At 65.8% G+C, this 228,481-nt stretch carries 205 protein-coding genes and 3 tRNA genes (1 of these 208 cut by a window edge); 107 read left to right on the top strand and 101 right to left on the bottom strand.

Annotation, left to right across the window (positions count from 1 at the left end; translation table 11 throughout):
• The first annotated feature begins 145 nt into the window (after positions 1–145).
• The 5 genes from J2T07_RS16205 to J2T07_RS16225 all read left to right on the top strand — a co-directional run bounded on the left by J2T07_RS16205 (position 146) and on the right by J2T07_RS16225 (position 5,923).
• A complete protein-coding gene (locus J2T07_RS16205) occupies positions 146–2,215 on the top strand; it encodes an FUSC family protein (protein ID WP_306851268.1) in 2,070 nt (689 codons plus the stop codon).
• A gap of 97 nt (positions 2,216–2,312) precedes the next feature.
• On the top strand, positions 2,313–3,338 hold the full coding sequence (locus J2T07_RS16210; RefSeq protein WP_306851270.1) for an amidohydrolase family protein: 1,026 nt from the start codon (positions 2,313–2,315) through the stop codon (positions 3,336–3,338).
• Between the two features lie 95 nt (positions 3,339–3,433).
• Complete coding sequence (locus tag J2T07_RS16215) at positions 3,434–3,931, top strand: hypothetical protein (protein ID WP_306851273.1); 498 nt, start codon at positions 3,434–3,436, stop codon at positions 3,929–3,931.
• Positions 3,932–3,947: 16 nt separating this feature from the next.
• Positions 3,948–5,225, top strand: coding sequence for a kynureninase (gene kynU / locus J2T07_RS16220; protein WP_306851274.1), 1,278 nt, complete (start codon positions 3,948–3,950; stop codon positions 5,223–5,225).
• Positions 5,222–5,923, top strand: a complete 702-nt coding sequence (locus tag J2T07_RS16225) for a hypothetical protein (protein ID WP_306851277.1) — start codon at positions 5,222–5,224, stop codon at positions 5,921–5,923. Before kynU ends, J2T07_RS16225 begins: the two co-directional genes overlap by 4 nt.
• A gap of 18 nt (positions 5,924–5,941) precedes the next feature.
• Here J2T07_RS16225 and J2T07_RS16230 read toward each other — a convergent pair whose 3' ends face one another.
• The 8 genes from J2T07_RS16230 to J2T07_RS16265 are packed head-to-tail and all read right to left on the bottom strand — an operon-like array spanning position 5,942 to position 15,345.
• Entirely contained in the window at positions 5,942–7,198 is a 1,257-nt protein-coding gene (locus J2T07_RS16230) for a glutamate-5-semialdehyde dehydrogenase (RefSeq protein WP_306851279.1), read from the bottom strand.
• Between the two features lie 11 nt (positions 7,199–7,209).
• Complete coding sequence (proB, locus tag J2T07_RS16235; RefSeq protein WP_306851281.1) at positions 7,210–8,337, bottom strand: glutamate 5-kinase; 1,128 nt, start codon at positions 8,335–8,337, stop codon at positions 7,210–7,212.
• Positions 8,338–8,382: 45 nt separating this feature from the next.
• Positions 8,383–9,678 carry an argininosuccinate lyase gene (locus J2T07_RS16240; protein WP_306851283.1) on the bottom strand — a complete coding sequence of 432 codons (1,296 nt, stop codon included), beginning with the start codon at positions 9,676–9,678 and terminating at the stop codon, positions 8,383–8,385.
• A 17-nt stretch (positions 9,679–9,695) separates the two neighbouring features.
• A complete protein-coding gene (argC, locus tag J2T07_RS16245; RefSeq protein ID WP_306851286.1) occupies positions 9,696–10,643 on the bottom strand; it encodes an N-acetyl-gamma-glutamyl-phosphate reductase in 948 nt (315 codons plus the stop codon).
• A gap of 6 nt (positions 10,644–10,649) precedes the next feature.
• Positions 10,650–11,966: an acetylglutamate kinase gene (locus tag J2T07_RS16250; RefSeq protein ID WP_306851288.1), complete on the bottom strand. Its 1,317-nt coding sequence runs from the start codon at positions 11,964–11,966 to the stop codon at positions 10,650–10,652.
• Entirely contained in the window at positions 11,956–13,053 is a 1,098-nt protein-coding gene (locus J2T07_RS16255) for an acetylornithine deacetylase (RefSeq protein WP_306851290.1), read from the bottom strand. The genes J2T07_RS16250 and J2T07_RS16255 overlap by 11 nt, the downstream gene beginning before the upstream one ends.
• Before the next feature lie 9 nt (positions 13,054–13,062).
• The gene (locus J2T07_RS16260) at positions 13,063–14,268 is read right to left on the bottom strand and encodes an argininosuccinate synthase (RefSeq protein ID WP_306851292.1); all 1,206 of its coding nucleotides are present in this window, start codon (positions 14,266–14,268) and stop codon (positions 13,063–13,065) included.
• A 42-nt stretch (positions 14,269–14,310) separates the two neighbouring features.
• Complete coding sequence (locus tag J2T07_RS16265) at positions 14,311–15,345, bottom strand: N-acetylornithine carbamoyltransferase (RefSeq protein WP_306851294.1); 1,035 nt, start codon at positions 15,343–15,345, stop codon at positions 14,311–14,313.
• A gap of 47 nt (positions 15,346–15,392) precedes the next feature.
• Here J2T07_RS16265 and J2T07_RS16270 point away from each other — a divergent pair, with 47 nt between their 5' ends.
• Positions 15,393–15,551, top strand: coding sequence for a hypothetical protein (locus J2T07_RS16270; RefSeq protein WP_306851296.1), 159 nt, complete (start codon positions 15,393–15,395; stop codon positions 15,549–15,551).
• A 258-nt stretch (positions 15,552–15,809) separates the two neighbouring features.
• On the opposite strand, the gene J2T07_RS16275 is transcribed toward J2T07_RS16270, so the two are convergent.
• Entirely contained in the window at positions 15,810–16,373 is a 564-nt protein-coding gene (locus J2T07_RS16275; protein WP_306851298.1) for a glycine zipper 2TM domain-containing protein, read from the bottom strand.
• Between the two features lie 204 nt (positions 16,374–16,577).
• Here J2T07_RS16275 and cysS point away from each other — a divergent pair, with 204 nt between their 5' ends.
• Complete coding sequence (gene cysS / locus J2T07_RS16280; protein WP_306851299.1) at positions 16,578–17,957, top strand: cysteine--tRNA ligase; 1,380 nt, start codon at positions 16,578–16,580, stop codon at positions 17,955–17,957.
• The gene (locus J2T07_RS16285; protein WP_306851300.1) at positions 17,954–18,391 is read left to right on the top strand and encodes a SufE family protein; all 438 of its coding nucleotides are present in this window, start codon (positions 17,954–17,956) and stop codon (positions 18,389–18,391) included. Before cysS ends, J2T07_RS16285 begins: the two co-directional genes overlap by 4 nt.
• A gap of 66 nt (positions 18,392–18,457) precedes the next feature.
• Here the strand turns inward: J2T07_RS16285 and dksA are convergent, their stop codons facing one another.
• Entirely contained in the window at positions 18,458–19,534 is a 1,077-nt protein-coding gene (gene dksA / locus J2T07_RS16290; protein WP_306851303.1) for an RNA polymerase-binding protein DksA, read from the bottom strand.
• A 170-nt stretch (positions 19,535–19,704) separates the two neighbouring features.
• On the opposite strand from dksA, the gene yidD reads away from it, so the two are divergent.
• From yidD to J2T07_RS16305, 3 genes are read left to right on the top strand one after another with little or no spacing between them, the layout of a single operon-like run.
• A complete protein-coding gene (gene yidD / locus J2T07_RS16295) occupies positions 19,705–19,911 on the top strand; it encodes a membrane protein insertion efficiency factor YidD (RefSeq protein ID WP_306852150.1) in 207 nt (68 codons plus the stop codon).
• Positions 19,904–21,241, top strand: a complete 1,338-nt coding sequence (locus tag J2T07_RS16300) for a dihydroorotase (protein WP_306851306.1) — start codon at positions 19,904–19,906, stop codon at positions 21,239–21,241. The genes yidD and J2T07_RS16300 overlap by 8 nt, the downstream gene beginning before the upstream one ends.
• Positions 21,238–22,029: a M23 family metallopeptidase gene (locus tag J2T07_RS16305; protein WP_306851307.1), complete on the top strand. Its 792-nt coding sequence runs from the start codon at positions 21,238–21,240 to the stop codon at positions 22,027–22,029. The genes J2T07_RS16300 and J2T07_RS16305 overlap by 4 nt, the downstream gene beginning before the upstream one ends.
• Positions 22,030–22,064: 35 nt before the next feature.
• Here the strand turns inward: J2T07_RS16305 and folE2 are convergent, their stop codons facing one another.
• The 7 genes from folE2 to efp form a co-directional block, all read right to left on the bottom strand.
• Entirely contained in the window at positions 22,065–22,988 is a 924-nt protein-coding gene (folE2, locus tag J2T07_RS16310) for a GTP cyclohydrolase FolE2 (protein ID WP_306851309.1), read from the bottom strand.
• A gap of 97 nt (positions 22,989–23,085) precedes the next feature.
• Positions 23,086–23,922 carry a squalene/phytoene synthase family protein gene (locus tag J2T07_RS16315; protein ID WP_306851311.1) on the bottom strand — a complete coding sequence of 279 codons (837 nt, stop codon included), beginning with the start codon at positions 23,920–23,922 and terminating at the stop codon, positions 23,086–23,088.
• The gene (locus J2T07_RS16320; RefSeq protein WP_306851313.1) at positions 23,919–24,599 is read right to left on the bottom strand and encodes an HAD family hydrolase; all 681 of its coding nucleotides are present in this window, start codon (positions 24,597–24,599) and stop codon (positions 23,919–23,921) included. Before J2T07_RS16320 ends, J2T07_RS16315 begins: the two co-directional genes overlap by 4 nt.
• On the bottom strand, positions 24,596–25,303 hold the full coding sequence (gene ubiG, locus J2T07_RS16325; protein WP_306851315.1) for a bifunctional 2-polyprenyl-6-hydroxyphenol methylase/3-demethylubiquinol 3-O-methyltransferase UbiG: 708 nt from the start codon (positions 25,301–25,303) through the stop codon (positions 24,596–24,598). Before ubiG ends, J2T07_RS16320 begins: the two co-directional genes overlap by 4 nt.
• Before the next feature lie 3 nt (positions 25,304–25,306).
• Positions 25,307–25,591, bottom strand: coding sequence for a YciI family protein (locus tag J2T07_RS16330; RefSeq protein ID WP_306851318.1), 285 nt, complete (start codon positions 25,589–25,591; stop codon positions 25,307–25,309).
• Positions 25,588–26,925 carry a TRZ/ATZ family hydrolase gene (locus tag J2T07_RS16335; RefSeq protein ID WP_306851320.1) on the bottom strand — a complete coding sequence of 446 codons (1,338 nt, stop codon included), beginning with the start codon at positions 26,923–26,925 and terminating at the stop codon, positions 25,588–25,590. The genes J2T07_RS16330 and J2T07_RS16335 overlap by 4 nt, the downstream gene beginning before the upstream one ends.
• Before the next feature lie 96 nt (positions 26,926–27,021).
• Positions 27,022–27,600, bottom strand: coding sequence for an elongation factor P (gene efp, locus J2T07_RS16340; protein WP_306851322.1), 579 nt, complete (start codon positions 27,598–27,600; stop codon positions 27,022–27,024).
• A gap of 88 nt (positions 27,601–27,688) precedes the next feature.
• On the opposite strand from efp, the gene epmB reads away from it, so the two are divergent.
• Together epmB and J2T07_RS16350 are read left to right on the top strand one after the other, a co-directional pair.
• A complete protein-coding gene (gene epmB, locus J2T07_RS16345) occupies positions 27,689–28,714 on the top strand; it encodes an EF-P beta-lysylation protein EpmB (RefSeq protein WP_306851324.1) in 1,026 nt (341 codons plus the stop codon).
• Positions 28,715–28,813: 99 nt separating this feature from the next.
• Positions 28,814–30,877, top strand: a complete 2,064-nt coding sequence (locus tag J2T07_RS16350; RefSeq protein WP_306851326.1) for an EAL domain-containing response regulator — start codon at positions 28,814–28,816, stop codon at positions 30,875–30,877.
• A 220-nt stretch (positions 30,878–31,097) separates the two neighbouring features.
• On the opposite strand, the gene rplS is transcribed toward J2T07_RS16350, so the two are convergent.
• The 5 genes from rplS to ffh form a co-directional block, all read right to left on the bottom strand.
• Positions 31,098–31,493: a 50S ribosomal protein L19 gene (rplS, locus tag J2T07_RS16355; RefSeq protein WP_029213713.1), complete on the bottom strand. Its 396-nt coding sequence runs from the start codon at positions 31,491–31,493 to the stop codon at positions 31,098–31,100.
• A 34-nt stretch (positions 31,494–31,527) separates the two neighbouring features.
• A complete protein-coding gene (gene trmD, locus J2T07_RS16360; protein ID WP_306851329.1) occupies positions 31,528–32,289 on the bottom strand; it encodes a tRNA (guanosine(37)-N1)-methyltransferase TrmD in 762 nt (253 codons plus the stop codon).
• A gap of 19 nt (positions 32,290–32,308) precedes the next feature.
• Positions 32,309–32,824, bottom strand: a complete 516-nt coding sequence (gene rimM / locus J2T07_RS16365; protein ID WP_306851331.1) for a ribosome maturation factor RimM — start codon at positions 32,822–32,824, stop codon at positions 32,309–32,311.
• Positions 32,824–33,075: a 30S ribosomal protein S16 gene (rpsP, locus tag J2T07_RS16370; protein WP_029213716.1), complete on the bottom strand. Its 252-nt coding sequence runs from the start codon at positions 33,073–33,075 to the stop codon at positions 32,824–32,826. The genes rimM and rpsP overlap by 1 nt, the downstream gene beginning before the upstream one ends.
• 126 nt (positions 33,076–33,201) lie before the next feature.
• Positions 33,202–34,581 (bottom strand): signal recognition particle protein, encoded by a 1,380-nt coding sequence (ffh, locus tag J2T07_RS16375; RefSeq protein WP_306851335.1) that lies wholly within the window; start codon positions 34,579–34,581, stop codon positions 33,202–33,204.
• Positions 34,582–34,702: 121 nt separating this feature from the next.
• Between ffh and J2T07_RS16380 the strand changes: the two genes are divergently transcribed.
• Positions 34,703–35,500, top strand: coding sequence for a cytochrome C assembly family protein (locus tag J2T07_RS16380; protein ID WP_306851337.1), 798 nt, complete (start codon positions 34,703–34,705; stop codon positions 35,498–35,500).
• A gap of 124 nt (positions 35,501–35,624) precedes the next feature.
• On the opposite strand, the gene radA is transcribed toward J2T07_RS16380, so the two are convergent.
• From radA to J2T07_RS16425, 9 genes are all read right to left on the bottom strand, one after another.
• A complete protein-coding gene (radA, locus tag J2T07_RS16385; RefSeq protein ID WP_306851338.1) occupies positions 35,625–37,013 on the bottom strand; it encodes a DNA repair protein RadA in 1,389 nt (462 codons plus the stop codon).
• Positions 37,014–37,095: 82 nt separating this feature from the next.
• Positions 37,096–38,184: an alanine racemase gene (alr, locus tag J2T07_RS16390; protein WP_306851340.1), complete on the bottom strand. Its 1,089-nt coding sequence runs from the start codon at positions 38,182–38,184 to the stop codon at positions 37,096–37,098.
• 107 nt (positions 38,185–38,291) lie between these two features.
• Positions 38,292–39,260, bottom strand: a complete 969-nt coding sequence (locus J2T07_RS16395) for a CsgG/HfaB family protein (RefSeq protein WP_430539372.1) — start codon at positions 39,258–39,260, stop codon at positions 38,292–38,294.
• Positions 39,261–39,361: 101 nt separating this feature from the next.
• The gene (locus tag J2T07_RS16400) at positions 39,362–40,138 is read right to left on the bottom strand and encodes an SGNH/GDSL hydrolase family protein (protein ID WP_306851342.1); all 777 of its coding nucleotides are present in this window, start codon (positions 40,136–40,138) and stop codon (positions 39,362–39,364) included.
• A gap of 154 nt (positions 40,139–40,292) precedes the next feature.
• Positions 40,293–41,708, bottom strand: a complete 1,416-nt coding sequence (locus tag J2T07_RS16405) for a replicative DNA helicase (protein WP_306851344.1) — start codon at positions 41,706–41,708, stop codon at positions 40,293–40,295.
• A 170-nt stretch (positions 41,709–41,878) separates the two neighbouring features.
• A complete protein-coding gene (gene rplI, locus J2T07_RS16410) occupies positions 41,879–42,325 on the bottom strand; it encodes a 50S ribosomal protein L9 (RefSeq protein WP_306851345.1) in 447 nt (148 codons plus the stop codon).
• A 108-nt stretch (positions 42,326–42,433) separates the two neighbouring features.
• Entirely contained in the window at positions 42,434–42,664 is a 231-nt protein-coding gene (rpsR, locus tag J2T07_RS16415; RefSeq protein WP_029214018.1) for a 30S ribosomal protein S18, read from the bottom strand.
• Between the two features lie 15 nt (positions 42,665–42,679).
• Entirely contained in the window at positions 42,680–43,102 is a 423-nt protein-coding gene (gene rpsF, locus J2T07_RS16420; RefSeq protein WP_306851350.1) for a 30S ribosomal protein S6, read from the bottom strand.
• A gap of 266 nt (positions 43,103–43,368) precedes the next feature.
• Positions 43,369–43,695 carry a HesB/IscA family protein gene (locus J2T07_RS16425; RefSeq protein WP_306851352.1) on the bottom strand — a complete coding sequence of 109 codons (327 nt, stop codon included), beginning with the start codon at positions 43,693–43,695 and terminating at the stop codon, positions 43,369–43,371.
• Positions 43,696–43,816: 121 nt separating this feature from the next.
• On the opposite strand from J2T07_RS16425, the gene asnS reads away from it, so the two are divergent.
• Genes asnS through J2T07_RS16455 form a run of 6 tightly spaced genes read left to right on the top strand, consistent with a single transcriptional unit; the run spans position 43,817 to position 49,077 of the window.
• Positions 43,817–45,220, top strand: coding sequence for an asparagine--tRNA ligase (asnS, locus tag J2T07_RS16430; RefSeq protein WP_306851354.1), 1,404 nt, complete (start codon positions 43,817–43,819; stop codon positions 45,218–45,220).
• Positions 45,221–45,235: 15 nt separating this feature from the next.
• Complete coding sequence (locus tag J2T07_RS16435; RefSeq protein ID WP_306851355.1) at positions 45,236–46,045, top strand: MalM family protein; 810 nt, start codon at positions 45,236–45,238, stop codon at positions 46,043–46,045.
• A 5-nt stretch (positions 46,046–46,050) separates the two neighbouring features.
• On the top strand, positions 46,051–46,383 hold the full coding sequence (locus tag J2T07_RS16440; RefSeq protein WP_306851356.1) for a hypothetical protein: 333 nt from the start codon (positions 46,051–46,053) through the stop codon (positions 46,381–46,383).
• A gap of 32 nt (positions 46,384–46,415) precedes the next feature.
• Complete coding sequence (locus J2T07_RS16445; RefSeq protein WP_306851358.1) at positions 46,416–47,204, top strand: SDR family oxidoreductase; 789 nt, start codon at positions 46,416–46,418, stop codon at positions 47,202–47,204.
• Between the two features lie 9 nt (positions 47,205–47,213).
• The gene (locus J2T07_RS16450) at positions 47,214–48,665 is read left to right on the top strand and encodes an aldehyde dehydrogenase (protein WP_306851359.1); all 1,452 of its coding nucleotides are present in this window, start codon (positions 47,214–47,216) and stop codon (positions 48,663–48,665) included.
• Positions 48,655–49,077 carry a RidA family protein gene (locus J2T07_RS16455; protein ID WP_306851360.1) on the top strand — a complete coding sequence of 141 codons (423 nt, stop codon included), beginning with the start codon at positions 48,655–48,657 and terminating at the stop codon, positions 49,075–49,077. The genes J2T07_RS16450 and J2T07_RS16455 overlap by 11 nt, the downstream gene beginning before the upstream one ends.
• A gap of 116 nt (positions 49,078–49,193) precedes the next feature.
• On the opposite strand, the gene hutG is transcribed toward J2T07_RS16455, so the two are convergent.
• The 3 genes from hutG to J2T07_RS16470 all read right to left on the bottom strand — a co-directional run bounded on the left by hutG (position 49,194) and on the right by J2T07_RS16470 (position 52,691).
• A complete protein-coding gene (gene hutG, locus J2T07_RS16460; protein WP_306851361.1) occupies positions 49,194–49,991 on the bottom strand; it encodes an N-formylglutamate deformylase in 798 nt (265 codons plus the stop codon).
• Positions 49,992–50,007: 16 nt separating this feature from the next.
• Positions 50,008–51,369, bottom strand: coding sequence for a glutathione-disulfide reductase (gorA, locus tag J2T07_RS16465; RefSeq protein ID WP_306851362.1), 1,362 nt, complete (start codon positions 51,367–51,369; stop codon positions 50,008–50,010).
• Between the two features lie 62 nt (positions 51,370–51,431).
• Positions 51,432–52,691, bottom strand: a complete 1,260-nt coding sequence (locus J2T07_RS16470; RefSeq protein ID WP_306851363.1) for an NAD(P)/FAD-dependent oxidoreductase — start codon at positions 52,689–52,691, stop codon at positions 51,432–51,434.
• A 131-nt stretch (positions 52,692–52,822) separates the two neighbouring features.
• Here J2T07_RS16470 and J2T07_RS16475 point away from each other — a divergent pair, with 131 nt between their 5' ends.
• Positions 52,823–53,395 carry a C40 family peptidase gene (locus J2T07_RS16475; protein ID WP_306851364.1) on the top strand — a complete coding sequence of 191 codons (573 nt, stop codon included), beginning with the start codon at positions 52,823–52,825 and terminating at the stop codon, positions 53,393–53,395.
• Positions 53,396–53,518: 123 nt separating this feature from the next.
• On the top strand, positions 53,519–53,974 hold the full coding sequence (locus J2T07_RS16480; protein ID WP_306851365.1) for an organic hydroperoxide resistance protein: 456 nt from the start codon (positions 53,519–53,521) through the stop codon (positions 53,972–53,974).
• 90 nt (positions 53,975–54,064) lie between these two features.
• Here J2T07_RS16480 and J2T07_RS16485 read toward each other — a convergent pair whose 3' ends face one another.
• On the bottom strand, positions 54,065–54,553 hold the full coding sequence (locus J2T07_RS16485; protein WP_306851366.1) for an FKBP-type peptidyl-prolyl cis-trans isomerase: 489 nt from the start codon (positions 54,551–54,553) through the stop codon (positions 54,065–54,067).
• 53 nt (positions 54,554–54,606) lie between these two features.
• Positions 54,607–55,842, bottom strand: coding sequence for an MFS transporter (locus tag J2T07_RS16490; RefSeq protein ID WP_306851367.1), 1,236 nt, complete (start codon positions 55,840–55,842; stop codon positions 54,607–54,609).
• A 122-nt stretch (positions 55,843–55,964) separates the two neighbouring features.
• Here J2T07_RS16490 and J2T07_RS16495 point away from each other — a divergent pair, with 122 nt between their 5' ends.
• The 4 genes from J2T07_RS16495 (at position 55,965) to J2T07_RS16510 (ending at position 59,113) form a co-directional block, all read left to right on the top strand.
• Positions 55,965–56,255: a hypothetical protein gene (locus J2T07_RS16495; RefSeq protein WP_306851368.1), complete on the top strand. Its 291-nt coding sequence runs from the start codon at positions 55,965–55,967 to the stop codon at positions 56,253–56,255.
• Between the two features lie 58 nt (positions 56,256–56,313).
• Positions 56,314–56,976, top strand: a complete 663-nt coding sequence (locus tag J2T07_RS16500; protein ID WP_306851369.1) for a class I SAM-dependent methyltransferase — start codon at positions 56,314–56,316, stop codon at positions 56,974–56,976.
• 228 nt (positions 56,977–57,204) lie between these two features.
• Positions 57,205–58,587, top strand: coding sequence for a DEAD/DEAH box helicase (locus J2T07_RS16505; RefSeq protein ID WP_306851370.1), 1,383 nt, complete (start codon positions 57,205–57,207; stop codon positions 58,585–58,587).
• 85 nt (positions 58,588–58,672) lie between these two features.
• The gene (locus J2T07_RS16510; RefSeq protein ID WP_306851371.1) at positions 58,673–59,113 is read left to right on the top strand and encodes a hypothetical protein; all 441 of its coding nucleotides are present in this window, start codon (positions 58,673–58,675) and stop codon (positions 59,111–59,113) included.
• Here J2T07_RS16510 and rimJ read toward each other — a convergent pair.
• Together rimJ and fghA are read right to left on the bottom strand one after the other, a co-directional pair.
• Positions 59,097–59,651: a ribosomal protein S5-alanine N-acetyltransferase gene (gene rimJ, locus J2T07_RS16515; protein WP_306851372.1), complete on the bottom strand. Its 555-nt coding sequence runs from the start codon at positions 59,649–59,651 to the stop codon at positions 59,097–59,099. The two genes, J2T07_RS16510 and rimJ, sit on opposite strands and share 17 nt — an antisense overlap.
• Complete coding sequence (gene fghA / locus J2T07_RS16520) at positions 59,648–60,496, bottom strand: S-formylglutathione hydrolase (RefSeq protein WP_306851374.1); 849 nt, start codon at positions 60,494–60,496, stop codon at positions 59,648–59,650. The genes rimJ and fghA overlap by 4 nt, the downstream gene beginning before the upstream one ends.
• 146 nt (positions 60,497–60,642) lie before the next feature.
• Here fghA and J2T07_RS16525 point away from each other — a divergent pair, with 146 nt between their 5' ends.
• A complete protein-coding gene (locus tag J2T07_RS16525) occupies positions 60,643–62,487 on the top strand; it encodes a DEAD/DEAH box helicase (RefSeq protein WP_306851376.1) in 1,845 nt (614 codons plus the stop codon).
• Positions 62,488–62,933: 446 nt separating this feature from the next.
• Here the strand turns inward: J2T07_RS16525 and J2T07_RS16530 are convergent, their stop codons facing one another.
• Both J2T07_RS16530 and ypfJ read right to left on the bottom strand, forming a co-directional pair.
• A complete protein-coding gene (locus J2T07_RS16530) occupies positions 62,934–63,278 on the bottom strand; it encodes a YkgJ family cysteine cluster protein (RefSeq protein ID WP_306851377.1) in 345 nt (114 codons plus the stop codon).
• Between the two features lie 3 nt (positions 63,279–63,281).
• Entirely contained in the window at positions 63,282–64,151 is an 870-nt protein-coding gene (gene ypfJ, locus J2T07_RS16535; RefSeq protein WP_306851379.1) for a KPN_02809 family neutral zinc metallopeptidase, read from the bottom strand.
• Positions 64,152–64,256: 105 nt separating this feature from the next.
• Between ypfJ and J2T07_RS16540 the strand changes: the two genes are divergently transcribed.
• On the top strand, positions 64,257–64,685 hold the full coding sequence (locus J2T07_RS16540; RefSeq protein ID WP_306851381.1) for an MAPEG family protein: 429 nt from the start codon (positions 64,257–64,259) through the stop codon (positions 64,683–64,685).
• Positions 64,686–64,700: 15 nt separating this feature from the next.
• On the opposite strand, the gene J2T07_RS16545 is transcribed toward J2T07_RS16540, so the two are convergent.
• A complete protein-coding gene (locus J2T07_RS16545) occupies positions 64,701–66,287 on the bottom strand; it encodes a TerC family protein (protein WP_306851383.1) in 1,587 nt (528 codons plus the stop codon).
• A 121-nt stretch (positions 66,288–66,408) separates the two neighbouring features.
• Between J2T07_RS16545 and J2T07_RS16550 the strand changes: the two genes are divergently transcribed.
• Entirely contained in the window at positions 66,409–67,179 is a 771-nt protein-coding gene (locus tag J2T07_RS16550) for a CPBP family intramembrane glutamic endopeptidase (protein ID WP_306851384.1), read from the top strand.
• Here the strand turns inward: J2T07_RS16550 and J2T07_RS16555 are convergent.
• On the bottom strand, positions 67,176–67,772 hold the full coding sequence (locus tag J2T07_RS16555) for a class I SAM-dependent DNA methyltransferase (RefSeq protein ID WP_306851385.1): 597 nt from the start codon (positions 67,770–67,772) through the stop codon (positions 67,176–67,178). The two genes, J2T07_RS16550 and J2T07_RS16555, sit on opposite strands and share 4 nt — an antisense overlap.
• Positions 67,773–67,868: 96 nt before the next feature.
• Here J2T07_RS16555 and J2T07_RS16560 point away from each other — a divergent pair, with 96 nt between their 5' ends.
• From J2T07_RS16560 to J2T07_RS16570, 3 genes are all read left to right on the top strand, one after another.
• Positions 67,869–68,168, top strand: coding sequence for a hypothetical protein (locus J2T07_RS16560; RefSeq protein WP_306851386.1), 300 nt, complete (start codon positions 67,869–67,871; stop codon positions 68,166–68,168).
• 89 nt (positions 68,169–68,257) lie between these two features.
• Positions 68,258–69,766, top strand: coding sequence for a DUF1800 domain-containing protein (locus J2T07_RS16565; protein WP_306851387.1), 1,509 nt, complete (start codon positions 68,258–68,260; stop codon positions 69,764–69,766).
• Between the two features lie 8 nt (positions 69,767–69,774).
• On the top strand, positions 69,775–70,965 hold the full coding sequence (locus tag J2T07_RS16570; RefSeq protein WP_306851388.1) for a DUF1501 domain-containing protein: 1,191 nt from the start codon (positions 69,775–69,777) through the stop codon (positions 70,963–70,965).
• Here J2T07_RS16570 and J2T07_RS16575 read toward each other — a convergent pair.
• Together J2T07_RS16575 and J2T07_RS16580 are read right to left on the bottom strand one after the other, a co-directional pair.
• The gene (locus tag J2T07_RS16575) at positions 70,962–73,190 is read right to left on the bottom strand and encodes a DUF5916 domain-containing protein (protein WP_306851389.1); all 2,229 of its coding nucleotides are present in this window, start codon (positions 73,188–73,190) and stop codon (positions 70,962–70,964) included. The two genes, J2T07_RS16570 and J2T07_RS16575, sit on opposite strands and share 4 nt — an antisense overlap.
• Before the next feature lie 80 nt (positions 73,191–73,270).
• Positions 73,271–74,158 (bottom strand): LysR family transcriptional regulator, encoded by an 888-nt coding sequence (locus J2T07_RS16580; RefSeq protein WP_306851390.1) that lies wholly within the window; start codon positions 74,156–74,158, stop codon positions 73,271–73,273.
• A gap of 114 nt (positions 74,159–74,272) precedes the next feature.
• On the opposite strand from J2T07_RS16580, the gene J2T07_RS16585 reads away from it, so the two are divergent.
• Together J2T07_RS16585 and J2T07_RS16590 are read left to right on the top strand one after the other, a co-directional pair.
• Positions 74,273–75,691, top strand: coding sequence for an aldehyde dehydrogenase family protein (locus J2T07_RS16585; RefSeq protein ID WP_306851391.1), 1,419 nt, complete (start codon positions 74,273–74,275; stop codon positions 75,689–75,691).
• Positions 75,692–75,752: 61 nt separating this feature from the next.
• Complete coding sequence (locus J2T07_RS16590) at positions 75,753–76,667, top strand: peptidylprolyl isomerase (protein ID WP_306851392.1); 915 nt, start codon at positions 75,753–75,755, stop codon at positions 76,665–76,667.
• A gap of 90 nt (positions 76,668–76,757) precedes the next feature.
• Here J2T07_RS16590 and J2T07_RS16595 read toward each other — a convergent pair whose 3' ends face one another.
• The 3 genes from J2T07_RS16595 to J2T07_RS16605 form a co-directional block, all read right to left on the bottom strand.
• Entirely contained in the window at positions 76,758–77,612 is an 855-nt protein-coding gene (locus J2T07_RS16595; protein WP_306851393.1) for a DUF3014 domain-containing protein, read from the bottom strand.
• A gap of 209 nt (positions 77,613–77,821) precedes the next feature.
• The gene (locus tag J2T07_RS16600) at positions 77,822–81,274 is read right to left on the bottom strand and encodes a methylmalonyl-CoA mutase family protein (protein WP_306851394.1); all 3,453 of its coding nucleotides are present in this window, start codon (positions 81,272–81,274) and stop codon (positions 77,822–77,824) included.
• 101 nt (positions 81,275–81,375) lie between these two features.
• The gene (locus J2T07_RS16605) at positions 81,376–82,242 is read right to left on the bottom strand and encodes an alpha/beta hydrolase (protein ID WP_306851395.1); all 867 of its coding nucleotides are present in this window, start codon (positions 82,240–82,242) and stop codon (positions 81,376–81,378) included.
• A 155-nt stretch (positions 82,243–82,397) separates the two neighbouring features.
• Here J2T07_RS16605 and J2T07_RS16610 point away from each other — a divergent pair, with 155 nt between their 5' ends.
• The 4 genes from J2T07_RS16610 (at position 82,398) to J2T07_RS16625 (ending at position 85,748) form a co-directional block, all read left to right on the top strand.
• The gene (locus J2T07_RS16610) at positions 82,398–82,739 is read left to right on the top strand and encodes a hypothetical protein (protein ID WP_306851396.1); all 342 of its coding nucleotides are present in this window, start codon (positions 82,398–82,400) and stop codon (positions 82,737–82,739) included.
• A 191-nt stretch (positions 82,740–82,930) separates the two neighbouring features.
• Positions 82,931–84,034, top strand: a complete 1,104-nt coding sequence (locus tag J2T07_RS16615) for a Glu/Leu/Phe/Val dehydrogenase dimerization domain-containing protein (RefSeq protein WP_306851397.1) — start codon at positions 82,931–82,933, stop codon at positions 84,032–84,034.
• A 178-nt stretch (positions 84,035–84,212) separates the two neighbouring features.
• Positions 84,213–84,425, top strand: a complete 213-nt coding sequence (locus J2T07_RS16620) for a cold-shock protein (protein ID WP_306851398.1) — start codon at positions 84,213–84,215, stop codon at positions 84,423–84,425.
• Positions 84,426–84,473: 48 nt separating this feature from the next.
• On the top strand, positions 84,474–85,748 hold the full coding sequence (locus tag J2T07_RS16625) for a hypothetical protein (RefSeq protein ID WP_306851399.1): 1,275 nt from the start codon (positions 84,474–84,476) through the stop codon (positions 85,746–85,748).
• A 22-nt stretch (positions 85,749–85,770) separates the two neighbouring features.
• Here the strand turns inward: J2T07_RS16625 and J2T07_RS16630 are convergent, their stop codons facing one another.
• A complete protein-coding gene (locus J2T07_RS16630) occupies positions 85,771–85,905 on the bottom strand; it encodes a hypothetical protein (protein WP_306851400.1) in 135 nt (44 codons plus the stop codon).
• 531 nt (positions 85,906–86,436) lie between these two features.
• Between J2T07_RS16630 and J2T07_RS16635 the strand changes: the two genes are divergently transcribed.
• The 18 genes from J2T07_RS16635 to J2T07_RS16720 all read left to right on the top strand — a co-directional run bounded on the left by J2T07_RS16635 (position 86,437) and on the right by J2T07_RS16720 (position 103,885).
• Entirely contained in the window at positions 86,437–86,706 is a 270-nt protein-coding gene (locus tag J2T07_RS16635; protein WP_306851401.1) for an acyl carrier protein, read from the top strand.
• A gap of 8 nt (positions 86,707–86,714) precedes the next feature.
• Positions 86,715–87,512: a glycosyltransferase family 2 protein gene (locus J2T07_RS16640; protein ID WP_306851402.1), complete on the top strand. Its 798-nt coding sequence runs from the start codon at positions 86,715–86,717 to the stop codon at positions 87,510–87,512.
• Entirely contained in the window at positions 87,500–88,108 is a 609-nt protein-coding gene (locus J2T07_RS16645) for an outer membrane lipoprotein carrier protein LolA (protein WP_306851403.1), read from the top strand. The genes J2T07_RS16640 and J2T07_RS16645 overlap by 13 nt, the downstream gene beginning before the upstream one ends.
• Entirely contained in the window at positions 88,105–90,516 is a 2,412-nt protein-coding gene (locus J2T07_RS16650; protein ID WP_306851405.1) for an MMPL family transporter, read from the top strand. The genes J2T07_RS16645 and J2T07_RS16650 overlap by 4 nt, the downstream gene beginning before the upstream one ends.
• Positions 90,517–90,548: 32 nt before the next feature.
• The gene (locus J2T07_RS16655; RefSeq protein WP_306852154.1) at positions 90,549–91,775 is read left to right on the top strand and encodes a beta-ketoacyl-ACP synthase; all 1,227 of its coding nucleotides are present in this window, start codon (positions 90,549–90,551) and stop codon (positions 91,773–91,775) included.
• Positions 91,775–93,001, top strand: a complete 1,227-nt coding sequence (locus J2T07_RS16660) for a beta-ketoacyl-[acyl-carrier-protein] synthase family protein (RefSeq protein WP_306851408.1) — start codon at positions 91,775–91,777, stop codon at positions 92,999–93,001. Before J2T07_RS16655 ends, J2T07_RS16660 begins: the two co-directional genes overlap by 1 nt.
• A complete protein-coding gene (locus J2T07_RS16665) occupies positions 92,998–93,723 on the top strand; it encodes a beta-ketoacyl synthase chain length factor (protein ID WP_306851409.1) in 726 nt (241 codons plus the stop codon). Before J2T07_RS16660 ends, J2T07_RS16665 begins: the two co-directional genes overlap by 4 nt.
• Positions 93,699–94,487 (top strand): lysophospholipid acyltransferase family protein, encoded by a 789-nt coding sequence (locus tag J2T07_RS16670; protein WP_306851411.1) that lies wholly within the window; start codon positions 93,699–93,701, stop codon positions 94,485–94,487. The genes J2T07_RS16665 and J2T07_RS16670 overlap by 25 nt, the downstream gene beginning before the upstream one ends.
• Positions 94,484–94,753 (top strand): phosphopantetheine-binding protein, encoded by a 270-nt coding sequence (locus J2T07_RS16675; protein ID WP_306851412.1) that lies wholly within the window; start codon positions 94,484–94,486, stop codon positions 94,751–94,753. Before J2T07_RS16670 ends, J2T07_RS16675 begins: the two co-directional genes overlap by 4 nt.
• Positions 94,741–95,913, top strand: coding sequence for a hypothetical protein (locus tag J2T07_RS16680; protein WP_306851413.1), 1,173 nt, complete (start codon positions 94,741–94,743; stop codon positions 95,911–95,913). Before J2T07_RS16675 ends, J2T07_RS16680 begins: the two co-directional genes overlap by 13 nt.
• Positions 95,906–96,859: a glycosyl transferase gene (locus J2T07_RS16685; protein WP_306851414.1), complete on the top strand. Its 954-nt coding sequence runs from the start codon at positions 95,906–95,908 to the stop codon at positions 96,857–96,859. The genes J2T07_RS16680 and J2T07_RS16685 overlap by 8 nt, the downstream gene beginning before the upstream one ends.
• Positions 96,849–97,310 carry an acyl-CoA thioesterase gene (locus J2T07_RS16690; protein WP_306851415.1) on the top strand — a complete coding sequence of 154 codons (462 nt, stop codon included), beginning with the start codon at positions 96,849–96,851 and terminating at the stop codon, positions 97,308–97,310. The genes J2T07_RS16685 and J2T07_RS16690 overlap by 11 nt, the downstream gene beginning before the upstream one ends.
• Entirely contained in the window at positions 97,307–98,029 is a 723-nt protein-coding gene (locus J2T07_RS16695; protein WP_306851416.1) for a class I SAM-dependent methyltransferase, read from the top strand. The genes J2T07_RS16690 and J2T07_RS16695 overlap by 4 nt, the downstream gene beginning before the upstream one ends.
• Positions 98,026–99,207: a beta-ketoacyl-[acyl-carrier-protein] synthase family protein gene (locus J2T07_RS16700; RefSeq protein WP_306851417.1), complete on the top strand. Its 1,182-nt coding sequence runs from the start codon at positions 98,026–98,028 to the stop codon at positions 99,205–99,207. Before J2T07_RS16695 ends, J2T07_RS16700 begins: the two co-directional genes overlap by 4 nt.
• Positions 99,204–99,677: a hotdog family protein gene (locus tag J2T07_RS16705; protein WP_306851418.1), complete on the top strand. Its 474-nt coding sequence runs from the start codon at positions 99,204–99,206 to the stop codon at positions 99,675–99,677. Before J2T07_RS16700 ends, J2T07_RS16705 begins: the two co-directional genes overlap by 4 nt.
• Positions 99,674–100,402: a 3-oxoacyl-ACP reductase FabG gene (gene fabG / locus J2T07_RS16710; protein ID WP_306851419.1), complete on the top strand. Its 729-nt coding sequence runs from the start codon at positions 99,674–99,676 to the stop codon at positions 100,400–100,402. The genes J2T07_RS16705 and fabG overlap by 4 nt, the downstream gene beginning before the upstream one ends.
• Before the next feature lie 132 nt (positions 100,403–100,534).
• Positions 100,535–102,649 (top strand): YccS family putative transporter, encoded by a 2,115-nt coding sequence (gene yccS, locus J2T07_RS16715; RefSeq protein WP_306851420.1) that lies wholly within the window; start codon positions 100,535–100,537, stop codon positions 102,647–102,649.
• 78 nt (positions 102,650–102,727) lie between these two features.
• Entirely contained in the window at positions 102,728–103,885 is a 1,158-nt protein-coding gene (locus J2T07_RS16720; protein WP_306851422.1) for an isovaleryl-CoA dehydrogenase, read from the top strand.
• Between the two features lie 23 nt (positions 103,886–103,908).
• Here the strand turns inward: J2T07_RS16720 and J2T07_RS16725 are convergent, their stop codons facing one another.
• Positions 103,909–106,770: a S8 family serine peptidase gene (locus J2T07_RS16725; protein ID WP_306851424.1), complete on the bottom strand. Its 2,862-nt coding sequence runs from the start codon at positions 106,768–106,770 to the stop codon at positions 103,909–103,911.
• 258 nt (positions 106,771–107,028) lie between these two features.
• On the opposite strand from J2T07_RS16725, the gene J2T07_RS16730 reads away from it, so the two are divergent.
• From J2T07_RS16730 to J2T07_RS16785, 12 genes are all read left to right on the top strand, one after another.
• On the top strand, positions 107,029–108,204 hold the full coding sequence (locus tag J2T07_RS16730; RefSeq protein ID WP_306851425.1) for a thiolase family protein: 1,176 nt from the start codon (positions 107,029–107,031) through the stop codon (positions 108,202–108,204).
• Positions 108,205–108,366: 162 nt separating this feature from the next.
• A complete protein-coding gene (locus J2T07_RS16735; RefSeq protein ID WP_306851427.1) occupies positions 108,367–108,750 on the top strand; it encodes a hypothetical protein in 384 nt (127 codons plus the stop codon).
• Between the two features lie 308 nt (positions 108,751–109,058).
• Positions 109,059–110,666 (top strand): carboxyl transferase domain-containing protein, encoded by a 1,608-nt coding sequence (locus J2T07_RS16740; protein WP_306851429.1) that lies wholly within the window; start codon positions 109,059–109,061, stop codon positions 110,664–110,666.
• Positions 110,667–110,739: 73 nt separating this feature from the next.
• Entirely contained in the window at positions 110,740–112,083 is a 1,344-nt protein-coding gene (gene xseA / locus J2T07_RS16745) for an exodeoxyribonuclease VII large subunit (protein WP_306851431.1), read from the top strand.
• A 164-nt stretch (positions 112,084–112,247) separates the two neighbouring features.
• A complete protein-coding gene (locus tag J2T07_RS16750) occupies positions 112,248–112,790 on the top strand; it encodes a hypothetical protein (protein ID WP_306851433.1) in 543 nt (180 codons plus the stop codon).
• Positions 112,791–113,013: 223 nt separating this feature from the next.
• Positions 113,014–114,444, top strand: a complete 1,431-nt coding sequence (locus tag J2T07_RS16755) for an aldehyde dehydrogenase family protein (RefSeq protein WP_306852156.1) — start codon at positions 113,014–113,016, stop codon at positions 114,442–114,444.
• Positions 114,445–114,642: 198 nt separating this feature from the next.
• Positions 114,643–115,776 carry a hypothetical protein gene (locus J2T07_RS16760; RefSeq protein WP_306851434.1) on the top strand — a complete coding sequence of 378 codons (1,134 nt, stop codon included), beginning with the start codon at positions 114,643–114,645 and terminating at the stop codon, positions 115,774–115,776.
• 29 nt (positions 115,777–115,805) lie between these two features.
• A complete protein-coding gene (locus J2T07_RS16765) occupies positions 115,806–116,798 on the top strand; it encodes a hypothetical protein (protein WP_306851435.1) in 993 nt (330 codons plus the stop codon).
• Positions 116,799–116,826: 28 nt separating this feature from the next.
• Positions 116,827–120,882 (top strand): hypothetical protein, encoded by a 4,056-nt coding sequence (locus J2T07_RS16770; RefSeq protein ID WP_306851436.1) that lies wholly within the window; start codon positions 116,827–116,829, stop codon positions 120,880–120,882.
• A complete protein-coding gene (locus J2T07_RS16775) occupies positions 120,879–122,054 on the top strand; it encodes an RHS repeat-associated core domain-containing protein (RefSeq protein ID WP_306851437.1) in 1,176 nt (391 codons plus the stop codon). Before J2T07_RS16770 ends, J2T07_RS16775 begins: the two co-directional genes overlap by 4 nt.
• Entirely contained in the window at positions 122,051–123,184 is a 1,134-nt protein-coding gene (locus J2T07_RS16780) for an RHS repeat-associated core domain-containing protein (RefSeq protein ID WP_306851438.1), read from the top strand. The genes J2T07_RS16775 and J2T07_RS16780 overlap by 4 nt, the downstream gene beginning before the upstream one ends.
• Before the next feature lie 45 nt (positions 123,185–123,229).
• A complete protein-coding gene (locus tag J2T07_RS16785) occupies positions 123,230–124,360 on the top strand; it encodes an RHS repeat-associated core domain-containing protein (RefSeq protein ID WP_306851439.1) in 1,131 nt (376 codons plus the stop codon).
• Positions 124,361–124,382: 22 nt separating this feature from the next.
• Here the strand turns inward: J2T07_RS16785 and J2T07_RS16790 are convergent, their stop codons facing one another.
• Both J2T07_RS16790 and J2T07_RS16795 read right to left on the bottom strand, forming a co-directional pair.
• Positions 124,383–125,759: an FAD-containing oxidoreductase gene (locus J2T07_RS16790; RefSeq protein WP_306851440.1), complete on the bottom strand. Its 1,377-nt coding sequence runs from the start codon at positions 125,757–125,759 to the stop codon at positions 124,383–124,385.
• A gap of 19 nt (positions 125,760–125,778) precedes the next feature.
• Positions 125,779–125,855 (bottom strand) — tRNA-Arg (locus J2T07_RS16795).
• Between the two features lie 184 nt (positions 125,856–126,039).
• Between J2T07_RS16795 and J2T07_RS16800 the strand changes: the two genes are divergently transcribed.
• Together J2T07_RS16800 and J2T07_RS16805 are read left to right on the top strand one after the other, a co-directional pair.
• Positions 126,040–127,149 (top strand): RHS repeat-associated core domain-containing protein, encoded by a 1,110-nt coding sequence (locus J2T07_RS16800; protein ID WP_306851441.1) that lies wholly within the window; start codon positions 126,040–126,042, stop codon positions 127,147–127,149.
• A gap of 57 nt (positions 127,150–127,206) precedes the next feature.
• Positions 127,207–128,328: an RHS repeat-associated core domain-containing protein gene (locus J2T07_RS16805; protein WP_306851442.1), complete on the top strand. Its 1,122-nt coding sequence runs from the start codon at positions 127,207–127,209 to the stop codon at positions 128,326–128,328.
• Positions 128,329–128,349: 21 nt separating this feature from the next.
• Here J2T07_RS16805 and J2T07_RS16810 read toward each other — a convergent pair whose 3' ends face one another.
• Positions 128,350–128,610, bottom strand: coding sequence for a DUF2188 domain-containing protein (locus J2T07_RS16810; protein ID WP_306851443.1), 261 nt, complete (start codon positions 128,608–128,610; stop codon positions 128,350–128,352).
• A gap of 181 nt (positions 128,611–128,791) precedes the next feature.
• On the opposite strand from J2T07_RS16810, the gene amaB reads away from it, so the two are divergent.
• The 6 genes from amaB to J2T07_RS16840 all read left to right on the top strand — a co-directional run bounded on the left by amaB (position 128,792) and on the right by J2T07_RS16840 (position 137,330).
• Positions 128,792–130,327 (top strand): L-piperidine-6-carboxylate dehydrogenase, encoded by a 1,536-nt coding sequence (gene amaB, locus J2T07_RS16815; protein ID WP_306851445.1) that lies wholly within the window; start codon positions 128,792–128,794, stop codon positions 130,325–130,327.
• 16 nt (positions 130,328–130,343) lie between these two features.
• Positions 130,344–131,111, top strand: coding sequence for a class I SAM-dependent methyltransferase (locus J2T07_RS16820; RefSeq protein WP_306851446.1), 768 nt, complete (start codon positions 130,344–130,346; stop codon positions 131,109–131,111).
• Positions 131,111–132,139, top strand: coding sequence for a quinone-dependent dihydroorotate dehydrogenase (locus tag J2T07_RS16825; protein WP_306851448.1), 1,029 nt, complete (start codon positions 131,111–131,113; stop codon positions 132,137–132,139). The genes J2T07_RS16820 and J2T07_RS16825 overlap by 1 nt, the downstream gene beginning before the upstream one ends.
• A 17-nt stretch (positions 132,140–132,156) precedes the next feature.
• Complete coding sequence (gene murB / locus J2T07_RS16830; protein ID WP_306852158.1) at positions 132,157–133,176, top strand: UDP-N-acetylmuramate dehydrogenase; 1,020 nt, start codon at positions 132,157–132,159, stop codon at positions 133,174–133,176.
• Positions 133,177–133,283: 107 nt separating this feature from the next.
• Positions 133,284–135,434, top strand: coding sequence for a polyphosphate kinase 1 (ppk1, locus tag J2T07_RS16835; RefSeq protein WP_306851450.1), 2,151 nt, complete (start codon positions 133,284–133,286; stop codon positions 135,432–135,434).
• Positions 135,435–135,602: 168 nt separating this feature from the next.
• The gene (locus tag J2T07_RS16840; RefSeq protein ID WP_306851452.1) at positions 135,603–137,330 is read left to right on the top strand and encodes a sensor domain-containing diguanylate cyclase; all 1,728 of its coding nucleotides are present in this window, start codon (positions 135,603–135,605) and stop codon (positions 137,328–137,330) included.
• 104 nt (positions 137,331–137,434) lie between these two features.
• On the opposite strand, the gene J2T07_RS16845 is transcribed toward J2T07_RS16840, so the two are convergent.
• The 4 genes from J2T07_RS16845 to J2T07_RS16860 are packed head-to-tail and all read right to left on the bottom strand — an operon-like array spanning position 137,435 to position 142,087.
• The gene (locus tag J2T07_RS16845) at positions 137,435–139,699 is read right to left on the bottom strand and encodes a thiamine pyrophosphate-dependent enzyme (protein WP_306851454.1); all 2,265 of its coding nucleotides are present in this window, start codon (positions 139,697–139,699) and stop codon (positions 137,435–137,437) included.
• 24 nt (positions 139,700–139,723) lie between these two features.
• Positions 139,724–140,326, bottom strand: coding sequence for a glutathione S-transferase family protein (locus J2T07_RS16850; RefSeq protein WP_306851456.1), 603 nt, complete (start codon positions 140,324–140,326; stop codon positions 139,724–139,726).
• 47 nt (positions 140,327–140,373) lie between these two features.
• The gene (locus tag J2T07_RS16855; protein WP_306851459.1) at positions 140,374–140,910 is read right to left on the bottom strand and encodes a GNAT family N-acetyltransferase; all 537 of its coding nucleotides are present in this window, start codon (positions 140,908–140,910) and stop codon (positions 140,374–140,376) included.
• Between the two features lie 7 nt (positions 140,911–140,917).
• Positions 140,918–142,087 carry an acyl-CoA dehydrogenase family protein gene (locus tag J2T07_RS16860; RefSeq protein WP_306851461.1) on the bottom strand — a complete coding sequence of 390 codons (1,170 nt, stop codon included), beginning with the start codon at positions 142,085–142,087 and terminating at the stop codon, positions 140,918–140,920.
• 157 nt (positions 142,088–142,244) lie between these two features.
• On the opposite strand from J2T07_RS16860, the gene J2T07_RS16865 reads away from it, so the two are divergent.
• Positions 142,245–143,120: a DMT family transporter gene (locus J2T07_RS16865; RefSeq protein WP_306851463.1), complete on the top strand. Its 876-nt coding sequence runs from the start codon at positions 142,245–142,247 to the stop codon at positions 143,118–143,120.
• An 8-nt stretch (positions 143,121–143,128) separates the two neighbouring features.
• Here J2T07_RS16865 and J2T07_RS16870 read toward each other — a convergent pair whose 3' ends face one another.
• The 3 genes from J2T07_RS16870 to J2T07_RS16880 all read right to left on the bottom strand — a co-directional run bounded on the left by J2T07_RS16870 (position 143,129) and on the right by J2T07_RS16880 (position 149,989).
• On the bottom strand, positions 143,129–144,064 hold the full coding sequence (locus J2T07_RS16870; RefSeq protein ID WP_306851465.1) for a 5'-nucleotidase: 936 nt from the start codon (positions 144,062–144,064) through the stop codon (positions 143,129–143,131).
• 55 nt (positions 144,065–144,119) lie between these two features.
• Positions 144,120–144,878, bottom strand: coding sequence for an NAD kinase (locus tag J2T07_RS16875; RefSeq protein ID WP_306851467.1), 759 nt, complete (start codon positions 144,876–144,878; stop codon positions 144,120–144,122).
• Positions 144,879–145,069: 191 nt separating this feature from the next.
• Positions 145,070–149,989 (bottom strand): NAD-glutamate dehydrogenase, encoded by a 4,920-nt coding sequence (locus tag J2T07_RS16880; protein WP_306851469.1) that lies wholly within the window; start codon positions 149,987–149,989, stop codon positions 145,070–145,072.
• Between the two features lie 266 nt (positions 149,990–150,255).
• Here J2T07_RS16880 and J2T07_RS16885 point away from each other — a divergent pair, with 266 nt between their 5' ends.
• From J2T07_RS16885 to J2T07_RS16900, 4 genes are all read left to right on the top strand, one after another.
• Positions 150,256–150,912 carry a TetR/AcrR family transcriptional regulator gene (locus J2T07_RS16885; RefSeq protein WP_306851471.1) on the top strand — a complete coding sequence of 219 codons (657 nt, stop codon included), beginning with the start codon at positions 150,256–150,258 and terminating at the stop codon, positions 150,910–150,912.
• The gene (locus tag J2T07_RS16890; protein ID WP_306851473.1) at positions 150,909–152,135 is read left to right on the top strand and encodes an efflux RND transporter periplasmic adaptor subunit; all 1,227 of its coding nucleotides are present in this window, start codon (positions 150,909–150,911) and stop codon (positions 152,133–152,135) included. Before J2T07_RS16885 ends, J2T07_RS16890 begins: the two co-directional genes overlap by 4 nt.
• Positions 152,136–152,147: 12 nt before the next feature.
• Positions 152,148–155,450 carry an efflux RND transporter permease subunit gene (locus J2T07_RS16895; RefSeq protein ID WP_306851475.1) on the top strand — a complete coding sequence of 1,101 codons (3,303 nt, stop codon included), beginning with the start codon at positions 152,148–152,150 and terminating at the stop codon, positions 155,448–155,450.
• A 913-nt stretch (positions 155,451–156,363) separates the two neighbouring features.
• Positions 156,364–156,747 carry a VOC family protein gene (locus tag J2T07_RS16900; RefSeq protein WP_306851476.1) on the top strand — a complete coding sequence of 128 codons (384 nt, stop codon included), beginning with the start codon at positions 156,364–156,366 and terminating at the stop codon, positions 156,745–156,747.
• A 33-nt stretch (positions 156,748–156,780) separates the two neighbouring features.
• Here the strand turns inward: J2T07_RS16900 and J2T07_RS16905 are convergent, their stop codons facing one another.
• The gene (locus tag J2T07_RS16905; RefSeq protein ID WP_306851478.1) at positions 156,781–157,941 is read right to left on the bottom strand and encodes an acyl-CoA dehydrogenase family protein; all 1,161 of its coding nucleotides are present in this window, start codon (positions 157,939–157,941) and stop codon (positions 156,781–156,783) included.
• Between the two features lie 168 nt (positions 157,942–158,109).
• Here J2T07_RS16905 and J2T07_RS16910 point away from each other — a divergent pair, with 168 nt between their 5' ends.
• The 3 genes from J2T07_RS16910 to metH are packed head-to-tail and all read left to right on the top strand — an operon-like array spanning position 158,110 to position 162,829.
• On the top strand, positions 158,110–159,036 hold the full coding sequence (locus J2T07_RS16910; RefSeq protein WP_306851480.1) for an ArsR/SmtB family transcription factor: 927 nt from the start codon (positions 158,110–158,112) through the stop codon (positions 159,034–159,036).
• Positions 159,037–159,050: 14 nt separating this feature from the next.
• Entirely contained in the window at positions 159,051–160,133 is a 1,083-nt protein-coding gene (locus tag J2T07_RS16915) for a homocysteine S-methyltransferase family protein (RefSeq protein ID WP_306851482.1), read from the top strand.
• Positions 160,130–162,829, top strand: a complete 2,700-nt coding sequence (gene metH, locus J2T07_RS16920; RefSeq protein WP_306851484.1) for a methionine synthase — start codon at positions 160,130–160,132, stop codon at positions 162,827–162,829. The genes J2T07_RS16915 and metH overlap by 4 nt, the downstream gene beginning before the upstream one ends.
• Positions 162,830–162,846: 17 nt before the next feature.
• On the opposite strand, the gene J2T07_RS16925 is transcribed toward metH, so the two are convergent.
• From J2T07_RS16925 to pilV, 8 genes are all read right to left on the bottom strand, one after another.
• Complete coding sequence (locus tag J2T07_RS16925; protein WP_306851487.1) at positions 162,847–163,179, bottom strand: lipid-A-disaccharide synthase N-terminal domain-containing protein; 333 nt, start codon at positions 163,177–163,179, stop codon at positions 162,847–162,849.
• 97 nt (positions 163,180–163,276) lie between these two features.
• A tRNA-Val gene (locus tag J2T07_RS16930) sits at positions 163,277–163,351 on the bottom strand.
• 48 nt (positions 163,352–163,399) lie between these two features.
• Positions 163,400–164,035, bottom strand: coding sequence for a GspH/FimT family pseudopilin (locus tag J2T07_RS16935; protein WP_306851489.1), 636 nt, complete (start codon positions 164,033–164,035; stop codon positions 163,400–163,402).
• Entirely contained in the window at positions 164,035–164,466 is a 432-nt protein-coding gene (locus J2T07_RS16940; RefSeq protein ID WP_306851491.1) for a type IV pilin protein, read from the bottom strand. Before J2T07_RS16940 ends, J2T07_RS16935 begins: the two co-directional genes overlap by 1 nt.
• Positions 164,456–168,259 carry a pilus assembly protein gene (locus tag J2T07_RS16945; RefSeq protein ID WP_306851493.1) on the bottom strand — a complete coding sequence of 1,268 codons (3,804 nt, stop codon included), beginning with the start codon at positions 168,257–168,259 and terminating at the stop codon, positions 164,456–164,458. Before J2T07_RS16945 ends, J2T07_RS16940 begins: the two co-directional genes overlap by 11 nt.
• Positions 168,260–168,270: 11 nt before the next feature.
• Positions 168,271–168,885 carry a pilus assembly PilX family protein gene (locus J2T07_RS16950; protein ID WP_306851494.1) on the bottom strand — a complete coding sequence of 205 codons (615 nt, stop codon included), beginning with the start codon at positions 168,883–168,885 and terminating at the stop codon, positions 168,271–168,273.
• A 22-nt stretch (positions 168,886–168,907) separates the two neighbouring features.
• On the bottom strand, positions 168,908–170,284 hold the full coding sequence (locus J2T07_RS16955; RefSeq protein WP_306851496.1) for a PilW family protein: 1,377 nt from the start codon (positions 170,282–170,284) through the stop codon (positions 168,908–168,910).
• A 2-nt stretch (positions 170,285–170,286) separates the two neighbouring features.
• Positions 170,287–170,838 carry a type IV pilus modification protein PilV gene (gene pilV, locus J2T07_RS16960; RefSeq protein WP_306851497.1) on the bottom strand — a complete coding sequence of 184 codons (552 nt, stop codon included), beginning with the start codon at positions 170,836–170,838 and terminating at the stop codon, positions 170,287–170,289.
• A 181-nt stretch (positions 170,839–171,019) separates the two neighbouring features.
• Between pilV and J2T07_RS16965 the strand changes: the two genes are divergently transcribed.
• The 3 genes from J2T07_RS16965 (at position 171,020) to J2T07_RS16975 (ending at position 171,998) form a co-directional block, all read left to right on the top strand.
• Positions 171,020–171,373, top strand: a complete 354-nt coding sequence (locus J2T07_RS16965) for a hypothetical protein (protein ID WP_306851499.1) — start codon at positions 171,020–171,022, stop codon at positions 171,371–171,373.
• Between the two features lie 70 nt (positions 171,374–171,443).
• Entirely contained in the window at positions 171,444–171,626 is a 183-nt protein-coding gene (locus J2T07_RS16970) for a hypothetical protein (RefSeq protein WP_306852198.1), read from the top strand.
• Positions 171,627–171,737: 111 nt separating this feature from the next.
• Positions 171,738–171,998, top strand: coding sequence for a hypothetical protein (locus J2T07_RS16975; protein WP_306851501.1), 261 nt, complete (start codon positions 171,738–171,740; stop codon positions 171,996–171,998).
• A 3-nt stretch (positions 171,999–172,001) separates the two neighbouring features.
• On the opposite strand, the gene J2T07_RS16980 is transcribed toward J2T07_RS16975, so the two are convergent.
• The 3 genes from J2T07_RS16980 to J2T07_RS16990 are packed head-to-tail and all read right to left on the bottom strand — an operon-like array spanning position 172,002 to position 173,248.
• Positions 172,002–172,214: a hypothetical protein gene (locus J2T07_RS16980; protein WP_306851503.1), complete on the bottom strand. Its 213-nt coding sequence runs from the start codon at positions 172,212–172,214 to the stop codon at positions 172,002–172,004.
• 16 nt (positions 172,215–172,230) lie between these two features.
• Complete coding sequence (locus J2T07_RS16985; RefSeq protein ID WP_306851505.1) at positions 172,231–172,791, bottom strand: GNAT family N-acetyltransferase; 561 nt, start codon at positions 172,789–172,791, stop codon at positions 172,231–172,233.
• 34 nt (positions 172,792–172,825) lie between these two features.
• Positions 172,826–173,248, bottom strand: a complete 423-nt coding sequence (locus J2T07_RS16990) for a winged helix-turn-helix transcriptional regulator (protein ID WP_306851507.1) — start codon at positions 173,246–173,248, stop codon at positions 172,826–172,828.
• Positions 173,249–173,358: 110 nt separating this feature from the next.
• On the opposite strand from J2T07_RS16990, the gene J2T07_RS16995 reads away from it, so the two are divergent.
• Positions 173,359–174,123: an SDR family oxidoreductase gene (locus tag J2T07_RS16995; RefSeq protein WP_306851509.1), complete on the top strand. Its 765-nt coding sequence runs from the start codon at positions 173,359–173,361 to the stop codon at positions 174,121–174,123.
• 179 nt (positions 174,124–174,302) lie between these two features.
• Here the strand turns inward: J2T07_RS16995 and J2T07_RS17000 are convergent.
• The 6 genes from J2T07_RS17000 to murJ form a co-directional block, all read right to left on the bottom strand.
• Positions 174,303–174,378 (bottom strand) — tRNA-Thr (locus J2T07_RS17000).
• A gap of 42 nt (positions 174,379–174,420) precedes the next feature.
• On the bottom strand, positions 174,421–175,362 hold the full coding sequence (ispH, locus tag J2T07_RS17005; protein ID WP_306851511.1) for a 4-hydroxy-3-methylbut-2-enyl diphosphate reductase: 942 nt from the start codon (positions 175,360–175,362) through the stop codon (positions 174,421–174,423).
• 69 nt (positions 175,363–175,431) lie between these two features.
• Positions 175,432–175,938 (bottom strand): signal peptidase II, encoded by a 507-nt coding sequence (gene lspA, locus J2T07_RS17010; protein ID WP_306851513.1) that lies wholly within the window; start codon positions 175,936–175,938, stop codon positions 175,432–175,434.
• Between the two features lie 47 nt (positions 175,939–175,985).
• Positions 175,986–178,847, bottom strand: coding sequence for an isoleucine--tRNA ligase (gene ileS, locus J2T07_RS17015; RefSeq protein ID WP_306851515.1), 2,862 nt, complete (start codon positions 178,845–178,847; stop codon positions 175,986–175,988).
• Between the two features lie 48 nt (positions 178,848–178,895).
• Positions 178,896–179,852 (bottom strand): bifunctional riboflavin kinase/FAD synthetase, encoded by a 957-nt coding sequence (locus J2T07_RS17020; RefSeq protein WP_306851516.1) that lies wholly within the window; start codon positions 179,850–179,852, stop codon positions 178,896–178,898.
• A gap of 88 nt (positions 179,853–179,940) precedes the next feature.
• Entirely contained in the window at positions 179,941–181,548 is a 1,608-nt protein-coding gene (gene murJ / locus J2T07_RS17025) for a murein biosynthesis integral membrane protein MurJ (RefSeq protein ID WP_306851517.1), read from the bottom strand.
• Positions 181,549–181,750: 202 nt separating this feature from the next.
• Here murJ and rpsT point away from each other — a divergent pair, with 202 nt between their 5' ends.
• Positions 181,751–182,014, top strand: a complete 264-nt coding sequence (gene rpsT / locus J2T07_RS17030; protein WP_072321609.1) for a 30S ribosomal protein S20 — start codon at positions 181,751–181,753, stop codon at positions 182,012–182,014.
• 156 nt (positions 182,015–182,170) lie between these two features.
• Here rpsT and cgtA read toward each other — a convergent pair whose 3' ends face one another.
• From cgtA to J2T07_RS17050, 4 genes are all read right to left on the bottom strand, one after another.
• Positions 182,171–183,241 carry an Obg family GTPase CgtA gene (cgtA, locus tag J2T07_RS17035; protein ID WP_306851518.1) on the bottom strand — a complete coding sequence of 357 codons (1,071 nt, stop codon included), beginning with the start codon at positions 183,239–183,241 and terminating at the stop codon, positions 182,171–182,173.
• An 87-nt stretch (positions 183,242–183,328) separates the two neighbouring features.
• Positions 183,329–183,586 carry a 50S ribosomal protein L27 gene (rpmA, locus tag J2T07_RS17040; protein ID WP_144911162.1) on the bottom strand — a complete coding sequence of 86 codons (258 nt, stop codon included), beginning with the start codon at positions 183,584–183,586 and terminating at the stop codon, positions 183,329–183,331.
• 20 nt (positions 183,587–183,606) lie between these two features.
• On the bottom strand, positions 183,607–183,921 hold the full coding sequence (gene rplU, locus J2T07_RS17045) for a 50S ribosomal protein L21 (RefSeq protein ID WP_306851521.1): 315 nt from the start codon (positions 183,919–183,921) through the stop codon (positions 183,607–183,609).
• Positions 183,922–184,281: 360 nt separating this feature from the next.
• Positions 184,282–184,806 carry a DUF2059 domain-containing protein gene (locus J2T07_RS17050; protein ID WP_306851523.1) on the bottom strand — a complete coding sequence of 175 codons (525 nt, stop codon included), beginning with the start codon at positions 184,804–184,806 and terminating at the stop codon, positions 184,282–184,284.
• A 201-nt stretch (positions 184,807–185,007) separates the two neighbouring features.
• Between J2T07_RS17050 and uvrA the strand changes: the two genes are divergently transcribed.
• The 4 genes from uvrA (at position 185,008) to J2T07_RS17070 (ending at position 190,754) form a co-directional block, all read left to right on the top strand.
• Positions 185,008–187,947 carry an excinuclease ABC subunit UvrA gene (uvrA, locus tag J2T07_RS17055; RefSeq protein WP_306851525.1) on the top strand — a complete coding sequence of 980 codons (2,940 nt, stop codon included), beginning with the start codon at positions 185,008–185,010 and terminating at the stop codon, positions 187,945–187,947.
• Positions 187,944–188,384 carry an acyl-CoA thioesterase gene (locus tag J2T07_RS17060; protein WP_306851526.1) on the top strand — a complete coding sequence of 147 codons (441 nt, stop codon included), beginning with the start codon at positions 187,944–187,946 and terminating at the stop codon, positions 188,382–188,384. Before uvrA ends, J2T07_RS17060 begins: the two co-directional genes overlap by 4 nt.
• 108 nt (positions 188,385–188,492) lie before the next feature.
• Entirely contained in the window at positions 188,493–189,959 is a 1,467-nt protein-coding gene (locus J2T07_RS17065) for a DUF4139 domain-containing protein (protein ID WP_306851527.1), read from the top strand.
• A gap of 39 nt (positions 189,960–189,998) precedes the next feature.
• Complete coding sequence (locus J2T07_RS17070; RefSeq protein ID WP_306851529.1) at positions 189,999–190,754, top strand: enoyl-CoA hydratase/isomerase family protein; 756 nt, start codon at positions 189,999–190,001, stop codon at positions 190,752–190,754.
• A 567-nt stretch (positions 190,755–191,321) separates the two neighbouring features.
• Here J2T07_RS17070 and J2T07_RS17075 read toward each other — a convergent pair.
• The 4 genes from J2T07_RS17075 to lgt form a co-directional block, all read right to left on the bottom strand.
• A complete protein-coding gene (locus tag J2T07_RS17075) occupies positions 191,322–192,254 on the bottom strand; it encodes a Nudix family hydrolase (protein WP_306851531.1) in 933 nt (310 codons plus the stop codon).
• The gene (locus tag J2T07_RS17080; RefSeq protein ID WP_306851534.1) at positions 192,254–192,742 is read right to left on the bottom strand and encodes a dihydrofolate reductase; all 489 of its coding nucleotides are present in this window, start codon (positions 192,740–192,742) and stop codon (positions 192,254–192,256) included. Before J2T07_RS17080 ends, J2T07_RS17075 begins: the two co-directional genes overlap by 1 nt.
• A 104-nt stretch (positions 192,743–192,846) precedes the next feature.
• Positions 192,847–193,641 carry a thymidylate synthase gene (locus J2T07_RS17085; RefSeq protein ID WP_306851536.1) on the bottom strand — a complete coding sequence of 265 codons (795 nt, stop codon included), beginning with the start codon at positions 193,639–193,641 and terminating at the stop codon, positions 192,847–192,849.
• Between the two features lie 13 nt (positions 193,642–193,654).
• On the bottom strand, positions 193,655–194,482 hold the full coding sequence (gene lgt, locus J2T07_RS17090; protein WP_306851538.1) for a prolipoprotein diacylglyceryl transferase: 828 nt from the start codon (positions 194,480–194,482) through the stop codon (positions 193,655–193,657).
• Positions 194,483–194,633: 151 nt separating this feature from the next.
• On the opposite strand from lgt, the gene J2T07_RS17095 reads away from it, so the two are divergent.
• The 3 genes from J2T07_RS17095 to J2T07_RS17105 all read left to right on the top strand — a co-directional run bounded on the left by J2T07_RS17095 (position 194,634) and on the right by J2T07_RS17105 (position 202,908).
• A complete protein-coding gene (locus tag J2T07_RS17095) occupies positions 194,634–196,613 on the top strand; it encodes an alpha/beta hydrolase family protein (RefSeq protein WP_306851540.1) in 1,980 nt (659 codons plus the stop codon).
• 115 nt (positions 196,614–196,728) lie between these two features.
• On the top strand, positions 196,729–199,608 hold the full coding sequence (locus tag J2T07_RS17100; RefSeq protein WP_306851542.1) for a TonB-dependent receptor domain-containing protein: 2,880 nt from the start codon (positions 196,729–196,731) through the stop codon (positions 199,606–199,608).
• A gap of 279 nt (positions 199,609–199,887) precedes the next feature.
• A complete protein-coding gene (locus tag J2T07_RS17105) occupies positions 199,888–202,908 on the top strand; it encodes a TonB-dependent receptor (RefSeq protein WP_306851543.1) in 3,021 nt (1,006 codons plus the stop codon).
• A 199-nt stretch (positions 202,909–203,107) separates the two neighbouring features.
• Here J2T07_RS17105 and J2T07_RS17110 read toward each other — a convergent pair whose 3' ends face one another.
• The 4 genes from J2T07_RS17110 to J2T07_RS17125 all read right to left on the bottom strand — a co-directional run bounded on the left by J2T07_RS17110 (position 203,108) and on the right by J2T07_RS17125 (position 205,579).
• Positions 203,108–203,608 (bottom strand): TPM domain-containing protein, encoded by a 501-nt coding sequence (locus J2T07_RS17110; RefSeq protein WP_306851545.1) that lies wholly within the window; start codon positions 203,606–203,608, stop codon positions 203,108–203,110.
• Positions 203,608–204,495: a TPM domain-containing protein gene (locus J2T07_RS17115; protein WP_306851547.1), complete on the bottom strand. Its 888-nt coding sequence runs from the start codon at positions 204,493–204,495 to the stop codon at positions 203,608–203,610. Before J2T07_RS17115 ends, J2T07_RS17110 begins: the two co-directional genes overlap by 1 nt.
• Positions 204,495–205,118, bottom strand: a complete 624-nt coding sequence (locus tag J2T07_RS17120) for a LemA family protein (RefSeq protein ID WP_306851549.1) — start codon at positions 205,116–205,118, stop codon at positions 204,495–204,497. The genes J2T07_RS17115 and J2T07_RS17120 overlap by 1 nt, the downstream gene beginning before the upstream one ends.
• An 86-nt stretch (positions 205,119–205,204) precedes the next feature.
• A complete protein-coding gene (locus J2T07_RS17125) occupies positions 205,205–205,579 on the bottom strand; it encodes a diacylglycerol kinase (RefSeq protein ID WP_306851551.1) in 375 nt (124 codons plus the stop codon).
• Positions 205,580–205,878: 299 nt separating this feature from the next.
• Here J2T07_RS17125 and J2T07_RS17130 point away from each other — a divergent pair, with 299 nt between their 5' ends.
• Genes J2T07_RS17130 through J2T07_RS17150 form a run of 5 tightly spaced genes read left to right on the top strand, consistent with a single transcriptional unit; the run spans position 205,879 to position 210,974 of the window.
• Positions 205,879–207,414 (top strand): peptide MFS transporter, encoded by a 1,536-nt coding sequence (locus J2T07_RS17130; protein ID WP_306851553.1) that lies wholly within the window; start codon positions 205,879–205,881, stop codon positions 207,412–207,414.
• A 41-nt stretch (positions 207,415–207,455) separates the two neighbouring features.
• The gene (locus tag J2T07_RS17135; protein ID WP_430539373.1) at positions 207,456–208,751 is read left to right on the top strand and encodes an ATP-binding protein; all 1,296 of its coding nucleotides are present in this window, start codon (positions 207,456–207,458) and stop codon (positions 208,749–208,751) included.
• Complete coding sequence (locus J2T07_RS17140) at positions 208,748–209,329, top strand: response regulator transcription factor (protein WP_306851555.1); 582 nt, start codon at positions 208,748–208,750, stop codon at positions 209,327–209,329. The genes J2T07_RS17135 and J2T07_RS17140 overlap by 4 nt, the downstream gene beginning before the upstream one ends.
• A 2-nt stretch (positions 209,330–209,331) precedes the next feature.
• Positions 209,332–210,519 carry an exo-alpha-sialidase gene (locus J2T07_RS17145; RefSeq protein ID WP_306851557.1) on the top strand — a complete coding sequence of 396 codons (1,188 nt, stop codon included), beginning with the start codon at positions 209,332–209,334 and terminating at the stop codon, positions 210,517–210,519.
• Entirely contained in the window at positions 210,516–210,974 is a 459-nt protein-coding gene (locus J2T07_RS17150; RefSeq protein ID WP_306851558.1) for a hypothetical protein, read from the top strand. The genes J2T07_RS17145 and J2T07_RS17150 overlap by 4 nt, the downstream gene beginning before the upstream one ends.
• Positions 210,975–211,099: 125 nt before the next feature.
• On the opposite strand, the gene J2T07_RS17155 is transcribed toward J2T07_RS17150, so the two are convergent.
• The 3 genes from J2T07_RS17155 to J2T07_RS17165 form a co-directional block, all read right to left on the bottom strand.
• Complete coding sequence (locus J2T07_RS17155; protein ID WP_306851560.1) at positions 211,100–212,092, bottom strand: sensor histidine kinase; 993 nt, start codon at positions 212,090–212,092, stop codon at positions 211,100–211,102.
• Between the two features lie 26 nt (positions 212,093–212,118).
• Entirely contained in the window at positions 212,119–212,844 is a 726-nt protein-coding gene (locus tag J2T07_RS17160; RefSeq protein WP_306851562.1) for a response regulator transcription factor, read from the bottom strand.
• A 118-nt stretch (positions 212,845–212,962) separates the two neighbouring features.
• Positions 212,963–213,574 (bottom strand): arylesterase, encoded by a 612-nt coding sequence (locus tag J2T07_RS17165; RefSeq protein ID WP_306851564.1) that lies wholly within the window; start codon positions 213,572–213,574, stop codon positions 212,963–212,965.
• Here J2T07_RS17165 and J2T07_RS17170 point away from each other — a divergent pair.
• Entirely contained in the window at positions 213,573–214,259 is a 687-nt protein-coding gene (locus J2T07_RS17170) for an ABC transporter ATP-binding protein (RefSeq protein ID WP_306851566.1), read from the top strand. The two genes, J2T07_RS17165 and J2T07_RS17170, sit on opposite strands and share 2 nt — an antisense overlap.
• Entirely contained in the window at positions 214,256–216,739 is a 2,484-nt protein-coding gene (locus tag J2T07_RS17175; RefSeq protein ID WP_306851568.1) for an ABC transporter permease, read from the top strand. The genes J2T07_RS17170 and J2T07_RS17175 overlap by 4 nt, the downstream gene beginning before the upstream one ends.
• Before the next feature lie 14 nt (positions 216,740–216,753).
• Here J2T07_RS17175 and rimI read toward each other — a convergent pair whose 3' ends face one another.
• The 3 genes from rimI to pssA are packed head-to-tail and all read right to left on the bottom strand — an operon-like array spanning position 216,754 to position 218,493.
• Positions 216,754–217,227: a ribosomal protein S18-alanine N-acetyltransferase gene (rimI, locus tag J2T07_RS17180; protein WP_306851570.1), complete on the bottom strand. Its 474-nt coding sequence runs from the start codon at positions 217,225–217,227 to the stop codon at positions 216,754–216,756.
• A 4-nt stretch (positions 217,228–217,231) separates the two neighbouring features.
• Positions 217,232–217,702, bottom strand: a complete 471-nt coding sequence (locus J2T07_RS17185) for a hypothetical protein (protein ID WP_306851572.1) — start codon at positions 217,700–217,702, stop codon at positions 217,232–217,234.
• A 5-nt stretch (positions 217,703–217,707) separates the two neighbouring features.
• On the bottom strand, positions 217,708–218,493 hold the full coding sequence (gene pssA / locus J2T07_RS17190) for a CDP-diacylglycerol--serine O-phosphatidyltransferase (RefSeq protein ID WP_306851574.1): 786 nt from the start codon (positions 218,491–218,493) through the stop codon (positions 217,708–217,710).
• Between the two features lie 173 nt (positions 218,494–218,666).
• Here pssA and J2T07_RS17195 point away from each other — a divergent pair, with 173 nt between their 5' ends.
• The 4 genes from J2T07_RS17195 (at position 218,667) to J2T07_RS17210 (ending at position 222,054) form a co-directional block, all read left to right on the top strand.
• The gene (locus J2T07_RS17195; protein WP_306851576.1) at positions 218,667–219,089 is read left to right on the top strand and encodes a DUF4124 domain-containing protein; all 423 of its coding nucleotides are present in this window, start codon (positions 218,667–218,669) and stop codon (positions 219,087–219,089) included.
• 58 nt (positions 219,090–219,147) lie between these two features.
• Positions 219,148–220,845 carry a proline--tRNA ligase gene (locus J2T07_RS17200; protein WP_306851578.1) on the top strand — a complete coding sequence of 566 codons (1,698 nt, stop codon included), beginning with the start codon at positions 219,148–219,150 and terminating at the stop codon, positions 220,843–220,845.
• A 480-nt stretch (positions 220,846–221,325) separates the two neighbouring features.
• Positions 221,326–221,649 (top strand): H-NS histone family protein, encoded by a 324-nt coding sequence (locus J2T07_RS17205; RefSeq protein ID WP_306852161.1) that lies wholly within the window; start codon positions 221,326–221,328, stop codon positions 221,647–221,649.
• Positions 221,650–221,673: 24 nt separating this feature from the next.
• Positions 221,674–222,054: a tautomerase family protein gene (locus tag J2T07_RS17210; protein WP_306851580.1), complete on the top strand. Its 381-nt coding sequence runs from the start codon at positions 221,674–221,676 to the stop codon at positions 222,052–222,054.
• 26 nt (positions 222,055–222,080) lie between these two features.
• Here J2T07_RS17210 and J2T07_RS17215 read toward each other — a convergent pair whose 3' ends face one another.
• The 6 genes from J2T07_RS17215 to J2T07_RS17240 form a co-directional block, all read right to left on the bottom strand.
• Positions 222,081–223,367, bottom strand: a complete 1,287-nt coding sequence (locus J2T07_RS17215; RefSeq protein WP_306851581.1) for a threonine/serine ThrE exporter family protein — start codon at positions 223,365–223,367, stop codon at positions 222,081–222,083.
• The gene (locus J2T07_RS17220) at positions 223,357–223,809 is read right to left on the bottom strand and encodes an NfeD family protein (protein WP_306851583.1); all 453 of its coding nucleotides are present in this window, start codon (positions 223,807–223,809) and stop codon (positions 223,357–223,359) included. The genes J2T07_RS17215 and J2T07_RS17220 overlap by 11 nt, the downstream gene beginning before the upstream one ends.
• Before the next feature lie 5 nt (positions 223,810–223,814).
• A complete protein-coding gene (locus J2T07_RS17225; protein ID WP_306851584.1) occupies positions 223,815–224,777 on the bottom strand; it encodes an SPFH domain-containing protein in 963 nt (320 codons plus the stop codon).
• Positions 224,778–224,828: 51 nt separating this feature from the next.
• Positions 224,829–226,220: a sensor histidine kinase gene (locus J2T07_RS17230; protein WP_306851586.1), complete on the bottom strand. Its 1,392-nt coding sequence runs from the start codon at positions 226,218–226,220 to the stop codon at positions 224,829–224,831.
• A gap of 13 nt (positions 226,221–226,233) precedes the next feature.
• Positions 226,234–227,568: a sigma-54-dependent transcriptional regulator gene (locus tag J2T07_RS17235; RefSeq protein WP_306851588.1), complete on the bottom strand. Its 1,335-nt coding sequence runs from the start codon at positions 227,566–227,568 to the stop codon at positions 226,234–226,236.
• A gap of 75 nt (positions 227,569–227,643) precedes the next feature.
• Positions 227,644–228,481, bottom strand: partial view of an ABC transporter permease gene (locus tag J2T07_RS17240; protein WP_430539374.1) — the 3' portion only. The gene runs 383 nt beyond the window's last position; only the last 838 of its 1,221 coding nucleotides appear in the window; its start codon lies off the right edge, out of view — the gene reads right to left on this strand; its stop codon occupies positions 227,644–227,646.

Raw genomic sequence — 228,481 nt, forward strand, 5'->3', positions numbered from 1 at the left:
GCGCCAAACCCCCCCCCCCCGCGCTGTCGGCGAGGGTCACGCCGCCGCCGGGGGGGGGGGGGGGCGGCGGTCGGGGCGCCGGCGGGGGGCGCGGGGCGCCCCGCCCCCCCCCCCCCCCCCACACCGCCCGCCAGCAAGACACGCCATGAGCAACGGCTATTCGCTCCGTGCCAGCGTCATCGACACGCTGATCCGCACGAAACGGCCCGACGTTCCCCTGCGGGTCGCCCTGCGCAATACCGCCGCAGTGGTGTTGCCGCTGGCCCTCGGCATGTGGCTGGGCTATCCACAGGTCGGTATCGGTATCGCAGCCGGCGCCCTCGACACGATGTTCTCGGATCAGCCCGGTCCGTACCAGCAACGCCTGAGCCGCCTTTTCCTCGCTGCACTGGCGGCCGGTGCCGCCTCCCTCGTCGGCTTCCTCATCGGCGACTGGATCCTGCCGATGTGCGTCGCCTGCGCGGTGTGCGGATTCTTCGGCGGCATGCTCGTCGTGTTCGGCCCGGATATCGCCCGCGTGGGCATGACCAGCATGCTGCTGCTCGTCATCACCGCGGCCACGCCGAAGGATCTCGCCGGATCGATGGCGGGCGGCGGCCTCATCTTTTCCGGCGGCATGCTGCTGGCCGTGTTTTCTATCGCGGCGTGGCCGTTGCAACGCTACCGTCCTGAACGCCTCGCCCTGGCCACCGTCTACCGCGGTCTCGCCGACCTCGCCCGCAAACCGCAGAAGGACGGCGAGGCACCGGGCCTCACCGATGCCATGAACGCCCTGCAGAGCACCCTGCTCGGCCGTCACCATGCGCGCGGCCGTGCGATGGAAGCCTTCCGCGTGCTACTGGAACTGGCCGAGCGCATCCGCCTGGAATTGATCGCCATGGCGGAACTGGAAACGCGCCGTGACGGCATGGGGGAAATGTTCCGCAACGACGCGGCACGGGTGCTGCTCGCGACCGCCGACGCACTGGACGCCGCCGAACCCCCGCAACGTGCGGAACGCGCGCTGGCCACCCTGCAGGCGAGTGAACGGGCCTTGCTCGCCGGCTCCACCGGCATGGGCCTCGGTGTCCATATCCAGGCACTTTCGGGCCAGCTCGCCGCCGTGGTCCGCAACACGAACTGGGCCGGATCGCGTGGTGAGGAGCGCGCGCAGCGCGCCGAAACGGCGCTGCCGGAAACCTTGCGCAGCGCCTCCGCGCTGTCCACCCTGCGTGCCAACCTGACCCGCGGCTCGGTGGCCTTCCGCCACGCGGTGCGCTGCGCCGTCGTGCTCACCCTGGCCTTCGCCGTATCACGCTATTACGCCTTGCCGCACGGCTACTGGTTGCCGATGACGGCTGCCATCGTGCTCCGTCCGGACTTCGCGGCCACCTTCAATTTCGGGCTGCTGCGTGTGGTGGGCACGGTACTCGGCCTCATGCTGACCACGTTCGTGCTCCGCCTCACCCCCGACGTGGCCTGGGCGCACATCGCGGTGATGGGCGTGCTTTGCGTGGCTTTCCGTTACCTCGCCGGCGCCCACTACGGCATCGCCGTCGCGGCGCTCACGGGCACGGTGGTCGTCCTGCTCTCCTTCGAGGGAGTGGACCCGTTCTCGGCGATGTCCGACCGCGTGCTCAACACGGCGTTGGGCAGCGGCCTGGCCCTGATCGCTTATGTACTCTGGCCTTCGTGGGAGCGGCATCGCGCGCGAAGCGCCCTTTCGGAGATGCTCTGCGCCTACGCCGATTACCTCGATGCCCTGGTGGCGCCCGCCGACCGCGGCACCCGCCACGAAGTGCGCATGGGCACGCGCACCGCACGCACCAACGCCCAGGCATCGCTGGACCGCATGCGCGCCGAACCCGGCACACCCGCGGTACTGCTGGAACTGGCGGAAACGCTCTATGCCAACGGGAACCGCCTCGCCCGCACGGCAATGAGCCTGGAGGCCTTGATCGACGCCGACGAGGTCCCGGATGCATGGGTGCACGTCGGCCCGTTCATCCATGAAGCTTCCGTGGCCCTGCGGGCGCAGTCAGGGGCACTGACCCGGGTGGAAGCCATCGCCATGCCCCCTGGCCTGCGCGAGCACCAGCGCGCGCTGGTGGAAGCGCTGTCGCGGGTGAAGGAACGCGAACTGGCCGACGCCGTGGCACGCCTGACGGATCGCCTGGCGGACAATGTCGACACGATCGCGCATGTGGTCAACCGGCGAAGCACGGCCCCGGTCTGATCGCCGCTGAAGCGGCTCCCACAAGGCCGTCGCCCGCCGAAGTCACTTGCTGCACCGCGAGAGGCCCTGTAACGCCCCCGGCGCTACACTCGGCCGCATGCTCAAGATCGATACCCACGCACACATCCTGCCCCGCGACTGGCCCGATCTGGCCACCCGCCACGGGGACGATCGCTTTCCCGTGATGACCCATTCCGGTGGTCACCACCGGATCTACAAGGACGGCAAGTTTTTCCGTGAAGTGTGGGATTCGGCGTTCGATCCGGAGCACCGCATCGCCGACTACGCACGCTTCGGCGTCGGCGTGCAGGTCGTTTCCACCGTGCCGGTGATGTTCTGCTACTGGGCCAAGGGCCACCAGGCACTCGAGTTACACACCCACCTCAACGACGCCATGGCCGCCGTGTGCGAAGCACACCCGCGCCACTACGCCGGCATCGGCACGGTGCCCTTGCAGTCCCCCGCCCTGGCCATCCGCGAACTGGAGCGCTGCATCGACGAACTTGGCTTACAGGGCGTGCAGATCGGTTCACATTGCAACGAGTGGAACCTCGACGCGCCGGAGCTGCTCCCCTTCTTCGAAGCGGCGGCCGACCTGGGCGCGGCGATCCTGGTCCATCCCTGGGACATGATGGGGGCCGATTCGATGCCCAAGTACTGGCTGCCATGGCTCGTCGGCATGCCGGCGGAACAATCGCGCGCGGCCTGTGCACTGATCTTCGGCGGCGTGCTGGAGCGCTTGCCCGAACTGAAGATCATGCTGGCCCACGGCGGCGGCAGTTTTCCGTATTCCATCGGCCGCATCGAGCACGGTTTCCGCATGCGGCCGGACCTCGTCGCCACCGACAACGCACGCAACCCGCGCGAGTACATGTCGCGCCTCTACTTCGACTCCTGCGTGCACGACGACGCCGCGCTGCGCTACCTGCTGCAGACCGCCGGCACGGACCGGGTGATGCTCGGCACGGACTATCCCTTCCCGCTGGGCGAGCAGGAGCCCGGCAGCGGGATCGAAGCCCTGCGCCTCGACGATGCCGCGCGCGCGCGCCTGTTCCACGGCACCGCCCTGGAATGGCTCGGCGTGCCCAAGACGCGTTTCCAGGCGGTAGCCGCCGTGGCGTGACCTGGAGCACAGCGCCTGGACCATAAGCCCACGGCCGCTGTGCAAGAATGCCGCTGGTAACGCGGCAGCGCCGCCATCTCCAGGGACCCTTCATCGTGAACCGCCCTTTGCGTGCCCTCCTGATCGCCGCCGTGCTGGCGAGCCCCGCCCTCGGCGCGACCGACGTTTCCATGGCCGGCGGCGACATCCGCTTCCCCGTGCCCGATGGCTGGGTCCCGATCATGCAGTCCGAAGGCGAGAAGGAAACCCAGGTATTCCAGGTGCCCGGCTCGAGCGCCGCCGACGCGACCCTCGCCCGCGTCTCGATCGCCGTGCAGAAGGTGCCCAACCTCAACGGTTTCCAGCAGTTCTCCGGCAACCTGCGCAGCCATGCCACGGCGCTACCGGAGTACGCACCGGGCAAGGCGAACTCGCCGACCGAGAACGTCTACACGGCGAAGGAAGGGGCGGTGAAGCTCGACTACTTCGAGCGCTACTTCTATAGCAAGGGCTACGCGATCCAGTTGCGCTGCATCCGTCCTGCCGGCGATGCGAAATTCAGCGCGGCGTTCGACAAGGGTTGCGCCGATGTGGCCGCCCGCATGCCTTCCTGACTCCAGGATTTTCTCCATGATTGCTTTCGAAGCGACGCGCGCGTGGGCCGAAGCCCAGGACGCCGCCGACCCGCTGCGCGACTTCCGCGCGGACTTCCACATTCCGCAGCACGAGGGACGCGACACCCTGTATTTCTGTGGCAATTCGCTCGGCCTGCAACCGAAGGGCGTGCGCGCCGCGATCGAGGCGGAACTCGCGGACTGGTCCGGGCTTGCGGTGGAAGCCCATTTCCGCGGACGCTCGCCGTGGATGCACTACCACGAGTACGTGCGTGACGCGATGGCCGACGTGGTCGGTGCGCAACCGCATGAAGTGGTCGCGATGAACTCCCTGGGCGTGAACCTGCACCTCATGCTGGTCAGCTTCTACCGTCCCACGGCCGCGCGCCCGGCGATCCTGATGGAAGCCGGCGCCTTCCCTACCGATCGTTACGCCCTGGAGTCGCAGGTGCGCTTTCACGGCTTCGATCCGTCCACCGACCTGATCGAACTCGAGGCCGACGGCACCGGCGGCACGCTGTCGATGGCGGCGATCGAACGCGCCATCGCCGAACACGGTCATCGGATCGCCTTGATCGTGTTGCCTGGCGTGCAGTACCGCACCGGGCAGGTCTTCGACCTCGCGCGCATCGTGCGTCTCGGCCATGCACGCGGCTGCGTCGTCGGTTTCGACCTCGCCCACGCCGTCGGCAACCTGCCACTGGCACTGCACGACAGCGGTGCGGACTTCGCCGTGTGGTGCACGTACAAATATCTCAACGCGGGACCTGGCGCGGTCGCCGGCTGTTTCGTCCACGATCGGCATGCCCATGCGGACGTGCCGCGCTTCGCGGGCTGGTGGGGCCACGACAAGCACACGCGCTTCAAGATGGGCCCGCACTTCGTTCCCACACCGGGCGCGGACGGTTGGCAGATCTCCAACCCGCCCATCCTGGCGCTCGCGCCGTTGCGTGCCTCGCTGGACGTATTCCGTCGCGCGGGCATGCCGCGTCTCGTCGAAAAAAGCCGCCGGCTCACCACCTACCTCGACTGGCTGATTCGTTCGCGCCTCGATGACACGCTGGACATCGTCACTCCCAACGACCCGGCGCAGCGCGGCGCGCAATTGTCGGTGCGCGTGCGCGCCGGGCGCGACGCGGGACGCGCGTTGTTCGAATACCTGGAAGGACGTGGCGTCATCGGCGACTGGCGCGAACCGGACGTGATACGCCTCTCGCCCACGCCGCTCTACAACCGCTACTCGGATTGCCTGGGTGCCGTCGAAGTCATCGAAGCATGGCGCTCGCAGGCATGAGTGAAAGCGATATCTACCCCTCGCCCTACAGCGAACGCGGCGCCGGATTCGCGGTGCAGGGCGTCACGCACTGGCTTCGCGTCGTGCCGGGCCGGGTCCTGCTTGGGCTGAAGGCCGGCGGTCTCCCCGTGGCGCTGCCGGAACGCCCCGACGGTCTCAGCCATCCCGGCATCAAGGCGAAGGCCAACGGCTACGAGACCGCCATCGACGACGTCAGCAGTCGATGGCTGCGCGAACATCCGGAAACCTGCGATCGCTATGTCGCCGCGCTTCGCGAGGTCTTGAAGCAGCCGCGCGTACGGCTGGACGGCTATGCCACGCATGCCATCTTCATGGGAACGGTGGAGCTGTTCGCGGGCCCGCGGCTCGACCGCGTCAACCTGGAACTGGACGAAGAGGACGGCTCATTCCCACGCGCCATGGAACTCCTGCGCGACGCTCCGCGCGATGCGCGCACCGCCTTCGCCATGCCGTTGGAACCCGGCATGGGCAGCTTCGAGGATCCCTTGTTCCTCGCGGGGGAACAGGCATGGATCGATGGCGAGCGCGTGCTGATCGAATACACGCCCGATGAAGGCGGGCGCGCGGAGACGGTCGCGCTGGACCGGGATGCGCTGGCGGATGCCATCGAGCGCGCGTGGTACGCGATGATGGATGTGTCCGAACGCATTCGCGCGGAGCTTGGGCGACCGGGTTAGCGCCCTACTGGCGGAAGCCTACGCAGGATGCCTCACCTGCCCTTCTCCCCGCACCACGAATCGCTCGACGGTGAGCGATTCGGCACCCATCGGGCCATAGGCATGCAGACGGGTGGTGGAGATACCGATCTCCGTACCGAGGCCGAGTTCGCCGCCGTCGCTGAAGCGCGACGACGCGTTGACCATGACGACCGCCGAGCGAAGCGAATGCACGAAGCGTTCAGCGGTGGCCTCGTCGCGTGTCGCGATCACTTCGGTGTGATCGGAACCGTAGCGACGTATATGCGCGATCGCCTGCTCCACGTCATCGACGACACGGACCGCGATAATCAGGTCGAGGAATTCGGCGGCGTAGTCGTCTTCACTCGCGGTGGCGACATCGGCCACCACGGCGCGGACACCGTCGTCGCCGCGTACTTCGACTCCCCGCTCACGCAGGCGCGCGATAGCGCGCGGCAGGAACGAGGCGGCGACATCGCGGTGAACCAGCATCGTTTCCAGCGCGTTGCATACGCCGGGCCGCGTCGTCTTGCCATCCATGAGCAGGCGCAACGCAAGGTCCTGGTCTGCATCCACGTCGACGTAAAGATGGCAGACCCCCTTGTAGTGCTTGATGACGGGCACGCGGGCATGCTCGGCAACGAAGCGGATCAGCCCCTCGCCGCCACGCGGAATGGCCAGGTCGACGATATCGGTGAGCTGGAGGAGTTCCACCATCGTTTCGCGGCGTGGATCATCCAGGAGTGTCAATGCGGACTCGGGCACGCCCTCCTCGCGCAACGCGCGGCACAAGGCGGTGGCGATCGCCACGTTCGAATGCATGGCATCCGATCCGCCACGCAGGATCACTGCGTTGCCCGCCATGAGGCACAGGGCGGCGGCATCCGCGGTGACGTTGGGACGGGCTTCGTAGATCATGGCGATCACGCCCAGCGGGATGCGTTCGCGCTCGACGACGATGCCGTTGGGCCGTGTTTCGCGACGGGTGATCACGCCAACGGGGTCGGGCAACGTGGCCACCTCGCGGATGGCGCCGACGATGGCGTCGACACGGCCTTCGTCCAGGCGCAGGCGATCGAGCATCGCGCCGCTCGTCGCGTTCGCCACCGCCGCGTCCATGTCGCGTCGATTCGCGGCGATGACGAGGGCCGCATCGGCAGCCAATGCATCGGCCATCCGGTGAAGCAGGCGCCGCTTCGCCGCCGTATCCAGGCCAGCCACCACGGCGGCGGCGTCCCGGCAGCCGATGGCACGTTCACGCAGGGAGGATGGCATGACGACCTCGCTCATTCGGGGAAAACAACGAGATCATCGCGGTGCACGACGCTCTCGCCGTAACTGTAGCCGAGCACGCCGTCGATCTCCCGCGTATGGCGCCGGGCGATGCGTCGGACATCGCCGGCGGCATATTGCGAGATACCTCGCGCGAACACGGTGTGGCCATCACCGATCTCGACGACATCGCCTCGTGCGAACTCGCCTTCGGCACCCACGACACCGCCCGGCAACAACGACGCACCACGCGAGCGAAGTGCGTCCGCGGCACCGCCATCCACGACGATGCGGCCTCCGGCGGGGGTATGCCGCAGCCAGTACTTGCGCGCGGCAAGGCGGCTTCGCGGCGCGCGCAGACGGGTCCCCGTGAGCACGCCCGACGCCAGGCGGCCCACGCAGGCGACATCGCGGCCATCGAACACGACGGTCTCGATACCGGCCGCCGCGGCCTTGATCGCTGCCTCCAGCTTCGTCCGCATGCCTCCGGTACCCGCGGCACTGCCCGCGCCACCCGCACTGGCCAAGTGGCCGGGCGTGACCTCGGCGACATCGTCGACAGGCCGTGCGTCCGGATCGGTGCGGGGATTGGCCGTGTATAGGCCGCCGATGTCGGAGGCGACCAGCAAGAGGTCGGCGTCGACGAGGGCGGCAACGATGGCGGCGAGGTTGTCGTTGTCGCCGAGCTTGAGTTCGTCGACGGCGACGGTGTCGTTCTCGTTGATGACCGGGATCGTGCCAAGGGCGAGGAGTTCCCGCAACGTCGAGCGGGCGTTGAGATAACGACGGCGATTGCGCAGGTCGTCGTGGGTGAGCAGGACCTGGGCGACGGGGGCGGTGAAGAAACCCTGCCAGAGGGCGATCAGCCGCGTCTGGCCCAGCGCGGCCAACGCCTGCCTTCCGGCAAGCCCCGCGCCGCGCTCGGGCGTGGCGAGGCCGCGTCCCGCCGCCACCGCGCCGGAGGAGACGATGACGACTTCGCGGCCGGCCTCGCGACTGCGGGCGACGAAGGCCGCCAGTGCCTCGGCATACGTACCGGTGAGCGCGCCACCCGGCGCGGTCAGCAGGCTGCTGCCGACCTTGAGGACGGCACGGCGCCAGGGAGGCAGCGCTTGTTCGGTGAAGCCGGTCGACCTGGTCATGATTCGCACCCTTGTTATCGCCGACAGGGTCGGCGATGGCCGCGCTCAGCCCGCCAAGGCGGCCAACCGCGCCCGCAACATATCCAGCATCAAAGCGTTACCCGCTCCCGGCGAGGTCCTCGCCGCGAGACTCGATTCAGGCGTGCGCCCTTCCCCCGCCGAAGCCGCGGTTTCCGCCGCGGCCCGGTACGCGTCGCGGAAGGGCACGCCGGCCGCCGCCTGCTCGATCGCCACGTCGGTGGCATACATCGCCGGCTCGATGGCCGCACGCATCCTGTCCGCCTTCCATTCGAAGCGGGCGAGCATGTCCGGCAGCAGCTCGAGTGCGCCCAGCCCCATGGAGAAACCATGGAACAGCGAACCCTTCGAAAGCTGCAGGTCGCGCTGGTAGCCGGAAGGCAACGACAACAGCTGCTCGATCTCGGTGCGCGCCGCGGCCACGCTGGCGTAGCTGGCACGCAGCAACTCCACGACGTCCGGGTTGCGCTTGTTCGGCATGATCGAGGAGCCGGTGGTGTACTCAGCCGGCAGCTTCACGAAATCGAACTCCGCCGTGGTGAAGAGCGAGAGATCCCACGCGAGGCGACGCGTATCGAGCAGCGCGGTACCGACGGCGTCGAGCGCGGCCATCTCGAATTTGCCGCGCGACAGCTGCGCATAGATCGGCGAGACCTGCATCCGTCCGAAGCCGAGGGCCGCGGTCGTATGCGCGCGGTCGAGAGCGATGTTCACCCCGTACCCCGCCGCCGTGCCGAGTGGATTGGCATCGATCAGTTCCAGCGCCTGGCGGGCCCGCAACGTATTGTCGATGAAGGCCTCCGCGAACGCGGCGAACCACATCCCGGTCGACGACACCACGGCGCGCTGGATGTGCGTATAGCCCGGCATCGGCAGCGACTCGCCCGCGGCACGTTCGAGGCAGACCCCGGCGACGCGGCGGCAGAGTGCCTCCAGCGTTGCCAGCTTCTCCTTGAGCCACAGGCGGGTGGCGACCAGGATCTGGTCGTTACGGCTTCGCCCGGTATGAACGCGCCGCCCCGCGTCGCCGAGGCGTTCGGTCAGGCGTGCCTCGATCGCCGAGTGGCCATCCTCGAAACGCTCATCGAGGACGAAGGTGCCCGCCGAGAAGTCGGCCGCGAGGATGTCGAGCTCGCGCAGCAACGCATCGCGCTCCTGCGTGGAGACCACCCCGATATTGGCGAGACCCTCCACGTGCGCCTTGCTCGCCGTGATGTCGTGCAGGAAGAACTCACGGTCGAGCACGACGTCGTTACCGGCGAGGAAGCGCATGATGCGCGCGTCCACCTGGGTGTCGGATTTCTGCCAGAGCGGCTGGGTCATGATGATTTTCCTTTGGCTCAGAGCGGAATGGCGGTCAGTTCGTCGAAGCCGAGCGCACGGTTGACGTTTTGCATCGCCTGGGTGGCGGCACCCTTCAACAGGTTGTCCAGCGTGGCGACCACGACGACACGGCGGCCGTCGGTGGACACGGCGAATCCACCCACATCGAGGTGGTGCCTGTTAGCCACCTGGCTCACCCACGGTGCCTCGTCCACCACGTGGATCAGCTTTTCCTTCTCGAAGCGTCCCTCGAAGCGGCGGACGATCTCCTCGCGCTTCGCCGGCTTGGCGAGATACAGGTTGGTGGTGACCGTCAGCCCGCGGAAATGCGGCGCCACGTGGGGCATGAACTCGACAGGCAGGCCGAGGTGACGGCTGGCTTCCTTCTCGTGCATGTGCCCGGTGAGCGAATACGGCATCAGGTTGTCGCGCAGCTTCTCCGGATCGTTGCGATCGGATGGCGTCGTGCCCGCCCCGGAATAGCCGGACACGCCGAACGAGACCGGCGGTGCCGCCAGCAGGTCCTTCACCGGTGCGATCGACACCTGGATCGCGGTGGCGTAGCAGCCCGGATTGCTGATGCGCTTTTCACCGCGCCAGCGGTCGCGATACAACTCCGGCAAGCCGTAGTACCAGCGCTCGTCGAAGCGATAGTCGGCGGAGAGGTCGACGATCACCGTCGCGACCGCGGCCTTGTCGATCGCCTCCACGTAAGGAGCGGCCTTGCCGTTGGGCAAGGCCAGGATCACGACGTCGGCAGCCGCCGCGGCGACGGCGGCGGGATCGAGATTGTCATAGGTGAGTTCGCCCTCGTAGGCATCGCTATGGTCGGCCAGGCGCTGGCCGTCCAGTTCGCGCGAGGATACGAAAGCCAGCTCCAGTCCCGGGTGTCTGGCGATGAGCTTGATCAGTTCCGCACCCGTATGACCGCGTGCGCCGACGATGCCGATGGTCTTCGTGGCCATGAGCGTTCAGTCCTGCAGGGTGGGTTCGCGCGTGGCGCAATGCGCGACGCAACGTTCGATGTCGACGAAGTTGTCCAGGCCGTACCAGAATACCTTCCAACGGGCTTGCTTGAAGCAGCCGTCCGACTCCGCGTAATAGAAATGGTTGATCACGTTGCCGTGGCGCGATCGCCAGAACAGCTTGGGATTCTCATCCCGCATCACCTGCCATACGGCGCGTCCGAGGCCTTCGCCCTGCGCCTCGTCGAGCACCGCGAACTTGTCCAGGTATGCGAAGCCCTCCTCCTTGGTCAGTACCATCGCCGCCCGGTAGTTCTCCGAGACATAGAGACGGTAGAGGTCGGTGCGCTCGAAGTAGTCGTCCACCAGGGTACGGCCGAAGCTCGACTCGATCAGCTGCCGCATGCGGGCCAGGTCGACACCCTCCCACGACTCGAAGCGGAGCACGCGTTCGCCACGGCGCACGAGCGTGCCGGAACCCTTGTGCGTGAACAGCTCCTTGGCCAGTTCCGCCGGCCTCGTGATCGAGACCGAGGAGGTCAGCGGCAGGTCGTCGAGGAGATCCTTGATCTGTTCGATCTTCAGGCGCATGCCCGAGTGCAGCCACGGCTGCTGGAGCAACTGCTCGTACTCGGTCGAGAGGTTGATCGAATCGATGACGTTGCCGTCGCCGTCGAGCAAGCCGCCCGTGCCGGTCAGGAACACGATCTTGTATGGCTGCAGCACCCGGACCAGTTCGTTCGCGGCGAAGTCGGCGTTGATGTTGAGGATCTGCCCTGAATCGGTCTCGCCCAGGCTGGCGATGACCGGAATCGAACCCGCACGCAGGCTGGCCTCGATCGGTGCGAGGTTGATGGCGCGCACGCGGCCTACGAGACCGAAGGTCTCCTGGTCCATGAAGTCCGCCGCGAACACGCCCGAAGGCACCGAGGTGGCGCGCGTGTCGGCCTCTTGCAGGGCTTCCACCAGACGCAGGTTCTGCGCCTGGAACACGCGGCGGACGATCGCCAGCGCCTCCGGCGAAGTCACCCGCAGGCCGTTCACGGTCTTCTTTTCGATCCCGGCCGCCGAGAGTTCCTCGTCCAGCTGCGGACCGGCACCATGCAGCACGATCGGCGTGAGGCCCACCTGCTGCAGGAAGGACAGCGAGGAAGTGAGATCCGGCAGTTCGTCGCGCAGCACCGCGCCACCGACCTTCACCACGGCGAAACGGGCGGCGTCCAGTTGCGAAAAGCGCTTCAGGTACTGCTGGATCTCGCGTGCGCTGCCCATGGAGGACAGCAGGCGCACGATGGTTCTGCGGGTATGTTTATTAGAGTCCACTGTCCACGATCCGATGGATGGTCTGGGCGTAATGAGCCAGTTGGTCGAGGGCGACCCACTCGTCGGCGCTGTGCGCCTGCGCGATATCGCCGGGGCCATAGACGAAGGAGGTGTAGCCGGCCTTCGAGAACAACGCGGATTCGGTCCAGAAATCGACCGCGTTGCCCACGGGGATGCCCAGTTCGTCGGCGAGGTCGCGGGCGGCCAGGCGGCGCGTCTCGGCCGTGGCGGTGTCGCCCGCCGGTAACGAATCGCCACGGAACGTCTCGCCGTACTCGACAGGATGCGGCTCGACGAGGGTGCGGAAGGTTTCAAGCAGGCGATCGGCATCCATCGACGGCAACGGACGGAAGCCGAAACGGACATCCGCCGTCGGCGCGATCACGTTGGCCTTGATGCCGCCCTCGACCTTGCCGATGTTGAAGCGCAGGCCGGTGAGACCACCGAAGCGTTCGTGCGATTGCGCCTGCACGTGGTCGAGCGCCGCGGCTCCCCAGCGGATCGCCTGGTGCAGCGCGCTGTCCGAAGGCTTCTGCTCGCCGGAGGCATGGCCTGCCCTGCCCTGGAATCGCATCTGCACGGAATGGATGCCCCGATGCGCCAGCACCGCCTCGCCCTTGGTCGGCTCGGCGACGATGATCGCCTCGTAGTCGCGCGGCGTCTTCAGGAAACCGTCGATGCAACGGGCATCGTTGGCTTCCTCATCGGTCGACAGCAGCAGCGCCATGTCGCCCGGCGAGGCATTGGCGACGGCCACGAGCGCGGCGGCCGCACCCTTGATGTCGCAGGCGCCCAGGCCGATGGCGCGATCTTCCGTCAGTCGCAACTCGAACGGGCTGGCCGTCCAGTGCGGGGAATCCGGAACGGTGTCCAGGTGCACGTTGAACAGGTACCTGGGCGTGCCGCGCACGGCGTAAAGATTCACGGCACCGGCACCGAAATCCGTCACCTGCACGTCGAAGCCCGGAAGGTTCGCGCGCAGGTAATCGAAGATCCCGTCGGTGCCGATGGTTCGTGGCGGGTTGCGCGTGTCGAAGCCGACCAGCGCGCGCAGATGGGTGAGCGTGTCCTTGAGGAGCGTATCCATGGGTGCGGATCAGTTTCCGTTGGCGCGGTCGACTTCCGCCCAGAGCGTGGAACTCATGCCGTAGAGCTTGATGAAGCCCTCGGCCTCGGCCACGCCCCAGTCGGCGGCCTGGGCGTAGGTCGCCTTGGCCGACTGCAGGATGTTCTTGGACTCCACCTTCACCGCGTAGACGGTGCCACCGCGGGTCTCGATGATCACCTTGCCGTCGACCTTGCGCTGGGTGGAGACGAGGAAGGCTTCGAGATCGGCCTTGACCGGATCGTTGAAGAATCCCTCGTACGCCACCTCCGTCCACTTGCGGCCGATTTCGGGCTTGAAACGGTTCTGCTGCTTGGAGAGCACCGTTTCCTCCAGGGCGCGATGCGCGGTCAGCAGCGCCGTGAGCGCGGGCGCCTCGAACACGATGCGGCCCTTCAGGCCGATGTTGGTATCGCCGGTATACATGCTGCGGCCGACGCCATACTTCGCCAGTTCGCGGTTGAGGAAACCGAGGATCTCGGGGCCGGACGCCGGCTTGCCATCGAGCGACACCGCCGTGCCCTTCTCGAAGCCCAGCTCGATCCGCAACGGTTCGGACGGCCATTCGGAACGCGGCGCGCACCAACCCACGGCACCGTCGCCCGGGATCTCCCACGCGTCGATCTCGCCACCGGAGATGGTCACACCGAGCACGTTCTCGTTGATGGTGTAGTGCTTGGTCTTCGCGCGGACTTCGAAGCCCTTGTCCTCGAGGTACTTCTGCTCGTAGGCGCGGACCTGGGTGTGCTCGCGCTGGATCTCGCGGATGGGAGCGACGATGGTGTAGTCGCCCAGCGCCTTCACGGTCAGGTCGAAGCGGACCTGGTCGTTGCCCATGCCGGTGCAACCGTGCGCGAAGAACTTCGTGCCCAGTTCGTCGCAGCGCTCGAGCGACGCTTTCACGATGAGGTAGCGATCCGAGACCAGCAACGGGTACTGGCCTTGGTAGAACTCCCCGGCCCAGATCAGCGGGGTGACGAAGCTGTCCCAGATCGCCTGGGCGGCGTCCACGGTACGGTGCGAGGCCGCGCCGAGTTCATGGGCACGCTGCTCGATGTACTCACGCTCCTCGGACGAGACGCCGCCGGTGTCGACGAACACGGTATGCACCGCATAGCCGCGTTCGATGAGGTAAGGGACGCAAAAGCTGGTGTCGAGGCCGCCCGAGAAGGCGAGGACGATATCTTTGCTGGACATGCTGGCTCCGAAGGAAAGCGATGGACGATCGGTAAAGACGAATCAGAAACCGAGGCCGGACTTCACGCCCGACGACTGTGAAATGAGCGAAGCCATGACCGCCTTCTGCACGTGCAGGCGATTCTCGGCCTCGTCGATGGCGATGCAGGCCGGTGAGTCCATCACCGCATCGGTCGCCTTGATGTTCCGGCGAAGTGGCAGGCAATGGCTGAAAAGACCGTTGTTGGTCAGCGCCATCTTGGCCTCGTCGACGATGAAATGCTTGTTGGCGTCGCGGATCGCCTTTTCTTCGTCCCAGCGGCCGAAGTAGGGAATGGCGCCCCAGCTCTTCGCGTAGATCACATCCGCACCGCGATAGGCCGCCTCGATATCGTGCGACACCTGCAGCGAACCGCCGTTCTCGCGGGCGTTGTTCCTGGCGAATGCCATGTATCGCTCGTCGAGGACATATTCCGGCGTCGGGCACAGCAAGGTCACGTCCATGCCCATCTTCGTCGCGATCAACAAGGCCGAGTTGGCGACCGCCGTGTTCAACGGCTTCGGGTGGTAGGTCCAGGTCAGGACGTATTTCCTGTTCTGCAGGTCGCCCAGGTGCTCCCTCAACGCAAGCGCATGCGCCAGTTCCTGGCACGGGTGGGTAATCGTCTCGAGATTGATCACCGGCACGGTGGCGTACTGCGCGAACGCCGCCAGCACCTTGTCCTGCCGATCCACCGACCAGTCGACGAACTTGGGGAAGGCGCGCACGCCGATGAGATCCACGTAGCGCGAGAGCACGCGGGCCACCTCGGCGATATGTTCCTCGGTATCGCCGTCCATCACCGAACCGACTTCGAACTCGATCGGCCACGCATCCTTGCCTGGCGAAAGCACCACCGCATGACCACCCAACTGGAAGGCACCCAGCTCGAAGCTCGTTCGCGTGCGCATGGACGAGTTGAAGAACATCAGCGCAATCGACTTGCCGGCCAGTTGCTGGCCCTGTGGCGAACGCTTGAACTCCGCGGCCTGCTCAAGCAGGGCGTCGAGCTCGGCGCGACTGTAGTCCTGGGTGGAAAGGAAGTGGCGAACGGTCATGGCAATCCAGTTCGGTCGGTGGCCGCGGGGCCGTGAAGGAGAGAGGAATGAAAAACAAAAAAACCCGGCACATGGCCGGGTTTTTAGTCGGTACGAATGAAACGCGCGCGACAGCCTACCCGGCCAGTGGTCCGATGTACGGTCGACGAGCACGCGAGGTCATTCCTGCGGCCATACGGGCGCTGGTGAGGACGATCGCGGTGTAGACGGCGTGGGTCACGGCTAGGTCTGGAAAGGTGGAACCGCGATCATGCCGGGATTTGGTGCGGCGCGCAACAAGCCCGTCTCTCTGGGGAGAGCACTGGTGGGAGCCGACCCTGTCGGCGATCCCGCGGCAGCGGGCCAGCTTGGGGCAAGCACCCATCGCCGACAAGGTCGGCTCCCACCAGAACCAAAAGACTCCCACCGGAACCAAAAAAGGCCGCGATCGCTCGCGGCCTTTTTTGGTTCCGACGGGACGGAGGTCAGTCCGCCGGCGCCACGCTGACCCGGACGCGCAGGCGCTCGCCCGGGTCGTAGTTCAGGCGGGAGACGTAGACTTCCCCGCGATAGCGGTATTCGACGTCGTAGCCGGCGATGCGGCGCTGCTCGGACACCGAGCTGACGTCACGGCAGCGCGTTTCGGTGCTTTCGTAGGTGCGGTCGCCATTACGGGCTATGCCGTTGCCAACCGCGCCACCGGCGACGGCGCCAACCACCGTGGCGGCCTTGCGGCCGTCACCCTTGCCGACGGTATTGCCGAGCACGCCACCCACGACGGCGCCGAGGATGGTGCCGGCCGTGCTGTTGCCGCTGGACTCACGGCGAACGACGGGCTGGTCGTAGCACTCCTGGCGCGGGGTCTCGATTCGGGCCACGCCATACACCGGGTCGACGCGCAGGACGTCCGCCCAGCCGTAATGGGTATTGTCGTCCGGACCCGCGGAGGGGCCAGGGCCCGGGGGACCGGGAACGTAGCGACCGTCCTGGGCACTGACGCCGGTGGCGAACAGGGCGAGAATGAGCGCGGGGATGAGCAGGCGAGACATTTAGGAAAACCTCCAGCCAGGCGCACGAATGGCGCCTACTGGCTAGCATTTCAGCAAGTTCACGCTGAATCCACGCTTAGAACCGGCGGGTGAAATCACGACGTCCCGTGTCAACCGATTCCGGCCCCGCGCGTGCGTCCCGTTCGAGTGGGCTTGCTATCATCTCCGGATGGCCCGCACGCCGCGCCCGTCCACGGATTCCCGATGCCGATTTCGCTCTACAACACCTTGTCACGCCGTATGGAGGCGTTCACCCCCCTCGATCCGCAGCGGGTGACGATGTACGTGTGTGGGCCCACGGTCTACAACTACATCCACATTGGCAATGCCCGGCCACCGGTGGTCTTCGACGTGCTGGCCCGCTTGATCCGCCGGCATTACCCGAATCTGGTCTACGCCCGGAACATCACCGACGTGGACGACAAGATCAATGCCGCCGCGGCCGCCGCCGGCGTGCCGATCGCGCAGATCACCGACCGGTATACCCAGGCCTACCGCGACGACATGGCCCGCCTCGGCGTCGCCCCGCCCGATGTCGAGCCGCATGCCACCGCGCACATCCCGCAGATCGTGGCGATGATCGAGCGCCTGATCGCCAGTGGCCACGCGTACGAGGCCGAAGGCCATGTGCTTTTCCACGTCGAGTCGTTTCCCGCCTATGGCGCCTTGTCGGGGCGCGACCCGGAAGAACTGCTCGCCGGCGCGCGCGTCGAAGTGGCGCCGTACAAGAAGAGTCCCGGCGACTTCGTGCTATGGAAACCCTCGGACGCGAGCCAGCCCGGCTGGGAGAGTCCCTGGGGCCGCGGCCGCCCGGGTTGGCACATCGAGTGCTCCGCCATGAGCGAAGCCCATCTCGGCGAGACGATCGATATCCATGCCGGTGGCGTGGATCTCACCTTCCCGCACCACGAGAACGAGATCGCCCAGAGCGTCTGCGCGCATGGTGGCAAGACCTTCGCCCGGTACTGGCTGCACAACGGCATGCTCACGTTCGAGGGCCGGAAGATGTCCAAGTCGCTGGGCAACGTGCTCCAGCTGCACGAGTTGCTCGGCAAGCACCCCGCCGAGGCGCTGCGCCTCATGCTCCTGCGCGGCCATTACCGCCAGCCGCTGGACTGGTCCGAGGCCGCGATGACCCAATCCGTGCGCACGCTCGACGGCTGGTATGGCGTCCTGCGCGACATGGCCGACGTGGACGCCGGTGAGGCGGTGGTGCCCGAGTCCGTCGAAAGCACGCTCTGCGACGACCTGAATACGCCTCAGGCGCTGGCCGAGATATCCCAGCTGGCTGATGCGGCCCGTCGGGCCACCGGCGCGGCACGCGGTCCAGCCAAGGCCGCGCTGTTGGGCGGCGCCGCCCTGCTCGGCCTGCTCCAGCAAGAACCGGAAGACTGGTTCCGCAAGGGCAACCCGGGCGAGGCTGTTGACGCGGCTGCCATCGAGGCGCTGCTCGAGGAGCGCCGCGCGGCACGCGCGGCGAAGGATTTCGCCCGCTCGGACGCCATCCGCGACCAGCTCAAGGCGTGGGGCATCGCGATCGAAGACGGCGCGCAAGGCACGCGCTGGAGTGTGGTGAAGGCATGAACGACCCGATGGAAGCCACGGCGACCGAAGCACAGGCCGCGATCGCGGAGGAATTCGCCTTCTTCGGTGATTGGACCGAGCGTTACCAGTACCTCATCGACCTCGGCCGCCAGCTACCGCCTTTCCCCGACGAGCGGAAGACCGAGGAAAACCGCGTGCACGGCTGCCAGTCGATGGTCTGGCTGATTCCATCGGGCGACGCATCGAGGATGCACTTCGACGCGGCCAGCGACTCGGCCATCGTCTCCGGCCTGATCGCCCTCGTGCTGCGGGTCTACTCCGGCCGTCCCGCGCGCGAGATCGTCGACACCGATCCCTCGTTCATCCAGGAGATCGGCCTCGCCAAGCACCTGTCGCCTACCCGGTCGAACGGGCTCGCGGCCATGCTCACGAAGTTGAAGGCCTACGCGGCGGAGACGCTGGCCCGGAGCTGACCGGACACCGGAAAGCAAGACGGCCCCGCATGCAGGGCCGTCTCGTGTCGCAACCACGGGATGGAATCAGTCGCCCATCTGTTTCTGCAGGTGCTCGCGGCGCTCTTGTGCATCAAGCGACAGCGTGGCGATCGGACGGGCGTCGAGACGGTCCACGCCGATTTCCTCGTCGGTTTCCTCGCAGAAACCGTAGCGGCCTTCCTCGATCCGGCGAAGAGCCTTGTCGATCTTGGAGATCAGCTTGCGGTAACGGTCGCGCGTACGCAGCTCGAGTGAGTTCTCGGTCTCGCGCGTGGCGCGCTCGGCTTCGTCACCCACGTCACGGACTTCCTCACGGAGGTTGTCCATCGTCTGGCGCGATTCCTCGACCAGCTGTTCGCGCCAGTCCTTCAGCTTGTTGCGGAAATAGGCGAGCTGGCGAGGACTCATGTACTCCTCGTCGTCGTTCGGCTTGTAACCCTTGGGCAGGTCGATGACGGTGGAAGCCGGCAGCGCATAGCGGCCGTCTTCGCGCGTGATGCCGTTGTCGGCGGTATTGGAGGCAGTGCTATTCATGCTGGATTGAGCGGACTTCTCGTTTCTGGATGAGGTGGAGCTGCCCACCGCGGACGCCGTCCGGGGTGTCGCAGCGGCAACGGCCGATGCCGTACGCCCCTTCTCGGGCGCGGTGGCGGGGGTGGCCGGAGCGGGCTTCTTGGCTGCCGGCGCGGACGCCGGAGCGGGTGCGGCCTTTACAGGCGCCGCGGGTATCTTCTTCGCCGGCGTCTTGGTCACGGCGGGCGCCGTTTTCTTCACCGGGGCGGGGGCGGGCTTGGCTGCCACCTTCGTAGCCGGCTTCGGCGTCGCCTTGGGCGCCGCCGTCTTGGCTGTCTTCGCCGGCGCCGCCTTCAGCGGGGCTTTCGCCGGTGCTTTCTTCACCGCGGGTTTCGGCGTCGTCTTCTTGGCAGGCGCGGTGGCCTTCTTCGGGGCTGCCTTGGCGGCTGTCTTCGTCGCGGGCTTGACCGCGGCCTGGACGGCCTTCTTCGCCGGCGCCTTGGCCGCCTTCACCGCGGCCACGTTCTTCCTGGTCGCCTTCACATCACCGGCCCCGCCCTTCTTGGCGGCACCCTTGGCAGCTGTGGAACTACGAGCATTTTTCGCCATTTCCTTCACCTCGGTGGCCGTGGCGGCGGGGTGTTATAGCCCAGATGCGTTACCCCAGCAACCTATCTTCTGGGATACTGTCGATTGGCCCTACGCCGGTCGACACCGGACTCACAGTGACCCGCCTCCTCTTATCCCTGCTCTATGCGTACAAACGGTGGCTGAGCCCGATGCTGGGGGCCCGATGCCGGTTCCACCCATCCTGTTCCGATTATGCACGGGTTGCCATAGCGCGCTTCGGCCCCATGCGTGGCACGATCCTGGGCGCATGGCGCATCCTGCGCTGCCAGCCGCTGTGCGAAGGCGGCCACGACCCCGTCCCGGAACATTTCATCCTCCGCCGCTGCGGCGCCCAAGGAGCACATACCCATGACTGACGCCTGGCTCATCAAGAACGCCGAACTGGTCAACGAAGGCCGGCGTTTCACCGCCGACGTCCGCCTACGCGACGGAAAAATCGCGACCATCGCGCAGAGTCTGGAAAAAGATCGTGACGAAGAGGTTATCGACGCCTCCGGCCTGTGGCTGCTGCCGGGCATGATCGACGACCAGGTCCACTTCCGCGAGCCCGGCCTCACCCAGAAGGCCGATATCGCCAGCGAATCCCGCGCCTGCGCCGCCGGCGGCATCACCAGCTTCATGGAAATGCCCAACACCAGGCCACCCGCCCTGGACCGCGACTCACTGGAGGCGAAGTACACCCGCGCGGCGGAAACCTCCGTGGTCAACTACGCGTTCTACCTCGGCGCCAGCAACGACAACCTGGCGGCGATCCGCGCGCTCGATCCGAAGAGCTCCCCCGGCATCAAGGTCTTCATGGGTGCGTCGACGGGCAATATGCTCGTCGACGACCCGGAAACCCTCGACCATATCTTCCGCGACGCACCCACGCCGATCATCACGCATTGCGAAGACACGCCGATGATCGACGCCAACCTGGCAAAGGCACATGCGGTGTACGGCGAGGACATCCCCGCCCGCGAACATCCCCTGATCCGTTCGCGCGAGGCTTGCATCAAGTCCACCCGGCTGGCCATATCCCTGGCGAGGAAGCACGGCACCCGCCTGCACGTGCTGCACATCTCCACCGCCGACGAACTGGCCCTGTTCGAACCGGGCCCGATCGAAGGCAAGAAGATCACCGCCGAGACCTGCGTGCACTTCCTGCACTTCGCGGCGCCGGACTACGAGCGCCTCGGTTTCCTGATCAAGTGCAATCCGGCGATCAAGGACGAAGCCGACCGTGAGGCCATCACCAAAGCGCTGGCCGAGGGCCGGATCGACGTGCTCGCGACGGACCATGCGCCACACCTGCTCGAGGAAAAGGCACAGAAATACGACAAGGCGCCGTCGGGCCTGCCACTGGTCCAGTTCGCCCTGCAGGCGGCGCTGGAGCGCGTGTTCGAGGGCAAGCTCACCCTGGAGCGCGTCGTCGAGGCTGTAAGCCACGCACCGGCCAAGCTGTTCGACGTCGACAAGCGCGGCTTCCTCCGCGAAGGCTACGCAGCCGACCTCGTGCTGGTGGATCCGAAGCGCCAGCACACGGTGACGCGCGAGGAAGTCCTGTCCAAGTGCGGTTGGTCGCCGTTCGAAGGCACGACGTTCAGCAGCAGCATCGCCGCGACCTTCGTGAATGGCCAGCGCGTGTGGGATGGCCGGACCGTGGACGGCAACGTCCGCGGCCAGCGTCTCGCGTTCGACCGATGAGAAGATTCGCAAGCGCGTTCGCCGCGCTCGTGCTTCCCACGCTCGCGATCGCGGCGGTCCCCGACCTGCCTGCCAGCGTCTCCCAAGGAGGCCTCGTCATCGGCCATGTGGCGCCCGGCACGCGCGTCACCGTGGCCGGCAAGCCGGTGCATGTCGGCGGCGACGGCCTCTTCGTGTTTGGCGCCGGACGCGATGAACGCGGGCCTATCGTCGTGACCCTCGGGAATACGCGACGTAGCGTCGTGGTCTCACCGCGTGACTGGCCTGTCGAGCGCGTGAACGGCGTCCCGCCGAAAACGGTGAACCCACCGCCGGACATCGCCGCGCGGATCGAACGCGAGCAGGCCGAGGTGGTCGCCGCACGCGATCGCGACGATGCCCGCGAGGACTTCGTCCGTGGCTTCGTCTGGCCGGTGAGCGGACGCATCAGCGGACGCTTCGGCAACCAACGGATCTACAACGGCGATCCCAAGGCGCCGCATTCGGGCATGGACATCGCCGTACCCGAAGGCACGCCGGTGAAGGCCCCCGCCGATGGTCTGGTCACCTTCGCCAAACCGGATCTCTACCTAACCGGCGGCACGGTGCTGCTCGATCACGGCTTCGGCCTGTCGTCGAACTTCCTGCATCTGTCGCGGATCGACGTGAGGGTCGGCCAGCACGTGCGCCAGGGCGAGATCATCGGCGCGGCGGGCAAGACCGGTCGCGCCACCGGTCCGCACCTGCATTGGGGCTTCAACTGGTTCGGAACACGCCTGGACCCGCTGCTGCTGCCGGGTATCCACTAAGACGCAGCAACCGACTTGTGAGGCCTGCTTTCGGATCAGCGCACCTTCGAAGCGAACGCCACCGCGTCGTGGGGATGCAGGCTCTCGTGATGTGCCACGCGTAGGTGGAAGTCGGCGATGTTCGGGTCGGCTTCCAGCGCTTTCTGGATACGCCGCGCGGCATCCTCGCAGAACATGAGGTTCTGTCCGTTGGCTAGCGCGAAAGCCTGTTCGTCCGCACGCTTCACCGCCGTCTGCACCGGGGTGCCCAGCGCCGACTCCACGTTGTCGATCATGCCGATGAGCGGAAAGACTCCCCCGCCCGCGGGGCGCACGCGGATCGTGGCGGTGCTGCGTTGCGCATGCGGCGTGGCGACGATGCCCTGCTCCGTGCCCAGCCAGGCCAGTATCGTCTCGCGGTCCAGTGGCTCGCCCGCCGAGAACGTCTTCGCGAAATTGTCCTGGATCAGCTGCCGCGACAGCGCCGCCGAGGCCGGGCAGGTCGACGAATAGAGGATGTCCGTGGTGATCTCGATACGGAAAGCATCGCCGCTGAGCGTCGCGTCGATGGTGATCGGATAGGCGCGCCAGCCACTATTCTCGCTGCGAAGCGACTTGCGACGCACCAGGTGCTCGAAACCGATGGTGATCCGTGCGTGGTCCGACAGGCCCTCGTGCGAGGCCAGGAAGGAGTCCAGGAGCGCACGGATACCGCCCATCGTGAGAGGTCCGGCCGAAAGGGCATCCGAGACCAGCAGATAGAGCCGCGACATGTGGATGCCACGCGCTTCCGGCTTGTTGAGGTTGACGAAGGCCCCGACCCTGGCTCCCGTGGAACGCACGTCGCCATCCCCCGCGTCGAAGGCGACGGGCATCTCCATGCCGTCCATCCCGACCCAGTCGAGCGTGCCGATGGCCAGGGCATGCTCCTGCGACGCCACGTCGGGCAGCAGGCGGGTCGGGGAATCGTGGATGTACATCGGGGAATATCCTTGGGACGTGCCGTATCCGGCTTACCGTGCCCGAGATGGGGGCCAGGAGGATGGGCTCAATGGTCCGTGCGGGGAAACGATCCGTTCAGGTAAATCGTGCAGCGTGGCGCGCCGCGAGCCAGGCACGGATGGCGGTGGCCGGCCCGGAGCGCGATTGACGGCGGTGCAGTTCGGCCAGCGGTTCGCCTGCGCGCGCGGCGCCCCGGGCCGTGGACAGCGCCGTGCGGCCCTCCAGCCCGCGGAAGGTGCTGAGCGGCTCACCCAGCGCCAGCGCCTCGCGCAGCCCACCGGCGAGTTCGCCCAACTGCGCACGCAACGCCTCGCGCCGCGCCGGGGAATCGTCCTTCAGGTGCGCCCGCGCGAGGCCATGCCGGGCCAGCCGCGTCATCGGCAAGGGCAACCGTTCACGTTCGGCATCCAGCTCCAGCCGCGACAACGCGAAGACGAGGTGCGACAACGTGGCGATCCGCGATGCCGATTCCGCTGGCGCACCGGCTCCGAACCACCATGCGTTTTCCAGGGTCGCCAACGCGCCGTGCAGGCCACGGGACGCCGCGACCTGGGCGCCGAAATCCGACGGCGTACCCTGCTCCAGCTGCGCCATGGCCGCAAGCACCGGAGCCAACCACATGTTCGAGGGGATGGCGCGTGCGTTATCGCCGCCGAACAGCAGCTTGGTAAGCGGGTGGCGGCCACCGCTGGCGGCGGCGCCGGAGAGCTCTTCCGCCCACCATTGAAGTTTGGCCGCGGCCACCTGCGGCTCGCGAATGCCGTAGGCCGAGGAGATCAGCTCCTGCTCGAACGCAGCCAGCGCGACCCGTTCGTCGCGCGTACGTTCGTCCACGAAGCCGAGCGCGATCCGCTGTTGCGGCTGCACGGCGAGCCACTTGTCGACGAAGCTCCCGGTCGCGCCGTCGATCACGCGGCAACCTCCCCCACGCCGAGCAGGGCGGCCAGTTCATCGGCATGATCCAGCACGGCATCGGCACCCCAGGCATCCGGATCGCCACCGTCGAGATAGCCCCAACGCACCGCCACCGTGAAGAGCCCGGCGGCATGGCCCGCAAGGACGTCGCGGCGGTCGTCGCCGACGTACACCGAACGGGTGGGATCGCAGCCGGCCAGCGCGCAGGCATGCAGCACGGGTGCGGGATCGGGTTTCTTCACCGGCAGGGTATCGCCGGAGACGACAGCGGCGGGCTTCCAGTGTGGAACGGCCCGTGGCAGCAAGGCGTCGGTCAGGAATCCTGGCTTGTTGGTCACGATGCCCCAGCGGATGCCCGCCGCGTCGAGCGCCGCAAGCAGGCGCTCGACGCCGTCGAAGACCACGGTCTGGCTGGCCATGCACGCTTCGTACAGTTCGAGGTAGCGCGGAACGAGCTTCAGCAGGTCGTCCGGGGCAATGCCCGGAAAGCCGGCGCCGATGATGGCGCGCGACCCTCGCGAGACCACGGGACGCACGCGCTCGTACGGTGGCGGCGCGATGCCCTGCTCCTCGCACAGTTCAAGCAAGGCCGCGTACAACTCGTGGGCGCTATCGAGCAGGGTACCGTCGAGATCGAAGAACACGCCCTCGGGCTTGAATGGAAGCAGGCTCATGCCGTCTTCCTGGCCGCCAGCACATAGTTCACCGCCGTGCTGGACGACAGGCTCGCGTTGCGCGTGAGCGGGTTATAGGCCAGGCCCTTGATGTCCTCCAGCTCGAGATCGAAGCGGCGCAGCATCGTGGCGACTTCGGAAGGCTTGAGGAATTGCGCGTAATGGTGCGTGCCACGCGGCAGCAGGCGCATAAGGTATTCGGCGCCCACGATCGCCGCGCCGAACGCGGCCGGGGTACGGTTGAGCGTGGACAGGAACAACTGGCCACCCGGCTTGAGCATCGCCGAGAGATCGCGGACCAGTTCGGCCGGGTCGGGCACGTGCTCGATCAATTCCATGCAGCAAACCACATCGAACGATGCCGGTTCGGCTTCCGCCAATTCCGTGGACGACTGCACGCGGTAATCGACCTGCACGTTCGACTCGAACAGATGCAGCTTCGCGATCTGGATGAGCTTTTCACCCAGGTCGATCGCCGTGACGTTCGCGCCGGCGCGCGCCAGTGCTTCACTGAGCAGGCCGCCACCGCAACCGACGTCCGCCACCTTCGCGCCACGCAGGTTGGCGCGGCCGGCGACATAGGCGGCGCGCACCGGGTTCAGGTCGTGCAAGGGACGCGATTCGCCATCCGGGTCCCACCAGCGCGCGGCGAGTTTTTCGAAGCGCGAGATTTCTTCCGCACTGACATTGGTGTTGTTCTGCATGGTTCAGTCCTTCGGCACGGGGCGACGCGCACGCCATTCATGCACGGTGAGCGTGGACGAGCCGGTGATGTGCAGTGGATCGGAGTGTGCGATCCGCATCGCGGTGGCGAGGTCGGCAGCGCGCAGGATGTATGCGCCGCCGCTGCCATCGGTGAAGGGCCCGGTGAGTTCGAGCAGGTCCTGCCCGATCAGGTCGTCAAGGAACGCCTGGTGCGCTTCGCCCGCTTCCGGCTTGAAGGCCGGTTTGCGCATGGCGAGCACGAGATAGAGATGCAAGGGTTCGTTCATGCCGGGTCCTCCGCGGCGATGCGTTCACGCCAGGCACGAGCCTTGGCGCGGATGGCGACGGTGTCGATGCCCAGAAGCTCGCCCGAGGCAAGCTTGCGCACGCCATCGATCCACGCGTCGCTGACCTGGTGGCGGCCGGTGGCATAGACCAGCTGCGACGCCACATGGTAAAGCGGCTGGGTTTCCAGGGCGTCGAGACGCACGGCCACGAGGTCGGCCCGCTTGCCTGGTTCGATCGAACCCACGCGATCGCCCAGACCGATCGCCTTTGCGCCGTTGAGCGTGGCGGCACGCAGCGCATAGGCGGCGTCGAAGGCGGCGGCGTCGCCCGCCACGGCCTTGGCCAGGAGCGCGGCGGTGCGCATTTCACCGAACATGTCCAGATCGTTGTTCGAGGCGCAGCCATCGGTGCCTATGCAGACGTTCACGCCGGCGGCTCGCAGTTTCTCCGCCGGACAGAAGCCCGAGGCGAGTTTCAGGTTGGATTCGGGACAATGCACCACGGAAACCCCGGCGACGGCACAGGCGGCGATCTCGCCATCCGTCAGCTGGGTCATGTGCACCGCCACCAGGCGCTCATTGACGATACCGAGCTTTTGCAGGCGCGCGAACGGACGAATGCCGTCTTTCGCCACGGCCTCTTCCACTTCGTGCGCTGTCTCGTGCGTGTGCAGGTGGACGGGGATGTCGAGCTGGTCGGCCAGGACGCGGATACGTTCGAAGTTCTCGTCCGAGACCGTGTACGGGGCATGCGGCACGAATGCCGTCGTGAGCAGGGGCTCGCCGCGCAAGGCATCGTGTACCTCGACGGCACGGCTGAAGTATTCGTCGGACGTGGTCGCCCAGGCGGTGGGGAAATCGATCACCGGCAACCCGATGACCGCACGAAAACCCATCCGGCGATAGGTCGCCGCGATCACGTCGGGGAAGAAGTAGTTCTCGTTGGCGCAGGTGGTGCCGCCGCGGATCATCTCGGCCACGGCGAGTTCGACGCCGTCACGAATGAATTCCGGGCCCATCACGCGGCCTTCCGCCGGCCAGATGTGCTCCTGCAACCAGGTCATCAACGGCAGGTCGTCAGCCAGGCCGCGCAGCAAGGTCATCGGGTTGTGCGTATGCGCGTTGACCAGGCCAGGGATGAGCGCGTGCTCGGGCAATTCGATCCGCTCGCGCGGGGCGTAGGCCGCGCGAGCGGCGGCGACCGGCAGCACAGCCAGGATCTCGCCGCCGTGCACGGCGACCGCGTGGTCGTCGAGGACCACGGCGTGGGGCTCGACGGGGACGACCCAACGGGCCTCGATGAGGAGGTCGATGTCGGTAGGGCTGGCGGTCATTCGTGGCCTCGGTGGGGAAACGGGAGCCTCATACAAGAACGGCACGGCGCCCTCGGGGGCCGCCGTGCCGCGATACCAGGCAAAACGCTGGTGGCCTTACTTGACGCGGCTGTCGTACTCGCCGGTGCGCGTATCGACCTTGATCACTTCGTCCTGGTTGACGAAGAGCGGTACGCGAACGACGGCGCCGGTCTCGAGCGTGGCTGGCTTGCCGCCACCGCCGGAGGTGTCGCCACGGACGCCCGGGTCGGTCTCGACGATCTTCAGTTCGACGAACTTCGGCGGCGTCACGGCGATGATATTGCCGTTGAACAACGTCACCACGCACTCCTCGTCGCCCTTGAGCCATTTCCAGGCATCGCCCATCGCGGCGAGGTTCGCACGGTACTGCTCGAAGGTTTCCGAGTGCATGAACACCCACTCGCGCTCGCTGCCGGTGCCCTCGACGTACGAGAACTGGGCATCGGTGTCGACGGCATCGGCTTCCTCGAACGAATCGCTGGACTTCAGCGTCTGCTCGGTGGTGCGGCCATCCTTGAGATTACGGATGCGGATGCGGGTGAAGGCCTGGCCCTTGCCCGGCTTGATGAAGTCGGCTTCGGTGATGATCCACGGATCGCCGTTGTGAAGGATCTTCTTGCCCGTTTTGACATCATTGAGGCCAAGGGTCGCCATGCGCTTTCTGCTCCAGGGTTAAATCCGCCCCGCTGGGCGGCTAAAATGGGGTCTGTCACGGGCTCCTGGGCCCGATCCAAGGTCCGTAATGATAACCGCAAGCCCCACTTCCCGCCTATCGCCGCCCCTTCCTGGCTGGCGCGAGCTGTGGCGGGATGCCATCACCGATGCCGGGGAACTGCTGGCCGCCGTCGGCCTGGGCCACCGCTCCGACCTGCTCCCCCCGGATGACGCGGGCTTCCCGCTCCGCGTGCCGCGGGGCTTCGTGGCGCGCATGCGTCACGGCGATCCTTTCGACCCTCTGCTCCTGCAGGTGCTGCCCCGTGTGGCCGAGCATGATGTGGCGGAGGGATTCGCCATCGACGCGGTGGGCGACATGGCGGCGCGCGCCGGGCACGGCCTGCTGCACAAATACGACGGCCGCGCGCTGCTGATCGCCAGCGGCAGCTGCGCCGTGAATTGCCGTTACTGCTTCCGCCGGCATTTCCCCTACGGCGAGGAAATCGCCGCGGCGGCCCAATGGCGCGAAGCGCTGGCGCATGTGCGGGCGGACACGTCCATCCGCGAACTGATCCTGTCCGGCGGCGATCCGCTGTCGCTGTCCACGCATAAACTCCAGGAACTCACGCGCGGACTCGCCGACCTGCCCCACGTGATCCGGCTGCGCATCCACACCCGGCTGCCGGTGGTCCTGCCCGAGCGGGTCGACGAGGTCTTCACGGAGTGGCTGGCCACGCTGCCCCTGCAGAAGGTGGTCGTGCTGCACGCCAATCACGCGCACGAGTTCGACGATGCCGTGGACGCTGCCTGCGGGCGACTGCGCGCCGCCGGCGCCACCTTGCTGAACCAATCGGTACTGCTTCGCGGGGTCAACGACGATGCGGACGCACTGGTGCACCTGTGCGAACGCTCTTTCGCGGCCGGCGTGCTGCCCTACTACCTGCACCAGCTCGACAGGGTGCAGGGTGCCGCCCATTTCGAAGTGGACGACGACCGGGCCCTTGCCCTCATGGGCGAACTGCGCACCCGCCTGCCGGGCTTCCTCGTGCCCAGGCTGGTGCGTGAACTGCAAGGTGATGCCTCCAAGCGACCTATTGCCGATTTCGCGCGTTAGTATGGGCGGCATCCGGTCAGCATGAACTGACCGGACGCGCTGGGGGGAGCGGGCCGGCAAGCCGGTTCGCGGGGTGGGCAAGCGGCAATTCGGAACGGCATGAAACACGACAACGTCATCAGGATCCTCTTCATCGAGAACTCGGTGGAAGACGCCGAACTCTTGATCAACGTATTGCGCAACGGCGGCATCGCCGTTCGCCCCGCACGCGCGACCAACGCGGACGAGATCCGGGCCGCGCTGGACGATATCGGGCCGGACCTCGTCCTCATGAACCCCGGCGTGCCGGGCATCGACGCCGCCGCGGTGATGCGCCAACTCGACGCCAGCGGCCGCGACCTCGCCCTGATCGCCGTGGTGGATAGCCTGCACGACGATGCCATCGCCGACCTGTTCGCTAACGGCTCCCGTGGCGTGGCCTTGCGCAAGCGCCCGGACCAGGTGCTGGCCGTGGTCCGTCGTGAATTCGACGCCTTGTCCACCCGCCGCCAGGTGCGCCGGCTGGAAACCTGGCTGCGTGAGACCGAACGCCGCTGCGACGCGCTGCTCGATTCTTCGCGCGACGCCATCGCCTATGTCCACGAAGGCATGCACGTGCGCGTGAACCAGGCTTACCTGGAAGCCTTCGGACTCGCCGAGTTCGACGACATCATCGGCCTGCCGATCCTCGACCTGGTCGCCGGCACGCACGCCGATGAGTTCAAGGCCGTCCTGCGTGGCCTTTCCAAGGGCGACAAGACACCGCCGCCGATGGAATTGCTCGCACGCCGCGACGATGGCGGCACCTTCAAGGCCATGGTCGAATTTGCCCATGCCACCTTCGAAGGCGAGTCCTGCCTGCAGATCGTGTTCCGCCAGCAGACCGTCGACGCGGCCCTGGTGGCTCAGCTGCAACGGGATCCCGTCACCGGCCTGTTCAATCGAGCCCACACGCTCGCGCACATCGACGAAGCGGTGGCCGCGGCCGCGGCGGGACGTGCCGGGCAGGCCGTGATCCTGCTCGAACCGGACAACTGGAAAGACATCGTCGCCAGCGCGGGCATCGGCAACGCCGACCACCTGCTCGCCGCGATCGCCACCAAGGTCAACGAATCGATCGACGACGAGGACGTAGCCGGTGTACTCGGCGATCACACGCTGGGACTGATTCTCCACTCGCGTGGCGACCTCGAACACGCCGCGCTCACGGAGCGCCTGCGCCACGCCGTCGCCGAAAGCATCTTCGACGCCGGCTCGCGTTCGCTCACGGTCACCATCACGCTCGGCGGAACGCTGCTGGCCGAGAAGAACGCAAATACCGAAACCGTGCTGGACCAGGCCAGTACGGCGTTGCGGGCCGCGCAAAACCAGGGCGGCAACCGCGTGGAACTGCACGACCCCAGCGCGCGCGAGAAGGCCGACGCGGAACGCGAGCAGTACTGGTTGGACCTCGTCCGCCAGGCGCTCGCCGAGGATGGCCTGCGCTTGTACCACCAGCAGATCATCAGCCTGCAAGACGCCGCGGGTGAGTTCTATGAAATCCTGGTCCGCATGCGGGGCCCGAAGGGTGACGTGCTGCCGTCGTATTTCTTCCCGGTGGCGGAACGCAACGGCCTGCTTCCCGCGATCGACCGCTGGGTGCTCGGCCACGCGATCGACGCCCTCGCCCATCGCGAGAACGATAGCCTGACCACGACATACTTCGTGAAGATGACCCTGCAATCACTGGAAGACTCCGACCTGCTCCCCTGGCTGGTCCGCCGCCTCGAATCGGCGAACCTGCGCCGGAGCAAGCTGGTGATCGAGATGCCGGAATCGAAAGTGCTCACGAGCCTTCGCCCTACCCAGGAATTCGTGAGCGGCTGGCGCAAGGCGGGTGGCGGTTTCGCCATCGAGCAATTCGGCTCCGGCCTGAACTCGTTCCAGATGCTCAACCACGTCGAAGCCGACTTCCTGAAGATCGACCGCAGCTTCATGACCGACCTGCCACAGCACCCGGAAAACCAGAAGAAGATCGCGGAGATCTGCAAGGAAGGCCATGCCTCCGGCAAGCAGACCGTGGCCGAGTGGGTCGAGGACGCCGTCAGCACGTCGCTGCTGTTCGCCTGCGGCGTGGACTTCATCCAGGGCAACTTCCTGCAGGAACCGGCGAAAGTGCTGGCCGAGGAATACATGCCGGTTTAGCGGCGACTGCCCAGCCATCCAGGAACCAGCCATCCAGTGACTGGTGGGAGCCGACCTTGTCGGCGATCCCGCGGCAGCGGGCCAGGTTACGGCAAGCACCCATCGCCGACAGGGTCGGCTCCCACCAAGCCTGCACGACAACCGCTACAGCAGCACCAGCCGATACAACAAAAAAGCCCGCGATTGCTCGCGGGCTTTTCTTTCGCCTTGCTGCAACCGATTACTCGGCGGCGGCAGCGGCCTTCTTGGCGGCCTTGGCGGCAGCGGCGGCGGCGACGTCTTCCTTGATGCGGGCAGCCTTGCCTTCCAGGCCACGCAGGTAATACAGCTTCGCGCCGCGGACCTTGCCCTTACGCTTCACTTCGACCGAGTCGATCGCACGGCTGTGCGACTGAAAGACGCGCTCGACGCCGGTGCCGTGCGAGATCTTGCGCACGGTAAAGGCGGAGTGCAGGCCGCGGCTGCGCTTGGCGATGACGATACCTTCGAACGCCTGGACGCGCTCGCGGTTACCTTCCTTCACCTTGACGTTGACGATCACGGTGTCGCCAGGACCGAAATCCGGCAGCTGGCGGGTGATCTGCTCGGCTTCGAACTGTTGGAGAAGTTTGTTCATGGCACACCTGTCGCAATTGTTTACGGCGACCGAGTTATTCGGCCGCACCGTTTGGCCGTGCGTAGTCACGGCGGAATTCATCCAGCAATGCCCTCGACTCATCGTCGAGCGCACACTGCGTTAACAGATCCGGCCGGCGTAGCCAGGTCCGACCCAGCGACTGCTTGCGACGCCAGCGGCGAATGGCCGCGTGATCGCCGGAAAGCAGCACCTCCGGCACGCCACCCCATGCGTCGTGCTGCACGGGACGGGTGTAATGCGGGCAATCCAGCAAGCCATCCGAGAAGGAGTCCTGCTGGGCGGATTGCGCATCGTTCAACGCGCCTTCCTGTAGACGACCCACCGCATCGATGATCACCGCTGCGCCGAGTTCACCGCCAGACAGCACATAATCGCCGATTGAGAGCTCCTCGTCGACCTCGTGTTCGAGCAGGCGTTCGTCCACACCCTCGTAACGTCCGCAGATCAAGGCGACTCGCGGCATCTTGGCCAGCGCTTCCACCCGCTTCTGCGTCAGCCGCGCACCTTGCGGGCTGAGGTAAATCACATGCACCGGTTCCGGTGCCGCCTCGCGAATCGCCGCAAGCGCCGCCCGCAGTGGTTCGATCAGCATCACCATGCCCGGTCCACCCCCGAAGGGCCGGCCGTCCACGGTGCGGTAATTGTCGGTGGCGAAGTCGCGAGGGTTCCAGGCTTCCACCTGTAACAATTCGCGCTGCTGCGCCCTGCCGACCACCCCGATCGCGGCCGACTGGCGGACGAAATCGGGAAACAGCGAAACCACGTCGATGCGCATGATCTTCAGGTATCGCTGTTCAGAACTCGGGGTCCCAGTCCACCACGATGCGCCCGGCGTCGAAATCGACCGAATGCACGTAGGGGCCCTGGACGAACGGAATCAATCGCTCCCTGTCGCCGTCCTTCACCACCATGACGTCGTTGGCGCCGGTGGCGAAAAGATGACTCACCCGCCCAAGGTTCGCGTCCTCCGTGGTGACGACCTCGAGACCCTCGAGATCGGTCCAGTAGAACTCGCCTGGTGAGGGCGGCGGCAGCGTATCGCGCGAGACCGTGATCTCGCAGCCGACCAGCGCAGCCGCCTGGTCGCGGTCCTCGATACCCGGCAGGCTGGCGACAATGCCCTTGCCCTGCGCGCGTCCTCGGACTCCGTCCATCTCCCGTTCCACGCCCGGCGCGGTCAGCAGCCAGGGCTGGTAACGGAAAATCTGGATGCGGGGCTCGGTCCAGCTTTCGAGCTTGACCTGACCCTGCACACCGTGGAGCCCGACAATGCGCCCGACCCGGACGCGCTTACCGGACTCCGTCGACATCAAGCAGCCAGCTTGCCGGCTTCCTTCACGAGGGCACGGACCTTGTCGGTCAGCTGCGCACCCTTCGCCACCCAGGCCTGGACCTTGGCGACGTCGAGTTCGAGGCGCTTGTCGGCGCCCGAAGCAACCGGGTTGTAGTAGCCGACACGCTCGATGTTACGACCGTCGCGCGGGCTGCGCTGGTCGGTCACGACGACGTGATAAAACGGACGGCCCTTGGCGCCACCGCGCGAAAGACGAATCTTGACCATAAGTTACGAGCTCCAGAATGCCGCAGACCGGCAAGGCGCGCGCGAGAAGCGGGCGCGGTAAAGCCGGACATTTTAGCGAAAGTTTCCAAAAATGGAAGGGGGTTCAGCCCCTTCCGCAAATTGCGCTCAGCGCGGCGGCATCATCCCGCCCATGCCGCCCATGCCCTTCATGGCGCCACGCATCTGGCGAAGAAGGCCCTTGCTGCCACCCTTGGACAGCTTGGACATCATCTTTTCCATCTGCATGAACTGCTTGAGCAGGCGGTTCACGTCCGCCGGCTGGGTACCCGAGCCCCGCGCGACGCGGGCCTTGCGCGACCCATTCAGGAGGTCCGGATGGCGGCGCTCCTTCTTGGTCATGGAGCCGATGATGGCGACCATGCGCTTGAGTTCGTTGTCGTTGACCTTGGACTTCACGCTGTCCGGAATACTGGACATGCCAGGCAGTTTGTCCATGAGGCCTGCCAGGCCGCCCATGTTGCTCATTTGCTCGAGCTGGTCGCGCATGTCGTTGAGATCGAAGCGCTTGCCCTTGATGACCTTCTCGGCGAGCTTCTGCGCCTTTTCCTGGTCGACCTTGCGCTCGACTTCCTCGACCAGCGACAGGACGTCGCCCATGCCGAGAATGCGCTGGGCCACGCGGTCCGGATGGAAGGGCTCCAGGGCGTCGCTCTTCTCGCCAGCACCGAGGAACTTGATCGGACGGCCGGTGATGTAGCGCACCGACAGCGCCGCACCGCCGCGGGCGTCGCCATCGGTCTTGGTCAGCACCACGCCGGTCAGCGGCAACGCGTCGGCGAAGGCCTTGGCCACGTTGGCCGCGTCCTGGCCCGTCATCGAGTCGACGACGAACAGGGTTTCGATGGGGTCGAGGGCGCCGTGAAGGGCCTTGATCTCGCCCATCATCGCCTCGTCGACGTGCAGGCGGCCGGCGGTATCGACCAGCAGCACGTCGATCACCTCGCGGCGGGCGGCGGCAACGGCCGCCTTTGCGATGGCGACAGGGTCCTGGCCGGCTTCCGAGGGGAAGAACGAGACGTCGACCTGGGCCGCCAGCGTGCGCAGCTGTTCGATCGCCGCCGGACGATAGACGTCACAGCTGACGACCATCACGCGCTTCTTCTTGCGCTCCTTGAGGAACCGGGCGAGCTTGCCCACCGTGGTGGTCTTGCCGGCACCTTGCAGGCCCGCCATCAGCACGATCGCCGGCGGTTGCGCCGCCAGGTTCAGTTCCGTGTTGGCGGCACCCATCAGGGTGGTCAGTTCGTCGCTGACGACCTTGACCAGTGCCTGGCCGGGCGAAAGGCTTTTCAGCACTTCCTGGCCGACCGCGCGCACCTTCACGCGCTCGATGAGCGCCTTCACCACCGGCAAGGCCACGTCGGCTTCGAGCAGGGCGATGCGCACCTCGCGCAAGGTCTCGCGGATGTTTTCCTCGGTCAGCCGGCCGCGACCACGCAGGCGGTTGACGGTTTCGGAAAGGCGTTGGCTGAGCGATTCGAACATGGGGATTCGGGTCGGAATGCTGTAAACGACCGATTATAGCGGACTCCCGCCATGCCGCGCCGCTTCGGATGCCAACGTGTCGCATTCACGCTGCGGGATGGCTATGCCACACTGCGCGTCCATGATCGTCACCATCCTCTCGCTGGCCGCCGTCGCCTTCTACCTGTCCGCCGCGGGCGTACTCGCGCGACCGCTGGCGACGGGCGGACAACCGCTGGCCCGCGTCGGCATGGCACTGGCGACGGTCGCCGCGCTGGCGCATGCCGCACTGCTGCTCACGGCGCATCGCGGCACCCTGGACCTGCACTTCTTCGCCGCCCTGTCGCTGGTCGCCTGGATCGCCTCGGCCCTGACCCTGGTGGTCAACCTGTCGCGACCGGTCGCCGGGCTGGGCATCCTGATCTTCCCGCTCTCCGCCGCGTTTCTCGCCGTCGATGCCTTCCTGGCACCACGCACGGCCCCGGAGTCGATGAGCTGGCAGATCGAGCTGCATGTGACGATCGCGGTGTTCGCCTTTGGCATCCTCTCGATCGCCGCCGCGCTGGCGATCCTGCTCGCGATCCAGGAACGGGCCCTGCGCCGCAGCCGTTTCGGGCACTGGCTGCGCGCCCTGCCCCCGCTCACCCTCACCGAGGTGTTGCTGTTCCGCCTGATCGCGGTGGGTTTCGTGCTGCTGACGCTCACGCTGATCACCGGCGCGCTCTTCGTCGGCAACCTGTTCAGCCAGCACCTGGTGCACAAGACGGTGCTGTCGATCATCGCCTGGATCGTCTTCGGGGTATTGCTGTGGGGCCGCTGGAAGTACGGCTGGCGCGGCATCCGCGCCGTCTACCTCACATTGATCGGCATGGGCATCCTGCTGCTTGCCTTCTTCGGCACCAAGGCGGTGCTGGAGCTGATCCTGCACCGCACGGCGTAGTTGGACGAGCCACCCAGTGCGAATCCGCATGGGTGGGAGGGTGGGAGCCGACTCTGTCGGCGATGGGTGCTTGCCTCAACCTGGCCCGCTGCCGCGGGATCGCCGACAAGGTCGGCTCCCACCGTCACTCCCGGCTGGCGTCGATTGCTTGCGAGAGACGTTCCACGCCAATGACTTCCATCTCGCCCACGCGGCCGCGCTTGGGTGCGTTCGCCGCCGGGACCACGGCGCGGCGGAAGCCGTGCGTCGCCGCCTCCTTCAGGCGCTCTTCGCCATTGGGCACCGGCCGTATCTCGCCGGAGAGGCCGACCTCGCCGAAGGCGATGGATTTCTCCGGCAAGGGCCGGTCGCGCAGGCTCGACAGGACCGCCATCAGCACGGGAACATCCGACGCGGTCTCCTGCACGCGGATACCTCCGACCACGTTGACGAAGACATCCTGGTCGTAAGCGGCCACGCCACCGTGGCGGTGCAACACGGCGAGCAGCATCGCGAGGCGGTTCTGCTCCAGGCCCAGCACGACGCGGCGAGGATTGCCCAGCGACGATTGGTCGACCAGCGCCTGCACTTCCACGAGCAGCGGGCGGGTGCCCTCGCGGGTCACCATCACCGCGCTCCCGGCCGTAGGGCCAGAGTGCGCGGAAAGGAAGATCGCCGACGGATTGGGTACCTCGCGCAGCCCCTTCTCGGACATCGCGAACACGCCGAGTTCGTTCACCGCTCCGAAGCGGTTCTTGAAGGCACGCAGCACGCGAAAACGGCTGCCCGACTCGCCCTCGAAATACAGCACCGCGTCGACCATGTGTTCGAGCACGCGCGGGCCGGCGATACCGCCCTCTTTGGTCACATGCCCCACCAGGAACACCGAGGTGCCGGTCTCCTTGGCGAACCGCGTGAGCTTTGCCGCCGATTCACGCACCTGACTGACCGACCCCGGCGCCGCCGTGAGCAGTTCCGTCCAGATCGTCTGGATCGAGTCGATGACCAGTACGCGTGGCCGAGCCGATGCGGCCTGCTCCAGGATGCGCTCGATGCACGTCTCCGCCAGGGCATGCAGTGGAGCGAGCGGAAGATCCAGCCGCTGGGCGCGTCCGGCGACCTGCGCCAGCGATTCTTCGCCGGTGACGTACAGGCTCGGCAGGACCGCGCCCAGCGTGCCGAGCATCTGCAGGAGCAGGGTCGACTTGCCGATGCCCGGATCGCCACCGATCAGCACCACCGATCCGTCGACCAGGCCGCCACCCAGAACGCGGTCCAGTTCACCGATGCCCGTGTTCGTGCGCGCCTCGGCGGTAAGTAGCACCTCGGTGAGCGGCGTGATCCTGGGCGCACCCGCCGCGTCACCGGCGTAGCCGCCACGACGCGCACCCGTCGACACCGCGTTCGGCTTCGCCGCCTGGACGACGAACTCGGACAGGACGTTCCATTCGTTGCACTCGGCACACTGGCCCTGCCACTTGCTGTGTTCGGCGCCGCACTGGGTGCAGACGTAGGCGGTCTTGGCCTTGGCCATCGTTCGAGATATCCGTGAAGAAGTTGACGCTATATAGCGCGTGGCGGTCGCAAGGGACGATACGCGGAGGAATCGGCCCCGTTTATGCCTCGTCTTCGACGAAGAGTACGCGCCGGGTCATGCCACAGGTGAGATCGTAGGAGATCGTACCGGCCGAAGCCGCCACGGTTTCCACCGGCAGCCCATCGCCCCAAAGGGTCACCCTGTCGCCGACACGCGCATCCGGGACCAGGCGCAGGTCCAGCGTGATCAGGTCCATCGACACCCTTCCGACCAGCGGCGCGACGCGTCCGTTGACCAGCACCGGCGTGCCGGCTGCCGCGCTGCGTGGGTATCCGTCGCCATAGCCGATCGCCGCGACGCCGACGGCCATGTCCTCGGGACAGACGTAGGTGCCGTTGTAACCCACGCGCTCGCCTTTCGCGAGGCGATTGATCGCCACGAGGCGCGTCGTCAGCGACATGGCCGGACGGAAACCGAAGTCGGCGCCCGAACGTCCGTCCACCACCGACAATCCATACAACAGGCCACCGGTGCGGACCCAGTCGCCACGCGCGTCCGGCCAGCCGAGCACGGCGGCTGAGTTGGACAGCGCGCGCGGGCCCTGGAGACCCTCGGTGGCCTCCCTGAAGCGGGCGATCTGCAGTGCCGTGTCCCGTCCTTCGAACTCCTCCGACGAGGCGAAGTGGGTCATGAGGCCTACCTCGCGATCGATCGCGGGCATCGCGAGAACGGCGGCGTGGACATCGCGAACGCGAGCCGGCGGAAAGCCGAGCCGGTGCATGCCGGTATCCACCTTGATCCAGACCCGCAGCGGACCGCGGGCCGGATCGGCCCTGGCCAGCCATGGCAACTGCGCGTCATGGTGGATCAATGCCTCCAGGCGCAGGCGCTGCATCTCGGCGATGTCGGAGGGCGTGTCGGGGCCGGAAAGCACCACGATCCGCTGCCGGTGTCCGGCGGCACGCAAGCGCAGCCCATCGGCGATCGCCGCCACGGCGAACGCCTCGGCCTCGTTGTCGAGCGCACGGGCGACGCGCTCCAGCCCATGGCCGTAGGCATCCGCCTTGACCACCGCCATGACCCTGGCGCTGCCTGCCAGCGCGCGAACGCGGGCGAGGTTGTGGCGCAAGGCACCAAGATGGATGGTCGCGACGGTGGTACGGCTCATGGCTATCGAAGCAACGCGGTAGTGATCGGTCACCCAGTCTAGCCGTAACGATTGGGCGACCGTATGGCGCAAAGATGGCGCGTCACGGCGGATGGTTCGTCACCTGGTCATCGGGCGAGGTCGAAGTCAGCCGACGATACCCAGCCGCGATTGCCGTGCTCGTCGTCCACTTCCCACATGAGTCCGATCCGATCGCCCGTCGGGTACACGAGCATGCCGGGTTCGAGCGAACGGATCGTCTTGCCCTTGCCGTCCGCCTTGGCGGACATGCGGCTGGCGACGCGCATCGTGCCGGACTGCCGGCTATTCGCCGCCGACGCATCGGAAGGCAGGCCGCCCAACTCGGAAACGAGCCGGGTATACGCGTCGAGGTAGGCCATGGTGATCACCTGCCCCTGGGTCGTATTCGTGTACCCGCCAAGGCCCGCGGAGCCGAGGCTCTGGCCACCCCACATCTGGCCCCGGCCTCCGAACCCGATATCGTTCTTCTCGCCGTGACCTTCCACCATCGCGACCTGTTCAGAAGAACGCACGTCCGTGACCGTGAGAGTCACGTCGGCGGTCTTGGCGCTGAGCTTGACCGAGCCGGCGACACGTCCCGCCGTCCCTCCGAGCACGCTCTGCGCGAGGGCGGAAATGCCACCGCCGCCGGCATCGCGATTGCTGTCGACCAGGTCGGGCACGAGCACGTAGTCGGCCGCCTTCACCTGGCCTTTGCCGATGTTCGAGCCGCCCCGCAATTCCCCGCCCGACGCCAGCGCGCGTTCACGCATGGCGGCGTCCATGCCGCTGCTGCGATCGACGAGGGTGAAGCAACCGGACTTCGAGACGAACACTTTGATGAGCTTCGTAGGTGCCGGCAGTTGTCGCCCCGTCCACCAGTTCGACGCCGCTTCGGGTTCGATGACCGAGATGGACCCCAGCTTCTTCGTGCAGTGGGGAATCTGTGCCACCTTCGCGTCATGTTCCTTGTTCTTCTTGTTGAAGAACGGTAGTCCCGCATGGGCGGACGGTACCAGCGAGGCGCAGAACGCCGCGGTCGCGACGATCGCGGCCGGCCTGATGAGAAATGCCATGATCGATCCTGTGCTGAGGCCAACGAGAAATGCTAAAGAACCGCAACCCGAAGGTCAGTAGGATGTCGTCCTAAAAGTGGCGAGCGATCGCCCACCACGATTCATCGGTTTCCACTGTCAAACGCGCTGTCGATCGCCTTCTGAGATAGCGGCGCCATCACCTTGTAGCCCGCCGCGTTCGGGTGCAGGCCATCGTCGCTGAGCTCCTTCCTCAAGGCGCCGTGGGCATCGACCATCGCGGCGTAGTAATCGATGAAGACAAGCTGCTCGCGCGCCGCGTATTCACGGATCCACGCGTTGAGCGCGCGGATCGTCGCGGGTGGCCGGCGCGACGTCTGGTCCTTCACCACGTCATCGTTGACGGGCAACAGCGAGGCCAGCACGACACGGATGCCGTGCGCGCGTGCGAGTTCCGTCATGGAGGCGAGATTGTCCTCGATCATTTCCAGCGATGAGGCACCGGTGTTACCGGCGATGTCGTTGGTTCCCGCGAGGATCACCACTACCTCCGGCTTCAACGCGATGACATCCGCGCGGAAACGTACGAGCATCTGCGGTGTCGTTTGTCCGCTTATGCCCCGGTTGATGTATCCGTGACCGGGAAAGAACTCGCCGATGGGGCGCCCCCAGAAATCCGTGATCGAGTCGCCCATGAACACCACCCGTTTCTCGCCGGGTTTCGGGGGCGGATAGGCGGCGTTGTCCTTGGCGTAGCGGGCGAGCAACGGCCAATCGTTGAGCCGTTGCTCGATGTCCGCGCGCTGGTCGGGCGTGGGATGTTCCGGAAGGACGATGCGGTTCGCGGCCGACGCCGTCGCCACGGACGCCACGGCCAAGACGTGACAGCACACAGCCAGCCAGAAACCGATGCGCTTCATCCCAGGTTCCCTCGCGTTCGTATCGTACGGTCGTGTGGTGGTGTGGGGGCCGCTTCAGCGGCGATGGATGCTTGCCTCGACCTGGCTCGCTGCCGCGGGATCGCCGCTGAAGCGGCTCCCACCGGATCAAGCGACTTCCACGGTCTAGCGGTACCTAGTCGAACGAGCCCACGTAGGAATCCGGCGCCCAGTTCTCGAACTTCGTGTAGTGACCGAGGAAGGCCAGTTTCACGGTATCGGTGGGTCCGTTTCGCTGCTTGCCGATGATGATCTCGGCCAGCCCCTTATCGGGCGATTCCTTGTTGTAGTACTCGTCGCGGTAGATGAACATGATCACGTCCGCATCCTGCTCGATAGCGCCGGATTCACGCAGGTCGGACATCATCGGACGCTTGTCGGCACGTTGCTCCAGCGAGCGGTTCAACTGCGACAGGGCGATCACCGGCACGTTGAGCTCCTTCGCCAGCGCCTTCAGCCCACGAGAGATCTCGGAGATCTCCGTCGCGCGGTTTTCGGAGTTGCCAGGCACCTGCATCAGCTGCAGGTAGTCGATGACGATCAGGCCCAGGCCGTGCTCGCGCTGCAGGCGGCGCGCCCGCGAACGCATCTCCACCGGCGACATCGCCGGCGTATCGTCGATGAAGATCTTCGCATCGGAAAGCATGGTGATCGCCGAGGTGACGCGCGGCCAGTCTTCTTCGGCGAGATCGCCGTTGCGCAGGTGCTGTGCGTGCACGCGGCCCAACGAGGAAATCAGGCGGAAAGCCAACTGCGAAGCCGACATTTCCATCGAGAACACCGCCACCGCCTTCTTTCCGCGCATGGCGGCCGCCTCGGCGAGATTCAGTGCGAACGCCGTCTTGCCCATCGACGGACGCGCCGCGATGATGACCAGGTCGGACGGTTGCAACCCGGATGTCAGCTCGTCCAGATCGGTGAAACCCGTGGAAAGCCCGGTCAGCTGGCCACGCTTCTCATAACGCTCGGTAAGCATGCGGAAGGCTTCGCCCACCGCCTCGCGCACCGACACGATATCCTTCTTGCCACGGGCGCCGGACTCGGCGATGCGAAAGACACGCTGCTCGGCGAGCTCCATCACCTCCTGCACGCTCTTGCCTTCGGGACGGAAGCCGTCCTCGGTGATCGACGTCCCCGCGTCGATCAGCTGGCGCAGCACGGACTTCTCGCGAACGATATCGCCATACGCGCCGATGTTCGCCGCGCTGGGCGTCGAATTCGCCAGTTCCATCAGGTAGGTGGCACCACCGACCATCTCGGCGGTCTCGTTGGCGACGAACCAGTCGCCGAGCGTGATGGCGTCGCAGGGCATGCCCTTGTTAGCCAGTTCGTTGATCGCTCGCCAGATGAGGCGATGATCCCTCCGGTAGAAGTCTTCCTCCGAAAGCTTGTCGGCGACCTTGTCCAGGGAATCCGGTGAAAGCATCAAGCCACCCAGCACAGCCTGCTCGGCCTCGATGGAATGCGGCGGAATGCGCAGTGAATCGATGGCGGAAGGCTCACGACGGCGCTTGCGGTCGCCGCGCTCGCCTCGCTCGGGATTGAAGGACATGGATTACCTCGTGTTGCAGACGGCGCCCACACCGGAACGGCTGGCCGCGAGGTTGATCATACGCGGGCTAGTCTCACCCGTTGAGAGGATAAGTCTGTGGATAACTTGTGGGTGGAAACGAAAACGGGCGCCTTTCGGCGCCCGTCTCGGGATCACGGGTGGTACGGGGCTTACGCGCCGACGACCTTGACCTTGACCGTCTGCTGCACGTCGGCGTGGAGGACGATGACGACCTCGTACTCACCCACGACGCGGAAGGGGCCCTCGGCCTGGATCACTTCGCTCTTGTCGACTTCCAGACCCTTGGCGGTGAGCGCCTCGGCGACGTCACGCGGGGTGACCGAGCCGAACAGCTTGCCTTCCGGCGACGCATTCACTTCGATCGTGACTTCGGCGCCATCGAGCTTGGCGGCACGACCCTCGGCACCGGAGAGCTGCTCCTTGGCCTTGGCTTCGTACTCGGCGCGACGGGCTTCGAACGCTTCGAGGTTGGCGGCGGTCGCGCGAGCGGCCTTGCCGGTCGGGAGGAGGAAGTTACGGCCGTAGCCCGGCTTGACAGTGACCTTGTCGCCGAGGTTGCCGAGGTTCTTCACCTTCTCGAGGAGGATGAGTTCCATGGGATATTCCTTTTCGTTAGCACGGGATGGGCCCCGTGCAGCCAATAATGGTTGTCCGAGTGTCTTTCACCGGACACCCTTCCCGCTGGCGGGAAGGGTGCGCGACGATCAGACGTCGTGGTTGTCGGTATACGGCAGCAGCGAGAGGAAGCGAGCGCGCTTGATCGCGGTCGCCAGCTGGCGCTGGTAACGGGCCTTCGTACCGGTGATGCGGCTCGGAACGATCTTGCCGTTTTCGGTGACGTACTGGCGGAGGGTGTTGAGATCCTTGTAATCGATCTCCTTCACGCCCTCGGCAGTGAAGCGGCAGAATTTACGGCGGCGGAAAAACTTGGACATGGCTGTAATCCCCGATTAGTCGTCGCTGTCGCGATCGTTGTCGTTGTCGCGACCACCACGGCGGTCGTCGCCGTCGCTGTCGTCGTCACGGCGACGCGAACCCTTCTGCTCGTCCTTTTCCTTGCTCTTGAGGATGAAGGACTGCTCGACATCGGCTTCGTCGCGACGGATCACGAGGTGGCGCAGGACGGCGTCGTTGAAACGGAAACCCGTCTCGAGCTCGTTCAGGACGCTCTGCGAAACCTCGATGTTCAGCATCACGTAGTGAGCCTTGGCGAGGTTCTCGATCGGATAGGCCAGCTGGCGGCGACCCCAGTCTTCGAGACGGTGGATCTTGCCGTTGTCGCCTTCGATCAGCGTCTTGTAACGCTCGATCATGGCGGGCACCTGTTCGCTCTGGTCCGGATGGACCAGGAACACGACTTCATAATGACGCATGGTGGCTCCTTGTGGATGCACCCCTTCCGGGGATGGCAGCCTCCCGCGTATGGCGGTGAGGCAAGAAGACCCTCCTGCGGGAGGGCCAGCCGCGCATTGTAAGGAGAAACGGGGGGTTATCGCAAGGGACAGGCCGGAGGGAGGCCTTGTGTGGGAGCCGGCTATGCCGGCGATTGCCGCTGGGTTACGCCGCTCCGCTGGCTTTTCGCCGCTGAAGCGGCTCCCACAGGACTTCCCACCACTGGGCCTTCGGCCCATGAAATGGCTCAGGAGACGGTGAAGCTCTCGCCGCAGCCGCACTCGCCCGTGGCGTTGGGGTTGTGGAAGACGAACGACGCGTTGAGGCCCTGGCGCTGGAAATCGATCAGGGTGCCATCGACCAGCGGCATGCTCTTCGGGTCCACGACGACGCGGATGCCGTCGATTTCCAGCACCCGGTCGTCCTCGGTGACGGCATCGGCCAGATCGACCACATAGCCGAAGCCCGAGCAGCCCATTCGCTTGACGGCGAAGCGCACGCCGGCGGCGTCGGGCGCCTTGGCGAGGAACGCGCGCATGCGATCGGAGGCGGCGGGGGTGATCTGGATGCTCATGAAAACGTTTTCTGCCCGTGGTATACCGATGAACGGTGCCGTTCACACGACCCTTACATTATCATGCAAGGTCGCGTCCTATGCGCCCTTAGATGCGGCGCCTCTTCTGGAGTTTCAATCGATGACGGTGGTAAGCGTCAAGCAGGCCCTCGCCGGCGGCACGGCCGCGGGGGAACACGAAGTCACGGTACGCGGCTGGGTGCGTACCCTGCGCGAATCCAAGGGTGGCCTCTCGTTCGTCAGCGTGAGCGATGGCTCCTGCTTCGCCCCGATCCAGGTGGTCGCCACCTCCGATCTCGACAATTATGAGACCGACGTCAAGCGCTTGTCCGCCGGCGCGGCCGTGATCGCCACCGGCAAGCTCGTTCCTTCGCAGGGCAAGGGCCAGGCCTACGAGATTCAGGCCACCCGCATCGAGGTCACCGGCTTCGTCGACAACCCGCTCACCTATCCGATCCAGCCCAAGCAGCACTCGATGGAGTTCCTCCGCGAGGTCGCCCACCTGCGCCCGCGCACCAACCTGTTCGGCGCCGTGACTCGCGTCCGCCATACGATGATGACGGCGATCCACCGGATCCTGACCGAGCAGGGCTTCTTCTGGATCAATACCCCGATCATCACCACGTCGGATGCGGAGGGTGCGGGCGACATGTTCCGCCTGTCCACGCTCGACCTCGCCAACCTGCCACGCGACGACAAGGGCGGTATCGATTTCCGAAAGGATTTCTTTGGCCGCGAAGCGTTCCTCACCGTGTCCGGCCAGCTCAATGTCGAGGGCTATGCCCTGGCCATGAGCAAGGTCTACACCTTCGGTCCCACGTTCCGCGCCGAGAACTCCAACACCACGCGTCACCTGGCCGAGTTCTGGATGGTGGAACCCGAGGTGGCCTTCGCCAACCTCGACGACAACGCCGACCTCGCCGAGCTGTTCCTCAAGGGCATCTTCAAAGCCGTGCTCGACGAACGCCCCGACGACATGGCGTTCTTCGCGGAGCGCGTGCAGCCGGATGCCATCACGCGCCTGGAGGCCTTCATCGCCAAGCCGTTCGAGCGCATCGACTACACCGAAGCCGTCTCGATCCTGCAGAAATCCGGCAGGAAGTTCGAGCACCCGGTGGCGTGGGGCGTGGACCTGCAGACCGAGCACGAACGCTTCCTCGCCGAGGAACATATCGGCCGCCCCGTGGTCGTCATGAACTACCCCGAACAGATCAAGGCGTTCTACATGCGCCTCAACGACGACGGCAAGACGGTCGCGGCCATGGACGTCCTGGCTCCCGGCATCGGCGAGATCATCGGCGGCGCCCAACGCGAGGAACGCCTCGACTACCTCGACCGGCGCATGGACCAGTTCCACCTCGACAAGGCCACCTACGACTGGTATCGCGACCTGCGCCGCTACGGCACCGTGCCCCATGCCGGCTTCGGCCTGGGCTTCGAGCGCCTGCTGGTCTATGTCTGCGGCCTCTCCAACATTCGAGACGCCATTCCGTATCCCCGCGCGGCAGGGAGTGCCGAGTTCTGACCCACTGAGACGATCATGCCCCCTTCCGTCCCCCGTCTCCTGCTCCTTGCCCTGGCGCTCATCGCGCTGGGAGCTTGCCGCACGATCGTGCCGCCGAATTTCCGTCCACCGGAGAACCCGACGAACACCATCGACATCGCGCGCAAGACACTCGATGAAGCTTCGCCCTGCTGTGGAAGCTTCGCCGACCTGTCCTACCAGGACATGCTGCCCTGGCAGCCGCAGCGGTTCGAACTGAGCAAGGACAGCCCGGTCGCCAACCTCAACGGCGACCGCAGCTATTTCCTCGCCTTCCGCCTGCCACAGGGGGCGCACCTGCCCTATACCATCGCGATGAAGTCCGAGCTCAACGGCCGATGGCTGAGTTCGAGCTACCTCTTCGCGCCGACGGTGGTGCTGCTGGATGACGCCTTCCAGCCGCTGCATTCGGAAGACATCCAGTTGTGCGAATACATCGGCTGGACGAGCGAGACGACCGGCGCCTTCGGCAAGTTCAAGGTCGTGGACGACAACGCCCGTTACCTCGTGGTGTATTCGTCGGCGAAACAACAGAAGAACCAGACCTACTGGGAGCAATCGCCCACCACGTTCTCGGCCGAGGCGCCGGTGAAGATGAACCCGGCCGGCAGCTTCAAGATCGCCCACGGCCCCGATGGCGTCCTCTACGTCGGTATGCAGAACGACACCTACAAGAAGGCGATCAACAACGCCGTCTGCTCGAAGGCACAGCAAGGTAACGGCGTGATCTCGACGATCCGCGACGTGGTCACCACCGATCTCCTCGGCACCGACGAGGCGAAAAAAGACAAAGAAAAGGGTAGCTGACCGACATGCAGGCCGCTGTCTATCTTTACCTGATGCTCCTGCTCAGCGCGGTTGCCTTCTTCGTCCTGCACTTCATCGCGCAGTGGCGTTTCACCACCCTCTTGCGCAAGCGTTATCCCGACCAGTGGAAGACCATCGTGGAGGCCGACACCGGCCGCCCCAACGGCATGGCCAACTGGCTGCGCGTTCGCCGGGTACTGCGCTCCGATGCGCCGGCGCTGTTCAACGACGACACCCTCAATCGCTGGCAGGGCTGGTGGAAACGCTCGCCGTGGTTCGCCTGGCCGTGCTGGTTCGCCGCAATGGCGATACAGTGGTGGGCAATGAAACAGGGCTGACCGCCCACCACCCTCATGCCAGGGAGCGCCGCATGGATCTTCGCCTCACCGGTCGTCACGCGCTGGTCTGCGGCGCTTCGCAAGGCCTCGGACGCGCCACCGCTTTCGAGCTGGCGGAGCTCGGGGCCAGCGTCACCCTGCTTTCCCGCTCCGCCGATGCGCTCATCGCGCTCGCCGCCGAACTGCCTGCGACGCGGCCCGGGCAAACCCATAGCCATGTCGCCGTCGACATGCTCGACACCGCCGCCCTGGCCCGGGCTATCGGCGAGGTGGTCAAGAACCATGCCGTGCACGTGCTGGTGAACAACAGCGGCGGCCCCCCGCCCGGCCCGGTCTGGAGCGCGGAGCCGGAGGCCTTCCTCACCGCGTATCGCCAGCACGTGATCGCCGCGCAAGTGATCACCCATGCCTGCCTGCCCGGCATGCGCGAGGCACGTTACGGCCGGATCGTGAACATCATCTCCACTTCGGTGAAGGAACCGATTCCCAACCTGGGCGTTTCCAACACCACGCGGGCCGCCATGGCCGGCTGGGCCAAGACCCTGGCCGCCGAGGTCGCGCCCGATGGCATCACCGTGAACAACGTCCTCCCCGGCTATACCCGAACGCCGCGGCTGGAAGCACTGGTGAAGGCCAGCGTGGACGCCGGCCGTACCCCCGAAGAGGTCGAGCGGGGCCTGCTCGCCAGCGTGCCCGCCGCCCGTTTCGGCGAGCCGGCGGAAATCGCCGCGATGATCGCCTTCCTCGCCAGTCCGGTCGCTGGCTACGTCAATGGCACCAGTATTTCCGTCGATGGCGGCCGCACCCGCGGCCTGAACTGAAGGTTGGCCATGATCGTCCTCGCCAACCTGATCGACGGCCATTCGCGCGCGCCGCGGGGTGGCCGTTATCTGGATGTCACCGATCCCGCGACCGGGCGAGCCTTCGCGCGCTGCCCGGATTCCGACGCCACCGACGTCGCCGACGCGGTGGATGCCGCATCGCGCGCCGCGCCGGGCTGGGCCGCGACGCCTGCCGAAGGCCGTGCCCGCTGCATGCAGCGCCTGGCCGATGCGATCGAGGCGCGGCTGGAATCCTTTGCCGGGGCCGAATCACAAGACAGTGGCAAACCGCTGGCGCTCGCCCGCACGCTCGACATACCGCGAGCCGTGGCGAACCTGCGTTTCTTCGCAGCGGCGGCAGGCCAATGGAGCGCTGAATCGCATGCCATGGAACAAGGGGCCATCAACTACACGCTGCGCCTGCCGCTGGGTGTGGTCGGCTGCATCAGTCCATGGAACCTGCCGCTGTACCTGTTCACCTGGAAGATCGCTCCTGCCCTTGCCGCCGGCAATACGGTGGTGGCCAAGCCATCCGAAGTCACACCGTACACCGCCTGGCTGCTAGGTACGCTCGCCGAGGAGGCCGGCTTTCCGCCCGGCGTTCTGAACATCGTGCACGGCAGCGGTCCAGCGGTCGGCGAAGCCATCGTCATCCACGGCACGGTGAAGGCGGTCTCCTTCACCGGCAGCACGCGCACCGGCATGGCCATCGCCGCGGCGGCCGCGCCCCGCCTGAAGAAGGTCTCGCTGGAACTGGGCGGGAAGAACCCGACCATCGTCTTCGACGATTTCGACTTCGCCGATGCGTCGATGGCGACGATCGTCCGCTCGGGTTTCGCCAACCAGGGCGAGATCTGCCTTTGTGGATCGAGGCTGCTGGTGCAGCGTCCGATCTACGAACGTTTCCGCCGCGAATACCTGGAGCGCGTAGAGGCATTGCGGGTGGGCGACCCACTCGACGAGCGCAACCAGCTCGGCGCACTCGTCTCCAAGGCGCATTTCGACAAGGTCAGCGGCTGCATCGAGCGTGCTCGTGCGGAAGGCGGCACGATCCTCATGGGGGGCGGACGGGTGGATGTGGAAGGCCGTTGCGCCGGCGGCTGGTTCATCGCGCCGACCGTGATCGAGGGCCTTGCGCCCGACACGGCCACCAATCAGGAAGAGATTTTCGGACCGGTCGTCACACTGATCCCGTTCGACACGGACGAGGAGGCATTGTCGATCGCCAACGGAACGCCCTACGGCCTCGCCGCCTCCGTATGGACCCGCGACGTGTCGCGCGCGCATCGTCTCCCGGCACGCCTGGAGTTCGGCATCGTCTGGGTGAACTGCTGGATGCTGCGCGACCTGCGCACGCCGTTTGGCGGCACGAAGCAATCCGGCGTCGGCCGCGAAGGCGGTTTCGAGGCCATGCGTTTCTTCACCGAAGCCAGGAACATCTGCATCGACCATGGGCAATGACGTCATCCGCGCCGAGGGCGCACCCGCGCCGGTCGGCGCCTATCCGCACGCCCGTCGTGTCGGTCCCTTGCTATTCCTTTCGGGTATCGGCCCGCGAGTGCCGGCTACCGACGCCATTCCCGGCAATGTCGTCGACGACACGGGGAAGCTCGTGTCGTACGACATCGAGGCACAATGCCGGCAGGTCTTCGCCAATGTACGTGCCGTGCTCGAAGCCAGCGGGGCGCGCTTCGAAGACCTGGTGGATGTCACCGTGTACCTGACCGACATGGCGCGCGACTTCGACGCGTATAACCGGCTCTATGCGGACGCGTTCCAAGCAGTGGATGCCTGCCGGACCACGGTGGAGGTCAATGCGTTGCCAACGGCGATAGCGATCGAGCTGAAGTGCGTGGCGGCGGTGGCTTCGTAGGCTTCGTAGGCATCGCCGGCAAAGCCGGCTCCCACCAGTGCGAGAGCATCGCCGACAGGGTCGGCTCCCACCAAGTTGCGGCTGCCTGGTGTGAGCCGACCCTGTCGGCGATCGGCCTAGGGAGTGACCGTCCGCGCGCTGTCGAGACAGACCTTCAGCATCTCGCCGATCAACACCTGCACGTTCGCCGCCTTCTTCGGCAGGTACTCGAACGAATCCTCGTCCATGTAGTTCAGTTGCGCGAGCTCGAGTTGCACGGCATCGATGCCGTGCCCGGGCTTGCCGTAATGACGGGTGATGTAACCGCCCTTGAAACGGCCGTTCACCGCGAAGGAATACTCGTCCTGCTTCTCCAGCACGGCGGCGAGTTTCGCCTGCAAGGCGGGCGAGCAACTCGCGCCATCGGCCGTGCCGAGGTTGAGGTCTGGCAGGCGGCCCTCGAACAGCATCGGCACGTGGCTGCGGATGGAATGCCCTTCCCACAATACGACATGCCCGAACTCCGCTTTCAGGCGCGCCAGTTCGTCGGCGAGCGCACGGTGATAAGGCTTCCACCAGCGCTTCACGCGATCGGCGATTTCCGCCGCATCCGGCTCGGCGCCCGCGCGGTAGATCGGTTCGCCGTTGAACAGCACCGTGGGCACGAGGCCGGTCTCGCTCTGCCCCGGATAGAGGGCATGGCCGTCGGCGGGACGGTTCAGGTCCACCACGTAGCGCGAGGCGAAGGGCTTGATCACGCTCGCGCCCATGCCACGGGCGAAATCGTACAGCTCGGCCACGTGCCAGTCGGTGTCCGGCGAGCGGCGCGCCGGGCGCTTCATGCGCGCGGCGAGGTCATCGGGGATCGCGCTGCCGTTGTGCGGCAGGCTGATCAGCAGCGGCGCGGTGCCGCGATGAAGGGTGTACGGGCTCATGGCAGGAGTGTACCGCTCATCCGGGCACCCGATCGCCCATCAGCACCATTTCCTCGGACGAGGTCGGATGGATGGCCAGGGTGGCGTCGAGGTCGGCCTTGGTGGCACCCATCTTGATCGCCACGGCAAAGCCCTGGAGGATCTCGTCCACGCCCGGACCAAGCATCTGCATGCCGACGATGCGGGAATCGCCGCCCACGCAGATCAGCTTGAAGCGCGTGGTGATCGGCCGGTGCGCCAGCGCCAGCTGCATCGGTACGAACGACTGCTTGTAGAGGTGCACGTCGGCGCCATAGCGCTCGCGCGCCTGCTGCTCCGACATGCCGATGGTGCCCAGCGGCGGATGCGAGAACACCACGCTGGGGATGTTCTGGTAATCGAGCTTCGCCTCCGGCTTGCCGCCGAACAGGCGGTCGGCGAGCTTGCGGCCCGCCGCGACGGCCACGGGCGTCAGCGCCATCCGCTGGGTCACGTCGCCCACCGCGTAGACGCCCGGCACGTTGGTGTTCTGGTAATCGTCGATCTCCACGTGCCCGTCGTCGCCGGTGACGAGGCCGATGCGGCCGATGTCGAGCGACGCGGTGTTGGCATGTCTTCCCACGGCCCAGATCAAGGCGTCGTAGGGCGCTGGATGGTCGCCACGGTCGCAGTCCAGAAGGAGTACGCCGTCCTTCTCATGCACCGCGTCGATCTGGCATTCGTAGTGGACACGGATGCCGTGCTGGCGCATCTCGTCGCCGAGGCCATAAGCCATTTCCTCGTCGAAGCCGCTCATCAGGCGGCCGCGCACATACATGTCCACATCACTGCCCAGGGCCCGTAGCACGCCCGCGAGTTCCACCGCGATATAGCCGCCGCCCACGATGGCCGTGCGGCGCGGGCACGCACGGAGGTCGAAGAAACCATCGGACGTCATGCCGAGGTCGAAGCCTGGCTTGTCCAGCCGGTTAGGCGTCGAACCGGTGGCGATGAGCACATGCGGCGCGGTCAGTTCGCGCGTGCCCGCCTGGACGCGACCGGGGGCGAGGAAGCGCCCGTATTCACGCAGGACGGTGATGTGGCCCGTGTCGAGCGCCTGCTGGTACTTCGCATGGATGCGTTCGACATACGCTTGGCGCCGCTCGATGAAACCAGGCCAGTCGAGGCTGCCGGGCTTGTCGTGGAAACCGTAGTCCATCGCGATGTACTGCGCCTCGGCCATCTGCGCCGCGTACCACATCGCCTTCTTCGGTACGCAGCCGGTATTGACGCAGGTGCCACCCAGCTCCTTCGGTTCCAGCAACGCGACCTTGGCGCCGTGTTTCGACGCCCGGATCGCCGCGGCCAGTCCGCCCGATCCGCCGCCGATCACGATCAGGTCGAAAGCTTCCGAAGTCATGCCATGTTCCTTGGGATGGGGAGGAGACACCGTAGCAAATGCGACTGCGAAGATCCTTGCGTCTACAGCCCGAATCGCGTGGGTGAATAAGGCACAGGGTCCAACGTCGGTGCCGGGCCCGCCAGGAGGCTGGCCACCAGCTCTCCCGTCGCCGCCGACATGCTGATGCCGAGCATGCCGTGCGCCGTCGCGTACACCAGGTTCGACCATCGCGCACTCGGGCCGATGATCGGCACCTCGTCCACGCTCATCGGTCGCCAACCCCACCAGGGCACGACCTCGCCGCGCCCTTCCGGCTCGCGAAGATAGGTGGCCGCGCCGCGCCGCAATGCATCGATGCGCAACGGATTGAGGCCCTCGTCGAAGCCCGAAAATTCCATCGTGCTGCCAAGACGGAACCCCGAGACCCAGGGGGTGACGCACACCGCGGCCTCGCGCAGCACCAGCGAATGACGTGGCGCGTGCTCGGGTGGCCGCTCCCAGGTCAGCGAATAGCCCTTGCCCGGCTGCATCGGCAAACGGATGTCGAGCAGCTTGCCGATCAACGGCGACCATGCGCCGAGCGCCATGACCACGCGGTCGCCCTGGAAGACGCCGCGGGTGGTACGCACGTGGGAAACACGCGCGCCGTCGAAGACGAAGGAATCCACCCGCGCGCCGGTCTCGATCGCTCCGCCGAGTTCGCGCACCCGCCGCGCCAGTTCCGCAACGTACCGGTCCGGTCTCAGCCGCGCGTCGCCCGGATGCAGCAAGGCGCCCACCACGCCATCGCGCAAGCCCGGTTCCAGCGCCATGGCCTCGTCGGCATCCAGTTCCCGCACGTCCATGCCGAGCCGGCGCAGCAAGTCCACGTGCGGCTGGTCGTTACGTAGCGTGCGCGCCTGGCGGTAAACGTAGAGTTCGCCCACTTCCTCGAATTCGCAGGCCATGCCGTCGCTGGCGATCAGATCGCCCAGCAAGGTCCGTGAGCGGGCCAGGATTGCCCCTCTCGCCTCACCCGCTTGCCGGTACCGCGCCCAAGTGCAGTTCCGGGCGAAACCGAGCAGCCAGCGTGCCCGGGCCGCATCGGGACGCGGATTCACGTAGAGCGGCGCATCGCGCCGCAGCAGCGAACCCAGGGCCGTTCCGACCATGCCCGGCATGGTCAGCGGCCCTGCGTGGCTGGGCGTGATCGTGCCGCAGTTGCCGTGAGAGCTTCCGCTACCGGGCTGGGCCTGTTCGAGCACCCGCACACTCGCCCCCGCCTTGAGCAGGTATAGGGCGCACGCGAGCCCGATCACTCCGCCCCCCATGATCAGAACATCGCTTCGGGACCTATCCATCCAGGCATTTTAGCGGCCCGGCCGCCCTTCACCGGGTGTCTCCGGCTTACATTCGCGCGCTTTAGCAGGTATTCCACGCAACCCATTGATTTGATAACCTCGTTGCGCCGATCCTGACAGGGGAACGCCCGATGTCGCCAGCCACCCGTCCTTTCCGCTTCCGAACCTGGCTCGGTTCCCTCGCTGTGGCCGCCGTCGTGACCTTGCTGGTCGCCTGCGGCAGCGCCCCGCACAAGCCCTCGTCCTCGCAGCGGCGGAATCCGGCTTCGGCGGTGCCGTTGGCGAAAAACCTGGGCTGGTCCACCAAGCCGGCCGACGCGCCGCCGGCCGATGCCGCCAACGATGTGCTCTTCCGTGCCATCGGCCTGGTCGGCACACCCTACCGCTGGGGCGGCAATACCCCGCAGGGCGGTTTCGACTGCAGCGGGCTCATCAACTACATCTACCTGACCTCGACCGGGTTGCGCCTGCCCCGGACCTCGGCGGAGATGGCCGCCCTCGACAAGCCAAAAGTCGACGAAGCCGAACTCTCCAGCGGCGACCTCGTCTTCTTCGGTCGCGGGCACATCACCCATGTAGGGGTTTACGTCGGCAAAGGTCGTTTCGTACATGCGCCGAACTCAGGCGGTACGGTACGTTTGGATGACCTGGACGGCGCTTACTGGAAAGAGAACTTCGCCTACGGGCGCCGCGTCCTAAACTGAACGGACGGCAACGCGCCGGGCGCTTACTCAACAATTGAATTGTACGCGATTAAATTGCGTGCTTTACTGTCTCCCGTGACCGGCCACCCGGCCCTCCCCTCCCAGACGACAAAGGACAAACCCATGAGCAACATCTCCAAATTCGACGGCGACGCCCTGTACACCGCGCATGCCAAGGTCGCAGGTGGCCGTAACGGTCACGTCAAGAGCGACGACGGCCGCATCGACATGGACCTTCGCCTGCCGAAGTCCATGGGCGGAACCGGTGAAGGCAGCAACCCCGAGCAGCTGTTCGCCGCCGGCTATGCGGCCTGCTTCGAAGGCGCGGTGCGTTTCGTCGCCGGCCAGAAGAAGGTCAAGGCCGACGATGCCTCCGTCGCCAGCAGCGTCAGCATCGGCAAGCGCCAGGGCAACGGTTTCGCCATCCGCGCCAAGCTCGAGGTGAGCTTGCCGGGTATCGACGACGCGACGGCGAAGGAAATCGTCGCCTTCGCCCACGAGAATGTCTGCCCGTACTCGCATGCCACGCGCGGCAATATCGACGTCGAGATTTCGGTGAACGGCCAGTCGGTGGTGTAAGACCTGCTGATGGAAACAAAGACGGCGCCCCAGGGGCGCCGTCTTTGTTTTTGAGGTCATGCGAATCGCCGACGGGGTCGGCGATGGTCCTCAGTGCGCGGCGTCACCGTTCGGATGGGCGTGCCCGTGCGCGATTTCCTCTTCCGTGGCGTCACGCACGGACTGCACGTCGACATGGAAGTTGAGCGTCTTGCCCGCCATGGGATGGTTGAGGTCGATGTCGACGACGCTGGAACCGATCTTCTGCACGACAACCACGCGGCTACCGCCTTCCTTCAACGAAAGGACGGTGCTGTCGCCGGCCTTCAGGCCTTTGCCCTGCTGCGGGAAATACTTCTTCGGCACGCGCTGCGTCATGCCTTCCTGGCGCGGACCGTAGCCTTGCTCCGGAGCGATCTCGACATCGAAGGTGTCGCCGACCGACTTGCCTTCGAGACCGGCCTCGAGGCCGGGAATCAGCTGACCGTGGCCGAGCAGGATCCACAACGGTTCGCCGCCCTCGATCGAGCTTTCGACCTTCTCGCCATCGACGGTGAGGGTGTAATGGAACGAGATGACCTTGCCCTTGCCAGCCTGCATGTTCGTTTCTACCGGAGGAAAACCGGGGATTTTAGCCGTGCCCGGTCGCGGCGTCACGTCGGCTCCCCGCGCCGCCCGAATCCCACGCCGCGTGCCTCCGGCCCCAACCAGGTCAGCAGCGCCAGGAGCAAGGCCACGACGGCGATCCAGGTCGACATCGCGAAGGCGAAATCGCCGCCGCGCTGGCCGGCCAGCCAGGTCTGCGCGGTGGCGGTGATCGCCGCGAGCAGGTTGCCCATCTGGTAGGCGAAGCCCGGCAGGGTGCCACGCACGGCATCCGGCGCCAGTTCATTGAGGTGGGTGGGCACCACGCCCCACGCGCCCTGCACCATCACCTGGATGAGGAAGGCACCCAGGCCGAGCAGGAGCAACGAACCGCCGTACATCCACAGCGGAACCACCGGGATCGCCAGCAGCGCCGCGATGATGATGGCCTTGCGCCGGCCGATCCGCTCGGAGAGCGAGCCGAAGGTCAGGCCACCGGCCAGCGCGCCGAGGTTGAGCAGCGCCGTGAGCAGGAACGCGGTGCCCGACCCGGCGGGGATCCTCAGGGTCTCCTGCACGAAGGTCGGGTACATGTCCTGCGATCCGTGGCTGAACATGTTGAACGCCGCCATCAGGAGCATGAGGTAGACGAACAGTTTCCAGTGCCCGCGCATGGAGACGAAGACGCTCTCGCGCGCATGCGAGCGGCGGCTCTCCCATACCGGCGACTCGGGCACCTTGCGCCGGATGTACAAAACCAGCAGTGCCGGCAGCGCGCCGACCACGAAGAGGCCACGCCAGCCGATGTGATCCACCAGCAACCAGTTGGCGAGCGCCGCGAGGAAGAAGCCACATGGATATCCGCTTTGCAGCAGGCCGGAAACGAAGCCGCGCGATTTGGCCGGGATCGACTCCATCGCCAGCGACGCCCCGATACCCCACTCGCCTCCCATCGCGATGCCGAAGAGGAAGCGCAGGCCGAGCAGCACGCCCAGCGATGGCGAGAACGCGCAGGCCACCTCCAACAGCGAAAACAGCACGATGTCGAACATGAGCACCGGCCGTCGCCCGTAGCGGTCGGCCAGGCGGCCGAAGACCAGCGCGCCGATCGGTCGTGCGGCGAGGGTGAGGAACAAGCCGTAGGTCACGTCCTGCTTGGGCACGTGGAACTCGTTGGCCACGGCGAGGATGACGAAGGTCAGCAAGAAATAGTCGAAGGCGTCGAGGGTCCAGCCCAGGAAGCTGGCGATCACGGTATGCCGCTGCGTGTGGTCGAGTTCGCGCAGCGCGGCGGGAAGCGGCATGAGAATTTCCTCAGCGATCGGGCGGCGCCGAGGCTAGCACAGCGCTAAGATCGGACGTGCGCCTCACGGTGCAATGACGGCATGCCACTACACTGGTGGCCACCACGACAGACGGAGGACTCATGAAGTACTCGCGATCGATCGTTTCACTCGCACTCCTCGCCGGCCTGGGCATCGGCATGGCTCACGCCCAGTCGGAAGGCGGCTCCGACAGCGGCGGCGCTCCCGCGTTCTCCGAGATCAGCAAGGACGGCAAGAGCATCAAGCGCAGCGACGTACCCAAGGACAACGAAGCGCTCAAGCAACTTCGTGCGCATTTTCCCGAAGCGGATGCGAACCACGACGGCAAGGTCGACAAGGGCGAATACGACGCCTACGTCAACAAGAATAGCCAGCCGCAGCAACAGCGCTAGTATCCAAGGCCGCGTGCGGTCCTCGTACGCGGCCATCTCTAAGGACGGACCACCACGCATGATCCCCGACAGCCGGACGAGGCATCGCATCGCCTCCCGATTCAGTCGCCGCGGCGACCGGATATACATCCACGGCAAGCTTGCCACCGATCCCGTGTACGCCGCCGCCGCACGGGCCATCGCCGGGAAGCGCCTGCCCCTGCTCGACATCGGCTGCGGCTTGGGCCTGCTCGGCCATTACCTGCACGCGTGCGATGCGCTCGACGGCTACGTCGGCCTCGATCACGACGCCCGCAAGATCGCCATGGGCCGCGTCGCCGCGGAACGCGCCGGGCTGGGCGGCGAGATCGCCCTGTGCGAGGGTGATGCGGCCACGCCGCAAGCCTTGCGCGGCCACGTCGCCATGCTCGATGTCCTGCATTACCTGCCGCGGGAGCGCCAGAGCGAACTGCTGGCTTTCGCCGTCGACCACCTGGCGGACGACGGCGTGCTGATCCTGCGCAATGTCATCCGCGACGGCTCCTGGCGCTACCGGGCCACGGTATGGGAAGAGAAGTTCATCAAGGCGGTCGGCTGGATCCCCGGCGGCGCGCAGTACTTTCCGACCGAGGACGACATCCGCGATGTGCTCGAGCCACGCGGCATACGCGTCGACTTCCGGCCGCTGTTCGGGCGGACGCCGTACAACAGCTATCTGATGACGGCCTCCCGGCACGACTGAACCGGCAACCACCCATTGTGCGCCGCAATAAGGTATACTCGTCGGGTCGTGCTTGCGCTCCGACTCCCTTGCGGACCCCCGGCGTGGAGATTTTCCCGCCCGTTCCCCCACCTCCGGAAGCGCGCACGACACCGGCCAGCCTGCTGTCTTCGTCATGGTTCGCGGCCGCCAAATCCATAACTCGCAGCGCGGTTCCAGGGAACGCTCGGGTCACGCAGGAGTTTCTCCATGTCTTTCGATTCGCTGGGCCTAGCGCCCGCGTTGCTGCGCGCGTTGTCCGAGGCAGGCTATGAAAAGCCGACGCCCATCCAGGCGGCCGCCATCCCCGAAGTCCTCGCCGGCCACGACCTCATGGCCGCCGCGCAGACCGGCACCGGCAAGACCGCCGCGTTCGCATTGCCCGTGCTGCATCGCCTCGCGCGCGAGGAACGCAACGAAGGCCGCCGTCCGATCCGCGCGCTCATCCTCACGCCCACCCGCGAACTCGCCGCCCAGGTGCAGGAAAACCTGCGCGACTACGGCAAGTACGTGCGCCTCTCCAGCACCGTGATCTTCGGCGGTGTCGGCATGGGCAACCAGTTGCAGGCCCTGCGCCGCGGCGTCGACATCGTCGTCGCCACGCCTGGCCGCCTGCTCGACCACATGCAGCAGCGCTCGGTCGACCTGTCGAAGGTCGACGTGCTCGTCCTCGACGAGGCCGACCGCATGCTCGACATGGGTTTCCTGCCGGCGCTCAAGCGCATCCTCGCCGCCGTACCGCGCCAGCGCCAGACCCTGCTGTTCTCGGCCACGTTCGCGCCCGAGATCAAGGCCCTCGCCCAGCAGTTCATGCGCGAGCCGCGCGAGATCTCGACCACGCCGGCGAACACCGTCGCCAATACCGTGACGCACGTGGTGCATCCGGTGGATGCGGCCGCCAAGCGCGACCTGCTGCTGCACATCCTTTCGCAGGACAGCCGTCGCCAGACGCTGGTCTTCGGCCGCACCAAGCACGGGGCGGACAAGCTCGTCCGTCACCTCGAACAGTCAGGCGTCAAGGCCGCGGCGATCCACGGCAACAAGAGCCAGAACGCGCGTACGCGTGCGCTGTCCGACTTCAAGTCGGGCCGCGTCACCGTCCTGGTCGCGACCGACATCGCCGCCCGCGGCATCGACATCGACCAACTGCCGGTCGTGATCAACTTCGACCTGCCGATGGTCGCCGAGGATTACGTGCACCGTATCGGCCGTACCGGCCGCGCCGGTGCCGAAGGCCAGGCCATCTCGCTGGTCAGCCACGATGAATCGGGCCTGCTGCGCGATATCGGCCGCCTGCTGAAGACCGACCTTTCGATCAGCAACGTGGCCGGCTACGAGCCGAGCACGCCCCTGCGCCTCGATGCAGGCGCACCGCGCCCGAAGCAGCAGCAGCGCCAGCCGCGTTCGCAGAGCGGCGGTGGCCAGGGCCGTCCCGGCGGCAGCGGTGGCCAGGCACGACAGGGTGGGGGCAACGGCGGCGGACGTCCGCCGGCACACCGTCCGCACGGCCACTCGGCCGCGGGCACGGGCGAGAACACCGGCAGCCACAAGCGCCGTCGCCAACGTCGTGGCCCTGCCACGAACAAGGCCTGATGGCCTAGCCGCATGGGCGATGGTTCGCCCGTGCGGCAACCCGGATCATGGGTGCCGGCAGGTTATCCCACCCAGGTAGTTCCGCATGACCCGAGTCCATCGTTACAGCGTCGCCGTGCTGCGCACGGCGTTCGGCGCCCTTTTCACCTTTTCCGGCCTCAACCACATCTTCGCCTTCTGGCAACCTCCGGCACCGCACACCAGTGCCGGCCGCGCGTTCATGGCGGGATTGGAAGCCAGTGGCTTCGTGGTGCCGCTGCTCGGGGTGGTCTTCGTCTACGCCGGCGTAGCCCTGATGGTGGCGCGGCTGGTGCCACTCGCCCTGCTCCTGCTGGCCGCCCCGGTCGTCGCGATCTTCGGTTACCACTTCGTCACCGAAGGCCATACGCTGGGCCCGCACGTGCTCGTGTTGGCCGTCTACCTCCTGCTCGCCTGGCAGGAACGCGATGCATGGCGTGCCCTTTTCGCCGCCGAACGCAACAGACCCGCGTCCGGCGAATCCTCGCCGCTCAGCCCTGCGTTCTGATCCGCGCCGTGAGGACGTGGTCTTCCCATAGGCCGTCGATCTTCAGGTAGCGCTTCGCATAGCCCTCCTTCTCGAAGCCAAGGCGTTCGAGAAGGCGCCCACTGCGATCGTTGCGCGGCATGTAGTTCGCCATCACCCGATGGAAATCCAGCGGGCCGAACGCATACCGGATTCCGGCGTCGATAGCCTCGTACATCAGTCCCTTGCCCTCATGGCGCCGGGCGATGCCATAGCCGAGATGACAGGCCTGGAAGACGCCGCGCACGACGTTGGCGAAGGTGAAGCTGGCGATCATCTCGCCGCCGTCGGGCGTCAACACCGCAAAAGGGTAGCCACGGTCGGCACGCGCCGCCTCGAGGCCCGCCTCGATCGCCTGGCGGCATCCCTCCAGCGAATAATGCGATGTACTGCGCAAGGGTTCCCAGGGCGCGAGATGGTCGCGGTTCTCCGTGCGATAGCGCTGCAGGAGTTCCGATTCCTCCACGTCGAGCAGCCGGATCACCGTGCGCGAGGTGCGCATCCTTATCGGTTCGCTCATGGGATCAGCGCTTTCGCGTGGTGACGCAGGTGATCCTCGATGAAGGTCTGGATGAAGTAGTAGCCGTGGTCGTAGCCCGGGTGCATGCGCAGGTCGAGCGCCTGTCCGGCCTCTTCACAGGCGGCCTCGAAACGCTGTGGCTGCAACTGGTCCAGCAGGAATCCATCGGCCTCGCCCTGGTCCACCAGGATCGTGCCATCGAAGCGGGCACCTTCCTCCACCAGACAGGTGGCGTCGTACCTCGCCCAGGTGGAGCGGTCCGCACCGAGGTAGCGGGGAAAGGCTTTCTGGCCCCACGGAACACTGGCGGGAGCAACGATCGGTGCAAAAGCGGACAAAGAGCGGTAGCGGCCGGGATTGCGCAGGGCAACCACCAGTGCGCCATGGCCACCCATGGAATGGCCGAAGATGCCCTGCCGCCCCATATCCAGCGGGAAACGTCCGGATACGAGGCGCGGCAGCTCGTCCACCACGTAGCTGTACATACGGAAGCGCTCGTTCCACGGCGCCTCGGTGGCGTCGAGATAGAACCCGGCGCCCTCGCCGAACTCCCAATCGCCCGTGGCACCGGCCAGCCCGGTATCGCGAGGACTTGTGTCGGGCATCACCAGGGCCAACCCCTGTTCCGCCGCCACCCGCTGCGCACCGGCCTTGATGGTGAAGGTCTCGGCGGTGCAGGTGAGGCCGGCGAGGAACCAGAGCACCGGGACGGGACCCTTTTCCGCGGCCGGCGGCAGGTAGACGGCGAAACGCATGGTTCCCCCGCAAGCGTCCGAAACATGCGAATAAAAGCCTTGAACGCCGCCGAAGCAACGGTGTTCCGACACGGTCTCGATCGCCGTCATGTGCCCGTCCCTTATCGAAGCTGACCGAAGAGTGTAACGCCGTCACGCCTGGCAGCCACGACTCACGGCGAACTGCGCATATCGCTGCTACAATACGTTTACTGCCCGGCGCCGAATGTCGCCGCCGCGCCCCTTTCGAGGTCGCCATGTCATCCCCCGATACAAATAACGCTCCGGCCCTGCCCGGTTTCAGCGCGCTCGCGCTCGACGCAAACGTCGTGCGTGCGCTGACCGAGGTCGGCTACGAGACCCCCTCTCCCATCCAGGCCGCCACCATCCCGGCCCTGCTCGAAGGCCGCGATGTCATCGGCCAGGCGCAGACCGGTACCGGCAAGACGGCGGCCTTCGCGCTGCCCGTGCTGTCACGCATCGACCTGAAGGCCGGCAACAAGCCGCAGGCGCTGGTGCTCGCGCCCACGCGCGAACTGGCCATCCAGGTCGCCGAGGCGTTCCAGAAGTACGCCACCTACCTGCCCGGCTTCCAGGTGCTGCCGATCTACGGCGGCCAGAGCTACGGCCCGCAGTTGCAGGGCCTGAAGCGTGGCGCCCAGGTCATCGTCGGCACGCCCGGCCGTGTCATCGACCATCTGGACAAGGGCACTCTGGATCTCTCGGGCCTGCGCTTCATGGTGCTCGACGAGGCCGACGAGATGCTCCGCATGGGCTTCATCGACGACGTCGAGAAGCTGCTCCAGGCCACGCCCGCCAGCCGCCAGGTGGCGCTGTTCTCCGCGACCATGCCGGCGCCGATCCGCCGCATCGCGCAGACCTACCTGAAGGAGCCGGTCGAGGTCACGATCAAGAACAAGACCACGACCGCGGCGAATATCCGCCAGCGTTACTGGTGGGTCAGCGGCGTGCACAAGCTCGACGCGCTCACGCGCATCCTCGAGGCCGAAAGCTTCGACGCGATGATCGTCTTCGCACGCACCAAGTCCGCCACCGAGGAACTCGCCAGCAAGTTGCAGGCGCGCGGTTTCGCCGCCGCGGCGATCAACGGCGACATCGCGCAGGCCCAACGCGAGCGCGTCATCGACCAGCTGAAGACGGGCAAGCTCGACATCCTGATCGCCACCGACGTCGCCGCGCGCGGCCTCGACGTGGAACGCATCAGCCACGTGCTGAACTACGATATCCCGCACGACACCGAGTCGTACGTGCACCGTATCGGCCGCACCGGCCGCGCGGGCCGCAGTGGCGAAGCGATCCTGTTCGTCACGCCGCGCGAGAAGAACCTGCTCCGCCAGATCGAGCGCGCCACCCGCCAGCCGATCGAGCAGATGCAGCTGCCCACGATCGAAGCGGTGAACGATACCCGCGTCAACAAGTTCAACCAGCGCATCACCGACACGCTGGCCACCGGCGATCTCGGCCTCTTCCAGCAGTTGGTGGAAAAGTACGAGCAGGAGCACGACGTGCCGGCGATCGAGATCGCCGCCGCGCTGGCGCGCATCGCCCAGGGCGACCAGCCCCTGCTGCTCGAACCGCCGGCCAAGCGTGAATACACCGAACGGCCGCCGCGCGAATACGAGCGTGAGCGTCCGCCGCGCGATGGCGGCGACTTCAACGACCGCCGTCCGGTGCGCGAAGGCATGCGCCAGCCCCGTCCGCACGTGACCGAGGCCGGCAAGCGCACCTATCGCATCGAGGTCGGCCACGAGCACGGCGTGAAACCGGGTAACATCGTCGGCGCGATCGCCAACGAAGGCGGTGTCGAAGCGAAGTTCATCGGCCGCGTCAGCATCCGCGACGACTACAGCCTGATCGACCTCCCCGACGGCATGCCGGCTGAGACCTTCAACCACCTGAAGAAGGTCTGGGTCGCCCAGCAGCAGCTGAAGATCGCCGAGTGGGACGGCAAGGAAGCGCCGCAGAGCGGCGGTGGCGGTGGCGCCTCGCGTCCGCCCCAGCGCAGCGGCTTCCGCCCCTCGGGCGCCCGCCCGGGCGCCAGCGGCGGCGGCAAGCCACCGCGCAAGAAGCGCGATTACTGATCGAAAAGGCCTCGGAAACGAGGCCTTTTTTCTTCTGGTGGGAGCCGACCCTGTCGGCGATCCCGTGGCAGCGGGCCGGGTTCATGCACGGCTCGGCTTCGCCCTCGCGTTCGTCGTGTGCGTGGCGGGGGAGCTGCCGGGCGCCACCCTTGGCGCGAGGTGTGGAACCGAGGAGCGCCGGGCGACAAGGCCCGTCAGGGGGCCGGCCTGGACGGCCGGCCGTTTCCGCTGAGCCAGGAGGGCGAATCGGAAACCCCGCCCGGCGCGACGGGCGCGACGGGCGCGACGGGGCGCAGCCATCGAACATGGCCGCGCAGCGGCTTCCCTTCCCGAGCGACGGTGTAACCGGAGCGACGAGGGTGGCGGCCGACGGCTCCGCCCTCACCCCGCCCGCCGCCGCGGGATCGCCGACACGGTCGGCTCTCCCACCCCGGACTGGGCGGGCTTCAGCTCGCGAAATCGGCGGGAGTCAGGGGCGGCATGCCGTGGCGGATACGTGCCTTGTCGCATTGGGGACTAGGCTCGCCGTTTTCCCATGCCGGTTGCAGTTCATGGCATGGCGAGGGCCTTACGGCGTAGACACCGCAGTGCGCAGCGACCCCCACCTCACCCACGAGCGATTTGCAGCGCGGCTCGTAGGCGTTCGTGCCATGCATCGCCACGCGATGCGGGTCGAGATGCTCCGTCAGCGTGGCCGGCGTCACGCCGCCGGCCACGTCGGTTTCCAGCCAGTGGAAGGCGACACGGTACGTCGCGCAGCATGCGCCGCAGCGCAGGCAAGGATGAGTCATGGGTCAGATCGAACCGGAGAACGTGTTGCACTTGCCGATGTCGCCACTGTCCAGTCCCGTGCGAAACCAACGCACGCGCTGGGCGGACGTGCCGTGGGTGAACGAATCGGGGACCACCCTGCCCTGCGACTGTTCCTGCAGGGCATCGTCACCGATCGCCGTGGCCGCGTTGATCGCGGATTCGACGTCGCCGGGCTGAAGCCAGTGCTGGCGCTGCTGCGAATGGTTGGCCCATACGCCGGCGAAACAATCCGCCTGCAATTCCTGGCGCACGGACAAACCCGAGGCCCCCTCCAACCGGGCGCCACGACGGCGCGCATCGCCCACCTTGTCGAACACCCCGACCAGGTTCTGCACGTGGTGGCCGACCTCGTGCGCGATGACATAGGCACGAGCGAAATCCCCCGCCTCGTGGAAGCGTGTCTGCATGTCCTGGAAAAAGCCGAGGTCGAGATAGACGCGGTGGTCGCCCGGACAATAGAACGGGCCCACCGCGGAGGACGCCGAACCGCACGCGGTACGCACGCCATTGCGGAACAACACCAGCTTCGGCTGTTCGTACTGCTGGCCATTGGCGGCGAAGATCTCGCCCCAGGTGTCCTCGGTCTCGCCCAGGATGGCGCGCACGAAGTCCACCTGCGGATCGTCCGCTGCCGCCTGGTGCGGGGCCTGCTGGGCCTGCGGCGTGGGTGCCGCCCCCGGTTCGCCCTGGCCGAGCAGGGCCGTGGGGTCCTTGAAGAAGACCAGTCCCAGGATGGCGAGGATGATGATGCCGCCTATGCCCAGGCCCCTGCCGCCAAAGGACGGGCCACCACCTCCGCCTTTGCCAGCGTCTTCAACGTTGTCGCTTCTACGGCCTTTTTGCCAGAGCATGGCATCACCCTCCCGTGAATGCGTCGCAAGCGAGACGCGGTCGGCATGATCGCACGGACCGTTGCCGGTAAACTTCGCGGCTGATGTCGCCCCCCGGACCGTTTCATGACCAGTCAGCTCCCCGCCGTCGTCACCTTGCTCACCTTGCTCCTGATGTTCGCCACCGTGTGGATGGTAGGCCGCGCGCGTGAACGTTATGGCATCAAGGCTCCGTCGATCTCGGGCGATCCCGCGTTCGAGCGGGCCTGGCGCGTGCAGATGAATACGCTCGAGAACGCGGTGATGTTCATTCCGGCCCTGTGGCTGGCCGCCCAGTACGTGGACCCGCTCTGGGCCGGGATCGCCGGACTGGTCTGGTTGGCGGGTCGGGTGTGGTATGCCCTCGCCTACCTGCGCGATCCGTCGCGCCGCGGCCCCGGGTACATGGTCTCGATGATCGCCTGGGCCGTGCTCATGCTGATGGCCGCGAGCGGGATCGGCATGGCGATCATGGAAAACAACGCCGCGCCCGTGGAAGATGCGGCGGGGGCCTGAACCGCCGTAGGGGCGCTAGTCCTCGTCGTCCCTCGCCAGTGCCAGCACGCGCACTCGCTGGATGCGCGCGCCCTCCATCGCGGTGACCTCGAACTCTAGTCCGTCGGATTCGAAGCGGTCGCCCGCCGTCGGCAGGCGACCCAGCCGCTGGAGGACGAAGCCTGCCAGCGTGGAGAAATTGCCGTCACCCGCGCCTGGCAGGCGATGGCCCATCAGGTGTTCCACGCGACGCACGTCGAGGCTGGCGTCCAGCAGCCAGGCGCCGTCCGGCTCACTCACCGCCGAGGGATCGCCCTCTCGGTTCTCGTCCGGGAATTCGCCCGCGATCACCTCAAGCACATCGGCCGGCGTGACCAGGCCCAGGATGCTGCCGTACTCGTCCACCACGAGGGCCACTTGCAGATGGGCCCGGCGGAACTCGTCGATCAGGCGCAGCACGCTCAGTGATTCCAACACCGTGATCGGCTTGCGCACCACGGTCTCTGTATCGAGCCGGCCGTGGTCGGCAAGGCTCGCCAGGAGGTCGCGGGACGAGACCACGCCGACCAGTTCGTCGAGGTCGCCGTTGGCTACCAGCATCCAGTGATGTGGCGACTCGCGCGATTCGCGCAGCAGCGTCGGCAAGTCTTCGCCCGGATCGACCCAGACGATCTCCGTACGCGGCGTCATGATCGAGCGCACCGGCCGCTGGGAAAGGTCCAGCACGCCCTGCACCATCTCCAGTTCGTCCTTGCCGAAGACGGCGGTCTCGGCGATTTCCGTGGCACCGTCACCCTTGCCACCCTTGCTGGATTCGCCTTCCTCGTCGGGTGTGCCGCCCAGCAGGCGCAACACGGCCTTCGCCGTGCGGTCACGCATGATCCGGCCGCCGACCAACAGCGAGCGCCGGCGGTTACGCCGCATCGTCTGGTTGAACACCTCGATCATGATCGAGAAGCCGATCGCGGCGTACAGGTAGCCCTTGGGAATGTGGAAACCGAAGCCTTCCGCGATGAGGCTGAAACCGATCATCAGCAGGAACGACAGGCAAAGGATCACGACCGTCGGACGCGCGTTCACGAAGACCGTGAGCGGCTTGCTCGCGGTGATCATCAAGGCCATGGCGATCACCACGCCGATCATCATGATCGAGAGGTGATCGACCATGCCCACGGCGGTGATCACCGAATCGAGCGAGAACACGGCGTCGAGGACGACGATCTGCGCCACGACCAGCCAGAAACTGGCGCGGCGGCCATTGCGGCCCTCGTCGTGTTCCGAGGCCTCCAGGCGTTCGTGCAGTTCGAGCGTGGCCTTGAACAGCAGGAAGGCGCCGCCGACCAGCAGGATGAGGTCGCGCCACGAAAAGCCGAAGCCGCTCCACTGGAACAGGGGCCGGGTGAGCGTCACCAACCAGGACATGGCGGCGAGCAGGCACAGGCGCATCACCAGCGCCAGGCCCAGGCCGAGCAAGCGGGCGTGGTCACGTTGGCGGGCGTGGAGCTTGTCGGCGAGGATCGCGACAAACACCAGGTTGTCGATACCGAGCACGATCTCCAGCACGATCAACGTGAGGAGTCCCGCCCAGGCCGAAGGGTCGGCTAGCCAGTCGAATGCAAACATGGGTCGGCGCGTCGGGGCGCCCGTCTTCCTCCTTCAGGGACGGTCAACTATACAGGGGCAAGGTGACGGACTGTGCCGGAAGCGTCGTTGCGGGCCCGCGGGCCGTCGGCTAGGGTGCCTCATGGCTCACGATTACATACCACCCTTGTCCTCCGCCGCGTCCGTCGAGGCACCGCCACGCACACCCGGCGTCGTCGAGACGATCCTCTGCATCGCCGCCTACTTCGGATTGCAGATGGGCTTCGGCGGTCTGTTCGGCGGCATCTCCATGCAATTGGCCCGGTATTTCCCACAGTGGGTGCCCGAGGCGCCCGACCGCCTGATCGTCGTGGTGATCCTCACCCTGGTCTGCTCGGCCGGGCTGATCTCCTGGTTGCTGCTCCGCCGCTGGGGCGGGTATGCCACGGAGGCGGGCCCGGCAGGGCTCGGCTTCACGCCGCCCAGCGGTCGCTTCGTCGCCATCGGCACCGCCCTGGGTATCGCCGCGCCGATCCTCGGTGGCCTGCTGACCCAGTTCCTGGCCGGCGACCGCGAGGTGACCCAGGCGGTCAGCGACATCGCCGACAAGGCCCACGTCGGCATGCGTGTGGCCCTGCTCCCGGTGGCGGTGCTGGCGGGGCCGGCCGTGGAGGAACTGCTCTTCCGCGGCGCCCTGCTGTCGATCCTGCGTACCCGCCTGGGCGATGGCTGGGCGATCGTCCTTTCGGCCCTGGTGTTCGGCACGGTGCACCTCCCCGACCTCGACTGGCTCTGGTACGCGGTGCCCAACCTGGTCCTGGTCGGCATTTTCTGCGCCTGGCTCCGCGTGCGCAGCGGTTCGCTGTGGCCGGCGTTCATCGCGCACGCCGCAAACAACGCCCTGGCGACGATCGCCTGGTTCTCCGCGACCTAGAGCCGCTCCAACGATGCCACGTGGCGCTCCAGCCTCGGGCTGGCGTAGCACTGCGAGCCGACGGGAATCAGGCCCACCTCGCGGAAGGCCTCGCGGTACCAGCGCGCCGGCCGGCCGAAGAACCCTTCACGATCGCCACCGGGATCGTCCTCACGTGTGTAGACCTCGAGGAAGGCCAGCCCCTCCACCATCTCACCGATGCCGACAAGGCCCGCGCGGATTTCCACGGGCTTCAGGTAGTGCAGCACATCGGTGCAGACGACCAGGTCGAAGCGGGTGTCGAAGCGCAACTCGGCCAGTTGGCCGAAGCGCGCGTACCCGATCTGGCGCGAGCGTCCATAGCGGGCCACGGCGTACTCGCTGGCTTCGAGGCCGCGGTATTCGATGCCTGGCCGCAACCGGCGCAGCGCGGCGCGCCAGGGAGCCTCGCCGCAACCGATGTCGAGCACGTTGCGCACAGGGCGGCCCAGGTAGAACTCGGCCTGACCCAGCACCATCGCCACCTTGCGCCGGAGCTCGGCAGGTGAGCGCACGGCGTGGCCCGCGCTGCGATACCACTTGTCGTAATAGGCCTGGTCGTAGGTCTTGGGCATGGCACGGCCATCCAAAACAGCCATGTTAGCCGGGCGTACACTTCCGGCATACATGCCACCCCGCAGCATCGCCGGGTATCGATCCAGGAGGACCCCATGCCCCGCATCCTGCTCCGCATCACCGGCGACCGTGACATCTTCGACGACGTGGCCAATGCGATCCATGGTATCGACCGCGTGGAGCGCGTCGAGGAAATCGACGACTTCATGAGCGATTTCCGCGACGACTCCAGTTCGCAGAACCTTTCCGATGACATGAGCTCGCGCACGTACACCCTCGAGGTGGAGGTACCCAACGAGAAGGTGGGTGAACATGTGCGCCAGGTCGCCGAGGAAGCCGCCGGCTCGCGCGAGGCCGCGATCGAGTTCATCGGGCCGGATGAGAACGAGATCTAGCGGTTCGCAAGATTCCACGCTCAGGCGGGAGTAAACCTTCCGCCATCCACTCCGTTTAAGGTGAACCACCCGCCGGACACGGAGATGCCATGCGACTGCTTGCCGCCGCCATCCTGCTCGCCCTCGTCGCGCTGCCGGCAGCCGCACGTGACGACACCGTGTCGAACGAGGATGTCGCCTGGCTCGACAGGGTCACCTTCGGCGCGGATTCAGCCACGCTGGCACGCTTCCGCGAACTCGGCAAGCGGCGTTTCCTCGACGAACAGTTGCACCCGAAGCAGGAGGCACTGCCTGCCGACGTGCGCGCGCAGATCGACGGCTTCGATGCGATGAAGACGCCCTCCGCGACCTTGCTCGCCCAGGTGCGCGAGCAGTACCGCCAGGTCAACGACATGCCCGACGGCGATGCAAAGCAGGAGGCTCGCAAGGCTTTGCAGAAGCAAGGCAACGGCTACGCGCAGGAAGCGCAGGCCAGCGAGCTGCTGCATGCGATCTACGACGAGAACCAGTTGCGCGAGCAACTCGTATGGTTCTGGCTTAACCACTTCAGTGTCTTCCAGAACAAGGGGCGGGTGCGCTGGCTGGTGGCCGACTACGCACAGAACACGATCAGGCCCCATGCGCTGGGCAAGTTCCGCGATCTCGTCCTGGCGACGCTGAAGAGCCCGGCCATGCTGGAGTACCTCGACAATGCGCAGAACGCGCGCGACAAGATCAACGAGAACTATGCGCGCGAGCTGATGGAACTGCATACGCTCGGCGTCGACGGCGGCTACACACAGGCGGACGTGCAGAACCTCGCCCGCGTGCTCACCGGCGTGGGCGTCGACTTCGACGGACAACCGCGCAAGATCCGCCCCGCCCTGCAACCGTATTACCTGCATGAAGGCGCCTTCGAGTTCAACCCGAACCGCCATGACTTCGGTGACAAGCAACTGCTCGGGACGACCCTGCATGGTGGCGGCTTCGACGAGGTGGAAAAGGCCGTCGACCTCATCGTGAACCAGCCCGCCTGCGCCACCTTCGTCTCCACCAGGCTTGCGAAGTACTTCGTCGCCGACGATCCCCCGCCGGAACTGATAACGGCGATGGCCAGGACGTTCCGGCGGACGGACGGGGACATCGCCGCCGTCGTGAAGACGATGCTGGAATCGAAGGCCTTCACCGCATCGCTGGGCAAGCGATACAAGGACCCGACCCAGTTCCTCGTCTCGGCGATGCGGCTGGCCTACGACGGCAAGCCGGTGCCGAACCCTCGCCCACTGGTGAACTGGATCGGCCAACTCGGCCAGGCGCCGTTCGGCCGGATCACGCCGGATGGATGGCCCCTCGCGGATTCGGAATGGTCGAGTTCCGGGCAGGTGGCGAAGCGCTTCGAGATCGCGCGCGCCATCGGCAGTGGGGCGAACCATCTGTTCGACCTGGACGAGGAAGGCAAGCGTACGCGCGGCGGATTCCCGCAACTGACCACGCCGACATATTACGCGACGATCGAACCCACGCTCGGCCCGAAGACGCGCGATGCGCTGGCGCAAGCCACGTCGCAGCAGGAATGGAACACCTTCCTGCTCGCGTCCCCCGAATTCAACTACCGCTGAGGCCCGCCATGGATCGCCGTCAGTTTCTTCTCGCCCTCGCCGCCGGCGTCCCCGCGCTCACCTTGGGTGGCAAGGTGTTCGCCACACCACCCTCCTCGCCACGTTTCCTGCTGGTGTTCCTGCGCGGAGGCTACGACTCGAACAATCTGCTGGTGCCGTACTCGAGCGACTTCTACCATGAGGCGCGTCCGACCATCGCGCTGGCACGCCCCGCACCGGGCGATCCCCTCGCCGTGCGCGTCCTCGATGCGGACTGGGGTCTGGCACCGGTACTGAACGACTCGATGGGCTCTTTGTGGGACAGGCGCCAGCTCGCCTTCATTCCCTTCGCCGGTACGGACGACCTTTCGCGCAGCCATTTCGAGACCCAGGACGATATCGAAGCGGGCGAAGCCTCCGATGCACGCAGCTATGGCTCCGGGTTCATGGGACGCCTCTCGACCGTACTGCGGGGCATGCCACCGATCGCGTTCACCGATGCGTTGCCGCTGACGTTCCGTGGCGCCGGCGATGTTCCCAACATATCCCTGAAGGGTGGCGGCAAGGCCGTGTTCGACGAGCGCCAGGCGAAGATCCTGGCGGAGATGTACAAGGGCACGTCCTTGCAATCCGCGGCCACCGAGGGCCTCGAGCTGCGCCAGCAAGTGGCCCAGGACCTGCAGGCGGAAATGGTCGCCGCCAGCCGGGGCGCGGTGAACGCGCGCGGCTTCGCCCAGCAAGGGCAGCGCATGGCCACGCTGATGCGCGATCGCTTCCGCCTGGGTTTCGTCGACGTGGGTGGCTGGGACACGCACGTCAACCAGGGCGGCGCGACCGGCCAGTTGGCTAACAACCTGGACAACCTCGGCAAGGGCCTGGCCGCCTTTGCCGATGGCCTAGGCGAAGCGGAATGGAACGACACCGTGGTGGTCGTGGTCTCCGAATTCGGACGTACCTTCCGCGAGAACGGCAACAAGGGCACCGATCACGGCCATGGCACGGTGTACTGGGTGTTGGGCGGAAAGGTGGCCGGCGGCCGCATCGCCGGACGGCAGGTGGCGGTGAGCGCGGCAAACCTCCTGCAGAACCGCGACTATCCGGTATTGAACAACTATCGCGATGTGCTCGCGGGGCTGATGCGGCGGATGTATGGCCTGTCCGATGCCGACCTCGCCAAGGTTTTCCCCCGCGCCAGCGCGCGCGACCTGCAACTGGTCTAGAACTCCAGGCGATAGGCCACTTTCACCAGCCCCTCGTTCACGTCCTTCAGGCTGAAGCCCCGGCGGAACTGCGCATCGACATCGTCGTTGGTGTCGTCCACGTAGCCGCCCCGGTTGTACACGATGTACAGGTTCGACAAGGGCGCGATTTCGTAACGGTAACGAACCTGGAAACCGAGGTTGGCGACGCCGAGGTCATCCACCGGCTCGCTGCTGGGCACCGCGCCGCCCGTCGGGGTGATCTCAAGGCCCCGGCGCAGTTTCGCGCCGACCGCCAGGGTCTGGAGCTTGACGCGCAATTCCTGCTTGTTGCCCAGGTTCCAGTTCACGCCACTGTCGATACCGACGGTGCGCCCATCGAACGCGCCCACGAGATTGTCGTGCTGCCAGATAAGCCAGTTGGGGTCCCACTCGTAGCTGGCGCCGGCGAACACGCTGAAGGCGTCGGTGATGAAGTACGTGGGCGTGAACTTGAAGTAATAGCCGAGGCGGTGGTAGCCGGTGAGCTGATTACCGCTGATGAAGCCTTCCGCTTCCCATGCCCACCGGCCGATCCGCGGCCGCTCGCGTTCATAGGTGAGCTTGGCGGTGGGGGGCGTGTGCAGGGCGTTGCCGCCGCGGGTGAGCAGGTCATCGTAAGCGGCCGTGAACGCATCCAGCCGCCACACTTCCTCACCGCCGTCGCGGCGCTGGCTGTCACGCAAGATGCGGAAGCGGCGGTGCACGACGCGACCCTCGGTATTGTCGAGCGCCGATATGCGGTAGTGCCACATGTGCGAGGTGTATGCGGAGTCCTCCGGTAGCCCGGTGACGCGCTGGCGCACTTCCCAGTGAAGGTATTCCATGTCGTTGCGCGGCAGGTAACCGAAGTCGTCGATATCCAGGCGGCGGCCGAAATACATGCCCAGCCATTGCTGGCTCCAGACATCGTTCATTTCCCAGAACGCGATGCTGGTGGCACCGAGCCCGGAGCTGTCGGCGCGCGGCTGGTCGATCTTGCTGCCGACCACGTTGCTGGTGATGGAAAAGGCCGCGTTCGGTTGCCAGCGATGGTCGAAGCCCAGCACGTTCGCGTCGCGGTCGAGGTAGGGATGGTTCACCCGTGTCGCAAGCATGCCGAAGGTCTGCGTGCCGATGTTCTGGCTGAGCCGGAACGCGCCGAACGTACGCCCCGCGTCACCCTTTTCCTGCGCGGTGAGGATACCGTAGCTGGTCGAGCCGACGCTGCCGTTCACCTTCACCGCAGCCGAGATGTCCGCCGCGCCACGACCATCGTCGGAAGCGCCACCGACACGCCGCGTGTACACCAGCTGGGAGTAGTCGTCGAGCAGGCTGAAATCGAAGATGCCCTGGTTCTCGGTGAAGAACGGACGCTTGTCGGTAAAGAAGGTTTCCTCTGGCGAGAAGTTCACGACGAGGTCGTCGCTTTCCACCTGGCCGAAATCGGGGTTTATCGTCGCTGTCAGCTGTGTCTGGCCATTCGGCTTCCAGATGATGTCGGCACCCTGCTCGAAGGACGTCCCACCGTGCGCACGGTCCACCTTGCCCACCAGGTAGGGCGTGACGGCGAACAGCGCCTGGGAGTACGCCGGCAGCTCCACGCGCTGGAAGTTGGACAGGAAACGGCCGTTATCGAAGCTTACCGCCGGCCATGCCATGCGCTCGCCCGTGCTGCCGATCACGCGATCGATGTACAGGCCAATGGTGCGTGTATCGCCGTTGGCCTTGCGCATCGGCGCTATGTACCAGGGAATCAGTACTTCCACCGAATAGCCTTCGGCGTCTTCGCTGACCGCGTGGTCCCAGCGCCCGTCCCAGTCGTAACTGAAATCGGATTCGTTGGTGATCACTTCGTCCGCGACGCCGCCTTGCGACTTCACCTCGAAGTCGTAGCCGACGCGGCCATCGGCATCGAAGTCGACCATCACATTGATGCGGTCGACCAGGGCGTTCTCGTCGCGCCGTGCCTGCTGGCGCGAGCGGGGGATGTCGGCGGACTGGGTCACGCGGATCGCCACCGCCAGGCCTTTCGGTGTCGACAGCACCCAGGCCTCCGTGGGTTGGCTGCCGGGCTTGCCTGTCTTGGGCTGGGTGTCGCGGAAATCGACGATGCGTTTCGCGCCCGCCCATTCGGTGGGATCGATGTGGCCATCGATCGTCACCTCCGCATGCGCGGCGGCGCTGGCGACACAAAGGAAGGTGAACAGCGCAAGGCGACGGAACATGGACAATCCGGGTCGTGGAAACTTGCGGAAAGGATGCCTCCGGCATCGCAAAGGTTTGCCATGACCCTTGGCCCATGCGCTCAGCCCGTCTCCCTGATGAGGTCGACCAGGGCGCGCAGGGCGGCTGGCACGTGGCGCCTTCCGGGGTAGTAGAGGCAAAGGCGGTCGAAGGGTGGCGTCCAGTCCTCCAGCACCCGTTCGAGGCGACCCGTGGCGAGATCTTCCGCCACGTTGAACTCGGTGAGGTAGGTCAGGCCCAGGCCGGCCCGTGCCGCTTCGAGCATGAGTTGCGGCTCGTCGAGTGTCAGCGTGCCGCCGACGTCCACCGTCGACGCGTCACCGTGCCGTTCGAACTCCCAGTGATAGATGTGGCCGGCGGGCATACGTGCACGGATGCACGCATGCCGGGCAAGATCCGCCGGGGTCGCCGGTCGGCCATGCCGGGCGAAGTAGTCCGGTGACCCCACGACGGCAAAACGCACCGGGGGGCCCAGCGGCACGGCGATCATGTCGCCCGGCACCGTGTCCACGGTACGGAATCCGGCATCGAAGCCTTCGCGCACGATGTCGATCAGGCGATCCTCGGTGACGAGATCCAGACGCACTTCCGGATATCGGCGAAGGTAGGGAATCAGGTACGGGCCCATGACGCGGCGCGCCGCACCGACCGATGTGTTGATGCGCAAGCTGCCCTTCGGAACTTCACCGTGTTCGCTGATCCGTTCGATCGCGCCACGGATATCGGCAAGGGCCGGACCCACCTCGGCCACGAACCGCTCCCCTGCCTCGGTGAGCCGGACGCTACGCGTGGTCCGGTGGAAGAGGCGCGTGCCCAGGCGCGATTCCAACGAGGCGACGGATTGGCTGAGCGCGGAAGTGGACATCTCCAGCGACGCGGCGGCGGCGCGGAAGCTTCCCTGCCTGGCCACGGCGAGCACGGCTTCGAGTTCGGTGAGTCCCGGGCGCATTATCCGCTCCTACTTAACAAGTCGTTCGATTTTATCCGCCTTATCAGATTAATGTGATGACCGCACCCTTGGAAGGCGCCGCCCATTCCGGAGCGGCTTCCGAGGACTGGCCCCATGCACGCGATCGAACACATCTATATCGACGGCGTCTTCGTCACCCCGCACGGCAACGAGCGTTTCGAACTCTTCAACCCCGCCACCGAAGAGGTGATCGGCACGGTCCGGCTGGCCGATGCCGAGGACGCCCGCCGCGCGATCGCGGCGGCGAAGCGCGCCTTTTCCACGTTCTCCAGGACCACGATCGACGAACGCATCGCCCTGCTCCAGCGCATGCACGACGCGGTCGCCGCCCACGAGGACGACCTCTTCACCGCGATTCGCGAGGAGTACGGCGCGCCGGTATCGCGCGGCCGCTGGATGACCGGGCATGCGTCCAGCGTGTTCCTCGACGCCATCGCCACGCTGCGCGAGTTCGATTTCGAACGTCGCATGGGGTCGTCCACGGTGATGATGCAAGCCGTGGGAGTCGCCGGCCTCATCACGCCATGGAACAGCGACGCCGGTTTCATCTGTGGCAAGCTCGCCGCCGCGATTGCCGCGGGATGCACGGCGGTGATCAAGCCGAGCGAGATGAGCGCGCTACAGACGCGGATCGTCACCGAGGCCCTGCACGAGGCCGGGGCCCCCGCAGGCGTATTCAACATCGTGACCGGCCGTGGGGACGTCGTGGGCGTCGAGATCGTTGCCAGTCCCGATGTCTCGAAGATCTCCTTCACCGGATCGACGGCGGTCGGCAAGGGCATTCTTCGCGCGGGCGCCGACACGTTGAAGCGCGTCACACTCGAACTCGGCGGCAAGTCGCCCAGCGTGGTTCTCGACGACGCCGACTTCGCGCACGTGGTGCCGTTGACGATCATGGCGGGCTTCAACAACAGCGGGCAGGCCTGCATCGCCGGTTCGCGCATCCTCGTGCCGCGTTCGCGGCTGGCCGAATTCGAAGCCATGGCGAAGGACGCCGTTGAAGCCGTCGTCTCCGGCGACCCCAACGATCCCGCCACCACCGTGGGCCCGATGGTCAGTGAGAAGCAGTGGCAGCGTGTGCAGGGCTATATCCGCAAGGGCATCGAGGAAGGCGCGCGATTGCTCGCCGGCGGTGAAGGCCGGCCGGATGGCCATGCGCGAGGCTGGCTCGTTCGTCCCACCCTGTTCACCGGCGTGCGCAACGACATGACCATCGCGCGCGAGGAAATTTTCGGACCGGTGCTTTCGATCATCGCGTACGACGACGAGGAAGACGCGATCGCGATCGCCAACGACACGCCGTACGGGTTGCAAGCCTACGTCTTCTCCACCGACACCAGCCGTGCGCGCCGCGTCGCCTCCCGCATCGATGCGGGCCGTGTCATGGTGAACACGCTGGCCCACGACCCGAAGGCTCCGTTCGGCGGATTCAAGCAATCGGGGCTGGGACGCGAGTACGGCTGCTTCGGCCTCGAGGCCTACCTCGAACCGAAAGCCATCCTCGGCCTCTAGTCATGGCGGGAGCGAGCCGGGCTCTGCTAACGTCGCCTGGCCAACCACCCTTGGGGATCCCATGCTCGCTCGTACCTGCCTTGCGCTCGCCCTCGCCCTCGCCCTGCCCGCCATGGCGGAAGAGGCCAAGAAAACGCCCACGCCCAAGGAGCTGCTGGCGAAATCGACGCCCGCGGAATGGCGCACGCCGGACCCACAGGACCTCGTCTACATGGACCTGCCACAAGGCCGGGTGATCATCGAGCTCGCCCAGGACTGGTCGCCGCTGCACGCCGCGAACATCCGCACGCTGATCCGCGAGCATTACTTCGACGGCACCCAGGTGATCCGTGTCCAGGACAACTTCGTCACCCAATGGGGCGACCCGGATGGCGACGACAAGAAAAAGGCGAAAAGCCTGGGCACGGCGAAAGAAACCCTGGCGCCGGAGTTCACCCGCAAGGGCGGCAAGGCCTATCCGTTCACGAAGCTTCAGGACGGCGACGTCTATGCGACCGAGGTCGGCTTTTCCGATGGCTTCCCTGTAGCCCGCGACGGCAAGGGCGAAGCCTGGATCGCCCATTGCTACGGTACGGTAGGCGTCGCGCGCGATACCGGCGCCGAGACAGGCAACGGCAGCTCGCTCTACGCGATCATCGGCCAGGCTCCGCGCAACCTCGACCGCAACCTCGCAGTCGCAGGCAAGGTCATCAAGGGCATGGAGATCCTCTCCGCCTATCCGCGCGGCGGCGAGCCCATGGGCTTCTACGACAAGCCGGAGCAACGCGTGACGATCAAGAGCGTGCGCCTCGCGGCGGATGTACCCGAAGCCGAACGCACGCCGATACAGGTACTGCGTACGGACAGCAAGACCTTCGCCGCCGTGGTCGAAGCCAAGCGCAACCGGCAGGATGCGTTCTATACGCGTCCAGCCGGGAAGATCGACCTGTGCAACATCAGTGTGCCGGTGCGCGATCCGTCGAAGAAGGCGCCCTGACGGGCAAATCGCCGACAGGGTCGGCTCGCACCGGCGGGGCTGGGTTGCCCCGGTGGGAGCCGACCTTGTCGGCGATGGTTTCCCGCGGTGCTACCGCGGAGTCGACTCCGCGTCACCCGTCGAATCCGACGCCTCCGGCTGTGCAACCACCGCTTCGCGCAAGGCCCGCAGCTTCGTCTTGAGCTTTCCTTCGTTCTCCGGCCCCACGCGCATCATGAACTTCTGCCCGACCGACAGTTGTTCCAGCGCGGGATTCGCATACACATACCCCTCCTTCGCGGGAATCAACTGCTGGTTCCCCTTCGGTTCGGGCGCGGCGAGCAAGTGGTCGATGACCTCGACCAGGCGGTCATTGAAATACCCGTTGGTTCCCAGGTCGCGATAGGCCTGCTGGAACAACGCATAGTTACGCTTGTACCAGGCTGCCGCCGCGTTGGGGTCGATCCGGTCCGCGACGTACATATAGGTGGCGTAGCGTTCGGCATTCTTCTTCGAGGCGACGAAATTGCCGTCATCGGAGACGACCTGAAAGCGCCCCGTGGGCGTGCGCAGGGGCACGACATTCATGCCGACGCTCTGCTTCGGCAAGGCGTCGATCGTGGCCACCATCCGCGAGACGATGGCATCGGTGCGCAACACCGACTTCAGCGCACCATCGCTGGCCAGCGCCAGCAGGCCGGCGAGAATCTCGTCGTCGCTCAGGTCCAGCGGCGGTAACGATGCCGTGGAGGTGCCCGCCGGACCGCCAATGGGATGTCGTGGCAGTGCCGCGTCGTGCACGGCTGTCGACAGTGCCGGCGACGCCGATCCGGCAGCGGCGACTGGCGGCGCGGAGGCGGCTTCCCGCGCTTGTTTCTCGCGGTAGACGAACACGCCGATCATCACGGCGATCGCCACGACCAGCAACGCCGCGCCCCATTTCGAACCCGATGACTGTCTGCTCAACCTGCTGCTCCCGCAAAAACCAAGCCCCCATGGGACTACGAACCGCTGGTCGAGTTCAAATCCGGCGGTAGTCCGCGTTGCGGCAGCTCGCTGGGATCCGACCCTGTCGGCGATTTAGGTCGCGGCTAGCACCCAATCGCCGACTAGAGTCGGCACCCACCAGAGGCAACATTGGCTCCCAACGGAGCGGAGCGGTTCTGGCTTGCGGCTTACATGTTGCGGCGATATTCGCCGCCCACGTCGTATAGCGCGTGGCTGATCTGGCCTAGCGAGTTGTTCTTCACCGCTTCCATCAGCTGTTCGAATACGTTGCGGCGCTCGCGGGCGGTCTTCTGCAAGATCTTGAGGCTCTCCGGCGCAAGCCGGTTGCGGGCCTTGCCATAAAGCAGCACGTTGTCGATCTGCTGGCTCTTCTCTTCTTCCGTGGAGCGGATCAGTTCGATCTCGGTGGCGATCTCGCCGCCGTGGTCCTTTGGCAGGAAGGTGTTCACGCCGATGAGCGGGAGCGAGCCGTCGTGTTTCTTGTGCTCGTAGTACATCGACTCTTCCTGGATCTTTCCGCGCTGGTACATCGTGTCCATCGCGCCGAGCACGCCACCGCGCTCACTGATCGCCTCGAATTCCTTGTATACCGCTTCCTCGACCAGGTCGGTCAGCTCGTCCACGACGTAGCTGCCCTGCCACGGGTTCTCGTTGAAATTGAGCCCCAGCTCGCGATTGATGATCAGCTGGATCGCCACGGCACGACGCACGCTTTCTTCGGTCGGCGTGGTGATCGCCTCGTCATAGGCGTTGGTATGCAGGCTGTTGCAGTTGTCGAAGAGCGCGTACAGGGCCTGCAACGTCGTGCGGATGTCGTTGAACTGGATCTCTTGCGCGTGCAGCGACCGGCCGGAGGTCTGGATGTGGTACTTCAGCATCTGGCTGCGTGCACTGGCCCCGTAGCGTTCGCGCATGGCACGCGCCCAGATACGCCGCGCGACACGACCGATCACGGTGTACTCCGGGTCCATGCCGTTGGAGAAAAAGAACGACAGGTTCGGCGCGAAATCGTCGACCTTCATGCCGCGCGCGAGGTAATACTCGACGATGGTGAATCCGTTCGACAGCGTGAAAGCCAGCTGACTGATCGGGTTGGCGCCCGCTTCGGCGATGTGATATCCCGAGATCGACACCGAGTAGAAGTTGCGTACCTTGTGGTCGACGAAATACTGCTGAATGTCGCCCATCATGCGCAGGGCGAACTCCGTGCTGAAGATGCAGGTGTTCTGCGCCTGGTCTTCCTTCAGGATGTCGGCCTGGACGGTCCCGCGCACGGTCGCCAGCGTGTACGCCTTGATCCGTGCGTAGGTTTCCGGATCGATCACCTCCTCACCCGACACGCCCAGCAAGCCGAGTCCGAGGCCGTCGTTGCCCTTCGGCAGGTCACCGTTGTAACGAGGGCGGTTGCCGTCGGGGTACAACTCGGCGATGCGTGCGTTGGCCCTCTCCCATCGCGAGACGTCCTCGTTGAGGTACTTCTCCACGTTCTGGTCGATCGCCGTGTTCATGAACATCGCGAGGATGATCGGCGCCGGTCCGTTGATCGTCATCGATACCGACGTCGAGGGCGCCGACAGGTCGAAGCCCGAGTAGAGCTTCTTCATGTCATCGAGCGTAGCGATGGACACGCCTGAATTACCGATCTTGCCGTAGATATCGGGGCGCGGCGCCGGGTCTTCGCCATACAGCGTGACCGAGTCGAACGCCGTGGACAGGCGCGCGGCAGCGCCTCCCAGCGAAAGGTAGTGGAAGCGGCGATTGGTGCGTTCCGGCGTACCCTCGCCGGCGAACATACGGGTGGGGTCCTCCCCCGCGCGGCGGTACGGGAATACGCCACCGGTGTACGGATAATGCCCGGGCAAGTTCTCGCGCATGAGGAAGGACAGGAGGTCGCCCCAGTCCTTCGTCTTGGGTGGCGAGACTTTCGGAATCTTCTGGTGGCTCAGCGACTCGCGATAATTCTCGACGCGAATGACCTTGTCGCGCACCTGGTATTCGTTGAACTCGGCGGTGACCGATTCGAAACGCGATGGCCACTCACGGAGCAGGTTGACGGCTTCGCTGGAGAGTTCGCGCACCGCCTCGTTGTAACGCTGGCGCAGCGTGGCCAACGAGCGGTCGCCGTCGACGGCGAGCAGGTCGTGGTCGTAGAGGTCGAAGGCGCGAGGCAAGGCGTCGTCGCCGATATCCTTGAGCGACTCGTAGTAGTGCTGCACCTTGCTCGCTGCTTCGGCCTGCCTGGCGATCGTCGCATTGACGCCGCGGCCCTGCTCGGCGATCTCAGCCAGGTATCGAACGCGGCTGCCCGGGATCAGCACTGTCGCGCGCGGCTCGCGCAGGCGGGTATCCACGTCGGGGGTCCACTCACCGGCCGGCAGCGAGAGCTTCTCGCAAAGCAGGCGGCACAGGTTGGCGAACATCCAGGTCACGCCCGGATCGTTGAACTGGCTGGCGATCGTCGGATACACCGGCACGTTCTCGTCGGCCAGCTGGAACGCGATGCGATTGCGCTTCCACTGCTTGCGCACGTCGCGCAACGCGTCTTCGGCCCCCCGCTTGTCGAACTTATTGAGCACCACCAATTCGGCGAAGTCGAGCATGTCGATCTTCTCGAGCTGGCTGGCCGCGCCATATTCGCTGGTCATGACGTAAACGGGGAAGTCGACGAGATCGACGATTTCCGAATCGCTCTGGCCGATACCGGCGGTCTCGACGATCACCAGGTCGTACGCCTGGGCCTTTAGGAAGTCGATGCAATCGTGCAGCACGATGGAGGTCGCGGCATGCTGGCGACGCGTGGCCATCGAACGCATGTATACGCGCGGGCTGCGCAGCGAGTTCATGCGGATGCGATCGCCCAGCAATGCGCCGCCGCTGCGTCGGCGGGTAGGGTCCACGGCAAGCACGGCGATACGCATATGCGGGAAGGCATGGAGGAAGCGCAGCAGCAATTCGTCCACCACCGAGGACTTGCCCGCACCACCCGTACCCGTAAGGCCGAGCACCGGCGTCTTGCCACCGGCGAGCTTCCACTCCTTGCGCAGGCGTGCGAGTTCTTCCTCGGCGAACCGGTCTTCCTCGATGGCCGAAAGCATGGCACCGATGGAAATTTCGTCCTCGACGGAAGCGGGCGGCGGTGCCGGCTCCACGCGCCGCTTCACCGCGGCGCGCGTTCGCGACATCACGTCCTCGATCATCTCGGTGAGACCGAGCTTCATGCCGTCGTTCGGATGGTAGATCCGCTCCACACCATAGGCCTGGAGTTCCTTGATTTCTTCCGGCGTGATCGTGCCGCCGCCACCGCCGAACACCCGGATATGGGCGGCACCGCGCTCGCGCAGCATGTCGACCATGTACTTGAAGTACTCGACGTGGCCGCCCTGGTACGAGGACAACGCGATCGCATCGGCGTCTTCCTGCAGCGCCGCGCGGACCACGTCTTCCACCGAGCGGTTATGGCCCAGGTGGATGACCTCGGCGCCCTGGCTCTGGATGATCCGGCGCATGATGTTGATGGCTGCGTCGTGACCATCGAACAGGCTCGCCGCCGTGACGAAACGCAGCGGCGTCGCCTCCGCGTCCGTGCTGCTGGCGGGGATGTGCTTGGGCTGCGAACTCATGGAAACTCCGGGGAAGACCGACAACGGTGGGGAACCGGCCGATTCTACTGCGGAGGCGCCGATGGCCTTTGGTGCGGTGCAGCGCAGGCGCCGCGATGAAATCAGGCCGACAGGAACGCCAACGAGGCCGCTACCACCGTTTCATCGTCCACCACGCGGCGATGGCCCAGGCGGGCGGTCTTGAGCAACCTCGCCCCCGGCCAGAGGCTGACATACAGTTCGCCTTCGCCCACCGGCACGTCGCGGTCCGAAACGTCATGCACGACCAGCAAGGGCTGGGCCCGCTTCGGTGCGTGGTGGCGGATATGCAGGTCGTCGATACGGACGCCGGTGCGCTCCGCAAGCACATCGTGCAATGCCGGCCTCAGGTGCTCGCCCAGCCGCACGAAACGCGCGAACCGTCGCGTCGCCGCCTGCGGATCGGCGGCGGGCGCGATCAATACGACACGCTTCGCGGTCCATCCGTCGTCCAGCGCAAGCGTGACCGCCGCACCACCCAGCGAATGGGCGACCACACCCTCCGCGTCACCGTAGTGGCGCCCTATCGCGCTTACCGTGCGGGCGAAATCGGGCAGCGTGCACAACGTGCCTCCGCTATGTCCGTGTCCCGGCTGGTCGAAAGCCACGGCCGCCCATCCATGGTCGAGAAGGCGGGCCGTCCAGTTCTCCCAGCGCAAACCCATGCTCGACCACCCATGCACCAGCAAGATGTAAGGCTGTGTCGACGGGTCGCCCCAGACGTACGTGGCGATCGGGATCCCGTCGACCTCCACGGCCTCCCGGCGGGCCGACATCGTCGTCAGGGCGCCCGCTGCGCGCTCGCGACTGCTCGGTAGCGGCGTCTGGAAGAGCCGCGCCGCATGGACGACGGTCCGCTTGGGAAAAAAGTGGCTGCCGAGCCGATACGCGACACGTATACCCAGCAGGGTCGCGATGGTGCGGGCGCCGAAGCGCCGGGGTGGTTTCATGGGAGGACCGGGTCATGTAGGCCCCCGGATTATCCCGCATCCGGGCTTTTCACGAACCTGAACGCTCGCCTTGGAGGGGAGTCAACCTTGCCCCCGGAGCTCGCGTTCTGGCGCACGAATCCGCATCCGCGGACGTCCCGGAGGAACTGCACACCATGACCACCCTGACCCGCACCCTCGCCGCCGTCGCCGCCCTGGGCCTGGCTGTCGGCGCCGCGAGCTACACGCCGCCCGCCACCGCAAGGGAATATGTGTCGGTCACCGTGAGCAATCGTCCGCCGCCGCCGCGCTTCGAGCGCGTTCCTCCGCCCCGTGCGGGCTACGTCTGGGCACCCGGCTACTGGAACTGGGCGGGTGGGCGCTACGTCTGGGTAGGCGGCCACTGGTATGCGGGGCGGCCCGGCTACGTCTACCGGCCCCCGGCCTGGCGCCCTTACGGCCGTGGCTGGCGGATCGAACGGGAAACCTGGTACCGGGATCCGCACTGGCACCGCTGAGCCCGTGCTGCGCCGCACCTACACTGAGCGCCACAACGGTTTAAACTAGGCAGCTGACACGACATATCGCCCCCGCCTCGCAGGCCGGGGCGATTTTTTTGGACGGTCACAATCATCCACCGGTGGTCCCCACCGCCGGTTTTCACCTAGAGGGCGGTGCTGCTGCCGCTCGACACTGGAGTTAGCGTTCGATGATTTTCGAAACCATCGCCAACACGGGCCACGAAGAAGTCGTCTTCTGCCATAACAAGGACGCGGGCCTGAAGGCCATCATCGCGATCCACAACACCGTGCTTGGCCCGTCCCTGGGCGGCCTGCGCATGTGGCCGTACAAGACCGAGCAGGATGCCGTCAACGACGTGCTCCGTCTGTCGCGTGGCATGACCTACAAGAACGCGGTGGCCGGCCTGAATCTCGGCGGCGGCAAGGCCGTGATCATCGGCGATCCCTCCAAGGACAAGTCCGAGGCGCTGTTCCGCGCCTTCGGCCGTTTCGTCAACTCGCTCAACGGCCGCTACATCACCGCCGAGGACGTGGGCATCGACGTCAACGACATGGAATACGTTTACCGCGAGACCGAATACGTCACCGGCGTGCACCAGGTGCATGGCGGTTCGGGCGATCCCTCGCCGTTCACCGCGTTCGGCACCCTGCAGGGCCTGATGGCCGCGCTGCAGAGCAAGCACGGCAATGAAGACGTCGGCAAGTACAGCTATGCCGTGCAGGGCTGCGGCCATGTGGGCAGCGAATTCATCAAGCTGCTGCGCGAGCAGGGCGCGAAGGTGTTCGTCACCGACATCAACAAGGACGCGGTGCAGCGTTGTGTCGACGAACTCGGTTGCGAGGCCGTGGGCCTGGACGAGATCTACGACGTCGACGCCGATGTCTACAGCCCGTGCGCCCTTGGCGGCACGATCAACGAGCAGACGATCGACCGCATCAAGGCGAAGATCATCTGCGGCGCGGCCAACAACCAGCTCGCCACCGACGCCATCGGTGACGAAGTCGCACGTCGCGGCATCGTCTACGCCCCGGACTACGCGGTGAACGCAGGTGGCGTGATGAACGTCTCGCTGGAGATCGACGGCTACAACCGCGAGCGCGCCATGCGCATGATGCGCACGATCTACTACAACGTCGGCCGCATCTTCGAGATCTCCGCCCGCGACAACATCCCGACCTACAAGGCCGCGGACCGCATGGCGGAAGAGCGCATCAGCGCCATCGGCAAGATCCGCCTGCCCCACATGGGCAACGGCGCACCGCGCTTCCAGGGCCGCATGCGCGGGCAGTAAGCGCTACGCATAATGGGCAACGAAGAAGCCGCCGGCGCGATCCGGCGGCTTCTTTCGTTTCGGGATTACGCCATCTGGACGGGTACCCTCGCCTACCGGCGGGGGCGACGCCAGGCATACGCTGGACGCGGCGGTTACATTCGAGCCCGCCATCGACAACCCTGGGAGCGGATGCATCATGAACAACGGAAGGCAGAATGGCACGGTCAAATGGTTCAACGACGCGAAGGGATTCGGCTTCATCGCGCCGGAAACGGGTGCCGATGTTTTCGTGCACTACCGATCCATCCAGACGGCGGGTTTCAAGTCACTGAAGGAAGGACAGAGGGTGTCGTTCATCGTGGTACAAGGCCAGAAAGGCTTGCAGGCCGACGACGTACAGCCCCTTTGAAGGTTGGTCGCGGCACATGAATGGAATGGACGGCCAAGGAGAGACACCGTGAATGGCAATGCATCGAAAACACATTCGAGCCGGGCCGGCGGGCTCGACCCAACGTTCGGCGACAACGGAATGGTCGTCCTTTCCGCCCCGGGATTCGACCAGATGAGAGCATACGGCGTCACCAGCGATGCGCGTGACGACACGGTCTATGTCTCGGGCAGTTGTATTCGCACGGGCAAGGATGAGAACAGCGCCTTCGTGATGAAACTGCGTGCCGACGGTTCCGTCGATGCCACCTTCGGCAACGGGGGCCTGAGCCTCGTTACTCCGTCGATCGGAGCGGAAGCCCTACACGTCCACGTGCAACCGAACGGCAATATCCTGGTGCACCTGACGATGTCCGTGAAAGACTCGATCGTCCACGCACTCGCGATGGTGGAGTCCCATGGCGTCCCCGACGAGACTTTCGGGAACGACGGCTTGGCTGTGCTGGACATGGAGTTCCATGCCCTCATCCACGCAACGGTGACCCCGCTGGAAGATGGGCGCATCCTGGTCGTGGGTAAACGCCAACACAAGCAGAACGCAAAGATCGAAGGCGTCATCCTTCGATTGCTGGCCAATGGGCAATGGGACATGACGTTGAACAGGGGAGGCATACTCCCTTTGAGCAGCTTCCCCGGCCAGGTGGACGAAGAGAATGTCCAGTGCGGCCATGCCCAGGGCCACGCTTTCGTCGTGGCAGGCCAATACGCCGGCATGTTGCTCGTTCGCCGCTACTTCGATGACGGAAGTATCGACGGTGCGTTCGGCCTCGACGGGGACTTCGCGATACCGATCAACGCCGAGTCCGGTCACACCGCGGTGGGCTCCCTCGACGACCTCATCCCCGCCGACGATGGGGCGTTCATCGTCATCGGCATGAATGCGGTCCCCGAGCAGGGCTATGAACTTCACGGATTCCTTGCCGGCGTGGATTCGACGGGCAAGCCGGATCGCACGTTCAATGGCGGCGAGATTCTCTACACCACGGCAGCCGTGGGGCCTTCGCGACTGAAGACGGGCGGATTCGACGGCGAGGGGCGCTTCATCGCGGTCGGTACCCGTGGCGGCCTGCTCTCCGATGGCATCCTGATCGGCCGCTACCTCGCTTCCGGAGCCCTCGATACCTCATTCGGCGAACTGGACGGCTTCGTGTTCTTCAACGATCCAACCCATACCGAGATCCGCCGCGGTTTCGCGATGCAAGGCGATCGGGGCATCCTGGTTTCGGGCCAGATCTCGGGACTGGACGGCTCGCGTGCAGTGGTAATGCGATTCGTGAATACCTGAAGCGCCACGGCCGGCATTCCGGTCAAGGCGACGCGACGACCAGGTTCGTCGCGGTCACGGTGGGCACCGGCGCGGTCACCATCGCGCCCAGGGTCAACAGGCAGGTCAGGACGGCGGCGACGAAGAAGGTTTTCAGCATGGCGGTCTCGAATTTCACGGTCGTTCTCCAGGACGATGGATGAAGATGTTTCGAGAGGGGTATCGCAAGGGCCGTGCCAACCGCTGGACCGGGCTGGAAGGCGCTTTCCACGGGACTTCGTGCGGAGCGTCCGCGATACCGGTACGTGTCCGCGGACGGTACGGCGTCCGGACGGCCGTCGCGTCCGGACGCCCGAGGCTGGCAAGGAGCCCGTGGAACCGATCCTGGTGGGAGTCGACCTTGTCGGCGATCCCGCGATAGCGGGCCAGGGCATGGCAAGCACTCATCGCCGACAGGGTCGGCTCCCACCCCAGGCGGTTCGCACCGTCCCCATGTTCCGGGCTTCGATCTGCTACACTTTCCGCACCCGGGCACTCTTGTAAGGCTTTGCCTACACGGCGCTTTTGGGTTCAGGGGAATGCCGCCGGATGGCGGCGACAACCAGAGCATTCCGATCACCTTCGTCGCCTCGATGGTGGCGCCCGTTTCCGTTTGCCCTCGCGGGCGCGGGCCTGCGCGACCCCGGGGATGAAATGGACTTACCGAGCTATGAGCGCGATCCCAGCTGAAACCTTTACCTCCGACGACGTCCTCGCTCGTCTCCGCTCGGTCCTGCACGAGACCTTCGAGATCGATCCGAGCAAGGTGACCCCGGAAGCCAACCTCTTCACCGACCTCGAACTGGACAGCATCGACGCGATCGATCTCGCGATCCAGGTCCAGGACATGACCGGCACCCGGATCAAGCCCGAGGACTTCAAGAGCGTGCGTACGGTCGGCGACGTCGTCGCCACCGTGCAGTCACTGCTCACCCGCTGAGCGGACCGATGGCGGGCAGGCCAGGACCGCGCGATGCCGCGGCGCGCTCCTTCGCGCCCTGCGCCGTCGTACCGATCTACAACCACGGACGAACCATCGCCGCCACGGCAAACGCCCTGGCGGCGCATGGCTTGCCCGTACTGATCGTCGACGACGGTTCGAACGGCGAGACACGCGACATCCTCGACGCCCTGGTCACTGGCCGCGACGAGCTTCGCCTGATCCGCCTGCCCGGCAACGCAGGCAAGGGCGCCGCCCTCACCGCCGGGTTCCTCGCAGCGCACGCTGCGGGTTACAGCCATGTGCTGCAGATCGACGCCGATGGGCAGCACGATACGGCCGATGTGCCGCGCTTCCTCGACGAGGCCCGCACCATGCCGGGGGCGATGATCTGCGGACGGCCGATCTACGACGATTCGGTGCCGCGCGCACGCCTCTATGGCCGCTACCTCACCCATGCCTGTGTCTGGGTCGAAACGCTCTCGCTCGATATCCAGGATTCCATGTGCGGCTATCGTCTCTACCCGCTCGCCGATACCTGCGCCGAGATAGCGCGCAAGCCGCTTCCGGCACGCATGGACTTCGACACCGAAATCGCGGTACGCCTGTACTGGCGCGGCGTACCGGTACGAAACGTACCGACGCGCGTGATCTACCCCGAAGACGGCCTGTCGCACTTCCGGATGTGGCACGACAACGTCCGCATCAGCGCCATGCACACACGTCTGTTGCTCGGCATGCTGCCGCGCATGCCACGCCTGCTCCTTCGCAAGTTCAACCGAAGGAACGCCCGATGCGCCGCCTGATCGCCCTCGCCGCCCTGCTCTGCGCGTTTGCTTCCCACGCCCAGGCGCCCGCCCTCGTGGACGGCATCCTGACGCAACTCGCCCGGCACGCCCAGGTGCGTGCCGCGTTCACCCAGAGCCGCGAGAACCCCGCGCTGGCGCAACCCCAGGTCAGCCATGGCGACCTCCTCTTCGTTGTCGGCCGCGGCATGCTCTGGCACACGCGCAATCCCTTCGACGATAACCTCGTGCTCACCACGGACGGCACCTCGCGACTGGATGCGCAGGGCAAGCTCGAACGCGTTCGCGACGGCAATCGTGGCGTCAGCCAGGTTTCGGCGATGCTGCAATCGCTGCTCGCCGGACAATCCACCGAAGCCATGCGCCAGTTCAGCGTCACCGCGGAGGGCTCGCCGGAACGCTGGACTTTGCGTTTCGTACCGCGCCAGGCGCGCATGGCCCGCGTACTGGCCGGCATCACGCTGAAGGGCGACGCCTTCCTGCAGTCGATCGAGGTCGACCTGGCCAATGGCGAACGTACCCACATCACCTTCTCCGACACGCGCGACGCGGGGCCACTCACCCTGCTCGAAGCCAAGGTGCTCGGCGTCCCATGAGGCAGGCTCCCACCGCGGTGCGTGCCGGCTTGTTCGCGTTCGCGGCGCTGGCAGCCTGCGTGTTGTGCGCATGGTTGCTGTTCGGCCGCGGTGTCTCGCCGCTGCAGACCGACCTGCTGACCATGCTGCCGGCCACCGAGCGCCATCCCCTGGCGGAAGACGCGGTGGAACGGCTGGCGAAGTCCAGCGGTGACCGCATGGTGCTGCTGGTGGGCAGCGCCGATGACGGCACCGCCAAGGACGCCGCGCGCGAGCTGGGCGCCGCGCTGGGCGGCGATCCCGTCTTCTCCTCGGTCATCGCCGAACTGCCGCCCTTCGACCTCGAACAGCTCGTCACCCCGTTCCTGCCGTTCCGCTTCCACCTGCTGACGGCGGAAGATCGCGCCGCCATCGTGGCGCCGGGCTTCGATCCCGTCGCCGCGCTCAGGCGGCGGTTGAATGAACCTTTCGGCGCGAACGTGGGCGCGAAACTCACCGACGATCCGTTCGGCTGGCTGCAACACTGGCTCGACCGCCAGCCATGGAACCGCGCCACCCTCGTGCCCGAGGACGACCTGCTCGTCGCGCATCGCGGCGATGGGAGTCATGTCCTGGTGATCGCCACGCTCAACGGCTCGTCATACGACGACACCGTGCAGCGCCAGGCGCTGGCGGCGCTGGCCAAGGCGGAAAAGGCCATGGCGGCGAAGCACCCGGATGCACGACTGCTGCGCACCGGAGCGATCTTCTATGCCGCCGCGGCGCGTGCCGGCGCGGAACGGGACACCCATGTGGTCGGCATCGCCTCGTCGCTCGGCATCGCGGCCTTGTTGCTGTTCGTATTCCGTTCGGTCCGGCCGCTGCTGATCGCCTTCGTTTCCACCGCGATCGGCGTGGTCGGCGCCATCGTCGCCACGGTGCTGGTGTTTGGCCAGTTGCACCTGCCGACCCTGGTCTTCGGTGCGGCGTTGCTGGGCGAAGCGGTGGATTATTCGATCCAGTACCTTTGCGCGCGTGCCAACGCAGGCCAGGCGTGGAACGCCGCGCGCGGCGTGCGGCAGGTCCGCCCGGCGCTGCTGCTGGCACTGGCCACGTCCCTGCTCGGTTATGCGCTGCTCGCGCTCGTCCCCTTTCCCGCGTTGCGGCAAATGGCCTGTTTCGCCATCGCCGGCATGACCGTCGCCTGCGCCAGCGTGTTCTGGCTGCTGCCGGTGTTGGCGGCGAAGCCGGCACGCGCACCGCTTGCCCCTTCCCTGGTGCGGCTGGCGCTCGGCTGGCAGCGCATCGCCTCGGGTCGCCACGCCCTCGCGGCCATCGTCGTGCTGGCGCTGCTCGCCCTTCCCGGCTGGCTGCGCCTCGGACACGACGACGACATCCATCTGCTCATCTCGCCGCCGAAGTCGCTCGAGGCACAAACGGCCGCGATCCGCGACATCGCCGGCTTCGGGGGCGGTAGCCAGTTCTGGCTGGTGGAAGGCAAGGACGCCGAGCAGGTGCTGCAACGCGAGGAAGCACTCACCGATCGCCTGCGCAGGTGGCGGGATGACGGCAAGCTCAGCGGCTGGACCGGCGTGAGCACGATGCTGCCCTCGATGAAACGGCAACAGGCCAACCTCGCCGCGGTCTCCGATGTCTTCTGCGGGACTGCGCCTGCGCGCGAATCGGACGATGCCGGAACCCCGGCGGTCATCGCGGGAAAATGCCGTGGCAAGGTCCGCTCCGCCATGCTGACGGCGGGCTTCAAGGCCGAGGCGGCCGACGCCTACGAGGCCACCTTCCCGGGCCGGGCGCTCACCCTCGACGACTGGCTCAAGACACCCGTATACACTCCTTTTCACTACCTATGGATGAGCGGGGAGCATGGCACCGGCAGTATCGTGCTGCCGCAGGGCCAGGACGACGTGAACCTGCTGCGTACCGCCACCGAAGGCCTGCCCGGCGTCTCGCTGATCGACAAGCCCGCCGGCATCTCCCTGTTGTTCGGCCGCTATCGCGGCTACGCGGATATCTGGCTGGGTGCGGCACTGGCGCTGGTCGGCCTTGCCTTCGCCTGGCGCTACGGTCCACGCGCCGCCTGGCGCGTGCTCCTGCCGCCGGCCGCCGGCATCGTCTTCAGCGTCGCCGCGCTCGGCTATCTCGACCAACCGCTCACGTTGTTCCACATCATGGCCTTGATGCTGGTGCTCGGCGTCGGCGCGAACTACGCCGTCTTCCTTCGCGAAGGCGAGCCCCACGCCGCCCATGTTCCCGGGGCCGCCTACGCGGGCGTACTGCTATCGGCCGTCACGGCCCTGCTCTCCTTCGGGCTGCTCGCGCTCAGCACGATGCCCGCCCTCCGGCATTTCGGTCTTACCCTGCTCCTTGGGATCGGCTTCACCGCGCTGCTGGCGCCGGTCAGCGTCCCCGCACCAAAGAAGTCCAACGCATGAACACCACCGCATACTCCACGGGGAATCGCACGATGAAACGTGTCGTCGTCACCGGCATCGGCGGCATCACGCCGCTCGGCAACGACTGGGCCGGCATCGAGGCGCGCCTGCGCCAGTTCCACAACGCCGTACGCCGGATGGGCGAGTGGGACTATTTCGACAAGCTCAACGGCCGCCTGGGTGCGCCGGTGGACGATTTCAGCCTGCCCACGCACTGGTCGCGCAAACACGTGCGGTCGATGGGCCGCGTGGCGCAACTGGCCGTCGCCGCCAGCGAACGCGCACTCGCGGATGCCGGCCTGCTCCACGACGAGCGCATCGCCGATGGCCGCATGGGCGTGGCCTACGGCTCGTCCGGCGGCAGCATCGAGCCGGCCCGCACCGTGGGGCACATGCTGGAAACCGGCTCGATGCAGGGCGTGACCGCCACCAGTTACATCCAGATGATGGCGCACACCACGGCAGTGAACGTGGGCGTGTTCTTCGGCCTCAAGGGCCGGGTCATCACCACCTCGAGCGCCTGTACCTCGGGAAGCCAGGCTATCGGCTACGGTTACGAAGCGATCCAGCAAGGCAAGCAGACGCTGATGCTGTGTGGCGGCGCAGAGGAACTCTCCGGCCCGGGCGCGGCCGTGTTCGACACCTTGTTCGCCACCAGCACCCGCAACGATACGCCGGAACTCACGCCCCGCCCGTTCGACGCCGGGCGCGACGGCCTGGTGGTCGGCGAAGGCGCGACGACGCTGATCCTCGAGGAATACGAACACGCCCTTGCACGCGGTGCGCGCATCTACGCCGAAGTCGTCGGATTCGGCACCAATTCCGACGGCGCGCACATCACCCAACCCACGCGGGAAACGATGGCGGGCGCCATGCGCCTGGCGCTGGCGGATGCGGGATTGCCGGCTTCCGCGATCGGCTACGTCAGCGCGCATGGCACCGCCACCGATCGGGGCGATGTGGCCGAGAGCCACGCCACCGCCGACGTGCTGGGCGCCGGCGTGCCGATCAGCTCGATGAAGAGCTACGTCGGCCATACGCTCGGCGCCTGCGGCGCACTGGAAGCCTGGTGGGCGATCGAGATGATGCGCGGCGGCTGGTTCGCCCCGACGATCAACCTCGATACGCCCGATCCCGAGTGTGCGCCACTGGACTACCTCACCGGCGAAGGAAGGGACATCCAGACCGACCATGTGATGAACAACAACTTCGCCTTCGGCGGGATCAACACCTCGCTCATCTTCAAGGCGCATCGCTGATGCGGCGTGTCGTCGTCACCGGCATGGGCGTGGTGTCCTGCATCGGCGCCGGCAGGCATGCGCTGTTCGAGGGACTGCGCGCGGGCCGTGCGGGCTTTCGCCACAGGGACGACTTCGAGGCGCTCGGCATGCGCTGCCGGGTCGCCGCGCCCGTCGACCTGTCCGCGCTGGAACCGCCACCGCGCAAGCTGCGCCGTTACCTGCCCCAGGCGGCTGAGTTCGCCTGGCACGCCACGCGCGAAGCACTGGCCGAAGCGAAGCTCGACGAGGCGCGGGTGCGCGAGCGCGATGTCGGCATCGTCATGGGCGGTGCCGCCGCGCTGAGCGAGTACGAGGCCGGCCTCGATGTCTTCCATGCCAAGGGGATATCCCGGCTGTCGCCGTTCATCGTGCCGCGCAGCATGGGCAGCGCGGTATCGGCCACGCTCACCCATGCGTTCGGATTCGGCGGCCGCGGATTCACCGTCGGCTCCGCCTGCACGAGCGCCACGCACGCGATCGGCCAGGGCATGGAACTGATCCAGCTCGGCCGCCAGGAAATCGTGGTGTGTGGCGGAGCCGAGGAACTGCATGACAAGGCCGCCATGTGTTTCGACGTGATGAACGCACTTTCCTCCACCAGCGTGGCCGGAGAACGCGTGTCCACGCCATACGCCGTCGACCGCGACGGCATCCTGCTCGGTGGCGGCGCCGGCGTGCTGGTGCTGGAGTCGCTGGAACACGCGTTGGCACGGGGAGCGACCATCCTCGCCGAGATGGCGGGCTACGGCGCCGCTTCCGATCCGGACGGCATGGTCAGCCCCGCCGCGGACGGCATGGCCGAGGCCATGCACCAGGCCATCGACCTCGCCGGTTCCCTGCCGGACTACGTGAACACGCATGCCTGCGCCACCGTCGCGGGCGATCTCGCCGAATGGGAAGCGCTGCGCCGCGTTTTCGGCGATCGCGGCCATCCCGTGCCGCCGATGTCGTCGATCAAGGGCCTCATCGGCCACGCGCCCGCCGCCGCGGGTGCGCTCGATGCCATCGCCGCGATCACGATGATGGAACACGGGGTCCTGCTTGGCGGTGCGACGCCACGTGAGCGCGATCCCGCCTTCGCCGGCGCTCCGCTCATCGAGGGCGAACTCGCGGAGCGCATCGATAGCCTGCTTTCGAACACCTTCGGCTTCGGCGGGAGTTGCGCTGCGCTGATGATCCGCCGTTTCGACGGAGACAGCGCATGATCGACCTGCACATCGACGCGTGGCGTGCCTGGGCGCCGGGCATCGACGACGCCGCCGACTGGGCGGCATGGGCTGCCGCTCCGCACCCCGTCGTCGATCGCGGCGAACAGCCCGCCTGCGATTTCGTACCAGCGATGCAGCGCCGCCGTCTCAGCAGGCTGGCGCGCATCGTGATGCACACCGCGTGGCCCTTGTGCGGCGACGACGAACAAGTGCCTTTCGTGTTCGCCTCTCGCCACGGCGAAACCACCCATACGTTCGCCATGCTCGATGATATCGGCCGCGAAGCCCCGCTGTCGCCAACGCGGTTCGGGCTGTCCGTGCACAACGCCATCGCCGGGCAATGGTCCATCCTGCGCGGCCAGCGCGGCGAATCGGTGGCCATCGCCGGCGAGGCCGACACCTTCGAGCACGCCGTCGTGGAGGCCACGGCCCTTCTGGGCGAGGGCGCTTCCGCCGCCATCGTGGTCGTCGCCGAAGAGCTCCCCGCCAAGGCGTACGACGGATGGATCGACGACGTGCCCTTCTCGTATACGCTGGCACTGCGTGTATCGCTGGCGGGCGGCGGCCCGCGCTGGCGCCTGTCGCTCGGCGAAAATACCGGCGCCACGCCGGCGGCCGGGGAGCCGCATGCCTTGCGTTTCATCCGCGCCTTGCACCATGGTGCGACCCTCGACCACCCGTGGAAGACACGACGATGGACCTGGCAGCCGATAGCGTGAGCCACCGCCGCGACGCGTGGGCGTGGCGCTTCGTCTTCACCGCGCTCAGCTTCGCGCTGTTCGGCGTCGGCGGCGTGCTGCTGCGGCTGCTCATCCTGCCCGTGGTCCTGCACTGGCCAGGGCCGTCCGCCGTGCGCCGGCGGCGCGCCCGGCGCACGGTCGGCCACGCCTTCTGGCTGCATGCCCAGTTCATGTACCGAACCGGCGTGGTGAACTATTCCTTCGAAGGCCTGGAGAAGCTGGGCCGCCCCGGCCAGATGATCGTCGCCAACCACCCTTCGCTGATCGACGTGGTCTACCTCATCGGCCACGTGCCCGATGCCAATTGCATCGTGAAGCACAGCCTCTGGAAAAACCCCTGCATGCGCGGGCCCGTGAGCGTCGCGCAGTACATCAGCAACGACGGCAGCGCGGAAATGCTGGAGCGTGCGGCCGACGTGCTGCGCGAAGGACAGACGCTGATCGTCTTTCCCGAAGGCACGCGCACCACGCCGGGAGAGTTCCCGGTGTTCCATCGTGGCGCGGCGGCGATCGCCGTTCGCGGGGCGCGGGTGGTCACGCCGGTGTTCATCAGCGTCCAGCCCACCACGCTGACCAAGGCCGAGCCGTGGTATCGCGTCCCGCACCGCCGCGTGCGCATGCATCTGCGCGTGGGCGACGACATCCCCGTGGAGGGCTTCAGCGAAGGCACTCCCGCGCCGATAGCCTCCCGACGTCTCAACGAACACCTGCACGCCCTCTACGCCAGGGAACTCAAGGCATGAACGACCTCGAGCGGGATATCGCCCGCCTCATCATCGAAACGCTCGCCCTGGAGCACCTGGGCGTCGACGACATCGCCCCGGACCAGCCGCTCTTCGGCCAGGGCCTCGGGCTGGATTCGGTCGATGCGCTGGAACTCGCGCTCGCGCTGCAAAACCGCTATGGCCTGAAGATCGCATCGGATTCGCGCGATGCGCGGCGCCATTTCGAAACCGTGCGCAGCCTTGCCCTCTACGTCCAGGCGAGTGGATCCGCATGCGCAAGCTGAGCGACCTCATCCTCCTGGTCGTCGGCGTGCTGTACCCGTTCATCGTGTACTTCGGCATGGACCACGTGTCGACGCCGGTCTTCGGACTGATCCTCGGAAGCCTCTGGCTCGTCCGCGCCCCCGCGCTCCTGCGCCAGCCCGGGGGGCGCTGGATGCTCGGCATCACCCTGGTCTATTGCGCCGTGCTCGCCTTCGGCGGCGAAGAACACCTGTTGCGTTGGTATCCCAGCCTGATCTGCGCCCTGCTGCTGGCGGCCTTCGGCCTGAGCCTGAAGTACGGGCCGCCGATGATCGAGCGCATCGCGCGGGTGAGCGAACCGGACCTGCCCCCGGTAGCCGTTCGCTATACGCGCAGGGTGACCTGGGTATGGGTGGCATTCTTCGCGCTCAACGGCACCGCCTCGGGCGTGCTCGCCGAGTGGGGGCCGCTTTCGTGGTGGACGTTCTACAACGGCATCCTCGCCTATTCCGTCATGGGCGTGCTGTTCCTGGGCGAGTGGATCCTTCGCCAGCGCCTTCGCCGGCGGATCAACAAGGCGCCGATGGACGGTGCCGCGCAACGGCTCGCCTCGCATCCATGGGTCGCCGCGGCGGCGGGTGGGTATGCCGGAAAGCTGGGCCCGGGCATGGTGGTCGCACTGGGCACCGCCGGACGGTTGGCCTTGCTCCGCCACGGCCGCGCGGGCCTGGTCGCCGAGCTCGGCCAGCATGCAGCCGGTGACGATGCCCTGTCCACGCCACTGGTCTGGCGGTTCGTCGACACGCTGCCGGAACCGTCCAGGGTGGATGCGCTGCTACGCGCCCCCTTGCCCGAGACGGCCATCGTGCTCGGCGAGCGCCGCGAAGGCGATACCTGCACGATCGATCTCGAACTGCCGCTCGACCTCGCCTGCTTCGCGGACCACTTCCCCGATGCGCCGGTGCTGCCCGGCGTGTTGCAGGTTGGCTGGGCGCTCGATCTGGCCGCGCCGCGGCTCGGCACGCCACGTACTTGCCGTGCCATGGACGGCCTGAAGTTCCAGCGGCTGCTGCGCCCCGGCGACCGTGTCCGGCTCGTCCTGCGTCACGACCCGGATACCGGGCGCCTTCACTTCGCCTATCGCATGGACGACGCACCCGTCTCTTCGGCCCATCTTCGCCTGGACGGCACCCATGCCTGAGACAACGGCAAACGTGCATTGGGCGGCGCAAAAAGAGCGCGGCAGCTTCCTCGGCATCAAGCTCACCGCCATCGCCGTGCGGTTGCTCGGCCGGCGCGCGGTGACGCCCGTGATCCAGCTGATCGTGCTGTACTTCTTCGTCACCGGGCGCGCGGCGCGACATAACGTGCGCGATTACCAGCGGCGCCTCGCCGCATGGAGCGGGCGCGGCAACCTCTTCCCACGTTCGCGTGCCGTGTTCGCCCAGTACCTCGCCTTCGGCGAATGCATGCTCGACCGTTTCGATGTATGGCGCGGCAAGCTGCGTCTTGCCTCGATCGACATGGACGACCCCGATGGCGTGCGTGACGCGCTGCTGGCCGGTGGGCGTGGGCAACTGCTGATCTGCACCCACCTGGGCAACCTCGACGTATGCCGTGCGATGGCCGAGCTCGGCGAGGGCGTGGCACTGAACGTCCTGATGCACCTGCCCAACGCCGCCCACTTCAACCGGCTGCTTGGCGAATCGGGTGACAGGCGTCTGCGTCTGATGCACGTGGGCGACCTGGATACCTCCGCGATGCTGGAACTGTCGCAGCGCCTGGAGCGAGGCGAATGGATCGCCATCGCCGGCGACCGCGTACCGGAACACGGCGGCCGTGTCGTCGACGTGGATTTTCTCGGTGCCTCCGCGGCCTTCCCGCAAGGCCCGTGGCTGATGGCGGCGATGCTGCGCTGCCCGGTGAACCTCGTTTGCTGCCTGAAACACCGAGGCCGTTATCGCATCCACCTTCGCCGCTTCGCCGATGCCGCCGGCTGGGAACGCGGGCGGCGCGAAGCGGCCATCGCCCGGTCGGTAGCGAACTATGCCGCATGGCTCGGTGAGCGTTGCCTCGAGGCACCCTTGCAATGGTTCAACTTCCACCCGTACTGGCACGGTACGAACGGAGCACTCCATGCGCGCTAGTGGCGTCCTCGCCGCCGAGATCGACGTGACCGTTCCCTTCTTCGACGTCGACTCCATGGATGTCGTCTGGCACGGCCACTATGTGAAGTACCTCGAGATCGCGCGTTGCGCGCTGCTCGACGACCTCGGCCACAACTACAGGCGGATGAAGGAGACGGGCTATGTCTGGCCCATCATCGACCTGCAACTGCGTTATGCCCGCGCCGCACGCTTCGGGCAGACCCTGCGCGTACGCGCCGAACTGGTCGAGTGGCAGAACCGCTTGAAGATCCACTACACGTTGAGCGATGCCTCCAGCGGCGAGCGCCTCACCCGGGCCAGCACCATCCAGGTCGCGGTGAGCCTCGTCGATGGAGAGATGCAACTGGTCTCGCCCACCGTGTTCACCGACGACGTCGACCGCCGCCTTGCGCACCGTTCGCAAGACCGATCCGCAGGAAGCACGCCATGAAATACGCCAGCGCCACCTATGTCGAGGAAACCCGGATCGGTTTCGTATTCCTGCGCACGCATACCTGGCAACACCATGTGCTCCGGGTCGCCATAAACGACCTGAAACGACTGGTCGGCGAGCCGCTGCCACAAGGTGGCACCCTGCTCGATGTCGGCTGCGGCCAGGGCCGCTCGTTCCGGCTGCTGCGCGACGCCTTCGCACCCGCCCGCATCGTGGGCCTGGACGCCGACCCGCACAGCATCGCGTTGTCGGCCCGGGAAGCGGAACGCGAAGGCATCGAGGCGAAGCTGATGCTGGGCGACTGCGCCGGCATCGACCTGCCCGATGCCAGCGTGGACGTGCTGTTCTGCCACCAGACCTTCCACCACCTGGTGGAACAGGAACGTGCCCTCGACGAATTCTGGCGCGTACTGAAGCCGGGCGGACTGCTGCTCTTCGCCGAATCCACGCGCGCCTATATCGATACCTGGGTGATCCGCTGGTTCTTCCGTCACCCCATGCACGTGCAGAAGAGCGCCGACGAGTACATGGCGATGCTGCGCTCCCGGGGTTTCGTCTTCGCCGAAGGCAACGTTTCCCTGCCCTACCTCTGGTGGAGCCGATCGAAGGATTTCGGCCTGCTCGAACGCTGGGGCATCAAGGCGCCGCCCCCGCCCGGCGAGCGCGAGGAAACCCTCGTGAACGTGGCCGCGCGCAAGCCGCTCTCCCCGGCATGAGCACGGCGTACCTCAACGCGCTGGGCGTGGCCTGTTCGCTTGGCGCGGGAAAGGCCGCGGTGGCCGATGCATTGTTCCGTGCCGCCACACACGGTCTCCGGCCGCTCGATGGCTGGGTACCCGCGCGCGCATTGCCGCTGGGCGAAGTGACGGCCGACCTGCCGCCCGTGCCCGCCGGCATGGAGCAGCGCGACACGCGCAACAACCGCTTGCTGCTGCTCGCGGCCAGGGAAATCGAAACGGAGGTCCGCGCCGCGATCGCCCGCTTCGGTGCCGCCCGCGTCGGCGTGGTCGTCGGCACGAGCACCACCGGCATCGAGGAAGCGACCCACGGCATCGCCGCGCGTGGCGTGGACGGCACGTGGCCCGACGATTACCGCTACAGCGACCAGGAACTCGGGGCACCGGCCGCCTTCCTTGCCGAGTGGCTGGGTGTCGCCGGTCCCTGCTACGGTATTTCCACCGCGTGCACCTCGGGCGCACGCGCACTGCTCAGCGCGCAGCGGCTCCTTCGGCTCGGTCTGTGCGATGCCGTGGTCTGCGGTGGCGCCGATACCCTTTGTCGCCTCGCCACGAATGGTTTCCATGCACTGGAAGCCATGGCGCCCGAACGCTGCCTGCCGTTCTCCCGTTCGCGTCGTGGCATCAACATCGGCGAAGCCGCGGCGTTGTTCCTGATGACCAGGGATGCCGCGCCAGTCGTCATGCTCGGCGGCGGTGCCAGCTCGGATGCCTATCACATGTCGTCGCCCGAGCCCGGCGGGCGCGGTGCCAGCGAGGCGATGCGCCGTGCCTTGTCGACGGCGGGCATCGTTGCGGATACCGTCGACTACGTGAACCTGCACGGCACCGCCACCGAGCACAACGACGCGATGGAAAGCCACGCCGTGGCCACCACCTTCGCCCGTCCCGTGCGTTGCTCATCGACCAAGGCGCTGACCGGGCATACGCTGGGTGCCGCCGGGGCCCTGGAAGCCGCGTTTTGCTGGCTCGCACTCACCGATCCGGGGCGGCGCCTGCCCCCGCACGTGTGGGACGGCGAGCCCGATCCGGCGCTGCCATCCCTCGCCTTCACGCGTATCGGCGACACGCTGCCGGCGGGCCGCCGCCACTTAATGAGCAATTCGTTCGCGTTCGGCGGTAACAACGCGAGCCTGATCCTGGCGGACGCGACATGACCCTTTGGCCCATCGACCAGTTGCTTCCGCATGCCGGGAAGATGATCCTGCTCGACCGCGTCGTGGAATGGGACGCCGAACGCATCCTGTGTGAACGGGTCGTACGTCCTGGCGGTGCCTTCGTCCAGGCGACGGGCCTTCCCGCCTGGACCGGCGTGGAGCTCATGGCCCAGGCCATCGCGGCGTGGAACGGGTGCCAGGTATTGGCCGCCGGTGGCGCGGTGAGGCCGGGTTTCCTGCTCGGCACGCGTGCCTATCGTGCGGATGTCGATTTCTTTCCCGCGGGCACCCGGTTGGTTGTCGAAGCCGTGCGCAACTTCCACGACGACGATGGGATGGGTGCCTTCACCTGTCGCATCGACGCGCCGGGCATGCATGCCGAGGCGCGGCTGACCGTATTCAGCCCTCCCGATCCCGCGCCCTTTCTCGATCCACGCAACAGCCTCGATTCCAGGGGAACTCCTCCATGACCGATACCATCCTCGTCACCGGCTCGAGCCGTGGCATCGGCCGCGCCATCGCGATGAACCTCGCCGATGCCGGCTACGACCTCGTCCTGCACTGCCGTTCGCGACGTGAAGAAGCCGAGGCCGTGCAGGCAGACATCGCAGGGAAAGGCCGTGCCGCGCGGATACTGCAATTCGATATCTCGGACCGCGCCGCATCGGCGGCCGCGCTCGAGGCCGATGTCGCCGGACACGGTGCCTATTACGGCGTCGTATGCAACGCGGGCCTCACCCGCGACGGCGCCTTCCCAGGGCTTACATCCGAGGACTGGGACCAGGTGCTGCGCACCAACCTGGACGGCTTCTACAACGTACTGCATCCGCTGGTGATGCCGATGATCCGTCGGCGCGCCCCTGGGCGCATCGTGTGCATCACCTCGGTGTCGGGCCTGATCGGCAACCGCGGCCAGGTGAACTACAGTGCTTCCAAGGCGGGCGTGATCGGTGCCGCGAAGGCATTGGCCGTGGAACTGGCCAAACGCAGGATCACCGTCAACTGCGTCGCGCCGGGCCTGATCGACACCGATATGCTCGAACCGGAAGTGCCGGTGGAACAAATCCTCAAGGCGATCCCGATGGAGCGGACCGGCACGCCGGAAGAAGTGGCCGCGGCGGTACGTTTCCTGGTGAGCCCGGAGGCCGGGTACATCACGCGGCAGGTCCTCGCGGTGAATGGTGGGCTTTGTTGAAGGCCTTGGCGGGAGGGTGGGAGAGCATCACCGCTGAAGCGGCTCCCACACGAGTCACCGCAAGTCCTTGTGGGAGCCGCTTCAGCGGCGATATCGCGATAACGTCGATCCCATGCCGCTAAGCTAGGCCCCATGCGCGCCCTCCGCCAGCTCGCCGAATCCGATCGCTTCGCCGATGTCGCGCGCGTCTTCCTCGCGCTGACCGGCATCGCCGCATGGTGCACCCTCGCCGGCCCTGTCGAGTTGCTCGTGCCCGCCCTGCTCGGTGCCATCGCCTGCGCCCTGGCCGAGACCGACGATGCCTGGCGCGGACGACTGCGTGGACTCCTGGTCACCCTCGTCTGCTTCGCCGGCGCCGCCAGCGTGGTAAAGGCGTCGATCGGCCATCCTCCCCTGTTCGCCTTGTTGCTTGCCGCCGGAACCTTCGTCCTGGTGATGCTGGGCGCAGCCAGCGGACGCTATGCGACGATCGCAACGGCCACGCTGATCCTTTCGGTCTACACGATGATCGCATCCGACGCCTCGACCGCCGCCCCCGGCGACTGGCGCGGCACCGCCGCCATCCTCGCCGGCGCGGCGTGGTACGGCCTTCTTTCGCTGCTGTGGAGCGCCATGGCACCGCAGCGTGCGGTACGCCACGCGCTGGCCCGGCTGTTCGAATCCCTGGCCGCGCTGATGGAAGCGAAGGCGGCGTTGTTCGAGCCGGTGCGAGGGCTCGACCGGGATGCACTGGCCGTGGAATTCTCGCGGCGCAACCTGCAAACCGTCGATGCCCTGGCCACGACCCGCGCGGCCTTGCTCGATCGCATCGGGCGGCGCCAACCGCGCGGCCGTTCCGCCGCGCGGCTAGCCATGTTCTTCGCCGCCCAGGACATCCACGAACGGGTCAGTTCGTCACACTATCCCTACGACGAACTGGCCGCGGCGCTCTACCACAGCGACCTGATGTTCCGTTTCGGCCGCCTCCTGCGCTTGCAAGCCAGCGCCTGTCGCGAACGTGCCGATGCCATCCGCCGCGTGGCACCACTGGGACCGATGACCCTACCCCGTGCCGCGCTCGACGACGTGCGCGAGGCCATCGCCTATCGGCGCCGCAGCGATCCGCCCGGCCAGGCCGTGGACGATGCGCTGTCCGCGCTGCTTACCAACATGGAACATCTGCTGGCCGGCATCGAGGACGAAGGCAGCCTGCGCGAGGGTACCGACATCGCCTTGCAGGACAGCGAACCCGATACGGTAGCCGATGCCTTCGCGCGCATCCGCGTCCGCCTCGATCGCCGCTCCATGCATTTCCGTCACGCCGTACGGCTGGCGACGGGCATGCTCGCCGGTTATGGACTCATGCAGCTCCTGCATCCGACCCATGGATACTGGATCCTCCTCACCACGCTGTTCGTCTGCCAGCCCAGCTATGGCGCAACCCAGCGCCGCACCATGCAGCGCATCGCCGGTACGATGGCGGGACTGTTCGCGGGATGGGCCATGCTCCGCCTGCTTCCCGGGGGCGATTGGCGGTTACCGGTGCTGGTCGCCACGGGCGTGGCGTTCTTCGCCTTTCGCCTGCGACGCTACGCGTTGGCGACGGCCGTCATCACGATCTTCGTCCTGCTCTGTTTCGACCTGGCGGGCGCGGGCTACGACGCCATCGGCCCCCGCTTGCTCGACACCTTGCTGGGGGCCTTCGTCGCTACCCTCGTGATCCGCTTCGTGCTGCCGGACTGGCGGGTGCGCCGCCTTGAAGATATCGCCGCGGACGCCCTGCATGCGTACGCACGCTACCTGGAAGCCATCGCAAGCCAGTACGCCACCGGCAAGGCGGACGACCTGGCCTACCGCGTCGCCCGCCGCGATGCCCACGCCGCGCAGGCGGCGGTGGCCGGCAACGTGACCGAATTGCTCGGCGAGCCCGGCCACTCCCCCGAACGGGGTGAGCGCGCGTTACGCCTGCTTGCCGCCCTCCAGGCCGGCCTGTCGCACCTGTCCACTCTCGGCGCCCATCGCCAGGCCCTCGCCGCGGATGATGCGAACGCCGTGAAAACACTTGCCCACCGTGTCGCCAACGGCTTCGCCGCGCTTGCCGAACACGTCAGGCGAGGGACGGCGGCACCGTTGCTCGGCACGCCGGACCTGGTCGTCGATGCCGCCGCGCAGGCCACCGGGCCGGTCGAGGCAGTGCGCCTGGTGGACCGCCAATGCCTGATGCTGGTGCGCGTGCACGACCGTATCGCAGGCCTCCCACCCATCTGATTGCTGCGTCGCGCCGTGGCTTGGACCTGCCCTCGCGCTACGATGGGCTGCTTTTACCGCTTCCTCCGGAGTTCCACGATGCGCCCGTTTTCCCTCGGTGAAGACCTCGACCTCCTGCGCGAAAGCGTGCACGCCTTCGCCGAAAAGGAGATCGCGCCGCGTGCGGACCGCATCGACCGGGAGAACGTGTTCCCCGACGACCTGTGGCGCAAGTTCGGCGACATGGGCCTGCTCGGCGTCACGGTTCCCGAGGAATACGGTGGCTCGGGTCTCGGCTTCCTCGCCCACATGATCGCGATGGAAGAAATCTCGCGCGCCTCGGCGTCGGTCGGCCTTTCATATGGCGCGCACTCCAACCTGTGCGTGCAGAACATCTACCACAACGGTAACGAGGCCCAGCGGCGCAAGTACCTGCCCAAGCTCGCCAACGGTGAATGGGTCGGCGCGTTGGCCATGAGCGAACCCGGCGCGGGCTCGGACGTGGTGGGCTCGATGAGCTGCCATGCGGAACAGGCCGGCGATGTCTGGATCGCCAACGGTACGAAGATGTGGATCACCAATGGCCCGGATGCCGACGTGCTGCTCGTGTACATGCGGACGGCGCCGCGCGCCGCCGGCAGCCGATGCATGACCGCCTTCATCGTCGAGAAAGGCATGAAGGGATTCTCCACGGCGCAGAAGCTCGACAAGCTCGGCATGCGCGGATCGAACACCTGCGAACTGGTGTTCGACAACTGCGAGATCCCCGCGGAAAACATCGTCGGTGAAGTGAACGAAGGCGTTCGCGTACTGATGGGCGGCCTGGACACCGAACGCCTCGTGTTGTCGGGCGGTCCGATCGGCATCATGCAGTCGGCCATGGACCTCGTGCTGCCGTACGTGCGCGAGCGCAAGCAATTCAATGCCCCGATCGGCACGTTCGGCATGATGCAGGCCAAGGTCGCCGACATGTATACGGCGCTGCAATCGTCGCGCGGCTTCGCGTACATGGTGGCCCAGCAGTTCGACAACGGCGTGAAATCGCGCATCGATCCGGCGGCTTGCCTGCTCAATGCATCGACCAACGCGGTGAAGGTGGCGCTGGAGGCGATCCAGGCGCTGGGTGGCAACGGCTATATCAACGAGTTCCCCGCCGGCCGCCTGCTCCGCGACGCGAAGCTGTACGAGATCGGCGCGGGCACCAACGAGATCCGCCGCATGCTGATCGGCCGCGAATTGTTCCACGGCAAGTCGTAATTTTCCCGCTGGCTTCGCCTCGCCTACCAGGCCATGCGGAACGTGGCGCTGGCCGAGCGCGAATGGTCGCGATCGGCGAAGCGCTGGTCGATATCGAAGCCCACCTGCGTGCGCTCGCTCACGTCCCAACCCAGCGTCATGCCGGCGGTACCGGCGCGGCGCGAGAGACCGATACCGTCGACCGGCGCCCACTGCGCGATGCCCGTATAACGTGCCGAGAACACCTCGCCCTTCGTCGCGAACGCATTCTGCCAGCCCAGCTTCGCATCAAGGTGCAGCTTGCCCATCGAGGTAAGCCACGACGCCCCCGCTCGCAGACCGAACCCCGCCTGCCAGCGCGACGTGGTCTGCCCGTTGGCGCTCAGGCCGAAGCCCTCGCCGCCGGACTCCTGGAAGCCGTCGCGGCGAATGCTGGCGTACTCCACGTTGGCGAACGGCGTGAGCGAGAACGCACCCGCGTCGGTGCGGTAGCCGACCTCGCCATAGGCGACGTTGTAACGGCCGGTATTGTCTCCACCGGCAAAGGACGCCTGGTCGCCGAAGCGCAGCAGGCGCTGGGTATTGCCACGGAAGTTGCCGAAGCCGAGGCGCCCCACGCCATACCAGTTCGCGCCACGTGACCCGGCATACAGCATGCCCTCGGTGGACCGGCTGCGTTGGCGGTCGAAGCTGTTCGACAGCTGGCCGGTGCTGCGCATCTGCGCCACCGCGACGCCGGCGAAGCCATTCGCACCCAGGCGAACGTCGTTACCGGCAAGGCCACCGTCCAGGTTGAATCCCACGTTCCCGAAACCGCCGCGGCTGAGGCCGCCCTGCCCGTTGAACGATTGCATCCACGCGCCACCCGCACCCTGGTGGTCGAGATGGCTCATCAGTGCGTCGTTACCCGCCTCGATACTGGCGAGGGTGACAGCCGTGCTTGCCGCGTAGAGCTGGCCGGACAGCGATTCCAGCGAAGCCTGCGCGACCTGGGTGTTCGCCGATTGCTGGATGCCGCCCGCCGCGACCAGCGTGCCCGTCGCGAACGAAGAGCCCCCGGTCGACGCGCTCGTGAGGCTCCGGTCGATCTGCTGGAACGCGCCGTCGAGCCGCTGGGCGGACGACTGTGCGGCGGCGGACTGGCTCATGCTCGTGCTGGCCACCTGGCTCACGCTGAGCGTCGTGGTATCGATCCAGACTTCCGCGGGCAGGTACTGCAGCGTCGCGTTGAGAAAGACCCCATTGGCCTTCGTCGTCGTGGAGAAACCGCCCGAGACCGCGCTGGCCGTGAGCACCTGCTGGTGCGAGGTCGGGACGTAGCCGGAGACCGCACCGGCGACGTGAAACTCGCCGGCGAGCGAGGCCGTGCCCGAAACGATGAGCGGCGCGCCCAGCAGCTGCGACAGCCGCCCCGTGGACGTCTGCACATAGTTGCCCGTGACATGCGTGGAGGTATCGGCCGTCTGCAAGCTAGCCGATATATTCACGTCGCCGCCGATGTCGCCGTGCATGATCGCCGTGGCGCCGTCCTGCACCGTCAATGCACCCGGAATGCCATGCATGGCCTCCAGGGTGACGCTCGTCGCGGCCAGCGTCGTCCCCTCGTAGGTGTTGCTGCCACTCAGGGTCAGGCGCGAATCGCCGAAGGCGCGGAGGCCACCGGCACCCGATATATCATTGGCGAATTCCGCATCATGGCCGTTGACGCCGATGCTGAAATCGCCCCAATCGAATTTCGCCGGTCCACGAATCGCGCGGCCCACGTTCAGGCGTCCGTAGCCGTACACGGCATCCGGACCCGGCGCGCCCAGGTCATCCGCGGTACCCAGGAGCACCTGCCGTACGGCGTCGACGGAAAGTCCGGGCATGGCCGTCATCACCACGGCGGCGGCGCCGGAAACCTGCGGTGCCGCGAACGACGTGCCGGCTCCATAGACGTAGGTGGCCTGGCCCGAGGTCGCGTTCGGTGCGACGACCACGACGGCACCGGGCGCGGCAAGGCAATAATTTTGCGCGATACCGCAACGGTTGGAATACGAGGCGATCTGGTCGACGTGGTTGCTGTCCAGCGCTACGACGGTCAGCCAGCCTTTCTCCAGGCTGGGAACAAGACTCGGCAAGGCGGCGATGGTCGACGGGTTGGCCTCGCCACTGTTGCCTGCCGCGAACACAAAGAGCGCATGGCCCAACGCCGCATGCTGATAGGCGGTCGCGAAGCTCGCCGTGGTGTCCGTGGCCGCGGCATCCCAGTACAGGCCGCCCCAGGAATTGTTGACGATCCGGGCACCGGACGTGACGACGAGCTTGTCGTTCACGTCGCCCAATGGATCGGCCGAGGTCACCTTGTTGCCCTGACCCGAGCCGTCGTCGGTAGGCGCCTTGTCCGCGATGATGCGTGCCGAGACGATCGATGCATCCGGCGCCACGCCGCCGACGAAGGAACCGTAGGGACGTCCGGCGGCGATCTCCGCCACGATGGTGCCGTGCCCGACGACATCGTCCACCGCCACGTTGTTCGTCGCGGGGTCGACGTAGATGTATTCCGCGCCCACGCGACCGGCCAGCGCGGGGTTCGAGGCGTTCACACCGGAGTCGGCGACGCCGATGACGATGCCGGCCCCCGTGAATCCCGCATCGTGTGCCGGCTTGACGTTGGTCGCCGTCAGCTGCACGTCCACCGGCGGCTGGGCGATCGTCGCGCCCGTGGAGGGCGTCTTGGGGATGTTGAAGGACGGTACGTCCGACAGGTTGTTCGACGGCACCGAGGGGATGTTATTCGACGGCACGGAAGGGATGTTGGAGCTCCTGACGCCTCCGCTCCCACCACCGCCGCAGGCCGTCAGGCCTATACCCACACATACGGCCAGCGCGAGTTCGCGCCGACGCGGCAGCTGCATCGTATTCATGTTGTCCCCTGGTCTGACGTCAATGTCTGCGCCCGCGGTCCGTGGGCACACCCTGAGCGGATGTTGCCACAAGACCTCGCGGAAAGGCGCGGCGCGGGCGCAGGAAAGCGTGCGCCGGGTCGCAGGCCCGGAGCCCCTTGTGCCGCCCCGCGTGAAACCGCCTGCCGCGGCGCAGATTGCCCCCGCCCCGGCCCCACTGCGATACTCAGTGGGTTTTCCGCCCGGAAAGGGCGGCCATCCGAGTACCACGGAGTCCCCATGTCCGACATCGTCATCGCAGGCGCCAAGCGCACCGCCATCGGTTCCTTCCTCGGCCAGTTCACCGGCGTGCCTACGCCGAAGCTCGGCTCCATCGCCATCAAGGCGGCCCTGGAGCACGCGGGTGTCGCCCCGTCCGACGTCAGCGAAGTCATCATGGGCTGCGTGCTGCCCGCCAACCTGGGCCAGGCGCCGGCGCGCCAGGCATCCCTCGAGGCCGGACTCCCGACGTCCACCGGCTGCACCACGATCAACAAGGTGTGCGGCTCGGGCATGAAGGCCCTGATGCTCGGCCACGACCTGATCAAGGCCGGCTCGGCATCGATCGTCGTCGCCGGCGGCATGGAGTCGATGACCAATGCGCCGCACATGGTCAACGCGCGCACGGGTATCCGTTATGGCGACGGCCAGCTCGTCGACCACATGGCCTGGGACGGGTTGACCAATCCCTATGACGGCAAGGCCATGGGCGTTTTCGGCGAACAGTGCGCCGACAAGTACCACTTCACGCGCGAGGAACAGGATGCCTACGCGATCGGTTCGGTCGAACGTGCGCAGGCCGCGCAGAAATCCGGCGCCTTCGCCAACGAGATCGTCCCGGTGACCGTGCAGGGCCGCAAGGGTGCGCAGGATTTCGCCGAGGACGAACAGCCCGGCCGTTCGGACGTGACCAAGATCCCCACGTTGCGCGCGGCGTTCCGCAAGGAAAACGGCACGATCACCGCCGCCAGTTCATCGAGCATCTCCGATGGCGCCGCCGCGCTCGTCTTGCTTTCGGCGGACGATGCGAAGGCCCGCGGGGTCACCGCGCTGGCCCGCATCGTGGCCCACGCCACGCATTCGCAGGAACCGGAATGGTTCACCACCGCGCCGGTGGGTGCCATTTCCAAGGTGCTGGCGAAGGCTGGCTGGACCGCCGACGATGTCGACCTGTTCGAGATCAACGAGGCCTTTGCGGTGGTACCGATGGCGGTGATGCGCGAACTCGGCGTGTCGCGCGAGAAGATCAACGTCAACGGCGGCGCGTGCGCCCTCGGCCATCCCATCGGTGCCAGCGGCGCACGCATCGTCGTGACCCTTCTCAATGCGTTGACGGCGCGTGGGGCAAAAAGAGGTGTCGCCGCGCTGTGCATCGGTGGCGGCGAGGCAACGGCGATCGCCATCGAACTGGTGTGAACCCGACGTCGACGCGTGAGGCTGTCGTTTCGAAACGATCACGCCATATCCATGGGCTTTAATGCGCCCTGAAGCGAAAAGGCGCGATCGGTAGCTAAGTACCCATAACTGAGCTATTAATACGCCCGCCTAACGGCATTCCACGGTTAAGGAGAAACACTAATGAATGTGACGCGTACCCTTCTCGCCTCTGCGCTCGTCGCGCTTCTGGCAGCTTGCAGCAACGGCGCGCAGGATTCCGCGCAGGACGCCCAGAAGTCGGCCGCCGATGCGCAGCAGCAGGCGGACAAGGCCCAGCAGGCCGCCGACCAGTCGCAGAATGCCGCGACCTCCCAGGCCGCCGACCAGGCTCAGCAGTCCGCCGACCAGGCCAAGGATGCCGCCGCGCAGGCCCAGTCCGCCGCTTCGTCCTCCACGGCCGGTGGCATGTCCGACGCTGCGAAGGACGCCGCCTCCAACGCCGCCGACCAGGCCGACAAGTCGGCTGACCAGGCGAAGGATGCCGCCGATAACGCCAAGAGCGCGACGGACGACACCAAGAAGTAAGCGTTTCGCTTTCTTCGGTAAGACACGAAGCGGCCACCTCCGGGTGGCCGTTTTTTCATCTCGCGTTTCAGGGATAGTTTCGGTGACAGGCTCGGCTTCGCCATCGTGTTTTGCTTGCCTGAGACAGGGGAGCCGTCGGGTGTCGTTCTCAGAGCGATTCCGCAGGGAGGCGTAGGTCGGACGAGGACTTAGCGAAGAGAATGGCACCCGACGCCTCCCCTCGCCTCGACAGGTATTGGCGCGATGCAGCGTTTGCCTTCCGGCCGCCCCGGCTATGATGCTCGTTTCGTCCCCGCGCGAATGCCCTCATGCCCATTCTCGAATCGCAGCTCGATACCCGCTCCCCGGAATTCCAGGCGGCCAGCCAGCGCCTGCGTGCGCTGACCGACGACCTGCGCGAGACGCTGAAGCGCACTGCCGAAGGAGGCGGCGCGAAGGCGCGCGAGAAGCATGTCGCACGTGGCAAGCTGCTGCCTCGCGAACGTATACGCGCCTTGCTCGATCCCGGCTCACCCTTCCTGGAAATCGCACCGCTCGCCGCGCATGGCATGTACGACGACGCCGCTCCGGCCGCGGGCGTGATCGCCGGCATTGGCCGCGTCATGGGCCAGGAAGTGGTGGTGCTCGCGAACGACGCCACGGTCAAGGGTGGCACGTATTTTCCCATGACCGTGAAGAAACACCTGCGTGCGCAGGAAGTGGCGATGGAAAACCGCCTGCCCTGCATCTATCTCGTGGATTCCGGCGGCGCGTTCCTGCCGTTGCAGGACGAGGTCTTCCCGGACCGCGAGCACTTCGGTCGTATCTTCTACAACCAGGCGCGGATGAGTGCCCAGGGCATCGCGCAGATCGCCGTGGTGATGGGCTCTTGCACCGCCGGTGGCGCCTATGTGCCGGCGATGAGCGACGAGACGATCATCGTCCGCGAACAGGGCACGATCTTCCTCGGCGGCCCGCCCCTGGTGAAGGCCGCCACGGGCGAAGTCGTGGATGCCGAAGCGCTGGGCGGTGCCGACGTGCATACCTCGATATCCGGCGTGGCCGACCACTTCGCCGAGAACGACGCGCACGCGCTAGCCATCGCCCGCGACATCGTCGGTTCGCTCAACCGGGTGAAGAAGGTACCCCTGGCGGTTCGTGCTCCCCTGGAACCCCGCTTCGCCGCGGAAGAACTCTACGGGGTGATCCCCGAAGACACACGCCGTCCCTTCGACATCCACGAGGTGATAGCCCGCATCGTCGACGACTCCGAGTTCCACGAGTTCAAGGCGCGCTACGGCAAGACCCTCGTCACCGGCTTCGCGCATATCCACGGCTACCCGGTGGGCATCGTCGCCAACAACGGCATCCTGTTCGGCGAGTCCGCGCAGAAGGGCGCTCATTTCATCGAGTTGTGCAACCAGCGCAACGTGCCTCTGGTGTTCCTGCAGAACATCACGGGATTCATGGTCGGCCGCAAGTACGAGAACGGCGGTATCGCGAAAGACGGCGCCAAGATGGTCACCGCGGTGGCCTGCTCCCACGTGCCGAAATTCACCGTGGTGATCGGTGGCAGCTTCGGTGCGGGTAACTACGCCATGTGCGGTCGCGCCTATGGCGCACGCTTCCTGTGGATGTGGCCGAATGCGCGGATCAGCGTGATGGGTGGCGAGCAGGCCGCTTCGGTGTTGGCCACCGTGCGTCGCGATGGCATCGAATCGAGTGGCGGGAGCTGGAGCGCGGAGGACGAAGAGGCCTTCAAGGCCCCGGTCCGCGAGCAGTACGAGCGCCAGGGCCATCCCTACTACGCCAGTGCGCGGCTGTGGGACGACGGCATCATCGATCCGGCGGACACGCGGCGCGTGCTCGGCCTCGCCATCTCGGCCTCGATGAATGCGCCTGTCGAGCAGGGCCGGTTCGGCGTCTTCCGCATGTAAGCGCAAGTCGAGGAAGCACGTGTAAACCCTTGCCCTGTCGACAATACAGGGAGCGTGATAACCTTCCCGATCCATGTCCGACTTCGACAACCGCCCTGCCGCTGAGATCTTCACCCCATCCGGCCTGAACCGGTTGGTGCGCGATCTGCTGGAAGACGCCCTCCCGATGGGCGTATGGATCGAAGGCGAGCTCTCCAACGTCTCGCGGCCGGCTTCAGGCCATGTCTACTTCACGCTGAAAGATGCCAGCGCGCAGGTCCGCTGTGCCATGTTCCGCATGGCCGCGTCGCGCCTGCGTTTCCGCCCCACCGACGGCATGCATGTACTCATGCGCGCCAAGGTCGGACTTTACGAGGCGCGCGGCGAGTTCCAACTGGTGGCTGACCACATGGAGCCGGCGGGCGAAGGTGCCCTTCAGCGCGAGTTCGAGCAGCTCAAGGCGAGGCTTGGCGCGGAGGGACTGTTCGCCCCGGAACGAAAGCGCGCGCTGCCCGCGTTTCCACGCCGCATCGGCGTCATCACGTCGCCATCCGGTGCGGCCATCCGTGACGTGCTGAGCGTGCTTGGACGCCGCCTCGGCCTTGCCGATGTCGAAGTGCTTCCCGTGCCCGTACAGGGGCGCGAGGCACCGCCGGCCATCACAACCATGCTGCGCAAGGCATCGGCCTGCGGTCGCTACGACGTGATCCTCGTCACGCGTGGCGGCGGCTCATTGGAAGACCTCTGGGCTTTCAACGACGAAGCCGTCGCACGGGCGATCCATGCCAGCGCCGTGCCGGTCGTCTCGGCCGTAGGTCACGAGGTGGATTTCACCATCGCCGATTTCGTGGCCGACCTGCGCGCGGCGACACCTTCGGCCGCCGCCGAACTCCTTGTGCCCGATGGCGCCGATCTCGCGCGCCGGCTCGACCGCCTCCGCCAGCGAATGACAACGCTGATGACGCGTCGCCTGCAAGCCGCGGCACAGCGCGCCGATCATTGGCAGGCGCGCCTCAACACCCAGCGCCCGCAGGCGCGCCTTGCGCGCGATGCGCAGCGCCTCGATGCCCTTCACCGGCGCCTCCGTTTCGCGATCGGCCAGGCGAACGCCCTGCGCCGCGCGCGTCTCGAACGCCTCGATGCCCGCCTGACGGCGCGGCATCCCCGACTGCGCCTCGAACCAGCTCGCCAGCGTAATGCCGAGCTGCGGCAACGGCTCGACCACGCCATCGCGCGCAAACTCGAACGCGATCGTGCGCTGGTCCTCCAGCAGGGCCGCACGCTGCATGCGGTAAGTCCACTCGCCACGCTCGAACGTGGCTATGCGATCGTCTTCGACGAACGCGAATCTATCGTGCGCCGTGCTGCCGATGTCGCTGTCGGCGAGCGCGTGCGCGTGATGTTGGGCGACGGCGAGATGAAGCTGCGGCGCGAATAAAAGAGCGCCACGTAAGTCGAATCGGCAAAGCCATCGAACTCTGGTCTGTCCTCGCGTCAGATACGCGCCGCTTACGACCTTTGGCCTATGGATAGGTGGTTCAGACGCCGCTGTGATGGCGTCATCAGGGGGCACGGAGCAACCCGGGAAAAGGAGATTTCCGCATGGACATGCTGCGATACGCGCTTGCGTCCCTTCTGATCGTGACTATCGGTTTGACCGGCTGCTCTCCCAAATCAGGCCACTTCCAGCGCGACGGCAGCGTAGCGGCCGCGAAAAGGCAGCCCGTCAATGGCACCCAAGCCGTGGCCTTCGTGAGGTGGTACAGAGGCCTCTGGCTCGGGCAGGACAATTTCTGCACGGTGGACATCCCTTCACGGCCGTTTTACCTCAGGACAGAATTCGTCGACTACGACTGCAAGAACGACGTGGCGCAATCGGTGGAACTGCAGAACCTTCCGCCCGGCACCGTCCTCTATGTCTACGATTCACCGAACTGCGGTGAGTCCGACGACTGGGGGAAAGCCACGGTGCTCAAGCAGGCGGCCAGCCTCCAGGTAGGTGACTTCAACCACACCTTCACCGAACCAGCGGGGCTTCAGTATGACGGCCACTACCACAACGGCATCAATGGGAAGCTCTCCTGCTTCATCATAGACGTGCCGGACATTAATGGCAGACGCGCAGGGCCGGTGCACGACAAATGAACGCTCCACAATCGTCGGATAGCGCATCCGGCCACTGGTGGCCTGGATATCCATGCATGGACACGCGGCGCTACATGCTCGCCTCACTCATGCTCATGATGGCCATCCTGCTGTCATCATGCAGCACATCGCAAAAGTAGCTTTTCGTCGCAGAGGTGCCTCACGGCTCGTGAACACCTCGGGTCGGATGATTCGTGGCTTCGTCACCCACGAGGCCACGTACATGCTTCGGAAGAGCTATCCCTATTACCTCGCCAACCTCGCCGTGAAGGGCAAGGCGAAGCTCGACGTCATCGACAAGTACACCGGCGAGGTCGCCACACGCGTCGCCCTGCCCGACGCGGCGGCCCTGGACCAGGCCATCGAAGCGGCGCACGACGCGGCCGGCGCCATGAGGCGTTTCAAGCCGTACCAGCGGCAGGCTGTGCTGGAACACTGCGTCGCGCGTTTCCGTGAGCGTCGGGACGAGCTGGCCTACACGCTGTGCGTCGAGGCCGGCAAACCGATCGGCGATTCGGCAGGCGAGGTCACCCGGCTCATCGAGACCTTCAAGATCGCCGCCGAAGAGGCGGTGCGAATCAATGGCGAAACACTCAACCTCGAGATCTCCGAGCGCAGCGCTGGCTACCACGGCTATACGCGTCGCGTTCCGCTCGGCCCCGTGGCTTTCATCACGCCGTTCAACTTTCCACTCAACCTCGTGGCGCATAAGGTGGCTCCGGCCATCGCCGCGGGCTGTCCCTTCGTGCTCAAGCCCGCCGAGCGGACGCCCTTGGGTGCGCTGATCATGGGCGAGGTTCTCGCCGAAACCGATCTCCCCCGTGGAGCATTCTCCATCCTGCCCATGCTTGGCCGCGATGCGGAGCCACTGGTGACCGATCCACGCCTGAAGATGCTTTCGTTCACCGGTGGCCTCGTCGGCTGGGACCTCAAGGCCAAAGCCGGGCACAAGAAGGTCACCCTTGAACTCGGCGGCAATGCCGCCTGCATCGTCGACGGCGACCAGGGCCATCGGCTCGACGCCGTCGTGGACCGGCTGGTGTTCGGCGCATTCTACCAGTCGGGGCAGAGTTGCATCAGCGTGCAGAAGATCCTTGCGCACGACGACATCCATGGCGAACTGCGTCGTCGACTCGTAGCGAAAATCAGGACGCTCAAGGCCGGCGATCCGAAGAAGAAAAGTACTTTCCTCGGCCCGATGATCGATGAGAACGCCGCCATGCGGCTGGAAGGCTGGATCGCCGAGGCGAAGAAGGCGGGCGCGAAGGTCCTCTGCGGTGGCGGGCGCAAGGGCGCCATGCTCGAGGCGACCCTGCTTGAGGACGTGGCCCCCGGCGAAAAGCTGCAACGCATGGAGGCCTTCGGCCCCGTTGCCCTCCTTCAGCGGTTCAGCCGCTTCGACGAAGCCCTCGGCATGGTCAACGACTCGGACTTCGGCCTGCAGGCTGGCGTGTTCACGGACAACCTGCGCCATGCCATGCGTGCATGGGATGAGCTGGAACAGGGTGGCGTGATCGTCAACGACGTACCCAGCTTCCGCGTCGACAACATGCCCTACGGCGGCGTGAAATCGTCCGGGCTGGGACGCGAAGGCGTGCGCTACGCCATCGAGGACATGACGGACGTGCGCCTGATGGTCATTCGGAACAACTGAAGGGAGCTGTCGATCCGAGCCAAGGCGCCATGGGGGAATTTCCCTTGCGATGAAGCGGTTAGTTCCCACGTGACCGCGTTCGCACGATGCCTACCGGATACGCGCAGCGAGAATGCGCGACATCCGTCGTGGAAGCGACGTAAGGTCATCGCATGCCGGTAGGAACCGGTATCCACGAACGCGACATGGACGGTCCTCATGAATACCCACTCCCGTTCCACCGCATCACTTGCCGACGTCAAGCAACTCACCTACTTCCAGATCTACAAGACTCATCCCAGCGAGGAGCATGGGACGATCAAGCTCTTCAGCAACGGCAACCAGCAGTGCCCGATCAAGGTCGGGCTGGTCGCCGCCGATGCCAACGAGAATCCCATCACTCTTACGGCAGAAGAACTCAAGACAGCCCTCAAGCTCATCTTCTACGATGACGGTAGCGCGCTGGGCGACGGCTATGCGTCCTCATTCGACCAGAACAGATTCACGTGGACCGAGTCCGCCATCCCGGCGAGTCATCCCGATGCGGAACCGTCTCGAGCCCCCCGTGATGATCTCCCAGCGGCCATCCAGGTCGTCACGTTCTATGTCTCTGCCGCTAGCGGGTCTTCAGGGCGAGCGCTGGCGGCACGCTTCGAGGTAACCCCCGAGCTGTTCTTCACCACCAGCCCGTCCGTGCATGATTCCGAAGGCCAGGAACGGGATGGCGAATTCGACTCTTCAGTCGAAGTGCTGCTGGCGGAGCCTCCCTTCCTGTCGGCCACGGATTTCGGCGCGGCCTCCAACGGTATCGTCACGGGGAGAAAGGTGGGCGACTCGACCACTTATTTTTATTGGGCAACCGAGTACTACCTCAATCCGAAATTGAACGGAATCGCACTACCCCTGGATTCCGTCGGATCGAAGGCATCCGTCGGTGGCAACCCACCGGCAGGTGCATTCGGCTTCTACACGCATGGCGACTTCTTCGCTCATGTGCAGTGGGGCGTCAGTTACTACAGCAAACCTGGCGACACCGTGGCCGAATCGGGCGGCCTTCCGATGCCACCGCTCCACTCTCTCGTCGCGGTCTCGGCGCCTCACGATGCATCGCCGAACGCGGACTATCCCTATGCGATGTACGAGACTTGCGTCGGCCACATCGTAGGACCGGACAAGCACCGCATCGTCATAGGAATCCTGAAAGGAAATCTCGCCAGGCAGTTCAGGAACGTGTCAGGCGGCACCGTCGCGGAAGTGAGCGGCACGACCATGCATATCCTGGACGCTTACGGTAACGACCATACGTTGTCCCTGTCGTACAACGCCAGCAAAGATGAATTTACGATCGGGTGAGGTCGTTCCCCCCATTCAAGGACAACGTGATGGCAAGGAAAGCTTTCCCGCACGCCCCTTCGCTCGATCTGACCGACGTCGAGGTCATCCTCGAACAGACGAAGGTGTACCGCAACGGACTTCAGCAAGCCAGGATCAGGCTCGACCTGATATCCAAACACGGTGGTCAACCGTCGGACCTGAGCGTCCGTGAAATTGAAAGCATTCGACTCTTCGATTACCACAACCAGGCCTCCGGAACGATACCGCTCTCGGACGACGGCTCCATCACCTACAAGGGCTGGTCGGCCCAACGCGATTATCGCGGCTATGTATCCCAGACCACCAGGTCAGGCGAGCCACGGGCCATCCAGTCCTACTTCCTGTACCTATCCGCCAATGCCGACGCCACGGAGACCCTGGACGTCGCCTTCGAGATTCATGGCGACGATCTATCGATCTGGCGCACCAACGGAAGGTGCTTCATCAACGGCATCGAGCAACCCAAACCCGCGATGGACAAGAAAGTGGGTATCACGGTGACGCCTGTTCCTCCCGAGAGATACCCCGCCAGCTCCTTCATGCTCGACCGGCGATCGCTCGATCCGGCCAGATTTCTGGATACCGAGAACGCGGACGGCATTTTCGACGACATCGTAACGGTGTCGATCCTATTGGTGGACCAGACCACCCTCGGCATCCGCAGCATGACCTGCGAGCCCGCCGGCCTGATCCACTGGAAGGACAAGGTGTCGAACATCAGGCAACCCTGCTTCACGGGGTATGTCGAGCCGGGCGAAGTGACGATTCACTGGAATGGCGCGCTGGACGGTCACTGGGGCTCGACGGCACCGCCGGAGCAGCTCGTGAGCCCCGAAGAGGAGCTAGGCGTCATCGTGCTCTGCGGAAGGGTCGACATTCCGTCTTGGGCCGGCGCACCGGAAGCGCCGGTGAAGGTGACCATGATGGACGCCCACGGCAGCGTGCAAAGCTGTCACATCGGCTTCGTCAAGGGTGAGCGGGACGAACTGATCGTGACATGACCGACACTGGACCAAGGATGGCAACGCCATGACGACCGATGAAACCCCTGCTCCGGGCCTCCTGGCATCGGGGGAACTGTACTCCACCGCGTTTCAGTTCTACAGCCACATCAATGCGGACGTGGATGCTCGCACGGGCATGTACTCGGCGAGCGTCGACCTGGCTACGGGCGAAGGCAATCGCCTGCGTGGCCCTCACCTTCCCTTCCGCCTGAGCTACAGCGCGGCTGACACGATCGACGATGGATTCGGCACGGGTTGGCGCCTCGGCCTCACCGAACTCGACCTCGACGCCAGCCTCCTGACCCTGTCCAGCGGCGATAGCCACAAGGTCGAGAGACTCCTGTATCTCGAGCCGGCGCATTTCCCGGATCGCAAGCTCGACAGCTGTTCATTGGTCATGATGGACCCGGAACATCGGACTGCCGTGGTCGAACATGTCACTGGCGTCATCGAGCATCTCGAGGCGATGTCGTATCCCACCAACCTGCTTCGCCCCGTTCGCATCGTCAACCCCAGCGGCGACGCGCTCCAACTCGCATGGGAGCCGGATTCACTCGGCATTTCACGTTTGACACGCGTCGTGGATAACGATGGCGAAGCATTGCTGCAGATCGACTACGCCGACTTGAACAACGTCAAGCTTACCCTCCACCTGGCTGCCGCCGCCCGTCGCGAGGCGACTGTTCCGCTGGAGATGCACTTCAATATCCAGGCAGGACAGCTTCAACGCATTGCCATCCCCCTCATCACCGAACTCAATCACAGCGCTACGGCCGATGGCGAAGAAGCGGTCTGGGCATTCGAATATCGCACCGTCGATATCATGATGCTTCTCGCGTCGGTCACCTCCCCCGATGGGCTACGGGATTCGGTGGAATACGATACAGAGGCACTTACGCTTCCCTCCGGAGGCCCTCTTTCGCACATGCCGGCCGTGGCGACGCGTGTAAGGTCGCTCGTGACCGATGCGACAAACGTGGTTCGGGAAAGCCGATACACCTATAGAAACGGCGATCTCGATCATAACTTCTATGGCTACCCGGCGGTGCAGTCCTGGGTAGACCGGAATGACCAGCTCCTCCATATGCCCGGCGCGGACGCCTATACCTATGGATCGACGGAGTATCAGTATCAAGACGGATCCCTGCTGTGCACGATCGAGCGCAACTACAACCACTTCCATCTCATCACCAACGAGAAGACCACTCGCGGCAATGTCGTGCAGGACGTCATCACCCGGTACGGCATCGAAGAAAGCACCTCCTTCGAAGACCAGAAGGCGAGCTTCCAGCTCCCCCACAAGGTAACGACCACCTGCTATGACCTGCGATTTGCCGACATCAAGCAGGTCACAATCACCGACAGTTCGTATGACGACTACGGAAATGTCCTGTCACGTTACGACAGCGCCACCGATACGACTGAAACATCTACTTATTACCCACCGGAAGGCGAGGCGGGACTATGCCCGCCCGATCCACTCGGAAAAGTGCGGCGCCTCAGGAGCCGCGCCACGTCACCCGGAAAGAACGGCGGCCCGATTCGGTCGACGCAGTACCGCTACGTCGAAGTGCCTGTAAGGGATGCCGCAAGGAATTGGCTGCAGGACCGCACGTACTACATCCAGGCGTCGGGGGAGACGTCGACGGAGTCCATCGCCGGCATTGAAACGACCCTCGCCCACAGCGAGCAATCGTTCGTCACGGACCAGGGCAACCAGCACGGCAGCCTGCGGCAGGAGACGCGCGAACAGGATGGCCTGACGGAAACCCGCGCGTTCACCTACGAAACCGACGACGTCGCAGGCACGGTCACCACGCACACCACGCACACCACGCACGATGGCGTGGTGAACACGACAAGCGAGACCCTCCACCTCATCAGTGGCCTGGTGCATTCAACGGTGGACGCGCTGGGCAACAAGGCCGAGTTCACCTACGACCCCCTCGGTCGCCGCACCAGCGAGGTGCTGTCACCCGATCACGCCGACTACCGCGTCGAAATGCGCTGGAACTACCAACTGTCGATGAGCGAACGCTGGGTCGATCGCATTGGCATTACAGGCTTGCCGCATCGCGTGTGGATGGACGAGCAAGGCCGCACCATCCGTCGCGAAGAACCCCTGCCCGATGGGGCGCTGATGGTCGTGCATGAGCTGGAATACGACGGCTTCGGGCAGCTCGTTCGCGAGGTGCAGATCGACAGCATGCGCGACGGCAAGACGCTTCGGCTGGAGACGACCTACGCGTACGACGACTGGGGCCGCTGCTCGCGGATGACCTCACCGGACGGGAGCACGACCCTGAGCGAGACGGCCCTTGTCCAGGAACCGCCTTCGTTCGGCGACGAAGTGATCACGCGGACGATGCAATGGCAGAGCTACGGAACCGATGAAAAAACCGGCTGGCGATCGACCTACCTCGACGCGGCGGACCGACAACGGCGCGCGCAAGCCGGCACATGGTCCGAAACGGGTGCACCCACGGTCGTGTCGACCACCACATGGGAATACGACGGGCTCGGCAGGTGCGTAAGAATGGAAGATCCTCTCGGCAAGGCGACCCGGCAGGCGTGGGACGGTTACGACCGCTTGATTCGCAGCGACCTTCCCGACGGAACCACCGTGCTGCGGGACTACGCACCCGGTCACGAGGATGAACTTGTTGCCAGGCTCGCCATTGTCCCGCCCGAACGCGATAAAGCACTCCGTGACCTCGCGGGGAAAGCCGGCGAACTGGAACTGGGAACCCGCACCTGGGATGGGCTTGGAAGACTGAAGGAGGAACAGGCGGGCAGCCTGACAACCAGCCATGCCTATATACCGAACCAGATGAGTTCCGACACGAAGACCATGCCGAGCGGCAACACGCTCCAGATGGTTTACGACCTTCGCCTGCGGGAGGTGCTGCTCGGATCGACGCTGCTGAATCCTGACGGCGCGGTGGAGGCCGTATTGACCCAGGCGACCTACGACCATGTCCTGGGCCTGCCTACCGGGATCGTCGCCGAAGGTGGATCGATGACGATCACTCCCGACTACCTCGGCCGGATGACCGACCAGGAAATCGCTCTCACCGGTGACCTGCCGCGCGGATGCCATGTAACCATCACCCCCGGTGGTCTCGTACTGAAGAAGACGGGTACCGATGGAATAACGCAGACCTACGACTACGATGAAAAGGGACGCCTGAAGAGCGCGACCGATGAGGACGTGACGATCGAGCTGTTCTACGACGATCTGTCGCGCCTGGATCATCGCACCGCGCGCTCCGCCGATGGCCGTTCCGCCACGCAGCGAACGGCTTACGACCCGCTGGGACGCGTAAACGAGCAGACCTGGGAACACACCGAGGGATCGACCACGCAAACGCGCCGCCTGGCTTTCGTCTGGCGAGCCGACGACAAGGTGTCGGAACGCCGCTGGTACGATGACGACACGCTCCTGCGCACGGAGACGATGGACTACGACGACCGCGGCCGGCTGATCCTTCATGGCATCGACGCGGTCGCTGGCGAACATCCACTCGACGAAACCGGGCAGCCCTACGTAAAACAGGAGTTCGAGCACGACTGCCTCGACAACCTGCGAACCGTGACGACGGCGCTGCTCGACGGGCGGGTCAACGTCACCCGCTACGGTTATGACACGGTGGACTTCGACCGGCTGGCCAGCGTAAGCAACAGCCTGGATGGCTATCCCGGCTACGGCACGCCGCTGGAGCTTGTTTACGACGCGAACGGCAACCTCGTCGACGATGGCCAGGGCCGGACATTGCAGTGGGACGGCGCAGGCCGATTGGCGAACGTGACGCTGGCCGACAACAGGCGGATCACCTATGTCCACGGCCCGGATGGGCGCGTGAGCAGCGTCACGATCGACGACGTGCCCAGGTACCGCTACCGCGAAGACGGCGCCATCGCCTTCGAGGTCGATGCGCTCGAGGGACGACGCTTCATCCGGGCGGAGGGGGGCATCGTCGCCGAGACCCGGCTCGCCGGGGCGATCCGGGAGACCTTCCTGCTTGGTACCGATCCACAGGGGTCCGTGGTGACGGAGTCCGTGCCGGATGGAATGGCATGAGTGTCGCGGCCCGCACCTATACCGCCTACGGCGCAGACGCCGGCTCGGCAGACGCCGCACGGCTGGCCTACACCGGCGAGATCGTGGAAAGACTGACCGGGTGGTACCTGCTCGGCGGTCGTCCATACAACCCGGTACTGCGACGCTTCCTCGTGCCCGACCCGGAAAGCCCTTTCCACGAGGGAGGATTCAACCGCTACGCCTATTGCAGCGGCGACCCTGTGAACCGGATCGACCCGAGCGGCAACGCGTGGACGGACTGGTTGGCGGCCGGATTGATGGTGGCCCTCTCCGTCGTGGGCACGGTCATCAGCGCCGGGACTCTGGCCGCCCCCCTCGCGGCCGCTTCGACCGCTGTAGCGACCGCCGCCGTGACCGGCGCCGGAGTGGCGGGAGCGGCATCCGCCGCGATGGCCGTCGCAGCCGCGACACCGGGCATCGTGGCCACCGCCACGGCGGTTACGATGGATGTGATATCGACGGCGGCGGCTATCGGTTCGATCGCCTCGATGGCGGCACACAACCAGAAAGCCAACGCCATCCTGGGCTGGGTGGCCATGGGCGCGGGGGTCGCCTCGGGTGCATCGACGCTCGTGGCCTCCAAACAGATATCCAAGGCGTCCACCAGGGCGTCGTTTGCCACGCGTGGCACGCCGACCGGTAGTCGTGCGAGCAGGACGACCACGACACACGCAACGGTAAGTGCCGTGAAGACAGCCATGCCCACCCTGACATCGAGCGCATCCGGCCGAAGCGATAGACGAGGATCGACTCGCAGCCTGGTGACAAGCGATGCCAGCGGCAATCTTCCGCAAGTGAGGCGGGCATCCGCGGACCTCAGCACGAATGGCGACGAGCCATCCACCTTCTACGTCGGAACGCTGAGCATGCGGCGGGCATTCCGAAAGCGCCAGGGAGAAAAGCGAAACGCCAACAAACCGTTCCGGCAGGATATCGAAGGCGTCAAGCGGGCCAGCGCCTCGGTGGGATTGAACGTCGAAGCCATAGACATGACGAGAGAAACAACAGAACAGATTCGACGACGCCTGTCGGAGGATGGCATCCACGTCGTCGTCTCCGGGCACGGTCTCCTCGACGAGCCCGTCATGAGATCGCTGAATATGCCATCTGCGGTATCCGATCATTTGATCGCTGTGCGGGCAAGTCGATGATGCACACGCTGACGTCAACCTACGGCGCTTACGGCGGGCGCGCCTCATCGGCGGCGGCGCGTACCGCTTTCGCTGGCGAGGTGAGCGAGGCGGACACCGGCTTCTACCTGCTGGGTGCGCGTTTCTACAGCACCACGCTGCGCCGATTCCTCGCTCCGGACCGGGCCAGCCCGTTCGGACGTGGCGGGATCAATCGTTATACCTATTGCAGCGGCGATCCCGTCAACCGGATCGATCCGAACGGTCGCACATGGCTGAGGTGGCTGGCGGCTTCGTCCGGACTGGCCGGAAAGAGCACCGGAGCGGCGAGTTCCGTGTCGCCGGTTTCCCGGGACACGAACGACGCCGCCACGACACCTGCCATGATGACCTCGACCGCCGCGCCCGTGGCCGATACGGTCACCATCACGGCGGCCGTCGACTCGGTCGCCCTGATGGCCTCGAATGAGCCGAAGGCCGGCGGCCTCTTTGGATGGATCGGCCACATGGCAAACGCTGCCCTGGGCGGGTCCCATCTCCCGACAGCGAGAAATGGATCGCCAACGCGGCGCTTCGTAGGTGGAAACAGTCTCATCGAACAGGATGCAGGCACGGAAATAAAACCGGTGCGGAACATTGCGGTATTCATCGATGGCGACATCCCTGCGCACCGATCGACGCTCAATCGTAATGGAAACAAGGATGTGACGAGAAACTGGATATATGGCACGCACGTCAGGAATCCGAAAAGCCGGATCTGGGCAGCGGATACAGCGATCAACTACAAGGACCTTTCGAACCTGTTCCCCCACATGACGGGCCGCGGGATCACCAATGCGACTTTTTATTCGGGTGCTCACGGCAAAGCTGATGGCGACAACTGGGCAGCGGATCGGTTTCATAAATCACCGGACCGGGCCGCGTACGAAGACGACCTCGACGTCACGATAGCAGCGGCCGCGGCGGCGGGCCTCAACATCGACGTCGAGAATATGGGGGACATGCTGATAACAACCATGCGAGATCTATTGGCACGGGACGGCGACCATGTCATCGCTACTTGTTACGGGATAGCGGATCCGGTCGTCATGGAGGCGCTGAACCAGGCGAACGTGAGCTTGTATTACCTGCGACCACCGCCCGCGCCTTGATCTCCATGACGAGTGACCCCTACGACCTGACCCGAGGCACGTCGAATGACCGTGACAATCACAACCACCACGACACCGGTCTACGGCGCCTATGGCGAGCGAAGCGGCTCATCGGGCCGGTCCCAGAGCGCGTTTGCCGGCGAGGTGCTCGAAGCCGACGCGGGCTGGTACATGCTGGGCGAACGTGCCTACAGCCCTGCACTGCGCCGATTCATCGCACCCGACGGAGCGAGCCCGTTCGACGGGGGCGGCGTCAATCGGTATGCATACTGCGGCGGTGACCCCGTCAACCGGATCGACCCGAGCGGCCACACCTGGCTGGGTTGGGTGGGCGCATCCCTGGGGCTCACGGCCCCGGCAGGCGCCGCTCGCGGCGTGTCACCCGCTTCCCGGATGCAGGAGACCGTCTCTACACCCGTCACCGTGACAACGACGGCAGCCGCAGTGACGGATGCCGTCTCCATCACATCGGCCATCGACTCCGTCGCCCTGATGACGTCGGATCGTCCGAACAGCGGGGGCCTCTTCGGATGGGTCGCGGTAGCGGCAAGTGCGGGTTCGAGCGGTACCTCCCTTCCGCCGGCCAGAAACGGGGCGTCGACCGAACGTTTTCTTGGGCTGCGGCAGGACACCCCGCAACGCGGCCGCGGGAAATGGAAGCCGAAAAGGGACATTCATGTCGTGAGCGATCCGCAGATCCCAGCAGAACGACTATCGATCAATCGTTTCGGAAAGCTGGATCTGGCGACGGAGTGGGCATTTGGCGCCCATGACAGAAATCCGAACAGCGTCATCTGGGCGCCAGACAGCTCGGTCAACGGACAGGCCTTCACCAAGGTCTTCCAGTTATTGAGCAGACACGGCGTGAAAGAGGTAAACGTCTATACCGGTGCTCATGGCGAGCCTTATGGCAGGAACTGGCACCTTCGCACGGGAGAAAGACTGGATGTGGAACCGAAGTTCTTCCTCGAAGACCTCGTGCACACAAAAAGAGCGGCCAGGGCCACGGGAGTGACGATCAACCCCATCAACATGGCCTTGTTGAACAGGCAGCAGATGCAACACCACTTACTGAAGGACGGTGTTCACCTCATCGGCAGTTGCTTCGGATTGTCCGACGAAGTCGTCATGGAGGCGCTGAACATCCAGCAGGCAACGGTGTACCTGCTGACGTGAAAGTCCACGAGGGAAGCAGGAATCAGCGGGCTGGCGTCAGATTCCCGACGAGGGTCGGAATGAGTTCCGACACCGTCGGATGAATCGGTACCGCCCATTGCAGGGTACCGATCGGCGCATCCGCGTTCATCATGTCCAGGATGCCGTGGATCGCTTCATCGCCGCCCGTGCCAAGGATGGCGGCGCCGAGGATCTTCTTCGTTTCCGCATCGGCCACCATCTTCATGAAGCCCCACGTCTCCGCCTTCTCCACCGCGCGCCCGACACGTGTCATCGGACGCTTCGATATCAGCAACGGCCGACCGGACTGGCGCGCCTGCGACTCGGTCATACCGACGCGTCCCAGTGGCGGGTCCACGTAAAGCGCATAGCCCAGGATGCGATCGCTGACCTTGCGCTCCTCCCCATCGAGCAGGTTGGCGGCGACGATTTCGTAATCGTTCCACGCCGTGTGCGTGAACGCACCCCTGCCGTTGCAGTCACCCATTGCCCATACGCCTTCGGCACTGGTCCTGAGGTAATCGTCGACTTTGATGTATCCCTTGTCGTCCGTCTCGATGCCTGCCTTGTCCAGGCCGAGGTCGTCCGTGTTGGGACGACGGCCCACGGCTAGCAGCACATGCGTACCGACGACCTCGGGAGATCCCTCGGTGCAGTCCACGCCGATCTTCACGCCGCGCTCGTGCTTCCCCAACGTGATGCAGCAGGCGTCCGTGCGAACGGCGATGCCTTCGGCTTCGAGGAACGCACGGATCTCGGCCGAGACGTCCTCGTCTTCGTGGCCGATCAACCGGGCGCTCTTTTCCACGATGGTGACCTCGGCGCCGAAGCGCCGGAACATCTGGGCGAACTCGAGACCGATATAGCTGCCGCCGACCACCACCAGATGTCCGGGCACGGTTTGCAGTGGAATGATGGTGCTGTTGGTGAGGTAATCGACCTCGTCGACACCCGGGAAATCCGGCACGTTGGCGCGGCCGCCGACGTTGAGGAAGATCTGGGGCGCCTCGAGCGTTTCGCCATTCACCTCGATCCGTCGCGAACCGGTGAATCGCGCATGCCCACGAATGAGCGTAAGCCCCGGCATCGATGCCAGCCAGTCCTCGTTGCCCTTGCGCGAGTCGAGGATCACCTTGCGGGCCCGAGCGGCAATGGTCGGCATATCGATGGACAGCGGACCGGTGCGGACGCCGTATTCCGCACCTCGCTGTGCAAGACGGGCCGCATAGGCGCTGGCGACGAGGGTCTTGGTCGGCTTGCAGCCGGTGTTGACGCAGGTGCCGCCCACCAGATGCCGCTCGATGATGGCGACGGTCTTGCCCGCCCCGGTGAGGCGGTTGGCCAGCGCCGGCCCGGCCTGCCCGGCCCCTACGATGATGGCGTCGAAGGTATGGGTCATGGGGAGCTCCGGCTCTGAATGGTGACCCCGGCCCGATTCGAACGGGCGACCTTCCCCTTAGGAGGGGGACGCTCTATCCAGCTGAGCTACGGGGCCAAGGATGCGAGGATACCGGAGGCGGTCGGGAGACAAAAGACAAGTCCGGGGAAATTCCGGCGCCCTGACGCCTAAGCTCATGACGGATCGCCGGAAACCGCAGGTGCGCCTACACCGTTATCGCTATAGGCGCGGACGCCATCCTGTGCATTAAATCCTGGTACTCCAACAGGAAGGAACGTCAGTGAAGGAGGTCGCGCCCGCCACCCATATCTATGGCGCCTACGGTGAAATCGGGATGGTGGGCCAGATGGCAGGCTCCGCGTACGCGGGACAGCTCGCCGAACCAGGCACTGGCGAGTACGTACTCGGCCATCGCCTGTTTTCGCCGGTTCTGCGACGTTTCCTCGATCCCGATCCCGTCAGCCCCTTCGGCGACGGCGGCTTGAATCGCTACGCTTACTGCGGCGGCGACCCGATCAACCGCACCGACCCGAGCGGTAACGCGTGGTGGGACTGGGCCGCCGCAGGCTTGGGCATGAACGGGGGTTTCAACGGGCCGGTGGAAAAACAGCGCAGCCTTACCGGCGCCGTCTCCATGGTGATGCCGGCGACCGCTGCCGTACTCGATGTGGTCACCGTTGCGGCCGAGATCGGAACACCGGTTTCGATGGCGGCGGGTGCCCGGAAATCCCCTGCCGTCTTTGGTTGGCCCGGACTGGTCGCCGGCCTCACCCCCGGAGGCGTCGCCCTGACGGCGAAGCCTCCCGCGACATCGGCGCGCTACGTGGGTCGGGGACGAAGAGAGCCGCAGGACGCGGATTTACCGCGCTACAACATCGAAGTCGTTTCGGCCAATCGGCGTCCGCCTCATAAGTTTCGGCTTTCTGGACAGACAGGGCAGCTGGTATTGAAGACACATTGGTTCGTGACGCCCGATCCGCTCGAACCCGGAAATACTCACTGGGGCGCGGACACACCCGTCAACTCCAGGAGCCTTCTCAGTCCCCTGCGAAAAATAGGAAGGACACCCATCGTCGATGAACGTAGAAATGTCTATCTCTACAGCGGCGTCCATGGCGACGTGCGAGGTGAAAACTGGGCCAATCAACGACGATTGCTTGCAGATCCCAGGCTCTTCCATGTAGACGTCAGTGATTACTCCTTATTCCAGCGCTACCTTCCGGGCCGCCATCTCTCCATCGAGGACATCGGTGGCATCTCGTTCGACGACATGATCGAAAAGATCTCGCGACCCGGTATCCATCTTCATGGTTACTGCTTCGGCGCGATAGACAACCTGATGCTCGACCTTCTCTGCGCCGATCCGGTTCCCGTCTATCTGAAACATTGAGCACGCACATGTCCACCGCTGAAAGGAACTGATCGCGGCATGGCCTGGACGCCACTCATGAGTCACATCTACGGCGCTTTCGGCGACAGCGCGGCGATTGGACAGCACGCGCGCAGCGCCTACACTGGAGCATGCGTGACGCCTGGCACCGGCGCCTATGCACTCGGTCGTCGCCTGTATTCCCCGGTACTGCGACGCTTCCTCAATCCCGATCCGGTCAGTCCCTTCGAAAGTGGCGGTTTGAATCGCTACACCTATTGCGGTGGCGACCCGGTCAACCGGACCGATCCCACCGGCAATACGTGGCGGACGTGGCTGACTTCCATTCTGGGATTGTCCACGCCCCCGGTCCGCACCGCCGGAGGAAGCAGCGGTTTGCCACACTCCCCGGCAGGGGATACCACCGCCGACGCCATCGCGTCGCCAACCGTCCTCGCCTCCGCCGTGAGTGCCATCGCGGACACGACCGCGCCTCTGGTCACTCTGGGCTCCATCGCATCGAGGACGGCGCAAGCCCCAAAAGCCGGTGGCGTTTTCGGCTGGACATCGCTCGGTTCGGGCCACGCTCCGGGAGATCTCACGTCATTGGACAACATCCCCTTGGGGGGCGTCGCTGTCGAACAGCGTCAGGACTATCGCAGGACCACCCATACGTTCTCGAACGGCGATCACCAGATCGATAACTATGAGGGTCGTGCGGCACTTCTCGAACAGGTGCCGACGAGGCTGACCGCGGCGCCTTCGGACGTCCTCACCCGGTGGTGGTCTATCCCAAACGCCAAGGGAGGGACCAACTATGTCGCTGACTCGGCGATCTATCTTAAGGAAGTGTTCCCGCTGGTCCACTCGATAGGAGCCAGCGCCGGCAGCCGGCGGATTATCCTGCTCGTCGGGGCGCACGGCTCGAGCGACGGGATCAACTGGGCCAATGGACGTCGACTCTACGTCGATCGCCGCTTCTACGAGGCGGCGAACACTATCCAGTCCATCCATGCCGCGGAGGCGCGGAGGCGCGATGACGACGTCGAAGTCCGGAATATTGGCGATATGTCGAATATCGACTTCGTCCGCGTGTCGAACGGCAATGCCATTGTCGTGCACGGCTATTGTTATGGCGTTGCCGACCGGGAACTGATGTTCGAACACAATGTTCGACGGACCGCCACTTATCGGCTGTGATCCCTTAACGATGGCGATGGCCTAGCGCACCGCCCCCAACAGCCGGCTCGGCAGGGGCGGCGGACGCGCCGGCCGTTTCGCATCGCTTCCGAAAGGGCGCCAGACACCGTCGGCACCCTCGATCCCGATGCTGGTATCACCTCCTTCGGCGGCCGCCCGCTTCATGGCCGAGAGCAGGGCGTCGAAACGGCTATCGAAACGGGAAAGCACCTCACCGTCGAGGCGCACGGCCCAGGAATGGCTTTCGTCGGGGTGGTAGGGGATCTCATAGATTCGGGACATGGGCGCCACCCGTCCAGTGAAGAAACTCAAGGCCAGCATGGACTTGCACCAGTGACCGCAGGGTCTTCATAACGTCCCCCGGCAACGACGCCCCGCAGACATCCGTCCTGCGCTGCACAACGGGGGGTGAAGGGTGCGTTTGCTAGAATCCCCGTTTTACCCGTCTTCCATGGAGAGCCTCATGTCCGGCAAGATCCTCGCAGCGCTCGGCCTCGCCGCCAACGAATCCGGTACCTACCTCGGCCGTGGCGAATGGGCCGCCACCACGGACGCCGGCACGCTGTCGCCGACCAATCCGGCCACGGGCGACGTGATCGCGACGGTGCGTGCCTCCAGCGCCGCCGATTACGAAACGATCGTGCAGCGCGCCCAGGAAGCCTTCGCGGTCTGGCGCACCACCCCTGCCCCGCGTCGCGGCGAAGCCGTGCGCCTGTGTGGCGAGGCCCTGCGCAAGCACAAGGACGCCCTGGGTTCGCTGGTCGCCCTGGAAATGGGCAAGATCAAGCCCGAGGGCGACGGCGAAGTGCAGGAGATGATCGATATCGCGGATTTCGCGGTCGGCCAGAGCCGCATGCTCTACGGCAACACCATGCATTCCGAGCGCCCCGGCCATCGTATGTACGAGCAATGGCATCCGATCGGCCTCGTGGGCATTGTCAGCGCGTTCAACTTTCCGGTCGCCGTCTGGGCATGGAACGCCTTCCTCGCCGCGATCTGCGGCGACATCTGCATCTGGAAACCGTCGCCGAAGACGCCGCTCTCGGCCATCGCCACGATGAAGATCTGCAACGAGGCGCTGAAGGAGGCCGGTTTCCCGGACATCTTCTTCCTCTTCAACGACGCCGGCACCGACCTGGCGCAGGCTTTCGTCGATGACAAGCGCATCCCGCTGATCAGCTTCACCGGATCGACCAAGGTCGGCCGCATCGTCGGCGAACGCGTGGCGAAGCGCATGGGCCGCAGCCTGCTCGAACTCGGCGGCAACAACGCGATCATCCTCGACAAGTCGGCCGACCTGAAGCTCGCCATCCCGGCCATCGTGTTCGGTGCCGTCGGAACCGCCGGGCAGCGCTGCACCAGCACCCGCCGCGTACTGGTGCATTCGTCGATCCACGACACCGTGGTCGACACGCTGGTCAAGGCCTACGGGCAGCTCGAGCAGAAGATCGGCGACCCCACGCTTTCCACCACCCTGATGGGGCCGCTGAACAGCCCCGAGGCCGTGCAGGCGTATCTCGCCGCCATCGAACAGGCCAAGGCCGCGGGCGGCACGGTGCGCACGGGCGGCAAGGCGCTCACCGACCGCAAGGGCAACTTCGTGCTGCCGACGATCGTCACGGGCCTGAAGAACTCCGACAAGGTCGTGCAGACGGAAACCTTCGCGCCGATCCTCTACGTGATGCCCTTCGACACCCTCGATGAAGCCATCGCCGAACAGAACGCCGTGCCGCAAGGCCTGTCCTCGGCGATCTTCACGCAGGACCTGAAGGCAGCCGAGCAGTATCTTTCGGCGTCGGGCTCGGATTGCGGCATCGCCAATGTCAATATCGGCACCTCGGGCGCGGAGATCGGCGGCGCCTTCGGTGGCGAGAAGGAAACCGGCGGCGGCCGCGAGTCGGGCTCGGATGCCTGGAAGGTGTACATGCGCCGCCAGACCAACACCATCAACTACTCGGACGCGCTGCCGCTGGCCCAGGGTATCAAGTTCGAGTTCTGACCGAACGGATGAGGCCATGACCGACCTTCGCTCCACGGAACGTTTTTCCGACCGCGTCGAGGACTACGTCCGCTATCGCCCGGACTACCCTCCGGCGCTGGTCGAGTGGCTGCATGGCCTCGGCGTCCATACCGGCTGGACCGTCGCCGACGTCGGCGCGGGCACGGGCATATCGAGCAAGCTGTTCCTCGACGCCGGGCATCGCGTGACCGCCGTCGAACCGAACGCGGCGATGCGCGCGGCCGCCGAGCGCTGGCTCGGTGGCGAGGAGCGCTTCCGTGCCGTGGATGGCACCGCCGAGGCCACGGGCTTGCCTGACGACTCGGTCGACCTCGTCGCCGCCGCGCAGGCGTTCCACTGGTTCGACAAGGAAAGGGTGCGCGAGGAGTTCGCGCGCATCCTGCCGTCACGGGGCCTGGTCGTCGTGTTCTGGAACAGTCGCCGGCTGTCGGGCACGCCGTTCCTGGAAGGGTACGAGCGACTGCTGCACGAATACGGCGTCGATTACATCAGCATCGCGGAGCGCTACGCCGACGACGAGAGCATGGCGCGCTGGTTCGGCCATGGCTATCGTGGCATGGCGTCGTTCCCGCACGGCCAGAAGCTCGACTACGACGGACTCCTGGGCCGCCTGATGTCGTCGTCGTACGCACCCAAGCCCGGGCACCCCAATCACGAACCGATGCTGTTCGCGCTGCGCTCGCTGTTCGACGCGACCCAGGCCAATGGCACGATCGACTACGACTACGACACCCGCGTCTTCGCGGGCCACCCGGACGCCTGATGTACGAACTGATCCGCCCCCTGCTCTTCGCACTGGATGCCGAGATCGCGCATGGCCTGACCCTGTACGCCGCCGACGTCGCGCAGCGCAGTGGCATCTCGGGCTGGATCGCGAAGCCGCCATCGGACCTGCCGGTACGCGCTTTCGGAATCGATTTCCCCAATCCGGTGGGGCTCGCCGCGGGCCTGGACAAGAATGGCGCGCACCTCGACGGTCTCGCCGCGCTGGGCTTCGGCTTCGTGGAGATCGGCACGGTCACGCCGCGTCCGCAGGCGGGTAACGACAAGCCACGCATGTTCCGCCTGCCACGGCACGAAGCGATCATCAACCGGCTCGGCTTCAACAACGAAGGTATCGACGCGCTGGTGCGCAACGTGCACAAGGCTTCGTTTCGCGGCGTGCTCGGCATCAACATCGGCAAGAACAAGGACACGCCGAACGAGCGTGCCGTCGACGATTATCTTGCCTGCCTGGAACGCGCGTATCCGTTGGCCAGCTACATCACCGTGAATATCTCCTCGCCGAACACGCAAGGACTGCGCGATCTCCAGGAAGAGGAAACATTGCGCCGCTTCATCGGGACGCTGCGCGAGGCACAGGAGCGGTTGGCGGGCCAGCATGGCAAGCGCAAGCCGATGCTGCTGAAGATCGCACCGGACCTGTCGGACAACGAACTGGACGCCATGGCGGAGGTGCTGCTCGCCTCAGGCATCGACGGCGTGATCTGCACCAACACGACGATCGAACGCGCCGAGGTCGCGGGCGATCCCAACGCGCATGAAACCGGCGGCCTGTCCGGCCGGCCGCTGTTCGCCCGGTCCACCGCGGTGCTGCGCGGCATGCACGCGCGCCTGGCGGGCAAACTGCCCCTCGTGGGCGTGGGCGGCATCCTCGACGGTGACAGCGCCGCCGGGAAAATCGAGGCCGGCGCCACGCTGGTGCAGCTCTATTCCGGCCTCGTCTATCGCGGCCCCGGGCTGATCGCCGAGGCGGTCGCCGAGATCCGCCGCCGGGGGCTCGCGGCATGAACAACGCGCCAGTCGACATGGGCGGGTTCAGCCTGGCCAGCGATGCGCCGCTCGGTGGCCGCAACACGCTGCGCGTTGACGCACGGGCGAAACTGCTCGCCGAGGTGCGCGATCCGGCGAAGATTCCCGAGTTGCTGGCGTACCCCGCCGTGAAGGAAGGCAAAATCCTCGTGCTCGGCGAAGGCAGCAACCTGCTCATCAAGGGCGATTTCGACGGTACCATCCTGGCGATGGCGACGCGTGGCGTCGAGACCTTCCAGCGCGACGATCGCGTGCTGATACGCGTAGCCGCGGGGGAGCGCTGGGACGACTTCGTACGCTGGTCCCTGGGCCAGGGCTACGCAGGCCTGGAAAACCTCATCCTCATTCCCGGCACCGTCGGCGCTTCGCCGATCCAGAACATCGGCGCCTACGGTGTCGAGGTGGCGGAATTCATCGATACCGTGGAAGCCTGGGATACGCATGCGGGCGAGTTCGTCGTGCTGGACAAGACGGCCTGCGCTTTTTCGTATCGCGACTCCAGCTTCAAGCAACAGCCGGGCCGCTGGATCGTCGTGGCCGTGACCTTCTCCCTGCCCCGCGAACGCCCGCTCTCGCTCGACTACGCGGGCATCCGCGAGGAAGTCGAGAAGATGGGCATCGAGCGCGCCACGCCCTATCACGTCGCCGAGGCCGTCGTGCGCCTGCGTTCGCGCAAGTTGCCCGACCCCGCCGTCATCGGCAACGCTGGCAGCTTCTTCAAGAATCCGATCGTCGGCGCGGCGAAGGCCGAAGCACTCGTCCTCGCCCATCCGGGCCTGCCTGTGTGGCCACATGCCGGAGGAACGGCGAAGATCTCCGCCGGCTGGCTGATCGAGGCCGCCGGTTTCAAGGGCCAGCGCGATGGCGACGCAGGGATGTCGAACCGCCACGCCCTGGTGCTGGTGAACCACGGCAAGGCGACCGGCCCGCAGCTCTGGGCCTTCGCACAGAGGGTGATCGCAGGGGTCGAGGCCATGTTCGGGGTGACACTGGAACCTGAGCCACTGGTGGTCTGAGCCCAGCGGCGCATGTCATGCCGGTGTAAGAGCCCCGTCATACCCTCGCGCAGGCGGCGTACCATGAGGGCGTCGCGATCCGCGACGAGGACGCCACCCTGGACACGATGACCCCGCCCAACGAGTCGACCGCCCCCGCGAAAAGCGCCACCGTCAGGACGGCTCCGCCGCCGGATGTCGCGGAGATCGACCTCAACGATTCCAGTCTCTACGTCCACCGCGAACTGTCACAGTTGCAGTTCAACATCCGGGTGCTCGACCAGGCGCTGGATGAATCCAAGCCACTCATCGAGCGGCTCAAGTTCCTGCTGATCTTCTCGTCCAACATGGATGAATTCTTCGAGATCCGCGTGGCCGGTCTGAAGCAGCAGATCGCTTTCGACCACGAAATGATCGGTGCCGACGGCATTCCGCCGCGCCGCGTTCTGGCCGAGATTTCGGAACTGGCGCACCGCCAGATCGATCGGCAGTACGCGATCCTCAACGAGAAAATCCTCCCCGCGCTGGCGGACGAAGGCATCCGCATCGTCCGCCGCAACCAGTGGACGCACAAACAGAAGCTCTGGGTGCGTCGCTACTTCCGCCACGAGGTGGCGCCGCTGGTCACGCCGATCGGCCTCGATCCGACCCATCCGTTTCCACGCCTGGTGAACAAGAGCCTGAACTTCATCGTCCAGCTCGAGGGTACCGACGCCTTCGGCCGTGATTCGGGCCTCGCGATCGTACCGGCGCCGCGCATCCTGCCGCGCCTCATCCGCCTGCCCGGGGAAGTCTGCGAAGGTGGCGACAATTACGTGCTGCTCTCGTCGATCATCCACGCCCATGCCGACGACCTCTTCCCCGGCATGCGCGTGCTGGGCTCGTATCAGTTCCGCCTCACCCGCAACGCGGACCTGACCATCGACCCGGAGGATGTCGAAGACCTTGCGCGCACCTTGCGCGGCGAACTCTTCTCGCGCCGCTACGGTGACGCCGTGCGCCTGGAGGTGGCCGACAACTGTCCCAAGCCCCTCGTGGACTACCTGCTCAAGCAGTACTCGCTGGAAGCGGATTCACTCTACGAAGTGAACGGCCCGGTGAACCTCGCGCGCCTGTTCGAGATGACCTTGCAACCGGCCTACGCGCGTTTGCAGTTTCCGGGTTTCGTACCCGCCTTGCCAAAGGCGCTGGCCGATGCGGAGGACATGTTCTCGGTGATCGGAAAGCAGGACATCCTGCTCCACCACCCCTTCGAATCGTTCTCGCCCGTGGTCGACTTCCTGCGCCAGGCGGCCAAGGACCCCCAAGTACTGACGATCAAGCAGACGCTCTACCGCAGCGGCGCCAATTCGGAAATCGTCGACGCACTGGTGGAAGCGGCGCGATCGGGCAAGGAAGTCACCGCCGTGGTCGAACTGCGTGCGCGTTTCGACGAAGAGTCCAACCTGACCCTGGCCTCGCGCCTGCAGCAAGCCGGGGCCGTGGTGACCTATGGCGTGGTGGGGGTGAAAACACACGCGAAGCTGATGCTCGTGCAGCGCCGCGAGAACGGCAAGCTGGTGAGCTATGCCCATCTTGGCACCGGCAACTACCATTCGGGCAACGCGAGGCTGTACACCGACTACAGCCTGCTCACGTCCGACGAGGCCCTGTGCGACGATGTGCATCGCCTGTTCCGTCTGCTCACGGGCATGGGCAAGGCGCTGAAGATGAAGCGGATGCTCTACGCGCCCTTCACGCTGAAGAAAGGCCTGCTCGACCTGATCGCGCGCGAAGCCGCGCATGCCGCCGCGGGCAAGAAGGCGGAGATCGTCTGCAAGATCAACGCGATCACCGATCCCAAGCTGATCCGCGCGCTCTACCGGGCGAGCCAGGCGGGCGTGAAGATCGAACTGATCGTTCGCGGCATGTGCTGCCTGCGCGCAGGCATCCCGGGTGTATCGCAGAATATCCGCGTGCGTTCCGTGGTGGGCCGGTTCCTCGAGCATAGCCGCGTCTACTGGTTCCACAACGATGGCGAACCGGATCTCTATCTGGCCAGCGCCGACCTGATGGAGCGCAATCTCGACCGCCGCGTCGAGACCTGCTTCCCCATCGAGGGCAAGAAGCTGCGCCAGCGGGTGCGGCGGGAACTGGAGTTCTACCTCACCGACAACCACTCGGCCTGGGTCCAGCAGCCCGATGGGGGCTACGCCCTCCTCCAGCCGTCCGCCGGCCAGCCGGTCCGCGACGCGCAGACCCAGTTGCTTGAACGCTTCGGCGGCATGGCGGCACCCTAAGCCGGCATCCACAAAGGCTATCCCCAACGGCCAAGGCGACAGCGGCTCCGGACCACGGCAAAATGGAGCCGTGGTTGAAAGGGGGAGACGGGCTTTCGATCGATGCGTCCGGATCCAGCCGCGCCCCCAGGGGCGCGCCGCACGCTTGTCGCCGGAATCCGTATGCGCATGAGCAACCGCCAGCACGGGTGGGTTTACCGTCTCTTCCAGGCGACGGTATTGTGCGGCCTGCTCCTGGGAAGCACCGCTACCGCCTCCGCGGCCACGCTCACGGCCAACTGGCGCGAGGTGCGTCCTGGCGATGCTCCCGCCGAGATCCTCCGCGAGGCGGCCCAACGCCCACTGCCGGCCTTCGATCCGGCGCGCATGCAGATCCTCCCCAATGCGCCGACCGGCACCTGGGTGATCGTACACAGCCTGCCCCCCTGGACGACGGGCGAACGCGTGCTCAGTGTCGGCCATCCCGGCATGGGCGCGGTGTCGCTGTACGACGGGGACACGCTGGTGGCAACCACCTCGCTGGATGACTTCGGCCCGTCGCCGCACGGTCACGGCCGGCTGATCTTCAACGTACCGGCGTCGATTCCGGCGTCGCGGCCTCTCCTGTTGAAATTCGAGCCCACCGCACAGTCGCCGGGTGCTGTGACGATATCGATCGACTCGTGGCCGGACTACCTGCGGGACGACGGCAGCTGGATGGTCTTCGCCACCGGCTGCTTTGCCGTCATGCTGACCATGGCGCTGATGGCGCTATGCTTTACGCTGATCCTGCGTGACATGACCTTCGGCTGGTACGCCGCCTACCTGATTTGTTATGCGTTGATCCAGGGCTTGCGCTCCGGTTTCGTTTTCCACCCGCTCGAGTTGCAGTCGCTGGCCGGTATGGCCGACAGCCTCGGCGCGGCCGTGACGGCGTTGTCGGTGACCTTCGCGGCCCTGTTCATGCTGCGCTTCGCCAAGGTCGATGAATACGTGCCTTTGCTGCGTACGCCCGTGCTGGCCTTTGCGGTGGTGATGCCTTTGCTGATCGTGCTTCGCGCGAGCGGCGTGGGCGTACTGGTAGGCATGGCCCAACTGTTGCTGCAGCCCTTGTTGCTGCTTGGTGCGTTGCTCCTGCTCGTGGCCGGTGCCATCGCCGCCGTGCGCGGGTCGCGGCACGCCTGGTTCTTCCTCGCCGGCTGGACGCCATTGCTTATCCTGACCGCGCTATGCGGCGCCCAGCAGCAGGGCATGTTTACGGAAGCGCCATGGCTGCCGGATGCGGCGATCGCCGTGGGGGCCTTCGAGGCGATCGTCTTGTCCATCGGCCTGTCCGACCGTGCGCTCACCATCCGACATGATCGCGACCGCGCACGCCAGCTCGCCGACAGCGACCCGCTGACGGGACTGCTCAATCGCCGCGCCTGGACCGATGCCGCGACAGGAGTGCTGGAACAGGGTTCCTCGCGCCCCATCGCCGTGCTGTTCTTCGACCTGGATCACTTCAAGGAACTCAACGACCGGCACGGCCACGCCACCGGCGACCGCGCCCTGGTGGCGGTGGCGGCTGCCCTGCGCCACGAGCTCCGGCCTCCCGACCTGCTCGGCCGCTACGGCGGCGAAGAGTTCGTGGCCTTGCTGCAGGGCGTGGAGAAAGAAAATGCCATGCAGGTCGCGACGCGGTTGTGCCGGCGCGTGCATCGGCTCGACGTGCACCTAGGCTCCCCGGATTCACTGTTGACGGTATCGATCGGGGTGGCCATGCGCACGCCCGCGGATACCGTTCAGTCGCTGGTCGAGCGGGCGGACAAGGCCATGTATGCGGCGAAGCTCGCGGGGCGCAACCAGGCGATGTGCGCCGGCCACGCCGGACCGGTGCTGGTCCGCCGCAACGACGTGGGCAAGGCGGTGAATTGAGGGAGCGCCGTCTATCGCCGCTGAAGCGGCTCCCACACTTGCTCTTGCATGCTCGTTGGTACGCGCACCTTGTGGGAGCCGCCTCAGCGGCGATCGGCTCCGCCTCAGGCCAGCCCGGCGGCCGCGGCCACGATATCGTCGTCGCCCGGCAACACCAGGAACGCCGCACCCGCCAGTGGCGTGAACGTATCGGCGCCCACGACACGGCGCAGCGGCACGTGTCCCAGCCCCGCCTCGACGATGGCGGTGATCACGCCCTCGCCCACGCCCGCGCTCTTGCGTCCCTCGTCCACCACCAGGATACGTTTCGCACCCTTCGCCTGCGCGGCGATGAAGGCGTCGTTGAGTGGCACGAGCCAGCGCAGGTCCACCACGCGCACTTTCCAGCCGTGTTCCGCCTCGATCCGCCGCGCCGCGCGCAGGCTCATCGGCACACCGTTGCCGAAGGTGAAGACGACGAGATCGTTCGCAGCTTCCTCGTAGACCCGCCCCTCACCCAGCGGCATCGCCTCGCCCGGTGCCGGGTAGGCGAATTGCCACTGGCCATCGCCAGCCTCGTAGAGGTCCTTGGTCATGTACAGAGCGATCGGTTCGAGGAAAGCGGTGACCCGGCCGTCGACTTTCGCGAGGGCTGCCAGGGTTCGCAGCATCGTCGCGGCATCGTCGCCGCGGCTCGGACAACCCACCACGAATCCGGGGATGTCGCGCAACGCGGCGATCGAGTTGTCGTTGTGGAAATGACCGCCGAAGCCGCGCTGGTAGCCCAGGGAAGCCACGCGCATCAGCATCGGATTACGGTACTGCCCGTTGGAGAAGAATTGCAACGAGGCCGCTTCGCCACGGATCTGGTCGCAGGCGTTGTGGAAGTACGCGAGGTACTGGATCTCGGGCAACGGCAGCATGCCCATGTTGGCATAGCCCTGCGCTAGGCCGAGGATCATCGTCTCGTCGAGCAACGTGTTGAACACGCGGGCGTTGCGGAAGGTCTTGTGCAAGCCCTTGGTCACCGTATACACGCCACCCTTCTGCGCCACGTCCTCACCGAACAGCAGGCTTTCCGGATACTTCGCCATGAGATCGTGCAGGGCCTGGCCGATCTGGATGGCCAGGTGGCGTGGCGGTTGTTTTTCCGGAAGCTTGTCGGCGCCGCCGAACGCGCGCTCGCGCTCCGTCGCCTCGCCCATGCGCGCCGCTTCCGCACGAACGGCATCGGGCGTGTACGGGGCCAGTGGCGCCATGACGTCGGCCAGGCTGTCGAGCTTGGCCGTGCGATCGGCCGCATCGGCCGCATCGAAGCAGCGCTTGCGAATCCCCTCGTAGAGCCCGAGCAGGCTCTCGGGATCGTAAAGACCCGAGGCGAGCGCGATGGTCGCACTGCGCAGCAGCGGATCGGTCGCTTCCAACGCCACCAGTTCCTCGACCGATCGCCACTCGATCTCGAAATCGGTGCCCGCGTGGCCCATGACCCGTGTCGTGGCCAGGTGCAGGAAGGTCGGCCGGCGCGTGCTGCGGCAGTGGGCGACGGCACGTTCGACGTCCGCATAGCCGCTGGCGAGGTCGAGGCCGTCGGCGTGGAAGTAGTCGAGGTCCGCACGATGGCGGAAGTTGTTGGCCACCCACCCGCCCGGCGTCTTCACCGAGATACCGATGCCGTTGTCCTCGCACACGAAGAGTACGGGCGCGGGGAGCTTCTGGTAGGCCGTCCACGCCGCGGCGTTGAACGCCGTCTGCGCCGTGGCGTGGTTCGACGAGGCATCGCCGAACGAGCAGATCGCGATCGAATCGTCCGGCACGGGCAAGGCGTGCCCGATACGCTTGGCCTGCTCGATGGCGACCGCCGTGCCGAGCGCCTTGGGCAGGTGCGAGGCGATGGTCGAGGTCTGCGGGAGCACCCACAACGGCTTGCTTCCCCAGACCTTGTGGCGGCCGCCGGACGCGGGGTCCTCGCTGCTCGCGGCGAAGGACAAGGCCGAGTCCATCACCGGATCCATGCCGGGAAGCTTACGGAAGCGCTCGGCCATGAAGCCGCCACTGCGATAGTGCAGGAACGCCGGATCGGTATGCCGGGTGGCCCGCGCGACCATCGCATTGCCTTCGTGTCCGGACGAGCCGATCGTGTAGAACACCTTGTTCTGCACACGCAGCACGCGCGCCATCAGGTCGAGGTGGCGACTGATCAGCTGCGACTCGAACAACTCGCGAAACCCGCGCGCATCCAATGCGCTGCCGGGCAATACCGGCTCGTCGTCATGCGGCGCGCGGGCGGCGTCGCCCCGCCACGACTGCACGAACTCGACGAAATTCCGGTCGACGATCTCGGCGCGGTTGAAACCCTTGTGACGGGCGGCGATGGCTTGCGGGACGGACATGGGGAAGACTCGGGAAAGTGAGGATCAGGCGTGCATCGGCGAGAAGCCGGGCTGCGCACGAACGCGCGCCAGCCAATCGGTGACGTTCGGCCAGCGGGAAAGATCGAAGCCGCCGTCGGCGGCACAATGCGTATAGGCGAACAGCGCGATGTCGGCCACGCCGAAGACGCCTCCACTGAAGAACGATTCGCCCGAGAGATGGTCTTCCATCACGTCGAACGCCCGGGCACCGCGCTCGAGCAACTGCGGCAACTCCGCGCGACGCGGGTGGTCCTCCGGCAGCCACTTGCAGACGAAGCGCGCCACGGCCACGTAAGGCTCGTGGCTGTACTGCTCGAAGAACATCCATTGCAACGTGCGCGCACGCTCCCATGGGTCCGACGGCAGCCATGGCGTGCCCTCGGCGAGATAGCACAGGATCGCGTTGGACTCGGCGAGGCGACGGCCGTCTTCCAGCACGAGCAGGGGCACCTTGCCGTTCGGGTTCAATGCGAGGAACTCCTGCGTGCGCGTGGCCCCGGCCGTGCTGTCGGTCTCGATCCAGCGGTAGGGGCGGCCGAGCGCGTCCAACAGGTGTTGCAGCTTGTAGCAATTGCCCGATGCGCGCAGGCCATAGATGGTCGGCATGGGGGAGTCGGAATGGGCCAAGGGATGTCCTCAGGGGAAGGAAGGAATCAACGGCGGCGAGCAATCCACTGTTCGCGGGTCTGCCCCCATAGATCGACGATGTCGTCCTCGAACGGTGGCGGTAAGGCGCCGGGGCCTTGCCAGGTGGAACCGAGCTTCTTGGCGACGCCGATCGAGGCGAGGTTCCGCGGGTTGATCGAATGGATCACCTGGCTCCAGCCGAGGTTGGCAAATGCCCAGTCCATCGAGGCGGCCGCGCCTTCCGTCGCGTAGCCCTTGCCCCAGGTTTCCCGCAGCAGCCCCCAGCCGATCTCATGGCCAGGCCAGCCTTCCGGCTGCCATGGCCCCAGTCGGCCCACCCAGCGTCCGCTGGCGCGTTCGATCACCGAGAACATGCCGAAACCGTCGATGCTCCAGCAACCGGCCATGGTCATGAAGTTGCGCCAGGCGATGGCGCGCGGCTGCGGACCGCCGAGGAACCGGTTGACTTCCGGATCGGCCATGCATTCGGCCCAGGCGTCGAAGTCCTCCGCTGCCGTGGGCCGGAGGATCAACCGGTCGGTTTCGATGACGGGCCCGTGCATGCCGGCGTCAGAACGCGTTGATGCCCGTGAGTTCGCGGCCGACCACCAGCTGGTGGACGGTCTCGGTGCCCTCGTAGGTGATGACCGATTCCAGGTTCAGCGCATGGCGGATCGCCGAATGTTCCGTGGTGATGCCCGCGCCACCGAGGATGTCGCGGCAGTCGCGTGCGATGTCCAGCGCCATGCGCACGTTGTTCCACTTCGCCAGCGACACCTGGGTGGGCTGCAGACGGCCGGCGTCCTTCAAGCGACCCAACTGAAGGGAAAGCAACTGCGCGGTCGTGATGCGGCGTGCCATGTCGGCCACCCGGATCTGCACGGCCTGGTTCGCCGCCAGTGGGCGATTGAACAACACGCGCTGCGCGGTGTAGTCGAGCACTTCCTTCAGGCAGGCCTGCGCGGCGCCGATCGGGCCCCAGGTGATGCCGTAACGGGCCTGGTTGAGGCAACCCAGCGGTCCCTTCAGGCCCTTCACGTTGGGCAGCCGTGCACTGTCCGGCACGCGCACGTCGTCGAAGAACAGCCCGGAGGTGACCGAGGCGCGCAGGCTCATCTTCTTGTGCACTTCCTGCGCGGCGAAGCCCTTGGTGTTCGTCGGCACGACGAAGCCCTGGATGCCCTCGTCGGTCTGCGCCCAGACGATCGCGATGTGGGCGAGGTTGCCATTGGTGATCCACATCTTGGCGCCGTTGATCACCCAGTCGCCGCCATCCCTGCGCGCGACCGTCTTCATGTTGGCGGGATCGGAACCCCCGTGCGGCTCGGTCAGGCCGAAGCAGCCGATGATCTCGCCCGCGGCCATCCGCGGCAGGTATTCACGCTTCTGCTCCTCGGAACCGTAGGCGAAGATGGGATACATGCACAGCGAGCTTTGCACCGAGGCGAAGCTGCGCAGGCCCGAATCGCCCCGCTCAAGCTCCTGGCAGATCAGGCCGTAGCTCACCCCGTTCATGCCGGCGCAGCCGTATTCCTCTGGCAGCGTGGCGCCGAGAAGGCCCAGCGAGGCGATCTCCGGAACCAGCTCGGCGGGAAACCGGCCCTGGTCGAAGCAGTCACCGATGATGGGAAGGACCTTTTCGTCGACGAAGCGTCCGACGGTGTCCTGGACCATGCGCTCTTCGTCGGTGAGCAGCGAGCGGACATCGTAGAGGTCGAGCGGATCGAGACGGTGGGCCATACTGGGGACTCTTGCGTGGGCAGCCGGAAAGCCCACGATTGTAGCCATGGCCGATGGCGGGGTCATGGCGGGCCGCAGCAATCGTGGGACCGGTTGCCGGAATCTCGACGCCGGAGGCGCCATAATGAGGGTCCTGCCCGCTCCCTGACGGACCGCCATGTTCAAAGGTGTGCTGCTCGGTTTCGCCTGTTACGCCGCCTATGCGTGGAGCGACGCCTTCGTCAAGTCACTGGAGGGCAGCCTTCCCGCGTACGAGGCGGTGTTCTTCGGCGCGGTGCTGGCCATGGCCGCGTTCCCTTTCCTGAAGAAGCCAGGCGATCGCTGGAGCGACATCGTCATATCGAAGATGCCCGGCCTGTGGCTGCTCCGCGCCATGGCGGGCGCGATCGGCAACGTGACCGCGGTCATGGCTTTCACCGCCCTGCCGATGGCCGAGGCCTTCTCGCTGATCTTCCTGCTGCCCATCTTCGTGACCATCCTCTCGGTGGTCTTCCTGCGCGAACACGTCGGCTGGCGGCGATGGTCGGCGGTGATCGTGGGCTTCCTCGGCGTGCTGGTGGTATTGCGGCCGGGCTTTCGTCACCTGGGCACGGGACACGTCGCGGCGATCATCTGCGGGATAACCGGCGCGCTGTCGATCATCGCGTTGCGCCTGGCCGGCGCGACCGAGAAGCGCATCTCGCTTTATGGCGCGGGCGTGATAGGGCCCATGATCGCCGGCTTCATCATGATGCTGCCGCACTTCGTCTGGCCGGACGCTCACCAGTGGTTCCTTGTCCTGGGATACGGCTTGCTGGCGGCGGCGGGAGCGGTCCTGCTGATGCTCGCCACGCAGAATGCGCCGGCCAACCGCGTGGCGCCCACGCAATACAGCCAGATGCTATGGGCCATCCTCTTCGGCTACCTGCTGTTCCACGATCACCTGGACTGGCCGATGCTGATCGGCATCGTGATGATCCTGGGCGCCGGCCTGTTCACCTTCGTGCGCGAGGAAAAGAAGACCAACTGGTGGCGCTGGACGAATATCGTCTGAGCCAGCCGCTAGGTGTTGCTGACGCCATGCGGCACATGCCCGGTCGCCACGTGGCGACGGGCCGATTCCACGTTGGCCGGGGAATCGTCGAAGAAGATGTCCGCGCCGAAGGCGTCGAGGAAGGGCCCCTTGTCACGGCCGCCGAGGAAAAGCGCCTCGTCGATACGCACGCCCCAGCGGCGCAGCGTGAGGATCACCCGTTTATGCGCGGGCGCGGAGCGCGCGGTGACGAGAGCCGTGCGGATCGGCGAGGTTTCCGCCGGGAAAGCCGCCTGGAGCCGATGCAGCGCGGCGAGAAATCCACGGAAAGGACCACCGGAAAGCGGCTCGTCCCAGCGCTCGGACTCGTTGAGGTGGAAGGCCTCGAGCCCCTGTTCTTTTGAAACGCGCTCGCCTTCGTCACCGAAGATCACCGCATCTCCATCGAAGGCGATACGCAATTGCTCGCTCGAGCGCTGTGGCGCCGTCGACGGCAGGATCGTGGCCGCCGCCACACCGGCTCGCAGCGCGCGGCCTACGTCCTCGGCGTTCGCGGAGAGGAACAGGTCCGCGCGAAACGGCGCGATGTAGTCCGAGGTCGGTGCGCCGCTGGTGAACGCCGCTCGCGATATACCCAGCTTGTAGTGCTGGATCGCATTGAAGATGCGCAGCCCGGTGTCACCGGAATTGCGCGAGAGCAGGATCACCTCGACCGGCGGCACGTCACCCGACAACGCGTTGAGACCCAGGAGCTTCTGCACCAGGGGGAAGGCGACGCCGGGCTCGAGCAGGTCGTCCTCGTGCTCGATCTGGAAGGCACGGTAGGCATCCAGGCCCTCGCGCTCGAACAGGTCGTGGCTGTCTTCCATGTCGAACAGCGCCCGTGAGGAAATGGCGACGACAAGGCGGTTGTCGCGCACCGAGGATGCGGCGTGGGCGTTCTGCGTGTCGTCGTGAGTCGTCATGAGCATGAGTGTCCGGCGTTCCGGCTTCCATCCTAGTGCACCCGGTACGCCAAGCCTACGGCGCGAACTGCTCGTCGAGGATGCGTTGCTGCAGGTTGTGTTCAGGGTCGAACAACAGGCGAACGGCGTTCCGCCGCGACTGCTTGATCTCCACGCTGCGCACGTCGCGCACCTCGTGGAAATCCGCCGTGGCGCTGATCGGGCGCTTGTTCGGGTCGCGCGTGGCGAAGCCTACCCGGGTGGCATGGGGCAGGATCGCCCCCCGCCAGCGGCGCGGCCGGAACGGGCTGATCGGGGTGAGCGCGAGTACGTTGGCGTCCAGGGGCAGGATGGGACCGTGCGCGGACAGGTTGTAGGCGGTGGAACCGGCGGGCGTGCACACGAGGATGCCGTCGCAGACCAGCTCCGCGAGCTTCACCTCTCCGTTGAGGCTGACCTGCAGATGCGCGGCCTGGTTGGTCTGCCGCAGCAGGGCCACTTCATTGAAAGCCAAGGCGCGGTGCTCCACGCCATCGCAGCAGATGCTGTGCATCTCCAGGGGATGCAGCACGGCCGGGTGGGCCTTTTCGATCCGCTCGGGCAGGTTGTCGACTTCGTGCTGGTTCATCAGGAACCCCAGCCGGCCCAGCTTCATGCCGTAGAACGGCACGCCGAGCGTGCGGTGTGCATGCAGGGTACGCAGCATGAAGCCGTCGCCGCCCAGCGACACGATGATATCGGCGTCCCCGGGCTCCACGCCCTTGTAACGATCGATAAGCGCCGCGCGGGCGCGTTGGGCGACTTCGGTTTCGCTGGCGACGAAGGCTAGGCGCATAAGGGAAGGTTTGGAGATCCAGCCGGGAGCTTAGTCCTTAACGCGGCTGGTCGGATAGGCCGGTGAGACGGGGGGATGTTTTCGCCAACGGGTATCGCCGACAGGGTCGGCTCCCACCAGGCACTCGGGGTCGGCTCCCACCAGGGCACGGGGCCTTGGTGGGAGCCGACCCTGTCGGCGATGGCCCGGCCTCAGACCGGAATCTGCGCCAGTTGCGCCAGGCGGCGGACAGCGACCGAGGCGATCGGATAATCCGCGTTCTGGGTGAGTATCTCCGCCAGCATGGCGCGGGTGTACTTCAGCGTGGCGTCGTCGCGCTCCAGCCATGCCTTGACCGGGCTTACATCCGTGCGATCACCGGCGACGCCCAGGACCTGAAGGGCCAGTGCGCGGTGCTGGGCGTTGAGTTCGTCCAACAGCGACCCGCGCGCCTGCGCATGCCATGCACCTTCCACCGGCAACGCCTCGATCTGCCCACGCAACCATTCCAGGTCGAGGGCCTCGGCCAGCTCGTAGAACACCCTGGCCACGCTCGCGATGTCCTTGCCGCTCTGCTTCGACACCTCGACCATGTCCAGGGCGGCACGCAACACCGGTACCCGGGCAAGACGGATCGACAGTTCGTTCGGCACACCGAGGCCTTCCCACTTCTCCTGGCTGGCGGCGAAATCGCCCCGACCGGTATCGGTGAGCGCATCCGGCAGCGCCTTGCGCAAGGTGGTGACCTCGCTCGCATAGCGGTCGACGTTCGCCGCGATATCCAGCGAACCACCCGGCCGGTTGAGCAGCCAGCGGGTGAGGTGGCGCAGCAACGACCATATCTGCAGGATGGCATCGATCTGTGTGTCTTCCGCGACCGTGCCATCCAGCGATTCGATCTCCGCCCACAGGTCGCGTGCGTCGAGGATTTCCCGCGCCGCCGTATAGGCCTTGGCGATGGAGGCCGGACCGTGTCCCGTGTCCTCCTGCATGCGCATCATGAACGTGGCGCCCATGCGGTTGATCGTCGAGTTGGTGACCGCCGTGGCGATGATCTCGCGTTTCAGCCGATGACGCTGCATGTGCTCGGCGTACTTCTCGTGCAACGGCACGGGAAAGTAACGAACCAGCTCACGCGAGAGGTATGGGTCTTCCGGCACGTCCGAATCCAGCAACTGCTGGAACAGGCGGATCTTGTCGTAAGAGAGCAACACCGACAGTTCCGGCCGGGTGAGGCCCTGGCCGCGCTGCTTGCGCTCGGCCAGTTCGGCGGCCGTGGGCAGCGATTCGACCTGGCGGTCGAGCATGCCTTCGGCTTCCAGGGTGCTGATGAAATGGGCCATCGAGCCGAGGCGGCGCACCGACTGGTGTTCCATCACCGTGATCGCCTGGTTCTGCCGGTAGTTATCCCACAGGACCAGGCGGGCGACCTCGTCGGTCATCTCGGCCAGCTGTTTGTTGCGGCCCTCGAAGCTCAGCTCGCCACGCTGCACGGCATCGTTCAGCAGGATCTTGATGTTCACCTCGTGATCGGAGGTGTCCACGCCGGCCGAATTGTCGATGAAGTCGGTGTTCAGCAGCACGCCGGCTTGCGCCGCCTCGATGCGGCCCTTCTGGGTCATGCCCAGGTTGCCGCCCTCGCCCACGATCTTGCAGCGCAGTTCGTTACCGTTGACGCGCAGCGCGTTGTTGGCGCGATCGCCGACATCGGCATGCGTTTCGCTGGTGGCTTTCACGTAGGTGCCGATACCGCCGTTCCAGAGCAGGTCGACCGGCGCCTTGAGGATCGCCGAAAGCAGGTCGGTCGGCGCCATATGCGTGGCGTCGGACCGGATACCGAGCGCGGCGCGCACTTCGGGCGATACCGGGATCGCCTTGGCGCTGCGCGGGTAGACGCCACCGCCGGCCGAGATCAGCGACTTGTCGTAGTCGTCCCACGAGGATCGCGGCAACGCGAACATGCGCTCGCGCTCGGCGAACGACTTCGCCGCCTCCGGGTTTGGATCGAGGAAGATGTGGCGGTGATCGAACGCAGCGAGCAGGCGGATCTTCTCCGACAGGAGCATGCCGTTGCCGAAGACGTCGCCGGACATGTCGCCCACGCCGACCACGCTGAATTCCTCGGTCTGGCAATCTCGGCCCAGCGCGCGGAAATGGCGCTTCACGGACTCCCAGGCACCCTTGGCGGTGATACCCATGCCCTTGTGGTCGTAACCGTTCGATCCGCCCGAGGCGAAGGCGTCGTCGAGCCAGAAGCCATGCTCGCTGGAGATCGCGTTGGCGATGTCCGAGAACGTCGCGGTGCCCTTGTCGGCGGCGACCACCAGGTACGGATCGTCGTCGTCATGACGCACGACGTCGTGCGGCGGCACCACCTTGCCCTCGATGAGGTTGTCGGTGATGTCGAGCAGGCCGTTGATGAACATGCGGTAGCAGGCGATGCCTTCGGCCAGCTGCGCATCGCGATCGGCGCCCACTGGAGGCCGCTTCACGAAGAAGCCACCCTTCGAGCCCACCGGCACGATGACGGTGTTCTTCACCATCTGCGCCTTGACCAGGCCGAGCACTTCCGTGCGGAAATCCTCACGGCGATCGGACCAGCGCAGGCCACCGCGGGCGACGGAACCGAAGCGCAGGTGGATACCCTCCACGCGCGGCGCATAGACGAAGATCTCGCGGAACGGCACCGGCTTGGCCAGGTCGGGCACCTTGTGCGAATCGAACTTGAAACTGATGTACGGGCGGAACGCGCCGTCCCAGGCCTGGAAGAAATTCGTGCGCAGCGTCGCGTGGACCAGCGAGATGAAGCTACGCAGGATACGGTCTTCGTCAAGGCTGGATACGTTGTCGAGCAGCGCGTTGATCGCCTCTTCCACCGCCGTCATCTGCTCGGCGCGCGGGAGGCTGAGCGAAGCCACCAGGTTACCGATGAGTCCCGGCTGCGCGGCGAGCGTTTCCGCATCCATCAGCGCATGCATCTCATGCGAGAGCAGGCTCTCGGCCCGCTCTCGCTCGGCGCCGCCGAGGCTTTCCCGGCGAGGGTCGAAGCGTACGTTGAACAACTCGACGATGAGACCGGCAATGGCCGGATAACGGTTGAGCGCGTCTTCCATGTACGCCTGGGAGAACGCCACGCCCGTCTGCAGCAGGTACTTGCAATAGCTGCGCAGCACCGCCACCTGGCGCCAGCCGAGCTTGGCGCCAAGGACGAGCCGGTTGAACCCGTCGTTTTCGGCGTTGCCGCGCCAGATCTGCTCGAAGGCGTCTTCGAAGATCGCGCCGACCTGTTCCACCTCGAAGGCGAGGCGGCCGACCGGCTGCACCTCGAAATCCTGGATGTAGAGCGAACCGTCCGCCTGCCTCACTTCATACATGTGCTCGGTGAGCACGCGCAGGCCCAGGTTCTCCAGCTGCGGCAGCACTTCGGAAAGGGCGATGTCGGAGCCGGAACGGTAGACCTTGAAGCGCAGTTCCTCCGGCCGGTGCGGCGGGTGGTAGAACGACATGCTGATGGCATCGGGACCATCGAGGCCCGCCAGGGCCCGCACGTCGGCGGCGGCGACCTGCGGCGATACCTCGTCGACATAGCCGGCGGGCAGGCTCTTGCCGTAGCGATTGGCCAGGATGATCCCTTGCTGTTCGCCGGCGGTCTCGATCAACCGGTCGCGCAATTCGTCGTACCAGTTGCGGGCGATGGAGACGATCTGCGCCTCGATGCCTGCCGCGTCGTAGACCGGGTGGTCACCGATGCGCGGACGCACCACGACATGCAGGCGTACCAGGGCGGCCTCGCCCATCAGTACCGCGGAATCGACGTGCTCGCCATGGAACGCGTCGCGCAACACGTTCTCCACGCGCTCGCGCACGGAGGTGTTGAAACGGTCGCGAGGGATATAGACCAGGCAGGAGAAGAACCGGCCGTAGCTGTCGCGGCGGATGAACAGGCGCGTGCGCGTGCGCTGGGCCAGTTCGAGCAAGCCCATCGAGAGGGCGTAGAGCTCGTCGGTGCTGCACTGGAACAACTCTTCCCGCGGCAGCGTGTCGAGGATGTGGCGCAAGGCCTTGCCCGAGTGTGAATCGCGCTTGAGCCCCGAGCGGTTCATCACCGCCTCGCACTTCTCGCGAACCAGCGGCACGTGCTGCGGATGGGCCATGTACGCGTTGGACGAGAACAGGCCCAGGAAACGCTGCTCGGCGACCGGGCGGCCCTTGTCGTCGAACTTGAGGACGCCGATGTAATCCATGTAACCGGCGCGGTGCATGGGCGACCGCGCGTTGGTCTTGGTCAGGATGATCGCGTCCGTGGACCCCGAGCGCGGCAGTTCGCTGGCGACCAGCGTACGCAGCGAACGCGGTGCGAGTGACCGCTCCGCGGCACGCAGGATGCCCAGGCCCGATCCTTCGACGGTCTTGAGCACCTCGTCGCCCGTATCGGCCGCCACTTCGTACTCGCGATAGCCCATGAAAGTGAAATGCTCGTCCGCCACCCAGCGCAAGAACTCGCTCGCCTCGCTGATTTCCGCGGCGGTGTAAGGCAACGACCGCTGGCCGAGTTCGTCGGCGATCTGGACCATCTTCCCGCGCATCGCGCGCCAGTCGTCCACCGCTTCGCGGACGTCGGACAAAGCGGTCTCGACGTTCGCCCTGAGGGTATCCAGCTCGGTATCGTCGATACGGTCGATCTCGAACCGCATGATCGACTCGGTCTTCTCCCCCGTTCCCATCGACTGGAGCACCCCGGTCGCCGAACGCACCACGGGCACCACCGGGTGGATGATCGCGTGGATGTCGGCGTGCGCGGCCGCCACCATCGAGACGGTGTCGACCAGGAAGGGCATGTCGTCGGTGACCACCTCGACCACGGCGCGGCTGCCGGAGACACCGGGGTTGTACACCCTGACCTTGGCCTTGCCGGCCGTCCGCTCGCGGGCGAAGGCCAGCAGATCGGCGATCAGCGCGGCCCAACGGGCCGGGGTATGCAGGCCATGGTCGGCGGGGGCGATCCGGTCGAAGAAGGCCTCGATAAAAAAGCGCGCCTCATCGAGGCGCTCCGCGGGGTGGTCGAGCTTTTTCAGTTCATCGAAGACAACGGCATGGAACGGGCCGTTTTCAGCAGCGCGAATCGCATTCATGGGCGGATTGTCGATGTGGGGAGTCGGAAAATCCGTGAAAGCATAGCTCCCACCGATGTCATGTAGCCACACTGGATGACATCGGCTGTTGCCGTTTTTTCACCGCGTTGCGGCATCCTCGTCGCCCCATTTCGAGGAAGCGGGCTTGCCATGCACTCCTGCCGCCCCGTGCATTGCAACAATTCGGGCGCGAATGTGCGGGATGCCCGTTGACGCTGGGGAAAGGTAATTCTAAACTGGACGGTATAGTCCAGCAGGTATAGCTAATGTCGCACCTGGAGACCCGCCCGGCGTCGGACCATCAGCAACGGGTGCTCCAGGCGGCGTGTTCGTTGTTCCTGCGCGATGGTTACCGCGTCAGCATGGGGGCCGTGGCACGCGAGGCGGGTGTGTCCAAGCAAACCGTGTATGCGCACTTCGACAATAAGGACAACCTGTTTCACGCCGCCGTCGAACAACTCGTCTTGCCCCTGCACGCGAGCCTTGCCCCTGAAAGCCGCGGCCTGGCCTCCATGCTCCACGCCTTGGCCGAGGCGCACCAGACCTACGTGATGGACCATGCGCACGTGGCCCTGGGCCGCATGCTGATCGCGGAGGCGCCGCGCTTTCCGGCGGCGGCAAGGACATTCTTCCGTACCGCGATCGACACGGTCGCGGTACGGCTCGCGCGCTGCATGGCCGAGGCGATGGACCACGGCCACATGCGCCGCGAGGACCCGGACGTGGCCGCGGAGTTGTTCCTGTCCATGTTGCACGGGCTGGAGGGGGATCGCCGCCTCTTCGGGATCCGCGCAAGAGGCCGAAAGGCACAGGACGACTGGGCCAGGCACGCGGTAACCGTATTTATGCACGCGTACGACATCCTCCCGGATGAACCGGCGCGAACGAACAAGAAACCTGGAAAAGGAACGGAGTTCTCATGAATCCCCTGCCCCTGCGCTCGTCCCTGCTGGCTCTCGGCCTCGCCGCGGCGCTTGCCGCCTGCCACAAGCAGGAAGCTCCCCAGCAGCCGCCTCCGCCGGAAGTCGGCGTCATCACGGCCCAGCCCCAGGACGCTCCGCTGGTCCAGGACCAGGTCGGCCGAGTTTCGGCATTCCGCACGGCCGATGTTCGCGCCCGCGTGCCCGGCATCCTCCTGCACCGCCTCTATGAAGAAGGCACGGACGTCAAGGCCGGGCAGAAGCTGTTCCAGATCGACCCGCAACCGCTCAAGGCCGAGTTGGACTCGCAGCTGGCCGTGCTTGCCTCCGCCCGTGCCACGGCGGTCAACAGCAAGGCCCAGGCCGACCGCGCCCGCGGCCTGATCGGCAAGAACTACGTGTCCCGCCAGGACCTCGACACCGCCGAAGCCAACGAGCGCACGGCGCTCGCCTCGGTGAAGCAGGCCGAAGCCAACGTGCAGTCGGCGCGGATCAACCTCGGCTTCACCGACGTGGTCTCGCCGATCGACGGCCGCGCCGGCCAGCAGCAGGTGACCGAAGGCGCCCTCGTCGGCCAGAGCGACACCACCCTGCTTACCCAGGTGGACGAGATCGACAAGGTCTACGTGAACTTCAGCGTGTCGGTGGCCGACCTCGACGCCATGCGCCGCGCCGCCGCCAACGGCGCCGCCACGCTCTCGCCCACGGACAAGACCAGCGTGCGCATCCAGTTGCCCGATGGCTCCGACTTCGGTGAGCAAGGCGTGCTCGACTTCTCCTCGGCCACGGTGAATCCGCAGACCGGCACGGTCAACCTGCGCGCGCAGCTCGCCAACCCCGGCCTGCGTCTGCTACCGGGACAGTTCGTGACGGTGAAGGCCACCCTCGGCGACCTGCACAACGTGTTCCTGGTGCCGCAGGCCGCCGTGCTGCGCGACGCCAACGACGCCTACGTCATGGTCGTCGGCGAAGGCCACGTAAAGGATCCGCAGACCGGGAAGGAGACGACGGTGCCCTCGGCCGCCGTGCGCCGCTCGATCAAGACCGAACGCCTCAGTGGCTCCAACTGGGTGGTCACCGGCGGCCTCAAGCCAGGCGACCAGATCATCGTCCAGGGCCTGCCGAAAGCGCGGGACAACGCTCCGGTGAAGGCATCGCCCGCGCAGGCAACCCCGGCTCCGGCCGAGGGCGGTCCCGGCGCGGCCGCCCCCGCCGGCAAGCAGTAAGGGAGTTCTCTCATGCCGAGTTTCTTCATCGACCGCCCCATCTTCGCGTGGGTCGTGGCGATCCTGATCAGCCTTTGCGGCACGATCTCCCTGCTGAACATGGGCATCGAGTCGTATCCGAACATCGCTCCGCCGCAAGTCGTCGTCACGGCGACCTACCCGGGTGCGAGCGCGGACACGACCGAAAAGACCGTGACCCAGGTGATCGAACAGCAGCTGACGGGTATCGACCACCTGCTCTACTTCAGCTCCGCATCGAGCTCCAGCGGCACGGCCACCGTGACGCTGACCTTCGAGACCGGTACGGACCCCGATATCGCCCAGGTGCAGGTGCAAAACAAGGTGTCGCTCGCGACGCCACGCCTGCCCTCGGAAGTGACCCAGCAGGGCGTCGTGGTGGCCAAGTCCAACCCCGACTTCCTGATGTTCATCGCGCTGACCTCGACCAATCCGGCCATCGATGGCAACCGCCTGACCGACATCGTCTCCTCGCAGGTGCTCGACCAGATTGCCCGTATCCCAGGCGTGGGCAGCACGCGCCAGCTGGGTGCCGAGTACGGCATGCGCGTCTGGCTGAACCCGGACAAGCTGCGTGGCTATGGTCTTTCGGCCAGCGACCTGCGTAACGCGCTCAGCACGCAGAACGTGCAGTTCGCCGCAGGCTCGATCGGTACCGACCCGGCCGTGAACGGCCAGGGCTTCAGTGCCACGGTCTCGGCGGAGGGACGCTTCACCACGCCCGAACAGTTCGCCGACATCATCCTGCGCGCCAACAACGACGGTACCGTCGTGCGCCTGAAGGACGTGGCCCGCGTGGAACTGGGTCCGCAAACCTACGGGTTCAACGCACAGTGGAACGGGACGCCCACCGGTTCGTTCGGTGTGCAGCTGCTGCCCGGTGCCAACGCGCTGGACGTGGCCAATGCCGTGCGCGCCAAGATGGACGAGCTGTCCCGCAGCTTCCCCGAAGGCGTGACCTGGTTCGCTCCGTACGATACGACCAAGTTCGTGACGATCTCGATCGAGGAAGTGGTGCACACCCTCATCGAGGCGGTGATCCTGGTCTTCCTGGTGATGCTGCTGTTCCTGCAGAACTTCCGCGCCACGATCATCCCGACCCTGGTCATCCCGGTGGCCCTGCTCGGCACCTTCCTGGGCCTGTCGCCACTCGGTTTCACGGTGAACCAGCTGACCCTGTTCGGCATGGTGCTGGCGATCGGTATCGTGGTCGACGATGCGATCGTCGTGATCGAGAACGTCGAGCGCATCATGTCCGAGGAAGGACTCTCGCCGAAGGAAGCGACACGCAAGGCGATGGGCCAGATCACCGGCGCCGTCATCGCGATCACCGTGGTGCTGGCGGCCGTGTTCGTGCCCTCGGCGCTGCAGCCGGGCGCGTCGGGCATCATCTACAAGCAGTTCGCGCTGACCATCGCGGTGTCGATGGGCTTCTCGGCCTTCCTCGCCCTGTCGTTCACGCCGGCCCTTTGCGCCACGATCCTCCGGCACGAACACGGTGAGAAGAAGAACGTCGTCTATCGCAAGTTCAACCAGTTGTTCGACTGGGTGCAGCACACCTACTCCGGCCATATCGGCGGCGCGGTGCGTCACGCGCCTCGCTGGATGCTGGTGTTCGTGCTGATCGCCGTGCTGTGCGGTTTTCTGTTCACCCGCCTTCCGACCAGCTTCGTGCCGGACGAGGACCAGGGCTATGCACTGGCCATCGTGCAGCTGCCGCCGGGGTCCAGCCTGGCGCGCACCGAAAAGGTCATGGGCGATATGCGCGGCATCCTGCTCAAGGACGCGGCGGTCGACGGTATCTTCCAGATCTCGGGCTTCAGCTTCGTGGGCCAGGGCGAGAACGTCGGCATGGTCTTCATCCGCCTGAAGGACTGGGACAAACGTGACCTCACGGCCACCGAGTTCATCCAGCAGACCAATGGCAAGATGCAGGCCGTGCGCGATGCCACGATCTTCGTCGTCAACCTGCCGACGATCCGCGGCCTCTCGCAGTTCGGCGGTATCGACATGTACCTGCAGGCACGCGCAGGCCAGTCCCGCGACGAACTGACCCAGGCCCGCAACATGCTGCTCGGCGCAGCCGCGCAGAACACCGCCCTGGTAGGTGTGCGTCCGAATACGCTGGAGGATGCGCCGCTGCTGCAGTTGCAGGTGGACCGCACACAGGCGCAGACGATGGGCCTCTCGGTCAGCGACATCTATACCGCGATCCAGCTCACGCTGGCCCCGGTGTATGTCAACGACTTCTCCTACGGTGGACGCGTCAAGCGCGTGATGCTGCAGGCGGATGCGCCCTACCGCATGGGCACCGATGCCTTCCAGCACATCTTCACGCCGAGCACCCTGGCTGCTTCCTCGACCAGCACGAGTACCTCGTCGACCGTCGCCAGTGCCTCGACGGCGCTGGACAACGCCATGATCCCCCTGTCCAGCGTGGTCAGTTCGAAGTGGACGCTGGCCGCACCGACGCTCAACCGCTACAACGGCTATTCCGCGGTGGAAATCGTCGGCAACCAGGCGCCGGGGTATTCGACCGGCCAGGCGATGGCGATCGTCGAAGGCATCGTCAACGACAAGCTGCCCAAGGGCTTCGGCTACGATTGGACGGGCCAGTCGTACCAGGAAATCCTTTCGGGCAATTCGTCCACGATGCTGCTGGCGCTATCGGTCGTGATCGTGTTCCTCTGCCTCGCCGCGCTGTACGAGAGCTGGTCGATCCCGGTCTCCGTGCTGCTGGTGGTGCCGCTGGGCATCCTCGGCACCGTGGTCTTCTCGATGCTGCGTGGCCTGCCTAACGACATCTACTTCAAGATCGGCATGATCACCGTCATCGGCCTGGCGGCGAAGAACGCGATCCTGATCGTGGAATTCGCGGTGGAGCAGCAACAGGAGGGCAAGACGCTGCGCGAAGGCGTGATCGAAGCCGCACGACTGCGACTGCGCCCCATCCTGATGACCTCGCTGGCATTCATCCTCGGCGTGTTCCCGCTCGCGATCTCCACCGGCGCGGGTGCCAACTCCCGCCACGCGATCGGCACGGGCGTCATCGGCGGCATGCTGTTCGCCACCTTCCTCGGCCTGCTGCTGATCCCGGTGTTCTACGTCAGCGTCCGCCGCATGCTGGGCGACAAGCTGGACGAGGTGTCCGGCAAGATGCCCCACCACGGCGGCGACCCGGACGGACACGGTCCCCACGGCGGAAGCCCCTCGCCGAACGTCGGGCCACACGCCCCGAACGTAGGCGATGTCACCGCCTTCGACTCGGACCCGCGACGCGGAACCGACCGACCGTAACAAGGGAAGCCCGGCGAAAGCCGGGCTTTTTCTTTGTACTCCCGGTGGGAGCCGACCTGTCGGCGATCCTGCGGCAGCGGGCCGGTTTCATGCACGGCTCGGCTTCGCCCTCGCGTTCGTCGTGTGCGTGGCGGGGGAGCTGCCGGGCGCCACCCTCGGCGCGACGGTAGTCGCCGTCCCTTGGGCAAGGATGCCGCTGCGCGGCCGTGTCCGATGGCTGGCGCCCCGGCGGGCTCGGACGGTCGGGCGGGGGTTTCCGATTCGCCCTCCTGGCTCAGCGGAAACGATCGGCCGTCCTGGCCGATCCCCTACGGGCCTTGTCCGCCCGCCCGTCCTCGGCTCCTAATGTCGCGCCGAGGGTGGCGCCCGGCAACTCTCTGGACACTGGGGTGGGTTGGCGGGAAAGAGCACCGCTCGCCGTGCCGTTCGCCGTTTGCCGGAATCCGGGTGGGGGCTCACACGGAACGACATCCAGCAAGTAAGCGGCGTTGCTTTTGTCACACGCCCCCTCAGTGCTCGGAAGAGCCGTCGGCCGCCACCCTCGGCGCGACTTGTGGAACCGAGGAGCGACGGGCGAAAAGGCCCGTCAGGGGGCCGGCCTGGACGGCCGGCCGTTTTCGCTGAGCCAGGAGGGCGAATCGAAAACCCCGCCCGGCGCGACGGGCGCGACGGGGCGCAGCCATCAGACATGGCCGCGCAGCGGCATCCCCTCCCGAGCGACGGTGCAACCGGAGCGACGAGGGTGGCGGCCGACGGCTCTGCCCCGCCACCCCCAACCGCGAGGGCGAAGCCGAGCCATCCCCGGACGAATCCCCAGCGCTGCGCAAACACCGCCCTTATGGAGGGTTTCAGGAAATAGCGGGAATGCGGATAAGCTGCGTGGGCGGCAACACCCGCCCATCAGGAGTTCCAGATGATCGATCACACCGGCGTCACCGTCAGCGACTTCGAGCGCAGCAAGGCGTTCTATCAGAAGGCGCTGGGCGCGATCGGCTACGAACTGCTGGCGATCTTCCCCGCATCGGTCACCGGCCGCACCGACGTCGCCGGCTTCGGCGAGGACGGCAAGCCCGACTTCTGGATCTACAAAGGCGAACCGAACCAGCCGCCCGTGCACGTCGCCTTTCGCGTCGCGTCGACGCAACTGGTCCGTGCGTTCCACGAAGCCGCGCTCGCCGCGGGCGGGCGCGACAACGGTCCGCCGGGGCCACGCTCGCACTACCACGCGGGGTATTACGGCGGCTTCGTGCTCGACCCGGACGGTCATAACATCGAGGCGGTCTTTCATTCCGCCTGAGCCGTCCATCCCTGGACGACGAAAGACCAGGGATTAACGCAACCCGGTCTCGGCGCGCGCGATCACCAGGCGCTGGATCTCGCTGGTGCCTTCGTAGATCTCGGTGATCTTCGCGTCGCGGAAGTAGCGCTCCAGCGGCATTTCCTTCGAGTAGCCCATCCCACCGTGAATCTGCACGGCCTGGTGGGTGATCCACATAGCGGCCTCGGAGGCGACCAGCTTGGCCATCGACGCCTCGGTGCCGAAGCGGCCGCCGTTCTTGTCGGTCTGCGCCTTGGTCCATGCCGCGCGCAGTGTCAGCAGCAGGGCCGCGTCGAGCTTGCACTTCATGTCGGCGATCTTGGCCTGGGTCATCTGGAACGTGCCGATCGGGTGGCCGAAGGCCTTGCGGTCACGCGACCACTGCAAGGTGGCCTCATAAGCGGCGCGCGCGATGCCCACGGCTTGCGAGGCGATGCCGATGCGGCCGGCGTCGAGCACACCCATGGCGATGGCGAAGCCCTTGCCCTCTTCGCCCAGCATGTCTTCCTTCGGGCACACGTAGTCGTGGAATTCGATCTCGCAGGTGGCCGAGGCGCGGATGCCGAGCTTCGGCTCGGTCTTGCCGGCGAGGAATCCCTCGCGCGCGGTATCGATGATGAAGGCGGAGACGCCTCGCGCACCGATCCCGGGCGTGGTCACGGCGAACAACACGATGTAGCGCGCGACGGGGCCGGAGGTGATCCAGCTCTTCTTGCCGTTGATGACCCAATCGCCGTTGGCGTTCTTCACCGCGCGGGTGTGCATGTTCGAGGCGTCCGAACCGGACTGCGGCTCGGTGAGGGCGTAGGCGCCAATGGCTTCACCCGAAGCGATGGCGCGCACGTACTTCTGCTTCTGCTCTTCGGTACCGTTCTTCAGGATGCCGTTGCAGAACAGGGAATTGTTCACCGACATGATCGTGGACGTGGCGGCGTCGGCCGCGGCGATCTCCACCATGGCGAGCACGTAGGAGATGGGGTCCATGCCCGCGCCGCCGTAGGCTTCCGGCACCTCGATGCCCATCAGTCCCAGCTGGCCCATCTCCCGGATATTCTCGAGCGGAAACTCGCCCTTGGCGTCGAGTTCGGCGGCCACGGGGGCGATCCGCTTCTGTGCGAAATCGCGGGCGATGGACTGGATCGACAACTGGTCGTCGGTAAAGCGGAAATCCATGGTGTTCCTCGCGCCGGCCTGACGGGCGGCAAAGTCTTGGGGTGGAGACAAGCCCACCATTGTAACGGCCGTTCGAGTCGGTGCCTCCGTGCACTGCAACATGGCCTTGACGCCCGGGCACGCTGGCCGCATCCTAGGTATCTCTGTATCGCGATATAAGGATGTTGGATGGACCTGTCGACGGCCTCCACGGTGCTTCGGCTCCTGGCTGATCCTACCCGCGTCCGCCTGCTCGCCCTGCTGGATCGCGAGGAGTTGACTGTCGCCGAACTGGCGGCCGTGCTGCACCTCGCCCAGCCACGCGTGTCGACGCACCTGGCCAAGCTGAAAGAGGCGGAGCTGGTACGCGATCGCCGGGCCGGCGTGTCCGCCTATTATCGCGCCAACGCCGAGGCGGACCCCACTCTCGCCGCCCTGGTGGCTTCCCTGCGCGACACCTTGAGCGACGCCCTGCTGCGCGAAGACGCGGAGCGCCTGCCTGCGGTACTGGCTCAGCGCGCCCGTGCGGAAGGCTGGGCGGACACGGTCGCCGGTGACATGGAGCGGCATTACTCGCCCGGCCGCACGTGGGAGACACTGGCTCGATCGCTGCTGCAGTTGCTCGCCACGGGCGACGTGCTCGACATCGCCTCGGGCGATGGCGTCACCGCCGAGCTGCTGGCTCCGCATGCGCATTCCATCGTGTGCATCGACAGCTCCGAGCGCGTCGTCGACGCGGCACGCCAGCGCCTGTCGAGCTTCACCAATGTCGACGTGCGCACAGGCGACATGCACGCGCTGGACCTGGGCGGCAGGCAGTTCGATCTTGTCCTGCTGCTACACGCCCTCACCTACTCGGAGCAGCCGCAGAAGGTCTTCGACGAGGTGGCCCGGGTGCTGAAGCCGGGCGGACGCCTGCTCGTTTCGACGCTCGGCGAACACGACCACCGCGCCGTCGTCGAACCCTTCGACCACCGCAACCTCGGCTTCACCTGCGACGGCCTCACGGCCATGGCGCGGAAGGCCGGGCTGGACGTGGTCAGCTGCGAGCGCCTGAGCCGCGAACGCCGCGCCCCGCATTTCGAAGTCATCAGTCTTCTCGCGCGCAAGCCCTGAGCGGAGACACCCCCATGAAAAACCTTCCCTGGCTCCATCCCGATCGCGTCGCCCTGATCCAGAAGGGCCTCGCCGAACGCATCATGATCCTCGACGGCGGCATGGGCACCATGCTCCAGGGGCACCAGCTGGACGAATCCGGTTATCGCGGTGAGCGCTTCGCGGGCGGCAACGACAGTGCGCACGACCACGGCCACGACCATCCCGGCGAATGCGACCTGAAGGGCAACAACGACCTGCTCCTGCTGACCCAGCCGGACATCATCCGCGGCGTGCACATGGCGTATCTCGAAGCCGGCGCGGATTTCGTCGAGACGAATACCTTCAACGCCACGCGGGTCAGCCAGGCCGACTACCATCTTGAGCACCTCGTGCCCGAATTGAACCGCGAAGGCGCGCGCATCGCCCGCGAGGCCTGCGACGAGATGACCCGGCGCACGCCGGACAAGCCGCGTTTCGTCATCGGCGTCCTCGGGCCCACGAGCCGCACCGCCTCGATCTCGCCCGACGTGAACGATCCGGGTTTCCGCAACGTGTCCTTCGAGGAACTGACCGCGAACTACATCGAAGCCGCGCGTGCCCTGATCGAAGGCGGCGCGGATACGATCATGGTCGAGACGATCTTCGACACGCTCAACGCCAAGGCCGCGCTGTTCGCGCTGAGCGAACTGTTCAACGAACTCGGCGCGCGCGTGCCCGTGATGATCTCGGGCACGATCACCGACCGCTCCGGGCGCACCCTTTCCGGCCAGACCGCCGAGGCGTTCTTTTATTCCGTGGAACACATCCAGCCCCTGTCGGTAGGCCTGAACTGCGCGCTCGGCGCCGACGACCTGCGCCCGCACGTGCAGATGCTCGCGCGTATCGCCGGCAGCGCCGTCAGCACGCATCCGAACGCCGGATTGCCGAACGCCTTCGGCGAGTACGACGAGACACCCGAAAGCATGGCCGCGACCATCCGTGGCTTTGCCGCCGATGGCCTCATCAACATCGTGGGTGGATGTTGTGGCACCACGCCCGCGCACATCGCGGCGATCGCCGCCGCCGTGGCGCCCTACCCGCCGCGCGTTCCCAAGGACACCGCACAAGCCGCATGAGCATTCGATATACGCGCCTGTCCGGCCTCGAGCCGCTGGTCCTCACGCCGGACCTCAACTTCATCAACGTCGGCGAACGTACCAACGTCACCGGCTCGGCCCAGTTCCGCAAGCTGGTCAAGGAGGGCCGCTACGAGGAAGCCGTGGACGTGGCCCGCCAGCAGGTGGAGAGCGGTGCACAGATTCTCGACGTGAACATGGACGAGGGACTGATCGATTCCGAGGCGGCGATGACCCGCTTCATCAACCTGATCTCCTCCGAGCCCGACATCGCCCGCGTGCCGATCATGGTGGATTCCTCGAAGTGGAGCGTGATCGAGGCTGGCCTGCGTTGCATGCAGGGCAAGGGCATCGTCAATTCCATATCGATGAAGGAAGGCGAAGCCGCCTTCCTCGACCACGCGCGCAAGGTCCGCCAGTACGGCGCCGCCGTGGTCGTGATGGCCTTCGACGAGGCCGGCCAGGCCGACACGAAGCAACGCAAGGTGGATATCTGCTCGCGCGCCTACGAACTGCTGGTGGACGAGCTGGACTTCCCCCCCGAAGACATCATCTTCGATCCCAACATCTTCGCCATCGCCACCGGCATCGAGGAACACAACAACTATGCGGTGGATTTCATCGAGGCGACGCGCGAGCTGAGGAAGCGTTTCCCCTCGTCGCATGTTTCCGGCGGCGTCTCCAACGTATCGTTCTCGTTCCGTGGCAACAACCCGGTGCGCGAAGCGATCCACTCGGTGTTCCTCTACCACGCGATCGCCGCGGGCATGGACATGGGCATCGTCAACGCCGGCGCGCTGGCGATCTACGACGATCTCCCGGAGGAACTGCGCGAACGCGTCGAAGACGTCGTGCTGAACCGCCGCCCCGACGGTACGGAGCGCCTGCTCGAGATCGCCGACCGCTACAAGGGCGGCAAGAGCGAGGTGGCGGTGGAAACCGCCGCATGGCGCGACAAGCCCGTCGTCGAGCGGTTGACGCATGCCCTCGTGCATGGGATCGACCAGTTCGTGGTGGAGGACACGGAGGAAGCGCGCCTCGTCGCCCGCCGTCCGCTCGACGTGATCGAGGGCCCGCTGATGAGCGGCATGAACGTGGTCGGCGACCTGTTCGGCGCCGGCAAGATGTTCCTGCCCCAGGTGGTGAAGTCGGCCCGCGTGATGAAGAAGGCCGTGGCTCACCTGATTCCCTATATCGAGGAAGAGAAGCTGCGCTCCGGCGACGCCGGCAAGAACAACGGCAAGATCGTGCTCGCCACGGTCAAGGGCGACGTCCACGACATCGGCAAGAACATCGTCGGCGTGGTGCTCCAGTGCAACAACTTCGAGGTGATCGATCTCGGCGTCATGGTGCCGACGCAGAAGATCCTGGACATCGCGCGCGCCGAGAACGCCGACATCATCGGTCTCTCCGGTCTGATCACACCTTCGCTGGAAGAAATGAGCCAGGTCGCCCGTGAGATGGAGCGCCAGGACTTCCGCGTACCGCTGATGATCGGCGGCGCGACGACCTCGCGCGCGCATACCGCGCTGCGCATCGAACCGCACTATAAGTCACCCACCGTGTGGGTGAAGGATGCCTCGCGTGCCGTCGGTGTCGCGCAGTCGCTGGTCAGCAAGGACCTCGTCGACGAGTTCATGACCAAGGTGCGCGCCGAATATGCGGAAGTGCGCGACCGCCACAAGAGCCGCGGCGCGGGCAAGCAACTCGTGCCCCTGTCGAAGGCCCGCGCCCAGCGCTACACCGGCGACTGGCCGTCTTACACGCCGCCCACGCCACGCGTGCCCGGCATCACCGTGTTCGACGACTACGACCTTGCCGAATTGCGCGGCTATATCGACTGGTCACCGTTCTTCAACGCGTGGGAGCTTGCCGGCAAGTTTCCGGCCATCCTCGACGACGGGATCGTTGGACCTCAGGCCACCGAACTCTACAACGATGCGCAAGCGATGCTCGACAAGCTCATCGCGGGAAAGTGGCTCACGGCCAAGGGCGTGATCGGCTTCTGGCCCGCGGCGCAGTCGGGTGACGATATCGAGGTGTACGCCGAGGCGGGCATCGGGAAGCGCAAGGCGACGACCACCCTGCACCACTTGCGCCAGCAGGTGGACAAGCCCGCGGATCGCCCGGACTTCTGCCTGTCGGATTTCGTCGCGCCGAAGGACAGCGGCGTACAGGATTGGATCGGCGGCTTCGCCGTGACAGCGGGTGTTGGCATCGACGAGCACGTGGCCCGCTTCGAGGCGGCGCACGACGACTACTCCTCGATCCTGCTCAAGGCCCTGGCCGACCGCCTGGCGGAAGCCTTCGCCGAACGCATGCATGAGCGCGTGCGCAAGGAGTTCTGGGGCTACCAGCCCGACGAGGCATTGGACAACGACGCCCTTGTCGCGGAACGGTACCGCGGCATCCGCCCGGCCCCGGGCTATCCCGCCTGTCCGGAGCATTCGGAGAAGCGGACATTGTTCGACCTGCTGCAGGCCACCGAGCACACGACGATCCAGCTCACCGACAGCTTCGCCATGTACCCCACGGCCGCCGTGTCCGGCTGGTATTTCTCCCACCCCGACAGCCAGTACTTCGTGGTCGGCAGGGTCAGCCGCGAACAGGTCGAGGATTACGCCCGTCGCAAGGGCTGGGAACGCCGCGAAGCCGAGCGCTGGCTAGCTCCCTACCTCGACTACGACCCCGACTGAAGTGCGAACCCCAGGCCTCAGGTCTCTTCCGGCCCGCCCGGCCTCACCGTCTCGCCGCGTTCGCGATGCTTCAGGTGCGCGAACACGTTGTAGAACGACACGATCATCGGAAAGGCCGTCTGGATGATGCCGACCGAGTCGTTCTTGCCCCAGATGAAGTACGCCAGGGTCAGCACGCTGCCGCTGACCGACAGGTACCAGAAGGACATGGGCACGGTGACCTTCTTGTTCTTCCGGGTCGCATAGAACTGGACGAACCAGCGCGCGGTGAAGAGCAGCGTGCCCAGGAGACCGATGATCTTCCAGGGCGTGAGGGTCAACAGGTGGAGATCGGCAAGGGCTTCGTGCATGGCGGTGTCCGCTGGGTGAGCCGGCGCATTTTAGCCCCGGGAACCATGGTGTGACCCAAAAGAAAACCCGGCGCGTGGCCGGGTCTTCAGGATTCGATGGTGGGCGGTACAAGGATCGAACTTGTGACACCTGCCGTGTGAAGGCAGTGCTCTACCGCTGAGCTAACCGCCCATCGAGCGCGGGATTCTACGTAGAATCCGCCAGACCGTCAAGGTCGGGTCACGGGAAACAGGATGAGGTCAGGGGTAACGGCGTCACCGTGATCGCGCCGGAGGCACGCAGGGTCAATAGCGAGCCCTGCCTGCCCTCTTCGTTCGTGCCGACCTGGCTGGCCGGGTCGCCTGGCTTGCGCGCGCATGCCGCGAAGCTGAGGGTGGTACGGCCAGCGCTGGTCACGAATTCACCGGTCTGGTTGAAGGTGAAGATCGAGCCGTCCGTGCCACGCAGGGATACACCGCGGATCTGCGGCGTGTAGCGAAGAATGTCCATGTTCTTCTCGCCGGTGACGAAGGCCTGGTTCGCACCATCCGCCGTCACGTCATAGGAATACACGATCCAACCCGCGTCGTAGTCGAACGGGTCGGAGGTCGCTTCCTCGCATTCGGTGCCCGTGGTGCTGCGGCAGATCGATACGAAACGGTGCTGGCTCGCCGCCTGCCCACGCGCGAACTGCATGTCGGCCGAAAGGGAGTTGATCGCATTGGCGATGTCGCCACGGCTCATCACCGAACGAAAGCTGGGTATCGCGACCGCCGCCAGGATGGCCAGGACGAAAATGGTCACCATCAGCTCGATCAGGGAAAGCCCGCCTGACCGTTTCCCCACCCCGGTAGAACCAACCGTCAGCGCGCGCATCACCAGCAGCGCCCGTTGGTGTTCCTGGCCGTGTCCGTCGACGCCGGCAATTTCGTTCCGGTGGAGTCGATGCTCAAATCACCGCAGACGTCCTTTAACTGGTCGCCCTGTGGACTGGCCGTCGCCGTATAGGACTTGGTCAGGTCATCGGAGGTGATGGTGACCTTGTAGTAACCCTTCTCCGACATGACGCTGCCTAGCTTGAGATCGCCCGTCACCGGGTCATCGCCGTAGTGGTTGAACGTGGCGTAGTAACGTTCCTGCGCGTTGGCGACGCGCATGAGCAACTCCTGGCCGTCCGCCCGGCGTGCACGGTAGGCGTAACGGCCGTACTGGGTGATCGCGATCGTCGCCAGGATAGCCATGACGACAACCACGATCATCAACTCGAGGAGGGTGAAGCCACGTACGGGGCGAACCTTACTGGTCATTGAGGATTCTCCAGGAACGACGACGCCAGATGGGAGAGCCTACCGAGAATGCGGTGGAGGTGCCCTTCAGCGTAACCCCGGGAACGAGGGTCGTCCCGCCGCCGATGAGGGTCGCCGCGGCAAGGCTGCCTGTCGCAGGTGGATTGTCGACGCGCGCACCGGCGAGCGAATAGCCGGCACCGAAGGAACCGGTGCCCACGACGCCCGCGCCTGGGCCGCCCGTCGCCGCGTCCACGACCATCAACGCACCGGCACGGCCGGGGTTGCACGGGTCGGGGCTGGTCGGGATCAGCGTGGTGATGATCGCGCGGTTGGTATTGAACAACGCGGTGGGCGTGACGACCACACGCTCGCCCGCGGACACATCGAGGTCGAAATACCACCCTCCCGTGCTGCCCGCGACCGCGTTGCTGGTCAACCCACGGTTGAAGCTCGCATCTTCGACGAGGTCTTGCGCGACCAGTTTCGAGCGGGTCCATGGCAAGCCGGTCGTATTGCCCAGGCCCGGATCGCGTATGCCGTAAACGGATTGGGTCTTCGCACCCGTCGTGGTGCGGTCGTCGTCGCCCAGGAACTTGCCCGTGCCGAACACGACCATGAAGTATTGCGAGTTCGGGTCGGGGAACAGGCGCGGCATCACGGTGATCGGCTGGTCGCCGGGAACCGTGTTCGCAGGGCTGCCACTGGTAGGACGATAGATCAGGTCGACCGTGCCCGTGCTGATGTCGCGCAGGTCGAAACGCCACAGGTTCCCCGCGAGATCGCCCGCGAAGGCGACGTCGTCGACCTGGTCGTTGTCGTAGTCGCCCAACACCGGAGATGCCAGTCCGAAGCTGGTGACGGCGCTGCCGCCATAGGTCGTCGGTGTCTGGAATTCCTTCAACACAGCGCCCGTCTGCGCATCGAGGACGAAGAGCGAGCTGAACTTGTTGAACGATGCGGGGGCACGATAGGCCGGATCCAGACTTTCAGTCGGAAAATAACCACCCGGCACCAATACGACCCATTTGCCACTTTTCAGACGGCCGATATTCGGTTGGCCGAACGTATAACCGAGGTTCGCACCACCCACCGAGTCTGAATTGAACTCCCAGAGCACCTTGCCCGCCACGGCGGTGGCACTGGCACCCGTGGGATCGGTGATATCCATCGCATAGATGCCACGGCCGCCATAACGAAGGCCGCCCACCAGGATGGTATGCCAACCGACCGTCGATGTGGGGCGGGCCTGGCTGAAGTAGACGTCCCGGTAGATCGGCGTGGCGTCCACCGTCGGCTGGTAGCTGAAATTGTTCTTCCTCGAGAAGTACCAGAGCTTCTGGTAGGAAGCGGAGGGCACATAGGCCCACTGCTCCCGCCCGGGCGAGGACCCGCCCTGTGCGGCCAGGCGTGCGTCGAAAGCATGCAACATGCCGTCGTTCGCGGCCGCATAAAGTATCGGTTGACGATCGAGGTGATCGGCGACGAACTGTGAATAGCTCTTCTTCGGATCACTCGTGTAGGCAGCCGTTTCGGGCGCCGGGGTGCTGGCATCGATGGGGGGGAAGAAGTCGCGATATCCGCTCGAGGGATAGCTTACGTACACAGGCTGCGCGTTGACGATCGCGCCCAGCAACGAGGTGCGAGTGCGCAGCAGCGTGCCTTCATCGGTGCGGACACCGCGGACCCAGTTGACGCGCTTCTCGCCATTGGTGTCACTGATCACTTTGGTGGGATCCGGATCAGGCTGCGCGATGTTCATGATCGCCTGCTGCGCCGCCGTCATGTTGGCGTACAGGTACTCGACGCCCTTCCCTTCGCCCGGGCCGGCGCTGGTCACGATGATGCGTGAAGTCGTACGGTCGGTGAGTGCCTTACCAGCTTCCCACAGCAGGCTGCCACGGCCACCGCTGGATGTCACGGCATAAGCCTCGAGCTTGCCCGACCAGTCGGTCGACGAAAAGCTGGGAACGTAGGTCACCGAATCCGTGCTGATTACACCGGAACTCAAGGCCGCCGAAACCGCGCTCGACGTCGTGGCGAGCACCGACTTGATGATGTTCACCAGGCTGTTGACCAGGGTGGTCGGGTCCGAGGCGTTGAAGAAGCCGCCACGGCTGTTCACCGCACCGTGCCAGGTATCATCGATGGCTTGCGGGGAATTATTGACCGGCCGGGGCCAGGCTTTCGTGCCTGCCTTAAGCGCGGCGAGGTCGTTCGGAAAATCGAGAGTACCGGCAACGCCCAGCGTCACGTAGAACTGCGAGACGTGCTGCCAGATTGCGGGGTCGTTGGAAGGATTCCAGTAGACATCCACGTTTTTGGTGGGAGCATCCGGATCCACCACGGACGACGACGTCAGGTCCGGCAAGTACGGCTTGACCCCGTCCTTAAGCTTGGGCTGGAGATCAGTCGCCCAGAAATACCAGGCGATATTCGCCATGGACGAGGTGTAGACGGTACCGGAAACGTTGCCGTATATCTTCGATACGGTGTCGCTGGTCGAATAGGCCGTCTTATCGGGCAGCGTCTGGTTGACCTGGCTGGTATTGGTGGAATCCATGGCCGGAGCGCCGTCAGCACTTGCCGCCGGAAGCGTGGGATCGGTCTCGTTCCAGTAACCATCCGTCACCAGCATGTGGAAATTTCTTCGGCATATCAGGTCGGCGCTATCGTTGCCGGAAAGGCCGTTCCAGTAGGGATCGTTATCATCCTTGGTCAGCGGGGCCCGGAAAATGTTCGACGCACGGATGGTCGCGGCGCGCGCAGGCGTATCGTTGCCGCCGACGACCTGGAAAATCCAGTCGAAGAAGTCTTGGCGAACCGTCGAGGTGAGGTCGCCTATATCCTGCAAGTTCGCCGTCGCACCGAAGCGCACCGAAAGATCCGTGCTACTGCCGGAATTCGTGTTCTTCATGTTCTGCCAGGCGATGCGGATCGAGTTGCCGATCTTGGCGAAGGCCTGCGACATGGTCGTACGCGTCATCATGTTACGCGTGCGGTAATAGGCGAACCAATTGGCGAAATTCTGGTAGTTGCTGCTCGGTACGGCCACCGCTTCCCAGTTGGCGGAGTTGTACAACACGCTGGTGTCGACCGTTCCGTCGGACTTCTTGATATTGGCCGTGCTCTTGAGGCGCCAGTAGTAGGGACCGCCAATCGGTTTGAGGCCGTTGGGGTCGGTATAGGTGCCGTCGAAAGGGCTGGCGGCGTTGGGTGTGCAACGCCAGCGGTTATCGACCGTGTTGTTCTTGGACGTCACGATCACGCCCATTAAGTTGGCTTGGCGGCCATCGAACGCATCACTCTGGCTGTTACCGTTATTCCGGTATGCTGCCGCAGACGTCGCTTGTTTATTGATTCGACGGTTGACATCGATGCCGTTCATCCAGACGGATTTCAGCGTGGCATCGGCATTCGGAAATGAAGTGCCATCGGCCCGCACGGGCGGCGTATACGAAATGTTCGGATTGAAATAGACGCCGTTCATCGCTTCCGAACGGAGATCCGTCTTGTCGGTGATGCGAGGGTCGATCACACCCGCGCAGACCCAGGGTCTGTAGTAGCCCGTGTTGTTATTTACGGTGTCCTGCCACGACCTATTGTCGAACGGGCGGTTGTCGCCCATGTAGAAACTCTGCATCGACCCGGAATCATCGAAGGTCACGGCGACGTTGGGCGCAACCGATGTCGTGAGGTCGGGCGGAACGCTGCCGAGGTTGGTACTGTCTGCCCTGACCAATCCAGGCAGGCCCCCGAGCGTCGTCAGGACCAGCACGGTAGCGGCCGAAAGCAGGCGTTGGGATGCGCTCATGACGATATCTCTCAGTTGGCCTTGGCCGCGAACGTGGTCTCGATGACCCGAACCGTGTTGTCGTTCGCTCCGGTCGAGCGGGCGGTGATCCGGTAGATATGGCTGTCGACGCTGGTGTTGCCGGTACCCGGCGACGATTGTCCCGACTCGTGCTGCGATCCGGCGCCGGCCGGCAGTTCCACGCCCAGGTCTTCGATGATGTACACCGGGTCCTTGGTCAGTTTGAAGGTCTTGTCCGCGCTTTCCGCCGTGAGCGTGCCGGCGGAATACACCGTGCTTCCCGTGTCCACCCAGCCCGGCGAATTACGGAAAGCGTCCACATCGGTATTCAACACGGTGGCATCGTACTTGTAGCAAACAGGACCGGACGTGGTGCAGGCCATGGGGTCGAGATTGCTCGCCGTCCACAGGCGCCACTCCGCACCACGAAGGGCGGATTCCGCACCGAAGTCGGCCAACTGGGAGCTGCGCAGGCCGCCGGCGAGGCGCAACTGCATCAGCGATGTACCGGACGCGGCAATGGCGAGGATCGTGATCAACAGCAGGAAGATCAGCGCAATCACGAGCACGACGCCGGCCTGCCGCCGCGGTGCGCGCCATGCTCGATGAAGGGGAAAGCGTTTCATGTCTGCTCCGGAACGCGTCGCATCAGGGGTTGTAGTTGCGCAGCATCACCAGCGAGGTGAACTGACGGCGTAGACGCTTGTCGTCGAACCCTTGCTGGGACGGCTTGATGGCGAGGCCCGCCGTGCCCGACTGCGCCGGATAGACCGGCGCGAAATTGCCGTTGCTGCTATCGGGCGTATACAGGAAGGCTGTTTCCGGCGTGGTGAGGGTCGGCATGGTGACCTGGCTCGAAAGCAGCAACGACACCTCGATGCTCTTCACCGCGCGCCACAGGCAGCCCGGATCGCTCGTCGTCAGGGTGTTCGCCGTCGGCGGACAGGTCACCGTCTTGTTCACCCGGGAATCGACCTGGTCGGCGGTGAGGAAACGCACGGCACCGTCGGCATCTTCCACGCCGTAGCGGAAGGTCAGGCGCTCCACGCCGCGAATCAATTCCTGGTCGGGTACCGAAACGGTGGTGCCGTTGACCCGGCGCATCAGCGCGCCCGTCTTCACGCCGGTGTCCGATCCGTTGTCGCTGACCACCTGCACGTAGTACGTGACGTTCTGCATGTCGTTCACGAAGTCGAACAGGCGCGGAGCCGACTGCGGCTGCAACGCCAGCGGCGTGATGAAGTTGCTGGCCGCGGCGGGCACGAGCTTGGCCGTCGTGCTGCCGGTCACCGCGAACACTTGCGCGCTGGAACAGTCGGCCACAAGCGCCATGCCGCTCTTGAATTCCGTGATCGGCGGCTCGGTCGCGGTCGGAGCCAGGTCGATTTCCTTGAGCGTGTTGCCGGTCAGGTCGGGCACCACCTTGTTGGTGTCGCCCAGGCGCCAGCCACGGGAAGAATCGAGATAGCGCAGCGTGAGGACATCGGTGCCCACGACGCGATTGCCGACCGCGGTTCCCGCCGTGTCGAGCTTGCCGCCCAGGAACGTCACCGGAATCGGAAGGCAGGCGCCCGTACCCGTGCAATTGTAGCCGCGCATGAACATGAACGACGGCATCGCATACGGCGCCGTCGGCGCGGCCGGATAATTGACGCCGGATTCTCCCGAGGCGCCGCCCCATTGCGTCGTGTTCTCGAACAACGCGGGCGCGTCGAGGAAATTCTTGGCGAGGACGCGTGGCGTGCGCAATCCATCCAGGTAGACGTCGGACGAGGTCTTGGTCGCGACACCACCGGTGTTGTTGCAATACATGCCGGTGGCCATGCTGAGGTCGTCATTGAGCTTGCCGACGGCGAAACGGCCGTCCTCCTGCAGGCGAGCGAGCTGCGTCTGTACCCGGTTGCTGCTGGAGGTCGAGAGGAACAGCGTGATGATGCCGGCCGACACCAGCAGGCCCAGCACCATCGCGACCATCAGCTCGATCAGGGTGACACCGCGGATGGCGCGACGCATAGAGGTACGCATGGTCATGGTTCGAAGACCCAGGTGAACGATTGCAGGTTGCCGTCGTCGACGTTGTCATCCGTGCCGCCGCCGATGCCGCGTTCGGCCCAGGTGATGGTCATCGTGCATGTGCCGCCGAAGGGCGGACGCAAGCCGATCTGCGCCGTGGGGTCGTAACTGAGGTCGCCGGCCTTCGTGCATGCGATCGAGCTCGGCCCCAGGCCAGGCAGGAATGCCTGCAACTGTGCCGTCCAGAGCAGCTTGTCGCGCAACGCGATGTCGTCGGGACTGCAGGGCGTCGTCGCGTCGCACTTGGGCATGGTGCCCGTCGTGAAGGGATAGGTCGCGGAGTAATCGTCTTTCCACAGCCCGTAGGGATTGGCCCGCATGCGATCGGCCATGCTGTTGGCAAGGAAGGTCACCTGCGTGCGGACGAAGGCCGACTGGTTGGACCGCGTCGAGATGATCAACAAACCGGCGAGCCCGATGAGACCGATGCTGAAAATCAGCACGGCCATCAAGACCTCGATCAACGACACGCCGCGCAACGCGCGGCGGGAACGAATACTGGCCACGTAGGCTTCCCCTGCATTTCCCTGTCGATAGCCTATCCCGGACCCCGGCCTTGTTAAGGCGCTTCCCGACGAGCGGTAGGTGGCCGCCGACAAGCGGAGCCTGACGAGGGCCGGGGCTCACGTTAGGATGGCAGCCCGGAGCCGCCTCGGGCGGCACCGACCATCCACACGGGGAAATGTCATGCGACCGACCAGCGCGATTCTTATCGCCACCAGCCTTCTATGGACGTGTTGGGCAACCGCACAGACCCAGGAAACCGGCCTTCCCGGCGCCACGTTGGACGACGCGGGGCAAGCGGCGGGTTTCGGCCAGTTCCTCTGCGGAATTCCCGGTGGCCAGATCGATGCCTTCCGGCAGAAAGTGGATGCGCTTACGTCGGGAGGAACGGGGAGCGCGGCGTTCCATGCCGGCGAAGCGAGGGCCAGGAAGCTGATCAACCAGGCCCGGCAGGAAAACGGCGACGGGCAGGAACTGCGGGATGTCTCCTGCAGCGAGGCCACCACCCTCATCACGAATACCCTCGCGACGCCCTGACGTAAAGCGCACCGCACGTTCACGCCCCTGGGGGCTCCATGACGGCCTCACCCACACAGGAAGGCCCGCCATGAACCACGACCGCCAGGACGTCAAACACCCCGACCACAGCCAGCCGAAGCATCCGGAATCGGAACGCGAGAAGAAGGCCCGCAAGGCGCACGCGGACGAGAACCAGGACCACGCCTTGGAAGAAACCTTCCCGGCCAGCGATCCGGTCTCGCCCTTCGTGCCGGCGAAAGCACCCAAGTAGATCGCGCCACACGACGCCGCGCGTGTCGCCGACACGCCGGCGTCGCACCGGCATAACGCAGCGGTCACGAAGCAGCGGTGAGAATGAGCGGGCTAAGAAAGGAGTTCTTCCGTGCTCGCGCAGTATGTCTTCACCTCGGCCGATGTTCCGTTCCGCGTCGTTCGCCACGGCCACCGTTGGCGTGCGCTCCACGGCGATCGCGAAGCCGGTCGCTACGACAGCGCCGAAGAGGCGATCCATGCCCTTCGCGCCGATCATCCCGATGCCCGCCTGCCCCGGCGCCTGGGCGACTGGCGCTACCTGCCGGATGCTCCCCTGCTCCACCTGGCACCGCCCAGCGCGGCGACCATGGCTCGCCTCGCGTCCGTCTAGCGATCAGAGCGCCATGCTGCGCCAATGCCCATGGTCGTCCTCGATCCGCAATTCCACGGAGGCGCCACCCGCGTGGTGCGCGCGGGCCTGGCGTAGGGCATAGGACAACGCATCGCGCTCCTGGGCGAAGCGCACCGGTTTTTCCGCATCCACTCGTACTGCCCATTCGGCACCGGATTGCGGGGGCTGCATGACGTAGACACGGACGTAGCGCATCGCTCGTGGCCTTTCCTCAACCCTGGCGAGGCCATTCACGCGCCAGCAGGGCGAAGACGACGTCATCGACCCATTCACCGCGGAAGAAATAGCTCTCCACATGGTGGGCCTCCTGGCGAAAGCCGAGCGAACGCAACAGCGCGATGCTGGCGACGTTGCGCGGGTCCACCGAGGCCACGGCACGCCGGTAGCCCCAATCGCCAAAGGCGAGGCCGAGGGCCGTGGCCATGGCTTCGCGGGCGTAGCCACGGCCTTGCCGTTCGGGCCGGAGCGATACCCCCAACTCGATCGCCCCGCCTGGGACTGGGGGGAAATGGATGCCGAGATCGCCGACGAGTTCGGTGGAGTCCTTTTCCCGGATGGCGAGCTGGAACCAGCTATCGGGAGCGGCGAAGGGCTGGACGGCCTGCCTTGCGATGAACGCCTCGGCATCGCCGACGTTCGCCGGTTTCCAGCCCTGGTAGCGGGCCACGGCATCATCGCCACGGTAAGCATGCAGAAGCGGTGCGTCCGCCGGAACGAGGCGGTCCAGGCGCAACCGGGCGGTGAGAAAGAGGGGGCGAACGGGATGGTCCATGCGGCATCCTCGGCCTATCCGGCCGGCGCCGCAACTAGTCCTCGCCGGTGGCACGCTTTTCGTAGTCGGCACGTGCCGCCTCGATGTCCGCGCGATGCTTTTCCGCCCACAACCATACGCTGCAAAAGGCGGCGCCGAGGCTCAGGCCGATTTCGGTGAGCTCGTATTCCACGCGCGGCGGCACCACCGGATAGACCGTGCGCGTGACCAGCCCATCGGCCTCCATCTGGCGCAAGGTCTTGGTCAGCATTTTCTGGCTGACTCCACCGATAAGGTCGGCGAGGCGGCCAAAACGCAGGCGGCCATGTTCCGCCAGCACCTCCAGCGTGAGCATCGTCCAGCGGTCGGCCACGCGTTCGATGATCCCCCGCACCAGCGCGTCGAGCTCCGGGTCCGTGTAGGGCTCGCCTAGCACACGGCAAGTCTCGTCATAGATTTTCCTGGCTTTGGCTGGCATATCGATGGTTCATGGTTTCCAAAGAGTAAGTATGGAACTTTCTGGCTCCTACTTTCCATAAGATCGTGTCAAGCCTAGCCTACACCTACCCTTTCTCCGACGAGGTTCCCATGAACATCACAGGCAACACGATCCTCATCACCGGCGGCGGCTCGGGCATCGGTCGGGCCCTGGCGGAAGCCTTCCATGCGCGCGGCAACCAGGTGGTCATCGCGGGGCGGCGGCAGGCCGCGCTCGACGCGACCACCGAGGCCCATCCCGGCATGAAGTCGGCCATGCTGGACATCGAGGACCCCATGGCGATCCAGCGCTTCGCCGCGCAGCTGCGCAAGGACTTCCCAGCCCTCAACGTGGTGATCCACAACGCGGGGATCATGCGTCCGGAACGGCTGACCGACGGCACCACGGATACCGCCGAAGCCACCATCACCACCAACCTGCTCGGGCCGATCCGGCTCAACGCGGCACTGATCGATCACCTGCTGGCGCAGCCGAAGGCGAGCATCGTCACGGTGTCTTCCGGCCTTGCCTTCCTTCCCTTCGCCGTCGCTCCGACCTATTGCGCGACCAAGGCGGCGATCCATTCGTATTCGGAAACGCTGCGCTACCAGCTGAAGGACACGTCGGTACAGGTGCTGGAACTGGTACCGCCCTATGTGCAGACCGAACTGATGGGAGAGCGGCAGAAGAACGATCCGAACGCGATGCCGCTGGATGCGTTCATCGACGAGACGATGCGCCTGATCGAGACCACGCCGGACGCCACGGAAATCCTCGTCGAGCGTGTGAAGCCGTTGCGCTTCGCCGAGGCGAACGGAAGCTATGCGGGCTTTTTCAAGCAGTTCAACGACAACGCGGCGGATCACGCTCCGTAGCTGTCGAATCGCCGACAGGGTCGGTTCCCACCGGCTTTTGGCTACCCGGTCAGCTTGCAGCTACCTTGTGGGGGCCGACTTTGTCGGCGATGCTCTTACGGCAGACACAAAAAAACCCGCTGGCGCGGGTTTTTTTGTGTCCTCCGGGACCGCTCGTCGGCAGTCCGGGAGAAAGGCGCTGGTGCCGGAAATAGGAATCGAACCTACGACCTCATCATTACGAATGACGCGCTCTACCAACTGAGCTATTCCGGCGAGAAGCGGAATTCTAGGGAAGCTTGGCACCCGGCGCAAGCCTCAGCCGGCCATGCGCAGCTCCTTGGGCAGGGCGAAGGTGATGTTTTCCGCCTCGCCATCCAGTTCGCGCACGCTGCCCGAGCCCCAGGATTGCAGGCGGGCGATCACTTCCTGGACGAGCTTTTCCGGTGCCGAGGCACCCGCGGTGACGCCGACGCGGGTCTTGCCTTCCAGCCAGCCGCGCTGAATATGTTCGGCGCCGTCGATCAGGTACGAGGTGACGCCCTGTTTCTCGGCCAGTTCCTTCAGGCGATTCGAATTGGAGCTGTTGACCGAGCCCACCACGAGGACGAGGTCGACCGCGTCGGCAAGGCGGCGCACGGCATCCTGCCGGTTCTGCGTCGCATAGCAGATATCGTCCTTGCGCGGGCCCTCGATGCTCGGGAACTTCGCGCGCAGAGCGCCGATGATCGCGATGGTGTCGTCCACCGAGAGAGTCGTCTGGGTGACGAAGGCGAGCTTGTCAGGCTGCGAGGGCACCAGTTCGGCGACATCCTCGACCGACTCGACGAGGTAGATATGGCCGGCGTTGACCCGGTTCCACTGCCCCATCGTGCCCTGGACCTCAGGATGCCCGGCGTGACCGATGAGGACGACGTCATGGCCTGCGCGGCCCAGGCGCGCGACTTCCATGTGCACCTTGGTCACCAGCGGACAGGTGGCGTCGAACACGTTCAGGTGGCGGCGGTCGGCTTCCTCTCGCACGGCCTTCGGCACGCCGTGGGCGCTGAAGATCACGGTGGAGCCATCGGGCACTTCGTCGAGTTCGTCGACGAAGACCGCACCGTCGGCGCGCAGGCGCTCCACGACGTAACGGTTGTGCACCACCTCGTGACGCACGTAGATGGGCGCGCCGTAGGATTCGAGCGCGCGCTCGACGATGGCGATGGCGCGATCGACGCCGGCACAAAAACCGCGGGGATTGGCGAGGAGGATGTCCAAGGGGGACCTCGTGGCCGTGGGGCCGTGGCTATGGGCTTTGGGCGCCTTGGGGGCGCCGGAACCCGCGCATTATCGCACGGCGGGCTTGGGTGAGCCGCTGAACAGGCTGAACACGATCAGGGCCGCGGCCCCCACGCTGATGGCGGAATCGGCCACGTTGAAGACCGGAAACGGATAGCTGCCCAGGTAGACCTGGATGAAGTCGGTGACCTTGGCCGCGTGGACGCGATCGATCACATTGCCCAGCGCACCGCCCACGATCAAGGCCAGGGGCGCGGCGGTACGCCAGTCGTGGCGCGGGGTACGCGAGAGCCACACGCCCAGGGTACCGCTGATGACGGCCGCCAGCAGGACGAAGAACCAGCGCTGCCAGCCGGCGCTATCGGCCAGGAAGCTGAACGCGGCGCCGGTATTGAAAGTGAGCGTCCAGTTGAGGACGCCCGGAATCACCGGATGCGGTGTCTCGGCCGGCTGCAGGGCAGTGAGCGCCCACCACTTGGTCAGCTGGTCGAACACGATCATCACGGCGGCGAGCCAGAGCCAGGACAGCGCGTTGGGTTTGGGACGTACGGTCATGCGTCAGGGGCCATAGGTGTCAGGGGTTGATGTGGCGAAGCCGCCGGTCAGAACCAGCGGCGGTCCTCGCCCTGCCCCGTCACGTTCTCCACGCAGCGGCCACAGATCTCCGGATGGGCCGGATCGACGCCGACATCGGGACGATGGTGCCAGCAACGGATGCACTTGACCGCGTCGCTGACCGCGGCCGAGACATACACCTCGGCTCCACCCAGATCCACCCGCTCGGCCGACGCCGGACGGCCTTCCAGCGGCGCGAGCGTCACTTCCGAGGTGATGAAGAAAAACCGGAGCTCGGACGCCGATTCAGCCAGCGCCGCCTGGGTGGCGATGTCGGCATGGATCGTCAGCGTGGCGTCGAGCGAGGCACCGATCTGGCCGTCCTTGCGCATCCCTTCCAACACGCGCGACGCCGTCTCACGGATCGCCAGCAAGGTCGACCACCAGCCACGCGCGTCGGCGTCCTGGTGCACGTCGTCGAGCCCTTCGTAGAAGGTCTCGAACAGCACCGACTCGCCGCGTGAGCCTGGCATGTGCGCCCAGATTTCCTCGGCGGTGAAGCTGACGATCGGTGCCAGCCAGCGGGTCATGGCCTCGAGAATCCGGTACATCGCGCTCTGCGCGCTGCGCCGGCCGCGGCTGTCCGTCGGCATCGTGTAGAGGCGGTCCTTGGTGATGTCGAGGTACAACGCGCCGAGTTCGTTGGTGCAGAAGTTCTGCACGCGCTGCACGATCTCGGGGAAGTCGTATCGCTCGTATGCGGCAACGATCGCCGCCTGCGTGTCCGCCGCCTGGCGCACCGCCCACCGATCGAGATCGAGGCAGGCGTCGGTGGCGAGCAGGTGCTTGTCCGGATCGAAGCCATCGAGGTTGCCGAGCAGGAAGCGCGCGGTATTGCGAATGCGTCGATAGGTGTCCGCCACGCGCTTCAGTATCTCGTCCGAAAGCGACATCTCGTTGCGGTAGTCGGTCGAGCAGATCCACAGGCGCAGGATGTCCGCGCCCAGAGTCTTCATGATGTCCTGCGGCTCGATGCCGTTACCCAGCGACTTGGACATCTTGCGACCCTGCGCATCCACCGTGAAGCCGTGGGTCAACACGTGGTCGTAAGGCGCGCGGCCGTGGATCGCCGCCGAGGTGAGCAACGAAGACTGGAACCAGCCGCGGTGCTGGTCGGAGCCTTCCAGGTACATCACCTTGTACTCGCTGGCGTCGCCAGCCTGCAGTTCCGGGCGCGCGCCCACCACGGCGAAATGGCTGACGCCGGAATCGAACCAGACATCGAGGACGTCGGTCACTTTTTCGTACGTGTCCGCTTCGTCACCGAGCAGTTCGCGCGGGTCGAGCGAGAACCAGCTGTCGATGCCTTCCAGCGCGACCTTCCGCGCCACCTTCTCCATCAACTGGACGGAATCCGGGTGTGGGTCGTGCGTGTTCTTGTCGACGAACAGCGTGATCGGCACGCCCCAGGTGCGCTGGCGCGAGATGCACCAGTCCGGACGGCCCTCGACCATGCCCGCGATGCGCTCTTCGCCCCACCCGGGCACCCAGCGCACGGCCTTGATCGACGTGAGAGCGGTGCGGCGCAGGTCGGCCTGCTCCATGCCGATGAACCACTGCGGCGTGGCGCGGAAGATCACCGGCGTCTTGTGCCGCCAGCAATGGGGGTAGCTGTGCGTGAGCTTCGCCGAAGCGAGCAACACCCCGCGATCGCGTAGCAGGTCGACGATCTGGTCGTTCGCCTTCCAGATGTGCACGCCGGCGAAGGAGACATCCCCCGCCAAGGGCAGGTCAGCCCGATAGACACCGCGGCCGTCGACGTAGTTGAGCGTGCCGATGCCGTAGTTCTGGCCGACGACGAAATCTTCCGCGCCGTGGTCGGGCGCGGTATGCACGGCACCGGTGCCGTCCTCGTCGGACACGTGGTCGCCAAGGATCACCGGCACGTGCTTGTCGTAGAACGGATGACGCAGCGGCTGATTTTCCAGTACCGCGCCCTGCACGCGGGCGAGCACATTCACCGTGTCCACGCCATAGCGGGCCAGTGCCTTTTCGGCCAGCGCCGAGGCGATCACCAGCAGCAGCGGCTTACCGCCATGCGAAGGCCCCTCGACGAGGGCGTATTCGATCTCGCCACCCAGCGACACGGCCTGGCTGGAAGGCAGCGTCCAGGGCGTGGTCGTCCAGATGGGAACGGCGATGTTCGCGTCACCCGTGGCGATGCCGAACAACGCACCGAAGGACACGGGATCGACCGCGGCATAGGCGACGTCCACCGCCGGCGAGGTCTTGTCGGCGTATTCGATCTCGGCCTCGGCCAGCGCCGAACCGCAATCGAAGCACCAGTACACCGGCTTGGCGCCACGCACGACGTGGCCGTTGGCGACGATGCGTGCCAGCGCACGGATCATGTCGGCCTCGTAGGTGAAATCCAGCGTGCGATACGGCTTTTCCCAATCGCCGAGGACACCCAGGCGCTTGAAGTCAGTACGCTGGAGATCGATCTGCGCCATCGCGTACTCGCGGCACTTCTGCCGGAACGCGGCGGCGTCGAGCTTGTCGCCCGCCTTGCCGAATTTCTTCTCGATCGCGATCTCGATCGGCAGGCCATGGCAATCCCAGCCCGGCACGTAAGGGGCGCGGTAACCGGCTATCAGCTTCGACTTGACGACGACGTCCTTGAGCACCTTGTTGACCGCATGGCCGAGGTGGATCACGCCGTTGGCATAGGGAGGGCCGTCGTGCAGCACGAACACCTTGTCGCGCCCCGCCGTGTGCGCCTGAATCTGCGCATAGCGGCCCACGCGCTCCCACGTGGCCAGCCAGCCGGGCTCACGCTTGGGCAGGTCGCCGCGCATCGGGAAGTCCGTCTGCGGCAGGTTGATGGTGTTCTTGTAATCCTGGGTCATCGCTGGGAACCGTGGGTTTCGGGGCGCAACGCGCATTCGCGCGGTGCGTCATGCATCGACAAGTATGGGGTTCATCCCAAGGGCCTGCCGGGCGGCGATCTCGTCCTTGCGCATTTGCGCGGTCAGGGCGTCGAGGCCGTCGAATTTTTCTTCGTCACGCAGTTTCCGCACGAACTCCACGCCGATGCGCTGGCCGTAGAGATCGCCGGAGAAATCGAAAAGGTGGGCCTCGAGCAGCGGCTCGCGTACCTCGTTCACCGTCGGCCGGTAACCCAGGCTGGCCACGCCTGGCCAGCTGCAAGGACCGTCGCCGATGCCGATACGAACGGCGAAGATGCCATGGATCGGGCTCACCCGCTCACTGAGATGGACGTTGGCGGTGGGATATCCAAGGGTGCGGCCCAACTGCTGGCCGTGTTCCACATGGCCATCGATGACGAACGGCCGGCCCAGCAGGCGCGCGGCCTCGCCGAAGCGGCCTTCGGCCAGCAGCGTGCGCACCCGGGACGACGACACCCGTTCACCATCGACCCGTACCGGCGGCACCGCATGCGCGGTGAACCCCAGGTCGACGCCCATCGTCTGCAGGAGGGCGAAATCCCCACCCCGACGGTGGCCGAAGCGGAAATCCTCACCCACCCACACTTCGCGCGCGGCCATGCGGCCGACGATCACCTTGCGGACGAAGTCCTCGGCGGACATCGCGGTCAAGGCCTGGTCGAAGCGCAACGAGAGCAACTCGCGGATGCCGGCGGCCGTCATGCCCTCGGCCTTTTCGCGCACCCCTGAAAGGCGCGGCACCGGCTCCTTCGAGAAGAAGGCGCGGGGCAAGGGCTCGAAGGAGATCACCGCGGGGGCCAGGCCCCGCGCCTCGGCCCGCTGGCGCACCTCGGAGAGGATCGCCTGATGGCCGAGGTGGAGCCCGTCGAAAGCACCGATCGCGATCACGCTGCCTTCGGGTGCGAGGCATGGGCCGTCGACGTCGCGATGGAGTCGCAGCGTCATGCCCGGGTACCCTTGAATCGATGCGGAATAAAAGCCATCGGGCCAGTATAGCCGCCCCATTGCGCCGCACAATGCGACGCCCGGTTCCTCACTGGGCGCGCAGGTCGCGCAGGCGGAAACCCATGGCGAACAGCGTGCCCACGTAGGCGCCGCCACCGGCACCGACCAGCACGGCCAAGCGCCATACCCGCTCCCATTTCTCGACCGCGCTCCATTCCGGCCAGACATACAGGCCGGCGAGCAGCACGGAGACCATCACCGCACAGGCGATGCCCAGGCGGACCAGATGACGGCCCCAGCCCGGCTGGCGCGTATACACGCCGGCCTTGCCCAGCCAGCGCCAGAGCAGCAGCAGGTTGAGATAGCTGGCCAAGGCGCTGGCCATGCCCAGGGCCATGTGCAGTCCCGGGATCGTGGCGATCGCCTCCATCCACGAACCCGCCTTCTGCGCCGGGCTGGCCCAGAGGAAGAACAGCAAAGCCAGGAAGGCCACGTTGAAGACCATGTTGGCCACCAGCGAAGCGACGCCGGCGCGGACGGGGGTCTTCGTGTCCTTGCGCGCATAGAAGGCCGGCAGCACGACCTTGACCAGGGCGAAGGCCGGCAGCCCGAAACTCAACGCCGAGATCGACAGGGACGCCATCCTCGTGTCGAACGCGGTGAACCGGCCATGCTGGAAGATCGTGGCCACCAGCGGCACCGAAAGGATCATCAGGCCGAACATCGCCGGCACGGCGATCAGCAGCGTCGTGCGCAGGCCCCAGTCCAGCGCGCGGGAAAAGCCTTCCTTGTCGGTGGTTACGTGATGGCGCGAAAGCGAAGGCAGGATCACCGTCCCCAGCGCCACGCCGAACACGCCCAGCGGCAACTCCAGGAATCGGTCGGCCTGCGACAACCAGCTTTGCGAACCGGCGATGAGCAGCGAGGCGATCACCGTGTCGAGCAGCAGGTTGATCTGCGCCACCGACGAGCCGAATAGGGTCGGCACCATCAACCGCATGATCCGGCGCACATCCGGCGAGCTCCAGCCCCAGCGCGGCAGCGTGAGCAGGTCCAGCTGCTTCAACGCGGGCATCTGGAAAACCAGCTGCAGCGCGCCGGCCACGAGGATGGCCCAGCCCATCGCCATGATCGGCGTGTGCAACTTCGGCGCGAGCCACAGCGCCCCGGCGATCATGCAGAGGTTGAGGATCACCGGCGTCAGCGCCGGCAGGCCGAACCGGTGGAAGCTGTTCAGCGCGCCGCCGCTCAGGGCCGTGAGTGAAACGAACAGGAGGAAGGGGAAGGTCAGCCGCAGCAGGTCGACCGTGAGGCCGAATTTCTCCGGTGTCTCGACGGCGCCCGGTGAAAAGACGGCCGTCACTTGTGGCGCGAAGATCACGCCCAGGGCCACGACCACCAGCAGGACGCCGCCAAGCGTGCCGGCGGTCAGCGACATCAACCGCTTCAGGTCCTCGTGTGGCCGGGTCTCCTTCACTTCCGTGAAGACGGGCACGAAAGCCGTCGAGAACGACCCTTCGGCGAACAGGCGGCGCATGAAGTTGGGAATGCGAAAAGCCACCCAGAAGGCGTCGGTGGCCGCGTTAGCGCCGAACGAGGCGTTGATCGCCATGTCGCGGACCAGGCCTAGCACGCGGGACACCATGGTCATGCCGCTGAAGCTGAGCATGCCGCGAAGGAGACTGGGGGTTTTCATCCGTACGGGGGATACCTGGAACAAACCCCTAGTTTGACAGCGGCGCCAGGGCGGAGGACAGTCCGCCATCTGGAATTTCCGGGGCAACCCGCCCTGTCCGTCCGCCGAGCCGCTCGCGCGGGGGCTAAGCTATTGACGCAACCCGTCTTTGGCTTCAAAATGAGCGTCTTTTTTAAAACCAACCGAACTCTGGAGCTTTACCTTGGCCAACATCAAGTCCGCGAAGAAGCGTGCGCGTCAGTCGGAGCAGCGCCGTCTGCGCAACGTCAGCGCGCGTTCCATGGTGCGTTCCGCACTGAAGAAGGTCGTCAAGGCGATCGACGCCAAGGATAAGGCTGGCGCTGTCAGCGCATATGCCGTCGCCGTGCCGGTGATGGATCGCTACGCTGCCCGTGGCCTGATCCACAAGAACAAGGCCGCTCGCCACAAGAGCCGCCTGAACGCGAAGATCCGCGACCTGGCATAAGCCTGCGCGACATCGCCGTTCGCAAAAAAGCCGGCTTACGCCGGCTTTTTTGTTGCCTTCCAGGAGCCCACCTTGTGGGAGCCGCTTCAGCGGCGATCCCGCGGCAGCGGGCCAGGTTACGGCAAGTATCATCGCCGACAGGGTCGGCTCCCACCCTCAGTCGTCGCCGCGCATACGGACATCGTCGGCCGCCTCGGTACGCTCACGGCGCGCGACGCGCTCGGCATCGAAGAACTGCTGAACTTTCAGGCACACATCCCACGTGCCGATCTCGCCCGCGGCGGAAACGACGAACCAAGGCGCCGTCCACTCCAGACGGGCGACGATGTCGTCGACCACGCGCTTGAGTTCGTCCTCGTCGTCGATCACGTCGGACTTGTTGATCACCAGCCAGCGCGGGCGATCGACCAGCTCGGTGTCGAACTGCTGCAGCTCGTGCTCGATGGCACGCACCTGCTCCACGGGATCGGAGCCGTCGATCGGCCGGATATCGACCACGTGCAGCAACAGGCTGGTACGCGACACATGGCGCAGGAACTGGATACCCAGGCCCGCACCTTCGGCCGCCCCCTCGATGATTCCCGGGATATCGGCGATCACGAAGCTCTGGTCCGTACCGATGCGCACCACACCCAGGTTCGGGTGCAAGGTGGTGAACGGATAATCCGCCACGCGCGGCGTCGCCGCCGACACGGCACGGATGAAGGTGCTCTTGCCGGCGTTGGGGAAGCCCAGCAGGCCGACATCGGCCAGCAGGCGAAGTTCGAGCTTCAGGTCGCGCACCTCGCCCGGCGTACCCGGCGTGGACTTGCGCGGCGCCCGGTTCACCGAGCTCTTGAAATGGATATTGCCGAGACCGCCGCGACCGCCCTGAGCCACCTTGAGACGCTGGCCATGCATGGTGAGGTCGCCGATGACCTCGTCGGTGTCGACATTGGTCACCACGGTGCCGACCGGGACACGGACTTCGATGTCTTCGCCGCCCTTGCCGTACATCTGGCTGCCCATGCCACCCTGCCCGCGCGGCGCCTTGAACGAGCGCATGTGGCGGAAATCGACGAGGGTGTTGAGCCCCTCGTCGGCCACCAGCCACACCGAGCCGCCGTTGCCGCCGTCGCCGCCATCGGGACCGCCGAACGGGATGAATTTTTCACGACGGAAGCTCACGCAGCCGTTGCCGCCGTCACCGGCCGAGACCCTGATTTGCGCTTCGTCGACGAATTTCATGGAAGATGACCTGGGTAGAAGTGATGCCGCCGTACAAACGAAAAGCCCCGCCTATGGCGGGGCCTTCGCTATCGCGTCGGACGAGGCTTACGCCTGGACGACGTCGACGAACTTGCGGCCCTTTTCGCCGCGGGTCTTGAACGACACGGTGCCGTCGACCAGCGCGAACAAGGTGTGGTCGCGGCCGAGGCCGACGCCCACGCCGGCGTGGAACTTGGTGCCACGCTGGCGAACGATGATGTTACCGGCTTCGACAGCCTGGCCACCGTAGATCTTCACGCCGAGGTACTTCGGGTTCGAATCGCGGCCGTTACGGCTGGAACCTACGCCTTTTTTATGTGCCATGACTTATATCCTCCGGCGACTCAGGCGTTGATGCCCGTGATCTCGATTTCGGTGTAATGCTGACGGTGTCCCTGCGTGCGCTTGTAGTGCTTGCGACGGCGGAACTTGACGATGCGGATCTTATCGGCGCGACCGTGGGCGCGAACCTTCGCGCTGACGGTGGCACCGGCGACCAGCGGGGCGCCAACGGTGATCGACTCACCCTCACCCACCAGGAGAACCTGGTCGAACTGGATGGTGGAATCGACTTCGGCGGGGAGCAGCTCGACGCGCAGGATTTCGCCTGCCATCACACGATACTGCTTGCCACCGGTCTTGATGACTGCGTAGCTCATGGTTGTTTCCTGTTGCTGATTATGTAGTTCTTTTTAGGGTCTTGCGGGTGTTGCGAATCGCGAATTATAGCGGGGCCTAAAAGGCAAGGTCAATCAGGTGGTTAAGGCCGGAATGCCGGGACGGGCCCTGGACGGCTCCTTGAGAAGACATTGGTTTGAAAACATGGCCTTAGCTTCGATCCGGCGAGCAGGAATCGCCGACAGGGTCGGCTCCCACCGGGCATGGGCCTCGATGGGAACCGCCTGGCTTGGGACGGGAACCGACCTGGCCCGGTGGGAGCCGACCCTGTCGGCGATGCCGCCGAAGGCGGCTCCTCCCACCGCGACCCACTCCCCGCCGCGAACCCTCCTCCGCTGGAACTACTTCTTCTTCGCAGGCGCCGCCGGGGCGGGCGCCGGAGCCGGTTTCGCCGCCGCGCCGGCCGCCGGGCACTGGCCCTGCTGGTTCAGCGTGCCCTGGCTTTGCAGCTGGGCGATCATCTGCTGGCCGCGTTCCTGGCCCCACTGCTTACCGATCTGCATGCCTTCAGCCATCGTCGCCGGCATTTGCGTGATCACCTTCTGGCCCAGGGGCGAGCGGTAGAACTTGAGCAGGCCGTCGATATCCTCGGCGCTGAAATGCTTCTGGTAGACCGGCACCATCCGTCCGATCAACTGGTTGGTGGCGTTGGCGTCCACGAAACCCTGCCAGTAGCTGGCCGGCACGCAGGGCAACGCGTTCTGCATCACGCCCGCCATCTGGCTGTTCATCTGGCTGAGCATGCGGCCCATGCCGACGGCGTCCATCAACTGGCGCACCTGCTGCTCGGAGGGCGGCGCCGCCAGCGCCTGGCCCGCACAACCTGCCAGCACCAGGCCGGCAGCGATCCCTGTCCACTTACGCATGCGTGTCTTCCTCTTCGAATGGGTGGCTTCGACCCCTCCCCGGGGCCGGGCCATGGTAGCCGCGCGCGGCCATCGGGGTCACCCACATCCGGCAGGGTTCCGGTCCCGCATAACAAATGTGATGACCTGTCAAAGGTCGATACGGAATGAAGGCCGAAAACCCTTGGTATAGTCAGCGACTTCCCCCATTTACGTCGGCACATGGACAGCATTCGCATCCGCGGCGCCCGCACGCACAATCTCAAGAATATCGACCTCGACCTCCCACGCGATCGCCTCATCGTGATCACGGGCCTGTCCGGGTCCGGCAAATCCTCGCTCGCCTTCGATACGATCTACGCCGAAGGCCAGCGACGCTACGTCGAGTCACTGTCCGCCTACGCGCGGCAGTTCCTCTCGATGATGGAAAAGCCGGACGTGGACACGATCGAAGGCCTCTCGCCGGCCATCTCGATCGAGCAGAAGTCCACGTCGCACAATCCCCGTTCCACCGTCGGCACGATCACCGAGGTGTACGACTACCTGCGCCTGCTCTACGCGCGCGTCGGTACACCGCGCTGCCCGACTCACGGCATCGCCCTGGAAGCACAGACCGTCAGTCAGATGGTCGACACGGCCATGGCGCTGGACCCGGACAAGCGTTGGATGCTCCTCGCGCCGGTCATCCGCGAGCGCAAGGGCGAGCACGTGCAGGTCTTCGAGCAGCTGCGTGCCCAGGGTTTCGTCCGCGCGCGCGTCGACGGCGAGGTCTACGACCTCGACGCCGTGCCGCCGCTGACGCTGCGCCAGAAGCACACCATCGAGGCGGTGATCGACCGCTTCCGCCCGCGCGAAGACATCAAGCAGCGCCTCGCCGAATCGTTCGAGACCGCCCTGCGCCTCGGTGACGGCATCGTGATCCTCGTCGACATGGACGACAAGAAGGCGACGGAACAGCTGTTCTCCTCGCGTTTCTCGTGCCCGATGTGCGACTACTCGCTGCCGGAACTCGAGCCGCGCCTGTTCTCGTTCAACTCCCCGGTCGGCGCCTGCCCGACCTGCGATGGCCTGGGCGTCACCCAGGTCTTCGATCCGTCGCGCGTGGTCGGACACCCCGAACTCAGCCTCGCCGGTGGCGCCATCCGCGGCTGGGATCGCCGCAACGCCTACTACTACCAGATGATCGTTTCACTGGCGAAGCACTATGGCTTCGACCCGGAGACGCCCTGGCGCGAGTTGCCGAAGTCGGTGCAGAACGCTGTCCTGAACGGTTCCGGCCGCGAACTCATCCCGTTCCGCTACATCACCGAGCGCGGCGGCAAGGTAACCCGCGAGCACAAGTTCGAGGGCATCCTGCCGAACCTGGAGCGCCGCTACCGCGAGACCGAGTCGGCGGCGGTACGCGAGGAGCTGGCTCGCTACATCGCCGATCATCCGTGCCCGGATTGTGGCGGACAACGTCTCAACCCGTCGGCACGCAACGTGTTCGTGGCCGATCGCGCGATCCCCGAGCTGACCTCGCTGGCGATCGACAACGCCCTGTCCTTCTTCGAGAAACTGAAGCTGCCCGGCTGGCGCGGCGAGATCGCGGTGAAGATCGTGAAGGAGATTCGCGAACGCCTCACCTTCCTCAACGACGTCGGCCTCAATTACCTCACGCTCGACCGCCAGGCCGATTCGCTGTCGGGCGGCGAGGCGCAGCGCATCCGCCTGGCCAGCCAGATCGGCGCCGGCCTCGTCGGCGTCATGTACGTGCTGGACGAGCCATCCATCGGACTGCACCAGCGCGACAACGAACGCCTGCTCGGCACCCTCACCCGCCTGCGCGACCTCGGCAACACGGTGATCGTGGTGGAACACGACGAGGACGCCATCCGCGCCGCAGACCATATCCTCGACATCGGCCCGGGTGCCGGCGTGCACGGCGGCCACATCGTCGCCGAGGGCACGCTCGAGCAAGTGCTGGCGTCGCCCCGGTCGGTCACGGCGAAGTACCTCAGCGGAGAGCGCGGCATCCAGGTGCCGTCCAAGCGCCGCCAGGCCCGCGACGACCAGTGGATCGAGCTCAAGGGCGCCACCGGCAACAACCTCAAGGATGTCGACGTCCGCATCCCGGTGGGCACTTTCACCTGTGTCACGGGGGTGTCCGGTTCGGGCAAGTCCACCCTGATCAACGACACCTTCTATCGCCTCGCCGCAATGGAACTCAACGGCGCCAGCGAGCAACCGGCACCGTACGAGTCGATCGAGGGCCTGGAACTGTTCGACAAGGTGGTCGACATCGACCAGTCACCGATCGGACGCACCCCGCGTTCGAATCCGGCCACTTATACAGGCCTGTTCACGCCCTTGCGCGAGCTCTACGCACAGGTGCCGGAGTCGCGCCAGCGCGGCTACACGCCGGGCCGTTTCAGCTTCAACGTCCGCGGAGGCCGCTGCGAAGCCTGCGAGGGCGACGGCATGATCAAGGTGGAGATGCATTTCCTCCCCGATGTATACGTGCCCTGCGACGTGTGCCACGGCAAACGCTACAACCGCGAAACGCTGGAAGTGCTCTACAAGGGCCACACCATCGCGGACGTGCTCGACATGACCGTGGAAGACGCCTTCAAGCTGTTCGAGAACGTACCGGTGATCGCGCGCAAACTGGAAACCCTGCGCGCCGTCGGCCTCGATTACATCAAGCTTGGCCAGAGCGCCACCACGCTTTCCGGCGGCGAGGCGCAGCGCGTGAAGCTGTCCAAGGAACTGTCCAAGCGCGACACGGGAAGCACGCTCTACATTCTCGACGAGCCCACCACGGGCCTGCATTTCCATGACATCGAACAGTTGCTCGACGTGCTGCACAAGCTCGTCGAACACGGCAATACCGTTGTCGTGATCGAGCACAACCTCGATGTCATCAAGACAGCCGACTGGCTGATCGATCTCGGGCCCGAAGGGGGAGCGGGCGGCGGCCGCATCCTCGTCAGCGGCACGCCGGAAACGGTGGCCGCGACGAAGGAATCGCATACCGGCCGCTTCCTCCTGCCCCACCTGAAACCGGCCAAGCCCGTCGCCAAGGCGACGACGAAGGCGACGACGAAGGCGGTCAGCAAGACCGCCACGAAGAAACCGGTCGCGAAAGCGGCCCCGGACGCGAAGAAAAAAAGGACTGCATGACCACTGAAGCCTCGAACACCCCCACGCCCGTTCCGCTGTTCATCACGCCGATGGACGTGCGCTGGCAGGACCTCGACGCCTACAACCACGTCAACAACGCGAACTACCTGGTCTATCTGCAGGAGGCGCGCATCAAGTGGCTGGAACAGCTGCCCGGCAAGTGGTACGGCGACGACGGCACACCGGTGATGGCGCGTAGCGAGTTGAACTACCGCATGCCCATCGAATACCCGGCGGACATCCAGATCGAGCTTTTCGTCAATCGCATCGGCACGAGCTCCATGACCATCGGCCACCGCATCGTGGCCGCCAACGACGCCACGAGGATCCATTGCGACGGCAGCGTCACCATGGTCTGGATCGACCCGAGGAACGGTCGTCCGGTCGAGGTACCGCAGGTGATCCGCGATGCGGTGGCGGAAGCCGAGAACGCCTGACTCGAGCAGGCAGGCCTCCAAAGTGAGGCCTGCCGCACGTCGCAAGATCGCGCGGATTCAGATCCGACCGGTATGATCCGTCAGGGTCACCCACGGAGAGAGTGAATCATGTTGCGCCGTTCCCTCGTACTCGCGATCGCCTGCGCCGTCGCCCTGCCCGCCCTTGCCGCCAATGAGCGTACCGCGCTCACGCTCTACCGCGCCGATGGCGATCAACTCTTTTCCACCGGCGGGGATGCCGTGTCCGGCGATGGCTACGCCGTCGTCCACGAGCGCCGCGCGTTCGACTTGAAAGGCGGCGTGCAAGACCTTTCCATCGACGGCCTCCCCGCCGCTCTGGACAGCGAAGCCATGTCGCTGCGCTTTCCCGGCAAGAACACGCGCGTCGTCTCCCAACGCCTTTTGCTCGGACAGGGCTTCGATGGAGCCGTGGCCGGACTCGTGGGCCACAACGTCAGCGTGATCGGCGAGAGTGGCCAGCCGATCGCCACCGGCACGCTGGTCCGCGGCGGCGACGCGCTTGTCGTACGCGAGGCGAACGGCCAGGCCAGCCTGATCCGTCAATACGCCGCCCTGCGTGCGGCGGATGCCACGGACTTCGCCCGTGGCTCGACCCTGCAGGTGCGCGTCAACGGCGGCTCGGCAGGATCGACCACCGCGCAACTCGACTATCCTACCTCCGGGCTCGGCTGGCGCGGCGCCTACGTCGCCACGCTCGCCCCGGGCAACACGTGCCGCATGGCCTTCGACGCCGCCGCCAGCATCGCCAACCGCAGCGGGCGCGACTGGAAGGACGTGTCCCTGAAACTCGTCGCGGGCGACGCACGCCGCGCGAAGGCACCGCCGAGGCAGGAAAAGATGTTCATGGCCCGCGCACCGGCACCCATGGCGGCCATGGACATGGCATCGGCGGAACCCCACCAGGCCACGCTGGGCGACTTGCGCACCTACACCTTGCCCACGGCGGTCGACCTGCCCGACGGCAGCGTCACGCAAACGCCGCTGTACGACAGCAGGATGCTGGATTGCCAGCGCGAAGCCGTCTACGACACCGGCATGGCCTATCAGCCGCCGCAGCCGCGCATGGAGCGTGACATCGGCCTCCCGACGAACGGCGTGCCGGTCGTCTCGAACCTGCGCTTCAAGGCATTCGACGCCCTTCCTGCCGGTTACGTACGCGTGCTCACCACCGACCGCGACGGTAACGCCGAGCTCCTCGGCGAGGGACGCCTGGACGACACGCCGAAGAACAAGGACACGACCGTATCGCTCGGCAACGCCTTCGACCTCGGCGCGACGCGCGAGCAGACGGCCTTCACCGCCGATGCCGCCGCGCACCGCATCGACGAAGGCATGCGTATCCATCTCACCAATGCCGGCGACACCGCCCGTACCATCGTCGTGCGCGAACATCCCGGTCGCTGGCGCGCATGGACGGTGACCTCTTCCTCCGTGAAACCGTCGAAGGTCTCGCCGGAACTGCTGGAGTTCAAGGTCGAGGTGCCGGCCAACGGCAGCGCGGATCTCGACTACGCGGTGCGCTACACCTGGACCGACGCCGACCTGCCCAAGTAGGCCCGGCCCGGTCGCCCCATCCACACCACGGACAACGACATGCTCGACATCCTCCTGCACGACGGCGACATCCACGAGATACGCATGGCCCGCGCGCCGGTCAACGCGCTCGACATCGCCCTGGTCCGGGCGCTGCGCGACGCGATCGCCGAGGCTCCTTCCAACGGCGCGCGCGGCATCGTGCTATCGGGCGCGCAAGGCATGTTTTCCGCCGGCGTGGACGTCCCCGCCCTACTCCAGAGGGACCGTGCCGGGGTGGGCGAATTCTGGGACGAGTTCTTCGGTCTGTGCGGGGCCATCGCGGCCTCACGCGTTCCGACGGTGGCCGCCATCACCGGTCACAGCCCGGCGGGCGGTGCGGTGGTTTCGCTGTTCTGCGATTACCGCGTGATGGCGCACGGTCCGTACAAGATCGGTCTCAACGAGGTGCAGGTGGGGCTGTCGGTTCCGGAACCCATACAGTTCGCGATGCGCCGCGTCGTCGGCGCGTACCGCGCCGAGCGCTTGCTGGTGGCCGGTGCGATGGTCGACGCCGAACAGGCCCACGCGATCGGGTTGGTCGATGAACTGGCCACGGTCGAACAGGTGGTCACGCGCGCCGTGAACTGGCTGGCCGACCTGCTCAAGCTGCCGCCGAAGGCCATGCTGCGCACGCGGGCCATTGCCCGCGCCGACCTCGTCGCGGTATGGGGCGACACGACGAACCTGCTCGATCCGGGTTTCATCGACGACTTCTTCGGCGATGAAACCCAGGGCGTCCTGCAGGCGCTGGTGGCCCGGCTGAAGTCCAAGTAGAAACATCGGCGCTGAAACCTTGGAAAAGAGTCGTCACGCATTTTTCCGAGGGTGGCTTGCGACATCAGGCTCGGCTTCGCCATCGTGTTTTGATTTGCCTCGAGGCAGGGGAGCCGTCGGGCGTCACCCTGGTCGCTAAGTCCTCGTCCGGCCTACGCCTCCCTGCGGAATCGCTCCCAGGGCGACGCCCGACGACTCCCCTCCGGCTCGTGACGGGGAGTGTTGTGAAAAGCCTGGGGGACTCTTGCCTCGACGCCTTTCGCCTACGCGATACGCCCTCGGCATTGCGCGGTGTGACAGGTTTTCGCAAGCACCCATCGCCGACAGGGTCGGCTCCCACCGAAAAAGCCGTGCGGCCGAGCGCCCTCGCGCTGCTCGTCAACCAACCCGCCGCGTCGTTTGGAGGGGAGGCGTCGGGTACCGTTCTCAGAGCGATTCCGCAGGGAGGCGTAGGCCGGACGAGGACTTAGCGAACGAGAATGGCACCCGACGCCTCCCCCTGCCTCGACACGCAAAAAAAGCGATGGCGAAGCCGAGCCGGGCCCCTCCGGCTTCCCCAAAAAAACCTCAGAAAAACCTTCGAATCCCCGATACGCCCTGCCCGGCATGCATCCGCGCCTCGGCCATGTCCTCGGGCCCGAGCCCGCCCAACGCATAGACCGGGAGCGAAGCCGCCTCGGCGAGTTGCGCGAAACGTGGCCACCCCAGCGGCTCGGCATCGGGATGGCTTGCCGTCGGCAGGACAGGCGACAGGGTCGCGAAATCGCAGCCAAGTCGCGAAGCGAGCGCAAGTTCTGTCGCATCGTGGCAAGAGGCGCCGACGATGCAGGCCGGTGGGAGTGGCCGCTCCGTCAGGTCGCGCAGTTGCGACGCGCCCAGGTGCACCCCCGCGCCAGCGCCCAACGATAGGGCGCCTTCGATATCGCGGTTGAGCAACAGATGTGCCCCGAAACGCCGCACATGGGGCAGCACGCGCGACGCCACCGCACGCACGACCTCGACAGGCTGTGCGGGAAGACGCAGCTGCAAGAGCCGCTCGCCGCGATCCAGGGCGGCGAGCAACCCGTCGACGGCCTCGTCCGGCGTCGCCAGGGCCGGTGTGATCGGGTAATGCCCCGGCAAGCGCGCCGCCGCCAGGATCGGCCGGTCGGCGGGCGCAAGGATGGCCGGATCGATCGCCCAGGGCTCGTGCCACGCGATAGCCGCCGCATCCAGCGCCTTCGGTTCCCCGTTCCAGGCTCGGACCACCATTGCTTCCAACACCATCTCGCGCGCGCCGTAGTTCCACGGCACGCGGATCAGCGCTTCGAACGAATGCGGGTCGACGGCGATACCCAGTTCTTCGTCGAGTTCGCGCTCCAGCGCCGCCCCGGCGCTCTCGCCCGGCTCGAGTTTCCCGCCGGGAAACTCCCACAGGCCCGCCAGGTGCTTGCCCGGGGGCCGCTGGGCGATGAGGACCCGTCCGCGGTCGTCGACGAGGACGCCGGCGACGACTTGCATCAAACGTTCCGGACGTATTCGACCATGTCGAACGGATGCGAGTGTTCCTTGTCGGCCGCGTGGTGCACGCGCGACACCTCGGTCCATTCCTTGAAATCGATCCCGGGAAAGAAGACGTCCGCGCCGTCCACGGCTGCGTAGACCCACGTGAGGTAAAGGCTACGCGCATACGGCAGCGCCTCGCGGAACACTTCGCCGCCACCGATCACCATGAGGCCGGTGTGGCCGCAGCTGGCCTGGGCCTCGGTCACCGAGCGCACCGTGATCTGTCCCGGGAAAGGCGCCACGCCCTTGCGCGAGAGCACGTAGTTCACCCGGCCCGGCAGCGCCCGGCCGATCGACTCGGCGGTCTTGCGCCCCATCAGTACCGACTTGTCCATCGTCAGGCGCTTGAAGTACTTCAGGTCGTCGGGAAGGTGCCAGGGAAGTCCTCCCTGTTTGCCGATGGCAAAGTTTTCATCGAGCGCGGCAACCAGGTGAACGGCCATGAAACTTCCTTCGCGGGTCAAGGGCGGAAACGGTCGGGCCTGCGGCCCATGCGCAGCGGATAGTAGTCCTCTGCGGGTTGAGGTGGAACTAACAGCCGTTTGACTTACACCGCCACGGGCGCCTTGATCGCCGGGTGCGGGTCGTAGCCGGCGATCGCGATATCTTCGAAACGGAAGTCGAAGAGGGAACGCACGTCGGGGTTCAGCATCAGTTTCGGCAAGGACCGCGGTTCGCGCGTGAGCTGCTTCGTCGCTTGCTCGACGTGGTTCGAGTAAAGGTGCGCATCGCCCAGGGTGTGTATGAAATCCCCCGGTTCCAGGCCTGTCACCTGCGCGACCATGTGCGTCAGCAAGGCATAGCTGGCGATGTTGAACGGGACGCCGAGGAAGATGTCGCCCGAACGCTGGTACAGCTGACACGACAGCTTCCCGTTCGCGACGTAGAACTGGAACATCGTATGGCACGGCATCAGCGCCATCTTCGGCAACTCGCCGACGTTCCATGCCGAGACGATCAGGCGACGGGAATCCGGATTGCGCTTGATCTCGTCCACCAACCAGGCGATCTGGTCGACGGTCTTGCCGTCGGCGGTGGGCCATGCGCGCCATTGGGCCCCATAGACGGGGCCGAGGTCGCCGTTTGCGTCGGCCCATTCGTCCCAGATGCTGACGCCGTGCTCTTTCAGGTAAGCCGTATTGGTATCGCCCCGCAGGAACCAGATCAGTTCGTGGACGATCGATTTCAGATGCAACTTCTTGGTGGTGACCAGCGGAAAGCCCTTCGAGAGGTCGAAGCGCATCTGCCAGCCGAATACGCTGCGCGTGCCGGTGCCGGTGCGGTCGGATTTCCCAGCGCCGTGCTCGAGGACGTGACGAAGGAGATCGAGATAGGGCTGCATGACGAGGACGATATCAGCTGGCGTTGACGGGCGTGACCGCGACGGGCGCGTATGGCGCGCGGCGCGAGAGCAGCAACAGGAAGATGCCCACGGCGATCAGTGGCAACGACAGGATCTGGCCCATCGTGAGCCAGCCGAAGGCGATGTAGCCCAGCTGGGCGTCGGGCACGCGGACGAATTCCACGGCGAAGCGGAAGCAGCCGTACAGCAGCCCGAACAGGCCCGATACCGCGTAGCGCGGACGCGGCTTCATCGAGAACAGCCACAGCACGGTGAACATCACCACGCCTTCGAGCGCGAACTCGTAGAGCGGATTCGGATGCCGGGGCAACGCGTCGGGCGCGTGCGGGAAGATCATGCCGATCGGCAGGTCGGTCGGCTTGCCCCAGAGTTCGCCGTTGATGAAGTTGCCCAGGCGGCCGAGCCCGAGGCCGACCGGCACCAGCGGTGCCACGAAGTCCACGGTGTCGAAGAACTTCACGCCGTTGCGTCGCGACCACCACAAGCCGGCCACCAGGACGCCGAGCAAGCCACCGTGGAAGGACATGCCGCCGTCCCAGATGCGGAAGATCGCCAGCGGATCGGTCCAGATCCAGTCGATCGCCGTGTAGAACAGCATGTAGCCGACCCGGCCACCGATCACCACGCCCATCATCGCGTAGAACATGAGGTCGCCGAAGCGGTCGGCGTTCACCGGCAGGCGGCCCTGGCGGCGGCGGTATTCACCCAGCGCCCATCCGCCGAGGAACCCGCCCAGGTACATCAGGCCGTACCAGTGGACCTTGATCGGGCCCAGGGAGAAGGCGACGGATTCAATGTTGACGACGAACGGAGTGGCCATGGAGTGCCCGGATCGAAAGCAGGCGCCCAGTGTAACGCCCCGCCACGGCCGAAGGTCGGCTTGCCGTCGAACCACCGATCGGCTATATCGGCCATCGGAGGTCGTCCGGGGGGACGACACGATACGGATCCATCGAACCAGGGGGAAATTCATGACGTACCGCTTCGTGCGGCCCATCGTGGCCGCGCTTTGTCTTGCTTCGGCCACCACCATGGCCGCCGACCTCGTTCCGGTCAGCGACTTCGCCCGGCGCATGCCGCTGACCAGTCCGCGCCTGTCCCCGGACGGGCAATACGTCTCGCTCGCCTACCACGATCCCGACGGCAAGAACCACGGCCTGGCGATCTACCGCGTGGGCGACATGAGCAAGCCCGCCACCCTGATCCGCATGCCACCGTACGAGATGCCGGCCGACATGATCTGGACCAGCCCCACCCGCCTCGTGGTGGCGCGCGGCAAGGTCGACGGTTCGATCGGCGCCGCGTCGTACACCGGCGAGCTCATGGCGATCGACGTCGACGGCAAGAATCCCGATTATCTCTATGGCTTCGAGGCCTACGGCAAGCGCGCCGCCACTCGCGCGCTCGACCGCGGCTGGGGCACGATCGAAGGGGCTCCCGTGCAGAGCAACGGCCACTTCTACATGCGCGCGACCGCGTGGGCCGACCAGGACCGCAGCACCCTCTACGACGTCGACGCCAAGACGAGCGCGCGCAAGCAGATGGCCGACATCGGCATCGGCCGCATGAGCTTCATGATCGCGCCCGACGGGACGCCCCGCTTCGCCTTCGGTACCGACGACGATTTCAAGTGGGTGGTGTTCCACCGCGACGGCGGTGGCTGGACCAAATTGCCGGCCAGCGAAGAACGCCAGAACTTCACCCCGGTCGCGACGGTCGCCGGAAACGGCAACCGCGTCTACGCGGTCTTCAGCCCGGGCGGCAAGGGCGGCGAGTTCGTCGAGCAGGACGAGGATGGTGGCAACGTCCGTGTGATCCGCAAGGACGACTTCAGCGAGGTCGCTTCTTCCGGCCTGTGGACCCCGGCACCCCTGCGCCCGTTCGGCACCGTCACGACCACCGGCATCCCTCAGGCCACGTACATCGATCCGCAGGCGCCGATCTCGAAACTGCACATGGCCTTGTCGCAGAAATTCCCCGGCAATTTCCTCAGCTTCGTCGACTTCAGCGAAGACGGCGGCCTGCTGATGTTCAAGGTGGCGAGCGATCGCGAACCGGGACGCTACATGCTCATCGATACCAAGACCTACAAGGTGAGCAAACTGTTCGACGCGCAACCCTGGATCGACCCCAAGCAGATGGCTGAACGCCGGCCCGTGCGTTTCAAGGCCAGCGACGGCATGGAACTGGAAGCCATCCTCACCTTCCCCAAGGGCAGGAGCGAGGCCAACCTGCCGATGGTGCTCCTTCCCCACGGCGGTCCGCACGGTGTTTCCGACGACTGGTTCTTCGACAGGGATGCACAGTTCCTGGCCAACCGTGGTTACCTCGTGTTGCAGGTGAACTACCGTGGTTCGGGCGGGCGCGGCAGCACGTTCGAGCAGGCCGGCTACCTGAAGTGGGGCACGCGCGTCCAGGAGGACCTCATCGACGGCGTGAAATGGGCGATCGCCGAGAATTTCGCCGATCCCGCCCGCGTCTGCGTCTTCGGCGCCAGCTTCGGCGGCTACGCGGCGATGATGACCACGGTGCGCGCGCCGGGCATGTTCAAGTGCGCGGTGGGTTACGACGGCATCTACGACCTCGACATGATGTACAACAAGGGCGACATCAAGGACAGGAAGTCCGGCCGAAGCTACCTCACCACGGTGATCGGCAAGGACCAGGCGGACCTCGCGGCGAACTCGCCCACGCACCTCGCCGACAAGATCGGCGTTCCCGTCTTCCTGGTCCACGGCGAGGACGACGAGCGCGCGCCCTTCGCCCAGTTCAAGGCGATGCGCGCCGCACTCGATGCCGCGCACAAACCCTATGAAACGCTGACCAAGCCCGACGAACGGCATGGCTTCGTGAAGCCGGAGAATATCGAGGAGTTCTACAACCGCCTGCAGGCGTTCCTCGAGAAGAACATCGGCGGCGGACAAGCACCGGCGGCACCGGCCGCGCCCTAGACGATCGGGCCCATCCCGATGGGCCCGGCGGTTGCGCCCGCCATACTCCAGGCGTTATGGTCGCGTGATCGTCGCGCCCGGACGGGGTATGGCGGGGCTTGGGAGGTTACGGGGTATGTACGTCAGCTCGGAGCACCGGCGCCATGTCGCGCTGCGACGCATGGTGCTCGCGACCTCACTCCTGGCTGCCCTGCCCCTCGCCTCCGCCCGGGCGCAGCAAACGGCGGCCTCGTCCGCCGAGACGCTGGCCCCGGTCAATGTCACGATCACCGGCTCGCGCATTCGCGGGACCGACGTGGAGACGGCCCAGCCCGTGTTCACCATGGACCGCCAGGCCATCCGTGCCACGGGCCTCACCAGCCTGGGCGACATCGTCGCGCGCATGCCGTCCGCCTCCATGCCGGAGCTCACGCCGCAGGATACGCTGTCCTCCAACAATGACGCCGGCGGCCGTTATGCCAACCTGCGCAACCTGGGCGCGGTGCGCACGCTGGTCCTGGTGAACGGGCGCCGCTGGACCGCCAGCCTGGGTGGCCTGACCGATCTCTCTACCATTCCCGTCTCGATCGTCGAGCGCATCGAAGTGCTGAAGGATGGCGCGTCGTCCATCTACGGATCGGACGCCATCGGGGGCGTGGTGAACATCATCACCACCGACCGGTTCGAAGGCGCTTCCGCCGATCTCTTCTACGGCGTGAACGGCCGGGGCGACGGGGCGCAGAAAAACGGCACGTTCACCTGGGGCAGGAGCAACGAACGCGCATCCATCATCCTCGGCGCGAGCTACGAGGACGGCGATGCCCTGCGCGACGGCGAGCGGTCAACCACCCGTAGCGCCTACGGCCCGCGGCATGCGGACGACGGTTTCGGCATGGGGCCCTACGGTGGCGTGGTCGATCCACGTGCTCCGGCCGATCGCTACGTCATCGACCATGCCGGCGGCGTGGTGGGCGACACGGCGAACTTCGCCAACTACCATCCGTACGATGTCGCCAGCAACGTGGACAAGTACTCCACCGCCCAGGACATGACATTCCGCGCCGGGAGCAAGTTGCGCAACCTGTTCGGCACGGGCCGCTATAACCTCACCGACGATATCGTCCTGCGCGGGATGACCAGCTATGGCGTGCGCGATACGCGCAGCCAGGCCGCCGGCTACCCGCTGGAGAGCGGCGCGGGGCGGCAGCAAGGGTTGTTCATCGATCCGGCGAACGCGTACAACCCCTTCCCCGGCTATGCCACATCGTTCTTCCGGCGTACCACCGAGCTCCCGCGCATGATCTGGGCCAAGAGCAAGACCCTGCATGCGGACGCCGGCGCGGAGGGAACGTTCCAGTGGATCGCCCACACCTGGAACTGGGACGTCACCTACGCCTATTCCGAGACACGCGCCAGCCGGACCACCAGCGGCAATATCGACCTGGTGAACGCGCGCAAGGCACTGGGGCCTACCGCCACGATCGACGGCCAGACCGTCTGTGCCGACGCCGCCGATCGTGCCGCGGGCTGCGTGCCGTGGAACATCCTCGCCGGCCCGGGCGGTACTCCCGACGCGGTGTGGAACTACGTGGCCTCCACCACCACGGCCCGCCAGGTCACCCGGACCAACGACCTGGTCGCCAATCTCACCGGTGGCCTGTTCGACCTGCCCGCCGGCACGCTGCGTGCCGCCGGAGGCGTGGAACATCGTCGCGAGAATGGCCGCTATACGCCCGATCCCGCGGATTCCGCCGGCCTGACCACGCAACTCGCGAGCGACCCCACCGACGGCGGCTATATCGTCAACGAGGCCTACCTCGAATTCGACGTTCCCCTGCTCACCGACCTGCCGCTGGCACGCGAGCTCGCCGTGAACGCATCCACCCGATATTCGCACTACTCCGCATTCGGCGGACGCACGAACAACAAGTACAGCTTCCGCTGGAAGCCGTTCGACGACCTGCTGTTGCGCGGTACCTACGCCCAGGGATTCCGCGCACCCACCGTGGCGGATCTCTACGCCGGATCGAGCGAGAGCTTCGAGAGCTTCCTCGACCCCTGCGACAGCGCCTACGGCGCCTCGGCGACCGACGCCGCCGTGCGTGCCCGCTGTGGCGCGGCCGGCGTGCCGGGCAACTACCGGCAGATCGACCAGTCCGGCGCGCAGATCGGTTCGGCGACCGGCGGACAGAGCCCGACGGCCTTCCGCACCGGCGCCAACCCGGCGCTGAAACCGGAATCGTCGATCACGCGTACGGCCGGCCTTGTCTACAGCCCGGGTTATCTCGACGGGCTCGACATAACGCTCGACTACTACAAGATCGACATCAGCGATGTCATCACGCCCATCCTCGCGGGCGACATCCTCGATTTCTGCTACGTGCGCAACGATCCCACCTGGTGCGGCCGCTTCGCGCGAGCCGCCGACGGCCACATCGCCACGCTCGACGAAAGCCTCGCCAACCTCGGTACGCTGCGCACCGAAGGCTACGATCTCGGCTTGCACTATCGATTCCCGGAAACCCGCTACGGCGAGTTCACGCTGCTCTCGGACAGCACTTACCTGAAGGATTACACGCAGGTCAGTAGCCCAGGCGCCGCGCCGCGCCACCTGGCCGGTTACATGAGCGGCGCGCAGGGTCTTTACCGCGTGCGTTCGAACCTTTCGCTCGACTGGTCGTGGCGTCGTTTCGGCGCCACATGGACGACGCGGTATTTCTCCGGGCTGAAGGATTCGTGCTGGTCGGCGGACGTGGAATGCAACCGTCCCGGCGAACTCAACGCATTGACCGGCGTCACCGGCGTCAGTCGAAAAGGCGGCGTCGCGTTCCACGACCTCCAGCTTCGCTGGCAAGCGCCGTGGAATGGCAATGTCCGGCTGGGCGTGAACAACGTGTTCGGCCGCAAGGGGCCGTTCTACTACAACGTGTCCAGTGCCGGCGGCGGCAGCCCGCCCTACAACCCCGCGTTCGACATCGACCGCTACTTCTACCTGGGTTACCAGCAGAAGTTCTGAGCACCGTGCCGGTGCGGCAACAAGCCACACGCAGGATATTCCCTACTTCGCACGATCCAGCGCCATTCCGAAAGCCTGGATAGGAATCGGTCTCAAACTCTTGCAGTAGCATGAAGCTCGCGTTATGTTCGCGTTACGTCGCTTCACGCTATCGGGTTGGCGCGACGTGGGTGTCCCCACACCCCAGACCCTCTTTACCCCCACAAACGAGTGCCGCTAGCGGCGCTACTACAAGCTGTTCAGCCTTGCCACAAAGCAGGGCCAGGGAGACTTTGACTCATGACAAGCACCACCCTGTTCGCGCGCTCTCGCGTGTTCAAGCGCACCGCGCTCGTCTCGGCACTTGGCGCCTGCCTGCTGGCCGGCACCGCGTATGCGCAGAGCACCGTCGGCGACATCTACGGCAGCGCCGCCGCCTCGCAGACCATCCAGATCCAGAACCTCGGCTCGGGCGCCTCGCGCACCGTCACCGTCGACGAAGACGGCCGCTACCGCGCCTCGTCGCTGCCGATCGGCAGCTACCGCATCAATGTGCAGCAGAACGGCCAGACCGTCTCCAGCCGCGACATCAACGTCGTCGCCGGCCAGTCCGCGCAGGTGAACTTCGCCGCGCCGGCCACGTCCGACGCCAGCGCGCAGGCACTCGACACCGTTACCGTGTCGGCCAACGCCCTCGCCGCGATCGACGTCGCTTCCGTCGAGTCTCGCACCAGCTTCACCGCCGACCAGCTCAATAGCCTGCCCGTGCCGCGCAACGTCGTCGACGTCGCCGCGCTCACCCCGGGCACGGTCAAGGGCGACTCCGCCTTCGGCAACCTGCCGTCGTTCGGTGGCGCCTCGGTCGCCGAGAACAGCTACTACGTCAACGGCTTCAACGTCACCAACCTCTACAACAACCTGTCGTTCTCGGAAGTGCCGTTCCAGGCCATCCAGCAGCTCGACGTGCAGACCGGCGGCTACGGCGCACAGTACGGCTTCTCCACCGGCGGCGTGACCTCGGTGATCACCAAGCGCGGCACCAACGAGTGGAAGGGTGGCGCGAGCTGGGTCTACACCCCGGCCTGGGGCCGCGAGCAGCAGCCGACCACGTACACCAAGGATGGCAACCTCTACCGCACCTACCAGAAGAACAACGACAACGACAACGTCTATTCGGCGTGGCTCGGTGGCGCGCTGGTGAAGGACAAGCTGTTCTTCTATGGCATCTTCCAGTCGCATCGCGAAACCGAGACCGCCTACCCGGGCGCCACCAGCTCGGCCGCCGCGCAGCGCAACACCTACAGCGATCCGTTCTACCTGATCAAGCTGGACTGGAACATCAACGATTCGAACATCCTCGAGTGGACGGGGATGAACAACACGAAGCACACGACGAATCGTTACTACAACTCCGAGATCGATGGCGAAGGCAAGCCCTTCACCGACGATTACCTCGGCCGTCGTCATGTGAAGACCGGCGGCGACGTCAACATCTTCAAGTACACCAGCTACCTCACCGACGACCTCACGCTGTCCGCCCAGTGGGGCAAGATGAAGAGCAAGAACTCTTCGGACTATGTCAGCGCGGACGGCACCGTCACCAAGTACAACGGTGACATCAACGGAGCCAACTCGGGTTGCCCGTACGTGATCGACCGTCGCTCCAGCACGCTCAGCGGCGCGACCGACCCGGTCCATTCGTGCTATCTGGCCAGCACCATCGACCGTTTCAACGGCGAAGACCAGCGCACGGCCTACCGCGTCGACCTCGACTGGAAGATCGGCGACCACGATATCGCTGGCGGTTACTCGCGCGAGAAGTGGAAGTCCGACTCCGGCCAGAGCTACGCCGGTGGCGCGCTGTACTACTACCGCACGAATGCCGCGGGCACCGATTACGTGTCGCAGTACAACTACCGCACGGGCGGTTCGGTCGCGATCGACCAGAAGTCCTGGTATCTGCAGGACAACTGGCAGGTGACCGACAAGTTCCTCGCCTACATCGGCGTGCGCAACGACTCGTTCAACAACAAGAACGGCGCCGCCGAGAACTTCGTCCGCCAGGGCAACATCTGGCAGCCGCGCCTCGGCTTCTCGTGGGACCTGTTCGGCGACTCCACGACGAAGATCTTCGGTACCGCCGGCCGCTACTCGCTGCCGATCGCCGCGAACGTCGCCCTGCGCGCCGCGACCGCCTCGTACTACACGATCCAGAACTTCTCGTACTCGTCGATCGATCCGGTCACGGGCGTTCCGACCCTGGGCGCACCGCTCAGCGGCCAGTCCATCGTGAACGGTGAGAACGGCAGCACCCCGGATCCACGCTCGGTCGCCACCAAGGACCTCAAGCCGTACTCGCAGGATGAATTCATCCTCGGCTTCCAGCACCGCATCACCAGCGACAACGAGTTCCTCAACGACTGGGTTGTCGGCGCGAAGGCGACGTACCGCAAGCTCAACAACGCCATCGACGACACGTGCGACTGGCGTCCGTTCTACGCCTACGGCCAGTCGCTGGGCCTGAACATGGACGCCAATGGCGACCAGTTCACCCCGCCGGCGACCATGCCGGGTTGCTTCATCTACAACCCGGGCAGCAAGGTCAACATCGACGTCGACCTCGACGGCAGCGGCGTCCTGCGCAACGTGTCCATTCCGGGCACCGCGTTCGGCGAGAAGGCCAAGCGCACGTACGAAGCCGTCACGCTCTCGGCCGAGAAGGCGACCGACAAGTGGTACGTCAACGCGTCGTACACCTGGTCGAAGAACCGCGGCAACACCGAAGGTCTCGTGAAGTCGGACAACGGCCAGGACGACACCGGTACCACCAGTGCGTTCGACTACCCGGAACTGATGGTCGGTGCGACCGGCTACCTGCCGAACGACCGTCGCCACAGCTTCAAGATCTACGGCGGCTACAAGATCACGCCGGAATGGTCGGTCGGCGTGAACGGCTTGCTCGAATCGGGTCGTCCGACCAGCTGCTTCGGCGGCGGCGACGAGACGGTTGGCGGCATCCCGAGCTACAACTCCGAGTTCTTCTACTGCGAAGGCAAGATCTCGGGTCGTGGCCGTGCCAAGCGCCTGCCGTGGACCTGGTCGGTCAGCCCGAACGTGGTCTACACCCCGGCTTATGCCAAGGGCCTGACCGTTCAGCTCGACCTGATCAACGCGTTCAACAACGACAAGCCCACCGCGATCAGCGAAATCGCCGAGAACGGTGCTGACCAGACGTACTACAGCACGACCTACCGCGTGCCGACGTACTACCAGACCCCGCGTTACTTCCGTCTGATGGTGCAGTACGACTTCAGCCTGTAAGACCTGCGAACCGTCGCCTCGGCGACGCTAACGCGAAAAGGGCCGCCCATTCGGGCGGCCCTTTTTTTTGCGGGAGTCGCCCCTGTCGGCGATCCCGCGACGCTTTGGTGGGAGCCGACCTTGTCGGCGATGGGTGCTTGCCTCGCGCCGGCCCGCTACCTCGGGATCGCCGACAGGGGCGGCTCCCGCCAGGGCGGCTTTAGAGAACCAGGGGGCGGTCCGGCAACTGGTTCTCGCGCGGTTTGCCGTCGCCGGGGAAATGCCGTGCCAGCAGGGCACCGGCTTCCGATACGCCGGTCAGCAGGCCTTCGCGGAAACGTCCCTGGATGAATTCATTACGCATGTGCGCGGTGATCGCTTCCCACTCGGCTGGCGTCACCACCTTCGCGATGCCGCGGTCTGCGACGATCTCGATGCGGTGTTCGGCGAGCAGCACGTAGAGAAGAACGCCACAGTTGTCGTCGGTATCCCAGACACGCAGATGCGAGAACAGCATCGCCGCGCGATCCCGCGCGGTAACGCCCGCGGCGACCGACGAGAACGGCAGGCGTGATTCGATCGCCACGCGCAATTCACCACGGTGCCTGTCCTCGCCCGCGGCCACCGTTTTCGCGATGGCGTCGAGCGTCGCCGGTGGGAAATGCCGCCCGATCTGGAACCACGCTCCGAACAGGTTGGTCGCGATACGTTGCATGTCCATCACCAACTCCCCGACGCGCCGCCGCCGCCGAAACTGCCGCCGCCTCCACTGAAGCCGCCGCCGCCGAGGCCGCCGCCGCCGAATCCCCCACCACCAAAACCGCCGCCACCGAAGCCACCCCAGCCACCGCCGCCGATCGAACGGCCGGCACCAAAGGGAATGGCCATCAGGACGGCACCGGCGACGAGGCCGAGCACGCCGCCGAGAATGGAATGCATGAACAACCAGCCGAGGCCACCCGTGATCGCTCCACCCAGCGGCATGCGCACACCCAGCGGGGCCCGACCGAGGATGCCGCGAAGGAAGATCACGCCGAAGATGAGCGGCAGGAGTAGCCCGCTTCCTCCACCACGCCGCTTCTCGTGACTCTCATCGGGAGCGACAGGCGCGGGAAGCGCTTCGCCTTGCACGATCTGGGTGATCGCGTTGAGCGCCTCGTCGATGCCACCGTAGTAGTCGTTGGCGCGTAGCTTCGGCGCCATGTACTCACGGATGATCCGCGAGGCGATGGCATCGGGCAGCGCGCCTTCCAGGCCATAGCCGACTTCGATACGGACGCGCCTGTCGTTCTTTGCCAGCAGGAGCAGCACGCCGTCGTCCGGCCCTTCCCTTCCCACCTTGTTCGTCTCGGCCACCTTGAGCGAGTAACTTTCCAGGTCGTCGGGCTGGGTCGTCGGCACCATCACCACGACCACCTGCGATCCCTTCGCCTTTTCCAGCGCGACCAGCCGGGCGTCCAGCTGGTCGACCTGTTCCGGCGTCAGCGTACCGGTGAGATCGGTGACGTGGCGGGTGAGTTTCGGCACGACGGCGTCTTCCGCCAGTGCCGCCAGAGGCGGCACCAGCAGGGCGACGGCGAACAACAGCCCCGCCGCGAAACGACGCATCAGCGGCCGGCCGAGGAAGCCGGGGCCGGGTTGCTGCCGAAATCGACGGTCGGCGCGGACGAGATGGCCTTCTCGTTCTCGACGCTGAAGTTCGGTTTGACCTGGTAACCCATGACCTTGGCGGTCAGGTTGTTCGGGAACGAGCGGATCAGCGTGTTGTACGACTGCACGGCCGCGACGTAGCGATTGCGCGCGACGGTGATGCGGTTTTCGGTCCCTTCGAGCTGGGCTTGCAGGTCGCGGAAGGACCCATCGGCCTTGAGTTGCGGATAGTTCTCGCTGACCACCATCAGGCGCGATAGCGCACTGGTCAGCTGGCCCTGGGCGGCCTGGAACTTGGCCAGCGCCTCAGGATCGTTGAGCAGTTCCGGGGTGATCTGGGCCTGGCCGACCTTCGCGCGGGCATTGGTCACCTCGGTGAGTACGCGCTCCTCGTGCTGGGCGTAGCCCTTCACGGTATTGACCAGGTTGGGCACCAGGTCGGCACGGCGCTGGTACTGGTTCAGTACTTCGGACCAGGCGGCCTTCACCGCCTCGTCCTCGCGCTGGATGGCGTTGTAGCCGCAGCCGGAGAGGAACCCGGCGAAAAGTACGAGTGCGAAAGCGCGGACGAGTGTCTTCATGGCGGACGGTTCCTTGAGGTGTGCCCGCAACAACTTACCCTAAAGCCCTGGCCTGCGGATAACGGGCGGTTCCTGCCGGGGCCCGGTCAGCCGAGGAGCCGCGGACCGAGGATCAGGCCCCAACTCACCACTACCATCGTCAGCAGCAGGAAAACGGCTGCTGACCCCATGTCCTTGGCCCGGCCCGCCAGCTCGTGGAATTCCGGGCTGACCTTGTCCACCACCGCCTCGATCGCCGAATTGAGCAGTTCGGCCGAGAGGACCAGGATCGGGAAGGTGATCAGCACGATCTTCTCGACCGCGCCCTGGCCCAGCCAGAGACCCAGGGGGACGACCACGACCGCGAGAAAAACCTCAAGCCGGAAGGAGGCTTCGTGGCGGAAGGCGGCCCGCAGGCCCTTCATGGACCACAGGAACGCCGCGTAGATCTGTCGCGGCCCGCGCCGCTCCGTCGATGCCATGGGGGGTCAGGCCGCCCGGGGCAGGGCCGGACGGGCAGTCCGGACGACAGGATTTTGCGAACACTGCTGCATCGGCTCTGGATGGGCGGTGGGAATGGGCCGGTATCATGCCACAGGCAGCCTTGGCTCCGGCTTATGCCGCCGCACGCGTGGCGAATCGACGCGCCCCTCTGGCGCCGCAGCATAACCGGACGGACCATTTGTATTACGCTTGAACGGTTGTGACTCCGTTCAGGGTCACGGCGACGGGAACCGGGCCTCCAGCCCGGTTCACTGTTTCCAATGTGTCCGGAAAATACATGGCAATCCAGAACCCGCCCGTTTCACAGACCAAGTCCTTCAGCACGGTCTTCCTCATCGAGATGTGGGAGCGATTCGGCTTCTACGGCATGCAGGTGCTGATGGTCACCTATATGGTGAAGAAGCTCGGCTTCGCCGACGTCGACGCCAACCTCGTCTGGGGCGCGGCTTCCGCCCTGATCTACGCCACGCCGGCGATTGGCGGCTGGATCGGTGACAAGTTCCTCGGCACGCGCCGCACGATGCTGACCGGCGCGGTCGTCCTGATGTTCGGTTATGCCCTGCTCTGGATACCGACCAACAACACCTATTTCCTGTATCTCGCCCTGGGCGTGATCATCCTCGGCAACGGCCTGTTCAAGCCCAACGCGGGCAACCTCGTGCGCAAGATCTACGAGGGCGACGAAGTCCGCATCGACAGCGCGTTCACCATCTACTACATGGCGGTGAACATCGGCTCGACGATCTCGATGCTGCTCACCCCGTGGATCCGTGACTATGTCGGCGCGCACTACAGCGATGCACTGGGCTGGCATACCGCCTTCGGCGTCTGCTCGATCGGCCTGATCCTCGGCCTGGTCAACTATTTCTTCATGCGCCGCACCCTGGCCCACATCGGCTCGGACTGCGACGAGCGGCCGCCGGTGCTGAAGAATGTCCTCGGCGTGATCGTGGGCGGCCTGATCATCATCGCCGCCTCGGCCTACATCCTGCAGAACCAGGGCGTGGCCGAGGCCTGCGTCTACGCCGCCGGCGTCGTGATCCTCGGCATCTTCGTCCACCTGATCCGATCCAGCGAGCCGGGCGAACGCGCCGGGCTCATCGCCGCGCTGGTGCTGACGGTGCAGACGATCTTCTTCTTCATTTTCTACCAGCAGATGTCGACCTCGCTGAACCTGTTCGCCCAGCGCAACGTCGACCTCGACTTCAACCTGTTCGGCTTCCAGTTGTTCCGCTGGATTCCAGAACAGTTCCAGTCGCTCAACGCCATCTGGATCGTCATCCTTTCGCCGATCCTGGTCTGGATCTACAACTCCCTGGGCAAGCACGGCAAGGACTTCCCGGTCGCGGCCAAGTTCGCACTCGGCTTCGCCGCCGTCGCCGCCGGCTTTTTCATGTACGGGCTGGGTGCGACCACCGCCATCAATGGCGCCATCTCGTCGTGGTACATGGTCTGGGGCTACGGGCTGTATTCGCTGGGCGAAGTGCTGGTGAGCGGCCTTGGCCTGGCCATGATCGCCCGCTACGTACCGGCACGCATGGGTGGTTTCATGATGGGCGCCTATTACGTGGCGTCCGGCGTTTCCCAGTACATGGGTAGCGTCGTCGCCAACTACGCCGCCATCCCGGACAACATCACGAACCCGCTCGAGTCGCTGGCGATCTACACCAGCCTGTTCAACAAACTCGGCTTCGTGGGCCTGCTCTGCACCGCCATCGCCGTGGCCATGCTGCCGCTGATGAAAAAGCTGTCGCTGAACCACGCACTGGCGAACGTGCCGCCGGTGCCGCCCGTACATAACGAAGACCTGTGACACGGTGAAGGGCCGTTCCCTCGCGGAGCGGCCCTTTCGCCATGAAGAGACTTACCGTGAGCGACAATCTGCGCATGCCATCGTCCCGCTCCGGTCCCTTCGCGCTCGCGCGCACGCTCGCCTGGCTCCGCCTCTGTGCCATCGCCGGCCAGAGCGTGGCGATCCTTTCCTGTGTCACCCTGCTCAAGCTGGATATCCCCCTCCTGCCGCTGATGATCGGCGTGTGCGTGCTCGCGGTGTTCGCCGCCGCGGCATCGTTCCGGCTGGGGATGCCGTGGAAGGTCAGCGAGGGCGAGGCTATCGTTCATATCGCGGCCGACACGCTGGTCCTCGGTTACCTGCTCTATTTCACCGGCGGCGCGGCGAATCCCTTCGTCACGCTCTTGCTGGTGCCGATCGCGCTATCGGCGGCCGCGCTGTCGATCGCCGGGGTGTCGCTCGTGGCGATCCTCACCGGCGTGGCCTATGTGCTGCTGGTGCCCTACCACTTGCCGCTGCCCACGCTCGGCAACAAGAGCCTGGACTTCGACCTGTACGTGGCGGGCATGGGAGTCAACTTCGTCATCATGGCGATCCTCCTCGGCGTCTTCATCAGTAACCTCGCCAAGGCGATCCGGGTGCAGCAGGGAGAAGTCCAGCGCGTGCGCGAGCGCGCATTGCGCGACGAGGGCATCCTGGCCATCGCCACCCAGGCGGCCGGCGCCGCGCACGAACTGAACACGCCGCTGTCGACGATGCGCACGCTCCTGCCGGAGATCCGCCGCGAACACGCCACCGACAATGCGCTGGGCGAAGACCTCGACCTGCTCCAGGGCCAGGTCGAACGCTGCCGTACGATCCTCCGCGAGATGGTCGCCTTCGGCCAGGCGCAGTTGTCGCAAGTACCCGAGAAGGTCACTCTGGATGAGTTCGTCCACGGCTGCCTGGAGCGCTTCCAGTTGCTCAGGCCCGAGGCCGATGTGTCCCTCCAGCTCGAGCCCGGTGCCGGCCGTATCGCACTCCGTTCGCCGCCAGGACTGCGTCACGCCCTGATCAACCTGCTCAATAATGCCGCGGACGCGTCCGCGCTGAACGAAAGCGCCGCCGTCACCCTAGGGGTCGGCATCGTCGGGCCGTGGCTCGAACTGGTGGTCACCGACGAGGGACCGGGATTCGACGAATTCGACGAGCTGGGCACGCTCGGGCTGTCGCAGAAAGCGACCGGCCTCGGCATCGGCCTCGCCTTGGCCGAAGCCACCGCCGAACGCCTCGATGGCGAACTCTCCGCGAGCAATACCGGCCACGGCGCACAGATGCGCCTGCGCCTGCCCCTTCCGGTCATTGGAGACCATACATGAACGACCTCGTTCCACCCGGCGGGCGCCCGCTGCTGATCGTCGATGACGATGCCACGTTCGCCCGTGTACTAGGCCGCGCCCTCACCTCGCGCGGATTCGACGTGATCAGCTGCGACAACGCCGACGATGCGCGGGCCCTCGCCCGCCGTCACCAGCCACGATACTGCGTGCTCGACCTGAAGCTCGGCGACGAGAACGGGTTGCGCCTCATCCCGGAGTTGCAGTCGCTGGTTCCGGACATGCGCGTGCTGCTGCTTACCGGTTACGCGTCGATCGCCACCGCCGTGGAGGCCATCAAGCGCGGTGCGCACGATTACCTGGCCAAGCCGGTGGATGCGGACGCCGTGGTCCGTGCCCTGCTCGACGGCGATGCCGGGCCGGCCGACCTGGACGATCTGGTCGACGCACCGGATGCCCCGTTGCCGCTGCGCCGCCTCGAGTGGGAACACATCCAGCGTGTCCTGACCGAATGCGAAGGGAACATCTCCGAGACGGCACGTCGCCTCGGCATGCACCGCCGTACGCTGCAGCGCAAGCTCAGCAAGCATCCCGTACGCGAACGCCCCGACGAGCATTGACCATGCGCCATTTCTTCGCCCTCGTTTTCGCCTCACTCCTTGCCTCCGGTGCAAACCTGGCCCACGCCGACAACGGCATGGCCGGCATGGCGATGGGTCATGAGGCGCCGTTGGGCTTCGATGCCGCGTTCGATGCGGCGGGCCATCTTTGGGTCGTCGACACGGTAGGTGAGCATGTCCGAGCGCGGCGGTCCGATGACATGGGCCGTAGCTTCGCCATGTCCACCATCGTCAATCCCACCGGCGAACCCATCTACGCCGAAGGCGAGAACCGGCCGAAGATCGCCCTGGGTCCGGAGGGCGAGCTTTATGTCAGCTGGTCGCAGCCACGCAAGCTTCCGTGGACGGGTTTCGTACGCTTTTCGCGATCCCTCGACGGCGGCGCGCACTTCGACGCACCCATGACCGTGCACGCCGATCGCGCCGAGATCACTCACCGCTTCGATTCGCTTGCCGTCGATGGCAAGGGCAACGTGATCGTCGCCTGGATCGACAAGCGTGATGTCGAGGCGGCCAAGGCAAGCGGCAAACCCTATCTGGGCGCCGCTACTTACTACAGCTGGTCGAGCGATCGCGGCGCCACCTTCGCACCCGAGCGCAAGATTGTCGACGAAAGTTGCGAATGCTGCCGGATCGCCCTGGCGCGGGCGCCCGACGGCACGATCGACGCGTTCTTCCGTGCGATCTATGGCGACAACATCCGCGACCACGCCTTCGCCAACCTGCCCGTCGGCGAGAGCATGCCGAAGGTGGAACGCGCCACCTTCACCCAATGGCATATCGAAGGCTGCCCGCACCACGGTCCCTCGCTCGCGATCGACGCGGCGGGAACGCGCCACGCCGTCTGGTTCAGCGCAGCCGATGGCAAGGCGACAATCTGGTACGGTCAGCTGCACCCCGGCGACAAGCCCTCGCACCTCGCCACGGTCGCGGCGGCGGGTGCCTCCCACGCGGATATCGCAGTGGACGGGAAGCATGTGTGGATCGCCTACCACCAGGTATCCGCCAAGGGACTGGAGCTGATGCTGCGCGAATCGTCCGATGGCGGCACGAACTTCACGGAGGCGCGCGCCATCGCCCACGTCGATGGCGGATCGGGTTGGCCGAAGCTGCTGCTATGGCGACACCGCGCCTTCGTCGGCTGGAATCCTGACGGGCAATTCCGGCTGGTGCCGACGGAACTGCTATGAGGTACTGGCTCGCCGCACTGATCTGCCTGGTCGCGTCAGCGGCGTCCGCCGCCATACCCACCGTATTGACCCCTTTCGACACGAAAGCGCTCGTCGCCCCACCCGGCAAGGGCGTGCGCATCGTGGCGCTTTGGTCGCTGGATTGCGCCTATTGCGAGGAGAACCTCGCGGCGCTGCTTGCGTTCCAACGCAGCCATGCGGATGTGGAACTGATCTTCGTCGCCACCGATCCCGTCAGCGAAAGGGCGGCGCTGGAGGCACGGCTGAAAGCGGCCAGCCTCGATGCCGTGCCTTCGCGTGCTTATGCGGATGCGACGCCGGAGCGGATCAATTTCCTCATCGATCCGACATGGGGCGGGGAAACACCGCGGACGTTGGCCATCAAGGCGGATGGCACGCGCAAGGCGATGAGCGGGGCGTTGGATGCGGGGCGTATCGCGAAGCTGGTGGACTGAGGGCGCCCCCATCGCCGACAGGGTCGGCTCCCACCATAGCCGTCAGGCTTATGGGGTTCTCACTAGGCAGCCCGGAGATCGGCTTTGGTGGTGGGAGCCGACCCCGTCGGCGATACAACCTGGCCTCAGGCCTCCACCGGCTGCGGATGCGGAAACCGCACGCTGGCGATGCGACTGGCCCCGGGCAAGGACCGCAACTCCAGCGGCCACTGGAACCGATCCGACAACCGTCGCGCGATCGCCAGGTCGAACCCATGTCGGTCCACCGACGCATGCCGGCGGCTGCCGGCTTCGGGCATATCGAGTGCGGGGTTGATCACGCTCACGCTACCGGGCATCACGGTGACGACGATCGTGCCCTGGTCGGTCTGCTGCAAGGCATGCCGGATCAACTGGCCGCAGAGCACCGCGAAGACGCGTGGCGAGGCATGCAACGCGAAACTCGCCGGTTCGTCGAGGATCAACTCCACCGGACGTCCCGCGATCAGCTCGCGCGCATAGTCCACTTCCTGGCGCAGCACATTGTTCACCACGAAGTCTTCTTCCGCGAGGCCCTGGTCGGATTCACGAGAGAGGATGAGGAAAGCCTCGACGAGTGCTTCCAGTTCGCGCGTGGAACGGCGAATGCGCTCCAGCGAACGATGCCCGAAATCCGAAAGATCGGTCTCGTCGGCAAGCATGTCGGAAGACATCTTGATGACGGTCAGTGGACTGCGTAACTCATGGCTGGCGTCCCGCGTGAAGTTGCGCTCGCGCTCACCGAAGCCCTCGATACGCGTGGCAAGGCCATGCAGCCCGTGAATCAGCGACGAGACATCGCCATCGGCACTTCTCCCGTTCTCGCGATCCAGGCCTTCCATGTCGGGGCGATCGGGGTCCCAGCCTTCCAGCAGGCGCGCCAGCGCCGCTACGGGAATCCATTCACGCGACACCGCGAGCCAGGCCAGGCCGCCGGAACAAAGCATGATCGCGATCGCCGCTCCGATGGGGGCGACGTTGTTCGCCGCCATCAACGAAGCGATGATCACGACGATCGTCTGCAATGCGAAGACGATCGCGACGCGCGCGCGGAACGATCCGCGTCGGCGCCTGGTCCCCTGCGGTGCCCTGCCTTCCATCGATCAGTTCCGAACCCGCCCCCGCTTCATGCCGTCTGCGACGCGGCGACTTCGGAATCGAGGTCGGCCAGCCGGTACCCCGCTGAGTGGATCGTATGCAGCAGCGGCCGGTCGAACGGTTTGTCGATCACGCGGCGCAGGTTGTACAGGTGCGAGCGCAGCGTGTCGGAATCGGGCAGTGTATCGCCCCAGATTTCCCGTTCGATGTCACGACGGCTTACGACCCGCGGGGATTCACGCATGAGGATGGCGAGCAGCTTCAGGCCGATCGGCGAAACGGTGAGTTCCTGGCCACCACGGGTGAGGCGCAAGGTGGCGGTGTCGAGGGTCATGTCGCCCACGTTGAGGACCTCGGACGAGACCTGGCGGCGGTCGCGCCGGATCAGGGCACGCAGGCGCGCTTCCAGTTCGCGTACCTCGAAAGGCTTCACGAGGTAGTCGTCGGCACCGGCCTCGAGGCCTACGAGCTTGTCTTCCAGTGTGTCGCGCGCCGTGAGCATCAGCACCGGCGTGGACTTCTTGCCATCCTTGCGCAGCTTGCGGCATACATCGAGACCATCCATGCCCGGTAGCATGAGATCCAGCACGATGACGTCATAGCTGTTGGAAACCGCGAGGTGCAGGCCACTGACGCCATCGGCGGCGTAGTCGACGGAGTATCCCCTGCGTTCGAGGAACTCACCGACCATTTCGGCGATCTGGCGATTGTCCTCGACGAGAAGGATCAAACCCGCCTGTACGTCGTTGCTCATCGCTCCACTCCTCTGGTGATTCACAAATGTGAAGAGTTAACGGTCGGACCGGTGAGAACAGCGTGAAGACCGAAAACAAGGATTCATTGTCGGTAACGCCACGTGGAGACGGCGTCGTCTAACGCAGCATCGGGCTTAGCGCCCTCCATACATTCTCGGCGACGCGAGGCTCTCCGGAAGCCGTCGGATGCAGCCCGTCGTCCTGCATGAGCGCCGGATCCAGGGCCACCCCGTCGAGCAGGAATGGCACCAGCGCCACGCCATGTTTCTTCGCCGCGTCCACGTAGACCTTGCGCAGCCCATCGCGGTATTGGGGACCGTAGTTCACCGGCAATTCGATGCCGATAAGGAGCACCTTCGCCCCGGCGCGCGTGGCGGCGCCGATCATCGCATCGAGGTTGTCGGCGAGCTTGCCCAAGGGAAGGCCTTGCAGGCCATCGTTCGCACCGAGCTCGATCACGACCACCCCTGGCCGCTGCTTCTCGAGCAGCCCGGGCAGCCGGTTACGGCCACTCAGGGACGTTTCCCCACTGATACTGGCATTGACCATCGCCCATGGCGTCGCCATCTTCGAAGTGCGCGCGTCCAGCAAACGCACCCAGCCGGCCTCCACCGGAATGTTGTGCGCCGCCGACAACGAGTCCCCGAGCACCAGCACCTTGCGCGGCGTATCCGCCGCGGAGGCGATGGCGCACCAGACGAACAGCAACAGGACCAGGCAACGACGCATGAGCGATTCTTCCCGTGTTCTTCTCGAAGTAGCAGATGTTAGCAAGTCGGTTTTCGGGCCGGAGGGCCAGCTGGACATACTCTCGGGGGTGAACCTGCGCGTCGCGGAGGGCGAGAGCTTCGCCATCGTGGGGGCATCCGGGTCGGGCAAGACGACCCTGCTCGGACTGCTGGCCGGACTGGATGTTCCCACGGCGGGCAGCATCCGACTCGACGGCCAGCCGTTGGAAAGCATGGACGAGGAAGCCCGTGCGGCGATCCGGCGGCGGCTGGTGGGCTTCGTCTTCCAGTCGTTCCACCTGCTCCCGGCGTTGACGGCCGAGGAAAACGTGATGCTCCCCCTGGAACTGGAGGGCGATAACGGCGCGCGCGAGCGTGCCCATGCGGCACTGGAGTCGGTCGGCCTCGGCGCGCGGCGCCGGCACTACCCGGCCCAACTCTCCGGTGGGGAACAGCAACGCGTCGCCCTGGCCCGCGCCTTTGTTCACCGTCCGCGCATCCTGTTCGCCGACGAGCCCACCGGCAACCTGGACCAGCACACCGGTGAACACATCGGCGACCTGCTCTTCGAGATGAACCGGCACCACGCCACCACCCTGATCCTGGTCACCCATGACGCACGCCTCGCGGCCCGTTGTGCGCGCTCGGCGGAACTGCATGAAGGCCGTCTCGGGGTGCCCGCGTGAACGTCTTCCGGCTCGCCCTGCGGACGCTGCGGCGTGAATGGCACCTGGTGGAGCTACGTACCCTGGCTGCCTCGCTGGTCCTCGCGGTCATCGCGCTGGGCGTGGTCGCGACACTTTCCACCCGGATCGAGCGCGGCATCCTGGCCAGCGCGGCCGAACTGATCGGTGGCGACCTTGGTGTGTCCGCGCCCGCGCCACTGCCCGAACCGATGCTGCGATCGGCGCGTGCCGATGGCCTGGCCGCGACGCGCGGCGCGTCGTTCCGCAGCGTGGCCTTCGTCGGGGAGCGTAGCCAACTGCTGGACGTCCTGGCGACGGATGGCGTCTATCCGCTGCGCGGCACCCTCGAGGTCCGCGGCGCGGACGGCCGCGACCGAACGGCCCGGGGTCCCGCCCGAGGCGAAGTATTCCTGGACCACCGGGCGATGGTGGGTCTCGGCATCCAGGTGGGCCAGACGATCCAGATCGGCGGCCGCGACCTGCATGTGGCCGCCGAACTGGTGCGCCAGCCCGATGGCGGCGAATTGTTCGCCCTCGCGCCACGCGCGCTCATGAACCTGGACGATGCCAGCGAAGCGGGACTGCTCTCCCTGGGTAGCCGCGCGCGCCACCGCCTGCTCGTGGCCGGGCCGCCGGCTGCCGTGGCGACGTGGCGCGCCCGCGTCGAAAGCGGTGCGCTGCCGCAGGGCGGCGAACTGATCACGCCCGAGAAGATGCAGGAGCGCATGCGCACCGCGTTCGACCGCGCCAGCGCCTTCCTCCGCTTGACCGCACTTCTGTCCGCCTTGCTCGCCGGGGTGGCGATCGCGCTGGCTTCCGCACGTTATGCACGCCGCAAGGCCGCGGAAGTGGCCCTGCTCCGAGCCCTGGGCACGCCGCGCCGGCGCGTGGCGGCCCTGCTCGTCACCACGCTCGCGGCGCTCGCCCTGCCGGCCGCCGCGTTGGGCATGGCCATCGCCCTGGGTCTTGCCCAGGGCGCGTGGTATTTCGCGCGCCAGCTGTTCGACAACATTCCCACCACCCTGCCACTCGGCCCGGCGTTCGCGGCGGCCGCGATGGGCCTGGCCGTGCTTGCCGGCTTCGCCTTGCCTCCCCTCGTACGCCTGGCTGAAGTGCCTCCCGTGGCGGTGTTTCGCGAATCCATGCAGCGGCGCGTGCGCCGTTTCGACGTGCTGTATCTCGTGCCGCTCGTCACGGCCATCGCCCTGGTCTGGGTGCAGAGCGACTCCGCCAAGCTGGCGGGTATCCTCGCCGCCAGCCTTGCGGGCGTGGCCGTCGTCGCGGCATTGCTCTCGGCGCTGTTGCTGGTGATAGCGCGGCGCGTGGCTCCCGGCGCGCATCCGGCACTGCGGCTCGGCCTGGCGGCGCTCGCCAGGCGACGGGGCCTTTCGCTCGTCCAGGCCACGGCGCTTTCGCTCGGGCTTTGCGCGTTGCTCCTGCTCGCGGTGATCGCGCCGTCCTTGCTGGATGGCTGGCGCCGCGAACTTCCCGTGGATACGCCAAACTGGTTCGCCCTGAACCTGCAGGACGACCAGCGCGACGAGTTCGCACGGTCACTGGAGCACATGGGTGCCACGCGGACCAACATGATGCCGCTCGCGGTAGGCAAGCTCACCGCGATCAACGGCAAGCCGATCGACAGCATCGCATTCGCGGACGGCGAGGCGAAGGATTCGGCGGACCGGCAATTGCGCCTGTCGTGGAGTGCGGAATTGCCACCGTCGAACCAGGTGGTGGAAGGCCGCTGGCCAGGTCCTTCGCCCGAGCGGGCGGAGGTATCCGTCGATACCTCGTGGCGCGACCGGTTCCATCTGAAGCTGGGCGACACGCTGAGTTTCGAAGTGGGTGAAGGCACGCTGGATGCGCGCGTGGGCAGCGTGCGCCAGGTGGACTGGAGTTCGTTCCGGGTCAACTTCTTCCTGCTGCTGGACCCGGCGCATGCCGGCGAACTGCCGCACACCTGGCTCACCAGCTTCTACCTGCCGCGCGGTCACGCCGACGAGCTGGCCAAAATCTCGCGGGAGTACGGCAACCTGAGCCTGATCGATGTCGATGCCTTGCTCGACCGCGTGCGCGAAATCGTCGACCGGGTCGGCAGCGCGGTCCGCTGGGTACTCGGGTTCAGCCTGCTCGCCGGCGCCCTGGTGCTCGCAGCGGCGCTGGCGGCAAGTGCCCAGGAACGCCGCAAGGAAGCGGCCCTGTTGCGCACGCTCGGCGCCACGCGCGCGCAGCTGCGTGCCGCGGCGGCCTGTGAATTCGCCTTGCTGGGATGGGTCGCCGGCCTCACCGCCGCGCTGGGTGCGACCGGAGCGGGCCTGTGGTTGGGCAAGGCCGTCTTCCGCATCGAACATTTCGTACCGCCGCTGTGGCCGCTGGTCGGCGCCGCCGCGCTCGCGGCGCTGGTGGTGATGGCGATCGGGTTGTTCGGCACGCGCCGGGTGTTGCGGACTTCGCCGATGGCTTTGTTGCGGGAGGGGTGAGGAGGCTGTTGGCCTCACCCACCAGGCAACATATCCAGCGCCATCACGATCGCATCTTCGCGCCCGCCCCTCGCCGGATAATACGAAGGCCGCCTTCCGATTTCAGTGAATCCCAGCGAATCGTAAAGATCCTTCGCCACGGGATTCGACGGGCGTACCTCGAGGAAGATCCGTTCGGCGCCATACCAGCGGGCGAGGTCGATCAACCGGCGCATCATCCGCCGCCCGTAACCGAGACCGCGGTGGGTGGCGGCGATGCAGACGTTCAACACATGGGCTTCGCCGGCTGCCACGGAAAGGATGCCATAGCCGGCGATGTCGCCCTCGTGGACGATCACCCAGCAGTTGTGCCCGGCCTGCATGCAGTCGCGGAAGATGCCCGCGCTCCAGGGAAATTCGTACGACGCGTGCTCGATCGCCACGACGGCGTCGAGATCCTCGCGGCGCATCGCGCGTACTTCGCTGGACGGACGGGCCACGGCGACCATGGGTTCAGGCTCCGCGCAGGGCACGTCCAAGGGTGCGCAAGCCATTCCAGAGCCGTCGCTTCGCAGCCGGATCGGCGACGATCGCCGCCGGCGTATCCACCAGCACGATGTGCGCCGCGCTCATCACCGCGGCGGGAAGGTCGTGACCCAGGGCGCGGGCCTGCGCCTCGCCAAAGACGAGATACGCGGCCGACGCGGGCACGTCGCCCAACCCGCGTTCACCCACCTCGAGCCGTGCGGCGCGTGCCGTCGCCGGACCGAAGGCGCGCAACGCACGGCCCAGCAGGTCCAGTTCGCGCCCGCTCGCCCCGGCCGGAAGGATCACCACGCACGGCACGCGGTCGCCCGCCAGCGCCGGCCCGTCGTTGGCGGGCTGGGCGGCCGATCCGGACGATGCCTCGCCGAGCCGCAGGCGCCAGGGCGTCACGCCCATCACCTTGAGGAGACGTTCGCGTCGTTCGGGCACGGCGGACATCGCGCTTACTCCGAAGCCTTGGCGTGACGCCGCGTGCGCCGACGGTGCGCGGCACGGCCCCACAGTGTCATCACCGGCCCGGACACCGTGTAGATCACCGCCACGGCGAACAGCACACGGGCCGTGTCGATCAACAGCAGCACCACGATCAGCACCGCCGCGATCAGCCAGATGAAGGGCACGCGATCGCCCTTGGGCCAGGCCTTGAAGCTGTAATACCGCACGTTGCTGACCATGAGCAGCCCGGCGACCACCGCCAGCGGCATGGCGAAGAAAGCCACGGACGGGCCCGGGATGTCGAACTTTTCCATCGTCCAGACAAAGGACATGCACAGCCCGGCGGCCGCGGGACTGGCCAGGCCCTGGAAATAGCGCTTGTCGGCAACGCCGACCTGGGTGTTGAAGCGGGCCAGACGCAATGCGGCGCAGACCGCGTAGATGAAGGCCGCGGCCCAGCCGATCTTGCCCCAGACAGGGCCGTAAGCCACCAGCGACGACAACGCCCACGTGTACATGACCAGCGCGGGCGCGAGGCCGAAGCTGACCAGGTCGGAGAGGGAGTCGTACTGCACGCCGAACTCGCTCTGCGTGTGGGTCATGCGCGCCACGCGGCCATCCATGCCGTCGAGGATGCCTGCCACGAAGACAGCCAGGGCGGCCACCGCATAGTGTCCGTTGATCGCGGACACGATCGCGTAGAAACCGGCGAACATGGCGCCCGTCGTGAACAGGTTCGGAAGCAGGTAGATACCGCGGTGACGCGGCCCCCGGACTTGGATCGGATCGCTCATGGGCCATTCCGTGACATGGGCCGACAGTGTATCCCAGGTGCCGTGAAGCGTCAGTCCGGCTCCGGGTAGGGCATCCCGGGCCCATTGACGGGAACCGCGACCCACGTCGCTTGCGCACCCCTACGCCGGGTGATACTTGTTTGCGCCACTCATCCAGCCTGCCGGAAGCCCACATGCGCCGTTGCCTAGCTCTCGCACTCCTCGTGTCGGTCTGTCCCCTGGCCCTGGCCCAGGCTTACAAGTGGAAGGACGCCCAGGGCGTCACCCATTACGCCGACGCACCCCCGCCAGGCGGCCTGAAGTACGAGAAGATCAAGACCTCGGGCACCGCCGAGGCCCCGGTCCCCGCTCCGGCGGCGAGCGCCACGGCCTCCGCCGGCGCGAGTGGCACGAAGGCGGCGGCGAGTACCGACGACACGCCGGCCAACCGACAGAAGCTCTGCGACCAACTGCGCAAGAACCTCGACATCCTCAACAACGAGAAGGTCGTGACCATGGACGACGGCAAGGGCGGCGTCAAACAGGTGGACGACGCCACGCGGCAAAGCCAGATCAAGACCGCCCAGGCGCAGATGACGCTCTACTGCCAGAACTGAAGCGGCGGCAAGCTGGAAACCCCTATAATCCCGGCTTTACCGTCGGGATCGCTTGCAGATGCGCCTCAGCCAGTTCCACCTCGCCACCGTCAAGGAAGTCCCCGCCGACGCGGAAGTCGTCAGCCACCAGCTGATGCTTCGCGCGGGCATGATCCGCAAGCTCGCCTCGGGCCTGTATACCTGGTCGCCGCTGGGCCTGCGTGTGCTGCGCAAGGTGGAAAAAGTCGTCCGCGAGGAAATGGTCCGCGCGGGCGCGGTCGAGATGCTGATGCCCTCCGTGCAACCGCGCGAGCTCTGGGAGGAAACCGGCCGTTGGGAAAAGTTCGGCGGCCAGTTGCTGAAGATCAAGGACCGCAAGGAGCAGGAGTTCTGCTACGGCCCCACGCATGAAGAGGTCATCACCGACTTCGCGCGTAATGAGCTGAAGAGCTACAAGCAGCTACCGCTCAATTTCTTCCAGATCCAGACCAAGTTCCGCGACGAGATCCGCCCGCGTTTCGGCGTGATGCGCGCGCGCGAGTTCCTCATGAAGGATGCGTATTCCTTCCACCTGACCCAGGAATCGCTCGGCGAAACCTATAAGGTGATGTACGAAACGTACTCGCGCATCTTCACCCGCCTCGGCCTGGAATTCCGCGCGGTGGATGCCGACACGGGCGCGATCGGCGGCAGTGCCAGCCACGAGTTCCAGGTGCTGGCCGATTCGGGCGAGGACGCCCTCGCCTTCTCGGACGCATCCAGCTACGCGGCCAACATCGAACTGGCCGAAGCCGTCGCGCCATCCACCGAGCGCCCCGCACCGTCGGCGGAACTCACCCGTGTCGATACCCCGAAGGAGCGCACGGTCGAGGAAATCACGGCCTTCCTCGGCGTTCCCGCATCGCAGGTGGTGAAGACCATCCTGGTCCGCGGCCGCGAGGGCCTCGTCGCCCTTTGCGTGCGTGGAGACCACGAACTCAACGAAGTGAAAGCCGCACACCTTCCCGAACTGCCGGATGAATCCGAATTGGCCAGCGAAGCGGAAATCGTCGCCGCCACCGGCACGCGTCCCGGCTTCATCGGGCCGGTGGGGCTGCCCGGGTCGATCCCGGTCATCGTCGACCGCGCCGCGGCGGTACTCGCCGACTTCGTCTGCGGCGGCAACCACGACGGCACGCATTACACCGGTGCCAACTGGCAGCGCGACGCACGGATCAACCGTGTCGCCGACATCCGCAAGGTCGTCGATGGCGATGCCTCGCCGGATGGCAAGGGCACGATCCGCCTTGGTCGTGGCATCGAGGTCGGCCATATCTTCCAGCTCGGGCAGAAGTACGCCGAGTCCATGGGCGCTGGCGTGCTCGACGAGCAGGGCAAGATGCGCACGATGTACATGGGCTGCTACGGCATAGGAGTCAGCCGTATCGTGGCCGCCGCCATCGAGCAGCGCCATGACGACACCGGCATGATCCTGCCCGAAGCCATGGCACCCTGGCGCGTGGCCGTCTGCGTGATCAATCCGAAGAACGACGCCACCGTGACGGAAGCCGCCGAATCGATCTACCAGCAATTGTCGCAGGCCGGCATCGAAACCGTCCTCGACGACCGTGGCCTGCGCCCGGGCCCGATGTTCGCCGACATGGAGCTCATCGGCGTGCCGCACCGGGTGGTGGTGAGCGGTCGCGGTCTGGAAGCCGGCACCTTCGAATACCGCGCGCGCACCGACAGCGAGGCACGCAATGTCACCCGCGAGGAGCTGATCGCCCTGCTCGGCTGATGCGAAGGGAGCACCAGGAGCTCCGAAGGGAGCTCTTGTACCGGCGTGAGGCGGGAGCCGCCCCTGTCGGCGATGGGTGCCCGCCGCAACCCGGCCCGCCGCCGCGGGATCGCCGATAAGGTCGGCTCCCACCAGATCTATTCCTAACCGGTCTACTCGATGCTCTTGTGGGAGCCGCTTCAGCGGCGATGGGGGCTTGCCTTGACCTGGCTCGCTGCCGCGAGATCGCCGACAAGGTAGGCTCCCACAGAGTCACCGCTGAAAGGTCGGGTCTCACAGGGTCACTGAATTGGCTTCCACAAAATGGCGACTCCGTCTGCCGCTGTAAGGCTAATCCGATAATCGCTTCCGATTAGCCGGCACATCCCTCACCGTACTGCCATTATCCCGCCAATTGGGTCACAATTCCGGCGTTCGCATTATCAAGAAGGCCAATGGCCCATGCGAAACCCCTATTCAGGCAATAACCCGGAGATGCCAATGGCTGTCGATATCAAGAGCCTCAATCACAACCAGCTCAATGAGTTGATCACCAAGGCACAGGTTCGCCAGAACGAACTGCGCAAGGAAAAGGTCAGCAAACTGCGCGAGAAAATCAACGCGCTTATCAAAGCGGAAGGCTTCACCTTCGACGACGTATTCGGCGCACGCGCGCCCAAGTCGAAGCGTGCCGGCACCACCGTGGCCGCCAAGTACCGCAATCCCGCCGACCCCACCCAGACCTGGTCGGGTCGTGGCAAGCGCCCACGTTGGTTCAACGAAGCGCTGAAGGCCGGCAAGAAAGAAAAAGATCTGCTGGTCTGACGCGTTCACCACCAGGAGCCGCACATGCCTCTCGTTCGAATCGATCTGCGTCGCGGCAAGGATGCCGCTTATCGCACCGCCCTGGGCAATGCCGTTCACGATGCCCTGGTCGGCATCGGTGTGCCGGCCGACGACCGCTTCCAGGTCATTGCCGAACATGACACCGAAGGCCTCGTTTACGACGCCCATTACCTCGGCATCGAGCGCAGCGACGACATCGTGATCGTACAGATCACCTTCAACGACACGCGTACGCTCGAGCAGAAGAAGGCACTGTACAAGGCTATCGCCGAGAACCTCGGCAAGGCAGCCGGCGTGAAGCCGGGAGACGTCTTCGTGAGCCTGGTAGAGGTGAAGAAGGAAAACTGGTCGTTCGGCAACGGCGTAGCGCAATACGCAAGTTGATTATCTGTAGAGTCGCTTCCCGCCCGTCAGAGTGAGCGGCGGGGGGCTACGATCAAGTCGCCGAATAATAGTCCCGCCACCAGCGAGACGAGCAGCGTGACGCCGAGCAGGCCAGTGTCCATGCCGAGCGAGGCGTCGCGATCCAGCAGGTACGACACACTGCGGAAACTGACTGACCCCGGCACCAGCAGGATGATCCCAGGCTCGCGCACCACCGCGCCGGGTTGCTGCGCGTAACGCGCATACACATTACTCAACGAACCTAACAGCAAGCCGCCGACGAATACCCCGAATGGCGCCCCCGGCAGCGAACCGGAAATGCTGCCGCCCCACCGCGTGGCGAGATAGCCGAGCACCACCGCTCCCATCACCACCAGCCAGTCGCGCCGGGCGGCACGGAAGAGGATGGCGAACGAGAACGCTCCAAGGATCAGCGAAGGCCAGTCGGCCCAGCCCGGCAGCGGAGGTAGCGCGTAGTTGCGCGGTTCGATGCCGAAGGCTTCGCACAATTGGCTGGCCGCGACGGTGCCGAAGGTGAGCTTGAGCAGGGTCGCCACCGCCCCGCCCATGCGGGCGACGCCGGCCACCAGGTGCTGGCTGGAAATCTCGCGCACCGCCGTGGTCAGGGCCATGCCCGGCAGCAGGACGATCAGGCTGCCCAGGATCACCGATTTCAATGCCAGGGGCACGACATAGGCGCTGACCACGGTCGCGATGATCGTGGCCACCATCGCGCTGATGGCTTCGCTCGCCGCGGCCAGCCGCGGGCGGCTGCCGGAGGCGACCGTAATGAGACCGATGATCACACCGATGACGCCGGCGGTGACGAGGTCGGGCCACGCGCTGTGCAGCAGCAGGGCCACGACGCTGGCGGCGCACAGACCATAGCTGGCGATCACACCCAGTTCGGCGCGGAAGGTCTCCGGCGCGCCGAGCTTGCGCAAGAGATGAAAGCCCTCGCGCAGTTCCATCTGGCCGTCGATCACGGCGTCGGCGATGCGGTCGGCCTCGCAGAGGCGTCCGAGGTTCACATCGCCCGGCGGAAGCCGCATCACCTGGGTGACCTGGGCGACGCTCTCCTCGCCCTGCCCCAGGTCGGCGAAGGAAACGATGATCGCGGTGGGGCTGGACCACACCTCGGCCGACAGGCCCAGCCGCTGCGCCGACCGGCTGATGGCCGTCTCGAGGCGAGGGGCGGTGGTGCCGTACTGGTGCAGCCGCCGCGCCAGTTCGGTGAGGAAGGCGATACGGGTGTTGAGCGCGGTGGTGGCGAAACCCACCGGCACGGTCAGCGGCAAAGCATCAGCCAACATCCACCGCCTTCACGCGCAGGGTCGTGCCATCGATGCCGGTCACCTCCACCGTCGCGCCGAGGGGCAGGTCCGGGCCGGTGACCAGCCACATGCCGTCGCCCACCCTGGCCTTGCCACGACCCTGCACGATCGGCTCACACAGCGTATAGCGCTGTCCGATCAGCTGCTCGCCCCGGCGATTGAGCCGCTCGTTGCCCGCGGGAATCCGCTCCAGGCGCGGCCTGACCACCTTCCAGTAGACGAAGCACGAGACGAAGGCGAACACCACGAACACCACCGCCTGAGCCAGCGCTCCCATCCCCGGCAGCACCAGCAATACCACGCCCATGGCCGCGGCGGCGATGCCGATCCACAACATGAAGTAACCCGGCAGGATCACCTCGCCGCCGATCAACAGCAACGCGACGATCCACCAGAGGTAATGCACGGCGATCTGGTCCATGGCGATCAGCGCGGCAGTGGCGGCGTGCGGTTGGAGGTCTCTGCCGGCGTGCGTTGCTGCGAGGCGAGCGAGTCGCGTGCGAGCTCCGCGATACCTGCCAGCGAGCCGAGGATGCCCGTGGTCTCCATGGGCAGCAGCAATGTCTTCTGGTTGGGCGACTTGGCCATTTCCTTCAGAGCCTCGACGTAGTTGTTGGCGACGAAGTAATTCAGCGCGTTCACATCGCCACTGGCGATGGCCTGCGAGACCATCGTGGTGGCCTTGGCTTCGGCTTCGGCAAGTCGCTCGCGTGCCTCCGCCTCGCGGAACGCGGCCTCCTTCTTTCCCTCGGCCTCGAGGATCGCCGACTGCTTCTCGCCCTCGGCCTTGAGGATGGCCGCCTGGCGGAAGCCCTCGGCATCGAGGATGTTCGCGCGCTTCTCGCGCTCGGCCTTCATCTGCCGTGCCATGGCGTCCACCAGGTCGCGCGGCGGCGAGATGTCCTTGATCTCGATACGCGTCACCTTGACGCCCCAGGGGTGCGTGGCCTCATCGATCACGCCGAGCAGCTTGGCGTTGATCGCGTCGCGCTGGCTCAGGCTTTCGTCCAGGTCCATCGAGCCGAGCACGGTGCGGATATTGGTCATGATCAGCGCGAGGGCCGCCATTTCCAGGTTCGCCACTTCATAGGCCGCCTTGGCCGCGTCGAGCACCTGGTAGAAGACCACGCCATCCACGCGGACCACGGCGTTGTCCTTGGTGATGACATCCTGCGACGGGACCTCGAGCACCTGTTCCATCATGTTCATCTTGCGGCCGATCGCGTAGACGAATGGAATGAGGAAGTGCAGACCCGGGGTGAGCGTGCCCGTGTACTTGCCGAACATTTCCACCGTCCATTCGTAGCCCTGCGGCACGATACGAATGAGCTTGGCCAGCACGATGATGGCGACGACCACCACGACCAGCGCGACGACGATATTTCCCATGGCCTTGTCTCTCCCTATCCCGGTATGTCCCGGGAGTATAGGCGAAGCACCTCAGGGCGAGCCGGCGGGCAATACCAGGGTCACACGCAAGCCGCCGCCCTCGCGATTGGCCAGCGCGATGCGTCCGCCATGGGCCTCCGAAATTTCGCGGGCCAGGGCCAGGCCTAGGCCGGTACCTGAACGCTTGGTGGAATAGAACGGCAGCAGGGCCTGGGCGAGCACCGTTTCGCTCATACCCGGCCCACGGTCGGACACTTCGATCAGCGTGTCGCGCCCGACCTGGTGCACGGCCACGGACACGTCGGTGGCATCCCCGCCCGCCTCGTGGGCGTTCTTGATCAGGTTGATGAGGACCTGCTCCACCTGGGTCGGGTCGAACCAGCCGGGCTGCTCGGGCGGCGGCGAGGCAAGATGGAACTGCGCATGCAGCGCCAGCGCGTCGAGGAAGGGTACCCATGGGACAACCCGGGATTGCGGCGCCGGCAGCTTGGCGAAACTGGCGTAGCCGGCGATGAAACTGTGCAGGTGTTTCGCGCGGTCGCCGATCGAGGCGAACACGCCAGGCAATCGCGCGAGATCGCCACGGCGAGCCAGCTCGGCGCCCGAGTGCGACAACGACGAGATCGGCGCCAGCGAGTTATTGAGCTCGTGGCTGATCACCCGTATCACCCGCTTCCACGTGTGCACTTCCTGGCGCGACAACTCACGCGTCATGCGGCGGTAGAGCTGTAACCGGTGCGGACGCCCCTGCAGGCGAAAGCCACGCTGGGACAGGTGGAAGGTTTCCTCGCTGCCGTCCATCTCGACGGAGAACAAGGCATCCTCCCCACCGGCCGCCGCTTCACGCAGGCTCTCCGGCATCGCCGCCAGCACGGTGTCGAAATCCAGGCCCGCGAGCGCTCGTCCCTCGTTGAACAGGTGTCGTGCCGCGATATTCGCGTAGGTGACCTTTCCGCTCGGGTCGGTGAGGACCAGTGCCACCGGCGTGTTCTGCACCACCGTGTCGAGCAACAGTTCGCGCTGGGCGAGGTGTTGGCGCTGGTCGCGCAGGGTCTGGCCTAGCGCGTTATGCATGCGGATCAGGTCGCCGAGTTCATCGCGCCGGGAGGTGCCGATGGACATGCTGAAATCGCCGTCGCGGTAGCTCGCCACCGCGCTTTCCAGCGCGCGCATGAGGCGCCGCAACGGTTCCACGAGCGCATGCGCCACCCAGGCCGACAACGGCAGGAGCACCAGCAGGCAGATGATCAGCGCCGTACCGCCGTCGAACGGCTCGATGGAGGTGACCGCCGGCAGCTTGCCCGCCTTGTCCGGCACGGCACGTATCCAGGCCAGCACTTGCGGGAACGGCCAGATCGACACGCCTGCGAAGACGAGCGCGCCGACGATGGCCGAACCGGCCACGACGAGGGTCATGCGTCCTTCGAGCGAGAGGGTCTTCATGCCGTCGAACGTATCAGACCGCCAGCCCGTAACGCTCCATGCGCCGGTAAAGCGCCTGTCGTGAAAGGCCCAGGTTGCTCGCCGCCCGGCTGACCACCCCGCCGGCCGAGGCCAGCGCCGCCTCGACCGATTCGCGGCTGGGCTCGTCGAGATTGCGGCTGGCGGTGGCGGCCGGTGGTGGCAGATTGAGGTGGACCGGCTCGATCCTGCCGTCCGCCGCCAGCAAGGCCGCGCGTGCGATCGCATTCTTCAGTTCGCGCACGTTGCCCGGCCACGTATGGGCCAGAAGCGCTTCCCGCGCATCCTCGCTCAGCGTGGCCCGTCCATCGAGGAAGAATTCGGCGAGAGGAAGTATGTCGTCGCTGCGTTCCGACAGCGGCGGCAAGTTCACGTCGATCACGTTGAGCCGGTAGTAGAGATCCTCGCGGAAGGCACCGGCTGCGATCATCGCCTTCAGGTCCGCATTCGTGGCGCTCACCACGCGAACCTTGGCGTGTCGCGTGCGTCCCGAGCCCAACCGTTCGAACTGGCCGGTTTCGAGCACGCGCAGCAATTTCATCTGGCCCGGCAGCGGCAGGTTGCCGATCTCGTCGAGGAACAAGGTACCGCCATCGGCCATCTCGAAGCGGCCCTCGCGGGCCTTGTTCGCTCCCGTGTACGCGCCAGCCTCGGCGCCGAACAACTCGGCTTCGATCAACTCTCCCGGCAACGCGCCGCAGTTCACCGCCACGAACGGGCCATGACGCACCGCGGAATTGGCGTGCACGATGGCCGCGATGCGTTCCTTGCCGGCGCCGTTCGGGCCAGTGATGAGTACCGGCACGTCCGAACGCGCGACCTGGCAAGCCAGCTCGATGGTGCGGCTCATCGCTTCGGAAGCGAAGACCAGGCCATCGAGGTCGTAGCGGCTTTCCAGGGCCTCGCGGCGCCGGCGGCGCTCCACCCGAGCACGGGTCACCTCACGGGTGGACTCGGACAGCTCGAGCAGGTTCTCCACCGTGGCGAGAAGCTTGGTGTCGTCCCATGGCTTGGCCAGGTAATCGGCGGCACCGGCCTTCACCAGTTCCACGGCGGCCTCCAGGTGCGTCCAGGCCGTGAGGAGGATCACCGGAAGATCGGTATGGCGGGCGCGGATCGCCTTGAACAGCGCCACGCCCTCCTCGCCCGAAGTGGTATCGGCGGTGAAGTTCATGTCCTGGATGACGACGTCCACGCGTTCGCGCGCCAGCGTGGCCAGCCCATCGTCGGGGGTCAGGGCCACCAGGGGACGGATATCGCGCAGGCTGAGCGCGAGCGAGAGCGCCTCGCCCACGGCGGGGTTGTCGTCGATGATCAATACGCAGCGCATCTGGTCCCTTCGCATGCAGCCATGGATGCCTCTCCCGGCGAAAAGGTTGCATCCCCGCCGGCACTCTTTCCCATTCTATCCACGGGTCGCCACCACCGGGGGCACGGACGCCGCCCGCAGGGCCGGTGCGAGGACGGCGGCCTGGCCCAGCAACCACAGCACCACCGCCCCCACGGGCAGGTAGCCGAACGGAAGGCGCGGGAGTTCGTACTCACGCATCAGCAGCAGGTTGATCGCATAGGCGAGCACCATGCCCAGAGCGATGCCCATGCTGGCGAGAAGAAAGTTCTCGGTCTGGAAATAACGCAGCACATCGATGCGGCTCGCGCCAAGGGCGCGACGGATGCCGATCTGGCGGCGGCGCTGGGCCACCCAGAAGCTGACCAGGCCAACGATGCCCAGCGCCGTGACGACAAGCAAGGCGACACATACACCGGCGAGCAGCACGGTCGTCGCGCGGTCCGTGGCGAAGTAACGGTCGCGCACCTCGGTGTAAAGCCGCTTCTCGATGATGACACGGCGCGGATCGACCGCCTTCAGGGCCGCCGCCGCGGCTTGCCGCACCCTGCCGGCTTCGCCGGGACGCGCACGGACCGCGAAGCCGCCACCATAGGCGGTGACCATGCGCCAGGGCAGCAACAGCGTCTCGTATACACCGGACCGGCTCTGGTCGCCGGCCCGGGCCAGTCGTTCGACGATCCCCACGATGTGGAGTTCTTCGTCGCCGATGAAGATGCTCCGGCCGATCGCCGATTGGTCGGGGAACAGGCGCTGCGCGAGCGCCTGTGTGACTACGACCACCGGACTTCCGCGTACCTGCTTCGCGGCATGGTCGTCCACCCAGGTGTACTCGTCAGGACGGATGAAGCGTCCCGCGACGAGGCGCAGGCCCAGCGTTTCGCCCACCGCCTCG

The sequence above is a fragment of the Luteibacter jiangsuensis genome, assembly GCF_030812295.1.
GTDB classification, from domain to species: Bacteria; Pseudomonadota; Gammaproteobacteria; order Xanthomonadales; family Rhodanobacteraceae; genus Luteibacter; species Luteibacter jiangsuensis_A.

What these genes read in the sequence shown, in the direction of transcription:
- J2T07_RS16205 (WP_306851268.1), top strand. Translation starts at nt 146, where the DNA reads ATGAGCAACGGCTATTCGCTCCGTGCCAGCGTCATCGACACGCTGATC.
- J2T07_RS16210 (WP_306851270.1), top strand. Translation starts at nt 2,313, where the DNA reads ATGCTCAAGATCGATACCCACGCACACATCCTGCCCCGCGACTGGCCC.
- kynU (WP_306851274.1), top strand. Translation starts at nt 3,948, where the DNA reads ATGATTGCTTTCGAAGCGACGCGCGCGTGGGCCGAAGCCCAGGACGCC.
- J2T07_RS16225 (WP_306851277.1), top strand. Translation starts at nt 5,222, where the DNA reads ATGAGTGAAAGCGATATCTACCCCTCGCCCTACAGCGAACGCGGCGCC.
- J2T07_RS16230 (WP_306851279.1), bottom strand. Translation starts at nt 7,198, where the DNA reads ATGCCATCCTCCCTGCGTGAACGTGCCATCGGCTGCCGGGACGCCGCC.
- proB (WP_306851281.1), bottom strand. Translation starts at nt 8,337, where the DNA reads ATGACCAGGTCGACCGGCTTCACCGAACAAGCGCTGCCTCCCTGGCGC.
- J2T07_RS16240 (WP_306851283.1), bottom strand. Translation starts at nt 9,678, where the DNA reads ATGACCCAGCCGCTCTGGCAGAAATCCGACACCCAGGTGGACGCGCGC.
- argC (WP_306851286.1), bottom strand. Translation starts at nt 10,643, where the DNA reads ATGGCCACGAAGACCATCGGCATCGTCGGCGCACGCGGTCATACGGGT.
- J2T07_RS16255 (WP_306851290.1), bottom strand. Translation starts at nt 13,053, where the DNA reads ATGGATACGCTCCTCAAGGACACGCTCACCCATCTGCGCGCGCTGGTC.
- J2T07_RS16260 (WP_306851292.1), bottom strand. Translation starts at nt 14,268, where the DNA reads ATGTCCAGCAAAGATATCGTCCTCGCCTTCTCGGGCGGCCTCGACACC.
- J2T07_RS16265 (WP_306851294.1), bottom strand. Translation starts at nt 15,345, where the DNA reads ATGACCGTTCGCCACTTCCTTTCCACCCAGGACTACAGTCGCGCCGAG.
- J2T07_RS16270 (WP_306851296.1), top strand. Translation starts at nt 15,393, where the DNA reads ATGAAAAACAAAAAAACCCGGCACATGGCCGGGTTTTTAGTCGGTACG.
- J2T07_RS16275 (WP_306851298.1), bottom strand. Translation starts at nt 16,373, where the DNA reads ATGTCTCGCCTGCTCATCCCCGCGCTCATTCTCGCCCTGTTCGCCACC.
- cysS (WP_306851299.1), top strand. Translation starts at nt 16,578, where the DNA reads ATGCCGATTTCGCTCTACAACACCTTGTCACGCCGTATGGAGGCGTTC.
- J2T07_RS16285 (WP_306851300.1), top strand. Translation starts at nt 17,954, where the DNA reads ATGAACGACCCGATGGAAGCCACGGCGACCGAAGCACAGGCCGCGATC.
- dksA (WP_306851303.1), bottom strand. Translation starts at nt 19,534, where the DNA reads ATGGCGAAAAATGCTCGTAGTTCCACAGCTGCCAAGGGTGCCGCCAAG.
- yidD (WP_306852150.1), top strand. Translation starts at nt 19,705, where the DNA reads ATGCTGGGGGCCCGATGCCGGTTCCACCCATCCTGTTCCGATTATGCA.
- J2T07_RS16300 (WP_306851306.1), top strand. Translation starts at nt 19,904, where the DNA reads ATGACTGACGCCTGGCTCATCAAGAACGCCGAACTGGTCAACGAAGGC.
- J2T07_RS16305 (WP_306851307.1), top strand. Translation starts at nt 21,238, where the DNA reads ATGAGAAGATTCGCAAGCGCGTTCGCCGCGCTCGTGCTTCCCACGCTC.
- folE2 (WP_306851309.1), bottom strand. Translation starts at nt 22,988, where the DNA reads ATGTACATCCACGATTCCCCGACCCGCCTGCTGCCCGACGTGGCGTCG.
- J2T07_RS16320 (WP_306851313.1), bottom strand. Translation starts at nt 24,599, where the DNA reads ATGAGCCTGCTTCCATTCAAGCCCGAGGGCGTGTTCTTCGATCTCGAC.
- ubiG (WP_306851315.1), bottom strand. Translation starts at nt 25,303, where the DNA reads ATGCAGAACAACACCAATGTCAGTGCGGAAGAAATCTCGCGCTTCGAA.
- J2T07_RS16330 (WP_306851318.1), bottom strand. Translation starts at nt 25,591, where the DNA reads ATGAACGAACCCTTGCATCTCTATCTCGTGCTCGCCATGCGCAAACCG.
- J2T07_RS16335 (WP_306851320.1), bottom strand. Translation starts at nt 26,925, where the DNA reads ATGACCGCCAGCCCTACCGACATCGACCTCCTCATCGAGGCCCGTTGG.
- efp (WP_306851322.1), bottom strand. Translation starts at nt 27,600, where the DNA reads ATGGCGACCCTTGGCCTCAATGATGTCAAAACGGGCAAGAAGATCCTT.
- epmB (WP_306851324.1), top strand. Translation starts at nt 27,689, where the DNA reads ATGATAACCGCAAGCCCCACTTCCCGCCTATCGCCGCCCCTTCCTGGC.
- J2T07_RS16350 (WP_306851326.1), top strand. Translation starts at nt 28,814, where the DNA reads ATGAAACACGACAACGTCATCAGGATCCTCTTCATCGAGAACTCGGTG.
- rplS (WP_029213713.1), bottom strand. Translation starts at nt 31,493, where the DNA reads ATGAACAAACTTCTCCAACAGTTCGAAGCCGAGCAGATCACCCGCCAG.
- trmD (WP_306851329.1), bottom strand. Translation starts at nt 32,289, where the DNA reads ATGCGCATCGACGTGGTTTCGCTGTTTCCCGATTTCGTCCGCCAGTCG.
- rimM (WP_306851331.1), bottom strand. Translation starts at nt 32,824, where the DNA reads ATGTCGACGGAGTCCGGTAAGCGCGTCCGGGTCGGGCGCATTGTCGGG.
- rpsP (WP_029213716.1), bottom strand. Translation starts at nt 33,075, where the DNA reads ATGGTCAAGATTCGTCTTTCGCGCGGTGGCGCCAAGGGCCGTCCGTTT.
- ffh (WP_306851335.1), bottom strand. Translation starts at nt 34,581, where the DNA reads ATGTTCGAATCGCTCAGCCAACGCCTTTCCGAAACCGTCAACCGCCTG.
- J2T07_RS16380 (WP_306851337.1), top strand. Translation starts at nt 34,703, where the DNA reads ATGATCGTCACCATCCTCTCGCTGGCCGCCGTCGCCTTCTACCTGTCC.
- radA (WP_306851338.1), bottom strand. Translation starts at nt 37,013, where the DNA reads ATGGCCAAGGCCAAGACCGCCTACGTCTGCACCCAGTGCGGCGCCGAA.
- alr (WP_306851340.1), bottom strand. Translation starts at nt 38,184, where the DNA reads ATGAGCCGTACCACCGTCGCGACCATCCATCTTGGTGCCTTGCGCCAC.
- J2T07_RS16395 (WP_430539372.1), bottom strand. Translation starts at nt 39,260, where the DNA reads ATGGCATTTCTCATCAGGCCGGCCGCGATCGTCGCGACCGCGGCGTTC.
- J2T07_RS16400 (WP_306851342.1), bottom strand. Translation starts at nt 40,138, where the DNA reads ATGAAGCGCATCGGTTTCTGGCTGGCTGTGTGCTGTCACGTCTTGGCC.
- J2T07_RS16405 (WP_306851344.1), bottom strand. Translation starts at nt 41,708, where the DNA reads ATGTCCTTCAATCCCGAGCGAGGCGAGCGCGGCGACCGCAAGCGCCGT.
- rplI (WP_306851345.1), bottom strand. Translation starts at nt 42,325, where the DNA reads ATGGAACTCATCCTCCTCGAGAAGGTGAAGAACCTCGGCAACCTCGGC.
- rpsR (WP_029214018.1), bottom strand. Translation starts at nt 42,664, where the DNA reads ATGTCCAAGTTTTTCCGCCGCCGTAAATTCTGCCGCTTCACTGCCGAG.
- rpsF (WP_306851350.1), bottom strand. Translation starts at nt 43,102, where the DNA reads ATGCGTCATTATGAAGTCGTGTTCCTGGTCCATCCGGACCAGAGCGAA.
- J2T07_RS16425 (WP_306851352.1), bottom strand. Translation starts at nt 43,695, where the DNA reads ATGAGCATCCAGATCACCCCCGCCGCCTCCGATCGCATGCGCGCGTTC.
- asnS (WP_306851354.1), top strand. Translation starts at nt 43,817, where the DNA reads ATGACGGTGGTAAGCGTCAAGCAGGCCCTCGCCGGCGGCACGGCCGCG.
- J2T07_RS16435 (WP_306851355.1), top strand. Translation starts at nt 45,236, where the DNA reads ATGCCCCCTTCCGTCCCCCGTCTCCTGCTCCTTGCCCTGGCGCTCATC.
- J2T07_RS16440 (WP_306851356.1), top strand. Translation starts at nt 46,051, where the DNA reads ATGCAGGCCGCTGTCTATCTTTACCTGATGCTCCTGCTCAGCGCGGTT.
- J2T07_RS16445 (WP_306851358.1), top strand. Translation starts at nt 46,416, where the DNA reads ATGGATCTTCGCCTCACCGGTCGTCACGCGCTGGTCTGCGGCGCTTCG.
- J2T07_RS16450 (WP_306851359.1), top strand. Translation starts at nt 47,214, where the DNA reads ATGATCGTCCTCGCCAACCTGATCGACGGCCATTCGCGCGCGCCGCGG.
- J2T07_RS16455 (WP_306851360.1), top strand. Translation starts at nt 48,655, where the DNA reads ATGGGCAATGACGTCATCCGCGCCGAGGGCGCACCCGCGCCGGTCGGC.
- hutG (WP_306851361.1), bottom strand. Translation starts at nt 49,991, where the DNA reads ATGAGCCCGTACACCCTTCATCGCGGCACCGCGCCGCTGCTGATCAGC.
- gorA (WP_306851362.1), bottom strand. Translation starts at nt 51,369, where the DNA reads ATGACTTCGGAAGCTTTCGACCTGATCGTGATCGGCGGCGGATCGGGC.
- J2T07_RS16470 (WP_306851363.1), bottom strand. Translation starts at nt 52,691, where the DNA reads ATGGATAGGTCCCGAAGCGATGTTCTGATCATGGGGGGCGGAGTGATC.
- J2T07_RS16475 (WP_306851364.1), top strand. Translation starts at nt 52,823, where the DNA reads ATGTCGCCAGCCACCCGTCCTTTCCGCTTCCGAACCTGGCTCGGTTCC.
- J2T07_RS16480 (WP_306851365.1), top strand. Translation starts at nt 53,519, where the DNA reads ATGAGCAACATCTCCAAATTCGACGGCGACGCCCTGTACACCGCGCAT.
- J2T07_RS16485 (WP_306851366.1), bottom strand. Translation starts at nt 54,553, where the DNA reads ATGCAGGCTGGCAAGGGCAAGGTCATCTCGTTCCATTACACCCTCACC.
- J2T07_RS16490 (WP_306851367.1), bottom strand. Translation starts at nt 55,842, where the DNA reads ATGCCGCTTCCCGCCGCGCTGCGCGAACTCGACCACACGCAGCGGCAT.
- J2T07_RS16495 (WP_306851368.1), top strand. Translation starts at nt 55,965, where the DNA reads ATGAAGTACTCGCGATCGATCGTTTCACTCGCACTCCTCGCCGGCCTG.
- J2T07_RS16500 (WP_306851369.1), top strand. Translation starts at nt 56,314, where the DNA reads ATGATCCCCGACAGCCGGACGAGGCATCGCATCGCCTCCCGATTCAGT.
- J2T07_RS16505 (WP_306851370.1), top strand. Translation starts at nt 57,205, where the DNA reads ATGTCTTTCGATTCGCTGGGCCTAGCGCCCGCGTTGCTGCGCGCGTTG.
- J2T07_RS16510 (WP_306851371.1), top strand. Translation starts at nt 58,673, where the DNA reads ATGACCCGAGTCCATCGTTACAGCGTCGCCGTGCTGCGCACGGCGTTC.
- rimJ (WP_306851372.1), bottom strand. Translation starts at nt 59,651, where the DNA reads ATGAGCGAACCGATAAGGATGCGCACCTCGCGCACGGTGATCCGGCTG.
- fghA (WP_306851374.1), bottom strand. Translation starts at nt 60,496, where the DNA reads ATGACGGCGATCGAGACCGTGTCGGAACACCGTTGCTTCGGCGGCGTT.
- J2T07_RS16525 (WP_306851376.1), top strand. Translation starts at nt 60,643, where the DNA reads ATGTCATCCCCCGATACAAATAACGCTCCGGCCCTGCCCGGTTTCAGC.
- J2T07_RS16530 (WP_306851377.1), bottom strand. Translation starts at nt 63,278, where the DNA reads ATGACTCATCCTTGCCTGCGCTGCGGCGCATGCTGCGCGACGTACCGT.
- ypfJ (WP_306851379.1), bottom strand. Translation starts at nt 64,151, where the DNA reads ATGCTCTGGCAAAAAGGCCGTAGAAGCGACAACGTTGAAGACGCTGGC.
- J2T07_RS16540 (WP_306851381.1), top strand. Translation starts at nt 64,257, where the DNA reads ATGACCAGTCAGCTCCCCGCCGTCGTCACCTTGCTCACCTTGCTCCTG.
- J2T07_RS16545 (WP_306851383.1), bottom strand. Translation starts at nt 66,287, where the DNA reads ATGTTTGCATTCGACTGGCTAGCCGACCCTTCGGCCTGGGCGGGACTC.
- J2T07_RS16550 (WP_306851384.1), top strand. Translation starts at nt 66,409, where the DNA reads ATGGCTCACGATTACATACCACCCTTGTCCTCCGCCGCGTCCGTCGAG.
- J2T07_RS16555 (WP_306851385.1), bottom strand. Translation starts at nt 67,772, where the DNA reads ATGCCCAAGACCTACGACCAGGCCTATTACGACAAGTGGTATCGCAGC.
- J2T07_RS16560 (WP_306851386.1), top strand. Translation starts at nt 67,869, where the DNA reads ATGCCCCGCATCCTGCTCCGCATCACCGGCGACCGTGACATCTTCGAC.
- J2T07_RS16565 (WP_306851387.1), top strand. Translation starts at nt 68,258, where the DNA reads ATGCGACTGCTTGCCGCCGCCATCCTGCTCGCCCTCGTCGCGCTGCCG.
- J2T07_RS16570 (WP_306851388.1), top strand. Translation starts at nt 69,775, where the DNA reads ATGGATCGCCGTCAGTTTCTTCTCGCCCTCGCCGCCGGCGTCCCCGCG.
- J2T07_RS16575 (WP_306851389.1), bottom strand. Translation starts at nt 73,190, where the DNA reads ATGTTCCGTCGCCTTGCGCTGTTCACCTTCCTTTGTGTCGCCAGCGCC.
- J2T07_RS16580 (WP_306851390.1), bottom strand. Translation starts at nt 74,158, where the DNA reads ATGCGCCCGGGACTCACCGAACTCGAAGCCGTGCTCGCCGTGGCCAGG.
- J2T07_RS16585 (WP_306851391.1), top strand. Translation starts at nt 74,273, where the DNA reads ATGCACGCGATCGAACACATCTATATCGACGGCGTCTTCGTCACCCCG.
- J2T07_RS16590 (WP_306851392.1), top strand. Translation starts at nt 75,753, where the DNA reads ATGCTCGCTCGTACCTGCCTTGCGCTCGCCCTCGCCCTCGCCCTGCCC.
- J2T07_RS16600 (WP_306851394.1), bottom strand. Translation starts at nt 81,274, where the DNA reads ATGAGTTCGCAGCCCAAGCACATCCCCGCCAGCAGCACGGACGCGGAG.
- J2T07_RS16605 (WP_306851395.1), bottom strand. Translation starts at nt 82,242, where the DNA reads ATGAAACCACCCCGGCGCTTCGGCGCCCGCACCATCGCGACCCTGCTG.
- J2T07_RS16610 (WP_306851396.1), top strand. Translation starts at nt 82,398, where the DNA reads ATGACCACCCTGACCCGCACCCTCGCCGCCGTCGCCGCCCTGGGCCTG.
- J2T07_RS16615 (WP_306851397.1), top strand. Translation starts at nt 82,931, where the DNA reads ATGATTTTCGAAACCATCGCCAACACGGGCCACGAAGAAGTCGTCTTC.
- J2T07_RS16620 (WP_306851398.1), top strand. Translation starts at nt 84,213, where the DNA reads ATGAACAACGGAAGGCAGAATGGCACGGTCAAATGGTTCAACGACGCG.
- J2T07_RS16635 (WP_306851401.1), top strand. Translation starts at nt 86,437, where the DNA reads ATGAGCGCGATCCCAGCTGAAACCTTTACCTCCGACGACGTCCTCGCT.
- J2T07_RS16640 (WP_306851402.1), top strand. Translation starts at nt 86,715, where the DNA reads ATGGCGGGCAGGCCAGGACCGCGCGATGCCGCGGCGCGCTCCTTCGCG.
- J2T07_RS16645 (WP_306851403.1), top strand. Translation starts at nt 87,500, where the DNA reads ATGCGCCGCCTGATCGCCCTCGCCGCCCTGCTCTGCGCGTTTGCTTCC.
- J2T07_RS16650 (WP_306851405.1), top strand. Translation starts at nt 88,105, where the DNA reads ATGAGGCAGGCTCCCACCGCGGTGCGTGCCGGCTTGTTCGCGTTCGCG.
- J2T07_RS16655 (WP_306852154.1), top strand. Translation starts at nt 90,549, where the DNA reads ATGAAACGTGTCGTCGTCACCGGCATCGGCGGCATCACGCCGCTCGGC.
- J2T07_RS16660 (WP_306851408.1), top strand. Translation starts at nt 91,775, where the DNA reads ATGCGGCGTGTCGTCGTCACCGGCATGGGCGTGGTGTCCTGCATCGGC.
- J2T07_RS16665 (WP_306851409.1), top strand. Translation starts at nt 92,998, where the DNA reads ATGATCGACCTGCACATCGACGCGTGGCGTGCCTGGGCGCCGGGCATC.
- J2T07_RS16670 (WP_306851411.1), top strand. Translation starts at nt 93,699, where the DNA reads ATGGACCTGGCAGCCGATAGCGTGAGCCACCGCCGCGACGCGTGGGCG.
- J2T07_RS16675 (WP_306851412.1), top strand. Translation starts at nt 94,484, where the DNA reads ATGAACGACCTCGAGCGGGATATCGCCCGCCTCATCATCGAAACGCTC.
- J2T07_RS16680 (WP_306851413.1), top strand. Translation starts at nt 94,741, where the DNA reads ATGCGCAAGCTGAGCGACCTCATCCTCCTGGTCGTCGGCGTGCTGTAC.
- J2T07_RS16685 (WP_306851414.1), top strand. Translation starts at nt 95,906, where the DNA reads ATGCCTGAGACAACGGCAAACGTGCATTGGGCGGCGCAAAAAGAGCGC.
- J2T07_RS16690 (WP_306851415.1), top strand. Translation starts at nt 96,849, where the DNA reads ATGCGCGCTAGTGGCGTCCTCGCCGCCGAGATCGACGTGACCGTTCCC.
- J2T07_RS16695 (WP_306851416.1), top strand. Translation starts at nt 97,307, where the DNA reads ATGAAATACGCCAGCGCCACCTATGTCGAGGAAACCCGGATCGGTTTC.
- J2T07_RS16700 (WP_306851417.1), top strand. Translation starts at nt 98,026, where the DNA reads ATGAGCACGGCGTACCTCAACGCGCTGGGCGTGGCCTGTTCGCTTGGC.
- J2T07_RS16705 (WP_306851418.1), top strand. Translation starts at nt 99,204, where the DNA reads ATGACCCTTTGGCCCATCGACCAGTTGCTTCCGCATGCCGGGAAGATG.
- fabG (WP_306851419.1), top strand. Translation starts at nt 99,674, where the DNA reads ATGACCGATACCATCCTCGTCACCGGCTCGAGCCGTGGCATCGGCCGC.
- yccS (WP_306851420.1), top strand. Translation starts at nt 100,535, where the DNA reads ATGCGCGCCCTCCGCCAGCTCGCCGAATCCGATCGCTTCGCCGATGTC.
- J2T07_RS16720 (WP_306851422.1), top strand. Translation starts at nt 102,728, where the DNA reads ATGCGCCCGTTTTCCCTCGGTGAAGACCTCGACCTCCTGCGCGAAAGC.
- J2T07_RS16725 (WP_306851424.1), bottom strand. Translation starts at nt 106,770, where the DNA reads ATGAATACGATGCAGCTGCCGCGTCGGCGCGAACTCGCGCTGGCCGTA.
- J2T07_RS16730 (WP_306851425.1), top strand. Translation starts at nt 107,029, where the DNA reads ATGTCCGACATCGTCATCGCAGGCGCCAAGCGCACCGCCATCGGTTCC.
- J2T07_RS16735 (WP_306851427.1), top strand. Translation starts at nt 108,367, where the DNA reads ATGAATGTGACGCGTACCCTTCTCGCCTCTGCGCTCGTCGCGCTTCTG.
- J2T07_RS16740 (WP_306851429.1), top strand. Translation starts at nt 109,059, where the DNA reads ATGCCCATTCTCGAATCGCAGCTCGATACCCGCTCCCCGGAATTCCAG.
- xseA (WP_306851431.1), top strand. Translation starts at nt 110,740, where the DNA reads ATGTCCGACTTCGACAACCGCCCTGCCGCTGAGATCTTCACCCCATCC.
- J2T07_RS16750 (WP_306851433.1), top strand. Translation starts at nt 112,248, where the DNA reads ATGGACATGCTGCGATACGCGCTTGCGTCCCTTCTGATCGTGACTATC.
- J2T07_RS16755 (WP_306852156.1), top strand. Translation starts at nt 113,014, where the DNA reads ATGCTTCGGAAGAGCTATCCCTATTACCTCGCCAACCTCGCCGTGAAG.
- J2T07_RS16760 (WP_306851434.1), top strand. Translation starts at nt 114,643, where the DNA reads ATGAATACCCACTCCCGTTCCACCGCATCACTTGCCGACGTCAAGCAA.
- J2T07_RS16765 (WP_306851435.1), top strand. Translation starts at nt 115,806, where the DNA reads ATGGCAAGGAAAGCTTTCCCGCACGCCCCTTCGCTCGATCTGACCGAC.
- J2T07_RS16770 (WP_306851436.1), top strand. Translation starts at nt 116,827, where the DNA reads ATGACGACCGATGAAACCCCTGCTCCGGGCCTCCTGGCATCGGGGGAA.
- J2T07_RS16775 (WP_306851437.1), top strand. Translation starts at nt 120,879, where the DNA reads ATGAGTGTCGCGGCCCGCACCTATACCGCCTACGGCGCAGACGCCGGC.
- J2T07_RS16780 (WP_306851438.1), top strand. Translation starts at nt 122,051, where the DNA reads ATGATGCACACGCTGACGTCAACCTACGGCGCTTACGGCGGGCGCGCC.
- J2T07_RS16785 (WP_306851439.1), top strand. Translation starts at nt 123,230, where the DNA reads ATGACCGTGACAATCACAACCACCACGACACCGGTCTACGGCGCCTAT.
- J2T07_RS16790 (WP_306851440.1), bottom strand. Translation starts at nt 125,759, where the DNA reads ATGACCCATACCTTCGACGCCATCATCGTAGGGGCCGGGCAGGCCGGG.
- J2T07_RS16805 (WP_306851442.1), top strand. Translation starts at nt 127,207, where the DNA reads ATGAGTCACATCTACGGCGCTTTCGGCGACAGCGCGGCGATTGGACAG.
- J2T07_RS16810 (WP_306851443.1), bottom strand. Translation starts at nt 128,610, where the DNA reads ATGTCCCGAATCTATGAGATCCCCTACCACCCCGACGAAAGCCATTCC.
- amaB (WP_306851445.1), top strand. Translation starts at nt 128,792, where the DNA reads ATGTCCGGCAAGATCCTCGCAGCGCTCGGCCTCGCCGCCAACGAATCC.
- J2T07_RS16820 (WP_306851446.1), top strand. Translation starts at nt 130,344, where the DNA reads ATGACCGACCTTCGCTCCACGGAACGTTTTTCCGACCGCGTCGAGGAC.
- J2T07_RS16825 (WP_306851448.1), top strand. Translation starts at nt 131,111, where the DNA reads ATGTACGAACTGATCCGCCCCCTGCTCTTCGCACTGGATGCCGAGATC.
- murB (WP_306852158.1), top strand. Translation starts at nt 132,157, where the DNA reads ATGGGCGGGTTCAGCCTGGCCAGCGATGCGCCGCTCGGTGGCCGCAAC.
- ppk1 (WP_306851450.1), top strand. Translation starts at nt 133,284, where the DNA reads ATGACCCCGCCCAACGAGTCGACCGCCCCCGCGAAAAGCGCCACCGTC.
- J2T07_RS16840 (WP_306851452.1), top strand. Translation starts at nt 135,603, where the DNA reads ATGAGCAACCGCCAGCACGGGTGGGTTTACCGTCTCTTCCAGGCGACG.
- J2T07_RS16845 (WP_306851454.1), bottom strand. Translation starts at nt 139,699, where the DNA reads ATGTCCGTCCCGCAAGCCATCGCCGCCCGTCACAAGGGTTTCAACCGC.
- J2T07_RS16850 (WP_306851456.1), bottom strand. Translation starts at nt 140,326, where the DNA reads ATGCCGACCATCTATGGCCTGCGCGCATCGGGCAATTGCTACAAGCTG.
- J2T07_RS16855 (WP_306851459.1), bottom strand. Translation starts at nt 140,910, where the DNA reads ATGCACGGGCCCGTCATCGAAACCGACCGGTTGATCCTCCGGCCCACG.
- J2T07_RS16860 (WP_306851461.1), bottom strand. Translation starts at nt 142,087, where the DNA reads ATGGCCCACCGTCTCGATCCGCTCGACCTCTACGATGTCCGCTCGCTG.
- J2T07_RS16865 (WP_306851463.1), top strand. Translation starts at nt 142,245, where the DNA reads ATGTTCAAAGGTGTGCTGCTCGGTTTCGCCTGTTACGCCGCCTATGCG.
- J2T07_RS16870 (WP_306851465.1), bottom strand. Translation starts at nt 144,064, where the DNA reads ATGACGACTCACGACGACACGCAGAACGCCCACGCCGCATCCTCGGTG.
- J2T07_RS16875 (WP_306851467.1), bottom strand. Translation starts at nt 144,878, where the DNA reads ATGCGCCTAGCCTTCGTCGCCAGCGAAACCGAAGTCGCCCAACGCGCC.
- J2T07_RS16880 (WP_306851469.1), bottom strand. Translation starts at nt 149,989, where the DNA reads ATGAATGCGATTCGCGCTGCTGAAAACGGCCCGTTCCATGCCGTTGTC.
- J2T07_RS16885 (WP_306851471.1), top strand. Translation starts at nt 150,256, where the DNA reads ATGTCGCACCTGGAGACCCGCCCGGCGTCGGACCATCAGCAACGGGTG.
- J2T07_RS16890 (WP_306851473.1), top strand. Translation starts at nt 150,909, where the DNA reads ATGAATCCCCTGCCCCTGCGCTCGTCCCTGCTGGCTCTCGGCCTCGCC.
- J2T07_RS16895 (WP_306851475.1), top strand. Translation starts at nt 152,148, where the DNA reads ATGCCGAGTTTCTTCATCGACCGCCCCATCTTCGCGTGGGTCGTGGCG.
- J2T07_RS16900 (WP_306851476.1), top strand. Translation starts at nt 156,364, where the DNA reads ATGATCGATCACACCGGCGTCACCGTCAGCGACTTCGAGCGCAGCAAG.
- J2T07_RS16905 (WP_306851478.1), bottom strand. Translation starts at nt 157,941, where the DNA reads ATGGATTTCCGCTTTACCGACGACCAGTTGTCGATCCAGTCCATCGCC.
- J2T07_RS16910 (WP_306851480.1), top strand. Translation starts at nt 158,110, where the DNA reads ATGGACCTGTCGACGGCCTCCACGGTGCTTCGGCTCCTGGCTGATCCT.
- J2T07_RS16915 (WP_306851482.1), top strand. Translation starts at nt 159,051, where the DNA reads ATGAAAAACCTTCCCTGGCTCCATCCCGATCGCGTCGCCCTGATCCAG.
- metH (WP_306851484.1), top strand. Translation starts at nt 160,130, where the DNA reads ATGAGCATTCGATATACGCGCCTGTCCGGCCTCGAGCCGCTGGTCCTC.
- J2T07_RS16925 (WP_306851487.1), bottom strand. Translation starts at nt 163,179, where the DNA reads ATGCACGAAGCCCTTGCCGATCTCCACCTGTTGACCCTCACGCCCTGG.
- J2T07_RS16935 (WP_306851489.1), bottom strand. Translation starts at nt 164,035, where the DNA reads ATGCGCGCGCTGACGGTTGGTTCTACCGGGGTGGGGAAACGGTCAGGC.
- J2T07_RS16940 (WP_306851491.1), bottom strand. Translation starts at nt 164,466, where the DNA reads ATGACCAGTAAGGTTCGCCCCGTACGTGGCTTCACCCTCCTCGAGTTG.
- J2T07_RS16945 (WP_306851493.1), bottom strand. Translation starts at nt 168,259, where the DNA reads ATGAGCGCATCCCAACGCCTGCTTTCGGCCGCTACCGTGCTGGTCCTG.
- J2T07_RS16950 (WP_306851494.1), bottom strand. Translation starts at nt 168,885, where the DNA reads ATGAAACGCTTTCCCCTTCATCGAGCATGGCGCGCACCGCGGCGGCAG.
- J2T07_RS16955 (WP_306851496.1), bottom strand. Translation starts at nt 170,284, where the DNA reads ATGCGTACCTCTATGCGTCGCGCCATCCGCGGTGTCACCCTGATCGAG.
- J2T07_RS16965 (WP_306851499.1), top strand. Translation starts at nt 171,020, where the DNA reads ATGCGACCGACCAGCGCGATTCTTATCGCCACCAGCCTTCTATGGACG.
- J2T07_RS16970 (WP_306852198.1), top strand. Translation starts at nt 171,444, where the DNA reads ATGAACCACGACCGCCAGGACGTCAAACACCCCGACCACAGCCAGCCG.
- J2T07_RS16980 (WP_306851503.1), bottom strand. Translation starts at nt 172,214, where the DNA reads ATGCGCTACGTCCGTGTCTACGTCATGCAGCCCCCGCAATCCGGTGCC.
- J2T07_RS16985 (WP_306851505.1), bottom strand. Translation starts at nt 172,791, where the DNA reads ATGGACCATCCCGTTCGCCCCCTCTTTCTCACCGCCCGGTTGCGCCTG.
- J2T07_RS16990 (WP_306851507.1), bottom strand. Translation starts at nt 173,248, where the DNA reads ATGCCAGCCAAAGCCAGGAAAATCTATGACGAGACTTGCCGTGTGCTA.
- J2T07_RS16995 (WP_306851509.1), top strand. Translation starts at nt 173,359, where the DNA reads ATGAACATCACAGGCAACACGATCCTCATCACCGGCGGCGGCTCGGGC.
- lspA (WP_306851513.1), bottom strand. Translation starts at nt 175,938, where the DNA reads ATGACCGTACGTCCCAAACCCAACGCGCTGTCCTGGCTCTGGCTCGCC.
- ileS (WP_306851515.1), bottom strand. Translation starts at nt 178,847, where the DNA reads ATGACCCAGGATTACAAGAACACCATCAACCTGCCGCAGACGGACTTC.
- J2T07_RS17020 (WP_306851516.1), bottom strand. Translation starts at nt 179,852, where the DNA reads ATGACGCTGCGACTCCATCGCGACGTCGACGGCCCATGCCTCGCACCC.
- murJ (WP_306851517.1), bottom strand. Translation starts at nt 181,548, where the DNA reads ATGAAAACCCCCAGTCTCCTTCGCGGCATGCTCAGCTTCAGCGGCATG.
- cgtA (WP_306851518.1), bottom strand. Translation starts at nt 183,241, where the DNA reads ATGAAATTCGTCGACGAAGCGCAAATCAGGGTCTCGGCCGGTGACGGC.
- rpmA (WP_144911162.1), bottom strand. Translation starts at nt 183,586, where the DNA reads ATGGCACATAAAAAAGGCGTAGGTTCCAGCCGTAACGGCCGCGATTCG.
- rplU (WP_306851521.1), bottom strand. Translation starts at nt 183,921, where the DNA reads ATGAGCTACGCAGTCATCAAGACCGGTGGCAAGCAGTATCGTGTGATG.
- J2T07_RS17050 (WP_306851523.1), bottom strand. Translation starts at nt 184,806, where the DNA reads ATGCGTAAGTGGACAGGGATCGCTGCCGGCCTGGTGCTGGCAGGTTGT.
- uvrA (WP_306851525.1), top strand. Translation starts at nt 185,008, where the DNA reads ATGGACAGCATTCGCATCCGCGGCGCCCGCACGCACAATCTCAAGAAT.
- J2T07_RS17060 (WP_306851526.1), top strand. Translation starts at nt 187,944, where the DNA reads ATGACCACTGAAGCCTCGAACACCCCCACGCCCGTTCCGCTGTTCATC.
- J2T07_RS17065 (WP_306851527.1), top strand. Translation starts at nt 188,493, where the DNA reads ATGTTGCGCCGTTCCCTCGTACTCGCGATCGCCTGCGCCGTCGCCCTG.
- J2T07_RS17070 (WP_306851529.1), top strand. Translation starts at nt 189,999, where the DNA reads ATGCTCGACATCCTCCTGCACGACGGCGACATCCACGAGATACGCATG.
- J2T07_RS17075 (WP_306851531.1), bottom strand. Translation starts at nt 192,254, where the DNA reads ATGCAAGTCGTCGCCGGCGTCCTCGTCGACGACCGCGGACGGGTCCTC.
- J2T07_RS17080 (WP_306851534.1), bottom strand. Translation starts at nt 192,742, where the DNA reads ATGGCCGTTCACCTGGTTGCCGCGCTCGATGAAAACTTTGCCATCGGC.
- J2T07_RS17085 (WP_306851536.1), bottom strand. Translation starts at nt 193,641, where the DNA reads ATGCAGCCCTATCTCGATCTCCTTCGTCACGTCCTCGAGCACGGCGCT.
- lgt (WP_306851538.1), bottom strand. Translation starts at nt 194,482, where the DNA reads ATGGCCACTCCGTTCGTCGTCAACATTGAATCCGTCGCCTTCTCCCTG.
- J2T07_RS17095 (WP_306851540.1), top strand. Translation starts at nt 194,634, where the DNA reads ATGACGTACCGCTTCGTGCGGCCCATCGTGGCCGCGCTTTGTCTTGCT.
- J2T07_RS17100 (WP_306851542.1), top strand. Translation starts at nt 196,729, where the DNA reads ATGTACGTCAGCTCGGAGCACCGGCGCCATGTCGCGCTGCGACGCATG.
- J2T07_RS17105 (WP_306851543.1), top strand. Translation starts at nt 199,888, where the DNA reads ATGACAAGCACCACCCTGTTCGCGCGCTCTCGCGTGTTCAAGCGCACC.
- J2T07_RS17110 (WP_306851545.1), bottom strand. Translation starts at nt 203,608, where the DNA reads ATGGACATGCAACGTATCGCGACCAACCTGTTCGGAGCGTGGTTCCAG.
- J2T07_RS17115 (WP_306851547.1), bottom strand. Translation starts at nt 204,495, where the DNA reads ATGCGTCGTTTCGCGGCGGGGCTGTTGTTCGCCGTCGCCCTGCTGGTG.
- J2T07_RS17120 (WP_306851549.1), bottom strand. Translation starts at nt 205,118, where the DNA reads ATGAAGACACTCGTCCGCGCTTTCGCACTCGTACTTTTCGCCGGGTTC.
- J2T07_RS17125 (WP_306851551.1), bottom strand. Translation starts at nt 205,579, where the DNA reads ATGGCATCGACGGAGCGGCGCGGGCCGCGACAGATCTACGCGGCGTTC.
- J2T07_RS17130 (WP_306851553.1), top strand. Translation starts at nt 205,879, where the DNA reads ATGGCAATCCAGAACCCGCCCGTTTCACAGACCAAGTCCTTCAGCACG.
- J2T07_RS17135 (WP_430539373.1), top strand. Translation starts at nt 207,456, where the DNA reads ATGAAGAGACTTACCGTGAGCGACAATCTGCGCATGCCATCGTCCCGC.
- J2T07_RS17140 (WP_306851555.1), top strand. Translation starts at nt 208,748, where the DNA reads ATGAACGACCTCGTTCCACCCGGCGGGCGCCCGCTGCTGATCGTCGAT.
- J2T07_RS17145 (WP_306851557.1), top strand. Translation starts at nt 209,332, where the DNA reads ATGCGCCATTTCTTCGCCCTCGTTTTCGCCTCACTCCTTGCCTCCGGT.
- J2T07_RS17150 (WP_306851558.1), top strand. Translation starts at nt 210,516, where the DNA reads ATGAGGTACTGGCTCGCCGCACTGATCTGCCTGGTCGCGTCAGCGGCG.
- J2T07_RS17155 (WP_306851560.1), bottom strand. Translation starts at nt 212,092, where the DNA reads ATGGAAGGCAGGGCACCGCAGGGGACCAGGCGCCGACGCGGATCGTTC.
- J2T07_RS17160 (WP_306851562.1), bottom strand. Translation starts at nt 212,844, where the DNA reads ATGAGCAACGACGTACAGGCGGGTTTGATCCTTCTCGTCGAGGACAAT.
- J2T07_RS17170 (WP_306851566.1), top strand. Translation starts at nt 213,573, where the DNA reads ATGAGCGATTCTTCCCGTGTTCTTCTCGAAGTAGCAGATGTTAGCAAG.
- J2T07_RS17165 (WP_306851564.1), bottom strand. Translation starts at nt 213,574, where the DNA reads ATGCGTCGTTGCCTGGTCCTGTTGCTGTTCGTCTGGTGCGCCATCGCC.
- rimI (WP_306851570.1), bottom strand. Translation starts at nt 217,227, where the DNA reads ATGGTCGCCGTGGCCCGTCCGTCCAGCGAAGTACGCGCGATGCGCCGC.
- J2T07_RS17185 (WP_306851572.1), bottom strand. Translation starts at nt 217,702, where the DNA reads ATGTCCGCCGTGCCCGAACGACGCGAACGTCTCCTCAAGGTGATGGGC.
- pssA (WP_306851574.1), bottom strand. Translation starts at nt 218,493, where the DNA reads ATGAGCGATCCGATCCAAGTCCGGGGGCCGCGTCACCGCGGTATCTAC.
- J2T07_RS17195 (WP_306851576.1), top strand. Translation starts at nt 218,667, where the DNA reads ATGCGCCGTTGCCTAGCTCTCGCACTCCTCGTGTCGGTCTGTCCCCTG.
- J2T07_RS17200 (WP_306851578.1), top strand. Translation starts at nt 219,148, where the DNA reads ATGCGCCTCAGCCAGTTCCACCTCGCCACCGTCAAGGAAGTCCCCGCC.
- J2T07_RS17205 (WP_306852161.1), top strand. Translation starts at nt 221,326, where the DNA reads ATGGCTGTCGATATCAAGAGCCTCAATCACAACCAGCTCAATGAGTTG.
- J2T07_RS17210 (WP_306851580.1), top strand. Translation starts at nt 221,674, where the DNA reads ATGCCTCTCGTTCGAATCGATCTGCGTCGCGGCAAGGATGCCGCTTAT.
- J2T07_RS17215 (WP_306851581.1), bottom strand. Translation starts at nt 223,367, where the DNA reads ATGTTGGCTGATGCTTTGCCGCTGACCGTGCCGGTGGGTTTCGCCACC.
- J2T07_RS17220 (WP_306851583.1), bottom strand. Translation starts at nt 223,809, where the DNA reads ATGGACCAGATCGCCGTGCATTACCTCTGGTGGATCGTCGCGTTGCTG.
- J2T07_RS17225 (WP_306851584.1), bottom strand. Translation starts at nt 224,777, where the DNA reads ATGGGAAATATCGTCGTCGCGCTGGTCGTGGTGGTCGTCGCCATCATC.
- J2T07_RS17230 (WP_306851586.1), bottom strand. Translation starts at nt 226,220, where the DNA reads ATGAAGACCCTCTCGCTCGAAGGACGCATGACCCTCGTCGTGGCCGGT.
- J2T07_RS17235 (WP_306851588.1), bottom strand. Translation starts at nt 227,568, where the DNA reads ATGCGCTGCGTATTGATCATCGACGACAACCCCGCCGTGGGCGAGGCG.